Below are 230,686 nucleotides of genomic sequence, written 5' to 3' on the forward strand. Positions count from 1 at the left end.
TGGTGAGAATAAAGGCAAACAGTTTTGGGGTTGTTCTTCGTTCCCCAAGTGTAGGACAGTTGAGCAATTAAACTAATGTGAAAGTTAGTATTTTAGCGCTTTTGATATGCAATTATACGATATGCGTATTAGAAACTTTTGGTAACACACTCAACAAACTGTTAACAGCGTTTTATTGTTAATATCGGCGTAGGAAATGTACCAAAACGAGGCTTACTCTCCTGTTTTTACTTGAGATAAAATCACATGGTGCGTTAAATATGAATATTGTTAATGGTAATAATACGGATAAACGATTTTCCATTTTTTGCTATTAATCGATGAGTTTGAATATATAAATTAGGTATAGATTATGGCAATGATTGTAGAGGAACATATAGATAACTGGGATGATTTATCATTTCGAATCAATGATAATTTCACACATTTTAATAACTATATATTTAGGGGGCAGGCAAATGAGAATTGGAAACTGGAACCTACATTATCAAGAGCATTAGAGAGTGCTGGTTATAGCAAAAATGAGCATAGAGAAATTACTGAAGTTCACTTGAATAAATTTAAAGAAAATATAAGAGGCAGAGTTAATTTGAATTTAAACTCGGCTTCTGATGATGAGTTATGGTCTCTCGGACAACATTTTGGTCTTTATACAACTTTACTAGATTGGAGTCGATCTCCATATGTAGCTTTGTTTTTTGCATTACAGAATTGTAAGGATGGCGAAAATGGAGCTTTATATGCTATTTGGGAAACAGATATTTCTACAATAAGAAAAGAAAAAAGTGGTAATCAAAAAAATGTCCATTTAGTTAATCCATTAACTAACTATAACGATCGTCTAGTAAATCAAAGAGGACTTTTCATTCATATACCAACACATATTAATTTGTATAATTGGATAAAAAGTAGCACTGAATTTGACTGGGTTACAATGTATAAAATAACTTTCCCAAGCTCTATCAAACAACAAGCATTATCAGCGTTAAATAATATGAATATTAATCAGTTATCTTTGTTTCCAGATCTTTATGGTTCGTCTGAACATACAAATTATGAGCTAATGATTGAGCCATATTTACAAAAACAGAGAGATGAATTTCGCAATCGTACTGATTGGTAATAATTATTATATTAAATCGTTTTAAGAGGCCGTTTTAACGGCCTTTGCTTTTATGACGTTATTACATATATGTTTTATAAAAGTTAGTCAATCGACTGCAAACATTTTTATGAGTTCGATTAATCAGGAAGATTATTATTTACAAGAATATTATTTTTTAAATTGGGATTTTTATACATAATTTCTTTTGCATGATTAAAATTATCAGTTGATTGATAAATACGACTATATGAATCTACTATTTGTAATGAGTTAATGAATCTGATTTCCGCTTCACTAATTTGTAGTGCTTTACCACTGCTTATTGATTCAAGTAATCGTAAGGTACTATCTGTATCATAATTATTTAATTCTGTATATATGTGCTTATTATTTTGAATAAAAGTATATTTTTCTAATATTTCTTCTGTAAGTTTTGGACACATAAAAGATAAACATAATTTTTTTGATATAGGTAAAAAAATCTCCACATTATCAACAGAATACCCCTTTGATTTGAATCTGTTTTTTTTATGTGCATACATAACTACGGGATTATCACTTATTATAAATTCTATATTATTTGGTGCTTTTAAAAGACGAATAGGTTTACCAGCAAATGTATTGGCAGCATTAACAATTTGGTTACTTAAACTTGACACATGATTTGATTTTATTTCTTCTTCGTTAAGTTCCTTGAAATTAGAAAAGTCATTAGGATTGTATCCAAGTCCTTTAATAAAGGTACAAATAGAAGTATTAAGCTGTTGCGATAATTCACGCTGTTTCTTTACCCTAAGTAAAAGGTTAGAGACAAAAAAACAAAGAATTATATGATCGTCCTCAGGTTCATCTAATTTTTCTAGGGACTCAGTATCAATAATAGATTTAATGATCTCACTAGATACTCCCTCTAATTTTGATAATTTATGTTCATAGGTGAGACATTGATCATTTAGATTTATATTATAAAATCCGTTTTCACAAGCACTATCTTTAACTGATGTTTTATAAGAAACATTTTTCAATTTATCATACGTATACAGTTGCTCTGTATCATTAATAGAGAAGTTTTTTAATAAAAACTGAGGGACGTAATGCTGTTTTTTTGGTGTATTCTTACTGATGATATCCATAAAGAACCATATAAAAGAGTTTAATGGTGAGATACGGTAACAGAAAAACACTCTTAGAGCATAAAAAATGGGTGAAAGTTACTGTTACATTATCGCCAAGATAGGTGGTTTTTATCACAAGTATCGGCTTAGTGTGAAGGTACATTCTTAATTAGCCTTGCAACCCTCATTATTTCAGCTCTTAGTGCCCTATCGTTATCTGTACCAATCTCTATTAAAGCATTACCCATGAATATTTGATTAGGGGTTAAACTCCACCCATTGGGTGTAATTAGCTCGCCTTTATTAAACATCCATCCTCGCCATTCTTTGCTAACAGCGTCCAGTCTCCTATTTGCGTAAAGCTTCATTAGCCTTTTACAAATAGGAGGAATGGTTCTACCTCTATCCCACTTCGTGACGGTGCTCACACTTTTGAAGCAAAGTTCAGCGGTCTTTTCTACGGTTAATCCGCAAATATACATGCGGAAATATACATTGGGTGTCATTTCTTTCATAAACTATTAATTTTCTTGGCTTTAGCGTGAGAAAAAACAGTTTTTCAATCACGCATTATTTAACTTCTACTGTCATAATGCGCACTGAGAGAAATATAATGAAAGGGCTTAAAAAGGTTGTAAAACCAAGGCGTAAGCTTAGTAACTCTGGATAATTAATTTGTCCATTATGTCAGCCTATATTTTCAGTTTTATCTGGTTGATCTTTATATATAGTTAAAATATTCACAATTGGATATGCTAGCCATATAACGAAAAAGACCGTCCATTAGGGCGGTCTTGGTATCGAAGTACATAGGATGGATATTAGATGTTTCTACCCTATTGTGTTACGTGGCTATTGCATAAGCTCTTTGGAAAATTCCAACAGCTTATTGGTTCTCATGAATAATTCTGAGTAACTTAGCAGGAGTTCCGCCATATAGTGAATCAGGTGGGACATCTGTATTAACAACCGAGTTAGCCGCAATCACAGATCGTGCACCAATGGTTACACCTTTGTTGATCACAACATTGCCACCAATCCACACATCATCCTCAATAATAATAGGATCGTTAATGGTTTCCCAGTTACGACGGTTGAGATAGTTTAAGTCATGGCTAGCACAGTAAAGCTGCGTGTTAGGGCCAATCATCACGTTATTACCAATAATAATTTTAGCCCCATCCAACATCGTCACGTTCATATTGATGAAGGTCTTTTCTCCAATCGAGATCGTTTTACCGAACTCACAATAAAATGGAGAACGGACTATACTCGAAGCTGGCATCTTTTCCATCAACTGTTGAAACAGCTCAATACGTTGAGAGTCATCTGTACTTTGGTTTATGGCCTGCAATAAGTTCGAAGCATTTTGACGAATATGGTTAATAATGTCTGAGCCGCAGTCAAAGTCTTTACCTGCAAGCATCTTTTCGAATTCGGTCATGTTATCTCTCAACTTAATATATGTTATTGATGCGGTGTTTTATTACTCACTGCGTTAGCTATTTATTTTTCATCAGTTAAAAGTAATAAAACACTTCAGCATGATACTAAGTTTTTTATATTTATTCTGGTTATAACGACTATTTTGATCATTATTATCTCATACATCTATGGTATGAGGTTCCGATTCTAGACGTCATAATCAACTTCATGACGATTCAGGTAAACGCCCAGCTTGCTTTAGCACCCCATTAAATATCGATTCGCTAATATAATCAGGAAAGTCTTTCGGTAATTGCTGACGTACTGTATTGATGACGGTTGGTGTTTGGCTTTTCATTTCTGCCATTAACTCACTGGCTCGTTGTTCTGAAAACCCAATAGCTTTAGCTGTGCTTAAAAAGTGCCGTGGTTGAATAGCTTGCCATTTGTAATATTTCTTAGTGCCGATGAGTGCCATCGCCATTTTTGCTTTTTGTTTGGGAATGCTTTTTGAATCCATTAAAGGATAAGCTGAAATAATGTCATATAATGGCGTCATGCTGTAACGGCTTTCTGGCTCTAGGAACAAGCTGAAGTTTTTTCCATGGCCATCAATGGCAGCTAAGAGCCAAAACAGAATTTGGGCTTTAAAAAACACGTCACGATCATGGCTTGATGTTCGTGAACCCAGTAGAAATTGCATGATGTTAGAGATGCCAGGGCCACCATCAGATTCATATTTTAATGCTGGTGCAACACCTAATGCTTGGCACATGTCTTCTTGTGGTAGTCGCATGAGCCAATTGCCGTCTTGTGACCAGCGGCGATCAAAACGTTTGAGTGCTAACGCTTTAATATCTTCGACATAAATAATGTTAGCTTCATTAACGCTAAAACCATAAGCAGCCGCAATTTTCAAACATAGCCATTCGTTTTCACAGCTATCACTTAAATCGATATTTTTATGTGGCAATATCCCTATTGGCAGTTTAAGTATATGGCTGGTTGGTGTCGATCCTAGCGGTAAATGCCATTGATTTTGATACCACAATAAGCCGGTCTTCTCTTGCGCACCGGCGATGGAGATTCGAAAATCATCCATATCCTCTAACATACCTAATGGTGCGTCACTTTGATATCCTCGTAACACTTGTGCCATACGGGTATCAGTTAATTGTTCTGCATGTACTTGTCTTACATCTTCTAATATTACATCTGGTGAATATAGCTGAATTGCGCCAACACAATCGCCTCCAATTTTACTAAGAAGATCAAAAGGACGTTTGGTGGTGGCTTTAAAACGAGATTGAATACGACTGCGGATCTCTTCGTTATCAGGTAATAAATTATCAAAAAAGTTATAGGGAATGTCGCCATGATAGGGATCCTGACGTAATGGCATTGAAAGTGAAATCGCACGCGATCCTGCACGAGCAAGCCATGTTGAATGGTATTGAAAGGATATAGCACCTGATGATGCTTTTGCTAATGTACCAACTAAAATCCCATTCATTGCGACGGATAACCTTTCCATAGTTACCATTCCTCATTCCACTGTTGATTGCTACTCTGTGTCTCTGCGGTACTATTACGAGGCTGAACATGCAATTCGAGATCTAATGCCGCCAATAATTTAAATAGCGTATCAAGTTTAGTGCCTTCTGGCGTATTTTCGAATGCTGATACGGTCGTTTGTTTTATACCAACTAATTTGGCGGTATCACTTTGAGTTATGTTTTGTGCTTTACGTTGATCTCTTACTGCATTCGCTAGCATTTTTGCCGATGTTATTTGCATTTCATCACCACACTTAAATTATCCTTCGTAAGGGATATTTTAATATTATCCCTTGTAGAGGATATTTGCAAATTATACGCTATAAGGGATAAATCTCGGCAAGCATATAGGTGGTATTATCTTACCTTTATCCCACTGTAATACCGTATTAGGTGGCTTAAAATATAGCTTTGTTAAACTTTAAATTCGTGACTTCCCTACTCCCTTAACCTAATACAAAAATACCGCCACAATGGACGGTATTGATATTGGTTCTACTTAGTTAGGTTCAGTTGTATTTGCCGCTAAACCATTAAACATTGTTGGTGGTATGTCTTTTAAAATTAATGACCAAGCATTACCGACACCATCACCGGTAAAATTGTTTTTCTCGGTATCTTTAAACCAATAGTAAGCCGGAAGGCCTGAGTACGTTAGTTGCAACTTATTGAGTTCATTATTGTATACCGCACCAAATTTTGGATCTTGTAAGATCAAGTTTTTCATTTCTTTCATAGTGACGATTGCAGCTGGCCATCTCGCTAAACATGACCCTAGAGGACCTTTATCTTTCATGCTGGTACATTTAGGTGGAATGGGTGAATTAACGTCTTTTTTGAACGTGTAAAGCGCCAAATCGTCTTTACCAACCAGAAGGTTTCCTTTTGGTGTCATTTTAAACGCCGGTTCAGTTGGGTACTCTAAATCATGAGCAAAGGCATTAGAAGATATAGATAATAAGAGTAATGATGTATGAATTAATGTTTTTTTCATAATGGCTACCATTGTTAGGATTAACTCGTTGTATGTGAAATAGATGGTCTAATTTGATGTTGCATCTTGTGATAGTTTGTTTAATACGTTTGAGATTTTATTCGCAACATCATCACAACCCTCTATGTGATGACGGTTTATTAGATAATGAGGATCGTTATATGATAGCCAGACTTTATTAGCCGCATCTTTACTGATTAATACCTTTTGTGGTAAATCGATGGCACTATTCTGGCTACATTGCATTAAACGGGTGCCAATTTTAGGGTTGCCGAAGATAATGACTTCTGTGGGTCGCAATTCTAAATTTATATTACGCGCATTTTGTGCATGGTCGATCCTCGTAAAGATGGTCATTCCTTTATTGATGGCTAATTGCTCAAAACGATTGGCGGTTTCCTCGACTGAGTATTTACTTTGATGCTTGACTACACCATCAGATGCATTTGCAAAAAATGAGGTGAATAGTGAAATCGCGCCAATGATGATAATTTTCTTCATTTTTATACCTATCAAAATCATGTGGTTATAACGTATTGTCTGACGTTGTTGCTTTATAAAAAAAGAACGATGAGCATCCTCCCCATGCAACAATATTAACCATCAACGCTTTTATGATATTAATTGGCGTGACAGGAATTGTTTGAAAGACAAAGAAAGTACATAAACTTGCGATAAAGCCCACTGCAATACCTTTGATAAACCACCTCTGTTTTAAAAAAGGCAAACAATAAAGCAGTGCCCATAGCCCGCCCCAAAAGACTTGTTTATAGATAAAAATATGATCGGGTTGGGACAATCCTTGTAATGGGTTGATGAGATAAATAGCGAGTACATTGGCGATACTGCCAATAAACCCTGCCCCTAAAGCTATTGTGATATTTCTAAGCATATTGATCCCTATGTGCCAATTCTCAAAGTAATAGAACATCGAACTAAAAGAAAAATTTCACTGTTATGAGAATAATTTTTTAGGGGCGTTATTTTGCACTATGGTTGGCTTTGAGATATTGCTGGCCTATTTGTTACAGGGTCACTATTGATGCTGTGCTGAAATGATTATACGATCTATACTATTTTCAGTAACATGACAGCTCATTAATTGGTTTTATGAAGGAGATCACTTTGCTTAGAGTTATTCAACGTCGCCGCATTAAAAAGGTTATTAAGTTGCTTTCAGCAAGGTTGATAAAAGGCTATGGCAGCCGAGATTTCTAGTACTAGTGAGTTTAGTACGCGGCAATATCAAATTGCTGTGGCTTTGTATGCTGATCCGCAAGATATGAATATCGAGCAAACTCCAACTCTGAAATCCATACGTCATGGTGTGTCGCATGATTTCTTTGACGGCAATGATTACATCGGACAAGATGTGCTTAACCTACTCGCGTTAGGTGGATGGAAAGGCGGTCGTATAGATGATGATTGTCGAATCGCTTTGGAATGGGAAGCCGCTATTAACGCTAACTGTCGTTACTTTACATTTAACCATACTCTATCCCTTACAGAGGATAATTACAATTTATCTGCTATAGGGGATAAATAATAGTAACAATGATGAAGATGGTTTTGATCTATGTTGAATAATAAAGATGAAATGCCAGTATGGATTTTAGGAAAAATGCAGCTTGTGATGAGTATGTGTGAGAAACAATAGTGGTAATGACATAGATGACTAACCTACTACTATTATAGAAATAGTAGTAGGTCAAACGTCGTAGATAGAAAGATTCTATTCGGCCGTTTGTTGAAGCTTACTAAGCTCTACTTCAATTTTCGCAATTTCAGCAGTGTAACGAGCCTTACTTGCGCCATCTCTAGTCGATTTAGACATAGTTTGTAGCTTAGATAGCTTCTTTGTAAGTGTTGCTAATTGATTCTGGTTTTTGCGATTACTACTCATTAATAAATGATGCTCCAAAAAAGTTAAGGTATTTACTCAATAAGCTTATTATAAAATCACATAAGATGCATATAATTTATTAAAAAATGACGTAATTCGTTGCGTCACTTCAAGTAAATACTCATATGCCATTATATTATGCCTTATTTTCTTACTATTGCGACTATGATATGACTATAGCAGCAGATAACAGGCAGATCTTACATAATCCTAGTTGTTTTTTCATTGTACGTATAACTTGTTACATTTACAACGTAGTATATAGCGCTATAAATGCAGAAAGATCAATATATTGTATTAATACTTGGTTTTGATGACGTATTTTAGCTCCCTTTTCATCTGTGAAACTCAATTATATACCATCGTGACCTCTGACAAAGATACACGCAATGCATCAGGAGGTTCAAAAATTTCAGTTATGGAAATATATTATTCTGAATAACCTGAACGATATACTTGCAATCCCAAACGGCTAATTTGTTTTAAATACATTAAAAGAATCAACAATTAACTATCATAAATAAAACCAAAGTAGTCTTAAAATTCAACATTAAATGCTATTGTTAATTTAGATATTAAAACAGGAGCGCAAATGCGGAAAACAGATAAGAAAATTGATAATGCGATTCGTGATGCCTTAACCCTCGTATGTGATCATGCACAACTTTCATTTGAGGGATTTCAATGGTTAACTCACTGTGTGAATTACGATAATTTTCCAAACAGTCTCAAAATTATTTGTATCTTTAACACTGATGAACAATTAGCTAATTTACGACAAGGTGATTATGGCAGGCTGTTAAGGCAATTAATCAAACAACATTTAGCTGATATTAATGTGGTAATAAAAAATGTAGATAAACAAGTCCTATTTGATAGCGAACAAGCCTGTGTCACTACTCATAATGGTAAATGGGCGCAAAAATTAGCTCAGCATTAAAAGCAATAATCCCCCCTGCCATGACAAATATGGCTTATGCATCTACATTTAAAATAGCGCTAGGGCTATAGGTTAATTTACGTCAAAGAAAATTGTGTACTCAAGGATGTCTTCAGTGTGACTGACATTAGATGTATTTTAAGATTATCAATATCAGTTTATTTTAACGGATATTGGTGATCTGTTTTTACTAATCATGTCATTTAATCTGAATTCAACGCTAATCAATAAATATGATCAGGTTTTCTTGAACATTTAGAGCAAGATTTGTTGGCTAAAGGACTAGATAAATGAAATTAGTAAATGGCTTAGTTACTTCTCTTCTATTGATTAGCTTAAACGTCTCTGCGCAAGAGAAAGATGATATTTTTGTCGGTGCTAAAGTCGGTATCAGTAACGTTGATTTCAATAGCTATAAGGGCTCTAAATCCGGTTCAGGTGTTGATTACGGGCTTGAGTTTACTTGGTTACATAATATCTATCAAAATATCAGCTTAGGCATAAATTTGAGCTTAGATCGTTTTGAAAATCAATTATATGGAAAATTTGATAGTAATCATTCCTCACTCATTATATCCCCTATAATCTCATATCGTATTGTTGCACTAACACCTAAGTATTTAGGGAAAAATTATATACGTTACCATGATGGTTTAAGTGTGTACTTTAAATTAGGTCTTGGCTGGGCTCAATCTGATATTACTTATTCAAATGGCAGTATGAGAGATGATGGTGCAATTGATTCATGGGGGCTTGGATTGAAGTGGCAAAGTACCAGTAACTGGGCTATAGGGATTGAATATAGTCAATTAGATAATCATTTATGGGGACTAGGTGAACAGAATTATAGTCTCAAAAATAAATCAGTTATGGGTATTATTAACTATCGATTTGATACGTAGCTTTCAATGCTAGGTTAATTTTACGCACTAAAAAGTGTAAAAAATCCACATTGTTATATGTGGATTTGTAGGTTTTAGTTTTAGGTAATGTAGCGATTAACCGATGTTCTTACAGCGAGATGCTAGAATAGGATCAACATTGCCTTGAATTTTTTGGATTTTATCCGCACGTTCACATTCCCATTTTGATACGGGGTATTGTTTATCCCACGCACTCATTAATTGACGTTGTTGACGACTCATTTTATAGCTAGGATATACAGCATCGAAATACATGTAAGTACGCGCAATAACGCCACGAGCACGTTTAGGTGGCTGTGCTTCATGATCTTTTTTATCGATGATCATGTCACAACTACCAAATGAACGGTAATCTTTACTGGCTGTTTTAGGCAGCATTACATAATTGTAGTTTTGACGCGCAGCGTTAACTGCACCAATAGCAGGATATAAGTTGTATAGGTCTGATTGCATTAGGCGATATTCTTTATTCGCTTTCTCTGCACATTTACGGCCTTTAAACGCTTTACCTTTATTATCGACACATACTTTTGCCCCTTCACGCCATTCACTAAATGCACGACCAAAGTTTTCGGCAGGAACAACGTGCTCTGCCTCCCATCGCTTGATGCGCTTTTTATAAACATCTGTTGTGAAACCAGAAGGTAAGGTAATGTATTTTTTGTTGTTAAAATCTGCACCACAATAAATAGTTTTCATATCAGCAGGGTTAGTATAGATCTGCTGTTGCATGATCTTTTTCGCTTTACTGAATGATTGGTTGGTGGTGTTACCTTGTGGAGTTTGTGCTAATGCAAGTGTCGGTAATAGTGCGACACTAAGTAGAATAATTTTAGTTGGGTTCACGATGTTCTCTTTTAGATTGTGCGATCAATTTATCAATCTACTGACATATTGATATGACAAAACCTGCGTGGTTTTGGTTTTATATTGAGATAACGCTATGAATAATAAGTGGTTTTATAATACTGCTTATTCGGATAGGATTACTTTCACTCGTCCTACATCTCCGGTAGTTAAACGAACTTTGATACCATGTGGATGTGTTGGTGAATTAGTGAGGATTTTTTCTACTGTACCTGACGTGAGTTTCCCTGTGCGTTGATCTTGCTTTAAGACAATTTCTACGTTTAAACCAATATAGATATTTGAACGATTTGTACCTGACATATTGACTCTTTTATTATTAGTTTTTCAGGCTGTATTATTGATTTTTTACAGAAAAACGCAACTGAATATTAAAAGATGCTTATTTTTGTACATCATTGAGAGGATTTTGTATGGCTCTCAGTTAGAGTTATTTGTTAGGCTTACAGAGAAATAAAAATATTAAGGGTAGCCGTATGAAAATAATGAAACATATTCTATTAGCAACGACATTAGGTTGCGTAAGTATGAGCGCTCTCGCTGCTCCACAATCACAAAAGACATTACAACCTGAGTGTGAGGCTGGCTTTACGAGTATTGTTACTGGAGACTTTAACAAAGAACCTCAACGTGCTTGCTTACCAACAGATCAAAAACAAGCAGTGAAAATTAAGCTTGGTCAAACGATTCAATTGAATCTACCTGCGAATCCTTCTACTGGCGCATCATGGGCATTACGCTCAATGCCTAATTCATTAATGCTATTGGGTGTTGATTACCATAACTCAGCGCAGTGTAAAAAAGGGATGGTGGGCTGTAGCGGTTTAAGATCGTACACATTTGAGGCGGTTGCTAATGGTGTAGGTGAATTAAAGCTAAATTATGGTCGAGCATGGGAAAAAGATAGTTGGGAAAGTAAAAATATTACTATTTCTGTCCAACCTTAGCTCATTCGTTATAGGTCATCATAATTAATGCAATATAAAAGAGCCCTCCTGATTGAGGGCTTTAATACAGTAAAGTTGATATTAGTGTTGAAGCGCGGGACAATCTTTAGGTAGTAATTGCTCTGGTATTGCTGGCCCTACTCCCATATCAGCTGTCCAACCTTTTAAACCACCTGTTTTAGGATCGAAATCACTGCATTTATAAGGCTGATCTTTAACTTGTATAGTTGGTGTTGAATCTGGATTTATATTTTTAGGTAATGATGCTGCTGGTAATTCAACGATTGTATTTTTTTGTGTATGTTCAATTGTAGTATTGTTACCTGTCGTTTGATCACTTTTGATAATTGTAAATGCTAAACTGCATATTACTATTGCGCCAAGCACTGCTAGAGCAGATTTTGTTGACTTCTTCATGGGCTATTCCCTCAGTAAAACACAAGTTGGTTATCTATGAGCTATTTAAAGTCTATTTTATAGTGAAGATCAAATTATGTATTAAAATAAACACTTAATTGCTTGTTTAAACACCTATTTAATAATTTATTGCTGCTAATCATGAAATTACTGTTTGATAACACATGGGTAATAAGTTGACTTACTTATCACTCAACAGTTAACAGTCATCAAATATTTTTGTATAGTCAAAAAAATTAGCCCTTTTTATCGTAAGTGCTATAGTTCATTCTATCTCTTATACTCAGCGGTTTTTCTCATGTTTGTATTTCAGTATTAGATCTAGATGGATTAGCAGAGAATAGTTTCAGCTTTGGTGAAATATGAATTTAATAAGAAATAAAGCATATAGATTCCCATCTTTTTATTAATTAAATATATTATTAACCTGTATTGTTGCAAGGAAAGTCATACGTTAACATATTGTTTTATATGTAGTAATGTGTTGATACTGTCATTTTTTATATATTATTAAATAAAAGCTATTTATTGTTTTTCTGAAATGTTATGTTTTTTATGGTACGAACAATAACTTACTTATAATTATTGTTATCACATATAAAGATAAAAATGTAATGTTTAAGCATGCATTATTTAAATGAGCTATTATTTATGAACATGGATAAAATCAAACAAGCATATACCTATATTCGAGATTATCGATATAATACTTTTTTAAATAAGGAAGCAATGGAAGTCCTTGCTAATTTAGAGCAATCTAAAGGAAAATTTCCACAAAGTCTTAAAGATCAATGTGATAATTATGCAAAAAATACGCTTGGCGATATAAAATACGCACCTTGGTTATATGTTTATTCAATAATGCGTGGAGAGTTTAAGCAAGGTTGGATCCCTGATAATTATTATGGAAGAGTCGTATTACCAAAAAGTAATGGTATTAGTGGTACAGCTGCACAAATAAAGAACATCAGCGCACTATTGCTTTCTTCGAATCTTTTTCCTGATTTAGTGAGTTATTCTGGTGGAATTTTCAGTATTTCAGCATCAAATAAGATACTTAAATCAGAAGAAGTAAAAGATTTTTTGTTTAAAGATCATGAGACTGTTATCTATAAACTTAATTCATCATACCAAGGTAAAGGCATTCATTTCTTTAATAAAAATGAATTCTGTGTAGATAAAATAGCAAAAATTGGATCAGGTATATTCCAAAAGGTAATCGTTCAACATGATGTATTTAATGAATTATTCCCTAAACCAGGAGCAACAATACGTTTAACGACCGTGTTAACACCGGAAGGTAAAGTTGATGTTCGTGGCGCATATTTACGTTTAGGTATTGGTTCTGATGAATTTGTTAAATCATCAACTAATATTCGTGTTGGCATTAATTTAGATTCAGGTGAGCTATTTAATAATGGTTATACCAGTGATTGGTTTGAAATTAGTGAACACCCAACAACGAAAAAAGCGTTTAAAGGTGTAATGATTCCTAATTTTAAGCAAGCATGTGACGATGTAATTGCATTACATAAAAACTACCCCTTTGTACAATCGATTGGTTGGGATGTCATTATTAATGACCAAGGCAGTGTTGAAATTATGGAATGGAATGCTGTTCATAACGGCATTAAATTTACAGAGGCTATTCAAGGCCCTATGTTTGCAGACATGCCGTGGACCGATAAAAAATTCATTGCAGCATAAATTACTATAGGGTTGAATTGAAAAATTCAGCCCTTCTTTTAGCTATTGATAGTTTGTTGATATTCTTTTAGAGATAATCCAAATTGCTTTTTGAAACGTTGTGCGAATCGTGTTTCTGACTGATAACCACATAGTTGTGCTAAATCAAGTTGCGTATAGTGCTGTTGTTGCAATAAGGTCAATGCATATCCCATTCTTAATTCAGCTAAAACTTCCCTGAATTGGGTTGATTCTTCACGTAACCGACGAATCAGTGTTGATTTACTTAACCCAAAATGTTGACAGACTGATTCAATGCTATGATGTTCGCTTGGCTGTTGTCTAAATAGTGCAGCTAATTTGTCACGCCATGATAAATCTTGAGAACTGAAAAGTAGATGCAACTTTCCCATATTAGCTAAATACTCAAATAATGCATTTACCATGCACTCTTGAACGTTACGTGGTAACGATTTTGGCATATTAACCAAGTTCATAAAGAGATACTCGCCTGCTGGATCAAATAAATAATCAGGTGTTGTATGACAACTTGCATGGCGATGAGAACGATTAATGAGTTCGGTGGTTGGCTTAGTTAAAAAACATAGTTGCAGTGATGAAAATATTGCTTGTGATGGTTGATTAATAAAGGTTTGTTGCGAATGCCCTGGCGTTAATAACCAGTTTTTAGGGTTGATATTAATCCAATCATTTTGCCACTGTAGTTTTTTAACGCCAGTTTGTACCCAAACAATGGATGGATAGATAAAAGGTACATTGCGTAATTGCTGTGATTTTTGACCGGTGTAATGAATACACTGAATTATTGCTGACATACTATCCCCCTTTAAATTTGAGATGACTTTATCAATGCTATAACAAAGAAAGTCTCATAATAGATAACTATTGATGAGACTTTTCTATAATACTAGCATTGACGTTATTAACGTTGATAATGCGCAGTAATAGTCGATTTCGCTAATGCAGTACCATTAAGCATAAAGCTCACTAATGCACATGATGCGTCATCAGGTACTTCCAATTTTTCACAAGGCAATGCCCATACTGTGAATACGTAACGGTGAACACCATGACCTTCAGGAGGACATGCACCGCCGTAGCCATTAAAACCGTAGTCATTACGCATTTCTAAACCTGCAGTAAGATTTGCAGATGCGCCTTCAGCTAATTCATGTGTTGATGCTGGAATATTAATTACCTGCCAATGCCAAAAACCGCAATCAGTAGGTGCATCAGGATCAAAACATGTTACAGCAAAACTCTTCGTGCCTTGAGGTGCATTTTCCCAAGCTAGTTGAGGAGAAATATTATCACCATCGTTACCAAAGCTGTTAAATGAAAAACGCTTTTCGTGGTGTTGGCCTTCAGTAATACTGTTACTTGTCATTGTAAATGTAGACATGGTTATATGCTCTTATTTATTGTCGATGGAGTTACTATACGAGTTTTTTCTCACAAATATTCACCTTTAAGTGTCAATTATTGATTTAATTATGGTAATTGTGACTCTTATTGTGTTTTGTTGAATTTTTTGACTTTAAACGTTGCAAGATATGATACAAATTGATATTCAAAATACCATAAGGATGATTGTTAAATGAAATTGATCCCTCTACTCTTACTCCCAAGTTTATTTTCCCCCTTTGTCATTGCTCAACCAACTTGTACCGTTAATTCTTTTCAAGCAATAAATATTGAACCAACAATAGAGGCTGCTAAATATGATGAGAAAAGTCAAACTGCAGAAATACATCATCAGCCTCCAATGCGTTGTGCCAGTATTACTTTTCAAACGGCACATACATTAAATAAAGTTGTTAATGCTATGCATGATGAATTTGAAGTTACATATGCCGATATGACTACAACACAATCACATCTTATAAAATTTTCAGATGATGCCGTTGATTCGGGTTATATTCAATTACGTCGACATAAACCACAAACTGCCTACGCTTGTTTTTCTACATCAAGTACACCTATTACTTCTATTACATGTAAATTTGAATAACTCACACTTAATAAGCATTACCACTCAAGACCATAAATAGATTAAATTGCCTTTATTACGTAGCTGTATATATAATCAGTGTTATTTTATCCAGTGTAATGAATGGACTTATATGCGTATTGAATTAATGGTTAATAAAAATAATGTACCTGAAGATACATTTCACCAAGTTGAACGCGAATTTACTCGGCGTATGGCTATTTCTTGGCCAGATGCTTTAGTGCGAGTACGTTTAGGTGGCGCAAATGAATTAAGTGTCTTAGGCGGTATAAAGGAAGATAAGCAGCAAGTTGAATTACAACTTGAAGCAATGTTTGATGAAGCTGATGACTGGTTAGAGCAGCCTAGTTACGATATGTAGTACGTTATAATTGCATATTGAGCTTGCTAATTTAATACTGATGATACTACTGATAAGTGCTTATAATAATATTATTGTTAGTTATTGGTGATCTCTATTATGAGCACGTTTATTTCAAAAGATATTTGGTCTGATTTTACTGCTGATCCCGAGTTTCCTGGTTTTAGTTTTCGCGATACTGATGAAAGTAATGCGAATTGTGTAACTGCACTACTTGAACGCTGGGAGGCTGGTACCGTAGAAGATCCACATCATCATCCACATGATGACATGTCTATTATAGTTACAGGTGAAATCGCGATTCAATTTCACCTTCGTGTCGATGGCGAGTTGATTAAAGATGGCGAACCGATGATCTTAACCGCGGGTCAAACTGGTTATATCAAAGCTAATCGCATTCATAGCGTAGTATATACAACTGATTGTGACATGGTATATATCCAAAATAAAACATTTGGCTTTGAAGTTGATAAATAATTATTAACTAAAACCTGTATTTTATAAAAACTCTCATGATTATTTGTGAGAGTTTTTTTATAAATTTTGTTTTCTGCTACTTTGATTACAATATATTTGGAGACACAAGCGATTATTTAATGAAAAAAGGAATAACGCTTTTTTATTTTGTGGTTTTTATCGCATGTCATTGAAACTATTCTGACTTAATAGAGCAACAGTATTATATATTAACAATATGTTAGTTAACTGGTGTGATTATGTTTGATTTTATGGCGATTTTTATATGTCCAAAATGTGGTAAATCTGAATATCTTGTAGGAAAAAATATTATTTTGTGTGTTTGCGGATATCGTGTTGATTATATTAAAGTATAAAACATATCTCTTAATATACAGATAGAATATCTTTTAGCATATCTAACACTCCAACGTGGATATTATGCGGAGTGCTGTAAGCTTTACAATATTCAAACGCAATATCTTCTTGTGTTGCACATGGTAACGTATAATATTTTTCTTCTATCTCTGCTGGTAAGTCTTTTATTGCATAAGTTAGCGCATACATATTCGCAATTGTCTGTAAATCATCGGTTGGCTCTTTGATATCAAAGGGAGTAATTGAATGAATATACCCTAAACGAAAAATCGCCAATTCATGTGCTGTTTTTACCTCTACGTTTGCATATGCTAAACAATTATAAAATAAAGTAGCTCCAAGTATTGATATTGTAATTAATTTCTTCATTACTTCTCAATCCTATTTATATTATGAAAGCTATTTATAGCATATATGTTGTAAATTTCACATCAAGTTAATGTTATGATACTGCAAGATATTTAATTTCATGAGCTCATAATAAATTTTATATTATGCATTAAATCTGCCTACCATCACGATTATGCAATTATTTTTCCATCTATTCTTACCATAAGCACGAGAATATTCTATTAGTGGATTATCTTTTTAATAGTTAGCGTTTTTTATAAATAACGATAAAATGCTTCACTAAATATCAAATAATTCAAATTGCTGGTGAATAAATGAAACCTTTTTCTAGGAAGTTCTCGACTGTAGTTCTCGCAAGTCTCGCATTCGTTTCTACTAATGTCTGCGCAGCACCTTCTGGCGCAAATATGTCAATTTGGATTGATGTTGGTGGTCCGGTTGGTGGCCCTTATGCAACTGTTGTCCAAAATGGAGCGAAACAAGCAGCTGAAGATCTTGGGGCTAATTTACGAGTCGTTTATTCAGACTGGCAACCACAAAAGATGATTGAGAACTTTAAGCAAGCTGTAGCCGCCAGCCCGTCAGGAATTATTATTATGGGGCATCCAGGTGACAGCGCTTATCAACCTTTAGTCACTGAAGCAGAAACCAAAGGTATTAATGTTACGTCTATTGATACCGCTTTACCTGCTAGTATGAATGCGATGCAAAATAAGGGCTTTGGCTATGTGGGTGTAAGCAATGCAAAACGCGGTATAAAATTGGCAGCCGAAGCATTACGTCGCGGTCAATTTAAAGCTGGCGATCGTGCATTAGTATGGGGGATTAAAGATATTGCAGAACGAAGTAAATCAACTAGAGGAATGATCAAAACCTTGGAGCAAGCTGGGTTAACCGTTGATTTTCTTCAAATATCTCCAGAAACAGATAAAGATCCATCATTAGGTACTTCGGCGATTACTTCATACCTTGCCAGTCATGTGAGCACAAAACTGATACTAGTCGATCATGGATCACTTACATCACAAATGGCTAATTTTTTACGTAATGCGGGCGTAAGGCCTAAAGAACTTTTTGTTGCTGGGTTTAGTTTATCCCCTGCAACAGCAGATGCTATTCGTAGCGGATATGTTCAATTAGTTGCTGATAGCCAACCTTACCTTATGGGGTATTTGTCTGTTGTACAAACAGTTTTAAGTAAACATTATGGCTTTTCTGGTCTAAATATTGATACTGGTGCTGGATTTGTTGATCTCAATAATATTGATTTTATCGCGCCATTAGCTGCAAAAGGTATTCGTTAATGTGTTCTAAGGCATTAGTGCTTACTGATATTAATAAGTGGTTTGGTCCGATTCATGCGTTGCGTAACATTAATTTAAGTATTGATGAGGGTGAAGTTGTTGCATTACTTGGTGACAATGGTGCAGGAAAATCAACGTTGATCAAACTTATTGCAGGAATTGAATCATTTGATTCTGGTCATATTACTATTCAGAATAAATGTATTGATAAACAAGGCTATAACGTAAAAACTGCTCGTAAACTCGGAATTGAAACTGTTTATCAATCAGGGTCACTAGGTGAACAGCAATCAGTATGGCGTAATTTATTTTTAGGCCGTCATATTCGAACACGTCTAGGATTTATAGATCAGAAACAAGAACGTCAACAAGCACAGCAGTTACTGCAAAAGCTTGACTTTCGAGGTGTTGGAGCAAACATTGATAGTTGTATTTCACAACTTTCAGGTGGTGAACGACAAGGATTAGCTATTGGTCGTGCGATGTTATTTAATGCAAAATTGGTCATACTTGATGAGCCAACAACAGCATTATCTTTAGGTGAAGTTGAAAAAGTATTGCACTTTATCGAAACATTAAAAGCACAACACCGAGCTTGCTTACTCATTACTCATAACATGAACGATGCTTACCGTGTTGCTGATCGTTTCGTAGTAATGGATCGAGGCACTATTGTTGCAGAATATAATAAAGCTGACATGGATCAACAATCATTACAACATGCACTGCTTACAGCTGTTGGTCGAGGTGCTGCATGAATTCATTTTTTGGACGTCATCGCGCACCGATCATTACTAGTTTAATGTTGGTAAGTTTATGGTTATTGTTTACGATATATAGTCCGCAAACCTTTACCCATATGCGTATTTACACCTCGTTCATGTCAGCGATCCCATTTACTGCGATGTTAGCTTTTTGCTTAACATTATTGGTTATCGCTCGTGAAATAGACATGAGTTTTCCATCGGTTATTGCGCTGGGCGGCTACGTTTTTGCAGCAACATTTCAAACAACACAATCCCCTCTACTTGCTTTTATTGCTGCTGCTATCGTTGGTATTTTATGTGGCATACTTAATGGTCTGTTAGTCGTGTGCTTTAATATACCTTCAATTATTGCAACAATTGGCAGTCAGTTTTTTATTGGCGGTTTAACTACCGTTATTGCTGATGGATTAGCATTAAGTTTACCTGAAGTACGTGATAGCTGGTTCCATACTATGATGGTTGGCCGAATTGCTGATGTGATCCCAGCACAAGCAGTGTGGTGTCTGGTTATTTTAGCCGTTTTATGGCTGATATTATCGCGCCATGTATTCGGAGATAATATTAATTTTATTGGTGATAACCCGAAAGCTGCAGAGATGATGGGTGTACCAGTTGCTCGTACTCGATTGTTATTATTCGTTTTGATGGGATTAATGTCTGCGGTTGTGGGCGTTTTTGTTAGTCTTGAAATGAGTAGCTGGTGGCCAAATCAGGGACAAGGTTATATGTTGCTCGTTTTTGCTTCTGTTTTTATTGGTGGCACATCAGTACTTGGCGGACGCGGCACACTATTAGGTACATTTTTTGGTGCGTGTATTATCGGTATTTTAGAAGCTGGTATTATTAGTGCTGGTCTAGCCGGATTCTGGACGCGATTAGTGTACGGAATCATTATTATTGCTTCTTTAATGATTCATAGTATTTTGCTCAAGCAACATAAAGGTGCATGGAAACGGTTAATTCACTAACGATGATCTTATATACCTAATGATAAAGAGAGCTTATTGCTCTCTTTTTTTATAAAACAACCCAAGGTTGGTGTACTTTTAGCGTAAAAACGATTTGGTTATTATTAATCTCAAATGGCAATTTTTCTTGAAAAGTATCAATCTCATCCTGGTTATTACATGGCCAAAAGAAGTGAATACCATAACTTACATGTGCTAAACCTGATTGATGATCGTCGTCAAACTCTACCATATCAACGCGTAATGATGCTGTTGCAAATTGAAACCTAGAATCTTTCACATCATGTTTTGAATACAACATAGTTGAAAACAGGTGTTCGTGCCCTTGTACATAATCAATAATCGATTCGGCAATAGAAATTGATGGCTGAGCCATAAACGATACTTTTTCTGTCATAATTAATGATCTCCACTAATGATCCTATATTAATAATAGCCTGTATTACTAATAAGATAGTTGAATAGTGATAATAAGTGACATTGTAACTCTTTAATTTTATAGTTTTTAACCAGACATTACATACAAGAAGAAGAATATGACCTCCTGTTTTAAGGGCCAATTATATTAATTTCTCTATTTTTAGCTATTTTATTCGATCTCTTGCTAGATCTTTTATTTCTTATAAATACATGAATTATATGGATTTAATTTATCAGTCTTATATAATATCTCTTATAGCAGATCAAGAATGAAGACTAATAACAATGTCGATCGCCCCTTCAAACGCTTTAATACATAACGACGTAATACTTAGACCTGGATCTTTACGTCAACAAACATCAATAAGCCAACAACTTCGTCAACGTGATCATTTTGTATCAAATCCAGCATTAGCTTATATCTATTCCCTTGCAGCAACTGATACAACAGGTGGTCAAGCGAATGCGCGCTATACTTTAGAGCGTTTTAGTCGATTTTTATTGGGATCTACATTCGATCGAATTGATTGGTTAATGTTGTTAACAAGCCCTACCCTTATTGAAAAAGCAATGGCCGCTTTTTTAATTCATCGAGCCAAAACTAAAGCAAAGATGAAAGGCTTATTTTATGACCCATCGCGGTCATTAAAAAATTTACATATTAATCCACTGAAAAAAGCACTTTCACTTATTGGAGATTATTACTATCAGCAACAACAAATTTCATCATCACAGTTAACTGATTGGCAAGATTCAATCGAGAAATTTTCAGTTCATAACCAAACACAATATGAATTAGATCCAGGTTGGCTCGCACCTATTACAATTGAACAAACATTAACAATCGAATTAACATCTCAAGCTCAAGTTATGCTAGAAGCATTTAGTTGTTTTTGTTTAAGACCTTGTATTGAAAGAATGGATTGGCATAGTGTTCTTTATGCTCCCGTTCTACAAACCTCGATGCAATCATTTTTATCTTCACGTTTAACAATGAAAAGTAGCGATAAAAAGCAAGATTATGCCCCTGCTACAGCCGATAATTTGTTAAGAATGCTACGAGGTGTAGCCCATCATGCATGGTTATCTGAGTCGATTTCAGTTGAAACACTGCAACGGATTAAGGCAATAAAATTACCACGGGGTTCACGACAATCAAGTGGTCGTTACTTAAGCTATACTGACGTTGACCAAATATCGGCGCTAACTTTGGCACAATCAAATAAAATAAAAGCATTAAGAGATAATGCTATATTTTGGTTAATGTATGAGTCAGGCTTACGTCGTGCAGAGGTTATTGGACTTGATATCGGTGACATTGACCTTTATTTATGCAAAATTCGAGTCATGGGTAAAGGTAACAAAGAACGCCATGTACCATTTTCAAAAAGCAGTGATCTTTATTCAGCTATTGAACAATGGCTAGCGATTCGTCTACAACATTCCCAAAATATATCAAGTTTTTTCTGTGGTGTTAATCGTTATCAGCAACTCACTGTACAACGTTTAACGACTCAAACATTAAATGATCTTTGTAAACATATTCATCAACTTGGTTTTTCACGACGAATATCACCTCATGACTTTCGTCACTCTGTCGCGACTAACCTATTACGCTCAGGATATGATTTATTATTAGTGAGTAAATTCATGGGACATAGCAGTATTACGACAACTCAACGCTATGATCGTCGAACTGATGATGAATTACAAGGTGTTACACCAGGTCGATAATAGATCACAATATACAACAATAGTTTCAATACTTGTAATACAACATGTAATGTAAGTAGGATTATCTTGCTATATTATTTTATAATTTCATGGAAATGCTATCGTATCTAAAATAATAAATGGAGTTTTTATTTTGATATTTTTCCGTGTGTTTTTTCTAATTACATTAGCATCTTTTCATACTTCAAGTTCAGCTTTAACTGTTAATCAATATGGAAATAAATACAGTTTACTTCCTTGTACAGGTCTAGAAACCAAAATTAATAGTTTTGAAAAAAGATTAACAATGATGTTATCTAATGCATCAAAAAAGGGAAAGTCTAACTTAAAAAACGAATATCAGGCATTGGAAAAATTGTATAAGCAAAAAAAATGTCATAAAAAGCACCTCGATAATTAACTTATATTATCGAGGTGTAGACAAGGAGTTTTACTTTATAGATTTAAGCTAATAATGTGTAACTTAGATATAAGTTTAGAGCTAAAACAATAGCAACAATAATTAATCCTAGGGTTGAAACAATTTTACTATTTTGATATTTACCCATGATTTTTTTACTGTTAGTGAAATAAAGTAATGGAATAATTGCTAATGCAATACCGAAGCTTAAAACCACTTGGCTCATTACTAATATTTCAGTGGTATTGACAGCTAGTGCAATAACAATAAAAGATGGAATCATCGTAATAGAACGACGTAACCACATAGGAATTGTAAAATTAACAAAGCCTTGCATCACTACTTGTCCGGCCATTGTACCAACGACTGTAGATGATAGACCTGATGCAACTAACGAGATACCAAATAAAATTGAAGCTGCTTTACCGACTAAGGGAGTTAATGTTTTATATGCTGTTTCTATTTCTGCAATATCTTGATTACCAGAGTAATGGAATACAGCCGCAGCCATCGCTACGATAGCTATATTAACAAAGCCGGCAATAACCATTGCTATTAATACGTCATATTTTGTTGATCGCAAGCGTGTTGATACTTTCTCGCCATACGTATTTTTAAATAATGCTGAATGTAAATAAATAACATGAGGCATTACAGTTGCACCAAGAATACCTGCTGCTAAATAAATTTGATGAGGACTATTTAGTGTCGGTACAACTAATCCTTTTATTAATTCATGTGATGCAGGAGGTGCAATAAATAATTCAAAAATATAAATCACAGCAACTAATAGTAATAATGCACCAATAATAACTTCTAATGGTTTTTGACTCTTATTATTAAGCATTAATATCATAACTGTTGCTATGGCTGTAATTATAGCGCCTTCCATTAAGCTGATATTAAACAGTAATTGGAAACCAACAGCTGCACCAATAAATTCGGCAAGATCCGTTGCCATTGCTATTATTTCAGCCTGTATCCAATATGGCATTATTGCCCATTTTGGAAGATGATCACGTAAGTGCTCAGGCAAATTTTTTCCTGTAACTATGCCTAATTTAGCGGATAAATATTGAATTAACATTGCCATTAAATTCGCCCATAGTACCACCCATAAAAGTTGGTAACCAAAGGCAGAACCTGATTCAATATTTGTAGCAAAGTTGCCTGGATCAATGTAACCAATAGCAGCAATAAATGCAGGGCCTAATAAAAGTAATTTCTTTTTCAGTTTTAAGCTAAATGGGGTTGGCTGCATTTCAAGTGCGATAACTGCTTTATTCATAAATGACTCCTTTGTCGTGAGTCTACTTTACGTAATTTGCAAATGAGAATCAATATCATTTAGAGCTCAAACATGATTGTTTATATTTCACTTATGAAAGCAAAGTCATTGATAGGTAATAGCTATTTACTTATCGCTATTTAGAATTTGAATACGAACTTTATCACTTTTAGTATATATAATGTTACTTATATCGAAAAAATGTGATCCTTTTTCAATAATATGCATAAGAGTATTTAATCTTTTTATAAAAATCGATATTGTCGTCATTAATGACTTGTATGTCTTTAACATATTTTTAGTTTGGGTATTAATGCCTATTTAATATAGGTTAATTTGTTGATTTTATAATTCTATAAGATTAACCATTAATAATCAGTATGATTATTAGTAAATACATCACCGCTTTAATTATGATAGCAAAATGGATGTTGAAAAGAAGGATGTAGTATGGAAGCCGAAGTAAGTAATAAAACATTATCTTTTGAGACCGATGTAATTCAATTATATCTTCGCGATATTTCTATGAAACCATTATTAACAAAAAATGAAGAGATTCTCTATAGTCGTAAAGTATTAACAGGAGATGTCAGTGCAAAAAATATAATGATTGAAAGTAATTTACGTTTAGTCGTTAACATTGCTAAACGGTATCGTGGTAGTTCTATTCAATTAAGTGATCTTATTGATGAGGGGAATATCGGACTTATTACTGCAGTAGATAAATTTGATCCTGAAAGAGGCTTTCGATTCTCAACTTACGCGACATGGTGGATTAAGCAAACCATAGAGCGTGCTATTCACAATCAAAGTCGCACTATTCGATTACCCGTCCATGTCTCAAAAGAAATTAATACCATTGTACGGACACATAAACATCTACTGAATACTCAAAATAAAGAACCTAAAAATGAAGATGTTGCACAAAAATTAGATCGTAGTGTTGATGATATCTCTACCCTCTTATCTTACGATGCCCCTATTATATCCTACGATCAGACTATCAATGATGATGCTAATTCACAATCACTTGCTGTATTTTTAACAGATGATAAAGCAGTTAAACCTGATAGTCATTTAGATGAGCTAGATATAAAATACATAACATCTTCTATTTTAGATTCTTTATCTCCAAGGGATAAAGAGATTATTTGTCGTCGATTTGGCCTGCTTGGCCATGAATCACAAACACTCCAAGAAGTTGCCGATGAAGTTGGATTAACACGAGAACGAATTCGCCAACTACAAGTTATTTCATTGAAAAAACTTCGTAATTACCTTCAACGTGATAATTACGATATCTCAATACTATTTGCTGACACTGCATGATAGATTGTTTGCTATTATTTAAAGGAGCACTTAATGTGCTCCTTTTTCGTTATAGTTAAGGTTTGTTATGCATTTAAAATCATTATTAATTGCGGGTTCGGTATTATTTTTTTCAGGGTGTGCTAGTTACGGTGTAACTGAAAATGAAATGCAATCTTACCTAAATAAAGAAACTCAATTTAATCATTCGGTTGGTATTCAAGGTATTGCTTACGCAACGGGTAAATTCGATAATATTAAAGTTGGTATCGGGCGTATAGCTAAAAATAAAGTCAATGTAGCAGCTACAGCAACTGCTGATTTAGAGTTAATGGGACAACCAACTCAAAATATCGCTATAAAAGCTAACTTTAGTGCCATTCCTTATTACAACCAAGAGCAAGGTGCTATTTATTTAAAAGATCTTAGCATTGAATCATTAGCTGTCACACCTGAACGGTTAAATAATGTATTGACGAAACCTGTGATTACTCCGATTGTTTCTTTTTTAAGCCAAGTATTATCAACAAAACCTGTTTATAAACTAAATGACAATGAATTAGAGCAAGCTCTCTTGAAAAAAACAAAACCTGAATTAGTTATTCAAAATCACAAATTAGTTTTAGATTGGTAATAAATAGTTATTAAGATAAAAAGCTCTTTATGTAAGAGCTTTTTATTGACTAAATTTTGATTGCTCTAAAAAATGTGTACCAGCGGCATCATCAATCATCTTTACAGCCCTTTCCGCCTCAAAAGATCGTTTCATAGCCTCCGCAGCATAATCTCTTGTTGTTGGAGTTTGACTCGTAATAATTAGCATTAATACAAAAATAATCGTAGCAACAGATAATATAGCAACAGTATATATTCGTCGAATGATACGCGCTTCACTTTGTTTAATTTCAGTTTTCACGGCACGTAAAACATCATAGTTGGTGATATTTGAGCGCACTCTTTGGTTTTGTTCCATCTTAAACATTCAGTATAATTAATAAGTAACTTTTCAGTCTAACAAGCATTACTGAATTTAAGCTTACATAAGTACAAATTTGTAAGTATAAAACTTTTCACATAAATATATAAAGTTATAGTGCATTAGATATGAAAAAGACAGAGCCTAAAGGCTCTGACTTTCTTATCAATTAATAACGAATGTATATACTATTAGGAATATCGCTAATAACCATACAGGACAATTGTACTTCTTGATTAATATATAACCGATAATAACGGCAATAATATCTCCAATCGATTTAATTGAACTCGTAATTACAGGGTTAATTAATGCGCTCGCTAATAAACCAACAACACATGCATTAATCAACACAATTGCTTGAATTAAACGTGGATGACTAAATAAAGCCTTCCAAGCTGGCAAAAATGCGAATAGAAGCAAACTACCTGGTAAAAAAACAGCTATCGTTGCAATAATACTCCCCATAATTGGCATTTGGGGTATTGCTGAAGCCCCCAGATAACTGGCCATAGTAAACATAGGTCCAGGAACCAGTTGAGCAGAAGCATAAGCACTCAAAAAGGTGTTATCCGTTACCATACCATCAAGCATGGGCTGTAATAGCGGTAATACAACATGCCCACCACCGAATACGAAGCTCCCCGCCTGATAAAAGATAGAAAATAATTTAATGTTCTCATTCGTAGCAGCAATTAATGGTAATAAAATTAATAATCCTGAGAAAATAACGACAAAGCCAATATGTGGCCGAATAGGTTTAATCAAATGCTTATCGACTATTGGCTGGGTTTTGAATGACCATAAGAAACCGGCAATACTTGCTACAATAATCGGTAAAATTTGGCCAAATAAACCACTACTGAACGTCACCCAGATCATCGTTAATAATGCTGTCGAAATAGTAGCTATTGAGATTAAATTCTTCTTCACCATTCCCCATAAAGCATCAGTAACCACAACAACCGCCAGTAGTTTAGCTGCAGTAATGATGTATTCGACAGTAACAGAGCCACTAAATTGGTTATTAGCAACAGCTAGAAATGTTAATAAAACAAAGGAAGGTAAGGTAAAACCGATAAACGCAGCAATAGAACCCAAATACCCCGCCTTTTTATAACCGATATACATCCCAAGCTGGCTACTTGCAGGGCCAGGTAAAAACTGACATAGCGCAATCGCCTGTGTAAAATCCTCATCACTAAGCCATTTATTTTTAACTACAAACGCTTGTTGAAAATAGCCTATATGTGCTGCAGGTCCACCAAAACTACATAAACCTAGCACTAAAAACTGCCAAAAAACCGTTAACATCAATCACATCTCCTATAGTGAAGTAACTATTTTAACGGTTGTTTATCTATTACTGAAATCGTTTGTACAGATACATATCATTATTGTAATCGATGAAAGCAGGCTTTGTTGTACCATGTCATTTTCATGACGATTATAATCCTTTATTATACAAATCATGTTTTTCTGTGTAATAACAAGCAAACTACCCTGCTTTGCTTGCTCTTCAAAGAGTCGATGCTTATGTTAGAAAATCTTCAACAAATGGTTATCCTTGCTGCAATTGGCCATGAACAAAATTTTACCCGTGCAGCAGATAGATTAGGCATCTCTAAATCTCAAGTAAGTAAACAAATTCGTTATTTAGAGGAACGTTTAGGCTGCCAGCTCGTTCAACGTAGTACACGCACAGTGGCCTTAACGGAAATCGGTTTACAATATGCCGATTACGGTCAGCAACTGGTTGATACTGTTAATGAAGCTGAAGCGATGGTGGCAGGATATCGTAATGAAATAAAGGGCGTGTTACGAATTGGCATTGCACAATCTTTTGGCAATATTCATATAACATCAGCTTTGGCTGAGTTTCAAAAAAGCAATCCAGAATTAGAATTAGAAATAAGCTTATTTGATCATCGACCAAATTTATTAGAGGAAGGATTTGATTGTTGGATAGCCATTCATGAACATCCACCTGAAGGCATGGTCGCGCGGAAATTAGCTAACTGCGAATTTGTGGTAGTTGCATCACCTGATTATATTGCGTTACATGGAAAACCAGAAACCCCTGGCGATTTACGCCGCCACAATTGTATAACTTATCAAAGTCGTGAACGTAAATATGTTAATTGGGCTTTTTCTCGTGATGGTGTACAGCAATCAATTCGAGTTAGAGGTAACTACCGTATAGATAACGCACCTGCGGTATTGGATGCCGCTGTCAGTGGCTTAGGTATTGCTTACTTATCGACCTATTTAATGACTAATGAAATCGAAAGCAATAAACTCATTCAGTTACTTCCAGAATGGAAAACGACGGTTGATTTGCCAATTTATGCAGTTTACCCTCGCAGAAAATACTTAGCACCAAAAGTACGTTGTTTCATTGATTTCATGGCTGAACGTATGGCGCAGGCACCTTATAAAACGCCGAGGCCGATGCAATAGCCGATGAATAATAGTATTTTATTTATACGCTAATAAAAAGCAACAACGCGGCCATATATCGCCGCGTTGTTTCTTCTACAGTAGCAGCATTTATTCTAGATGTTGCTTCTTCTGTGCAGGTAAAGCATACATACGACGTAAGATATCTTGTACGCCTTGTGGCTGATCTGCTAATTTCTGTGCAAATAACTGCTGTTCTTTGGCTGTAATTTGGTCAGACTCAATATCTGCTGCGATGTAATTTGATGGGAATAAATGATAATTTTCAGTTATTTGTTTATCAATAATAGCAGCAAGTTCATCTGGAGTCTCTGGTGCATCAGTGATCACATCACCAAAGCTAATATGGATTCGTCGTTTCTGACCCACAATACCTTGCACAATACTTTCTATATCTTCAAATTCAGATTTTTCATAAGTACCCGTAGTCGCTTTTTGGTACAACTCTTGTGCTTTAGCCAAATCACAAGGATCGTTTTCATATGAAATAGCCACAGGAACAATGTTAAGCCCACTCATAAACTCAGCAAACGGTAATTTTTGCTTACGTCCTTCCATAAAGAACATTTTTAAAATAGCAGGATCAGTTTTATCGTTACCGTCTTTCGCTCGCCCTTCTTTTTGTGCTATCCAAATATTATTGCCGGTCATTAAAGAATGAGAAATATAGCTAGAAAGTAAGCCTAATGACTTCATTAACTCACGAGGACCTTTTGATGAACGCTTTACAATAAAACTCTTGTTCAAACGCATCAATTCAGTAGCACATGGTTTTTTTAGTAAATTATCACCAATCGCAATGCGGACAGTATTGAAGTTCTCATGGAACAAACACCAATTCACCATTGCTGGATCCATAGCAATATCACGATGATTCGAAACAAATAAATAAGCTTTATTTGGGTCAAGTTTATCTAAACCGGTTGTTGTTACACCGTCACATGAATGATCGATAGTTGCTTGCATATACCTAGCAATATAATCTTGCACATCTTTAACACTGGTCACATTAGACCATTTTTTAACAAGAAAACGTTTTATTAACGGAATTAGCAACCAGCCAAACATACCGGAAGCATGAGGAAAGCGGTATTTTAAAATCGCATTGATAAAATCTTTATCATCAATAAGACGCTGGATAGCCCCTTTAACTTCGTTATCATTGTAAGGGCGGATTTCTTTATAAATATCGTTATCTATACACACAATAAGGCTTCATCTTGAAAAAACTTGGTTATTTTACTGATAAATTCTATTTTACCAAATAACCTAAATCAATAAGGAGTATGGTTGGAGACCGAACCACGTCTAGTCGTTGAATTTTCAACCACTATTAATCATAAAAAGTGCGTTCTAATGCAAAAACGACCAATCATACACTGATTTTGATTATTGTCGCCTATGCAATGTTGACGATGTAACAAAAACAGCCGAATATGTGCAAGATATCGAGTTAGAGAGACATTATGAAACAAGCCATTGAGTTTTCCAAAAACGAGCACCCTTTTCTTTTTGTTGGTTCTCGCCGAAAAAGCCACAACGCCTACTTTATCGTTGTTGCTAGCGGCTGCATATTAATACGCTTAGGTAAACATGAGCACCTCGTATCCAAAGGACATGGTTTTTGGGTACCCTTTGATTGTTTACATGCATTAACAGTTTTACCTGGTACTCGTTTTTTTAAAGTCGCTTTTTCAATCCGTTTACGACAGCCACTATGTCGTGATGCTGGATTCTTTGTGGTTAGCCCATTACTTGATGCTTTATTGGTTGAACTTGAAAAGCAACCTATAGAAAAACATGACTGGAATGGTACTGAAGGACGCCTACTTAAAGTTATAGCGGATCAAGTATCAAGCTTATCAGCTTCAACACAATCGTTGTCACCTGCGATTAATAAACAATACCATAATGCACTTGCGTTATTACTTAATGGCAACAAAATTACCGAACAATCGGCAATTCAAAATATTGAACCCGTATTAGGTATGACCTTAAAAGAATTTGAGTCCTGTATTACCATACGTGAGGCGGTTAAATTAGTCCGTTCTGGAAGGAAGTTACCGCAGATTGCCGCGCAGTTGAATACATCTGAAGTATTACTTGAAGCACTTGCCATGCCTATTTTAGGAAAACCTTTTTAACAATAAAGATTTTTCTATTAAAAGAATGCCCATTCACATTCGGGGCATTCTTTTAACGACTCATTAATTAAACGGTACGTGAATTTGTAACGATATCCCGTCATCAACACTACTTTTGGTATGCCAACGATAATCTAAACGTACATGAGTGCTATCGCTTCCAGGATTTCCAAAACCCACACTCATTTGAACACCATGATTTAATACCCACTGCTCAGCATCCACAATATCTTCAACTTCTTCATGATCATATTTTTTGGGTAACCAAAAACCTAAACCATAGTACATTGAATCATTATATTCAGTGAAAATAGGATGATCAGCGAAATCGCCATTCCATTTATTCCAAAACTCGCTGGTATTGTAGCCATGGTCTTGCTTCCAATCACGGAACCGTTGTTGGGCCCGCCCACTAGAATTATTCTTTTTATATAATAATGGAATACCAGAGTATTCATCATCGGGACCGCATAACGACCGATCATATTGAAAAAAATTATTATCTATTGGAGATATTTTAGTTGGAATAAACTCACAAGAAAAAGCAGACGCTGATGACGAATAAAATAAATTACCTACTAAGACAAGCATACATACTTTAACTTTATTTATGCGCAAATATTAACGTCCTTTTGAACTAACTATTAAACTGATATCTGTGGTCATTAACTAACATTTTATTCACTGTTGGTGTTGTATAATCACTAATATCTGTTTTATTTAACAATGCCTCTCGTATCAACGTACTTCGTACTGGTACCGTTTCAGGGCATGCCATAACCTGCCATCGTTTAAGAATGTCTTCTGCTTTATAAAAACGTTGAAAGCTTAAAAAATTATCCGGCCCTATAACAAACGTTATATCACTATCAGGATAATCTAATTGCAGGGCTTCAAGCACAGCAAATGTTGTAACGGCATTATCCCCAATGGCGATTTCTTGTTCTAATGTAGATAATTCTAGATTAGATTGACCAATATCACAGATAAATGCACGTACAAGATCACATCGAGCATTATAATCAAGCATAACTTTCCCCCACGCATGCTGATAGCTAGGAAGTAGTAATACCTTATCAAATTGGCCTAAGCGCTCTAACACTGAACGGTGGCCTAAACTTGGAGGATTAAATGCGCTACCAAAAACTGCCAGTGTATGTTTCATATTTCAATTAGCTAACCTCTTTATGAAAAATTATCTTAAGACGATTTTATTTGGTCTAATTTATTAATATGGTGCTGTTTTTGTGCTAAAACCACATTATTTCAAATATATTTACGATTGAGGATTGATCCTTAGTTAGAGTTATCGCATGATTTTGATAAAGGTGTAATGGCTGAGTTCTCATTTTTCCATTATATCGTTTTAAGTGATTAATATTTGGGCAAAAGCCTTAAGGATTCATGACCCATGGAACAACTTATCCGTGAAGAGATGCGTGTACTACCAGTTATCGATGTTGAATTTGAAATTCAGCGCCGTATTGCTTTCATCCAGAAAAAACTCAAGCAGTCTGGTTGTAAATCTCTAGTACTCGGAATTAGCGGAGGTGTTGATTCAACAACTTGTGGCCGTTTAGCACAACTTGCTATCAATGACTTAAATGCTACCACTGCAAATAATGAGTATCAGTTTATTGCTGTTCGCCTGCCTTATGGTGAGCAACAAGATGAGGATGAAGCACAGCATGCTTTGCAGTTTATTCAGCCAAGCCAATCTGTGTGCGTAAATATAAAATCAGGGGTTGATGGGCTACATGCCAGTACTTTATTTGGATTAGAAGGTACAACTTTAATCCCAGCAGATCCTGCTAAAGTTGATTTTGTAAAAGGCAATGTTAAAGCACGCGCACGTATGATTGCACAATATGAAATTGCAGGCTTAGTCGGTGGACTCGTTATCGGTACGGATCATTCAGCCGAAAATATTACGGGGTTTTATACTAAATTTGGAGATGGTGCTTGTGATCTGGCCCCTCTTTTTGGTTTAAATAAACGCCAGATTCGCAGTATTGCAGCAACATTAGGTGCACCTGAACATCTTGTCGGTAAAGTACCTACAGCTGATTTAGAAGAATTAGCACCACAAAAAGCAGATGAAGATGCATTATTAGTCACTTATGACCAAATTGATGACTTCCTTGAAGGTAAACCTGTTGATGACTTTGTTCGTGATCGTCTAATTAGTATCTATCGTGTTACTCAACACAAGCGTCAGCCAATCCCAACCATTTACGACATCGATTAATTTATTAGTCTATTTGATGGTAAATAAAAGGCCTAACATAATGTTAGGCCTCTTTTTTAGGAACCAATAATTTACTTACATAATACTGTTTCAGGTTGACCAATAATGAGTGCATTGAGTTCTACCCATAAATCATCGCAAAGACCAGGACGGTATACTGCTTCTTTAAAAGCAGGATGTTCATATTGATACATTTTATAATGACGTGGTGAGCTTTGACTGCTTGAGCGTACATTCGCTAAACGATCACAAACCTTCACAATTAATGCTAAACGTGCAGCATCTTCTTCAACATTTAAAGCGGCTAATCGTTGATTAATTTCTAATTTACGCTTGGCACGATCTTCTAATTTAACATCTGTAACATAGTTAACAGCATCTGCAATAGTAAAACCAAAACGATCAGCTAGCTCATCAAAACTTGTGTCAGTATCTTCAATTATATCATGTAGTTGAGCTACAATCATTGCATCCAAACCAAATGGTTGAGCTAGTTTTGCAACCGCATTAAGGTGAACGGCATACGGAAACTCACCATATTTCTGATCTCCATGACGACTTTTTGCAAATGCTTGTGCAACTAAATAACGACTATCCATCAATACTTCCTCGGTACTTTTTTATTTTAATGCGTTATTGTAGAAGTAAAACATACCTTGATGCTAGTCGTTTATTTGAAATGAAATGATCCAAAAATAAAAAGAGCCTCTCGACTCTTTTTATTTATTAGATAGTTACGAATGATATCTTAGTGTTACTCTTCTTCATCAGCCGGAAGCTCACCTGCAGCCTGACGGCGCTTCATATCAGCCTCACGAATTTCATGAGCGACAATCATGATAGCTTCACCGCTGCTGATACCTTTAGCCATAAGATCATGAATACGCTCAGCAGCTACTTGTTGTTCTGCATGCGTTAATGTCGGCGTGTGATTATACATATCATTCTTCTTAACTTCGTAATCGGATGAGTATTTTAAAAGTAAAGTGAAACAATGTCACTGTTTATCCTCGCTGATACCAGATTAACCAGGATGACCATCAACACGAGCTCTAGTGAGTACAGGAAAATAAATTACAGTAAAAATAGTAAAAGCAATTACCCATAAAATAGCTGAAATAACATACGCATCTAATACCGAAATCGGCATTAATACCACCAATAATGTTCGCGTTAACAGTGAACCGAATAAGCTCATAAACGCAATAGTCATCCAGCGCCCTACCTGTAATTTACGTCCTGTATGTCCTAATGAAACACGCGCCATCATCGCAAGTATCATTGCCCCAATACCACCAATAGCGATCAAATGAATACCTATTGTCGAGCTCATATTATTATTTAGGTAGCTCCCACCAAGCCACGCTAAGCCGAGAATCAATGATAAATAAGCCGCATGTAATGACCATAGCAAAGGTACTCTTATGGCCTTGTTACTACGCCAACGACAAAAACGAATTAAATTAGTCACAGCAGCAATAATATACACTATTGCCAATAAACTCGATGAAACGACACCTGGATAAATAGTAACTATCAATAATATCCAAATGGGAATGAGCGCTGCGTATTCTATTACTGAAATTCGTGTGATCGTTGCGGTTTTTGTTCCTCGCGATGTAAAAAATGGAATAACTCTCCCCCCAACAACTAACACCACTGCCGCAATAATCGTTAACGTTGCTAATGCCGTTGCTTTTAAATCATCAGGGATAACTTTAAGTACCATCAAGTGATATTTTACATTTAATAAAGTAAACATCATTAGAACAGGTATAAAAAATACGTTACGCCACTGCTTGACTCGAATAATTGGAATAGCTAAAAAAATAGTTGCGACGACAATCCAAGCACAATCTACGATCATCCATAAATAACTCGGCGTTGAAAAAATTAACCCTAAGCGCGCAATTAGCCATAAACTAAATAAAAATGCTAACTTGGCGCCTTTTACCCCCGTTTGCCCGGTCCACGTCTGCACTGCCGTCAATAAAAAGCCAACAATAACCGCACCAGCAAAGCCAAATAACATTTCATGGCTATGCCACCATAATGGATTACCATACATCAACTGACTAATATGAGTATTACCCGACCAAAATAAGCCCCATAATGCTATCGAAACGACAGCATAAACTGCAGCCCCTATAAAAAACGGGCGAAATGCGAGCCTAAATATAGGGGGGATTTTTTCTTCTTGTGCCCGATCAATAATTTGCATCATACTACCTCACTGTAAACATGCATAAATTATACATGTTTACAGTGGTATTTCTACTTTTTCGCTGTTTACTTTTATTTATCTGAATTTACAACAAAAAAATAGCTACTACATGACTGTAATAGCTATTTAGCTTTGAATATGCTTAATCATCTTCGCCGACATAGTCAACGGGACGAGTAATTCGTTGAATATCTAATATCGAAATTTCACCCTGCCAACGTGTTTTCACGACACCAACACTAAGCCAATAACGACCTTCAGGAAGACTCAATTTCGGCAATGATGTAGGCCAATTTGAATCAGACTCTTGACTCCAAATTGCGTGCCATGTTGTATCATTAAGATCATACAATTTAATGTTTAAAGTAGGCGATGGACAATTACCATTATTTTTTTCGATATTATCAATTCGCCATGTTTTACTGTCTTTCCAACTAATTTGTTGTTTATCAGCTGGTGCAGTTAGAACAATCCATCCAATCCATGGTGGCTTATTTTCAGCGGTAATAGATAGCTTGTATAAACCTGCTGATACAGGTTCATCTAGACGTTGTGTTTCAACAGAAAAATATCCGCCATCATCGATAAATGGTGCGCCTTGCAATAAGGTCTTATTTGGCCATTTAGTCAGACTAATATTAGTAATATCACTGCGTGTCAGGCCAACAACAGAAATCTTCAATAATTGTTGATTTAGGTTCTGTTCAACTTGGCGTTCAATCGATAATTTCGATAACCATGTTGGTAAAACCTTGCGCTCAAGGCTATGTCCACAATCTTCACTAATAGCAAGATTAAGCAACTGATCGAGATTATTAGCTTTAACACTATTTGGCGATTGCTGCCATGCTTGGATAATCGTTTGAAAAACGGCGGCGGTATTATCTTCAAGTAATTCTTTATGTGCCATCGTATAAAGATCTTTGGAGATAAACCAATCAGACGATGCAAATGCACTCGATGAAAACAACATCGAATGCATTAACAATAATCCCATAAGCCAGCGTTTGGGCTTTTTAATTCTCATGGAATGCGGACCTAAACCTTATGGTTTCATTCGGTATCCGACACCACGTAGTGTTTCAATCTCAATATCAGGCAATTTTTGACGTAATTGCAAAATATGAGTATCAACGGTACGTGTTGTTGGGTAATGGTTATAACCCCAAACTTGATCTAATAATTCATCACGAGTAAACACACGGCCTGCATTTTTAGCTAGGAATACTAACAGCTCAAATTCAGTACGTGTCAAAGTCACACTTTCACTACCATGAAAAACTTCACGGCTTTCTTGATTGATGCGAATATTACCCACAGAAATAATATTAATGGCAGCCATATCGCCATCTTCACCACGAAGATGTACTCGAACGCGTGCTAGCAATTCTTCTTCAGCAAATGGCTTAGTTAAATAGTCTTTTGCACCTGAATCTAACCCGATCACTTTATCGTTAATTGAAACCATTGCTGTTAGTAAGATAACAGGAACATGTTTCTTTTTTAGCCAACCTGATAAATAGTCGAGTGAATCACCTTCCGGTAATTGACGATCAAGTACAACAAGATCAGCATCTTTCCATAATGCATCGACTTTAGTGGCACAATCTGCATATAAGCAATTGTATCCAGCTTGCCTTAGGCAATCGAGTAAACCATCAGCAAGGTTACGGTCATCCTCAACCAGTAGCAGAGTTTGATTCACACGGTATCTCCAAAATAAACGTTGTAGGTGGACCAATGAGTTTCATTCGGCCCCCCATTCTATTAATCATCGATTCAACAATTGTCAAGCCAAGACCTAAGCCTTTAGAACTAACAAATGGTTTTCTTAAACGAGACCAATCTTTTGCGCCTAATTGTCCTTCATCTTGGACAACCAGCTTCAAAATCCCATTTTTATACGATGACGATAAACTAACTGGTGCTACACCATATTTATGAGCATTAGACAATAAGTTATCAAGACAAGTCCCTAGCCAATAAATATTAACAAGGACGCTTCTATCCTCACCTAATTTAAGTATAACATCATATTTTTCAGTAATATAACTTAGCCATTCATTCAGTGATTCAATTTCTTGAACACTTAATTGCTGTTGATTAGCTTGAAGGTAGTCTTTACTCGCTTCAGCTAATTGACGTAATCGTCGAGAATCTTCAGTTAAACGGCGGAATTCGTCATATAAACCTTCTGGCAACTCATCAAAATGACGTCGAAAACCTTCAACAGTCATTGCTAAGCTCGCAATTGGAGTACGTAATTCATGTGTTAATATTTGCAATACTAACATCCGCTCTTCCATCGTACGGCGGCGGATTCTGAATCGGTAAATACCCCAACTCAATAATAATCCAGCATTCATCACAAGTAAGCCTATCAACAAATAATAGGTTACATGCGACTTATTATCTTCTCGCCAACAAATATTGCCGTTTTTCGCTAGACAAAAATCATTATGATCCAAGCGTTTAAAGTGCAATTGGTAGCGATTAAGCATTTTAGACCATGTTACTTGATCAAAAACACGGTATTCATTGTCATTGCGAACCCAAAGTTCGCCATTTGATATAAAAAATTGTGCGCCAGAAATAAATGCATGGATCTCATCATTATTCATTCGCTGCAATCGCCCTAGAATCGTTGTTGCTGCTGCGATTGGACGTTCTTTTATATGTAAATATTTGCTGTACTTGATCGCCATATCCGGATGTTGCTGAATATAACGATACGCATAACTACCACCACCGGGATGAATATACCCTGAACGTACAAACCAACTCGATGGTAATTGTGTTTTAAAACAAATAGCACGAGTAAATACAACAGGTTGAGTAACTAATGGCGATAATGGCCATGGTCCCTTACAAGTTAACGAATTATGATACAACTGACGTAATGCATTCAGTGGGTATTCACTCGTTTGCGGTAGTAATGTTTCAGGCAATAATAATGGCCCTGGATATAAGCTCTGAAGTTTACGAAAATCGTATGTTGCTAAAGGCTTACGTTTCAATATATCAGAACGAACCGCATTTAACCGTTCTGGAAATGTTTGAGCTTCTGCAAATGACGCTGCAGAAAAGAATAAAGAAAAGACTAATACATACGTTTTCATGCTTTTAGTTTAACATTATAGAACAGTGTTTTGTCAAAAAAATGTCAGAGCAATAACCACTTAAATCTATTGCTTTTTTAACCTCCAACATTTACTCAAAACACATTCTTTTGTTTATTAATAATAAAACTACTCAATCTTGAGTAGTTTTATTCATACTACGGATATTTTTATAGATGTACAAGAATAGATAAACATGATGTTTTCATCGTGCCAAACACTATATGCGCACACTACAATATAATGATTCAAATAACATTAATGCCTAATAAGTGAGTTAGCTCTATGGTACAGATTAGCTGCCTCTATTTAAAATCACACAAAAACTATAACCAACTGAATAAAAACGTAAAAAACAAAGTATAACGATAAACTATACTTTGTATTATAAAACATATGACTATCTCATTTTTCTCGTTTTAAGAGCTACATCATGTTTTATTAAACAGCATAATTTAACTAATTAGTTATTATGACTAAAGTAATCTCCCCCTTAATATGAAATCGCAACTTTATAACCATCAGTTCGATTCATTTAACACCTGATTAGGATGAGGAGAAACAATAGGATTCATTTTAGTCAAAGGCAAAGTGGTTAACAAATATTCTAAAAAAGCCGTAAACTTAGGCGTTAACCGCTGGCTTACTGGGTAGACAATATGGATATCAATATCTGAAGCTTGGTATTGATCCAATACTCGAATAAGTTTTCCTGTATCTAGTGCATGAGCAACCATAGGATAAGGCTGTAATGTAATACCTAGCCCTTGAATTGCCGCAAGCAATTGTGCTTGACCATTATCAATAATCAATCGTGAATGTAGGTTCACCATAAAATCACCGTCACTACCATGAAAGCGCCACATTTTTTTGCTTTCTGATAGATGACTATGCAGACATTGATGATTATTGAGATCTAGTGGATGGTTGGGAATTCCATGCTGCTGTAAATAAAGTGGTGAAGCACAGGGGATATTTTTATAGCTGATCAATTTTCGAGCAATTAATCGACTGTTTTCAATCTCACCAAGACGAATAACCGCATCAAAACCTTCATTAATCAGATCAACACTACGATTTGTAAGCACTAATTCAATATCAATCTCATGATAATCGTGCATAAATTTCGCGATAACTGGCGTAAGTATGTACCCAACGGTAATTGACGAAGCAAGCTTAATTAGCCCTCTTGGCGCATTTAAAAAACGAGAAGCTTCATCTTCTGCTGCTTTAAGTTCAGCTAAAACCGTTTTACAGCGTTGATAGTATTGCTGTCCTAGTTGAGTAAGACTTTGCTGTCTTGTTGATTTATTAAGTAATTTTGCCCCTAAGCGTTGCTCTAAATGGCGAACGTGTTTGCCAACCATTTGTGGGCTCATTTGTTGTTCTTCTGCAACAGCAGAAAATGACCCTAATTCCACGGCCTGAACAAAGACTAACATACTGGTAAATCTATCCATAACTATTCACTTTGTGACTTTAGTCCAAAAAATTAGAAACTGTCAGTTTCGAGATTAAGTGTTATTTGAGTGTTTATGTTCTTTATAGTAGCGAATAAAATGCCGAAATAATATTCCTATGACAAATACTGCCCGTTATAAATGGGCGCTCTATTTTTTAACACCTAATAATAACTACAGAGAAAAGTATGGTTACTTTGTTTTCCCCGCATCAAATTGTCCTTGGAGGATTCAGCTTACCGCCATTATTAGTGTCGGGATTGTTAGCATTAGCTTGCACCTCCATCACCATACGCATTTTGAATAAGGTACGATGGCATCGTTTTTTTGTGTCACCACCTTTGGTTGAGCTGTCGTTAACAATTATTTACACCGTGTTGATTGGCACGTTTGTTATTCCTTCTTAACCTTAAAGTTGTTTGACTCATGAATTTAATTAGACGAATTGGTTTTACTGCAGTATTGGTATTGTTAGCGATTGCCGCCATTATTTGGAAATATCAGCAGTATTTGATCAATCCTTGGACACGCGATGCGCAAGTTCAGGCACAAGTTATAACAATAGCACCACGTGTAACAGGCCCAATTGTGGCTTTAAACATCAATGATAATGAAAAAGTGACCGTTGGGCAGTCTTTATTCAATATAGATTCAAGTACTTATAAAGTCGCCCTAGCCCAAGCTCAGGCATCATTAACCCAGGCTAAAGTTTCGGTATCTGAAGCTAGTGAGCAATTTAATCGCTCATCTGCAATGAATCGAGTAGATCCTGGTGCTGTATCAAAATTAAAAATTATTAGTTTACAAAATAATCTTAGCTCAGCAGAAGCTGAGGAACAGCAAGCGCAAGCCAAAGTAGATCAAGCTCAACTCAATGTGAATTTCACGCAAGTTAAAGCCCCTGTTAGCGGCTACATTACCAATTTAAAAGTACAACTAGGTACGCAGGTGGTGGCTAATAAACCGGTTGTTGCTTTAATTGATAACAAAACATTTTGGATTCAAGCTTTCTTCAAAGAAACTGACGTTCAGCACATTCATCCAGGAGCGCATGCAGTGGTAACTCTAATGGGTTACCCAGATAGCCCTATAAATGGCACTGTAACCAGTATCGGTTTTGGTATTAACCCAGAAAACCCAACCTATGACGGCAACTTATTGCAAAACGTTAACCCAACATTTGAGTGGATTCGTTTAGCACAACGTCTTCCTGTTCGTATCCATTTAGATGCACTCCCGAAAAATGTCGTGCTACGTGTTGGTACTTCCGCTTCTGTTATTATTAAGTCACAACAGTGAATATATCAGTCTTATATGAACGCGCTAAACTGCCAATTAAGGTTGCTTTAACGTTAAGCATCGCAATGATGATTGCTATCTGGCTAGGTTGGGATCGCCCTTATTGGGCTGGTTTGGCTGTAACTGTGATGTCAATGATGGAAACCAGTGGTCATTCTTTACGTAAAGGTAAATGGCGTTTAGTTGGTACATTTTGCGGTACAGTTTGTGCCTTCTTCTTGTTGGCTTTTTTTGCACAAGATGTAGGAATTATGATGGCCTTATTCACCTTGCTGGTGGGTATTAGTGGCTATATGATTTTTAATCCTCGTTATGGTTATATCTGGGCCATTACTACCACCGTCTGCTCTCTCATTCTGGTTATGGGAGACATGACCCCGATCAATGACTTTAATCTAGCCACTTTACGTTTAGAAGAAACCTTATTGGGTTTTATTTGCCATATTGTAGTGTTTAGTGTCCTGTGGCCACAATCAAGTCGACCCGTTTTTGAAGATGCGGTACTGGATCTGTTAAAGCAACAACAAACGAACTTAATAAACCGCCGTCACCAATTAATTAAAAGCGATCAACATACCGTAACACAACCAGCATTAGGTGAAGGTTTGAAATTGGTTATGCGCTTACAAGATCTGCTGTATGCAGCAGAAGCTGATAGCTACAATATTTTACGTGAAAAAAAATCATGGCAATATATTATCGAAATAGGTGATCAGTGGGCAATTGCTATTGGTCATTTAACTGAAGCAATAGATTTATTAAAAGAAGCCAACTTGGATGATGAAAAATCAAAAATTGACTCTATCTTTATGTATTTATTACATAACTTTCAACAATGCGAAGCCATAGTCAAAACAGAAAAATCCCCTAATAAGAGACAAATCACCTGTTTCCAATATATAAAATTGGGTTTACACCCAGAAACAGATATGCATACACAAGGCGCTTTGTTGCTATTAGAACGTCAATTGAACAACATGGCAAAGTTAAGTGATGAATTGGTCTTAGCATTTTATTCGGCTTATTCAGGAGATCGTTGGTATCGCGATGAACAATCCTTACCTAAACCGATAAAGCGTTGGTCATTAGACACTGAGCGTTTAATTGCATCATTCAAAATCATGTTGATCGTTTCAAGCTTAGTGTTCATTTGGTATTACTATAATCCACCTGGTGGATCATTGATGATCGCCCTTGGCTCCATTTTTGGTTTGACGTTTATTGGTCTCCCTTTTGCGAACATGAAAACTATCTTGGCTTATATTGTAGGATGGAGTGGCTTTGTTCTACTTGAATACATCTTTATTATTCCATTTTTAGATCAGCCGTATCAAATTGCGTTATTTTATTTTTTTAGTACTTTTTTTATTTGGTTTAAATTTTCAGGCCCTAAATACTTAGTTTCACGCGTCATGGGAACAATGATTCTAATCATTAGTACGAAATCCGTTATGTGCTTAACACCCGTTTATGATCCCAAATTAGCCATATCTATTTTAGTATCACTTTCCATTGGTTTATTGCTGATTATTTTCTTTAATGATTTTCCATTTTCAGCTCAGCCTGAACGGGTTATGTTACGACGTTTGCAGATGTTAAAAAATGTGTTGGCGTGGCAGTTGCGATACGCAGTAGCAACAATACAAGAACGTCGCCGTTGGTGGATGCCCATTGTAGGATTATTGTATAATATTCGTCCCATTAAGTTAGTTATGGGCGCAGATAATGCAGCAAAAGCGATTAAATGGAAGAATTTCCCTGAAGTAAGCGAAGATCAAGCACATGTGATTATTCAACGTTTGTATCTGTTAGTTCTGCGGATTAACTCACTCAAAGATGGTTATGCGAAATGGCGTTTAAACACCAAAGACGACCTAGCGCAATCCATGGTAAAAGACAGTATATTACGTATTGCTACTGCTTTAGAACATACCGATGGTTATCAAAACCTGCTTGTATTAGAGCAAGAAATGTTATCTTTGTATAACGACGTCCACCGTCGAATTCATTTGATTGATCGGCAAGTGGAGATTGAAGGTGATATCTCTCTAGAGGAAGCATTAAACTTACATCGAGCACTCGCTTCACTTGGCTTACTTGTGAATGAGTTAAAAATACTCAGTGAAGCAATGGCCGAGTTTGATTTTAAAGCTTTAGAAATTCAGTACTTCACCGTATAAAATAAAAAAGGACTTCCGAAGAAGTCCTTTTTATTTAACTAAAATCGATTAAAGATGCTCAAGAATCTTCAAACATGTATCTTTCGCGTCGCCAAACAACATTTGGCTATTGTCTTTAAAGAACAATGGGTTTTGTACCCCAGCATAACCAGTATTCATTGAGCGCTTAAACACAATCACGTTACTTGCATTCCACACTTCAAGAACAGGCATACCAGCAATCGGACTATTTGGATCTTCCATTGCTGCTGGGTTTACGGTGTCATTTGCACCAATAACTAATACCACATCAGTTTTAGGGAAGTCATCATTGATTTCATCCATTTCTAATACAATATCGTACGGTACTTTTGCTTCAGCAAGTAATACGTTCATATGTCCAGGTAAACGACCAGCTACTGGGTGAATACCAAAACGCACCTCTACGCCTTGAGCACGTAGTTTATCGGTGATCTCATGAACAGGATATTGTGCTTGAGCAACAGCCATACCGTATCCAGGAGTAATAATCACTGATCTTGCATCTTTCAATAATTCAGCAACGTCTTCCGCAGTCGTTTCACGGTATTCGCCGTATTCTTCATCAGCTGTCGATGCTGCACCATCTGAACCAAATCCACCTGCAATAACACTGACAAATGAGCGGTTCATTGCTTTACACATGATGTAAGACAGAATAGCACCTGAAGAACCAACTAATGCACCAGTAACAATCAGTAGATCATTCGCTAGCATAAAGCCTGCTGCCGCCGCTGCCCAGCCTGAGTATGAGTTAAGCATCGATACCACAACTGGCATATCTGCACCACCAATAGATGCAACCAAGTGATAACCAAATGCAAAGGCAATTAGTGTCACTAGAATCAATGCAACCATTGAGCCTTCAGCGTTAACAAACCAAACCAACAATAATACTGATGCAATCAGCGCTACAAGGTTAAGCTTGTGACGATGTGGAAGCATTAATGCTGAAGATGATACTAAACCACGTAATTTAGCGAAGGCAACCAATGAACCAGTGAAGGTCACAGCACCGATGAATACACCAAGGAAGACTTCAACCAAGTGTATATTCAATTTAACGCCACTGAGGTCGCCGTGATGTAAAAATGTATTAAAACCAACTAGGACTGCCGCCATACCCACAAAACTGTGTAGCATTGCAACCAACTCTGGCATTTCGGTCATTTCTACTCTTTTCGCATAGAAAATACCAATAGCACCACCGATGATCATCGCTAAAATGATCCAAACTGTTGCTTCAGAGTCTGGGCCAAAGATAGTGGCGATCAGTGCGATAGCCATACCCGCCATACCGAAATAGTTGCCTTTTCGTGCGGTTTCTTGCTTGGATAACCCAGCAAGTGACATGATAAACAATACGGCAGCAACAATGTATGCCGCTTGTACGATTCCTGCAGACATGTATTACTCCTTATTTATCTTTACGAAACATTTCTAGCATCCGTTTGGTAACGGTAAAGCCACCAAAAATATTGATACTAGCAATGAGAACAGCAACAAAAGCCAACACAGAAACAATTCCGGAGCCTTGTCCTATTTGGAGTAATGCACCCACAATAATGATGCCTGAAATAGCATTAGTTACAGACATAAGTGGTGTATGCAAAGAATGACTAACATTCCATACGACGTAGTAACCAACAACACACGCTAGAACAAAAACCGTAAAGTGAGCAAGAAAATCTGGCGGAGAGTAATGACCTACCCATGCAAACAATGCAATGCCTGCCGCCATCATGCCGTATTTCTTAACTGGAGACATTGGTTCAGCTTTTTTAGGCTGTACTTTTTCTACCGCTTTTGGTTGTTGAGAAGCTGCCGATACTTTAATTGGTGGTGCTGGCCATGTAACTTCACCCGCTTTAATCACCGTTAAGCCACGTAAAACTTCATCATCAAAATTAATATCAATGTTGCCGTCTTTTTCTTTACATAGTAATTTTAATAAATTAACTAAGTTAGTACCGTAAAGCTGCGAAGCTTGTGTTGGTAAACGACCAACCATATCGGTATAACCAATAATTTTGACACCATTAGCCGTTGTAATGACTTTATTCGCTTCTGTATAAGCACAGTTACCGCCATTAGCCGCCGCTAAATCCACAATCACACTACCCGACTTCATTGAGTCGACCATTTCTTTGGTGATCAATTTAGGCGCAGGACGTCCCGGAATCAGAGCTGTTGTGATGATAATATCAACATCTTTTGCTTGCTCTGCATATAAACGCTCAGCCGCTTTGTTGAACTCATCTGACATTTCTTTGGCGTAACCATCACCCGTTGAAGTATCTTCTTTAAAATCGACCTCAAGGAATTCAGCACCCATTGATTCGACTTGCTCTTTCACCTCAGGGCGAACATCAAACGAACGAACGATAGCACCTAAACTACCCGCAGCACCGATAGCAGCAAGACCTGCGACACCTGCTCCTGCAACGAGAACTTTTGCTGGTGGTACCTTACCTGCAGCAGTAATTTGGCCGGTAAAGAAACGTCCAAACTCATGTGCAGCTTCAACCACAGCACGATAACCAGCAATATTCGCCATCGAGCTAAGTGCATCTAACGCTTGCGCGCGTGAAATACGAGGAACGGAGTCCATCGCCATCACATTAATATTTTTTGTCGCTAATTTTTCTAATAACTCAGGATGCTGTGCTGGCCAAATAAAGCTAACTAAACTCGCACCTTCTTTTATTAGTTCAAACTCATCAATACCCGTAACAGGATCAACCTGAGGAGCATTCACTTTTAAAATGAGATCGGCTTGCCATACTTTTTCAGTAGAGGCTAGTTCTGCGCCAGCGGCTTCAAAAGCTGCATCATCAAAACTTGCTAATGCACCCGCTCCATGTTCAACAACAACGCTGAACCCCATTTTTAATAACTGCTCAACCGTTTTAGGTGTGGCAGCAACTCGCGTTTCATTCGCGAGGACCTCTTTTGGTACACCAATCTGCATTATTATTCCCTGAACATTGGCTATAGATAAATATTTTGTATCCAACCTTAAAAGCAATAGCAAGCTTTTTACAGTTAAAATCAAAAAATCACACAAATTTCATTAAAAGACAACATTGCCGTCATTTAACACTGAAATATAAGCACCTTTTCATCCGTGACAAAGAGGTTAAAAAACTTGTATTACAAAATGTTAGCGATATCAACCAAGTCAAAAAAACTACTCAGTTGATCTTTTCATTGATATTGCTTCAAACTAATTTAAAACAATTCAATTTTAACTAAAATGCAACATTTCACTGCTGTTTTTAGTCGTTAAAAACAAGATACCCAGCAAACAACATGATTGCAATGAAATATGTTGTATATGTGACATTTATTTAAACATCCGCTCTCCTGTCTGATCAATAAACATCTGTGCCTTTTTGATCATAAATGCTTCCGCATCCGATTTTGAAGGTAAAAGATCAGAACGAATAAAGTGATGTGTTTGGGTTGTGTCATCAATTTTTTTACAGATTCGTCCAGCAATACGAAATTGCCCACCTTCCTTTTGCGGATCGGGATAAATCAAGTAACCATTATATTCAATCGGTTCGATTACTACTGTTTCTGTCGTTTCTTTATTGCCAAACAACCACGAGAATAAGCCCATTACTACCTCATTTTATTTATTAACTAAACTAACTATTGTGAGTCACTTTCTTCAATATCATAACAACATATCGATAAGCTACTTTAATATCAAAATATCAATATCATCTCATAATAACTATTTATTACGGATGTAAAAAAACCAGCACTAGGCTGGTTTCTTATCTTATCGATGCAATTATATGTTTATTTGTAGTATCGCATTAACGATAAAGACCAATATCTTTTTGAATATGTAGCGGCAAATCAGAGATATTACGCGTTTTTGGTACCGAAACCGAACGACTGAATAGAATGTCACGGGCATGAACTAACAGGCCTTTAAACGTCAATGAATACGTTTTTTGATCATTCATTACTGGTGCTGGAATAGAATCAAAATCAAATACCTGTGCCATGATACCTCTCGAATTAAGCCGTTACAAATGGGATTGGCAGCATAATAACGTAACGTTAAAGAGATTGAACAATGACATTATTTAGCAACTAGGATTAGATAATCTAATCCTAGATACTAAACTCAAATAGTGCGTGCCATGACAGAATATCTAACTACTATCGATACAGTGACCATATTAATAGCGATTAATACGCTTTTTAGTCAATAAAATAACATCCTAAATGAATTAGTTATTATGATTATCACAAGGAATAAATACGGTTAAATTTTCACTCGGCTTATTAAATTCACCTTGCTGTTTCGCAAAAGCTTCAAAAGCATCAGCCATAGTCACATTAAGTGCCTGAGGCTCTTTCACATAATCAAGTAACGGTGCATAACCCTCTTTGCCCGTAGCGGTATAGCCTGATGAAACTGATGTATAAACATCATTATCTTCAACCGCTACCCATTCTCCATTAGTGTAATACTCTAAAGTTTCGATTCGCTGGCCACTTGGTGCTCCACAACGATATACATAACGAAGATCAGCAACATAAGGAAAACTACCATCTCCTGTTCCCTCAATATCATTATTAATCGCATTATCAATAGCACCTTCAAGCGCTTGACGAATTCGCAATCCTTTTACGCTGTACATCATAATGCCAATCGCAAATGGCAATAATCGACCAGCTATATCTGCTGGAGTAATTTCTCCAGGATTGAGTGAACACCTTACTCCACCAGCATTATGAATACCAAAATCAATATGATGACCTAATTCTCTAGCTTGCCAAACAAAACTTTTTACAACCCATGGAGCAATATCGCTAGGTCCTTTAGCATCAGGTACACGAATATGACGCAACGGTTCATTAACACGGGCTATTTTCTCTGTTTGTAATGCTCGTACTGCAGGCCGGTAATGTTCATTGAGAATGTTCTCGACACGTGGATCTTTTACCACAAAACGAATGTTTTTCTGACTCTGTAAATAATCCCGCACTTTATTATGATTATCATGATCAAGATGCTGCATTCGTCCAGCATCGATAGTAAATTTACGTCCAAGTAATAATTGATTACATCCAGAGGCGCTTTCAACACTACCATCAGCATTAAACACCAATGTTAACTGACCAAGTGCTAATGCATTACAGCCAGCTTGTACTACACAAGTATTATTAACCATCAATGCATAAGTATCTGTTTTTCCATACCCAATATTAGTAAAGTCGCCTTGCATAGTATGTGTATGGCCTCCAATAATAGCACCAATACCATCCACTTCTTGTGCTAGCGATAAATCTCGGTCATAACCTAAATGACTTAAAATAACGACTTTATTAATACCTTTAGCTTTTAAACATGCAATAGTATTTTTAGCTACGGTGGCAACATTATGAAAAGAAGTATCAGGATCAGGACTTGATATACCAGCCATATTTTCAATCGCTAGACCAAAAATAGCGACAGGCTCGCCATGAACATCTTTAATCAAATATCGAGCTGATTGGGACGCATTATCGTACGCATAAACATTACGCTTATTACGTAAAGGATTACGTTTAGTTTGATCTTCTTGTGATAAGTCCCAATTTCCAGCTAATAATGGAAATGTCGTATTATCTAAAAAATCAGCGACAACATCATTACCAATATCAAGTTCATGATTACCTAATGCCATTGCTTCAACACCAATAGCATTAAGTAATACCGCATTTGCCATGCCTTTATAAAGCGAAAAATACAAAGTACCTTGAAAACAATCACCCGCATGAACAAACATAAATTCACGTTGATGAAGAAAAGCATCTTGTTTAACTTCAGTGACAGCAGAATAAATACGAGAAAAGCCACCACAACTAGCATAAACAGATGTTTCGGTATTTAATACATCAGGTGATAGCGATAAAGAAATCGCAGAAGGCTCAAAGTTAGAGTGAGTATCATTGATATGAGCAAAAGTGATTGTTGCTGCGTGATTAACAGTCATAATAATTTCAGTTCCTCCAGAACCATCGGTATCAACTAACAACTGATTTATAACGCTCACAGCATTACAAAAATAAAGATCGTCACTAAATAAGAAAACAGATTACATTAAACGATATAAAAATGAGATCTTTACTAAAATATACTATTTTTCGAATAAAATCGCTGAGTGAATATCTTAACGACAATCTTTATTCACTCAGCGACAATAATACAATCAATAATTATTGGTAACGGCCATGGCGTTGTAAGAATTCAATCTTGTAACCATCAGGATCTTGAACAAAGAAAAATTTAGCCAGTAATACACCCTCTCTAAAAAACTCTTTAATCTCTGCTGGATTATATTTTAGTTCAGCCAACTTTTGATGTTCAGCTTCAAGATCATCAACAGCAACCGCAATATGCCCGTAACCCGTACCATGAGTATAAGGTTCAGTTGTGCCCTCATTCCATGTTAATTCAAGTTCCATATCATTTTCGTGATTACGTAGATACACCAAACTAAAACCATCAAAATCAAGTCGCTCTGCAATCTCCAAATCTAACGCTTGCTTATAAAATATTAATGACGCATCAAGGTCAATAACACGAATCATTGCGTGAATCATTTTAGCCATAGGATCATCCTTTATAATTGTTTTCGTTAAAAATTCAGACTCGATATATTAGCTTTTTTAATTTGAAGATTGTATCAATAATGTGAGCAAAACGATCCCTTTTCTATAACCTCTGCGCTATGTTGTAAAGAAAGAATAAGGAAAAAACATGCATTTAGAACGAATTGAAATTGCTGGGTTTAGAGGAATTAAACGGCTATCACTGTCATTTAATGAATTAACTGTGCTTATTGGAGAAAACGCATGGGGAAAATCATCACTGCTTGACGCATTAAGTTTAACGCTATGCCCAAGTGCTGAGTTTTACGAAATGAAATTTTCTGATTTTCATATAGACCATGCCATGGGTCATGAACGCGCCTCTTCTTTACAAATAGTGTTACGTTGGCATGAAGATTATCAAGGTGAATACCATGCGCGACGCTATCGTGCTTTTGATCCATTTTGGGTTGAGCAAAATAACCTTAAGCATCTTTATATTCAAATAGATAGCCACATCGAAAACGATAAGATCATTACTCATCGCCACTTTTTACATGCTGACGGTCACATTATTAAACACCCCGATACAGATAAGTTTTTACGTCAACTGATGGTCTTACACCCAATCGTTAGAATTCGAGATGCTCGCCATTTAGAATATAATAATAATGCATCGACTACGACATATAATACGTCAACAATGCCACCAGCAAAGAATCGCGAATCAGATCGTATTCAACGCCGACTTGATAATACCTGTCGACGTTTAATGACCCAGCCAGGCCATGTTAGCGCCGCTGAGATAAAAAGCAGCATTAATACATTACGCTCGCTAGTCGATCATTACTTTGCCTTTACACCACATAAACGCAGTAAAGCACAACCACATTCTTATTACCCTCTACAAAATCAGCATGACGATCAATGCCTTAATCCTTTTGATCAACTTGTACAACCTAAAATGACCAAGCAAGCCAAGCTTATTTTGATGGGACTACTCAATGCATATATTCGAGCTCGCGGACCGGTAGATCTTAAACGGATTTCACGACCTATTATGATCTTAGAGGATCCAGAAGGACGTCTACATCCAATTATGCTTCACCAAGCATGGGCGTTTATACAAAATATGCCGATGCAGAAATTATTAACCACCAATAGTCCAGAATTACTCAGTGTCGTTCCGCTTACCGCAATTAAGCGCTTACAGAGAACGCCCCAAAAAACAGTTGTACATAGCATTAATAACGGCGAACTAAATAAGGATGATATTCGTAAAGTCACTTTTCATGTGCGAATGCATCGCCCTAGTGCTTTCTATGCACGTGTGTGGCTTTTAGTTGAAGGAGAAACTGAAGTATGGCTATTCAATGAAATGGCCCAGCTTACTGGCTATAACCTTGCAGCAGAAGGTATCCATGTGATTGAGTTTGCACAAAGTGGATTAAAACCACTGATTAAACTTGCCCGATTATTAGGTATTGAATGGCATCTTGTGGCTGATGGTGATCCTGCTGGTAGAAAATACGCTGATAAAGTCAGGTCATTATTAAATATTGATAGTGAGCGCGAACGCTTAACTGTACTGCCAGCCAAAGACATTGAACACTTCCTATTTAAAAAAGGCTACGAGCCATTATTTCGTCAACTCGCTAATATTTCAGAAAACGACCAAATGCCAATTCGAAAAATTATTTATCGAGCCTTAAAAAAACATGCCAAACCTGATATTGCACTCGCTATTGTAAAATATACTCAAGAATCAGAATCAGACAAAATGCCACTATTAATTCGCTGGGTGTTAAAGCGAGTGATAATAATGGCAAGAGGTATAATTTGAATGAATACATTGAGTTATAAAAATAAAAGCAATGTAAAAAATTCATTACAGATCACGTATTAAAAACAATAACAGCACATGAACACTTCTATTGATAATAATAATTAGTATAGAATATGAAACAAAAAGCAATCTAGCTTCATCGTTTTACCCATATATTAGGAATACAATATGTCCGGTGAATTAATCACAGCCTACCGTTCGTTTAATAACATTTTAAAACATTTACCAGTAGAGGAATCTCTGCCTGAAATACTATTACGTGTTATTGAACTAACAGAAAAAACGTTTAATCACCGACAGACATCGATCTTACTTTTTGATAAAAACACCAAAAAATTCACACCTTTCACGAATAAAAACCGTCATCAACTGCACCGTGAAAGATTTATGATCAACCCAAATAAAATACATTTTGAAAGCATCTGCGAAAAAGAGAAAATAATCATCTCTGAACACATAACCACAAACAATGAGTACCGAAGTTATTACAGCCTCAAAACTATCAATTCAGTAAGTTCTTGTTATGGGCTTCCTATCTTATCTTCAAGAAAAAAAATATTAGGTATCATTTATTCTCACTGTCCTCAAAATTCACTAATGACAGATAATGAATATGAACTCCTTGAGATGGCAGCGACAATTTGTTCAATATCGATAGAAAAGAATATTAAAGAACAGGAACTCAACTATATTGCATCTTATGATTGTTTGACCAACATTTGGAATCGTCGCGCTTTTTATCGACAGATCAACAAATCAATTAAAGACATAAAATTTAAAAACAAATATATTATTATTTTCTATGTTGATATAGATAAATTCAAAATGATTAATGACCAACATGGCCATCGGTTCGGTGATCGAGTTTTAAAAAAATATGCGTCAAAATTAAAACAATTTAACAATGAAAAAACAGGAGCTGCACGTCTAGGTGGTGATGAATTTATTGTTTATAGTGAGGTTAATTGTTTGATTGAAGCGAATGTCAAAAAGAATTCCATTCTGTCAGAATTAAATAAAATAGAAATAGATGGCGTTCTTATTACAGCATCAATTGGCTCATATTGTATACATGCAAGTAAGATTCAAGATGTGAGTATTGATTCTATGATTAATCAAGCAGACATGTGCATGTATAAAGAAAAACATTTATCTCGTTCATTATGATAATTTCTTTAAGCTATACATTACTTTTGAAAAAACAATGTCACAGTACCAACTGTAATACCCCATTTCTTCATTTTAGCCAGATTAAACAACTGGTTATTATTTTGATAAAACATCCAATCCTCAAAATTAATATGGTATGTCGAACCATTAATTTCCATTGCTAACACATATTGCCAATATAGCGCATTCCCTTTTTCATATCCTACAGCTTCACCAACTACATCATCAGCAGCGCCTAGATAACGTCCATTAGCTTGCTTGGTGATTGTCCATATTCGTTGCTGGGTTTCATTATCATCAAATACAAAGTCTTCAGTAAGAACGAGTTGGTTACCAGTTATAACCCCATTGAGTTTGACATCAAATCGGCGTACTTGTTGTCCTTTATAATCTTGAACCATTCCCCAAGCTTGAGTACTCCCTTCAAAAAATTTAAACAACTCAAACTTAGGCTCTGCATGTTCATAGTCATCAATCGACGTCGTGCAACCATTTAATAGCAATGCCAACCAAAATACACATAGCCAATCTAATATTGATTGATCAGTGTGCTTGATGCGGTAACTGCGATGAGAATACATGCTATGTTCCTCTCTATCTTTTGATATTAATAATCAGCATTAATCGGTGACGAAAATTATTGCCCTATTAACTTTAACCGTAGTTTTGGATATTCAGTGTCGGTTGATAACCAAATAGCAATAAACGCATTACTTAATGGTGCAGAAAGCGGTTTGCCTAACGGTTTGCCATTCTGATAAAACCGTCCTTCTGCCACTGTTTTCACAAACACCAATCTATCGCCTTGTTTAACATTCGGCCATTGCTGTGCCAGCTGATTTAACCATTGTTGGCGTTGTTGTGCAGAAATACCTAAATGCTGCCATTGTTTATCTGTTGCTAACAGAAGATCATTCTTATCTATATCACGCAAATAACGAATAATTAGAGCAAGATTAGGGTCACTCGCAATATACTTACCACTAGGTGTTTTAAGTTGTGCCGTATATATCTTCCACCAGCCCCATTCTAAAGTTGACTCTCCAACAATCGGCCAGGTAAACCATGAAGAGGCATGCACTTGTGAGCTAGCCAAAATAAAAACAAACACTAATAATGCTAAGTACGCTTTCATGCTGTTTTCCTTTTAGTCATCACCTGTAATAACCACCTTAAATAAATACTGTAGAAGACCCATACAACGCCAATACCAATAAAGGTAATCCCTTCACTGTAAGGCCATATAACCGCCTCTAAGGTTAATCCAATCCTGTAACTTAATGCACCTCCAAGGCTGCCACCGATAATCATCCCCCATAACGGAAGTCTTAGCACTTGAGTACGCATGATCCACACCATAGAGGTAAATCCTAACCACAGTAAGATTAGCCACAATGGTATAAAAGAGCTAAAAGGAGCAAATAAAGGGTTGGTTGGTAACGGAAATTGCATTACCCCTAAATGAAATAATACATAATCGCCACCAACACCAATAACACTCGCTATTACAGCAAATGGAAAGCTACGGTGATAGAATAACCAACAGCCAATGAGGAGTGATATTAATATGCCGACATACTGATATTGCCCCCATACTGCTAACAGCCAAAACAGATTAAAACCCAGTCCTATCGCAACATATTTCATGGTTACCGCCATTGTGGACGGCTAGCAAGTAACTGAATAGTACTAATGCTACGTTCTAAGAATCCCCCCTCGCAATAACAAAAATAATAGCGCCACATTCGCATAAAACGTTCGTCATAGCCGTATTGCGTTAATGCTTCACTGTTACGATTAAACGCAACATGCCAATCGGCTAATGTTTTCGCATAATCTAAACCAATATCTTTAATATCACGGGTGATAAAATCGCTATAAGCCGTTAGCTGTGATTGCAATAGGCTAATTGAAGGTAAAAACCCACCTGGGAAGATATGTTTCTGAATAAAATCAACATCCTTGCTATAGCTTTCGTAGCGTTGATCGGCAATAGTTATTGCTTGAATAGCTAATAAACCATTAGGTTTCAATAATGACTGGCATTTTTTGATGTAGGTTGATAAATACTGCTTACCGACTGCTTCAATCATTTCAATGGAAACCAGTTTGTCATATTGGCCGTCTAAATCGCGATAATCTTCAAGCAGCAATGTGATCTTATCCTCTAAGCCTGCTTGCTTAACGCTTTCTTGTGCCAATAGATATTGCTGTTCTGAAATGGTGGTGGTTGTGACACGGCAACCGTAATGTTGAGCAGCGTAAATGGCCATCCCTCCCCAACCTGTGCCTATTTCTAATAAATGATCGTGCTCTGTCAGTTGTAATTGTTCACACAACCGCGCCATTTTATTTATCTGTGCTTGAGCAAGAGTATCTGAATCAGATAAATACACCCCTGCAGAATACAACATTTTGTCATCAAGGAAGTGTCGATATAAATCATTACCAAGGTCATAGTGAGCTGAAATATTATCTTTGGCGTTTTGAATATTATTTCTACGTGCAAAATGACTAAGTTGTTTCACTAACCGTGTTATCCAACTAACTTTAGCTTCAATCTTATCCAACGTCGCCAAATTTCGAGCCAGAATACGCACCACATTGGTTAAGTCAGGGCTATCCCACCAGCCATCAATATAGGCTTCACCAGCACCAATACTGCCATCAGTTAATAAGCGTTTATAAAAATGAAGATTAATAACAGTTAGATTCGCTTGTAAACTGGCTTGCTTATCACCAAAAAAATGGGTATCTCCGTCTTGCTCTGACAATGTTAGGCCTACATCGGACAACTGATGTAATATTGTGAATATCAATTTCCGTGACCGTTCAGGATTCAATAAACGTATTGATGTTACTGGCTCTATCTCACTTCTAAGCATAGTTTATTCCCTTTACTATTCATTCATTATGATGATTAGGATGATCGTAAATCGGGGCACCTTTTCTCCACAATTTAAAGGCTTGCCAATATATTCCTACTACGACTTTGATCGTTATAATTGGTGTAACTAACAAGTGTCGTAATAAGGTTGTGGTTGTAAATGGTTGTTTCTGCATAGCTAACGTGGCATCAAAGACTTTCGTTGCGACACCCTCATTATGATTGCTATTTTTGATTTCCCTTATTTCACTCCCTCGACGAAAGCTATCTTTTTTTGAATGCACTTCTAAATGAACCCTTACAATGCTATCAGGACAAGAAAGCTGCCATACATAGTCTTGATTCATTGGATTAAACGGCGAGACATGAAACCCTTTATCATCAATAAAACGCTCATGCTGCCAATACTGCCTTGCCGGAATCGCATAATAATGACGTTGATTCCAAGGGGTATTACTAACTTCTGCTAGCACATATTGCCAAACCCCCTGTTGATCAAAAATGTAATACAAATTCAATGGACTAAAGTACAAACCGCCATAACGTAAATGACATAACATACTCACCTTGCCATGAATACGTTCGCCAGTGAGCGCATAAATTTTATCTTCAACCGCTTGGTTAATATCATCTGTACCACCAATATAATCTTGGCGACGAAAACGGGCAAAATGAAACCATGCCCGCCCAAACCCTGTTACCTTGTCACACAATGCATCAATTTCATCCACATCGAGATACACCATAAACATTGAATAACGAAAACGATGTAGTACAGGAGTAAAGCGACGATGCCGAACATGGCCACTATAAATACCACTATTATTGATGCGCATAATTTTGACTACTATTAGCTGTCGTACTCGCGGCTTCAAAATCCGTTGTATCAGCCGCTGATACATAACTAACTGGATCGGTGTAAGTAATTGCGGCAATAACATCAAGCGCACTTCTTACACCATCTTCGTGAAAGCCGTTATACCAATAAGCACCACAGAACCATGTATTTTCTATGCCATTAATCAAATATCGCTGTTGCTGAGCCTTAATACTGTTGCGATTAAATACAGGGTGGGCATAGGTAAATTGACGCAATATCTTACTAGGATCGATATCTTGAGTTTGATTTAAAGTCACACAGAAAGTTTCTGGTGCATCAATGCCTTGTAAAATATTCATGTTATAAGTCAAAGCGGGCAGTTGCTTTTGCGAGCCTTCTTTATTCAACGGTAAATGGTAATTCCACGAAGCCCACGCACCTTTAGCATCAGGTAAAATATCTTCATCAATATGTAAAACCACTTCGTTATCTTGGTAGGTCATCGCTGATAATATTTGTTGCTCATTAGGGGTGCTATCCGCTAATAATGCTAATGCTTGATCGCTGTGACACGCAAAAATAACATGATCAAAAACGTCAACGGTATCATTAACGGTAATATAAACCTGTTCATTCAAACGACTAACTTGTTGTACAGGAGAATTTAATCGAATTAACGTCCCCATTTCCACAAGCATCCGTTTTACATATTCACGCGATCCACCAGGAATCACATACCACTGCGGGCGATTAACAATATCAAGCAAACCATGGTTAAGGAAAAAGCGTAAGAAGAAATCTAACGGTATTTTTCGCATATCCGCTAATGATGATGACCAAATCGCAGCCCCCATAGGTAGAATATAATTCTCAGTAAAATACTCACTAAGATCATGCTGTTGAAGAAAATCACCTAATGTTTGTTGTTGTTCAATCTCTTCATAAGCCGTTTGCTTGGCAAGACGATTAAACTTGGTGATTTCATATAAAAAACGATAGAACTGTGGCTTGAATAAGTTTTTCTTTTGAGCAAATAACGATCTTAAATCATGACCATTATATTCCAAGCCATTATTATCATTATGAACACTAAAACTCATCTCACTGGCTTGACCTTGAATATCTAGCTCAGTTAATAACTGTTCAAAATTAGGGTATGTACGTTCGTTAAACACAATAAAACCAGTATCAATCGCATATTGACCACTCTCGACTTCAACATCAACGGTTGCCGTATGCCCACCAGCATAATCATTTGCTTCAAATAACGTAATATCATGTTGGTGACGTAAATACCACGCCGCCGTTAACCCCGAAATGCCTGATCCTATAACTGCTATTTTCATACTACTTTCCTTGTCATTCGGTAAATAATTGCTCTTTGCATCGACACAGGAAAGAAGGCAATCATTTTAAGTAATAAGGTAAACTTAACTGGAAAATGTATTTCTGCTTGTTGGTTACGAATACCTTGACGTATTTTGAGCGATGCATACTCGCAGCTCACAATCATAGGCATTGGAAAATCATTTTTATTCGTGAGTGGCGTTGTAACAAACCCTGGATTAACTAAGGTAACTGTATTAACTTTATTTTTTAAATCAATTGCTAACCCATTACTAAGATAAGATAAAGCCGCTTTTGATGCCCCATAAGCTTCTGCACGAGGTAAGGCTGTATAAGCCGCTGATGAACTAATAAACACCAAATGAGTTGCTGCGGTAAATCCTGTTTGCATAGCCTCTAAACAATGAATGATGCCAAAGAAATTGACCTCAAATACACGCTTAAACAATTTACTATCAATCACACCATCATCTATATATTCACAAGTACCAGCATTTAAAATAATAAGCGTTGGGATTGTTTCAAGTTGCGATAATACTTGTTGGGTTTGCTCTAAATTAGTTACATCAAATACCAAGGGGGTGATTTTCCCTGCAGTAGTCTCAGCGAGAGACATCACTAACTGTTGAAGACGTTGCTGATTTTGCCCGCAAGCATAAACATCCCAACCATCATTAGCATAATCAGTTGCCAGTTGCAGACCGATACCAGAGCTTGCTCCTGTAATGAGTACCTGTTTCATTGGCCTAATCTCGCTTTAATATGTTTAATAACACCACCAATGACAGGCAACCCTTCGTATAACATCGCACCTAAATCAAAAAAATCACGATGATAGATGATCCGTTGCTGCCCAATGGTTAACTGGGTACATCCTTCTAATGTTCGTTGCTTTCCTTGTTGTAAGCGTGGATGTGAAAAACGCATCGTCCATTGTAAAAAAGCGTGGTTATCTTCAACTACCGCCTGATTAATAACAAAAGTACATTCATTAATATTGCGATAAAGTGTTCCGAAATACTGATGCAATGCAGCAAGACCGATAATTTTATGTGCGGGATCTTCAAACACAATATCAGAGTGATAAATATCATCGAGCAGCAATAAGTTATCTTTATTAAGCTGGCAATAAACCTCAATAAACGTATTAATTACCATGTTATTGGTCGTAACCATAATAATGTCCTTATTATTGTATTTGCTTATGCCTCACGCTGACTGTCATAACATGTTTTAGCTTGCTTATAACTGTCGATAGCTAATAAGCGCATCTGTTTATGGTCAACAATCGGTAATGGATAATCCACATCTCCAAAACCAGACCATAACGAAGGCGAATGAATATATTTATCAGGCACATATTGAAGTTCAGGTACCCATTGGCGAATAAACTCTCCATTTGGATCAAAGCGTTCACTTTGAGTTGTGGGATTAAACACTCGAAAATACGGTTGAGCATCAGTCCCCGTTGATGCAGCCCACTGCCAACCACCATTGTTAGATGCTAATTCACCATCAATAAGCTGCTGCATAAACCACTGCTCACCAATACGCCAATCACACAGCATGTCTTTAACTAAAAAACTCGCACTGATCATCCGTAATCGATTATGCATCCAGCCCGTTGTGGCAAGCTGTCGCATTGCTGCATCCACAATCGGAAAGCCTGTCTTTCCTTGCTGCCAAGCATCTAGATGATCACTATTTTCTAACCAGCGAACATTATGGGTATATAACTGAAATGGTTGGTGTTTACTTAGACGATCATAGCTATCGAGTAGATGATTATAAAACTCACGCCAAATCACTTCACTGAGCCATACAAAAGCGCCATTTTGTTTGTTTATTTCGACACACTGCGGTAGAGCTTCCATTAACGCCGCTAAACACTGGCGAGCAGACAATGCCCCAATAGCTAAATAAGGAGAAAGGCAACTAGTACCATCAATGGCAGGAAAGTCGCGCTGTTGTTGATAATATTCAGCTTTTGTTTCACAAAACATCTGTAGCCGTTGTTGAATAGCACTCTCATCAACAGGCCATAGTAAACTGTCTTGTTTGATGTAATTAAACGTTTGAATATCGCCGTTAACTTTAGACTTACCTTCAAGTAAATTCAAACAATGCTGACTAAACGTTACCTTGTCACTATTTGTAACAGGTTGATAGTTATAGCTTAAGAACTGTTTTAGCCACGCATTACGGTAAGGAGTAAATACTTTATACATTTGTTGCTGCTGTGTTAGCACACTGCCAGGCGGCAAAACACAATAATCATCAACACAGTGCCATTGTCTATCTTGTGCTATTAATGCTTGTTCTACAGCAAAATCGCGTTGCTTTTCGTTCCACGGATGCTGCCGATTACAATAAACAGCACTAATTTGATGCTGCTGACATAAGGTAGCTATTGTGGCTGGCACCATTGAAAAATCATGACATTCAACAATTAATAGAGGAATATTGATATCGTTTAACTGTTGTTTAACAACGTGTAGCCGCCGTTCTATTAAGTCAATCTGCCGTCCTGATATATGGTGTTGGTACCACTGCATTGGTGTCACAATATAGATCGCAATTACGGGTAAACCTGATGCTATCGCGTAATTTAGAGCGGTATTATCAGTAACGCGTAAATCAGCCCGTAACCATAACAGAGCATGGTTAACCGCAGAGATAGTTGATTGTGACTCCGAATTCATCGCGATCTCCTATTAAGCGCTTATTTCAAATAGCTGATTAGTACCCATGGATCATTTTTACGCTACCGACAAAATGTAATTTGACCCCAGTTTCTTGCTCTATCATTTCAATATCATCTAATTGACGACGACTTAATTTTGTCTCACCAACTACGACTAAATCTTTGATATTATGCTCACGAATACAAGCAGAAATACCGGTTAAACGACCAGATAAGTGAGTCATGATAGTGACACCGTCACCTTTGTAACACCACGCAAGTCCTTGCTGCCAAATACTATGACTAATATGCTGATCAAAACTTATCAATAAACATGTTAGTTTTTTTTCGTTATTAATTTTGGTTATAACGTTAATAAAACAAACCGTTAAAACCGATGACCACAAGCTTCTTTGTACTGTAATTAAAGGATTATCTTGATGTTCAATAACAGCACTCACTTCGGGCAATAATCGTTGCTGAATCACTTCATACGGATAAATTTTCAATGCTTCATTAATCAGTCGTTCTAATTTAAACCCATTTAATGCTTGGACTGCGTTAATGATTTCAACGGCAACATCTAAGGTTTGTTGTTGTTCCACTACCGGATCGCAATCACCCGCTAATAGTGGCTTCACTTTACCAATAGAAACACCTTTTGCTAACCAATCAAGGATCACTTTAATCTTTGCAATATCAGCTTCAGTATATAAGCGATGACCTTTAGGTGTCCGTTGAGGAATTAATAGTCCATAACGACGCTGCCATGCTCTTAATGTGACCGAGTTAACTCCGGTAATCTCAGAAACCTCACTGATTGCAAACAATTTAGTTTCAATAAGAGCGCTCATAAGACCTCTGTAAAATAATGATTAAATATATAATAACCAACCACTTATAACGCATAACGTAACTTCAAGTTTTCAGGGTAAAGGTCTAAATATGTTTGGTCAGCCAAATAGCTATCAGGATGAACAGCTAAATGGTGATTAATGAGGGTTAATGGTGCAATTAGCGGCAAGTTACCTTCACGATAGCGCATAATGACATCACGAAGTTCCGCTTTTTGAGGTTTGTCTAAATCACGCTTAAAATAACCCTGAATATGCATTAACACATTGGTATTGTTTTTACGGCTAGCTCTTTGCTTTAATGCATCCATAAATAATTGACGGTATTCAATAAAAAAAGCATCCAAATCATCCCATTGATGAATATCAGAAACAAAGCGCCCTAATGCACGATAAGCTTGCGGATCATGTGCCATCAGACACAACTTATAGCGTGAGTGAAATTTGATAATACTATCGCGGGTTACGCCATCAGCAATAGATCGGTATAGGTCATCTAATGCATAAATACGAAAAATAAAGTTCTCGCGTAATACAGGATCTTGTAAACGTCCATCTTCTTCAATCGGTAACCACGGCATTTTTTCCATTAATCGTTGTGTAAAAATACCGACAGAACCACCGGGTACAGAATTACCATTATCTAAATATAATTTAACGCGTTCCATACCGCAGGTTGGCGATTTAGCACAGACAATATAACCTCGTAGAGCTTCAAAGCTAGGTAATTGGTTATCTGCAAACGCTATCATTTTATCGGTATAATCAAGGTTATGATCTTTAGTGCCGACTAACGCAATACGATCACCATTATCTTGTAAACGAATAGTTGGACGCGGCACCGTCATACCAATACCGACTTCAGGACACACAGGTTTGAAGTCAAAGTATTCACTCAATTCTTCATCTGCAAAACGATTTCGTTTATGCCCGCCGTCAAACCGAACTTTCTGCCCTAATACGCAAGCACTAATACCAACAGGAATCCCCATGCCGCCTCCAAACCTTACATCAAGGTTGTACAATTGTTAAAAGCTGTACAATAAATGTAGCGAATAAATCATAGTTGTACAAATTTTTTTTCTGTACAACTTTGTAATGTGTTTATCAATAAATAATGACGCCAAATAGTAGCCATAAAAAAAGCGACCGTGACGGTCGCTTTTATAATATTCAATAATGATTGTAGGTTACAAGGTAGCCTTTATGCCCAACGCTCAGCTTGCCATTCAGCTTGCTGTTCTTCATTGAGGAACGTCCATGCTACAACACGAGAGATTTTCTGCCCTTGTGACATTTCAATGGTTTTGACTTGGAATGCGCTTACTTTTTCAAGTTGCTTATAAATAACGCCAAGGTTTTCTTTCTTAGAAACAAGCGTTGTGAACCAGAAACACTGTGTCGCTTTGGTTGCACTTTGGTTAATCATTTTTTTAATGAAGCCAACTTCACCACCTGTGCACCACAATTCAGCTTTTTGACCGCCAAAATTAAGCACTGGCGCCGCTGACTCAGATTTCGCATTAAATGCCGAAAGCTTATTAGTACGACCATGTGCTTGGCGCTTCTTATTTGAGTTAGTCGCAAGGTTGCGCACTTTACGCTCAGAACCTGCCATAGCTTCAGCTTCTGAACCGTGGAATGGTGGATTACACATAGTGAAATCAAATACTTCTTCATCATTAATCACATCAGTAAAGATATTATCGGCATGATTTTGAAGACGAATTTGAATTGCACCTTTTAGACGTGAATTATTAGCAGCAATGAATTTAGCTGATTTAACCGCTAAAGAATCAATCTCCGAACCCACAAACTGCCAGCCATAAACACGATGACCAATAATAGGATAAACACAGTTTGCACCAATACCTATATCTAAACCGCGTACGCCTTTACCTTCAGGAATAGCACCGCCATTAGACTGTGCCAATAAATCTGCAATGTAATGAATATAATCAGCACGACCAGGGATGGGCGGACACAGAAAACCAGCAGGAATATCCCAATAATCGACATGGTAGAAATGCTTTAATAACGCTTTATTCAACGTCTTAACTGCGAGTGGATCAGAGAAGTTTACGGAAAGATCACCATAAGCATTTTCACTAACGTATTGCGCTAGTTCAGGTGTCGCCTGAGTTAATGTCGCAAAATCATAACGCGCACGGTGTGGGTTACGTGGATGTAGGCCTTGCTTAGGCTGTGCGGCTTTCTTTTGGGTCATCTTTGCTACTCGCAGGAATCAAATACAATTAAGCGCTGCATTGTACATGCTAAACCCTAATAACCTTAGCATCTTAACAACCAAATGCACGAAAAACACTCAATTGCGCCTAACAATTGCTCTCTTTATGGTTAAATTTACGATTAAGAACAAAATACGCCATAAAAATATAACCTACTTAGTTTTAAATCTCGTTAATCCATAGCAACAAGCCGCTAGTGGTAATGTCTATTATTATTAAAGAAGTACTTATACTTAAACATAACCCTGCCTTGTTAGGAGTGATATTATGCCAATTCCCTCCCCACCATTTCAGTCTTCCTTACCATCTTTTTACTCATTATTATGTACGATGGCTTTTTGCGTATTCGTTATTTTTTATTCCTCTAATATTCAAGCTGAAGAATCAATTAACAATAAAACACTACAGATAGGCACCTATTCTTGCCCACCTTTTGTCATGATTGATGAGTCAAATGATTATCAAGGACTAACATTTTTACTGTGGAATAATATAGCAACTAAACTCAACCTCAAATATACAGTTCAAGTACTACCGCTCAAAGATCTACTTGCAGCAGTAGCCAGTGGTAAACTTGATATTGGTTTATCCTGTATTTCTATAACCCCAGAACGTGAAGAGATATTAGATTTTTCACATTCATTTTATGAAACCAATCTAGCAATTGCGATTAAACAAAAAAGTCATTGGGAAACCTTCATCAATATTATATTGAATAAAAAACTCTTACAGATCTTGTCGATTATCTCAATAGTTGCCGCTATTGTGGGTGGGATTTATTACATACTTGAGCACCGCGTTAACCGTAAATTATATTCTATGAAGTCACGATCTGCGCAGTTAGTAGAAGGATTTATCTTAGGGTTATTGTTTATAACTAAAGGTCCTTTTAATTATTATGAGTTTAAAACATTAACTGGACGGGTGATCACTGTTCTATTAGCCGTTTTTACGACATTATTTATCGCTAGTATCACTGCTGTTCTTGCCAGCTCATTCACATTGGGCTTAATCGATAGTGATATTAAAAGTCCTAATGATTTAGATAATGTCATCACTGGTGCGAAACAATCATCAACCTCATCAGAATTTTTGACTAACCATAGTATTACCCATAAGACCTATCCAACCGTTGCAGCAATGTTGATTGCTTTAGATAAAGGCGAAATCAATGCGGTGGTCGATGATGACGCTATTTTAAGGTATCAGATAAAAATGGCGAAAAGCCAAGGTGATTATCAACAATTACAGGTTCTTCCTTATCAATTTGAAAAACAAAATTACGGTATAGTGCTTGGAGAAAACAGCCCTTATGATGAAGAAATTAATCGAGAGCTATTACAATTTCGCAAAAGTAACCAATGGAAAAAAGCACTGACTGAATACTTTAGAATCAGAGAGTAACAATATTATTAAAACAAAAAGGAGCACTAATGTGCCCCTTGATGATTTAAAAGTAACCTACTAACGCAATTTAAATAACCGTCCTAGTTGAGTTAACGTTGATGGGTGATAAGACCAACAATGATCAAATAACTCCAGTAACTCTGGGTTGCCATATTTAGATAAGTTCACTGCATGAAAACGATTTTTCTGTTGTTTTAACTTTTGTACTCGTACTTGCATTGCCTCAGGCTGGCTAGGTGCAATAAAATCCGACAATACGACTAGATCGGCATTTTTATATTTACCGTCAACCATTAAATCAATTGACTGATCAAGTACAGGCCCTAGATCTGTGCCACCATGAAATGAATACGACAAAAAGTTAACGACTTCATGTAAACCATCTTGTTTAGTCAGTTCGTAAGTAATTTGTTGGGTAGAAAACATAATCACAAAACAATCACGTTCTTCAACCAGCGCTATCTGCATTAATCCATATGCTAATGCTTTAGCACAATTCTCAGGATAACCTGACATTGAACCAGAAGCATCGATACACACAATAAATGGCCCTTTCGGTTGATCTACCTGCTTGGTTTGTCGCTGAAATGCTTTTACTTTTCGCAACTTCCGTTGTGTGCCCTGCATTCGATAATTCATTAAACGTTTATCAGCTAAATGCTTATAAAAGATCACTTCGAGCTCAGGGTAAGCTAAAAACATCGCTTCATTCGGCAATAATTTGGTAAGATCATCACTTTCATGAATGCCAACAATATCATCAGTTACATTGTCACTTATCTCTTCCACCAGCTTCATTTGTTCGGCTTTTACGCGCTCTTTATTTGGATCATCAACTTCATTCGCCATTCGACCTAATTTTTCTGCAATGTCTTGAAGACCGTTATTCTTTTTTAAGAATGCCGCTATTTTCTTCATCACATCGACATCAGTTTTAGTCAATTTCGCTTGTGCCATATCCCACAAACGTCCAGCTTTACTGACATCACCAGCGTCAGTCACTGTCGCCATTTTTTTCATGGTTTCAATGCGTTGGTAGAGATCGGTTAACAGTTGATCTTTTTGCTCTTCAACTTCAGACTCTTGCGCCTCACGCAATGCATGAGCAAGGTAGTCATACCATTTATCACAAAAAAAACGCTGAAACATTGGGTTATGTTTGCTTTGCTCTTTTGCCAATAAACTTTTGGCTTTGAAATAAAATGCAGATTGTCCTTCAAGTTGCTGAACAATCTGTTCTGAATGAGCAAAAAAGTATTCTTGATTCCATGTACAAACTTGTTGATACAAATTAATTTCATCACTAAATTGTTCCACAACCGTACCTTTGGCGGTCTTTTTTAACATCTGGCCACGCCATTTCATGATTTGGTTTTTCATGGCCGTTTTTACACCAGGGCTAGCTTCTGCTGCCATTAATAGCTGCGGTCTCACCATAACTTCATGTACAGCTGAATCAATAATACCTGACTCTGCAAGCATCAAAGCAAAATTTAACCCTTCAGATACTGGCATAGGCATCTATCCTTTACTTTATTTTTCATTACACATAACAATATTGCTTGTTATCTAAAATCACTGTTGCGAAAAATATTCATCCATATGAGTAATTCTAAAAGCACTTCTTTCAGCTACTTGCTTCAATTCTGCGACTTCATCAACGCAATCACTAAGGCTTTGCTCTATCAATGTAGGAAAGTCACCACTGATAAAATTATGTGGTAGTGCGCCATGGAACGAGGTTCGCGCTTTAATTATATTATGTTCAGAGTCTGTGATTTTAGCCATTGCTTGATCAACATGCTGTTGCCACTGTTGTTGCTGCGAGGTCGTTAAACCCTTGTTACCCGTTACACCAACTAATACTGGACGGTTCGCAATATCTTTAATCACCAATTGGTTTTCAGCATTTATTTCAAACTGTAATCGACATAAATGGGTATTTTTATTCACAAAACCATAAATATCACATTTCCCTGTACGAATTTTTTTATCAAACTCATCACCATCAATGTAAACCCAACGACTATCACCGAGCTCTTGCTCTGACACCGAGGTATTTTGTTGTAGCATCACTAACTTAATCATGCGCGGGTTATTATTAATATTAAATCGTGTTGCAGTCGCAAAGTTATATTTAAACCATTCTTTACGCATTGTACTTTCGCGAGTAAAGGTTAACGCTAGCTGAGTACAAATATCTTGATTAATATTATCGATAATAACCAATGCTTCTTTGGCATCCGCAATGGCATCTTTTTGATTAAAGGCATGTTTAGTCGCAAACTCCTTCATAATACTTATAATCACATTGCGTGATTCTGGGCTATGCCATAAACAGTCTTGCAATAGCAATAAATCTAGCGGGTTAATTTGATCGCGCCCATTAAAGAATGCACTCGCTTTCAATAATCGCACTGACTTCTTCCAGCGACGATCTGAAATATAAAGCTCGCTTTCAGTCGCTTGTTCAGTAACTTCTCCAGAACGTGCTTCTATCATTGATTTTAACTGGTAAATTTTTTCAAAAAGGGGTTCAGTTAATGTTATATCTTCAATGAGTAGTTGCCAATTTTGATATTCATCATCCTTAATCGTTAATGAAGGATCAATCACTGTGAGTGCGATACCGTCTCCCATTAACATCGACTTAAAATTACGCTTCTCTTGAATACGATTAACAAACACTCGTACTAGCATACGGTCATATAATGCATCTAAGCCACTATCAGCATCCGGCAATTCATTGGAAGCAGTAATCAACAATCGCATTGGTATTGGCAGAATATCTTGACCATTTTTAAAGGTGCGCTCATTCACCACGGTCAATAAGGTATTCAATATTGCAGGACCAGCTTTCCAAATCTCATCCAGAAAAACCACTTGTGCTGTTGGTAAGTAACCTTCAATTAAACGAACATATTTACCGTTATCTTTTAATTCTTGAATTGAAAGAGGGCCAAAAACTTCTTCAGGGGTTGAAAAACGGGTCATTAAGTAATCGAAGAATCGACTGTCGTCAAAAGCTTGAATCAATCTCTTGGCGATTAAACTTTTTGCAATACCAGGAGGGCCTAACAAGAATACACTTTCACCCGCCAATGCGGCTAGTAAACATAACTTAATCGTTTCTTCACGTTCATAAACGCCACTAGAAAGCCCATTAATCAGTTTTTGAATACGTTCTGATAAAATAGCTTTATTCGGTGCTGCTGTTGCTACTGTAAGCATATATCCAACCTTGAATTCATTTCCTACCGTACATTGGTGCATCGCATACTGCTTGTAATACGTTAAACCACACCAACACGTTGCTGCTTTGTTACAGTTATATCACGATTTTATATAGTGATACATCTTATACGCCTTTTTAACAATAAGGGATTAACGTGATCTTGGCGATCAAATCCATTGTTGTCATATAAATAAACTAATACAAGCACAAATAAAAAATAATCACCTATAAATCATAAGCCTGTAGGTTTTACTTTAATATAAAATATCTTTTAATCTGCAGTTAAACATAAGTTAACTTGCCATTAAGCTCATAAAATCACGGTTTGAGTTTCACATTAACGTCATATAAACGTAATAACATATTTGCTTATCATTCAATTAATGGAGTAAAGCAATGCTAACCAAGGCAACCACTTTATGGGCACTATGCACAACGCTTGCATTTAGCGCTCACGCTAATGATACCGTCACTGTTGCCGGTTCAACCTCTGTCAGCCATATTATGGATATTCTCGCTGAACACTACTCAGTACAACATCCTGATAGTAAAATTAATGTACAGGGTATTAGCTCATCAGCAGGTATCGTGGCGCTTCAAACTGGCACCGCTGAAATTGGTATGAGTTCACGGATTATTAATGCTAATGAGCTTGATGATAACTATGCCATTGTTCCTATAGCACATGACGGTATTGCGCTTGTAGTTAATCCTACCAATCCTGTCAATAATATTACTCACTCACAAATCGATAATATTTATCACGGTGTCACAAGGAATTGGCAGCAGGTAGGCGGTAATAATGAAAAAATCGCTGTCGTCAGTCGAGAAAATGCCTCTGGTTCACGTTTTTCATTTGAACACTTTATGAAACTGACTAAAAATGTATCGGGGTTTACTGTCTCAGACATAAACCCTGAAGTGCTGGTGGTCAGTACTAATGGGATGGTCAAAAGTCTTATTGCTCGTAACCAACAAGCTATTGGTTATTTATCTTTTGGATCAGTTGATAATTCAATTAAACCGTTATCTTATGATGGCGTCATTCCCAACCTAAATAATATTCGATCTGGCGAGTATAAAATCGCTCGTCCATTTTTAATTATGTATAAAAAACAAGGCTTATCCGCTAATGCGGAACAGTTTATTAAATTTTTAAACTCAGATGACGCCAAAAAAATCATTAATGCTAATGGCTATATCGCTGAGCAATCATAACGTTACTACTGTTAAATGAAATAAAGGCTTTTAGTAAGGTAACCTTGCCAAAAGCCTATTTACGTAACTTGTATGATTAATACTCTTTAAAATAACTCGAAACGTTATTTAACCACAGGGTACTTTTCATTTGCGCCCCATTCTGTCCATGATCCATCATAAACAGTGACGTTGTCACGACCACTTACTTGTGCAGCTAAGGCTAAAATACATGCCGTTACACCAGAACCACAACTAAATATAAGTCTTTGATCATTATTACTTAATGCATCAAATTTTTGCTTTAATTGAGCAACAGGTAGGAAATGACCATCAGTTAATAACTCGCCAAACGGCAAGCTTTTGGCATTTGGCATATGGCCGCTGCGCAATCCAACACGTGGCTCTTTAACTGTAGCTAAAAAACGCGCTGTCGGACGTGCATCTATTATTTGAATATGGCTATCATCCAATTTTTGACACAAGCTATCTGCATCAATAACCCAATCAGGTTGGTATTTCGCACAAAAATCGCCCACGGTATTCACTGTAGGCACTCCAGTTTGTGTTGCATATCCCGCAGCTAACCAAGCAGGTAATCCACCATCAAGCACAGACACATTATCATGCCCCATTGCTTTAAACATCCACCACCCGCGCGGCGCTGAAAACATCCCTTGGCTATCATAAATAACCACGTGACTTGTATTATTCACGCCTAATTTTGATACTTCACGAGTGAATAAATCAGCGGATGGCAACATATGAGGTAAATCATTATTCGGAGCCGCTATTTGGTGATTAAAATCGAAAAAGCGCGCGGTAGGTATGCGAATATCAATAAATTCTTGTTGAGGATTACGGGGAACATCTGGCATAAATGCACTGGCATCTAATACGACAATCGATGCAGATAACATGGCATCAGATAATTGTTGATGGAGCCATGCAGCAGAAACGATATTATTAACAGGCGATATCATGAAACAGTCCTTAGGAATAATCCGCAGTCATAATCATTAACTTTGGCCACAATACCTGCCACTTTTTGTCTCGAATACGCTGTTGATACACGGCAGGTCTTGGGTAATGAGGATTGATGCTAACATGTAATGACCAGTTATGCTCTAACCCATATGCTGAAGTAAAAACTAAGCAATTATCCGCAGTTAGCCGAACCCCTACGCAAGTGGGAACTTCCACCCAGCGTGAAATAGCATCAGCACTATTTTGATAAGGCTGATGTTGGTGCTTAATGTGCATTCGAGCTTGATTTTTCACTTCCCAATTAAATTGTGGAAATTGCAGGCGTAGTAATGCAGCATAATGTGCTTCAGTTGCTAACGAACAGTCATTACGATCAAAATACGCCACATCAATATCATTAAGAGGCGTCATCGGTAAATCGTGTAGGTGATCCCAAATAGCATTACGCACAAAACCCGCTGCAATAAACCAATCAGGAAGATTAAGCGCTCGCACTGCCCGTAAGCAATCCATTCGAATAAGATCAGTTTCGATGACGACTGCTGTATCAGAGATTATATCAACCATCGTATTCACATCCTTTATGGCTAATAACACACTACAATGCGTTAACTTGCTGAATTAATACTGACATACCATCGTCAGTTAAATCATTGTTCATTGCCATTTGCATAATTTCACTGGCGTTATAACGACGACCATCATAAACAACAACAATACTGCTATCACCTGGCTGTAAAAAATGCGTTTCGCCATAAGGTGTATAACGCGTAGCACCAATACTGATCACGGCTTGGGCAGGATACTGGCTTTGTTTTAGAAGTTGGGCAATATTTTCTGTAGGGCCGATATCTTGCTGGTGGTTCATTCGCTCAACGATCCAATCTAACAATATGTTATGAAAGTAACTATAACCAACAACAGCACTGTCTTCCCCATAGCGATGAATTTCACCGTCTCGGCAATGAAAACTCGCGATACGATAGCTATCTAAAATACCGCCTGCAGCAAAATTATCGATAGCAATAAGATGATCACTTATTCCTTTACTATTGACGCCCCAATTTTTCTTTTCACTGATCTTTTTTGCATGAGGTTTACGAATAGAACAATCGTTATAGGCTCCAAATTGTCGCGGAATCAACGCTGTTACTGTTTTAGTCATATCATCAGTATTGACGCTGTATATAACATCACAGATAAGAGCGACTTCAGGCTCTATCTGAAGGTTATCAGCGTCGTTAGGTGGAATAATAACGGCTGATGATAACGGGTATACCGCTAGCTGCCCCGTCTCAATATTAGGTAAATAAAAAGGAAAAATAGCCTTAGGCTGAGCCGTTTCTTTAACTTCAACAGCAATGAAGTCTGCAGCTTCACCAGCTTGTTCTAAATGCCCCGCAAAATTACCCGCAACACCAAACCCTACATGTTGATTAAACAAGATTTACCCCTAAATAAACAAAAAAATGAAGTTATCATAACGACTAATTCTTCTATTTTCCGTTATCAAGTTAACAATTATTAGCACTAATTAATCAACATTCTTATTTTTGATTCAACCTTGATCACAATTTAACAGCTAAATAGCAATGTAATAACTACCCTTAAGAGTAGTAACACAGCAATAAGGGATTATTATGCGGGTATATCATCCAAGAAGCATCATGGGCCATTTTCTGTTATTAATTATCATCATCGCAAGCTACGCTAACTCTCAAGTATATGCTGCTCCTGCAATTCCTAAAGCAATTAATAGTAATCCTGCATCCCTCTATGCCCCATTATTATTACCATGGCAGGCGGCATTAACATCATCTACTATTACTGATGTCTATTGTGGTGCGGTGATTATTAATAAATATTGGCTAATAACAGCAGCGCACTGTAACCATGATTATATTCGTCATGTTGTTGCTGGTGTCTCTGTTATTCCGCAGCGACTAAATACCAAATATACATTTACTATTACTCATAAAATAAACCATCCTAATTATGATCCCAAAAATTTTGCTAATGATATTGCACTTATTCGTGTAGATCGTTCTTTATTAGACGTTGCTCAGCCGATACTTATAGCTTCAATAAATGATCAACAAACAGCAAATAATATATTTGCTAATCATTGGGTAACACATCAAAATTCAATGGCAAATCTCATCGCATCTGGCTGGGGAAAATCAAATACTGATGCCGTAATAGATTATCCTGCTCAATTACAATTAATCACTTTAGCGGGAATACCTGATAATCGCTGTAATGGTTTACTCGCAGATCATTCACATATTATTTGCGCAGACTCTAATATAGATGGCCTTATTAAAGATGTTTGTAGTGGTGATTCTGGAGGGCCTTTGATTTGGCAAGATCCACAACATATTGCCAGTGATGATTTTGGTTTGCGTGTATTGGGAATTGCCAGTAATGGAGCTAGATGTGAAGATCGTTTAAATGATCCTACTCGTCAATACCAGCAGCTTCATGGGCAATATACAGAATTAGCCCCTTTAATCTCTTGGCTTGAATCTTATATTAAGCAATATGACAACTTAGCTACTTTTTCACTATCCTTACACTACTCCCCCCAAAGTTACAAGTACGATCCATTTACCCTCGCTGATGACTATCCTCAAGGCCAAGATATTAAGTCATTATTAGTGTCCACTCATTCTCCAACAGCAGGAAGTATACCGTTAACAACTTTCATTATACTTATAGTGATTTATTTATTTCGAAAAAGAATCAACATATGATAAATATTAACGAGTGACTATCTATTTATGGATAATAATATATACAATATTGCCATCAAACTATATTACGTAATAATAGACTTACATTGATATTTAGAATGGACATTATTAAATGGATTTCTTTCCGATATTTCTAAAAGTAAATCATAAACAAATCTTAGTTGTTGGTGGTGGCGAAGTTGCTTGTCGAAAAGTTGACTTATTACTAAAAGCACATGCTAACGTTACTGTTGTATCACCGCAATTACACCCACATTTACAAATGTTACTTGCACAACAATTAATTGTGCATATTAATCAGCCTTATCAATCATCACAATTAGAAGGTGCAGACCAAGTATGGGCAACAACAGATTCATCGACACTGAATCATCAAATTTACCATGATGCAAATGCATTAAAAATTTGGACCAATGTTGTTGATGATCCTACATTTTGTGATTTTATTACACCCTCGATGATTGATCGCACACCAATCCAAGTTGCAATATCAAGCGGCGGAGCATCACCCGTCTTAGTGCGCTACTTACGAGAACGTTTAGAAACCTATTTACCACAGAATTTAAGCTTGCTTGCTGCATTCTCAGGAAAACAACGTCAACGCATTAAACAACATTTCACAACCGTTGATGAACGCCGTAAATTTTGGGAGCAATTCTTTCGCTTAACAGCTGTTGAAACTGCACGTACAGAAGAAGAATTAGAAACAGCTTTTCAGCAATTATTAACAAAGCAACATGATTGCAGTGGTAATGTTTATTTAATTGAAACTGGTCATGATCCCGAGTTATTAACGCTTAAAGCATTACGATTGATGCAGCAATCAGAATATGTTCTTTATCATGATGATGTTGCTGATGTGTTTGTTGATTTATGCCGACGCGATGCTGATCGTGAACGCTGTAATTACACCAATATCCAAACCCTAGCAAAAAGCCTCGTAAAGCAAGGGATTCGTGTCTGTGTTCTAGCAACTAAAGATAACCATCGTCCAGGGCTTAAAAAATATTGTACTCATAATAATGGTATTTTTGTTCCAATTTAGGGATAACTACTTCTCTATACCTAAACAAAAACGCAGAACCGAGTTCTGCGTTTTTATTATCAATACTTATTAGCTATTTATTTACTCATAATGCGGTGACATTTTTGCATGTAACCATATACCCGTTGTTTTCATCAAATAACCAAAAATCACACCAACAATAAGAGATGGAATAACTAACTGCCAGTTACCGGCTGCTGCAAATGTTGCACACGAACCAATGAATGTTCCAGGAATAAAGCTTAACCACCGCTTTTTAGCTTGAGCACACATCATAAATGCCACTAACGCAGTGATAATATAACCAACAATTTCTAGGTTAATTACTGAAGATAATTTAATAATTACCATAGCCCAAAATACGCCACTAAGATTAGTCGCAATACTTAGCCCAACCCCTTTAATGCCATCTAGTTGCAAAGCAAAATATGTTGTACATCCCAAAAAGCCGCCCCAACTAAGTAAACCAAGAGAAACAGCAACCCACCCCCAGATCCCAGAAAGAATACCAGTAGTTAAGGCAATAGCGATAAGCAAAGACATTATTGATCCCACGTCAATTTTTAACAATGCGTAGTCTATATGAAGCGGAGTCGCACTCAAAACGATTTAGATCACATATAGATAAATAAACTTACACTTAGTTACGAATATAAGAGATATTCATCACACTGTTTTTTGTCGTTACAGTTACATAAACACAATAAAATCCAGATTAGAAATTGCGGTTATAGCAAACTGTGATAATTTATTCGCTCTATTTGTTTGACGGAGTGTCTTCATGGGACCTTTAATGCTTGACGTTTCAAGCTATGAACTTGATGCAGAAGAACGTGAAATTATTCAACACCCAACAGTCGGTGGCATTATTTTCTTTGCTCGTAACTATGATAATCGTGATCAACTACGAGCGTTGATAAAAGATATTCGCCAAACAGCAAAGCGTCCATTGATTATTGGTGTCGATCAAGAAGGTGGTCGCGTTCAGCGTTTCAGAGAACAATTTACACTACTTCCCCCAGCCAGAGCATTTGCCGAATCCAATAATGGTTTAGCACTAGCGACAACGGGTGGATGGCTAATGGCTGCTGAATTATTAGCAATGGATATTGATATCAGCTTTGCTCCCGTTTTAGATTTAGGTTTTGATTGTAAAGCGATTGGTGATCGCGCTTTTTCAGATAATCCAGCAGAAGTTATTCGTTATGCCTCTGCCTTTATTGATGGAATGACAACAGCAGGCATGGCTGCAACAGGTAAACATTTCCCTGGACATGGTGGTGTCATTGCCGACTCCCACCTAGAAACACCGTATGATTCACGCGATAATATCAAGCAGTATGATATGACTGTATTCAGTCATTTAATCAGCAAAAATAAGTTACAAGGGATCATGCCTGCTCATGTCGTGTTTGATGCTTATGACGAACGTCCCGCAAGTGGCTCTGAATATTGGCTTAAACAAGTACTTCGTCAGGATTTAGGTTTCAACGGCGTCATCTTTTCTGATGACTTAAATATGAAAGGCGCTGACGTATTAGGTAATTACAGTGAACGTGCAGTAGCAGCTCAACAATCAGGCTGTGACATGGTGATGTTGTGTAATAATCGTGCTGGTGCTATACAAGCACTTGATGGATTACCACAAATGCAAGTACCTATTCTCAATACCCTACTCAAGCAACCAACACCTGAATTCAATGTATTAATGCAAACTCGTGAATGGAAACAAGCACAACAAACTATTTCAGGTTTAGTTGATAAATGGAATAACAAAACTAATTAATAGCTTTTCCCCATAACCGCGCCTTATTCTACATTTTGTTTGTTGAGTAAGGTGCCGTTAAATCTTTGCTTGATCCCGTTGAAAATAGTGACGAAATTGTTCAAATTTTAATGGCTCTGAAAAATAGAAGCCTTGCTGTAAATAAACTCCACTTTGTAATAAATAATCAGATTGTTGTTTTGTTTCAACTCCTTCAGCGATCATTTCCATCCCTGCTTTTTTACCGAAAGCAATTATTGAATCCAACACAAATAACTTATGATCATAGGTACCAATAGTATCAACGAACATTTTATCAATTTTTAAACTTTGTAAATTCAAATGTTGTATATAACTAAAACTTCCATAACCAGTACCAGCATCATCTAACTTCACATTGATACCTTGAGCTTTTAAATAATCAATCACTATTGCTGCTTTATCTAGATCAGTAAAAGACATTCGCTCCGTAATTTCAAACGCGATTTGCTTTGGCGAAATAGATGATTTAATAATCATATCAACAAACTTACGTATCTGTTGTTTATTTTCTAATTGCTCAGGGACTAAGTTAATACTGATAACAGCTGTGCTTTTTTGCCAATTTAATGAACTTAATTGAGTTAATGTCTTTTCAAGTAAAACATCTGTTATATCAATAATTAAACCACTATTTTCAGCATAAGGTATAAAATCATCTGGTGATATTAATTCTTTTTTATTGAACCACCACCTGACTAACACCTCACAGCCATACATTGTATTATTTTTAACATTAATAATAGGCTGATAGTAAGGGATAAATTCTTTACGTATAACACCTTTAACAATTAATGAATGTAATGATAGTTGACGCTTAATATAAAGATTAATAAACAAAAAAATAATTAATCCAAAAAAAACACCAACAATAAATAATAATGGCTTTAAGTCTATAGATATAAGTGATAATAACTGAGGATCGACATAATTTCTTAATATTAACCCATTATTAAATACTTCTGTATTTAGAGGCGGCAAGGATGATAAATTCTTTACATCATTATGAGATGATATTTTTTTATCGGCATTACCTACTGTTGAAACAACACTTAATATACAGTCATCACAATACTTATTGCGTATGACATCAGAAATTATTGGTTCAAAATCAATAGATACCTGACCTCTTTCGTCTTTCCATACTAATGAGAGTATTGATTGTTCATTTTTATCATTCAAAATAGCCCATAAAGAAAGATTTTTATTTATTTTTTTTATAAAAACAGAATCTGATTCATATTCATGCCGATTGCCGTCAAAGCTTGAACAATATTTTTTATTATTAGTTGCAATATCAATATTTCGAATGTAATAATTATTATAAGATTTTTTTTCTATATATGTTTTATCATTTACACCACAATCGAAGTCAATATTACTAACTACTGATTTTATAAAAGACTGATAATCACCTATAGTAGAACTATAATTATCGATTAAATCATTTGATACATTATTTATTTTTGATGATAGCTGTATTTTTGCAAAATAAGGAGAAAACAATGTAAAACATGTAGCCATAATAACGACTATTAAAACAGCCACAACTGTCATGGTAGCTGAATAACTAGCTATTAAGCGACTTTTAAGCCATGCTTTAAATTTATATATTTTTCTCATTATATTTATAATATTACTCTAGTTTTTAAATTTGCTTTCAGCTTAAATGTTAACTGAAACAATCACTTTCAACAATAATAATATTCATAAATACCAAAAACAAAGAATGGAAAACTTATTAATGAATTTAATATAATAACTATTATGTATACCGATTCATAAAAGTACCATTCGGCACTTTTATCATATTATTCACTAATAACAACTATAACACTTACTTATATAAATATATGTTATAAACTATCTTTTGAATAATCGACTGATTTTGAGCATTTCTTTTTTTCTTTCAATATAATATAAAATGCACCAACAATAAACGCTAGAATGAGTAAAATTTCCATAATTGACCTTTATATCTAAAACAAATTTAACTGAATATATCCTCTAATAAGTGGCTGGGATTTGATTACAATACAAATCCACCAACAACTTACATGATTGTACTAACAATACCTCAACTAAGTTATAAAATTGTGATAATTCACGATTAAAATTTACGCAACCTTAAAAAATTGCACAAAAATCACACTACAACCATCGTTCTTGAGCGGTAAAGCTCACAGATAACCATGTTTCACCTAACTCATCGGAAAGTTGATCCCATATTTTTTGCCGAATATGATCTTGTCGTTTTGTTGGCCATTTATGATCATCTTTCACTAAAATATTTATCTCTAGATCGTATTGTCGTCCTATCTTTGCAAAATGATGGGTATAATCATCAAAACCATATTCTTTCGACAGTGCCGCAATAACTTGATCAACATGCCGTTGTGCGCCATTTTGAGGGGCAACTAACAGTACTTCTTTCATATTACGGCATAGAACTTTAATCGGTAAGATAGAAGCAAATAAAGCTAAAGTTGTCACCAAGATAGGATCGATATAGGCATTCCATTTACTGTACCCTAACCCATTACAAATAATGACAGAGATAAAACCCACTAAAATAGCTGCACTCAAAATACCATCAATTAACCATTCTTGAGAGTCTATACGAACTAATTCAGAGTCAACACTAGATGCAATATGGCTTTCGATTGCATAAATACTAAAACAACTAATTGTTGATAACACCGCATATATAAGTGCGTCTTTAAGAATAATGTCATGACCCCCATTAAGGATAGTTTGAATTCCAGTTATAAAAGCAAACATACATGTAACTAAAATAACTACACCATTAACTACGCTTATCAATGGCTCAAAATGAGCATAGCCAAATTGAAATTGTGCATCATCCGGTTTAGTCACTAAATAAGCCGTATATAAATTAAGCCCTGTCATCCCCATGCTTAATAATGAAAACATACCATCAAGTAAAATCGCATTAGACCCAACGTAAAACCCATAGCTAATACCTAATGTTGCAACGAAAACCGTCCCTACTAGGGATAATTTAAGCGCCGTACGTTCTTTACTAACTTTACGGCGAGTAACCATAATATCCTCCATAAAATAATATCCTTACTATATTTAGGGTGACTTGTTATTGATTACGCCGTAAATATATTTATCATAGATAACGACGATATAAATACCATTCTATTAAATATAGTATTTAATACAAATTAAGTCTTACCGTTGATAAATAATTATAATTATATAAAAAATAAATTATTAATAATCAGAGTGTTAATTAATAAAAGAAGTACGTTTCATTTGATTATTCTTGTCGAATTAATTCTAACCGCTCAACATCAGTATAAAATGTTACCATTCTTATACGACTTATAGCATATTCAAAACCGCTTTTTTGACACATTTCTTGCGATGAGGTAATTATTCTATTTCGAGGTTGCCGCTCAATGTTACGATTATATTGACGTTCCAATTCAGTACAATTAGCATGACGCTGACAAGCATTATAGCGATCTTCTTTTAACATTAACCAATGTGCTTCAAATTGATATAACGCCTTATGTAATTGATCCATATTATCATCAGTTATTTTACCTTTTAATGCTTTAACTTGTTGTAATTGCATAGAGATAAAGTCATTAAAATAGTCGTTAGATTGTGTCGCTAAGTATTTATCACAATGATCATCATAACGAATATTGGCACTATTATTTAGTTCCGCAACATCAGCAGATGAGCATGCTATTGTTAGAAACAATGTGCAGAGTAACGAGAATGGCCTCATATTACCCTCCAAATAATAAGTATTAACATCATTATGACGTACTCATTGTAGGAGTGCTTTAATAATGTAAGATATCTTATAATTAAGATTTTTAATATAAAAAACCAGCGATGTTAAATAACACCACTGGCTATATTTTATTTAAATATTATTATTTATTGCGTTTTAAATATTTGAACTGTTTCAAGTTTAGTCATTTTACGAATTTGACGCCAAACAAAATAGAATATTCCCATCATCATGAGCATTGATGGAATAGCAATGACAGGATAACTTAATAACGTCATTCTTCCGAGTTCTTCATTAAATGCTTCAGTCCCAGCAGGACTTGTTACAATAACAGTCGCTAGAATGTAATTCATAATTGATGAGAAAACAAAAGTACTTGCAAATAAATAATTAGATTGAACTAAACAACGATCAAACGCTTGCTGCTGGTTAGACTCCATTAATTTTTGCTTTATAAGACCTAAATTCAAAATGCTATCATTAAAAATCATTTTAGTAACAATAGGATATTTGGTAAAAGTGGAGCCGAGAACAACAACACCAATGATACCTGGAATCAAAGCTTCTTTAACAGCTAGCCATTGAGTATCGAGTTCTAATACACCAATTCCACCAGTGAGTAATACGCTCACAATACCGAGTATTGCTATAAAGTTGAATTTTTTCTTTTTTAATAACTCATAACCACCAAATGCCACAGGAAAAGCTAAAGCAACTAATAGTGCCCCTACCGATCCTAGACGATCATCACCACTCATTTTCATTAAAATGATTGATGGAACTACGACGTTAAAAATAATTTCATTCAACGGATTGGTTTTCTTTTCGGCCATAATTCCTAATAATTTCCTTTATTCATAATTATGTCACTTTGAACTTATCACAATAACAATATCTCGTAATACTGAACAACTACTCCCCAAATTTATCGTTAGTATCATAGTTATTCTAGTTAAAGCTTAAAGATCTGCTATCTTTCTGTTTTGATTGTTTCGTTTATCCATATAACTGTAAAGAACAATATCGTTACAAACCATTAAAAATTATAATCAATGTAACGATATGTGATTACAGGTAATGATTAAAAACTGCCATTAACCGTTAAGCTTGCGATAATAGCCAAAGTACATGCACATGCTAGCATCGCTAACACTGGTTTTGTTTTAGTTAGTAATGACATTAACCATAATCCTGTTGCCACTAACAAACAGCCAACACTTACAACACGCAAGATAAAAGGTAATAAAATGCCATGGTGGGTTTGTTCAATAAGCATCGCTACATCTAAACTTGCAACAATAAGTACGACTAACCCAATAAATGTACCCAAGACTGGTAAGGCTAAATTTAGAGACTCCAGCTTATGTTGTGCTTTCACTAACATCGCATGTGCTAATAGACTACCGCCAAAGCCGACACTAAAAATAATCGTCATCACGGCACCAATACTACCGCTGTTAGCACTAAAGCTTAAGATATCAATAATATAAGCTATGCTCCATAGCAGCATAATGACAACGATTGCTTTTCGAGCTCTCTCTTTACCAAGTAGACGATTTTCACACAAACTGTAAATTAACGTTAATGCGACAAATACCAATACAAACACAACAGCACTAGAATTTGTTACATTAATGCTCGCTTGCATCATCAACGTAGTTTCGCGAATTAACAGCGAAGCAATTAATAACCAACTGATCAAGGGTAATTGCTTTATTACACGATCATGCTGCCCAAAACATAATTTACCCGATAACATTACACCACCAATAATGATGAACGCACCTATCGCAAATTGTTCTAGTACTTCCGACAGCAATATCGACCAATCATTCCACTGCATCTTAACTCCTAATACAGTCTTACTCTAGGCATAATACATAGACAAATAAAGTCAATGTCTAGACCATAACGTATTTTAACAAAAGACTATTTTGCCTAATTGTCTGAACTAGTGCAAAAGTCTTTGATACAAAAAAACAAATTTTCATATTAAAATAATCACTGTCGGTATTAATCAAAATCATAGAGCAAAAAAACAATAAGCCATTTACCCTGAGAGTATATAAAGCAAAACTAATAACTAAAAAATATCATTGACCAGAGTAAAATTTACTTTTGTATGATATATGTATAAAAAAAAGCAATGATCATATGATTTTTGGTATTTAGGTGGATAAAAGATTGACGAAAGATGATTGAAACGGGTATCTTATTTTTTATAGTGAAATAAGATTTGGCGTGCAGTGTTAAATCCTATTTCAAACCAATTATTCGGTACTCTATATCACTAACATAGTGTCGCTCTCATTTTGATGAGGCCCACTCAACATAGAGTAAAGTCACTACTTTGTCTGCTGATTAATCATCAGACTATTAAAATTAAAGTGAGTAATCAGATGTTTGCAATTATTAACACCAACGTATTTGATGGTAAAACAATTCAAGAAAACCAAGCCATCTTTATTGAAAACGATCTTATTTCACGAATTGTTCCAATGTCAGCTATCACAGCAAGTGAGTTACCCGCAGAAACGTTTGACGCTAAAGGTTTATTAGCTTCTCCTGGTTTTATTGATGTACAACTAAATGGCTGTGGTGGCGTATTGTTAAACACCGCCATCAGTAAAGAAACGCTTGATATTATGAACCAAGCAAATCTAAAAAGTGGTACTACGCAGTTTTTACCTACCTTCATTACCAGCGATGCGGAGTCTATGGTTGAAGTGCTTAACATGGTAGATGCTATTGAAGATCCAGCCCAGCAAGGCGTATTAGGTTTACACCTTGAAGGTCCTTTCATTAGTACAGAAAAGAAAGGCGCACACCGTGAAGAGTTCATTCGTGAGCTAGATAAGAAAACAGCCCAATATTTAGCGGATAATGCAGATAAAATTTGTGTATTAACAGTAGCACCAGAAAATACATCACAAGAAGTGATTGATATTGTTCGTAATGCAGGTATTACCGTATCTCTAGGCCATACTAATGCAAGCTACGACCAAGTTGCAGAAAAAGAAGGCCTAACTATGGCTACTCACCTTTACAATGCCATGACACCACTAGGTTCTCGTGAGCCAGGCGTTGTTGGTTACATCTTTGATAAAAAACCGCATGCCGGCATCATTGTTGATGGTATTCATGCCTCTTACCCATCTGTACGTATCGCACACGATATTTTAGGCGAGCAACTATTTATGGTAACAGACGCGGTTGCTCCAGCGGGTACAGACATGACTGAATTTGATATGGCTGGTTTACACGCTTACGTAACTGATGGCAAATGTCATTATAAAGACGGTACTATCGCAGGTTCAGCTGTTACTATGATTCAAGGTCTAAATAACCTTATTGACCACGTTGGTCTTACTCGTGAAGAAGCACTACGTATGGCAACGCTATACCCTGCAAAAGCAATCAATGTTGATAATGAATACGGCTTATTAAAAGCAGGCTACAAAGCTAATATCACCTTGCTGTCTGACGATAACCAAGTGAAGCATGTTTACCAAATGGGTAAAAAAGCATTCTAATTTAAGTTAATATCTCAAAAAGCAAAAAGGCTGCTGTTCTTTAAACAGCAGCCTTTTTTAATAATATTCGTTTTAATTAAATCTTCGCTGCTGTAACCGGAGATGTCATTAATGCTGATTCTTGCTGTGTCGATGTAGAAAAAACAACTGTATTTCGTTTAGCTGCAACAGACATTTGATATTCTCTCAACTTAAAGTAGCAGTAACTAACAACGATAGAGAAAAACAAATAAGACAATGAAAACACAAATGGTGAACTCATCATGTTTGTTTGAACGACCCACATCACTCCAGTAACAGTAACCGCTAATTTAGCCGTCATCGCAACAAGTAACATCAATAAGGCTAATTGTGGGTAACGTGTTACACGAAAAGCCAACCAATACGCAGTTCCTATCGCTATAGCTGCAATACCAAAGCCCGCTATAAATGAATGAAAATGCTCACCTGATAGTATACCTGCCACTACGGATAACAACATAATCAACCCAAAGATCATATTTTCCCTCACTTATAATATGTTAGAACAGCTCAATGTAGTCCCTGAAGGTATTTTCTCATCTAAATACCACTTTGTATATATGAAGTAAAAGATTTCACTTATGAAATAAAAATCATCAATCATATAAAAAAAGCTTAAGTCATTGTTACTAAATAATTATAGTCAAAGAATCCAATGATAATATACTTAATAGTAACTATATCCACGATCGGGAAAAGAGCCATTTATAGGTTTTAATTCTCAAAAAACAACAATAACCAGTTTTTTATACAACTAACCATCCCGAATCACATCAATAAATCCCGATTTAATATCGAATAATGTGATGGCTTTTTTTATTTTTAAAATACAACAAAAAAACCGCTATAAGTATTGTGTACTTATAACGGCTTAAAAAAACTAATGGATAACGATAAGCATAAATATACTGACAGCAAGCACTATTGCACCAACGGTCAATAATAATTCAAAGATATGTTTTGGCATATTACACCACTGATTCAGCTACACTGTAACTTATTGCAGTCAATAAATACCATCTGCTTTTATAATAAGCTTGAGGAATTAACCCTTTGTTTCTAGAACAATAGTATAGCTATCAATGCTAAATATTAGCTGAACAACCTACCGCTGAATATTGAAAATCGTATAGATATTCATCCAATAGATTAATTACTCTATTAATTCATATTACGCGCCATGACTCATCACTATTGGTCTATTACCATCAACAACCACACTATAATTCAAAGACCATCACAAAAAAATCAGTGCCTTTATTATTTATAGATAAAATTCATATGGTTAAGGTTATACTGTCGGTATCGTTAATCATATGTATTTACTTCAGCGTGACTCTTTTTTACTTTGTTATGATGAACTTGGTAATGAGAACCGTATTCGATCCCCCCAATAATAGCTGTCATAAAATTGACGCCACCTCTAGTGACATTAGATACGATTAAATTGCCACTAAATAAACATATGCATTAGAGATTTCAGTCTTAAACAAAGTAAATAGCAGCCAAGTACCTCGTCCTTACAATGAACCTTTAAATTTAACCCTATCCTCATTCATCCATAATGACGCAATAATTGATATTAATGGCAACGTTACAGACAACGTTAATTACCCATAAACTATCACGCTAAGTTGACATAAAAAACACACTATTATCTGCATGTTGTGGCATCATAATTAATTCAATATCATCCACCATTCGCATAGTTATTTTGTTACACATAAGAAAATACTATACTTATGATTTAATAGTGGTTTTTAGTAGTTCGCTGTATAATGCTCAACCTTAATTATTCAGCTATCACAGTTACGGAATCCAATGAGTAAAATATCAACCTTTTTAAAAGGCATGGCAATGGGCGCAGCTGATGTTGTTCCTGGCGTGTCAGGCGGTACGATCGCATTCATCACCGGCATTTACGATACGCTGCTTGAAAGTATTCGTCGTATAAACCCTAGTTTAATCGGGGTAATACGCAAAGGTGGCATTAAAGCAGCATTTGAGCACGTTAACGGCACATTTTTAATCTGTCTCTTTGGCGGTATTTTAACGAGTATATTTACATTCGCGAAATTGATCACCTGGATGCTTCATACTCATCCAATTCCACTTTGGTCATTTTTCTTTGGCTTAATTATTATTTCAGTTATTCACATGCTTAAACAAGTAGATAAATGGAGTATTAGCCGCTTTATTGCCATTATTTTTGGTATCGCTTTTGCTTATGGTATTACCGTTCTGCACCCAGTAGCAATGGATCCAACACCACTAAATATTCTTATTGCCGGCGCTATTGCGATTTGTGCAATGATTCTACCAGGCATATCCGGAAGTTTTATTTTACTTCTTCTTGGTATGTACGCCCCTATTTTAGCAGCAGCAAAATCAGTGGATGTAGTTACATTAGGGTTATTTGCTATCGGTTGTGTCGTGGGTCTATTAACATTCTCACATGTACTTTCGTGGATTCTGCGCAGCTATCGTGATGTTGCACTTACACTACTAACCGGTCTAATGATTGGTACCCTAGGTAAAATTTGGCCGTGGAAAGAAGTTATCTCATGGCGTACAAACTCACATGGTGAGCAGGTACCACTTATTGAGCATAACCTTTCACCATTTAGCTATGAGCATGTTACAGGACACCCAGCGTTGTTAGGCTATGCTATCTTTGCCATGATTTTAGGACTAGCTGTTGTATGGGGTCTTGAAAAATACGCTGAACGCAACGACGACTAATTACAAATACCAAGCTATACATAGAAGCAGCCCATGTGGCTGCTTTTTTTATTCTTTTCTTACAATCTATGATGCTACATCACAAAAAATCATTCATTGCCTACCTTTTATAGACATCTGTATTCATAATTCATTTATCCCAACTAGATTATCTGGGAATATTTAAGGACGAATGAATGAAATACCAATGGCTTATCCTTGCTCTTGCTTTAGTTGCAGGCCTATTTACTCGCTACATGATCGATAGTAACGATCCAGATATTGCACGTGAACCTTACTATCCAATGAACTTTTTAGAATCAGGAACACAAGTCATAGATTTATTTAACCAAGAAGACCAGCGTATACGTTTAGTCTATTTTGGCTATACACAATGTCCAGATGTGTGTCCAACATCGCTAGCGGTGTTATCAGCGGCTTTAAAAGCTATTCCTCAACAACAACGTGACAAATTATGGCCGATTTTTATATCTCTTGATCCTACTCGTGACACAGCCAATATAAGTGCTCAATATGCGGCCTATTTTGATGCCACGATTACAGGTGCAACAGGAACCGAACAACAAATTAAAGCATTGGCTGACACATATGGCGTACTCTATATTAAAAACACATTAGATAATTCTGAAATAAAATACGTTATAGATCACAATTCTTATTTTTATTTTTTAAAACCAACTGGTGAACTAATTAAAAAACTCCCTCACATGGCTAATCCTTCTCAATTAATCGCCGCTATTCCGATAATAACAGCAGAGATAAATAACTAATTAATGATATATAGATAACTAACAAGTGAATAACCATATTAAACAAGGCTCACATATGCCGTATTTAATAATTAAACACACTATTTTTTTGTAGCCTAATATAAGTTCACAATGTTTTTCATTACTGATTTTTTGTTCGTTTTTTAATCTATTATGTTATTTATTTGAGTGCTCGCAAATTTTTACATAACCCTGACTTTACCCATTACTAAAAACGAGAAATTACTTGTAACCCCTTATATTAAGCGGGTTTATGCTTGTTCGGAATTAAATATAAATGCAAAAAAACGGTTAAATATGTACTTTTTTTATTCGAAAATGCGAACTTAATCGGATTTTTTTTTCTCAACCAAAAAAAATTAATGAGCAATTATAACAAGTTATGCCATAATGAATTTGCCAACTCAAACTTTACTTAACAGTTGTAGTGGCTAAATCAATATGGAGATTATATAAAAATGAAACGTACTGTATCTATCTTAGCTGGTGTTTTACTAAGTGCTTCACTTGTAGGTTGTTCTAGCTCTGATGAAGTAAGTCAAATGCAGCAACTAACTAACAAAGTTGACACACTATCTGAGCAAGTTAGTGCACTACAAGGTCAACAAGACCAAATCGTAGGCGCAGTAAATGATTCTCGTGCAGCATCTGACGCAGCATACCAAGAAGCAATGCGTGCTAATAAGCGTATTGATAACATTGCTGGTTCATACACTAAGTAATCAATACTTAGTCGTAAAATACCTAAAGAGATGGCTCATGCCGTCTCTTTTTATTTATACTAACGAATCTTGTTCATTATTAAGTGACCTTAATTAAACCCCTACCATATTATATTCAATAAAAAATAAATATAGCGGCACAATACCGCCCAACCTATACAATATAATAATGATTAGACGTCTTATTATGATTTTCAATGCGCAAAAAAAACGAGATAATTATATCTCGTTTTATGGCAATCTATCTATTATTTAAGATTTTAGGATAACAGGAATACCTGATTGTTTATCTAACTCTGAGTACAATCGTTGTGTCGCCTTTTTATCACCTTCAATGTCATCCAATAAGACTTTAGGTGCTTCAACACTTTTCTTAACGCCAATTTGAGATTCATCTTTAGATAATGGCGAATGAATTTCCACGATCAACTCACCATCAGGATCACGAGATATTTTTACAGGTTGATTAATAATTTGTACTTGAGTACCTAGAGGAACTTGTGGAAATAACCACTCAACATCCCAAGGATTCATACGAATACACCCACCACTCACTCGCATGCCAATACCGAAATCTTTATTAGTTCCATGAATAAGATATTCGCCATGACCATAAGCTAATCGCATTTTATAATCACCCAACGGATTATCTGGTCCCGCAGGTACAACTGCAGGTAAAATATCCCCTTTTGCGGCGTGCTCTTTACGAATAGATGCAGGTGGTGTCCAGGTTGGATTTTTCACTTTTTCATTAATCGATGTAATCATATTCGGTGTTTCACGACCAACTCGACCAATACCAATAGGAAAAACATAAACAGTAGATGCATCATCTTTAGGAAAATAGTAAAGACGTAATTCTGCAAGATTAACCACAATACCTTTATGTGCTACATCTGGTAGTACAACTTGAGTAGGTATTTGTAATAATTTTCCTGGTTGTGGTAAAAATGGATCAACACCTTTGTTAGCATCCATCATCCCAAGAAAACCCACGTTATACTTATTAGCTATATCAGCAAGGCTATCACCTTGCTTTACTTCATAATATTCTGTTGTACCAACGATATTACTACCATCAGTAGGTAGCTTATATTCTATTGCATGCGCTGCGGATGAGGCTAAACATGTGAGTGACAAAAGTAATGCGCGGTACACGACAATATCTCCGGTTAAGATCTTACAAACATTCAATCATGGATGTAAAACGCTGTAATTAATTATGCATACAATAACTATATCTAATTATTACATGTGTTTTTAAGCTCTACTGCCATACTACTTGATATCATTTTAATCTACTAGCTTATCGGTAACAGTAAATCTACATTAATATTAGTTGCGACGTGCTAACTAATAGCATGATGACGCTATATAACTATAACCCTTCATAAAAAAGAGCTGTTAAATCTTGGTAAGACCTAACAGCTCAATAACGATTTTTGAATATTAAACAGTGTATTGTTGTACTAAATATTTCCAATCACGTCGTTGTTGTTTTAATTTCTGCCGAATAGACTCATACTGTTGCATAAACTCAAAGCTCTCATAATTATTGACTAACTTCTTCTGCCGCAAGTCTATTAAGCGCTTTTTTACTTGGTAATAATCGGAAATTTTGCTGATTAACGCTTCATACTCATATTGTAATTGCAATAAACGGACACTATTATTTGGCAGTGTTTTCAATTTATATTGCAACCGTATAAATTCCATTTTTGCGCGGGTTTTTTCAATTCTGTCAGCAGACGTTACTTTCAAATTTGTCGTCCATCCTAGTAATGAACAACCTTTAATTAACCATTTAGTAGGATCGAATTGCCACCAGCGAATACCATTTCGGTAATCGTTTTCAAAGATATGATGATAATTATGGTACCCCTCACCGAATGTTAACCATGCAATAACACCGTTATCTCGAGCTGTATTACGATCTATATAGGGTTGAGAACCCCATTTATGCGCCAATGAATTAATAAGAAATGTAGTATGATGACTTAATACTAACCGCAAGACCCCAATAAACAATATAGCTCCCCACATATTGCCTAATAACAACCCTATTGCTACAGGTATTCCAATATTCATTATTGCTACTAAGAATAAATAATATTTATGTTGCCAAACCACAATAGGGTCTTGCTGTAAATCTATACAATTTGAATAGTCATGATAACGACTAGCTTGATATTGCCGTAACATCCAACCAATATGGCTATAAAAGAACCCCATTTTAGCTGAATATGGATCTTTGAGGTTATTATCAACATGGCGATGATGCACTCGGTGATCTGAACACCAATGTAGAATACTATTTTGCAACGCAAATGCCCCACCAAGTGCAAATATCAATCGCAAAAAGCAATTTGCTTGATAACTTTGATGCGCCCATAAGCGATGATAACCCGCAGTAATTGACATACCACAATAGCAGAATGCCACGATAGTCATAATGACAAGCGTAAGCTCAAGTTTATAAAAGTAGCAATAGAGTGGAACACCAATGGTTGCGATAGCAAACGTTAGTGTAAATAGAATCACATTCAACCAAATTAGTGGTGGTCTTTGCTGTTGAGGTATCATCCTTTTTCACCTTATTTTCAGCGTACACATGTAAGCCACACTACACTGGGTACTTAGGGTGATTCAACTAACCAACAATATTAAACGCTATTACAGCATCAATAATGTGATTCCTGCCGCCTCAAAACGAGCAGTAATGCAACGATAATCTTTATGTGATGGTTGATAATAGCTCGCAGGCATAGTCTCTTTTAATCCAGCTTGTGCTACCACGTTGTATTCCTCGCGTGTCATGATGATATACTCAAGACAATTATCAATAATAGCTTGAATGCTCTCAATCGTTGCCTCATCATCACGCACTAATGCTTTAAAATGCCCTGTAATCACCGATAATGGCATTACCATCTCTCTAACAAGCAATTTTCGTTCCTTAATTTGGCTTGCTGCGACAGTTCGCTTACCAGCATCAAATATTTGTATCCAGTCAGGCTTACCTTGTTTAGTCACTAGCCCATGTTGATAACAATAATAAGACTCTAAAAACGTCCGTAAGTGACAATAACGTTCAGAATATACTTCTAGGTAAATATGCTGTAATTCAATATTGGCATTGAATTTATTAATAGCACTCATAACAACCTCAATAAAATTTCTAAGCGGCATAGTCTACACGCAATATATTGATTACGCTGCTAGTTCTATGAACAATATTTTGCAAGTATTTATTTGTTCTGTGAAAATAGTATCAATATGGAGCATAGAATATTGCATCACCATTAATTTCCCATAACATGATAATTATCCTTCTGATAAAGATGTAAAATTTGAAAATATGAGAGCAATCATCACTCCTGAGTACATCAAAAACTTCTCGTGCATTGCCGACAAGTGTGAAGATCACTGTTGTCATAGTTGGGATATCGCAATAGATAAATCAACGTATCAATTCATGACACAAAAAAGTTCGCTAAAAGTAAAATCAGCAGATGTAATCATGCGAACTAAGGGTGACACATCCCCTTATTACGCAAAAATCAGTCTTAATAACGACGGTATTTGCCCTTTCCGTGAAGAAAACGGGCTGTGTGAAGTACATAAAGAGCATGGTCACAAACGTTTATCACAAACGTGTCAATCCTATCCCCGTATTTCTACAATCCGTGGTAATAAGAAAGAGCATAACTTATCTTTGTCTTGCCCAGAAGCAGCCAGACAAGTGTTGCTTAACCCTACATCCATGCAATTTCATCAAGAAAATACAACTAACGATGTATTTAAAGCAAACAACTATACTCGTCCTAATTGGCATGCTGAAGTTCAACAGTTTCTCGTCGACATTCTTTTTCTAAATGATATTAGTTTAGAGCAACGCCTTTTCTACATAGGAATGACATTACGTTTAATTGAACCTCATAAAGACAACATAGAAGAATTACACAAAAGGCTACTGCTGTGTTGCGAAGAAATTAATAACAATAATTTCGATAAACTGTACCGTGAGCAACGCACTTCATCAGATATTTATGCTGGTCTATTAATTAAGTTTTTTAACTTCCGTATAAATCTTGAATCAACGCGCAGTTTCAAAGTGGCATATACTCGTTTAAATTCACTACACCAACAACTACTTGAAGCACTAAGCCTTGCTAATGGTGATAGCCATAAGCAAAACAAAATCCTTCAACATGGCTTCAACAATCACTACCGAGAATACTTTACTCAGAATAGTCATATCTGGATTAACTACATTATTTATGTGTTCTACCAAAATGACTTCCCTTCAAAATCCATGCAGCAAGTATTCAATGACTTAATCAGTGATATTTTTATTATCCGTGGTGCGCTTTCAGCATTAGCTTCTATGCGGCCATTAATGGATGATGATGTAATTTTAGTGGTACAAACCTATCATCGCATTCGCAGCCATAATAAAGATTATGTTAATAATATCAAAAAGATCAGAAGCGAAGTAAGTACAGATGAAAACCTACTTTCGTTAATGTTAATCAAAACGCACTAAAAATTGATCTTTATTAACTTGAATAATTAGTATGATTTGAAAAAAATTTCCTTTTTTTGAAAGATAATCGGTACTTAGTCTGTCTATTTACTAGTACCGATTATCAGGAAGGAAACCTATGCTAATTAAGAACACAAACAAATGGGGTTTACGTGAAAGTGACATCACACCAGAATCTATTTATCGTCAGCGTCGAGATATTTTAAAAAAACTAGGCATTGCTGCTGTAGGACTACCGCTATCAACCAATGCCCAGGCTGGATTGTTTGATTTTATTTCATCGCCAGAAGAGCAAGCAGTTGATCATCGTCGGCAACTTATCGGGGCGACGTCACCATTATCAAACTCGACATTATCGCTTACACCTGAAGATAAAGTGCTTCATTACAATAATTTCTACGAATTTGGTGCAGATAAGTCTTCTCCTGCTGTACGTGCTGAAAAGTTTATAACGGATCCTTGGAACGTCACCATAGACGGCCTAGTCAATAAGCCTTTCACTCTTGATTATGATGATTTATTCAATCAATTTAATTTAGAAGAACGTATCTATCGTTTACGTTGTGTTGAAGCTTGGTCAATGAATATTCCTTGGATAGGCTTTAGTTTACGCGACATCATAAAAAAGGCTGATCCTCAACAACGAGCTCAGTATGTCGCCTTTGAAACATTGTACGATCCAAAACAAATGCCAGGGCAAGCATCATCCCGCCTTGGTGGTGGTATTGATTACCCCTATGTAGAAGGACTTCGCATTGATGAAGCAATGCATCCACTAACGATGATCTCGGTTGGATTATATGGCAAAACATTAGCACCGCAAAATGGCGCACCACTACGCCTAGTTGTGCCATGGAAGTATGGATTTAAGAGTATTAAATCTATTGTACGGATCCACCTTACCGATCAACAACCACCAACAACTTGGAATCGGTTGGCAGCCAGTGAATATGGCTTCTATGCCAATGTTAATCCCCAAGTAGATCATCCTCGTTGGAGTCAAGCAAGTGAACGGTTTATCGGTGAAGGTAATGTATTTAGCAGTCGCCGCCAACCAACCTTAATGTTTAATGGCTATGCTGAAGAAGTGGCTTCGCTATATAAAGGTATGGATTTAAAAAGGAACTATTAATGCTCACTCGATATGTTCAACAATACCGCCTCACACCCACACGTATTTTAATAATGAAAGTAGTTATTCATGCTATTTCGTTATTGTTTGTTACGCTATTGGTTTATAACACTCTCAACGGTGGTTTTGGCGCAGATCCAATCAAAGGTATTGAACATTTTACGGGCAAAGCTGCACTAAATACTCTAATTCTTACTCTCTTATTATCACCATTAGCTAAAAAATATAAACAAGGCGGATTAATACGCTTAAGACGATTATTAGGAGTATATAGTTTCTTTTGGGTTGCTTTGCATCTTAGTGCCTACCTTGCTCTAGATCTTAATTTTGATTGGGCTTTATTAGGCAGTGAAATTATTAAGCGTCCTTATCTTGCCATTGGAGTTGTTAGTGGAATTATTTTATTACTACTGGCACTAACCTCTCCCCAAGCAGTACAACGCAGCTTAGGTAAGTATTGGCAAAAATTGCACAATTGGGTTTATCTGGCGCTTATACTAAGTCCAATTCATTATTACTGGTCAGTAAAATCAGACATTATTGAGCCCTCGATTTATCTGTTAATCTGTGCTTGCTTACTTTATTGTCGTAAACAAAAGTTGAGCAAATGGTTTACTAAAACTAACAATCAATACTCCACTAAATCTGCCTCAAAGATCTCTAATAACTAAAGTTAATTAAGACGAAAACTCTATCGTTACCTTTAATCTCAGATAAATTCAAATAAACCCAAGAATGCAAATGATTATCATTTGCATTCGATTCATTGCTTTGTTATAACTCTAATAAGACATAGGATCTTCATATAGGGACAATTCAATGATCAACTTTTTAACACCACCTTTTGCAAAACCTCTTTCTATAATCGCACTTTCACTTTCAATGTTAGGCATTAGCACTCAAGCTCATGCTGACAATAAATTTAAAGTCGTCACCACTTTCACCATCATTGCTGATATGGCACAAAATGTTGCTGGTGATGCCGCTATAGTGACATCAATCACCAAACCCAATGCTGAAATTCATAATTACCAAGCAACACCTGGCGATATTCGCCGAGCACAAGACGCTGATTTAATTTTATATAACGGACTTAACCTTGAATTATGGTTTGAGAAATTTTTTAACAATTTGCATGATGTACCTTCTGCTGTCGTATCAACCAATATCTCTCCCTTAAATATCACTCAAGGTCCTTATGATGGTAAACCTAATCCTCATGCATGGATGTCACCCACGAATGGCATTATTTACGTAGAAAATATTCGACAAGCGTTAGTTAAGTTTGATCCTAAAAACGCCGCAACATATAACCGTAATGCCGCCAAATATAAACAACAAATTCAACAAACTATTGATCCTATACGTGCTCAAATTGACAAAGTTCCAACCCAAAAACGATGGTTAGTCACCAGTGAAGGAGCATTTAGCTATCTAGCCCGAGATTTTAACCTTAATGAACTTTTCTTATGGCCAATCAATGCCGACGCACAAGGTACACCACAACAAGTACGCCATGTTATCGACCAAGTACGTGCACATAATATTGATGCCATTTTTAGTGAAAGTACTGTATCAGCAAAACCCGCACAACAAGTCGCGAGGGAAACAGGTGCTAACTACGCTGGTGTGCTATATGTCGATTCTCTGAGTAATAGCACTGGGCCGGTACCGACTTATCTTGATTTATTAGCAGTTACATCAACCACTATCGCGCAAGGATTGAACCAATAATGTCTGGATTAACTATCGATAACGTAACTGTCACTTACCGTAATGGTCATACGGCATTGCACAATGCCAGCTTTAGTATTCCACAAGGCTCAATAGCAGCACTGGTCGGTATCAATGGCAGCGGTAAATCAACCTTATTTAAATCTATTATGGGATTCGTCCCTGTTAGCCAAGGTACAGTTAACATAATGGGTATAGCAGCAAAACGTGCTTTAAAACAAAATATTGTGGCTTATGTACCTCAAAGCGAGGAAATAGACTGGAACTTTCCCGTTCTCGTTGAAGATGTAGTAATGATGGGTCGTTATGGCTATATGAATATGTTTCGAATTCCTCGAGCAGAAGATCATCAGCAAGTCACATCAGCATTAGAGAGAGTCAATATGGTGCCTTATCGAAAGCGTCAAATTGGTGAGCTTTCAGGTGGGCAACGTAAACGCGTTTTTCTTGCTCGAGCACTCGCCCAAGAAAGTAAAGTCATTCTACTCGATGAGCCATTTACTGGGGTCGACGTACAAACAGAAGAGCAAATCATGGCATTGCTGCGCGCACTGCGTGACGAAGGTAAAGTAATGTTAGTTTCTACTCATAACTTAGGTAGCGTACCTGATTTTTGTGATCGTACCGTACTAATAAACAAAACAATTTTAGCATCAGGATTCACAAAAGACATTTTCACGCCTGAAAACCTTAAAATTGCATTTGGCGGTGTACTTAGACATTTCATTTTAGGTGGAAAAGATCTCCATCATGATGATGATCAACGTCAAGTGAATGTATTGTCGGATCATAAACGTCCCATTGTCATGTACGGTAACAGCTAAGGATCTAACATGGATTATTTAATGGAACCCTTCCAATATAGTTACATGATTAACGCGATGTGGGTAAGCGCATTAATTGGTGGGGTTTGTGCCTTTCTATCAACCTATCTCATGCTTAAAGGTTGGTCATTAATTGGTGATGCATTATCACACTCAATTGTGCCAGGGGTTGCGGGAGCTTATATGTTAGGGCTTCCCTTTGCCTTTGGCGCCTTCATTTCTGGCGGTTTAGCTGCGGCCGCTATGTTTTTTTTAAGCCAACGTAGTAAGTTAAAAGAAGATGCTATCATCGGACTTATCTTTACTTCATTTTTTGGATTAGGGTTATTTTTAGTCTCCCTCTATCCAACTGCCGTTAATATTCAGACCATTGTAATGGGTAACATTTTAGCAATAACGCCAGTCGACACATTACAAATTATTATTATTGGTGGCGTATCATTAGCCGTTTTATTAGTGAAGTGGAAAGACTTCATGGTGGTTTTTTTTGATGAAAACCACGCTAAATCAATTGGTTTAAATCCGACAGCATTAAAAATCGTTTTCTTTGCTCTCCTCAGTGCATCAACCGTTGCAGCACTACAAACTGTCGGCGCTTTTTTAGTGATCGCAATGGTTGTGATTCCCGGAGCAACTGCATATCTACTAAGTGATAAGTTCTCACACGTTATTATATACAGTGTCAGCTTTGGTACGGGATGTTCATTTATCGGTGCCTATCTAAGCTATTTTATTGATGGAGCAACAGGTGGCGTCATTGTTTTATTACAAACCACGTGTTTTTTAATGGCGTTCTTTTTTGCCCCTAAACACGGAAAATTAGCCAGCATTCGCAACGCTAAGCACCCACATACATCCTTATCAAAAGATATATCAAAGATCGAAACAGGAGCTGCGTCCCATGGCTGATTTTTTAGACTTACTGCTATCTCCCTTTAGTTTTACTTTCATGCAGCAAGCATTTTTGATTGTATTATTGGTCGCTATTCCAACTGCATTACTTTCATGTTTTTTAGTGCTTAAAGGCTGGTCATTAATGGGAGATGCTATCTCCCACTCTGTACTACCTGGAATTGTAATTGCTTATGTATTAGCAATCCCTTTTACGTTAGGTGCATTTGTCGCTGGTATGTTTTGTGCTTTAGCAACGGGCTATTTAAAAGAGAATAGCCGTATTAAAGAAGATACTATTATGGGAGTCGTATTTTCATCAATGTTTGCATTCGGTATCGTCTTAATGACCAAAGTGCAGAGTAATATCCATTTAGATCATATTCTATTTGGTGATCCTTTAGGTGTTAGTTGGCGTGATATTGGTGAAGCAACAGTAATTACATTGGCTGTTATTCTATTTTCTATCTTTAAAGGTAAAGATTTATTAGTATTTATCTTTGATCATCAACATGCACAAGCCATTGGTTTACCAACAAAAGTGTTGCATTACAGCTTACTTGCTTTACTTTCTCTCACCATTGTCGCTGCCCTAAAAGCAGTAGGCATGATTTTAGTGATATCGATGCTCATTGCACCAGGAGCTACAGCCTTTATGCTAACCCGCCGTTTTCAAACTATGGTAGTATTGGCATTATTAATTTCTGTTGCTAATGCTTTTCTCGGCATGTATCTCAGCTTTTTTATTGATAGCGCGCCGGGACCAACCATCATTTTATTATTAACGGCTAATTTTATTGGGGTCTTTACATACACCACAATAAAAAACCGATATGTAGAACAACAAAATATCAAAACACATTTAATAGATGATGATGAACATCCAATAACACCACTTAATAATCCAACATAACCATATCCCCCATTACTCCATTCCTACAGCAATACGCCAAAGAACACTATCGTCGCTCCTTGGCGTATTTACACATTACATAATTAACACTCAAATCACGTGATCTCTTCGCCATAAATACAGTTTATTGGATTGACTAACCTACTGAATCCACAGACAATGCGCACAATTTTTTGCATCTACTTCTGCGGTTCACATGGAATTTGTCCAATGACAGTATCAACAACTCAACCGTTATCTTTACGTGATGATTCAATTTTTCGTCTTTTTTGGCGCTATACCTTGCCAACAATTGCCGCCATGCTTATCACTGGTATCTATGTTGCCGTCGACGGAATATTTGTTGGTCACTTTATCGGTGAAGATGGTCTTGCCGCGATTATGCTTGGCTATCCTATTGGTTCTATTCTATATGCTATTGGTGCCATGATAGGTATGGGGGCATCGGCATTAGTTTCTATAAAAATGGGGGAAGATAATACTCAACAAGCGCGCCATATAGTAGGTAATGCTCTAACACTGTGTATTATTGCTGCTATTATTTTCTGTAGTTTCGGCTTGGTATTTGGACAAGATATTCTGATTTGGATCGGTGCTAAAGACCATATTCTAGCAATGGCATCAGAGTACCTCTTTTGGTATTTCACCATGGGCAGCTTTGCTATTGTTTCTATGGCATTTTCAGCATTACTACGTAACGATGGGCAGCCTAATCGCGTTACTCTGATAATGATTTTAGGTGGCGTATTAAATATCTTTTTAGATTGGTTATTCATTGTCGTTATTCCATGGGGATTAACCGGTGCTGCCGTTGCTACCATGCTATCTCAAGCTGTTACATGTATTTTATGTTTACAACATTTCTTTACTGATAAAACGCAACTGCGTATTGGATGGGATAGCCTAAAAATCAAATTTGATACTGTATTGCAAATACTCAAATTAGGCACGTCAAGTTTATTAATGTACATGTACCTCTCAGTAGTATTAATCCTACACAACAAAGCATTTCTAATGGTTGGCAAACCGATTCATGTTGCTGCCTATGGCATTGTTAGTTACACCGAAGCATTCTTTTATTTAATTTTTGAAGGTATTGCCTTAGGAACTCAACCACTCGTAAGTTTTAATACCGGTGCAGGTCTGAAAGATCGTGTTGCTAAAATTCGCAACCTCGCATTTATGATCACATTACTAATTGGTGTAATTGGCGTTGTTACCTTATATAGCATTCCAGAAGCTGTGGTATATATGTTTGCAGGAGACAATGCTGCACTGCAACCGGAAGCGATAAAAGGCATGTCGTTATACTTTTGGGGTCTGCCTTTTGAAGGCTTATTACTTGTTGGGGCAACTTACTTTCAAGCAATTAACATGCCCAAGGAAGCCTCACTACTAACGGGAGGTAAATTAATTCTCATATCAATAGCAATCTTTGTACTCGCGCATAGTATCGGGGTTAATGGCGTTTGGCTTGCATTACCAATCTGTAGCGCAGCACTTACCTTATGGATGGTATTTAGGTTAAGAAAGCTCTCAATGAGCAATGTCGATACTGAATCTCAGCAATAAATAACAATAGACTTAAAAACAATGAAAAAGCCGATGACATTACTGCCATCGGCTTTTTCATTTACAATTTTTGGTAATTAATTAAACCTCAGCAATAATCGCTTCTTTCTTTTCAACAAGATGGCCTTCTGCACCATGCATCCATTGAATAAGTTTATTTGAGAACAAAAATAGAATAATTGCTGAAACAACTGCTGCAATAGCAATACCTGCAAAGATGTTTAACGCGCCGGCGTCACCAACATGTGAACCAACAATACCTGCTGCGTAGTTTGCTAATGCATTAAATGCGAACCATACCCCCATCAATAATGAACATAAACGCAGTGGCGCTAGTTTAGTGACCATTGATAAGCCAATCGGTGAAATACACAACTCACCTAGTGTATGGAAGAAATATGCACCAACTAACCACAACATTGATGTTTTCACACTTAAATCACCACCCTGCTGCATCGCGGCTCCCACCATAAATAAGAAACCAACAGCAAGGAACAATAACGCAAACACAAACTTAATTGGTGAACTTGGCTCTTTAGGCCCTAGCTTGATCCAAAATGATGCAATAATAGGTGCTAACGTAATAATAAAGAATGGGTTTAATGATTGGAACCAAGCCGCAGGAACTTCAAAACTACCAATCATACGGTCAGTATATTCTTGAGTGAAGATATTCATCAAGCCACCAGCCTGTTCAAAGCCAGCCCAGAAAACTACCACGAATAAACCTAGGAACATAATCACTTTTAGACGATCACGTTCAATAGCGGTTAATGGCTCTTTTTTACCAGAAGCATTCTTCGCTGCATCGCGTTTTGCTGCGGGCTCTATACCAATATTACCAAGTAAACGTTTAGCAAATACCAACTGTAGAAGTAAGCTTACTAACATACCAATACCAGATGCTGCGAAACCCGCTTTCCAGCCATACATACTCACGGCAGTACCCGCAATAACGCCAGCCAGTAAAGATCCTAAATTAATACCCATATAGAAAATGGTAAATGCACCATCACGACGATTATCACCCTCGGGATAAAGATCACCAACCATCGTTGAGATATTGGCTTTAAACAAACCATTACCAATGATCATTAAACCTAAACCACCATAAAATGCGCTTAATGCAAAAGAGCCTACAACAGAGTTAGGTAGCGCAAGGATAAATTGAGCGACGGCCATACAGATACCGCCAAGAATGACACAACGGCGTTGACCTAAGAAATTATCAGCAATCCAGCCACCAATAAGCGGTGTTAAATAAACCAGACCAGTATATGTTGCGTATAAGCTAAGGGCATCTTTGGTTGTCCAACCAAAACCTCCCCCCATTGTTTTATCTGTTAAATACAATACAAGAATGGCACGCATGCCATAATAACAAAAACGCTCCCATAGTTCAGTACTAAACAGCAAGAACAACCCCTTTGGATGTCCCATAAAAGTACTCATGTCCCTGCTCATAATTATTCCTTATTTTTCACTATTTATTCAATATATAAATGCTCTTCCAGTTATAAAGGACAACATAATATCTTTCAATAGCGGCTATTTTCAAAACAATAAGTCATAGAGATAACGTATTGAATAAAAACAAAACTTGAAACAATGACAAACAAATTGAAAGATTTAGTTACACTAATAATTTGAAATTAAAAACTGCAAAAATCAGATGTATGCCATATAAAACCCCATACAAATAACCATATGTAGATTTATATATTTTAATTGTAAATATTTACTGAACAATAAGACCAAGACGCAAAACAGGTCAATAAATAACCATAAAACATTAACCAAATGATAATAGTTACTATTAATATGCCCTTAAACATAAAATAATGCCACGAAACACCAATAAAACAGTATGCATAAACTATTCATATTCTCTTTATTTATGATATTTAAGTGCCATATATTCACCATTATAATCGTTCTTTTATTGCTACTCGCCGCTTTATATATTGCCACTTATTAATGCCTGCTTTTATTTACGTTTCTAGCAACTCAACTATATTTAAACTAAGTCAGACAAGGAATGTAATATGAAGCAGGAGAGTAATAACCATACCTCTCAGATCCAGCAATATGATGTTGTTATTATTGGCGCAGGACCGGCTGGATTAGCGGCTGCCTGCCGATTAGCCCAATTACGTAAAGATAATCCAATCTCTATTTGTGTACTCGAAAAAAGTAACACCATAGGAGGACATATCATTTCAGGAGCTTTATTTGAAACCCGTGCTCTTGACGAACTATTTCCTGATTGGCAGCAAACAGATTGTCCCGTCACAACAGCAATTACTGACACTACAACCCATTGGCTGATAAGTGAAAAACATACACTCCCCTTGCCTCAATCTGTGACTCAACAGACATTAGATACACACAGTTGCTATGTTATCAGTCTCGGCCTTTTCTGCCGTTGGTTAGCGAAACAAGCCCTACAACTAAATGTTGATATTTTTACTGGCGTCAGTATTGATACAATCATCTATGGTACGCACCCTATATGTGATAAAAAAAACATATCCCTTGATGAATTAGTGAGTTATGAAAAAAATGGCACCAAATATGTAGCAGGAGTAAAAACTAAAGCCAGTGGCATGAATAAACATGGAGAATCAACAGATGATTATAAAGAGAGTGTTAGCTTTCATGCTCGTTATACTATTTTGGCGGAAGGCAGCCGAGGATATTTAGGTAAAGACGTAATACATCGTTTTAAACTTAATCAACATAGTCAAAGCCAGCATTATGCATTAGGGATCAAAGAGGTATGGGAAATACCGCAACAACAGCATCAAACCGGTAAAGTCGTACATACTCTAGGTTGGCCATTGAATGAATCTCACTCTACAGGTGGCGGTTTTATGTACCATTTAGATGATAATAAAATCGCAGTAGGATTAATTACTGATTTAGATTACCGTAATCCATATATGAGCCCTTTCCATGAATTTCAGCGGCTAAAACACCATCCCCTTTGGGCATCAGTACTCCAAGGAGGTACTCGAATAAGTTATGGCGCACACGCTATCACTAAGGGAGGTCTAGCTTCATTACCTAAACAAGCATTTCCTGGCGGTGTCATTGTGGGTTGCGATGCAGGTACGCTCAATAACAATAATGTTAAAGGTTGTCATACCGCAATGAAATCAGGCATGTTAGCTGCTGCAACGATTTATACTGAATTAACAAATAATGAATCTTATACTGAGCCACTTTACCAAACATTATTTGAAAGTAGTTGGTTATATACCGAATTAAGTCAGACTCGAAATACTGCTGCAAATACTCATCATTTCGGCCAAATTCCTGGATATATTGCGAATTATATTGAACAACAATATTTTGATGGCGAGTTACCGTGGACACTCCCCCACTCAATTGCAGATAGAACAGCGCTATTAACTACAACACAAACACAACCGATCTATTATCAAAAACCAGATGGAAAACTCAGTTTTGATATAGCCTCATCAGTCGCTTTAGCTAATATTTCATACCGCAAAAATCAAGCAAATCATCTGCTGTTACACAACTCAAATTTACCAATAGAACAGCACTTTAATTACTTTAACGAGCCAAGTTTACGCTATTGTCCTGCTGGCGTATTTACTATTACAGAACAAGAAAACAAGAAAATATTTAAGATTGATGCTAGCAAATGCCTTCATTGCAAAGTCTGCGATATCAAAGATCCGTCAATCAATATTAGCTGGATACCACCAGAAGGCGGTAGCGGTCCTAACTATTCAGGTATGTAACCATAACCGATCAATTACGTCTAATTAATGGTAACATGAATACAGTATGATACTTGAATATACGCCACCATATAAGGATAAATGGATGATTGATCTCTACACAGCAGCAACCCCTAATGGTTATAAAATATCAATAATGCTTGAAGAGCTAGGACTAGAATATCAAGTACACCCAATTGATTTATCTGAAAAAGAACAAAAAGAACCTGCCTTTTTAGCGATTAATCCTAACGGTCGTATTCCTGCGATTATTGATCGTGACAATGACAACTTTGCTGTATTTGAATCTGGAGCGATTCTCGTTTATTTAGCAGAAAAAACAGGGAAATTTCTACCAACAGACATCAAACAGCGTTCGCAAGTAATGCAATGGCTAATGTTTCAAATGAGTGGCGTTGGTCCAATGATGGGACAAGCTAATGTATTTTTCCGTTATTTCCCTGAAAAAATTCCAGCCGCTATTTCACGCTATCAAAATGAAGGCCGTCGCTTATTTGAAGTAATGAATACACAGCTAGCTACAAATACATATTTAGCTGGTGATGAATATACCATTGCTGATATCTCGACTTGGCCTTGGGTTCGAATACATGAGTGGAGCGGTATCGATATAGAAGGATTACCGCACTTACAACGCTGGTTAGCCCTCATTGAACAACGCCCTGCATGCCAAAAAGGTATTACCATACCTCCCAAAGCTGAACTTTCGGACCAAGAACGAGCAGCGCAAATTCAAAAAATGTTAACAAACTAGTTAATCTATTTTGCAGCGTCCTCTTTGGTCGCTGCAAAAAGTAATCGTTATAATAAAAAGTTAAACATCCATGATGGCAACCACATATATTTCATTTTGGTTGTATCAGGTTCCCCTGCACCATAAACATTTACTTTATTACCATTACGATCAACCGCTTCCTCATTCTCAACTATTTTATAACCTTGCTGAGCCCGCTGTAAAATACTCGCTTCGACAGCTTGGACTAGTTCGTCATTACCCTTACAAAATAACCCCATTTCAGTATTATAATGATTAGAGCGGTTATCTATATTGTATGTACCGACCATGACCTCATTACCGTTACTACGTTTATAGATCTGTGTTTTAGAATGCATGCCCCATCGAGCTTGTCTAGTTTCAGGAAAAACCACTTCCGTTTCAGCTATCCACTCACCGGCATGTACATAGGTTGTAATACCCAATTTTTGCCAATCATAAACATGTTGGTACAATTGTGCTGCAACATAAGATGCATCTGTAGATGACAATGAATTTGTATAGAGGGTTAATTTAACCTGCTTATTTAACATTGTTTGCATTAAATGCTCAGATTTACGATTGTTGAGCAAATAAGGTGATGCCAATATCAATTCTTGATCAACCGACATCACTTTATCAAAAATAGTTTTACGTAAAAATCGATAGTTATCGCTATAGGGGTCTTTAAACCGTGTCCAAAAAGAACCACCTGGTGCATCGGTAGTAAATGTAGTTTCAGGACAGGAATAACGTTTTTTTTGTAATAAAAGAGGACGAGCGATGGCTTCAATTTTAATCCGAGCAGCTTGTTCTACCTCACTTGGCTCTAAAAAATCAGCCACTTGTGCTACTCGTCGTTCATATTTTTGTAATTCAACTCGGTAAGTCGGTTGTTGAGGCGCTTGAAAACGCTCACTAATGCTATGTTCATAAAAAGCATCAAAAGAAGCACGCATCACTGGTACAATCGAGCCTTCAACATATAAGTCACGATCTAGAAAATTATAATGAGTAGATAAATCAAAATAATCGTTTTCTATATTTCGCCCACCAGTGATCGCCTCACGATCATCAACCACCAGCAATTTACGATGATTTCGAAAATTAATCGTAGAAATATAATAAAGCGGTGCGGCATTGTAATAACGAACCTCAATACCATACTGCAATAAGGCTTGAGCATAAAACTCATCAAACTCAAATACAGTTGCTGATTTATCAATTAATATACGTACATTAACGCCACGTTTAGCTGCAGCTACCAATTCTCGAACAATTATTTTGCCACTTAAATCAGGGGAGAAAATAAAATACTCAACTTCAATGCTTCGCTTAGCGCGTCGAATCATATCAATACGCATCTGTAATGCTGCAACACCACTATTTAAAACTTGTATATCATTACGATTCTGGTCGGTATTTGAATCATAAACGGCAACACTATGATATGGATAAGGATTTGTCTTGGACAGGTTATGATAACTATCAAAATTCTCATCCCAATAAACTAAATTACAGCCGGATAGTGCATTAACTGCACTAAACCCTAACAAATACATTAATCTATAGCGCCACCATCGACTTCTTGATTTATTGTCTACTTGATTCTCGTCCACGCGCTCTCCTTGCAGTGATAAAAACACAATACTTTATCAAGTATCTATCATTATTAGCCGTTCCTATTTTATAACATTTCGTCAACGATAACTGTGTTTAAATACTATATGCATAAAATACATACATAAAATGTATCATTCATTTTCGCCATGATGATATAACCATAATAAAAATCATGAAAAACAGGCTGCATATTAAGCCGAAGATGCAATCTTATATATCTATAATAAAAAAAGCCAAGTTGTTAATGTTTGGATAATATCCGATCAATAAACGTACTTACTTATAAATAGAGTTTTTCACCTTTGAATAAAAATCTTTCTTCTTTAAAGCGAATTCGTACATCCTATACTTGGATGATCGCTTTACTATCATTGTATTTCACAGTGGTCTTAAATCATCCAGTGCTATCAAAGTTCAATAGCATTGTTGATACTGTCGATACACATGGGATCGTTCTCAAAGTCATTTGTGGATTATTCTTATTTTTTGCACTAAATAGCATCTTCTCGCTCATATTCTCAGTATATATACCCTATTTAACGAAAACGATATTATCTGTTATCACACTTGTGTCGAGTATTGTTAGTTTTCAAACATTAAACTACGACGTACTCTTTACCGATCAAATGTGGCTAAATATCTTCTCAACCGATCAAGGTGAGGCACTGTCATATCTGAATGTCTCTGTTATCTCTTGGGTCGTTATCACCGGTATTATTCCAGTTATTTTGATTTGCCTTCACAAACATCAATTTGGTGGCCCCAAACGTTATGTATTATCGACATTAAAGAATATTTTGGTTGGCGTATTATCAATTGTAATCGCGGGTGGATTGGCTTTTTCTCATTACAAAGATTTTGCAAGTATTGGACGTAATAATCACTACCTCCAAAAAATGATCGTACCTACTTACCCTATTTATGGGCTAGAAAAATATATAAAAGAGACCTATTTTACCAAGCCAATCAAATTCAGAGATATCGGAACAGATTCTCATGTTGTTAAAGCAGATGAAGGTAAAAAACCCACTTTATTCTTCTTAGTCGTTGGGGAAACAGCACGTACTTATAACTATTCTTTAAATGGCTATAAAGGTAACGACACCAATTCATATACACAATCGCTTTCAAATCTAGAAAGCTACCGTATGGTGCAATCCTGTGGTACTTATACGGCACTTTCAGTACCCTGCATGTTTAGCAATATGACTCGAAAAGGCTACGATGCCAATATTGCCCATCATGAAAACAACCTGATGGACATGTTACACATAGCAGGTATTAAAACACTCTGGATAGATAATGATGGGGGCTCAAAAGGGGTTGCTAAACGTATTTCGTATGTTGCAATAAATCCCAAAGACAATCCAAAATATTGTAATGGCGAAATGTGCTATGACACTGTGTTATTAAAAGGGCTGGATAAACGAATCACAGACATGGGAACTGGCTCTAAAGTCGTTGCATTCCATTTAGTCGGTAGTCATGGTCCAACGTATTACGAGCGTGTACCTAAAGATATGGAAACTTTTACGCCTCGTTGTAATCGCAGTGACATTCAAAACTGTACGCACAAAGAATTGGTGAATCAATACGACGATACTATCCATTTCACGGATTATGTTCTGTCAAAGATCATTGACAAATTGAAAACCTATGAGCCTAAATATAATGTCGCTTTACTCTACCTCAGTGATCATGGAGAAAGCCTCGGTGAAGACGGAATTTATCTACACGGCACACCGTATATGTTTGCACCTAAATATCAGAAGCATGTCCCTTTAATCACTTGGTTTGGTGATGGTTTCATTAAACAACGTGGTATCGATATGGCTTGTCTAAACAAAATGGCACTCAATGAAAAGAGCGGTCTATCTCAGGATAATCTATTCTCTAGCGTACTAGGGCTTATGCATATATCCACGAAACTATACAATCCATCGTTAGATATGTTTAAGCAATGCAGTACTGACGCATAATTTGACAATATTAACGAACTAACCAACCTATTTTGCAGCGCCCTTTTTGGTCGCTGCAAAACGCCTATTATTGATCTTTACACCCGCATACCCGCATACCCGCATACCCGCACACCCGCACACCCGCACACCCGCACACCCGCACACCCGCACACCCGCACACCCGCACACCCGCACACCCGCACACCCGCACACCCGCACACCCGCACACCCGCACACCCGCACACCCGCACACCCGCACACCCGCACACCCGCACACCCGCACACCCGCACACCCGCACACCCGCACACCCGCACACCCGCACACCCGCACACCCGCACACCCGCACACCCGCACACCCGCACACCCGCACACCCGCACACCCGCACACCCGCACACCCGCACACCCGCACACCCGCACACCCGCACACCCGCACACCCGCACACCCGCACACCCGCACACCCGCACACCCGCACACCCGCACACCCGCACACCCGCACACCCGCACACCCGCACACCCGCACACCCGCACACCCGCACACCCGCACACCCGCACACCCGCACACCCGCACACCCGCACACCCGCACACCCGCACACCCGCACACCCGCACACCCGCACACCCGCACACCCGCACACCCGCACACCCGCACACCCGCACACCCGCACACCCGCACACCAATATATGCACATCATGCATCTTGAAAATGAAAAGCATTCATTTTACTCATTATGGTATTAGTCATACTATTAGCTCAAGGCAAACAGGCAGCATATTACGTCTAAATTAGGTCTAATTTTGCAGCAATAAAAAAAGCCAACTTATTAATATAGAAAGTAATAATCAGCACCTCAATTCAACACTTACAAGGTTGGATGAACCGTACTCAATCAAATAGCGATCAGTTGTCACCCCTGATCACTGCATTCAAATTTTTAGTTAGAGGTAAGTATTATGACAATCCCAACAACTGACATGCTTGAAGCATGGCGTGGTTTTAGTAAAGGTGAATGGCAAACTAGCGTTAATACGCGCGATTTCATTCAGACCAACTACACCCCATATGAAGGCGATGAGTCTTTCTTAGCTGATGTAACAAATGCTACAACATCATTATGGAATGATGTAATGGAAGGCATTAAGCAAGAAAGTAGCACCCACGCACCAGTTGACTTTGACACTGACTTACCTTCAACTGTCACTTCTCACGGTGCTGGCTATATTAACCAAGATCTCGAGAAAATTGTTGGTCTACAAACCGATAAACCATTAAAACGTGCAATTATTGCCAATGGCGGTATTCGCATGGTGAAAAATTCATGTGAAGTTTACGGTCGTGAATTAGACCCAATGGTTGAAAAAATCTTTACTGATTACCGCAAAACACATAACAAAGCATGTTTTGATTTGTACACTAAAGAAATTTTAGCTTGTCGTCGTTCAGGTATTATCACCGGTCTTCCTGATGCTTATGGCCGTGGACGTATTATTGGTGATTACCGCCGTTTAGCACTATACGGCATTGATTTTCTTAAAGCTGATAAATTAGAGCAGTATAATTCAACTCAATCTTTCCTTGAGCAAGGCCAAGATTTAGAGAAAACCATGCGTCTACGTGAAGAACTTGCTGATCAAGTTCAAGCACTAGAAGATATTCGTCAAATGGGCCTGTCATATGGCATAGATATGTCTTTGCCGGCCAAAACAGCGCAAGAAGCGATTCAGTTTACCTACTTTGGTTACCTTGCCGCAGTTAAATCACAAAATGGCGCAGCAATGTCGCTTGGTCGTACATCAACATTTATTGATGTATTCGTCGAGCGTGATATTACTAACGGTTTAATCACCGAACAACAAGCGCAAGAGATGGTTGACCATTTCATCATGAAACTACGTATGGTACGCTTCCTACGTACACCTGAATATGATTCATTGTTCTCTGGTGACCCAATTTGGGCAACTGAAGCGATGGCTGGTATGGGTGTTGATGGTCGAACGTTAGTGACTAAGACTACATTCCGCTACTTGCATACTTTACATACAATGGGTCCTGCACCTGAGCCGAATATGACCATTCTTTGGTCAGAGCAACTTCCGATTGCATTTAAGCAATATGCAGCCAAGGTCTCAATTGATACTTCATCAGTTCAATACGAAAACGATGATCTAATGCGTCCCGATTTCGACAATGATGATTACGCTATTGCCTGTTGTGTGAGCCCACAAATTGTTGGTAAACACATGCAATTCTTCGGTGCGCGTGCCAACCTTGCTAAAGCACTACTGTATACCATCAATGGTGGTGTTGATGAAAAATCACAACTACAAGTTGGTCCTCAAGTTGCTAAAATTAATGATGAAGTTCTTGATTTTGACACACTAATGCCACGTTATGATGAAATGCTTGATTGGTTAGCAACCCAATATGTAACTGCACTCAACATTATTCATTACTCACATGACCGCTACAGCTATGAAGCGTCACTAATGGCATTAATGGATCGCGATGTACGCCGTACTATGGCATGTGGTATTGCAGGTCTATCTGTTGTAGCTGACTCATTAGCAGCGATCAAATTTGCTAAAGTAACACCGATTCGTGACGAAAATGGCGTGGCTATCGACTTTGAGATTGAAGGTGATTATCCTAAATTCGGTAACAATGATGCACGTGTAGATGACATTGCTTGTGATCTAGTTGAACGCTTCATGAAGAAGATTCAAACTATGCACATGTACCGTGAAGCAATTCCAACACAGTCAATTTTGACAATTACATCGAATGTTGTATACGGCAAGAAGACAGGTAATACGCCAGATGGTCGTCGTGCTGGTATGCCATTTGGTCCTGGGGCTAACCCGATGCATGGCCGCGATGAAAACGGTGCGGTTGCATCACTAACATCAGTATCAAAACTACCTTTTGCTTATGCGAAAGACGGTATTTCTTATACTTTCTCTATTGTACCTAATGCACTAGGTAAAGATGAAGATACCCAAAAAAATAACCTCGCAGCATTAATGGATGGTTACTTCCACCACGAAGCAACAGGCGCAACAGATGGCATTGAAGGCGGTCAACATCTAAATGTTAACGTACTTAACCGTGACACATTATTAGACGCAGTTGAGCACCCAGAGAAATACCCACAGTTAACTATTCGTGTTTCTGGCTATGCTGTGCGCTTTAACTCACTCACCCGTGAACAACAACAGGATGTAATTACTCGCACATTTACTAACAAAATATAACGACGACAATAATAAATATAACAGTTTAGAAGAGTATGATAACAAACAAAATGGCATGACTACCTAGTTTTATTTGTTATCTTTAAACGCCATTTTCAACGAGAAAGAGTTGAAAGTGGCGTTTTTTTGATCTATCTACGCGATTAAGTAGTCTAAAAAAACAGCTCTTATTGGCTGCCTTTTTATCAAAAAACACATTATTTTTGATATTAGATATATATTTCATGATTAATATAGATATTAGGTAACTTATTGGTGTGAATTATTTAAATCTTATATACCATATAAGCATATGAAACAAAGTAATCAGAATATAATGACAACAACTGCCGCTCAAAAAACATCACCATCAGAACACGAACCAATCTTTGCTATCAAAATTATTCCTACACTCATTATTTTATTACTAAGTACCCTTTGTTGGCACTATATCAACATACCACCAGCATTAAATATGGCAGCATTTCATACCGCTATTATTTTCATTGCTACTATCGTTGCTATCGTGACTAATGTCTTACCAACAGGTGCCGTTGCCGTTATTGCAGTTTCAGCCTATGCAATACTCCATGCTGGCGGGGAAACCTCAGCAAAAGCGGCTATTATGGCTGCTACCAGCAATTTTAATAATGTCCTTATTTGGCTTATTGTCATTGCGTTTATGATTGCGCGTGCCTTTGCTAAAACAGGATTGGGAAAACGTATCGCACTCATATTACTAAGTTGGTTTGGTCAATCTTCTTTACGTATTGCTTATTGTTTAGGTATTGCTGATTTTCTTATCGCACCAGCAACGCCTAGTAATACTGCACGTTCAGCAATTATCTCCCCTATTGCAGACTCACTGGCAAAAGTCATCAATAAAGATGATCGCAAGTTGGGTCAATACCTAATTTCTTCAGTAAGTGCAATGAACGATGCATCAGCAGTAGGTTTCCAAACAGGATTTGCAGGTAATCTCGCTTTAGTCGGTATTGCAGCTTCTGTTGCTGGTATTAATATGACCTTTAGCCACTGGGCGCTTTATTTGCTGATGCCGGCGGCGATCTTACTACTTACTATTCCATTTATTCTGTTTAAATTTATTAATCCAGACACCAAGCACACACCACAAGCTCCTGCTTATGCAAAACAAGCTTTACTGCATTTAGGTCCAGTAAGTATTGCAGAGTGGAAGTTAATTGCTGTTTTTATCGCATTGATTGTTATGTGGGTAGGTGGACAATCTCTACATTTACATTCAACCACATCAGCATTTATTGGCTTATCTGCCCTATTAGTATTAGGGGTTTTAAACTGGAATGATGTGAAGTCTGAAAAAGGCGCATGGGATACGCTAATTTGGTTTGCAGTATTAATGGGTATGGCAAGCCAACTTAAGAAACTTGGTTTTACCGCATGGGTTGGCCATGGTGTATCAGATTTAATCAGTCAACATATGGGTCACGCGAGTCCAACGTTAATTTTGATTGTGATGATGGTTTTCTATCTTATAACCGCTTACTTCTTTGCTTCAGGCACAGCAAAAGTGGTTGCATTAGGTCCAGTAATTATTGGCTCACTAATGGCTTTAGGGGTTAACCCACTTATTTCCATTTTAGCCGTGGCTGGCATCACCAATATTGGGTGTAACTTGACAACATATAGCCATGCACGCAATCCATTATTAATGGGCTATCAATACCACAATGATAAACAATGGATGCAAATTGGTTTAATTATCTCCGTTGGCGGCGCAATAATATTTATGACTTCTGGAATTATATGGTGGTCTATTTTGGGCTTAATGTAACAATCTAAGACATATCCAATGATCAAATAAGCCCATCCACTTTCAGCAAGAAAGAGTATGGGCTTATTATTTATATTCTAGAGTTCCAAAATAATCTGAACATTAATTAACTACAGCACTGTAACTGTATTTTTTTGTAACATACGAAACTCATGTTTGGCTAGATGGCTATCCATTGAAGCACGCAATAATTTATACAATAAAATTGAACCATCAATTTCTTCTTTACGGTTAGTTAAACTTTCAATGTTTAACCCTAACGGCAAATCATATTCAACTACCGCATCTAAAATCTGATTGAGGCTATTGCAGCACATTTTAATCGATTCATGTAATGGGTTGGTGGCATTGAGAATACGTAAACTAGTCGCTTCTGGAACGCTTACACCGAGCCACTCAATGAACTCTAATGTTTTTGCACTTCCACATGGCGAAAATGTCAATAAAATACGCTGTGGTTTAATGCCATCTTGTTTACATTCAATCGCATAACGGGTCAAAATATCAATCGTTGCTTGCGTATCATAAATGGCCTGAGAGATAAAAAAATTACACCCTTGCTGGTATTTTTCAATGAGACGTTCATGCTCATTACCTTTTTTAGCATGGCGTTCAGCAATCATAATACCGCCAGTAAAAAAGTTATTCTTATTTTCAGCTAACGCTTGATAAGCTGCTGATAACGGTAATGACACTTCATTTTTAGCTGAGGGACTACCAACCAATACAATGTCACGCACTTGATATTCGTGCCATGCTTCATTTAACCATTCATCAAATGCATCAGTTTCTGATTGCACCACACTTTTATAAGTAATGACGGGACGCCCCGTTTTTTTATTAAGCAATGATGAATAATAGCGAGGATCATGCGTGGATTTAAATGGAAATGGACGCGGCTTTTTAGTCCGTGAAACTTCGTCTTGAATGTCATAAACAATAAGGCCATCGATAGCCAGATCTTTAATACGATTCACTAATCTATCAGCAATAGTTTCAACTTCGTCTAGAGGTGTATTAGTTTTAGGGGGGGTTGTACCAATAAAGTACACACCGCGTGTAATGTCGTTATAACGTACACGTAGTTCTGATTCTGTATTTGTTACTAGATCTTGATTTACCATTAATAATCACTTCCATGTGTTGTAGTAGACGCTTAAGCAAAGCCATTAATCATTCTATCTACTCTGAAAAATATTTCTTAACAGTCACTAAATAGCATCTAGTAACTGTTACATCCTTGGATTAAAACTATTACAACTTCCAACCAGATGCTAATTACTTTGATGGTAAATTAGCTATTTCCTTACAAAGCCCTAATTACTTGTACCTAATCACTACGCAGAAATCAAAATATATTCGTATTATTTTCAATAATATAAAATTACAAGCAGACTTGATTTATCCATGCTAAATAATCTTTCGAGCCATTGGTGATAGGAAGCTGGATAATTTCGGGAGTTTGATAAAGGTGGTGCTTCTCAATCTCCGCTTTTACTCGCTCAAATAGCGCTGTTTTAGTTTTAATGATTAATTGATGTTCTTGGTCACAATTAATTTTCTGCTGCCAATGATAGTAACTTTTAATCGGTATCACTTGAATACATGCCGCTAACTGCTGTTCAAGTAATGCATTAATGATTGTTTGACCATTATCATCATCTGCAAACGTGGTAATAATGACACAATAATCTGTTAACATTTTATTTCTCCGCATTACAAAACTTACAAATCAAACCACTTGTCTCTCATATAACTGAAGTACGTAAAATGAGCAGCGATCTGCCATCATTGATATTTATCGCTAAAAGCGCAACCATAACCAATTAATCATGGTGGTTATCACTGCTAGCCATCATCATCGTTTTTAGCCAAAACTGCTGCTGACAGCGATTATAAAATGATTTTTTTGATGGTTTTATAGTATCAAAAGGATCCACCACAACTTGGTAATTTATCCAACATTCTGGACAAACATTATCATCGATAGCAACATCGTCATATTCAATAACATATTTAATTTGTACGCCATCAGCAAAGTCATATACTGTTTCCTTTCGAATAACATCAACTTCGTCATCAGAATACGAAAAATCAGCAGTCATACAGCAAGAAATAGTTATGTCTGTATTGCCACTTTGTTGGTGATGTTCGATAGCCGCTATATATCTAAACAGTGAATGTGGCATATATGTCCATAAAAATGCAATTTCTAACAAAAATAGTTGCCGGATAGCGATCCAGTTAGCAAAAATATAATGTATACTAGCGGCAACTCAATACCTATTCATCGTAAACACTACGATTTAGTGTATTGCGAGTGTAAATACAAAGGTAATGAAATGAATTTAAACCAAGAGCTTCAAAATCTTAACAACCGTATGGACAAGTGCCAGCGTAAACTTGCTGCTGCTATTCAACGTGATGATAAAGTTATCATCAAGCAGTTTAAAGATGAGCTTCTTAGCCTGAACAAAAAAGCACAAAACGTTAAACACCGTAAGTCATCAGTAGTGAGTGACAAAAGTAAAGATGTTAAATCTCTTGCTTTTAATCGCGTGTTAACAAAAGCAGAACAAGCTGATATGGGTAAACTGAAAAAATCAGTTAAAGACCTTGTCGTTGTTCACCCAATGACAGCACTTGGCCGTAGTATGGGTATTAAAGCTGTTACAGGTTACGCACCGAAAGCATTCTAATATCTGTTTAGTAAAGTAACTTATAAACAAATATGGCCAAATCGGCATAAAAAGATCGTCAAATGACGATCTTTTTTTATGTCAAGAATACAGCTATACCTCAATAGTGTTACTTATTAGTACATAATATGAGGTAGAATATATTTCTTCACCGCTCTTTGGATTCTCTAATGGAAAAACTAATGCCGTATATGGCAAAATTCGCGTTTGGTTTATCGATGGTAATGTTTGTCGTTGGTGGTGTTTTAGCATTAGTTGCACTGTATAACCACTTTTAACAACCCGCTAGATTACAATCGTAAGCCACCATCAATTTCAAGTACCCTGCCGGTGAAATAATCATTTTCAATAATGAATCTCACCGAATGGGCAATCTCTGTTGGATCACCAATACGCGCTAGCGGCACTTCCGCCAACATTCGCTCAATCGTGTCATCATTAATTTGTGCAGCCATTGGTGTATCAATAAGACCAGGAGCAATTGCAGCAACACGGATACCATATTGGCCTAACTCTCGAGCCCAACCTACAGCCATCGTTGTTACAGCCGCTTTCGAGGCTGCATAATTTGTTTGACCGATATTTCCTGCACGAGCGGCGCTTGATACATTGATAATAACGCCTTTGGTTTCATTCTCTATCATCCACTTAGCCGCTTCTCTGCCGCATAAGAATGTCCCCGTTACGTTAACATCCATCACTGTTTGAAACTGTTCTAATGACATTTTGCTGATGCCATTGTGATTTTTGTTAACTAACAAACCATCATCAAGGATGCCAGCATTATTAATTAATATATCAATATGCTCAAAGTCCTCAATGATATTTGAAAAGGCTTGTTCGACTTCAAATTCATTCGTCACATCCGCTTCATAAATACGTGCCAGACTATTTAGCATATGGCATTGATCTTGCGTTTGTCGTAACCCTGCCGTATTCACATCAATTAAAGCGAGCTGTGCTCCCATCTGTGCAAGCGTTACTGCCATCATCTGTCCTAGCCCTTGGCTTGCTCCTGTTATGACAACAACACTATTCTCAATGTCCACGTTAATTAGCTCCTAAAGCTGTTTTATAAATATATTCCAAAGACACTGATTAACATCAACACGCGAAAAAATGGATAAAGCACAATACCGTTTAATTATTCGTGTAATTAGAGCAAATCAGTCAATGGATTTTCTTGCTTGTGCCATAAAGGCGTAAATAAACTATCAACCAGATGTGTATCAACTTCTGAAATAGTCTTATATAGCCACTTTGGCTGGTTGTCTTTATCAATTAATCGTGCTCGAACACCTTCTTTGAATTCACCGACCAATCCACATCGAACAGAAAGTGATAGTTCCATTAATAAGCAATCAGCTAGACTTGCTTGGTGGTATTGGTGTATTTGCTGAAAACAAATATGAGCTGATAATGGACTGCCATCCATAAGCGTTTGTTTAGCATTTTCAAGCCAGCATCCTAACCCTGAAATAGCATTAATTTGTTCATAAACAATATCAAGCGTTGGTGCAACACAAGCAGCTTGAATTTGAGGGAAATATGGAATCATTTGACTCGGCGGACGCTGTCTCTCTGAGTCTGTTGCTATCTTAGTTAACATTTCAGTTATAACTGTAGCGACTTGGTTTTCGGCTGTATTTTGCCAAGGATAATGCTTTAATTGTTTAATCAGATGTTCACGATCACTATCAACAATAAGGTGATCGGCCATTGCAAGATCCAATGCGTCACTCGCATTTACATCTGCGCCAGTTAAACCTAAAAATAAACCAATTCCAGCTGGAAGCTGATTTAAAAACCACGTTGCACCAACATCAGGGTATAGACCAATTTTCATTTCTGGCATCGCAAGCAATGCTGATGGGGTAACAACTCGATGACTTGCTCCAATAAATAAACCAAGTCCACCACCCATAATTAATCCGTTCCCCCATGCAATGATAGGCTTAGGATAATTATGAATTAGATAATCACAGCTATACTCAACTGTAAAATAATCAATTAAAAAAGGCTTTGCTAAGTAGCTTTGTTCATTGTTAATACGCTTAATATAATCATCTGTTGTTGGGTTCGCTGTCTGACTAATAGCATTAACTGCTGGATCATTTTCCAATGCATAGTAAAGTGCACGAATATCGGCACCAGAACAAAATGCTTTTTCACCTACAGACTGGATAATCACACTAACAATGTTTTCATCATGCTTCCAATGCAGTAACTGCTGCTGAATCGTCCTTAACATTGTCAGTGTCAATGCATTTAATGATGACGCATTATCCAGCTCCAGTACACCAACCGCATGCCCACTGCTACATCGAATTTCAGATATATTTACTTTTCCAGTCATCCTTAAACCTCTTTGAATAATCCATCAACTTAGCAATAATGTGCTATTTATAGCCTCTATCTGGCTGATAGTTAAGAAATAGTGTTGAAAACAGAGTTTTCAGTTTTATCATTAATTATACAAATAACTCAACTATTAATAATTTTATTGTATTAAATAAAGCTATATCTCTATTGTTATACGTAATATCAACGAGTTAACAATACTAATACTAGACGCTCACAGAACAATATACGATAATAATTAGCCATCACGATCACGACGCATACGAATTGCCACTTCATGCTCAGCTGCAGCATCCCACAATAATTTTTCACGTATTCGCTGGCGTTCTAAATTTGCATTAATACCATCAACAGCATTTTGATCTATAGGACCTAAATAATGACTCGCAGCATCGGCAATAATAACTTGAAATTCTTCCATTGTAGGTAGGCGGCTATTTGACTCTTCGAAATCATCAAAAATATCATTCACTGTTCCTGATATCTCTCGTTTTACACTTTTAAACTCTGAGCTATCCATATCACCTCCTGAAAAACTACAATAATAATACTCAAAAACGATCAGCTAAAAACAATTGCCGCCTCTCATTTATTGTATTAACCTCTAAAAGTAAACAATAAATATAAAATGTTAAATATGTCAATAAACATAATAATCTACACTTTAATTATTCATCGTTAATTTCTTAATCAGTATAGTTGTCGTACATGATATAAAAATTAAAATTCCGCAACAAAAAGTAAGGACATGACATCACATTGAATACTTCAAAACACATCCCCTTCTTTTACACCTCTTTGTCATTGTGTCTTTTCTATACCACAGCTATTTACGCGGAACCTGTTACTCAAGAGCCAACAGTAAATGACACCGTAACGAACTCATTGCCACATGCTACGCCACTCAATGATACATCGCATAACATGAAGCAATGGATTGATAGTTCCCAGCGATCAATGAGTGACTCAGTACACAATATCGGTGAGTATCTCGATCAAAGTCTTACCAAAGATGAAGATGAAGAAAAGCTCACTAACCGCAGTTATCTTCGAATTCGTCATCGAGCAATCTACTCCCACCGCGGAAAGTTAGAAAACGACTTCAAAGTATACTTCAAGCTTGATCTACCGCACGTTAAACGCGATTGGAAACTGATCCTCGATTCAGAGCCAAGTGATTATGATAGTCTTGAAAGCAAACAACGGGGAATTGCATCTGGCAGTAAAACCAAAGCTGGCGATACTATAGGAGGATTCAGACTACAAGATGCACAATTTGGCAATTGGACATCTGATTTCGATATTGGTATTAAAATAAAATTACCACTTGATCCCTTTACAAAAGCTAGCCTCTCACGCGTTGATAATATTAGTCAAAATTGGACCACCCAATTCGACCAAGAGTTATTCTATTACCATTCCAAAGGACTTGGATCTCTTACTCAAATGAGTGGGTTTTACGCCCTGACCCCAGATCATAAAAATATATTCAGAACCACAACCAGTGCTCAATACTTGCAAGACGGTGATAAATGGGAACTTGTACAACAACTCAATATTTATCAACGCGCAACGGATAAAGATTTATTTGAATATTCAATTGGAATAAGTGCTGATACAAATGAGATAAAGGAAGTCACTAACTATTGGATTTCCACCGAGTGGAAACGTCGAATGTACAAGCACTGGCTTTATCTCGCAGCGAGACCACAACTTGAATTTCCACGCGATTACAATTATCGCGCTAACCTTGGCATTATGATTGAACTTGAAATGTTCTTTTCTAAAAACCGTAAGATTGATGAATTAGGGCGTTATATTCCTAAACCAGTAAAGCAGCGAACCATTGCTGACCACAACTAACGATAATAAAAACACCTTTAAGTCACCAAGCCTAAAATTACCGTAACTTAAAGGTGTAAGGTATTGTCTTTTTTATTATTTTTTCTGATGAGAAATAGGCATTGTATCATTGATGACTACCGGCCCTAAACCAATGACACAGCGTTTATAGCCTTGCTTCCAACCATCAATATATTTCATTTTTTCGACACCCTTCATATCATCCAGGATCATTTTTGATGGTTGCCATTGATTATTTAATGCATCTTTACAACCATCATCGTAGCCATGTTTAATAAATTGCTCACTAATAGTAAGAGGTTTAGCTGTTTGGATTGATGCTGCCTTTGCCGCAGGAGTTGTAGAAGGTGTTGATGTTAAAGCAGAAGTACTACAACCCGATAAAAGTGCAACCACACCGACCATCGCCCATGAATAACGCATATCTTTACCTTACCAAAATAGATTAAATCACTGTTATTAATCATACCCCAATATCGCCTATTGGAATATTAATACAATAAATTAACCGGCAAGTTAGATTACATACCTTTAAATAAGCTTTTTAAAGCTCGGCTCACTGGTAACTTTTCATTGCCAATATAAACGTGCATTTGACCAGTAAAGAGTTTACCCTCCGCGTAAATAAAGCCTTTCACATTAAACAAACGAGCACTAACATAGTTAGTCATGAAAATCAAAGATTTACTACCGTTAGAAATGAAGCTGAACAGTAGTCATCTCTACCCATGTTAGCAACTCAATGACGACATATTATGAGGAAATTCGGGGTGACGCAGAAAAAAGCGACCAATGGTAATATACCGAGATGAACGGTAATTAAAAAAAACAGCGAGTTAAATAAGAGATTATATGTGTATATCAAAGATGAGCCTAATGCATCCCCTTTGATATACCATAGCACTATTAAGTATGACTCATTCGGCCGACAATAATATTATTAATTACCATAACAACGAAGAGTAAAATGAATGTCACAAATACAATGGGTACACCATATTGTAGCGATAAAACACAAAGGTTATCTAAGCTAGATGAGATTAACCTACCAGAAGAAAACTCTGATAAAACAATAGCATTAATAACACTTAAGCCAGAGAATAGGCTCAACATACACAATGTTCTGTATGAATTTCTTTTAATAGTGAATAATTGATTACTACGACTTGCTTCAAATAATAATTTCTGCCCCAAAATGTATGACACAATAAGCAATAATGTACTATAAAAAAGAGAAAAACCAAAAATAGAAATCGGATAAAGTTCTTTACTTGAGCCTAACAAATAAACAAATTTTGCTGCTTCTAAAGCACTAAAAAAAACAACCGCCGATAAAGAATAAAATACTATCTGGCGAATAAGCTTATGAGTATTCATTTAAATAATCCATCCAAAAAAATAAATATAAAACATTTTGGCTTTAATTTCTTAAGTATTATTAAATTTATTCATAAGTATCATCCCAGAAACCCCCTCCCCCATAGAAATCACTCAATCTTACCTGATAGCTCCTTATATGAGTTAAAAGTATATGTAATTATATGAACACCAAGTACATAACAGCTCACACTAATGTAGTTACAACGTCACTTACTAGGGTAAGTAAAAAATTCCCATAAAAAGAAATCAGTGGTTGTAATGTAAATATTACAATCACTGATTACTTTAAAACAGCTATTATTTATATTTCAACAATATAGAACAAAGATAATAGAATTTCTCTTTATTCAAAATCCATCACAATACGACCTGTAACACTTCCTTTTTCAAGTTCCTCAAAAATCGTATTAATTTCTTCTAATTTTCTAACTTCAATGTTTGTTTTGACCTTACCTTGTGCCGCAAAATCAAGACATTCAGCTAAATCTCTACGAGTACCAACAATCGAACCGACTAATGTTATTCCATTAATGACTGTATCAAAAATAGGAACAGGCATATCCTCTGGCGGTAAACCAACTAATACTAATGTTCCACCTCTTCGAATCGATGCATACGCACTTTCAAAACCAGCTTTAGATACCGCTAAACAAATAGCAGCATGGACACCTGTACCTAATAATTCTTTGATTTTTATCTCAGGAGTCTCAATTTTAAAATCAATGAAATATTTAGCACCTAATGAAAGTGACAATTCTTTTTTATTTTCACCAGTATCAACCGCAATAACATTTAATCCCATCGCTACTGCATACTGTATTGCTAAATGACCAAGACCGCCAACACCGACAATAGCAACCCAATCACCTGGTTTTGTTTTACTCACTTTTAATGCTTTATAAGATGTAACACCTGCACAAAATAAAGGTGCAGCTTCAATAAAACCTAATTCATCTGGAATTTTTACAACATAACGAGCATCAGCTTTACAATAGTCAGCATAACCGCCATCAACATGATATCCAGTATAAAGACAATCAGGACAAAGCGTTTCCTTTCCTTCTAAGCAATAGTCACAATAGCCGCAAGCTGTATATAGAAATGGAACGCCAACCCGATCACCAATTTTTATATGCTCAACATTCTCGCCAACTTTAGTAACAATACCAACCCCTTCATGGCCGGGAATTAAAGGCATTTTGGGCTTAACCGGCCAATCACCGTTACAAGCATGAATATCCGTATGACATACACCACACGCTTTAATGTTAACCAATACATCATTAACACCAATTGAGGGAACAACAACATTTTCAATGACGAGTTTCTTTTTAAACTCATGAGCAACTGCCGCTTTCATATATAATATCCTTTTTTGAATGCGATAAAAAAATTAAGTTACAGACACGAATACATTAATATCCACTTTAAAGAAATTAAAACCAATGACAGAAATCAGTAATAAATATCAATTCCAATAAAAAAAACCAAACATTATAATTATTTTAATATTCGAATTTAATATAAAAACACTCTAGATATAAATAAATATTTCTTTATCCATTGATATTGAAATATTAATTTATTAAATTACTGAACTGCGCGATTGATTTGATGTAATGATATTCTACCCTATTTTAGAGAAGATCAATCACTTAAAAAGTAATTAACCATTACCAAATAAATAGGATATTGGTTGCATATTGATTACCAAAGTAACAAGACTGAAATGATCTTAAAACACATCAACTGAATGCGAATCATGGCCACTTTATGTAAGTAAATTATAAAGTTACACACATCGATAATTTTGACGGTAGATAAATGATTTTTACAAGATTGCGCAATTTTTCATTACACAATCAAGATCTTTAGCGGGATATAAAATATATGGATAATATTTAGGTATAATAGAGCCAAAAAGATCCACCAATAAAAGAGCATATATATACAATTGAGCCATAAGTATATTTACGAATAGACCTTAAATATAGCATTGCAACATATCGAACTTCATTTGCATCTTTACCTTTCGAATCAAGCATTTTTTCAGCTCTCTTTGACTGCTGTCTACAAAGAATCAACAAATAAAGGGCTGATATACAAGCTTGCCAAAAAACGAACTCTCCCATATCTAATTCATAAATAAGCCAAGACCAGAAAAGACCATACGGAATTAGTATCCATACAACTCCCCAAAATAACTCATCTATAGATACAATATGGAGTATATTAATTACAAAGAAAATTGAGACTATCATACAAAATAAAAATAAAATAATTATCACGTAAACTCCAACAAACTATTTATTCTATAATAAAGCTCACTTTTGTTTTACAACGCATTTCAATAAAGCATAAAAACACAAGAGATACCAATAAAGAATACACTAATATATATAACTCTACATGCATAATAAAACGGAAGGAATTGTGATATTGGTTCATTATATTATAAAACCGACTAATAAAGTCCGTTTAAAGAATTAATCAATCTTATTATTACTCGCTGGCCTCTCCTATTCATATTCTCCTTTACCTCGAACCTGTAAAGATAGTAACTCCCTCTATTACTCAGTTATTTACTAATGACAATTAACATCTTAACTAGTTAGCTACCAATAAACTCTTATTAACATCTCAACAAATGACAATAACGAACCTTTTATGCGTTATTTTAAGTACGTAAAACCTAATACCTAACTATAATTAGCAGTAGACTATTCACTGAGGTATTTATTGTTATGTATAATAAAACAGTAACATGTGCCATTAAAGGTGATATTCATCACAAGTTAATTTTTACCATTAATCCTACTGGATATTTAATCGTTGAAATTAAACATAAAAATTATAAAGCTAATTTCAATGATTTGTTTTTTTTTAACCATGAAAAAACAACAGATCTAGTTTGTATTGAGGATGGCACAATAATGCACCTATGTTGGAACCTATTGATATATAAAAATGATGCCACTAAACTTAACGTGGCAATTGATAATGCTATAGATGAGTATGAAGTAATAATGCGAGATCTATAACACACGTCAACATCAGATTCTGCAGATTAACTAAAAATACGAAAGCTCATATTTATCATCTAAAAACTAACAGAACATATAGATAATATGATGCTTTCATTCTTTGGCTGTAACTCCCACTACCAGCAAAAATCACCAGTGCCTACAACATATTCAACAACCAACTTTATTTACAGTACTTGCAAAACAACCACGACCATAGTAAACAGTACGCATATTGATATTAAATTTAATAAACAAAGGACTGTTTTTAATGAAAAGAAAAACAAAGCTCTCTCGGTACTACAGTGAACTTAAGCATATCGAACGGCAAAACCCAGATTCAACACTTTTAATCGCAGCCGTGATTGCTCGATTAAAAGAAATTAAAGAAGAACTAAAGCAGACAAAAGAACTCGCCTAAGAATCCTAAAGTGAAAACTAACGGCAGGAGTTAATCCTGCCTATGTTAGGATCACAAATGAATTATACTAATTCAGATAAATGTATAATCATTATGCGTACTCAATAAAATTAAGTGCGGTATAAAACCTTAATGATATGGTAACCAAATTTAGTTTTAATCGGACCAATCGGCTCTAGCACTTTACCGCTAAATACAGCCTTATCAAAAGCTGGCACCATCGCACCTTTTTTGAACTCGCCTAAATCGCCACCTTTTTTACCAGATGGACAAGTAGAATATTTTTTAGCAAGCGTCTGAAATTTAGCACCTTTTTTAAGTTGCCCAAGAATATCATCTGCTTGTTCTTTATGTTTTACTAAAATATGAAGTGCTGCTGCTGTTGAAGCCATGCTAATAAACCTATGATCGCTATACTATGAAGGTCTTGTTAATGTGTTAATTATCGCATTAGTTAGCATAAAATGCTAATAGTCACGTTATGTTATAACATTGAAAAAATGAAAAAATTTAAAGGCTTACAAATCAAATAATCTATCTATAATAGCTCTATTCACTTTCCATTCATGGCTACTTGGTTACAGTTATAAATATGAAAAAACATTGCAAATATTTATATCTTATTGGATTTATCAGCATCTTTAGTTGTCAGGTGTTTGCTACACCTAGTGCTGATATCGATGAACATCACGATAATGTCATGGATGCGGTAGCCCAAGGACTTATACAACCTTTTTCTGCGCTCCAACATAAAGTCCACCAGCAGTTATTAGCTCGTATTATTCGCGTTGAATTAGACAAAGATGATGATGAATGGATCTACGAATTAAAGCTTATTGATGCTAACAATAATATAATAAAAGTCGAGTATGAAGCCCGTACTCTTAAAATGATAGAAATAAAAGGACGCCATCTTGAAAGTGTCCTTAAGGTTCCAGAATGAAAATTTTAGTCGTTGAAGATGATATTACATTAGGTGAACAAATTGTCACCGGTTTAGAACAAAATGGGTGGGTTGCCGAGCACTCTGCCGATGGTATCGATGCACTATATCGTGCAACCTCTGAACCATGGGATGCGATTGTGCTTGATTTAGGCTTACCTAAACTTGATGGTATCACTGTCCTTAAAGGTATCCGTGAAGAAAACGTTAACTGCCCTGTTGTTATCCTCAGCGCGCGTAATGAGCTAACTCAACGTGTTGATGGTTTAAACGCCGGTGCTGATGATTACTTAACCAAACCTTTTCAAATGGTGGAATTAATTGCTCGTGTTCGCGCTCAATTACGCCGCGCTACAGGTAATGTTTCACCAGTTATCCAAGCTGGCGAGTTAAGTTTAGATACCCGCACCTCAAAGGTAACATGGCAAAATCAAGTGATTGATTTAACAGCTCTTGAATTTAAAGTCTTATCGTATTTAATGCACAATACTGACAAAGTAATCTCTCGTACTGAATTAGTTGAACATATTTACAAACAAGATTTCGATCGTGACTCTAATACTATCGAAGTATTTATTGGTCGTATTCGTCGAAAAATTGGTAATGACGTAATCAAGACTGTTCGTGGTCTTGGATATCGTATCAATGCTAACTAACCTATCGAAAAATCGCCAACCAAGTATCCGTAACCGACTGCTCATTGCAGCAGCAGTCTGGTTACTGGCGATTACATTATCAGCCGGCTATCTTGTCCCTACTTTTATCAAAACCTATCTAATTGAACAAGAAAAGTCACAGCTATACCTCTACATGGATCAAATTACTGCCCAAGTAGATATTGATAAACACGGCCAACTGTTTGTTGATGGTCGCCTATCAAATCCTCGCTTTAATTTTCCATACAGTGGATTATATTGGTCATTGAAGCTAAATAAACAAATATTAAGGTCACGTTCATTATGGGATACGACCATTAAAGGTAATGCTCAGAAAGGCTTTGAAGGCCCTAACAACCAATCATTAATTGTCGTAAAACGTAAATTTAGCTTGCCTGACAGTGATTATCCTATCGAGCTATCGGTTGCAGTCAATCAGGATAAGCTTCTAAAAACGCTACAAGAATTAACTCATGGACTGTGGGTTATTCTTACAATTATGGCGATTGGTATTTTAGTACTTACCACATTGCAAGTTAGTTGGTCATTATGGCCATTACGTAAACTGCGGAAAAACCTGATAGAAGTGCGTGAAGGTCATTCAACGGAGCTGACAGGTCTTTACCCTGTTGAAATTCAACCGGTAATTGATGACCTCAACGCTCTGTTATTTCATTATCAAGAATTATTATTACGCGCTAGAAACCACTCTGGTAATTTATCACATGCGTTAAAAACGCCGATTGCGATCCTGAATAATGAAGTATCGTTATTAGACCCAGCCACACAAGCTAAACTCGCGCCAGCACTGCAACAATTGCAGCAACATATTGATTATCACTTAGGCCGTGCGCGCATGGCGGGAGCAATGAATATTCTTGCTGCTAAAACAGCGCTATCATACCGTATTGATGCAATTTCTCTTGCCATGGATAAAGTCTATGCACATCGCGGTGTAGTATTGGTCAATGAGCTTGATAGCGATGTCGTAATTGCCGTTGAAAAAAGCGATTTAGATGAAATGATAGGTAACTTAATCGAAAACAGCTATAAGTGGGCCAATAGCTTAATTCGTGTTTATCAAGAGCCGATTATCGACGGCCATATTGTATTAGTGATTGAAGATGATGGACCTGGTATTGCACGAGAAAAGTGCAAACAGGTGCTAAAGCGAGGAGTACGGTTGGATGAAAACACACCAGGAACAGGGCTAGGCCTCAACATTGTCAACGAACTAGCGCATAGTTACCGTGGCGATTTAGTACTAACTCACAGTTCCCTTGGCGGTTTAAAAGCTATGCTTTATCTACCCATCCCACGAAATTGAGTATTAATATATAAAATAGTCAATAAAAGCCCTACAACATACAACTATTGTAGGGCTTAGTTCGGTTTAGCCATCATATTATTTCCCTAGAATCTACAACGCTCGCATTAGAATTTCGAAATCTTCTTGTGCAGACTCAATTAAGCACTCAAGTTCCTTAGCATCTTTGTTTGTAAGATCTAATTGCCAACATACTTGTTCTGCTTCACGACAAACTAATAATGTTTTCATCCCTGCTTTATTAAACCATAACTGTGAAAACTCTGCCTCACATGACGAATCATCTTCCATAATTGTCACTTCTAACTTTCCTGTAGGGATCACTCGTATACACGCATTACCCTGCTGATTACCACATAAAGTAAAGTTTCGCTGTTCCACTAGCATCACAGGCCTCTCCTTGTCTCTTATTAATGCAAATGTTGTGCATCCTGCCACATAACACTTCTAAGTGTAGATTCATAAATCCATGTTAGAGTACTTTTTGTGGTTGTTAATGAATTTATCATTTCGCATAGTTGACTATTTATGCTATCAATCATCATATAAAAGTAACAATTGCTATAGATTATTCAATTATTGCAGTAATATATTTAAAAAAACACAATAGGAAGATAAAAATAAATGATAGATTTTCGCTCAGATACGGTAACACGCCCATCAGAAAAAATGCGTCAATTAATGGCAACAGCCGCTGTTGGTGATGATGTTTATGGTGATGACACAACAGTTAATGATCTTGAGCAATGGGCTGCTGAACGCCATGGTTTTGAAGCTGCGATTTATTGTACTTCCGGTACCCAAGCCAATTTACTTGCTTTAATGGCACATTGCGAGCGTGGTGACGAGTACCTTTGTGGCCAACAAGCTCATAATTATAAATTCGAAGGCGGCGGTGCTGCAGTATTAGGTTCAATTCAACCTCAACCCTTAGAAAATGATGCTGATGGTAGTATCCCATTTGCAAAGTTAACAGCGGCAATTAAGCCACTAGACCCTCACTTTGCACGCACTAAATTACTTAGCCTTGAAAATACTATCAACGGTAAAGTACTGCCGCTAACATATATCAAACAAGCACGTGAATTTGTTAATCAGCATGGCTTACAAATGCACCTCGATGGCGCTCGTGTTTATAATGCAGCCGTCGCTATGAACGTTGATATTACTGAAATCGTAAAATATTTTGATTCATTTACGATTTGTTTATCAAAAGGATTGGGCGCACCCGTTGGCTCATTATTATTAGGGGATAAAACCTTAATCGCAAAGGCACGTCGATGGCGTAAAGTGCTCGGTGGTGGTATGCGTCAAGCGGGCATCATCGCAGCAGCTGGTAAACTGGCTCTGACTGAGAATATTGACCGACTTGCTGACGATCATCACAATGCCCGTTATTTAGCTGAGCAGTTGAACAATGTTAATGGCTTTAGTGTCAATCTTGATCATATTCAGACCAATATGGCGTTTGCTAAAGTAGATCAACATATCGATCAAACACAATTGATCGAAACATTGAAGCAACAAGGTATCTTAATTAGTGGTGGTAATCCAATGCGTTTCGTTACGCATCTTGATATTACAACTGATGATATTGATACTTTTATTACAGCACTAAAAAGTGCGCTATAACAGCTCATCTTTTCATTAAACAGACACTTAGCCCATAACCATTATCCTGTGAATATGGGCTTTAATTACAATATTTGATACACATCACAACCAAGCAAATAAAATCTGAAATCGCCATCCTTATAGCCACATTCAACTACGCTTAAAAACAGCACCATTATAAATAACAACGTCATATAAAATAGATGTGCGCATAATCAACAAGGATGACTATATGGACGAATTACAATTATGGTTAGCTTCAATTAAAGCATGGTATCTTGAAGATAACCCCAATAATATCGCCCCTCTCATCACGATTATTACAGCGACTCCGACGGATCTATTCACTACATCAGATCCTAATAAGGTAGTGAGTAATAACAACCTACGTAATGATCATCAGCATGAAGAAGCGCTTGCATATTGGCTCGATGGCTGTCAAAAAATCTGCCAGTATCACCGCCAACAACAACCACAACTTGCTTTTACTTATATCCAACTCCCCTATGCTAAATTACAAGCATTGGTATGCGATCCGCAGCAAAGCGCAGCCATTAAACGCTGGGGATTAAAAAAACTTGATAGTATCATTGTTACTTTACTGGAGTTTTGCCAAGGCCAGCAGCAGCAACACTGGCAACAGCAAAGTAATGACTTAATTGATTTACATGTGATCTTTATGGCTGCTCAGCAACATCTTAATCTTAAATACTAATCGGCAAATCTCTATGATGTTTGAGGTTTGCTCCAGACCGATTTGAAATCAAACCAGCCTAACAAGTTTGATTCCATATCTTGAAGTTGCACATTATCATTTACACCTAACCAATTATGAAATAACGGAATGGTTTGCCCTGTTTGCGATAAAGTTTGTCCAATAATATCGCTAGGAAATGCCATATTAGGTGTTGAACGCCACTCACTGATCACTTGTTGTAACTGTTTAAATTCATCAGTAGGCATAACTCGTTGAATATGATTAAAATTGTGCAACCACGCAAGAATAGCATCATCACGATTACTGCCAAGACTCATACCATTTAGCCAAATATCAATTTTTTCAGCCTGCTTGCCGAGAATAATATCTTCATAGCTTAATTCTATAATTTTTAATCGTATTCCATCCTTGGCTAAGATATTTTCAATCAAAGAGGCAATATAAGGATAAATAGGATGTTCATGCTGATAAGCCAGTGTAACAACCCTTTTATTTGGTATTGCAACAGTCTCTGTTAACTGCTGAATATGGATCCAACCTGGTAATAATCCGTAAGCATTAAATAACTTAAAATCACCCGTTTTAGTCAAATCCATCTCGCGCATTACATTTAAACTGTACAATCGCGATTGAAAATACGCTAACCACTCAGAATGTTGAGCTAGCCCTGAAATACGATTAAGCAATAAAAAAGTACAGCCTTGATCCATAGATAATCGAGATGATATCTGAGCATGGCTTTCTAATTTATCATCTAATGTCGGTTGTAGATAACACGCAGCAAAGTGATTTAACATCCACACTTCGACCACATCACTCAGCGCCCTAAAACCAAAATAATGCTCAAATGCTTCTAATTTAAACCGCTGCTTATCATTAGCAACCACTTTATAAGGCCCAGTGCCAATAGGAAACGTTTCGTAATCGGGTAATACTGCGTGATTAGCAGGTTGAATCATAGCACTCGTATTGGCTAATAAATCAGGAAAGCGATAATCATCTTGCGTTAAATAAAAATCAATAATATTGGTATGTGGAGAGCTAACATCATCAATATGGGCAAATAAAGACAGTTGCTTAACTTGCTTAAAAGTTTCAAAAATATCATGACTATCTAACAATCTACCATCGTGAAAACGAATAGCTGGCCGTAGATAAAATCGCCAATGACGGGGTGTTATCGCCTCCCACGAATGGGCGATATCACCAATAACGGTTTCTTCTTCCCCTTTTTCCTCATTTAGCTGAGTTAATCCACTGAAAATTTGTCGCACTAAATGTTGCTCTGAACGACGAAGAGGCTTCAATGGTGTGATATTTTCAAAGCTACGATAATAAGGTAAACGAACAATTTGCCGGCCTTGATGGTGAGAAATACCTAGCTGTTCTTGAATTAATTGCACCAGTTTTTCGGCATTATGATCTAAGGTGGCTAAGGCGGGTTCTAACTTACCTTCTGCCACTAACTTTCGAGCATGCTGAAGCTGTAACTCACTGTCAGTGTTATTAAAAATAAGTCGAGATTGTTTACCTCGACCAACTGCAGGTTGCCAATCAATCCAACCTTTAGTCACCATTTTATTGATCACCATCCGTACGTTACGGCGAGTACAAAATAGGACTTCAGCAATATCTTGCAAGTTGGTCTCAGTACTATCACCACCAAAATGATTGTAAAGACGCTGAAATTGAAGTTTTAGACGTTGACCACTCATAAAAGGGGAACCTTATTTATTTATTTATGCTCTTTTAACTTTTCTACTTTAACCTAGAATAGAACCTGTCAAAACAAAAACGTATATTTATAGAGTAGAAAAATGCATGTTTACTCTATCCCGTTAATGTATTGACAAGGTTAATGAACATTGTCTGCAATAGGTCCCCCCAACTTATTGCGACTCCTGAGTGATCATTAATAACACTGGCTGATGTAATACTCAATTACATCAGCCAGTTTTCCTCTTTGTTTGATTCTAAACAATGCGAGATAACGCAAACATTACCACTCAATTTGCTTAATGAGCTAAATACAGGTAGAAATATAATTATCTACTAACGAGAATTACAACCATCATGCCTGAATCTGTTTATCAACCTCACGATTTTTCCTCTTTAATTCACAGTCGCCGTTCGGTACGTAAATATGATGCCGAAGGTTCTTTTGATCATGATGCTGTAACACGCGCTCTTGAATTAGCCATCCTTTCACCGAACAGTTCCAACATGCAGTTGTGGCAATTTCATCGCATAATTACGGCTGAAAAACACCAGCAACTGGCTAAGTTATGTATGGGGCAAAATGCAGCCAAAACAGCACGCGAATTGATTGTTATCACTACCACGCCTTATAAGTGGAAACAACGTACGAAAATGAATGCCGCGCAAATTCGACAGGCATTTAAAGGTCGTGAAGATGCAACCTCAAAACGCGCGCTAAAATATTACGAAAAGCTGATCCCATTTTTATACCGCAATGATCGCTTTGGCTTATTAGGCTCTATTCGTAAAGTGATTGTGGCGTACTTAGGCCGTAACAAGCCGATGGTTCGTGAAGTCAGTAAAGCAGATTTGCGGGTGTGTTTACATAAAAGCACATCACTTGCTGCAATGACCTTTATGACAGCCATGCGTGCCGAAGGTTACGATACCTGCCCAATGGAAGGTTTTGACTCCAAACGTGTAAAACAACTTCTCAACTTAAACCCTAAAGATGAAATCACGATGATCATTGGTTGCGGTCCACGCGCTGAAGATGGCATTTATGGTAAACGTCATCGAGTTGATAACAATGAAGTAATAGTCACTCACTAACAGATCCTCTTACAATAGATGGCGGAAACTTGTTATTTATCCGCCAAACATTACGAGTGGCATTTAGCCATTTAACACTGCCAGCACTTCTTCTCTCACTCCCCTAGCCTTACTGAACATCAGACAAAGGTCACCCGTTAATTAATGGCATTAGATTAACAACAAAACAGCAACAAAAACACCACAAAAGACTAGGTATTCATGATATTTACATATATATTCATTACATATAAAAATACATTTTTCATATGGAAATGAATCTATTGAAAGGATATCAATATGGTACAGACTGATGCAAGCTCGCTTATTCCCATTCTTGTTACACTCACTTTATCTCTAATTACACGAAATGTGGTTATTGGTTTGTTTATGGGGGTGTTGAGTGGTGTCTTCATGTTAACAACCATCAATCCGATAGCTGCATTTGGAATCATGGTCAGTGACTACTTAGTCCCTCAACTCACTAATAGCTATAATGCTGGCGTAATTGTGCTACTGATATTTATTGGTGGTTTTGTTGCTCTAATGGAAAAATCAGGGGGTGGACACGCTTTTGCTAGTAAAGTCACTCACAAAATTAAGACCTCAAGCCGAGGGCAAATATCAGCATGGTTAGGCGGCATTGGTATTTTCTTTTCAGATCTTGGAACGCCTCTTATTGTTGGCCCTATTTTTCGCCCTCTTTTTGATAAATTAAAACTATCTCGACAAAAATTGGCTTTTATTATTGACTCAACCTCTTCACCGGTCGCTATTTTGATTCCGTTTATTGGCTGGGGTGTTTATATCATGAGTCTAATGCAAAAAGAGTTTAGTGCATTAGGCAGTGATATTTCGGATTGGGATGCTTTTATTCGTGCTATTCCCTATCAATTTTATGCCATTCTTGCCATTGCTATTGTCCCGTTCGTCGCGCTAAAAAAATTAGATTTTGGCCCAATGGCTCAAGCGGAGATTGATGCTCAACAAGGAAAAAGTCACGGCCACAGTAACGCAGAGTTAATCTCGTTTACTCATCAAAACGCCCAAGCGTCGTTTGTTTGGATGCCACTATTAGTGATGGCCTTTATTTTAATATTAATGTTAGCACCGCTGGGTTTTCCTTTTGAAAAAGTATCAGGATCTATTTTTAGAGCGGCTTTATCAAGTGCTTATTTTTTTGCTGCTATTACTCTCATTTTATTAATGGCTAGATATAAGGTACGGAAGTTAAACGATGGAATTAATGTATATTTAAAAGGGATGGGAAATATGGTGCAAGTTGCTATCATTCTTATTCTTGCATGGACATTAAGTACAGTAGGAAAACAATTAGGTGCTGCTGATTATATTGCCCAGCAAGCGCAAGCTGGATTCCCCTATTGGTTAGTGCCTGCCGTGGCTTTTTTATTATCAGCCATTATCTCTTTCGCCACGGGATCATCATGGGGAACATTTGCGATTATGATGCCATTAGTCATACCAACAGCTTTTGCGATTGATGCCCCATTATATGTCTGTATTGGTGCTGTATTATCGGGCGGTTTATTTGGCGATCATTGTTCACCAATATCTGAAACAACCATCCTTTCATCTACAGGAGCAGGATGCGATCAATTTGAACATTTTCGCACTCAGTTGCCTTATGCTGTTTTAAATGGTGCTATTGCATTCATTAGTTTTGTTATTGCTGGATTATATCAACATAATATTATCTTTCTTTTTGCGCTACTGCTTCAAGTTATAGTGTTAATACTGCTGTCACAAAACCAAAAAGGACGCACACTAAGCATAACAACTCAAACTGAATGACAGCGGTTAAAAGCTGACAACCATAATAATATAAGCCTGTATAACAACAGGCTTATATTACTCATCACATAGCTACTTTCCATATTTATGATCTCTTTTGTCATATTTTGATATAAATATTTCTACGTTTTAGGATGCATCTCATTACCACCAATATATATAATATTAATTATTTGTTCTAACCTAGATGAATATTTGTAAATTAAATGAGCTATAAAATATAACTATTGCATTTAATTTATAAAATTGAAATGTGATATTCAGAATCAGAGTAATGAAATAAGTAAATATAAGATACTCTTTCCATTATTAATGAAATTGTATTACAAAATAAAAATCCAGATATATCATAACTCCTGTAATAATTTATTATAATCAGGTTATTTATGTTTAAGAAAATCAAGTTTGTACCTATGGCTGTTGTTTTATCGCTATTACCTTTACCCACTTTGGTTCAAGCGACACCATTAAAAAATAACGAAAACACTCTTAATAATGTGCAGTCAAATATTATTAATATGTATTTAAAAGACAGTATAACTACCAATAATTTATACGACCAGATTAATAATGCAATAACAACATTAAATAAAGAAAGTGATAATACGAAACTTATTCTTCATTTACCTGGTGGCACTTATTACCTAGATAAGAATTCTCATGGACGTGCACTGGGGATTATACAGATAGGTAGCGCTATTAATGGTACACGTATTTTAAAAATACAAGGAAGTACCAATAAACGTAACCCAACTAAATTATACGCAAATGAGAGTGCTTATTGGTAATCATTTATATTTGGCAGTTACCCAAAAAACATTACATTTAGTTACCTTTCATTTTATAGAACCGAAAAAACCATGTCAGAAGGCATAATTACTAATGTTGCCAAAGGTTATATTGATATCAAATTATTAGATGGTTTCCCTGAGATTGGTCGAATATACAATCAAGGGATGACAAGTGGACGTTATCTACGGTTAATTTCAAACGATATAAATAATCCGACTATTTTAAGCGTTGATAAGGGGCAAGAGCCTTGGGGAATGGATAAACAAGATAACCCTCTTCCACCAGAAGCTTTGGATGCACCGCAGAATAGAAACTGGCGTATATACACAAAGAATACTCAAGCAGATTTAAGCAGAGTCGGTTATAAAATAGGACTATGGGTAGCTGTCAAATCAAAATCTTATAATTATGCTTATAATTTCCAAGGTTTTTCATCAAATATAACCTTCAACAATATTGGCTTTTTTGATAGCACTATGGGCCAAATGCATGGTGGCGCAAAAAATATAACATTAAATCACGTTAAATTTGGTCGTGGCGATCGAGTAAACGGTGTTGTTCCTGCTTTTGCATCAAGTGCTGGAGGGCCACAGTTTATGGGTTACACTGATAGCAGCCCATATACTAATATTCTGCTTGATTATGTTTGGCTTGAATATACTGGCGATGATAATTTTTCAGCTCAACATGCATCACAGGGAAGCAGCTTTAAATTAGATCACGTTACATCGAAAGGTGCTTTTGCTCGTTTATTACTTGCAACTTATGATGCATATGGCGTCTGCCTAACTGATAATGTTATTCTTGATAACCAGCCCGCTGTAGTACATGGTGCAATAAATCAGGATATTGAACACTTTGAATTTAAAAAACAATTTTCTGTCTGCCAATATTAGAACATTATTCATCATGAGTTAATCATATCTAATATAAAGGCTGAGTTGGTCATTTTCAGCCTTTATTCATTTCATCATTCATATATAAATAATTACAGATGATTATCGTTTCCGATTATAATACGCATTGTATTTCATACTAATACAATGCTAAGTCTATAATTTATCTATTGAATAATTAAGTATGGCTTTACCTATAAACTCAATATCTTTCTTAGTGCATTTATCTCTAGCTATTCCCTCATTAATTACTTGGTCGAATGACGTCTGTCTGGCATTATGCGCCAAAGAACGCCGTAGTCAGTAAACGGTACAAAAAGAGTGAAGGTCGCCAGTGGTAGAAAACAGCCAGCAATTAAGTAACAGTTATAACGAGCATGGTTACTTTGTTATCAGAAATTATTTCGATGAAGCTCAAATTTCCTTACTTAGAAAAGTGGTATTAAAATTCCATGAATTGTGGAAAGCAGACAATGAAGAATTCTATCAAGAAGAAGCATTTAACTCGTCTTTAATTACAGGAAGCGAATATTTACCTATCACCGATAGAACAATCCTGTTTAACTTCATTAGCTCAAAAAAAATCATGGAAGTGGTCGATGCAGTGATACCAAACAATTCTGCATTTATGAATACGCAACTGTTCTTCAACCCTGTGAACCCACAACAAAAAGACTTCTGGCATCGTGACTGTCAATATGACTACGACATTGAAGACCAAATGAAAGTCATACTAGAAACGCAAGTATTACACCTTCGCGTGCCCTTATTTGATGAGCCCGGCATGGAGATCATACCTGGGACGCACAAGCGATGGGACAATGAAGAAGAATACAATGTTCGCCAAGAAGTGAATGGTAAAGTAAGCAACGATAGCATCTCCGGCGGCAAACAGATTGCGTTAGCGGCAGGCGACTTGTTGGTTTTTTCAGCCGATATGATTCACCGAGGTCTATACGGATTAGATCGTTTAGCACTGGATATTTTAATTTTTGATTCAGCGGCTGATTATGTCGACTACGTCGATGACGATTGTTTACCCACTCAATCAATACTGAATAATATTGCCGACCCAAGGTTATTCATGAACACACTACACCTAAAGTCGATGGTCTGTTCTTAATAGTTGATTGAATGCACTAGCATACAGATGCGATATTCATAGAACAGTACGTTGAAGTAGGATAAATATGAGTTAGCAGAATAGCTAACTCATTCGTAGCAAGGAAGCACCTTAGCCGATTTTTCGAGACATGCAGTAAAACCTATCATCATCACTATCAACCGCAAAACCAACTCTTTTATAAAGGTGGTAAGCCGGACTGATTTTAAATACGCGTAACCTCAGACGGTTTACGCCAAATTCAAGTGCTAACCGCTCACATTCATTAAGCGCCTCAGCTCCAATACCTTTGTTCTGATAGTTATGGCTAACTTGTAAATCACGAACATAACAACCATCGTTATCAAAGGCTAAACGGATCGCTCCAACAACCTCGCCATTAAACAATATATCGAAATTAACTAGATTATGAATTTGCTCTTCGATTTTAGAGCGCTCCCAATCAACAGCATAATGATCATAATATGAACACATATTTTTATAAGTAATATTAGCCGATGCAGAAAGATCAGCTGTTGGCTGGTATGAAATCATCATTAATCCTTTAATTTATTGATGCTATGAAGGCTATATCAATTTAAAACATTTATATTAACCAAATTACCTAGGACTAAGCGATATCTTTTTAGAGCCCTTTCAGTCTCTAAAAGATATTCGTAGAATAGTTGAAACTTAGATAACAATGTATAGATTCGCTATCACCTGCTCTCATTATAATGAATGGCGAAAACTAGAATTCTCCGCCAAATATTAAACAACGTTATTTTAAAAATTGATTAATTGCTGCGTTGACTTCTACTGGATGAGTTAAGTTAACCGCATGACATGCACCTTCAACAATGACCATTGTTGAATTAGGTAAAGCATCATGAAGCATTTGAGCCGCTTGCAAAGGAATACCAACATCATCTTTACCATGAAGAACTAAGCAAGGCAGTTCTATTTTACTCACATCAATCGCATTTCTTGTCGTCATCGCAGTCATTGGGTGATAAATGTTTTCTTGCTGATAAGAAAGCCAAACTTTTTTCCAGTTACTTTGCTCATATTCATCATCACCAATAATCACCGGTAATAATGTATTAACGATTTGCTCTCGAACAATGACATTATTCCAATTATCTCGAAGTTGATGGTACGACGATATTGTTTCAGGATTATCACTTTCAGCTTGAGTCGCAATTAAAATTAAAGCATCGACTAAATTGGGCTTTATTAGTGCAATTCGTTGTGCAACATATCCACCCATTGACATCCCTGCCAATATGATTTTAGTAATACCTAGATGTTCTAATGTATTGATGACATCACAGACTAAATCGTCTAACGTAAATGCTTTATTATCCCACTCAGTTTGTCCAAACCCTCTAAAATCAAAGCAAACCACTCTATATTGAGATTTGAAATGTTCAACTTGATGTTTAAACATTCGGGAGTCCATAAAGAAACCATGTAAAAAAACAATCGTCTTTTTGTCGTTATTACCAGGTGAGCTATCAGTATGATAGATATCATTAAAGTTATACATACATCATTCCTATTTAACTTCATTTAATTCCATGTACGCATTTTTATACATAAAATATATTAACTTAACAAGTAGTTAAATAATGAATATAACGATAAGCACTAACAAGTCCATGCTGCTTGGATATCGATGAGAGTCACTGAGAACTCATAGAGCGAGGTTAGAATCAAAAATAAGAGTGTTCATATCATTGACGTTGAACACTCAATTATTGAAAATCAATTAATATTTTATTGCCAGTTTGGGTTTTGGCTTAATGCTTGTGTAAATACACTTTTCACCTGCTGATCAGGCTGACCTATATATTGATAAGTGGCATAAATACTCGGTGTATTAAGAGCATCTGGTACATCTTTAACATGCACAATCATGGAATATTTGTGATTATCATCTGATGTTAATGTAATCATAAAATCGCTGGCACAATCATGTGGCTTACAAAAAGAAACTGCATCGTAAGTATGCCCCCCCATAACAATCGCTTCTAATGGTGACGTTACTGTATCGTCTTTTATCCAATCTGGTAGTTGCTTTTCAACACTAGCTATCGATTGAACCGCATTCGAAGCGGCAGCATTGGCATTGCTACTCGTCTGAGATAACGCTGTATGGGAACTATTACATCCAACCAACATGACGCTGATCGCAGCCACTAACAACAATTTTTTCATTCTGATTCTTATACCCAAAAGTTAGGTTTATAATTAAAATATAAGTAATCAACATCATATAACCAAACAACATATAACAACTATTACTTTATACCTTAGAACACAAGCAAGATGCTATTGGTACATGTTCCATTCAGCTACAACACCAAATAGCGAATGTTTTCATCGAAAATAATCAAATAGCATACCTTATTAAGGTAATTTAGGTTATGGTGTTGATAATTCAATAAAAGAAGTGATGATATGCAACCAATTACAGAAAAACTGATTACTTTAAAAAACGCGTGGATGGCTAGCCATGTTACTGATGCTGAATTTCCAACCCCATTAAGTGAAAAAGGTTTACATCTGTATCAACTTGCACATTCAGAACTATCTGCAGAAATTATTGACTCCATTACCTCCCCGAATGAATCATCGCTAACGTTTTACCCTGTAGATTGCCACCCTCTTACTATTCGCTATGCGTTAGTGTATTCAAGCTATTGGCAACAAGAAAAACAACAACAGGCTATTGTGGAATACCTAACTCAAATTATGTTTGAAGCGGATGCAAATGCACAACTCTATGTGGGTTTTTACAACAGTAAACCTGCGGCAACGGGAATGATTTATACTGATATAAATGATGACGAAAAAGTGTCTTTAGTTAGTGATATACATGCACTCCCTCTGCCAAATCAAACTCAACTAATGCAGGATATGGAACAATATTTATTAAATGTTGCTCAACAAATATCCACAACAGTAATACTGCAAAAATAAGATTGATTATCGAGATGCAATACTATTGCATCTCGACACTTTCAATCCCTATATTTCAAAAACACCACCTCACTGCTGCTCCTTTTTGACGCCTTAATAAACTCTGCCATAATTACTAATACAATTTCATTTATAGCGGCACTCAATTGCAGTATAAATAAATTAATAGGATAAGGGTTGATATGAAAGGAATCATTTTTACCGAGTTTATTACAATTGTAGAATCGAAGTTCGGTTTAGACGTTAGTCAGCAAATGCTCGATGATGCTAACGATAGTGGTGTTTACACTGCGGTTGGCAGCTATGATCACCGACAGCTTATTAAACTGATTATGAGCTTAAGTCATATCACCAATGTTCCTCCATCACAGCTTCAACAAACCTACGGACGTTTAGCTTTTCCTGCATTATTACAATCACTGCCAATTTTAGACATTAAGACTGATAATACTTTTAGTTTTATAGAGAAAGTTGAACGACACATTCATCTTGAAGTTAAAAAGCTCTACCCTGATGCAACGCCTCCTAAATTTATATTTAGTAATAAAACACAATCAACAATGACGATGGATTATCATTCGGCTCGCTGTATGGGCTATGTGTGTATGGGGCTATTGGAGGGCTGTGCTGATTATTTTAATCAATCACTAACAATCACAATGCAGCCAATGAATACAGCCCAAAGCCATGTCAGATTTTCATTAACACTTACTGGTGACTAACATGGATGCTAAGCGCCATATTATGTTATTAGAACATAAATTAGAGCGAGAACATGCTTCTCGTATTATGGCTGAGAAATTATTAGAAATTAAAAGTCGTGAACTTTTTACCACTAATAGCATATTAGAAACATCATTAAAAAAACTACAATTACAGGCAGAATTAAATTCAGAACAGCTCACGTACCAAACCAAAATTGAAAATTTACTCTTAACATATGCGCGGCTATTTTTAAAACAACCCCCTTCTCGCAGTAATATTCAACAGTTAATCGATAGTTTAGTTGATGGTGTCTATATTAGCGCATGCTATATCTCCATCATGCCAATTGAAAATATTGCTATTAGTGGTGAGTATTGCAGCGGAAGACAACAAACATGGCAACCACCAGCAGATCTGCCAAATAAACTATCATTATGGGATTCCAGCACTAACCTTTATTGGATAGCACTCATCAATAGTCGTGGTATTGTTGGCTATTTTGCGGCAAAAATATCAAGTCCTACAAAAAGTATTAATGTTATTCAGCAGCGTTTAGCTTTATTTTGTGAGTTATTTAGATCGGCAATTGGACGTCAAATTACACTCAGCCAAGCAATTCACGCTCGCCAACGCGCAGAAGATTCAGAACAATCAACCCGCGATTTTTTAGCCATGATTAACCATGAATTACGTACACCTCTCAACGGGTTGTTAGGCTCCGCAGAGCTGTTACAAGATACGCCATTAAATCCTAATCAAACTAAATTACTCACGACCTTAAATCATTCAGGCGAACTACTTCGAGCGATAATAAATGACTTACTGGATTACAGTAAAATAAATGCTGGAATGTTAGAGTTAATAGAAAAACCATTTGATAGCCATTTATTAGTGATAAAACTAAGAGATATATTTTCTCACTGTGCGCTAGAAAAGCGATTGGATTTTAATATTGAATATAGTGCTGATATTCCGCGTTCAATTCGCGCTGATGAAGATCGCCTCAAACAAATTTACGTCAATCTCATCGCTAATGCGATAAAATTCACTCAACAAGGGTTTGTACATGCTAAGTTCAGTTGGGAAAATAATTGCCTTCTTTTTACTATAAAAGACAGTGGTTGCGGTATAGAACAACAGCAACAACATAAATTATTTAAACCATTTAGTCAGATCGATATATCCAGTAAACGCAGCCATGAAGGAACGGGATTAGGTCTTGCAATTTGTAAACAGCTCTGCGAGCAAATGAACGGTAAGATTACCTTAGTGAGTGAACAAAATATTGGCACTACTTTTTCAGTATCACTCCCATTAACGATTAGTACGATTGATGAAACACTTTCAACCCATTCTCCTGCTAGTCATGAAGCATTACAAAAGTTAAAGATTTTGGTTGTTGAAGATTTAAAAACCAATCAAATGATCATTCAATTAATGCTTCAAAAACATAAAATCGATATCACTATCGTTGATAATGGCCAAGCCGCTTTAGATATCATCGCCGAGCAGCCATTTGATATTGTATTTATGGATTGTCGTATGCCAATCATGGATGGCTATTGTGCTACCAAAACGTTACGTAAACAAAAATTCACTAAGCCCATTATTGCCTTAACCGCAGGTACCACTAGCGCCGAACGTGAAGCTTGTATCAATGCTGGTATGGACGATATTTTATGTAAGCCCTACATGGCATCCGAATTACTTGCGATGCTCAATTCATGGTGTAATGCATCATAAACAAGCCGTGAGCCAAACATCGGCATCACGGCAATAATATCCCAAGTCTAATCCGCTTTCGCAGATGCAGATGTTGCGGTAGTAGTCGCCACTGGGGACATCTTAGTTAAATCAGCAAGTGATGGCGACGGTTGTTGTACTAACTCATCAGCTTGAGGGCGTAATGTCGGCTTCAGCAATACATACTCCATAATATCACGTGCAAATGGTGCTGCATGCCAACCCCAACCGCCATGTTCGAGTACCACAGTAACTAAAATACTTGGATCATCCGCAGGCGCAAAACCGGTAAATAATGCATGATCTTTAAAGTGTTCTGTAACTTCATTGGCATTGTAATGCTCAGTATCTGTCAATGAATACACCTGACTTGTTCCCGTTTTACCCGCGACTTGAAACTTCATATTTTGGAACATTTTTCTGGCAGTTCCTTTTTCAACTACCAACTCCATGCCCTTTTTAATGATCGCCCAATCTTTTTGAGGAACCGATGATAACGGCTTGAAATCAGCAAACGTGACGGGTTGTTGCGTTTTCCCATCAATAATATCTTTCAATAAATGAGGTCGATGCTCAATACCATCTTCAGCAACCACAGACGTTGCTTTCGCTATCTGTATGGGGGTCGCAGTCCAATAGCCTTGACCAATACCTAACGGTACGGTATCACCTTGCATCCACGGCCGATGAAAACGTGCCATTTTCCATGCTCGAGTAGGCATATTTCCCGTTGAATCTTCGTTTATATCAATTCCAGAATGTTGGCCATAACCAAATTTTGTCATCCACATTGACAGTCGATCAATACCTAAGCCATAAGCCACTTGATAAAAATAGGTATTCACGGAGTCTTCAATCGCTTTATATATATCAACATTATCAAAGCCTTGCACTCTATCATCTCTAAACTTACGACTTTTGCTATTAGGAATTCGCCACCAGCCATGATCATTACGTATAGTATTCACCGTAATTACCCCAGTTGTTAATCCTGCTATCGCAAGTTCAGGTTTAACGGTCGAACCCGGTGGATATAAGCCCAATGTGGCACGATTAATTAATGGATGTGCGGGATCATTTAATAACGCTGCATAAGCTTTAGATGAAATACCATTAACAAATAAATTAGGATTATAACTAGGGCTTGAAACCATCGCTAAAATCGCCCCATTCTTAGGATTCATAGCAACAATAGCACCACGACGCACTTTAGTTACCATTAAACCCGTAGTGGGATCTTTCTGCTGTAATGTCAGTAGTTTTTGCGCATAAAGTTGTAGATTAATGTCTATGGTTAGTTTTAAATCTTTACCAGCTACTGGCGGAACATAAGATAACGTCCGTACAACGCGACCATGACTATTTACTTCAACTGTTTCATAACCGGTTTTACCGTGCAGCAGATCTTCATAATAATGCTCAATGCCCAGCTTACCGATAGTACGGGTCGCTTTATAATTCTCGTATTTACCACTCTTTTTTAGAGCTGCAATATCACGATCATTAATTTTACCTACATAACCTAGCAAGTGAGTTAACGATGCGCCGTAAGGATAATAACGCTCAAGATATGCATCAATATTGACTCCTGGATATTCAAATTCATTAACTGAAAATACCGCAACCTGTTTATTATTCATCTGCGCAATTAGCGTTACAGGCTTAAACGCTTGTGTTTGTAATTTAGCTTTATTAAACGCAGCAATATCTTGATCAGAGATACCCAATAACTTCTGAAGTTGAATTAACACCTGTGGCAAATTTTGTACTTTATCTGGGATTATTTCTAACGAACAAACAGGAATATTGTCCGCTAATATAACCCCATTACGATCATAAATACGACCACGATTAGGCGCAACTGGGAGCAGTTTAATACTATTGCGATTAGAGCGTTCTTTATACTCACCATAATCTTGTACTTGTAAATGATAAAGGTTAGCAATTAACACACAGGTTAAAATAATAATACCAATAAATGCTTGAATGGCTCGACGACCAAATAAAGCATTTTCTTGCTCATGATCGCGAATCTGACGCTGGCGGTGTTTTTTCATAGAACGGTAAATAGGCTCGTAATCAAAGGAGAGAGTTCGCTAATGGATAAATAATAACACTGTATTGATTCTTTATGGGAATATAATCTGTTATAGAGATTTAAAACATAATAAATCTGCATGTATTTGATGCTAATTTCATCATTAAAAGTCAAATAAAATTGATTGTCTTCGATTTACAACTGAATGGATAACGCTACAATACTGCTCTTCTTAAAGCTAAAGATCTAAAAATGATTAATTCTCGTTCTGCAAATAGCGTTATTGTGCTCGACTTTGAAACCACAGGCCTTTCACCAGCACAAGGTGATCGCGCAATAGAAATTGGTGCGGTAAAACTTGAAGATGGTCATGTTGTAGCACATTTCCAACAACTGATGAACCCAGGCTTTCGTATCAGTAGTTTTATCGAAAACTATACAGGCATCAATAATAATATGCTTCGCACTGCCCCTTGTTGTGAAGACGTTATGGCCGAATTTGCTGATTTTATTGGTGATGCTAATCTTGTCGCTCACAATGCATCTTTTGATCAGCGTTTTCTTGATGCTGAACTTGAATTGATAGGCCGAAAATATAGCGATCAGTTTGCATGTTCAATGCTTATTGCTCGACGTTTATATCAACATGCTCCTAACCATAAACTAGGCACTTTAGTGGAATACAAACATATTCACCATGACGGCATATTTCACCGAGCATTAGCGGACTCCGAAATGACAGCACGTTTATGGCTAGCAATGATTGATGATATGAAGCAGCAATATGGCATTAGCGATGTACCATTTTCATTAATGCAAAAATTTGCTAAAACACCTAAAGCGAATATCAATAAATTATTTAGTTAGTTTGGTTACAATAAAGCATCACTGTTATTAATGAGCCACTCTGGTATGCTGCATATCAATAATTTAGCGTAATCATAAAGCCCAAGTTATACACTTCGGCTATATTTACTGAGAGTGTAGTGTGCCAAACATTAATCAGCCTTCTTATGAAGTGCCATTGCCTACCGTTAAAATTGCCAGTTTTAACTTATTAAATTATCTTGAACCGCCTATGGCTTATTATGATTTTCAGAATATTTACACGACTGAGCAATGGCATAAGAAACAAGCATGGATCACGCGCTTTCTCACTAAAAATCAACCGGATATTATTGGTTTTCAAGAAGTATTTAGTAGTGAAAGCCTACAAACATTACTAGAAAGTGCGGGTTATCCTTATTATGCCGTTGTTGACACGCCAACGGTTATTGATGATTTCATCTATCGAAGTCCTGTCGTCGCTATAGCATCCAAATTTCCTATTGTTGAAATAGCGCCAGTCTCTGCAGATCAACAAGCTGCCTCATTATTAGGTTTATCTGAATTTCATTTTAGCCGTCAACCATTACGAGCCACTATTGATATTCCACATATTGGTTTAACCGATTGCTATGTAACGCATTTCAAATCAAAACGTTCATTATTTGATGATCCACTTCCCGATACTATCGTGCCGTCAGAGACAGCATTATCTCGTTTTGCAGGCCAACGTTTAGGCAGTTGGGGATCAGCTATGCTACGTGGTACAGAAGCTAATTTATTATTATTGGCAATTCTGAAACAACGGGAATCAAGCACGCGCCCTATGTTACTAATGGGAGATTTCAATGATGAACTCTCAAGCTCATGTTTAGAACAACTAATAGCAGGAAATGTTTTTGGAATGTCAGACAGTGATATTAAGCGTTTAATTGGATATTACCGTCTTTATGATAGTTGGGATTTATTTACCCAAAATACCGAACAGGTATCATTGCTTCGCTCACCTACTCATTATTTTGGTAGTAAAACCTCAGTTCTCGATTATATTTTATTATCACAAGAGTTTAATGCCCAATACCTAGGTTCATTGTTTGAAGTCAGTGATTATCATACCGAAGATAAGCATTTAATTAACAGTAGTTTTGACGAAGATGGTTATAGTACCGACCATGCAATCCCATGTGTGACGTTGTCACTAAGAAACTAATCACAAAAATTTTAGCTAAAAAAACCAGCGCTAATGAACAATCATCACACGCTGGTTATTTATCAAACAGGTTTATTAAATCTGTTTACATAAAGCTACAATCGCAACTTTAATTTACTGCTGCAGCTGCAGGCTTACGATTACGCTGAGGAGCACTACGACGACCATCAGTCTTCGGCTTTTCATCATTATGACGACGAGACGGCTTACCATCTGTTGCTTTAGGTTTTGCATCAGTAGGACGAGGCTTACGTGCAGGCTTAGCACCTTCCACGCGTGGTGCATCATCACTACGTGCCGTTGGTTTACGACGAGTCGTTGGCTTACCATTAGAACGTGGACGCTTTTCACCATTAGCCGTAAATGATTGTGGTTTCTTAGGCTTTTTAGCCACTAATGGACGCGTATCCAACCTTGATACTGGAAGCTTAATCGATGGTTCAAAACCTTCAACGATTTCACGCTCTAAGATTTGCTTAGTCATACGTTCAATCGCAATTAGATCACCAAATTCATCAGCACAAACTAATGAAATAGCTTCACCTACGCAACCTGCACGGCCTGTACGACCAATACGGTGAACGTAATCTTCAGCAACATGCGGTAATTCAAAGTTAACCACTTGTGGTAATTGTTCAATATCTAAACCACGAGCAGCAATATCCGTTGCAACAAGTACACGAACTTCGCCTGATTTAAAATTAGCAAGCGCTTTTGTACGTGCGCCTTGGCTCTTATTACCGTGAATCGCAGCAGATGAAATACCACGGCTTTCTAAGTGAGTCGCTAATCGGTTAGCACCATGTTTAGTTTTAGTAAACACTAACACTTGCTTCCAATTACGCTCATTTAACAGTTTTGTTAATAAATTTGCTTTTTTCTTTTGATCAACAGGGAAAATCCACTGTTTAACCGTTGGTGCAGTTTGGTTGCGTGGATTAACATCAATCTCTACAGGATTATTAACTAAGCCTTTAGCAAGCGCACGAATGTCATCAGAGAACGTCGCTGAAAATAGTAAATTTTGGCGCTGCTTTGGTAATAACGCTAAAATTTTACGAATATCACGAATAAAGCCCATATCTAACATACGGTCAGCTTCATCCAACACTAAAATTTCAACATCACGGAATTTAACCGCATTCTGACTGTGTAAATCCATCAAACGACCAGGCGTGGCAACTAAAACATCAGCACCTTGACGTAAACGAACCATTTGTGGATTGGCTTTCACACCACCAAATACAACTGCTGAATTAATTGGCAAATTTTTGCTATATTTTGCAACATTCTCACCAACTTGAGCTGCAAGCTCACGCGTTGGAGTTAAGATAAGTGCACGAATATGATTTGAACGAGCAGGTCGGCCACCAGATAATTTTTCTAGTAGCGGCAATGTAAAACCTGCTGTTTTGCCTGTACCCGTTTGTGCCGCCGCCATGACATCCTTGCCTTCCAGAATAGCCGGAATTGCTTGCGCTTGAATTGGGGATGGTTTTTCGTAGCCTTGCTTAGCAACGGCTTCAAGAATTGGGGCGGATAGGCCTAAAGAGGCAAAACTCATAGCATCTCTCTTGTATAAATTAAACGCATAATAGCGTAGTAGATTGCTCATCTACTGATAAGCAGGCAATCGTCCTATAAATATTCATAGGCATGATGCGAAAAAACAGAAAAACGACCAAAATCATATTTCTGTTTAAGATATAAGGTGGATATTTTTTTACTATTATTTAGCGTCAGACTCAGTCTCAGCATCGGCAATAGCATCAGATACAACATCTGTAGTCTCAGCAACCAGTGCGGCTTCTGCATCAAGCTTGGCACGTTCTGCTTTAGAAATATAACGAGGCTTAGTGCTTTTATTAAGCTTAGCATTCGCCTTCTTCATTCTCTTTTTTAGCGTTTCGTTAATTTTTTTCTTTCTATTCATAATCGTGTCAGTTGATATTTTGAGCCATTTTTAAACAGGGGGCTGATTGTAATCATTCGCAGCTGAATAACAAGCATTATCCTCATAATGCAATTATAAAAGCCCAATTATCATCTACAACACAATCAAACATAACTAATTCGACTATTACTAATAACATCAAATTCATTATTAAGGTATATACAATGTCCGAACGACAAACTGTAACTGTATTACTTTTTGAGCAATTTGAACTTCTCGATGCATTAGGCCCACTAAATATGTTTGGTTTATTACCCGAACATTATCAATTACAAATTATCACGGTAGACGGTCAACACGTTACAAGCACTCAAGGAATAAGTCTTCAACCCATGTTAAGTTTTAATGACACAATTTCGACTGGCATTTTGATTGTTCCTGGTGGTGTTGGCGTTAGGTTTGCCACTCACAATGAAACAATTTTAACATGGTTAAAAAAAGTAGCACCGCAACAAAATATTATATGCTCTACTTCTACAGGTGCGGCATTACTTGCCAACGCTGGCCTACTTAACAATGGCAAAGCAACGACGATGCAAAAATATCTTGACTGGGTAAGCCAATTCGGTCGCGATATTCAATGGCAAACATCTGCTCGCTGGGTGCATAGTAACAACATATTTACAGCATCAGGTTGCTCTGCAAGTATTGATATGTCACTTGCCATTATTGGCCTTCAACACGGTGATGCTATCGCTCGTCGTATTGCAGCTGACACTGAATACTTATGGTTAAATGATCCTAATGATGACCCGTTTGCACCATTACATTTAATAAAATAATTGAGCCAAAATAAAGAACCCTACTCCCACATTACATAACTTTTTACTGCGGTAGCCGACTTAAGCAAATCAATCAAAGGTACAGCACGAACAGCAATACCAATTTCTGGTTCTTTTTCGTCATCCTCATCATCAATAGCTTGTTGCGCATCTTGATGTGAAATTTGCTGCTGTTTTACTAATTCAATATTTTTTTCTAAATTCACAAGAGCACTAGCAACATCTTCGGCTCTTATTGCCCCTGGTACCTTGGTTGAAAACCCCATCATGGTAATTAATGACTGAGCTATATCGCCAAACATAGTTACATTGCCATGATCTTTACTACTAAATGTTACTAACATTATTATCTCCAATTTTTAAATACTTACCCATTGTTTACATATTTAACCACACAATCACTTTTCATTACATTAATATCGCATTACATAAATAATTACGCACAAATAGCAATATATATTAAGCACGCACTTGTATATGTAAATGATGCTGGTACAATTGAAAACATTGTTTAGGTAAATGTAACATTCTTATAATGAACATCTTGGGTAATTTTTCTCTTCTTTTATTATGTATAATTACAGGCTGTGATAAAGATAGTCATATTGATTACTCTTCATTTAACATTAAACCAGAAATTATTTCGTCTCAAGATCAACAAGGATTCATTATTACTGATACCTGTAGTCCTTTTAACATACCAGTAGATTTCAAAAATCTTAAAAATGCATCTAGATCATTAATTAATTCTGATTGGTTATCTAATCCACATTATCTTGAAGATATTCACAATCTAATTTACCTATTCAATCAAGCACACATTAATGATTCTGATGTTTTCATTAACTCACTGAATAATAGTGCCTTAATATATAAAAATAACATGATTGAAGTAAATAGTTTAAAAAGAAAACTTCAAACTGATATCACCAATAAGTTAAATTATTACCAACAGGCAATAGCATCAATAAATACACGTTTATCAATCATGAAAATGGATGAAAAACAACATATTGAAAATGTTGCGATGATAAAAAATGCTATAAAAGAAAAACAAAACTATTATACAAAACTACGTCGAGATCTAACAGATGATCTACGTAAACTTCAGTTAAATGATAGCCTTATCTTTGACCTAATTTCAGATATTAAGTTTAAATATAGAGCACATCGCACCGTTAATTGTTCAAAATACTTAGGCTCTTACCAACAAGTTACTTTTCCATCGCCTCATGCTTGTATTTATTATAATAATGCCGAATTAATTGCCAATGTACCAACGAAATACCAGCAACAAGTGACCACTATTTTCGATAAACATGTTCCGAATTTATGGGATACAATGCTACAACTCAATGGTTATTTCGCATCTAATTATAATAAGCAAGTTTTCGATAGTTATTTACAAAAAGATTTAGTCATAGCTACTAATAACTTAGCGATAAAACGTACTCTTAACGCCGAGAAAAAACCTTGTAATACTATTGATGCACAACTAAAAAATCTGAAAAAATTAAATGCTGCGATGACAAATAATATTAATAAATCGCTACTTGATAACAATAATGAAATTAACATCTCATCACCTGACTTTTATACAAAACTAACGCCATTATTAATAAATGGGAAAGTAAAAGACCCTATCATTAATTTCTCATTACTTTATAACAATAGAGTTTTAATTAAAAAGTTCACCAATGAATATGCTACAAAAATACTTAATGAATATCCTAAGTCACTCACTTTTGTTGTAGCTGATAACGGTACATTCACCCTACCTAAAATACGGGCAAAACACTATAAAGTAGTTATTGATATAAATGAAAATTACAGTATTGTTTATGACGGTCGTAATGTTTTAGCACCGCCAACCGCTTTCACTAAAAATACACCAAATACAACCGCAATAAAATATAATCTAAACCAAATTATTAGCCAACAATTATTTAATCAATGGTTTCACACTTAATTCAACTATCAATTAAAAACCTAAACTTTGAGCTATTTTCATCCATTCTCTAGCTATATTAGTATTATTGTTTGTATTAGGCATCATTTCAGTAATGTGTACGATAGTTGCATGATTGCCATGACAACTCGAATCATAATTAGCAATAAAAGTATAAAAAATCGGTTGCCGTGTATCAGAAAGAGCACACCAATTTTTGGTTAAAATACCGCCCTTTTCTACACACACATTACTAATAAAATGCTGATACTTACTCATTATTGATTGCTGATTATCATTACACCAAATTTGCTGATAATCCATATAACCTAATGTAGGGTGATACACAATATTTTGCTCAGGCTGTAAACTTTTCGTTTGATGATCAATGTATGCTTGCGTTGACATAATCGCACTTGATGATGCTGAGTTTATATCGTAGGCATAAGCAAAATTAAAACACACACTGGATAGAAAACTAAACATCAGTATGCTATTTACCGTTAATTTCCATTTTAAGCTACGCATGATCTTCTCCTTAGCCAACGATAAAAGACAATTAACACTGTCTTAAACAAATACAAAATTACTCAACTAATTATTAACAATCTACTTAAGAAATAACAGTATCCTTAGTAAATAATAATAACAAATAGTGTCCTATTTACTGTACATCTTTCATTATTTATTTCCATACCAGCGGCAATAGTAAGTACACTTATATGAGTAACTACTTCTTTTCATGATATTACTTATTGGGTATAAGCCCACTGGAGTCATTATGAATAAAAAAACGCTCATTGCTGACACTCATGATATTTTTGAGGCTTTTATTATTAATGGATTACATCGTAATTATTGCATTTATTGTCAATTCCCCTTTAATGACCATTTAGTCAATCAACATAATTATGGTGAACATTTTGATATCGAGTTTAATGATGGCTATAGATACCACCAATAAAAAAAGCTCCTACTGATTATGAGTAGGAGCTTTTTTAATCTGTTACATCATGGCGATTTAAAGTATTAACCAACTATTTTTGACGACGAATTCTGACATCACTAGCAAGTTGTCGTAATACTTTGTCAGTATCGTCCCAACCAATGCAGGCATCAGTAATACTCTGTCCATACATTGGTGTTTCACCATCAACAATATCTTGACGACCTTCAACTAAATGGCTTTCGATCATCACACCAAAAATAGCATTATTACCATTAGCAATTTGTTGCCCTACATCCGCAGATACAACTACCTGACGTTGATACTGCTTTGAACTATTAGCATGACTGAAATCAATCATTAATTTATTACGCAAACCAGCATCAACAAGCTGCTGCATAATTTTATTAACGTCATCAGCGCCATAATTAGGTGCTTTACCACCACGTAATATAATATGACAATCTTCATTACCCGCGGTTGCAACAATCGCTGAATGGCCATATTTAGTTACAGATAAGAAATGATGGGGCGCGCTAGCTGAGCCAATAGCATCTGTTGCAATTTTAATATTACCATCAGTACCATTTTTAAAGCCAACCGGACAAGAAAGCCCTGATGCAAGTTCACGATGCACTTGTGATTCTGTTGTTCGAGCCCCAATCGCCCCCCAACTAATAAGATCACCCATATATTGAGGCGTGATCATATCTAAAAATTCACCTGCTGTTGGCAAACCTAAATCAGTAAGATCTGCTAATAGTTTTCGTCCGATACGTAAACCATCATTAAGTTGAAAACTATTGTCCATATACGGGTCATTAATGAGTCCTTTCCAGCCAACGGTTGTACGCGGCTTTTCAAAGTAAACCCGCATTACAATTTCAAGATCGTCTTTCAACTCATCTCGTAATTGTTTTAGTTTCTTACCATACTCTAATGCAGCCACAGGATCATGAATTGAACAAGGCCCAACAATCACCAATAAACGATCATCTTCATCATTTAAAATTCTATGAATAGATTGACGTGATTCATAAACAGTTTCGGCTGCTTTATTCGACGCAGGGAATTTTTCTAAAACAGCAATCGGTGGTAAAAGTTCTTTGATCTCATTAATTCGAACATCATCCGTTTTATGCATACTCATATTCCCTATAATTCCTTTTAATAGATGGTGATTAGTCTGCAAAGACAAATAACCATATAATCTTTAATCTGATACATTTGCTTAACTTATCGTTTAAAAACTTAGAGTGCAAACTGTTATTTCATCAAAATCTGAATGAATCCTGACATTCAGTTATAAACATTGCGTTATTCTGCGTATAATTGACAACATATGAACAGGAAATATTAAAAACACAAAATAATCATTACACCAGAGAATAGAAAGCCTGTAAAATATACTTATAAGAACTAATTACCATAAAAGCTATAATGCTTTGAAAGGTATACATATGGTCAATATATTATTAAAAATAATATTGATAATGACCGATATATAATTTCAATAGTTATGTATTCTTTAATCATAAAAAAACATAAATAAAGAAAATACAAAGATATGTCAATTACATTTAAGGGATACTGCATTGTCTGAAAAAAATATAATCACATTTAATAATGTTGACAAATGGTATGGCCATTACCATGCATTAAAAGATATTAATCTTTCTATTGCAAAAGGTGAAAGACTGGTCATTTGTGGACCATCAGGATCAGGAAAATCAACACTCATTCGTTGTATAAATGGTTTGGAAAAATATAATCATGGTGAAATCACTGTTGCTGGACATTCATTAAACAATAAAGAACTTCATGCAATACGAGGTCAAGTTGGCATGGTGTTTCAGCATTTCAATTTATTTCCGCATATGACTGTTTTAGATAACCTTACATTAGCACCTCGTCGAGCATTAAAAATGTCAAAAGCTGATGCGGAACGTTTAGCTCGTAACTTTTTAGAACGGGTGCATATTGGCCATCAAGCCGACAAATTTCCAGGACAACTTTCTGGAGGACAACAGCAACGTGTCGCAATCGCTCGTTCCTTATGCATGAAACCTAATATTTTGCTCTTTGATGAGCCAACATCAGCGCTTGATCCTGAAATGATCCGTGAAGTCCTTGATGTAATGAAAGAACTTGCAGATGATGGTATAACAATGGTGTGTGTAACCCATGAAATGGGATTTGCACGTCAAGTTGCTGATCGGGTTGTGTTTATGGATCAAGGAGAGATTGTGGAAATGGCAACTCCAGCGCAACTGTTTGATCATCCTCAGCACCAGCGCACACAACAATTTCTCGAAAATATTCTTAGCTATTGAGATCAAAATAATGACCCAAGATACACGATCTCGAATCCCTAATTTTATTGCTATCACGTTACAAGTGATTTGCGTAGCTTCAATTATCATGTGGCTACTGAGCAGCGGCGCAAAAGCAATGCATTATCACTGGCAATGGTATCGTATTCCTGAGCACCTGTGGTTTTACGAGGATGGCCAATGGTATCCAGGCGAATTAATTGAAGGCTTAATAGTTACTCTGAAAATATCAGGGATCAGTTTAGTCTGTACGGTTGTGATCGGTTTTATTACCGCGCTATTACGTATGTCAGATTCTATCGTTGGTCGTAGTCTTGCTCGTGGATATATTGAAGTTATTCGTAGTACACCATTACTCGTGCAAATCTACTTATTATATTTCGTCTTTGGTCCAGTATTAGGTATTGACCGTACAACGACGGCAATCCTAGCGTTATCCTTATTTCAAGGCGCATACAGTGCCGAAATCTTCCGAGCAGGATTACAAGGTATTCCACGAGGCCAACTTGAAGCAGCAGAAAGCTTAGGATTATCTCAAATTGATAGTTATCGATTTGTTGTTATTCCACAGATGTTTAGAAAAATTATCCCACCACTTACAAATGAGGCGGTGTCTTTAGTAAAAAACTCTTCTATTGTCAGTATTATGGCTATATTTGATTTAACGACAGAAGGACGAAATATTGTTGCAGACACAGCGATGCCATTTGAAGTTTGGTTTACTGTGGCAGCAATCTATCTCTGCATAACCTTAACATTATCAGCATTAGCAATTTGGCTAGAACGCCGCTTAAATATTCCTAATCACTAAATTTATACGTACATCGATGGAGAAAGCTATGAAACGCTTTATTGCGGTATTACTTACCGTTTTTACTTGCCTATTAGGGGCTAACAATGCCTTTGCGGCAGACGATAATAATGCTCTACAACAAATCAAGGAAAGCGGCACATTACGAGTCGGTTTATCGACATTTGTTCCTTGGGCTATGCGTGATAAGCAAGGTGATTTAATTGGTTTTGAAGTCGATGTGGCTAAACGTTTAGCCGCTGATGCTGGTTTAAAAATTGAATTTGTACCAACCGCTTGGGATGGAATTATTCCTGCACTATTAGCAGGAAAATTTGATGTCATTATCGGTGGTTTAACCATTACACCTGAACGTAACATGAGTGTTCTTTTTACTCATCCATATTCTTATTCTGCCGTTCAAATGGTTGCTAACAAAAAACTCGCATCAAAAATGACGACTATTGCAGACTATAACAAACGTAGTGTAACAATAGCTGTTCGTAGTGGTGCTTACCCTGTTCAAACGGCTCGTAAACTATTCCCGAAAGCAAAACTACGTCAGTTTGATGATGAGACTCAGGCTTTCCAAGAAGTGCTAAATGGCAATGCTCAAGCCGCACTAGCTTCGACACCAACGCCAGAACAAATGGTCCTTAAAAATCCAGACAGCTTATTTATGCCATTTAAAAAACCACTGACACGTTACGCGACTGGATTTGCTATTCGTCAGGGTGATTTTAATTTACTAAACTTCTTAAATAACTGGATTCAGGTACGTACTGAAGATGGTTGGTTAAATGAACGCTATCAGTACTGGTTTAAAACTATGAACTGGCAAAATCAGGTCAACGAGACTAAATAATAATGACTGTCGCTAAAACGTCATGTAACAATACACCACAGGCGGGTTCTCCCCCGCCTGCGGGCCGTCGCTTTAATTTTAAGCTAAATAAACTTGATGTTACTTTACTCATCATTATTGGCTGCTTTATTGGCTGGTTAGCTTATCGTTCATCGATTGGTATTCACTATCACTGGCATTGGCATCAAGCACTTAAGCTCGTATTTACTAGCGGTCACGATGGAGGTCTACCTTATTTTATAAAAGGTATCATTAGTACTATTCGTGTCAGTATATGGGGAATGATTTTTGCTGCAATATTTGGTTTATTACTTGCTCTAGCACATCGTTCATCATTTAAAATAATCAAGCTAATTTCCAGTAGCTATATTCAACTAGTACGCAATATACCGCCACTAGTTTTTGTATTCATCTTTTACTTTTTCATTTCCAATCAATTAATTCCATTACTTGGATTAAGTAATTTATTCCGCCACTATAATGGTCAGGAAAATATCCTACAAATAGTCCTATTTGGTCATAATAATTTGTGGGAAAATTTATTCTCAGGTGTTCTGTGTGTCGGACTCATTGCTGCAGCCTATATTGCTGAGATTATTCGATCTGGAATAGATACAATTAGCAAAGGACAATGGGAAGCTGCGGATTCATTAGGACTATCAACATATAGCCGTTTTCGATTTGTGATATTTCCACAAGCATTCGCTGCCATTGTACCAACACTTGCTGGACAATTTATTTCTATTGTAAAAGACTCATCAATTATATCATTGATATCTATACAAGAAATGACATTTACCGGTTCAGAAATCGCTAACTCATCCGGCTTTATTTTTGAAATTTGGCTCATCGTTGGCGCGGTATACTTTATATTATGCTTTAGCTTATCATTACTTTTCAGAAAGCTAGAAAAATATAGTTCACGTTATTTACAGCAGCGATAAACAAATCATATAAAACCCAAGAATAGTGTTTATTCTTGGGTTTTATTGTATTTCATATCTCATATTTTAAACTGCTTTATATTAATACAATTATCAAATATATAATCATCGTAATTAGTATCTAATAATGAAGTCATTTATATATATTAAACAGCTTTTTACTGCTGACTATTTTTATATAGGCCATTAATAGCCTTTTAATTTTATTTTTCATGATATGCCCCTCCTGCAATCAATGTATATTAATTTAATTATAGCGAATATTTATATAACGGTATGAAAATGCCTACCGATTGTCTGTTCAAAAAACACGCATTGTACATCGTAAGATATTTGGGTCTTAATACAAATCACTGATACACTCACAACAAAAATTTAACTGTGAGCACAAGCATGCAAGGTACACTGAGTAAAATGAAATCATCGCTTGGAGAAGTGGTAGATTACTACCTCCCGATTGGCGATCAACAACTTCACCTGAATCCATTGATTGGTAAACAATTAACTCTCACCCATACCGGCAATATCTTCTGTTGTTCATGTGGTAAAAAAACGAAAAAGAGTTATTCGCAAGGCCACTGCTTTCCCTGTATGAAAAAACTCGCAAGTTGTGATATGTGTATCATGAAACCAGAGACTTGCCATTATGCGAAAGGGACTTGTCGCGAACCACAATGGGGAGAGGATAACTGCATGGTACCTCACTATGTTTATCTTTCTAATACTTCAGCACTAAAAGTCGGTATTACTCGCTATACCCAGCTCCCTACTCGCTGGATTGATCAAGGTGCAACACAAGCGCTAGCAGTATTAAAAGTAAAAACTCGCCAAATCTCAGGCTTAGTTGAAGTCGCGATAGCTGAGATGGTTGCTGATAAAACGAATTGGCGCACCATGCTAAAAGGTAATAATGTCGATATTGACTTGCAACAACAAGCTCAATTATTACTACCAGAAGTAAAACAAAGACTTGCAGAGATAACGGCTGAATTTGGTGAAGATGCTATCGAATATTTAGATAATGATATTGTCGATATTCATTATCCTGTTGATCACTTTCCAACAAAAATAGCATCACACAATTTTGATAAGGAACCAGTCGTCAGTGGTATTCTTGAAGGTATCAAGGGTCAATATTTATTGTTCGATACTGGCGTAATTAATATTCGAAAATTTAGCAGCTATGAAATTATAGTGGCTGAATAAAATATAGTAATCTATAACGAAAAACGGCATTGATCTTTAATAAGATCAATGCCGTTTCTTATATCGCTTAGTTGGAGTAAAGGTTATTTAGCTCTTGGTTGAATATATTTACGTTGATTGTTTTGTACAGCAACATCACGCATAAAATTCTCACCTAACACAACCCCATTACCACCATCTATCAGTTGATATTCGACTTCATCATTACGATCACCAAGTTTTGTTCGTAATAACACCATCGGTAAACGTGTTTTATCATCAGCTTTCGACCAAGCTTCGACAGGATATTCGTATTGTTTACCTTGAAAAATAAACTTTACCCAATTATCACCATCACGCTCAAACTCAACTAAATCTTTAACACCAACTCGGGATGTTGATGATTTAGGATCAACATAGGCAGAAATATGTTTTTTACCAGATAATATAAGTACCCATTCATGATGTCCTAAAACTAACATCCCATCTTTAGTTTTCGTTAATTTATTATGAGTACTAGTCTGCTTTTTAGATGCCGTTGAAGCAGTAATTTTATCGGTTGTCACATCAGTTTTAACTAAAGCCTGCTTTTTTATTTTATGTGCTTTTTTTTCAGCTGCAATAGTTTGAGCTTGTGAGGCTGCTTTCATTTCAGCGGCCGTCATCATAGGAGCAAACACCAATGGTTTTACTACTGGACTCGCTACCGGAACTGTAGATTGTGATTTATCATTTATTGATGGCTGTTGGGCACACCCAAAAAGAAACAAGGCCAATAAGCCAACTGCTGTTTTCTTCATAAATTATATCTTCCCTTACGATTCTACAAGCCATAACTAACCATAATACGTGGTTTAACGTTATGCCAAATAATTATGTGACATCATAGGACATCGTTATTGTACTGCTGACTCATATAATGAAAATTTATTTGTTAGCCATTGCTCATTATACCAACCCATATTACGGCTATGTTTAGCATCATCCCATAAACTGAAAAAATGACGGCGCTCTTCAAAACCATCATCTAAGTGACTTTTTTCGAGATAACGCTCAGCAATATGCAAATCACTACGTACATCAAATAAATGAATGACATCAAGCTCTCGATGCTTGAAACCACTATCACAGGGATCTAACAGGCCAGCAACCTTAAAAGTAGTAGGATCAAATAACACATTAGCGATATGGCAATCATCATGAACAAAAGACGATGACTCATGCGCAATCGGGGCTAATATTTTGGTTCTATCTTCCCAAAGAACGGTAAATTTATCTTTAAGATCCGTACTAAATGGTGAACCAACACTCATTAGGTAGTGATATACACTTCCCATCCAATCATCAAATGCTGAGCCCAAGCTTTGACTAAATTCGCCATTTGAAAGTTCAAACCCTTGTGGGTGCTGGTGCTCATGGAGCGCTAATAAAATATCAGTATAATCTTCTCTAAATGTCATCACAGCTTTAGAATCTTCAGGTAATTGGTGTGCAGATACACCTTCTAACCAATCTAAAACGATATAGTCATAGCCACCCTCTCTACCAAAAAAATAAATCTCAGGTACAGGACATGACACAATTTTACGCAACTGCTCTAAGCTTGCGACTTCTTTTCCAATGCGACCTACTTCACGTGAAAATTTAACGACAATTTTCGACTTCCCTGAGGCAAGAAAAACTACCCAACCATAAAAGGTTTCCTGAATATCACACACATCAGCTTTGCGACGAAACATTGCAATAAACGCATTCTCGGCAATGGTTTTCAGCTGGGGCTTATTCATATTTACTACCTTGATAATCATTGTCACACAACACAGAGCATTTATACCTATTTGGAATAAATCATTGGTTTTACATGACTTTTCGTTGTTTTATGTTTTAAGAATGCATCATAACAGCAAAGATAACCAGTATTGAGGGATAGAAAAGACGAAAATAGTTTACCTTTACTTACAATTTCATTTTTAGTGCTAATAATCACTTTTTTTCGGTGATAATTTAGAGTTCTAAACTGTTCAATTTATTTATATAAAAATAACTAATCTATAACATACAAAAACAAGCCGAAACACATATAGATACAAGGCATATTGATACTTAAAAGGCATGCGTAGTATTGATTATCTATCAAACACTTAATCGATAATAAAAAAACACTTAGCTTTGTAACTATTCAATCGAATCCTGTTTTTTTGTACACATATAAAATGACTTTACATTCACACCGTTATCAATGTTGAAAGAAGACTGTTTTTTTAGCTGTTTTTTGTGACCTAGCTAAAGTTTTCATGCCAAAAGCCAGTGTTTAGTGTAATATCCAGCGACCAGAGCCGACCTCATTATGCGCTCTGTATTTAATAACGAACGATATCGGGGCGATATGCAATTACTCGAAGCCAAACTCCATAAAATTGACCGTCATAACTACCGTAGCTATTCAAGTATGCGCGGTGAATATCACTTTGTTGATTTCGACTTTTTTATCGATACCGTTCAGTCGGATCCCTTTGCACCCGCTTCTCGCGTTCGTGCTCGTCGCGCTTGGTCATTAACCGACCTTGAATGGCTACGTGGAAAATCGACTGATTACCAACGTGCAGCTCGTGATTTTATCGCACGTTTCTTTGCTGATTTATCACAGCAAGACAATGCTGTCTTGATTGACATGCCAGGACAAACAATTCTAGATCGTACCTCTGTTGTATTTGATGACGAAGGTATTGAATTACGTTTCCGCATTAATATGCCATCTGATGGCCGTACTATTATTGCAAAAAAAGCGCTAAATCTACTGACATTCTATTTACCGAAGATGATTCGTCGTGCGACTATTGCACGTGAATTACCAATGGATGAGTTACAACGTCACTGTGAAGCAGTTGAAGATCAAGTTGCGCTACGTAGCCAGCTAAAACAACATAAATTATTAGCCTTTGTCGCAGATGGCAGCTTATTACCTCGTATTGCAGGTAACAGTGATTTGCCACTACCAGATGCCATTCCATTCCTAAGCCCTGATAACTTAGCGGTGGAATTAGAAGCACCGCACAAAGGTAAGATCCGCGGCATGGGTATTCCAGAAGGGATTACACTGATTGTTGGCGGTGGCTTCCACGGAAAATCAACACTGCTTAGTGCCATTGAACGTTCTGTATATGATCATGTTCCTGGCGATGGTCGTGAATACGTTGTAACGAATGATGCCGCAGCTAAAATTCGTGCTGAAGATGGTCGTTGCGTTCACAATGTTGACTTATCACCTTACATCAGCAATTTACCTATGGGCAAAGATACAACGGCGTTTAGTAGCCAGAATGCTTCGGGTTCAACCTCACAAGCATCATGGTTACAAGAATCAATTGAGGCTGGTGCAGAAGCTTTATTAATTGATGAAGATACATCAGCGTCTAACTTCATGATCCGTGATGAGCGTATGCAAGCATTGATCTGTAAAGAAGATGAGCCAATTACCCCATTAGTTGACCGCATTGCACTATTACGCGATCAACACAATATCTCCGTTATGTTGGTAATGGGTGGTTCTGGTGACTACCTTGATGTAGCTGATACTGTTATTCAAATGCATAACTATGATGCTGTTGATGTAACAGAAAAAGCACGTGCCGTTGTTGCTTCTCATCCAACTCGTCGCAAGCAAGAAGGAACAGAAGTTATTGTTCATCCTCGTACGCGTCAAATAAACCGCAGTGCATTGCAAGCAATGTTGGAAGAAGGCAAGTTCCGTATTCAAGTTAAAGACAAAACATCACTACGTTTTGGTCGTGAATACATTGACTTGCAAGCATTAGAGCAAATTGCTCACTCAAGCCAACTATTAGCTATTGGTTACTTATGGTTCCAACTTGCGCAAACTAAAGGTTGGGAGAAAAACCCTAGCCGCGCATTTGCCAATATGTTGCACGAAAATTGGGCTGATATGATGCCTAAATACGGTGAAATGGCTAAACCTCGCGTAATAGAGGTAATGGCAGTATTAAACCGTATGCGTAAAGCTGAATTTAAATAAGCTTTACCGTAACCACTGTTATTCTCTAAACCCCGCATAATGCGGGGTTTATGTTAATTCAGGATACAGTAGCGCAATAAGCTACAATCAACTATAATACGCGGTCATTTTATTCGCAGATTACATTCATAAACTAACCACAATCATTAGTTTATGAATGTAATCGGCATAGGCCGACAGTTTAGGAACACAGCATGTCATTTTTATCCCAAGGTTTTTCTCCCGATCTCGTTAAAGCATTAACTGAAATTGGTTACGAGAAATTAACCCCTATTCAGCAAAAAGCCATTCCTCAAGCACGACGTGGCGCTGATATTTTAGCTTTAGCGCAAACAGGTACAGGCAAAACAGCAGCCTTCTCACTACCTATTATTCAAAAGCTACTTGAAAAACCAACACCAAAAAGTCGTTTTAATGTTCGTGCATTGATCCTTGCACCAACCCGTGAACTAGCAGAGCAAATCTCGGTTAATATTAACGACTACGCAAAATATACTAATATCAATTGTACGGCTGTTTTCGGTGGCAAAAAAATGTCATCTCAAGAAAAACGCCTAGAGCAAGGTGTTGATATTCTTGTCGCAACACCAGGCCGTTTAATTGAGCATATGGAACAAAATAACGTTTCATTAGCTAACCTAGAATTTTTAGTGTTTGATGAAGCTGACCGTATGCTTGATATGGGCTTTATCGGTGCTATCCGCGTTATCCTAGAAGATATCCGCACTAAACCACAAACTATGCTGTTCTCTGCTACTTCTTCGGCACAGATGAATGCATTAGCGGCTGATATTCTACGTAAACCACAGCGTATTACAGTTACACCTGAAAACAGCACCGCTTCGACGGTTGCTCACGTGGTATACCCTGTTGATGAAGATCGCAAACGTGAAATGCTATCTGAATTAATTGGTAAGAAAAACTGGCCACAAGTATTGGTTTTTGTTAATTACAAAGACACAGCTAATCAACTGGTTAAAGAATTAAAGCTGGATGGTATTAAAGCGGTTCTTTGCCATGGTGATAAAGCTCAGAGTGCGCGTCGCCGAGCATTAGAAGAGTTTAAAGAAGGTAAAGCACGTGTAATGGTTGCGACAGAAGTTGCAGCGCGTGGTTTAGACATTCAAAACTTACCGTATGTTGTTAACTACGACATGCCATTCCTTGCTGAAGACTATGTTCACCGTATTGGTCGTACAGGTCGTGCAGGACAAAAAGGTAATGCAATCTCATTTGTTAGCCGCGAAGAAGAACTAACGTTAGTTCAAATCGAGCGTTTGATTAATCAACGTATTCACCGCGTACAATTGGAAGGTTACGAGCCAAAGAGCCGTGAAGCGTTAGTTGAGCGTATGAACACCAAAGCGGCTTACCGTGATCGTGCTGGACGTCAAAATAACCCAACGCAAGACCAATCAGCTGCTGAACGTCGTGCACGTTTACGTAAAGCGATTAGCAGTAAAGCAACTAAAATCACCCGTTTGAAGAAGTAATGTAGACGGATGCTTTAAGTATTAAAAAAGCCGAGTTAAGATACTTATCTTACTCGGCTTTTTTATTATATATTAACCATAACGTGCATCACATCAATAACTACAACGCACGACGCTCAGCTTTGGTCGGAAAAATCTGGCACCAATCTTTTTTCATATCAACCACTTGCCATTGGTGCTGTTTTGCAGCTTGCATCAATGCAGGGGTAAATTTACCTTCAAAAGAATCAGCACCATATTGCCATTCACGTTCCGCATCGGTGTGATGAATCAACATCCCTAAACTTGCACCTTTTTGAGAAGTTGTCCATGACAGCATCGCTTTATCGCCAGTAGAATTACCAACGGCAAGAATAGGACGCTTACCAATGATTGTCGCAATATTGATCGCTTTTTGTGGGCCGTCATCAATGTACACCAACTTATTGTTTTTAATCAGTGTACCGTCCTTATAAGTATAACCAAACGCAGTACCAATCACATTTTCAGCTGGAATATGATAAATAGCCTCACTCCATGGCTTGATAAATGCGCCACCAGCACCCGTTACGATAAACACCTTAAATTTATGTGCATGTAAGTAATCAATTAACTCAATCATCGGTTGATAAACTAAGTCTGTGTATGGACGTTTAAAACGTGGTGACTGCGCCGTTGAGAGCCAATTTAATACGTCTTTATTATATTGCTCGGGTGTAAGTCCTGCTTGCGACGTGGCTAAAATAGGCAATAATGCCCCCCAGCCTTTCGCAAAGATTGCTTTCGTATTGTTATCTAATACCCACTTATACGGTGTTTCTGTTTTCCACTCAGGATGCTGCGCACTTTCATGCTTAATTTGACTAAAAGCAAACAAAAACTGCGTATAAGTTGGTTTTTCAGGCCACAAAGTACCGTCGTTATCTAATACAGCAATACGTGCACTAGGTTTAACATAGTCGGAATTGCCTACAGTCGTCACTTCATTAACAAACTGGGTTATAGCACTGCGGCTAGCACTATTATTCCATAATGGTAAAACATCTCCACTATTAGCGCATGTTGCACTATAAGCCGATGTTGAAGCTGCGAGTAAACTGGCTACACCAACCCATATTGCCACCATTTTTTTTCTAGTCACAAACCTATAATCCTTGATCTTAGTCATAATAAAAAGCAGGTCAATATAACCTGCTGTTCTTATTCTAGTTGTATTCTGCGTAAGGGTTAACACTATTAAGCATAATCGCGTGTTCAAATTCAGATAACTTAATCGCATCTGTCGTTATGGTAACTGAATTCTCATCCATAACCGCCTCACCAAACTGATAGCGAATGGTTTCTTGCCCTTGACACGCATTAGTATCATTTTGCGCTGTAACCGCTTTAATCGCTTGATTACGTGCACTGTAAGCAGACATAGCCTCAATACCATATTTCGCCGTTAGCATTGATACTGTTTGTTGAGGAGATAACACCAAACCCGATGCATTATTCCCCCCAAAACCTTTTGCATTAAGAATAACCGCTTTGTAATCTTGACCGCATTCACCCGCATAAGTGTGCTGCGTTAGAATATTAAGATTTGAGTGATGAACATCATCAGCAATATGATCAATGGTATTAATCGCTGGCAACCAGCCATACTGCCACACACCTAAAGACGCGATTAATTGATCACCTGCTGCCGCACTCATTGAATGACCCACATAAGATTTGATCGCGGCGACAGGCCAACTATCAATACCAAACGTTTTCGCAACTTCATTAAGAATATGGCTTTCTGTCACTCGGTTTTGTGGTGTACCCGTTCCATGCGCTTGCACAAATGTCTGCTTCACACCCTCTTCGCCAAGAATTGCTTTAGCTAATGCGGCTGCTTTAGCTACCGTGACATAATTACCAACACCTGGCGCTGAAATCGACTTTTTATTGGCATCAGCATTAATAAACACGTCAGCCACTGAACCATAAATATTAGCGCCTAGTTTAAGTGCTAATTCATCATCCATTAACACCACAAACTGCGCCGATTCAGCCATAGTGAATCCAGCATTTGATGAGAATGGGCGACAAGCTCGACGATTATCGACGGTATCAATACCATCAAGCGCCTTAAGTTGCTCATCTTCTGCTAATGCGCCCATCACTCGAAAGCCTTCCATTATTTCAGGCTCTACTGGTGCTTCTGCATTACCGACAATCACAACTTTCGCTTTACCGTGCTGAATATCATGCATACCTTGACGTAGGTTATATAGGAAAGTGGCACACGCCCCCATATTCGTACCTGTTGCGCCAATACTATTGATGACATAGCCATTAATAAAATCTGCCGGCATTTCTGCAAAAGATAATGCCATCATCTTTGAACTAACACGTCCACCAGTAAGGTGCGCTGAAATCATGCCACCCAACGAATTATCATCAATTTGAGCTAAACCGCTTCCTGCGTACACTGATACTTCATCGGGCTGAATATGACGTAATACTTCATCCCACTCAAAACCTAATGAGTTAAGTGCATCTGAAGCACCATATACTGTTAGTGATAAACCACGAGGATGAAAACGAGAATTATATAATTTACTTGGATCAAAACCCGTTGGAATATTACCGCCACTAGAAACAGGAAAAGCAACTCGACCTTCAACTAGCGCATCAAGATTACCATTTACAGTAATTACCGCTTTTGCGCCTTGAATATCAACTTGCCAGTTAGTCGGAATATGATTGGGTAGTTTAGATTTACGTAAAGTAAACGTGATCTGATCATCGGCTGCATTAAGATTCGCTTTATATTGATATAACAAATTGTCAGGATCAAAAGAATCAATACGACGCACACAAGTGCCCGCTTTAATTGCAGTAATAATATCTTCGGTAATCGCACCATCGTCACTCAACCCCATGCGGCGAGCGAGATCTTGCCATGTTGATTGCATTGCGTCTTCAGATAGCACATCAGCAATCATAAGTTTGTAGCTATGAAAGCCAGAACTACGACCAGCGGCATTAATGCCACCTAAACCAACAATTAGCGGTAACTTTGCCATTTTAATATCCTGAAATCGATTTAATACACCGTTGAAATGAGAATATCAGTATTAACTTGTGATTCATTCTATGTTTATGCCAAAATCACTTACATTCCAGCCAAACTTACAAAAACATTACACTAGCGAGTGTTTTTTGAACAAAAATTAGCGAGAGAAAATAATGAAGGTAGGTTTTATTCTGTTTCACAGAGCGCTCGTGACTGGGATCTCATTAAGTGCGGAGATGTTGACTAGTGCTGCTAGCTTGCGTGATCGTAAAACTCAGCAACAATCTCCATTTGAAATAAAGCTCATCGCTTCAAGCCTTGAATCACAGACCCTGACCGCTGGTATTCGTATTCAACCCGATATTACCTTTGAGGATCCTACTAATTTCGACATTATTATTGTGCCACCAATGTGGGGGAATCCTATTTCATCATTATCAAAACACCCACAAATACCTGACTGGCTAATTAAGCAATATCATAATGGCGCACAGATTATTGCTACAGGAACAGGTGTCACTTGGCTTGCTGAAACAGGTTTATTAAATCATCAGACAGCGACTACTCATTGGTATTTTTATGACAAATTCTCGCAACGCTACCCACAAATAAAACTTAACCGCCAAGCATCTATTACCTCGGCCAATGGACTTTACTGCACTGAAAGTATTAACTCACAAACAGAAATGGTGTTGTATTTAATTTCAAAATATTATGGCCAGAAAATCGCTAATACCATAGAGACTCATTATGGCCATGAAATCAGTAAATCTGGTCCTCAGCCTTTTTATGAAATTGGTGGTCAAGTACAGTTTGATGAGTCTATTGCTCAAGCACAAGACTGGATGCAACGCTACATGTCGCAGCCATTAACGACCAAACAAATAGCTCAGCATTGTGGCTTACCTTTACGTAGCTTTAATCGTAAATTTAAAGATCAGGTTGGCCAAGCACCACACCAATATTTACAAAAAATAAGAATGAAAACAGCTAAAGAATTATTACGCGATTTTGGAATGTCATTATCAGATGTATCAGAACAGGTTGGATATAAAAATGCGTATCATTTTTCAACACGGTTTCAAAAAGAATTTGATATTACGCCTTCTCAATACCGTCATATGGTTAAAGCAAAAGCCTACAACGTTCAATAATCGTCATGTAACTAGAATACAAACAAAAACGCCTAGCACTGATTGCTAGGCGTTTTTATTATTATGACTGCTATGACATCGATTAAAATTTTCGACTTGTCACATCTTCGCATTCACCATCAATTACGTTTGCTGTACTTTGACGTTGCTGACGGAACACGCTGTTCATGGTCTCATCTTGGCCAGCAAAGCCTTCAGTAAAATTCTTCTCTTCGTATTGCACGCCTTCAGCTGCAAGTTTACGCTTAATAAAAGGCTTCGCAATCATCGCTGCAATACCAAGAAGCAATGCCATAATTGCAGCAAAAGAAACTGCAAATAAACCGATTACAATAGCAAAAAAACCAGTAAGTAAATTTCTCATGGGCACGCCCCTCTAAAATCATATCAATCAGGCCGTTAGGTTATCCTAACGTTTATCATGTACCTGATAAGTCTGCTTACACAAATATCAATTCAATACTTTTATTATCTGTTTCGATAATAGCGGCGTATAAATGAACAGACTATGAACATAAGCATAAATTCGTCACGTAAAGTACGTTTTATTATACTTTACAGTCAAAGAAAAGATAAATTTTATTTATAGATAAAACGTTACTATTAGTTTGCTAGAATAATCATCTAAACAGTTAAAATCTCAGCACTATGAATTTCACACTGAATGCGACTAATCTTATCATTCGCTAACAAAAAATAGGCATCTTGCGGTAAATCTTGAGAGAAAACCTCATTATAAGTCATCCCTAAATATACTCCACGAAATACTGCACCAGTTAAGCCATGAGAGATAACAATCACATTATCAGGGACTGAAATATCAGCTAGGAAATCTTCAATTCGATCTTTAACGGCATAATATGATTCTGAATTAGGTGCCATTAAATACCAATCTCGCTGCTCACAAAGACGTGGCTGCATTATTTTAAGATCTGGAATATAAGCCTTTTCCCAATCGCCAAGGCAAAACTCCTGCAAACGCGCATCTTGCACTATTTCACTTGGATCAATTCCGATTTGTTGTGCAACAATTTCAGCTGTTTGTATTGCTCGACCTAAAGGACTTGAATAAATAGTCCACTGACGTTTATTTGCTAATTTATTTTTTAATGACAAACCAATAACTGATGCTTGCTGTTGCCCTAAATCCGTTAGATCTGAATTACAATGTCCTTGTAAACGCTGCTGTGCATTAAAAACTGTTTGACCATGTCGTAATAGAAATATGTTTTTTGACATTGTTCCCCCTTGCTTGAGCTGTAGATTATACTATACGGGCATTTCCAACAATATCTAACCTAAAAACAAACCATAATAAATACGTTTTATTCCCATTACTGGCAAACTACATCACAACTAAAATCAACGTTAAAATATCGTGACGCAAACGCTTACCTTTTTTAAATATATGATTTTAAATAAAAAAATAAAAAACTCACCACTAAAAAGCCCTCTTTATACCTGTTAGGTATCGTGCTATTATGCCGCTCCTATTTGTATTACGAATATATAACAGACACTTTAATACGTCGATCCTCTGCTTTTATAAGCAATTCGTATCTTTGGCTTATACGGATATAGCCTTTTAGGTAATTCATAAAATAATTAAAAATCACTGAGACACACCAATAATATCAATACTGCTTTGCTCTCAGTAGATAAAAAGAATAGAGACTATTAATGGTAAATATCATTATTGACGGTAACACATTCAAGGTAAATAAAAGTCTAACCTTGCTCAAAGCCGCAGAAGCATGTGGCATCACTATTCCATCGCTATGTGGTATCGATGGCTTTCAGCATAACTGTGACTTATGTGACGTTGAAATTGAACACCGTGGTACAATCAAAGCTTGTCGTGTACATCCTTCTGAAGGCATGGTAGTTACAACAACATCTTCTGCTTTAATCCAACGTCGCAAACACGCCCTTGAAAACCTGTTATCTACACCTAATATAAGTTGTAGTGTTCCTCCCTGCCAAGTTGCTTGCCCAGCAGATGTAGATATCCAATCTTATCTCCATTTTATTGCGACGAATCAACCTCAAAAAGCAATTGAAGTAATAAAGAAAACCCTACCGATGCCACTGTCTATTGGTCGAGTGTGCCCTGCTTTTTGTGAAGCTAAGTGCCAACGTAAATTGGTTGATGGTTCGATTGCGATTCGACAAATAAAACGCTATGCCGCAGACATCGATTTAGCATCACTACAAAGTTACACCCCGACGAAAAAGCCAACTAAACCCCAGCGTATTGCCATAGTAGGCGCAGGTCCTGGAGGATTAAGTTGTGGCTACTTCTTGAGCAACGAAGGTTACAACGTCACGGTTTTTGAGTCGATGCCTCAAGCCGGCGGTTGGTTACGTTATGGTATTCCTGAATACCGCTTACCTAAAGAGATCTTAGATCAAGAAATTGAGATCATGTGTCGTAATGGTATGGCGATTGAGACCAATAAAAAACTGGGTATTGATTTTAGCTTATCAGCACTGCAACAAGACTATGATGCGGTATGCTTAGCCATTGGCGCTTCACTCGCGAGTGAAATGCGTTATCAAGGTACAAACCTTAATGGTCATTATCTTGGGGTTGATTTCTTAAAAGATCAAATACTCGATAAGCAATACGTGATTGGTAAAAAAGTCGCTGTTATTGGTGGTGGTAATACTGCTATCGACTGTGCACGAACGGCTTTACGTTTAGGTGCAGATACCACGCTTATCTATCGTCGTACTCGCGATGAAATGCCAGCTGAATTGTATGAAATTGAAGAAGCTGAACACGAAGGGGTTAAGTTCTTATTCTTAACTAATCCTGTTGAAAATATTGCGGATGAAAATGGCCGTGTTTGCCAAGTGAAATTAGAGACGATGGCACTAGGTGAACCCGATGCTTCTGGGCGTTGTTCACCAAAAGCAACGGGTGAATATATCTATGCTGAGTTTGATACCGTCATTGCTGCAGTATCGCAAAAAACAGACACTCGCTTTTTAAACAACGATACCATTGAGCTACCGATGAGCCGTTGGAATACACTCGATACTGATGAGCAAACTATGTATTCTGGGGTCGATAATATTTTTGGTATTGGTGATTTCCGTAGAGGCCCTGCAACAGCTATAGAAGCGATTGCTGATGGCCGTAAAGCGGCACAAGCCATTGATGCAAACTTTGGCGGCAACATGGAAAAACTGTATACCGAATCATTTCGTGAGCGCAACGTAACGCGAGGCCACTTAATTCGTCCAAACCATGTTGATAAGCTTAAAAATGTTATGCGCTCATTACTTTCAGCAAATAATACCGCTGATATTGAGACTGAGCTTGAACATGCATTGAAACAAGTAATGCGCAATAAAATGGCAGAACTTAACGTCCATGAACGCCACTTAAGTTTCAATGAAGTAGAAAAAGGTTATACCAATCAAGCCGCTATTGATGAGGCTAAACGTTGCCTCAGCTGTGGTTGCCATGAGGGTAATAACTGTAAATTACGTCATTATGCGACCGATTATCATGTCGATAAGCAATTGATTATCAGTGGATTACGACCAGTTACCGCGTAATTAAACCTGAAGCATAAATAAAAATTACGTATACCTTAAAACTAGATTAAAAAATTGGAAACACCTGTCATACCAATGAATGGAAGCCAATTATCTAACTTTTTAAGGGGGATCTGATTTTAAAAGAAATCAGGCCTGACGTTATGACTTAAACCATCTCGGAATTAGATCTGGATGTAGCCATTCAGATCTAATCACTCAAATAAAAGCCCCTCTCTAAATAATCTTTAAATCAGAATGGTAATTAGCTTTTTCAATTACAATTACTTCTAAAGAAGATGCATAAAAATAGAATTACCTGTAATACAATAAGTACTGATCGACTCCAAACACATTTTTGGACAGAAACTGTTTAGATTATTTGCTCTACTCTGGTGAGTAGATATTAGAAAAAGTATGGATAGGTGTCGGCTGAACGAAACATATCCTTATTTGTCATATTACTTACCGTAAACCACATGGAATCGTTCTAAAACCAGCATCATGCTTTCATTTGGCCTAATACTTAATTCCTCACATTCTTTAGCAAAATAATCCCAGTGAGTTTTTTGCCACCATTCAAGTGAACGGTCACCCTCACCTTCTGCATAAGCAAATTCCGCAGTTACATCACTGTATTTACACATTTCTACTGAATCAGTTTCAATGATGCAAATTGGCTTCCCATTCCAATCAACAACAACCTGTAAATGACCAATAGCTGGCATTTGTTCTTCACCTGATTCATACCAAACATTGAGACTACAAGTTGCTACCTTCTGGCCAATTAGAATTAACTCTGCGCATAAATTAGCATTATGCTCATCAGCACAGAAATAGCCTGAGCTGAATGATTGATACTTTTTACGCTTAGTCTCGGAAAGTGAACTGAGATACTGATCCAAGTAAGTTTGAAGTTGATCTTCCATGAAACCCTCATAATTTATTTTTAAATATAACAGCGTATTATCGGGTTATCGGCCGATAGTATTACACCCTTAATATACATTACATAAAAACAACAAGTTAGTTTATATTAATGGTTTCACAATATTATAAATACAGATCTATGCCCAATAGTGGGGGATTTTCACTAATCCCTAAATCTAGTAGTTTTATCTCAATGAAAGACAGCTGCCAGCTATAAAGGAAGTAGGTCAAAAAAGGATATGTAGCTTATAAATGAGTGATTACTCTATTAAATGTAAAATATATTAGAAAAAGTATGGATAATGCCTTGCTATATGATTTTTCTAGCGATGATATGGCTAGCTTTGCTTACATGACCTGACATGGTTGAGGTCTCAACTAACGTCGAGGTTTCAATATTAAAACCTGCTAGTAAGCTTTCAAGTTCCACTTTCTTACTATGCCACATCGGAATACCTTCACCTGAAACAAAACGGTGACTTTGTTCTGAACAAAACTCAGCTAGGTAAATAACACCGTTAGGTTTAAGTACGCGTCGCAACTCACTTAACACAGTTTCACGAACACTTTGCTCAGGTATACATGTAAATACTGCACATGTGACTATAGAATCAAATTCACTATCAAAGAAAGGCAAAGCATCATCTAATAGATACCGCAAATCAAGTTCTGGGTATTCACTTAATCCTCTATTTATCATTTCCTTAGAGGAGTCAACACCAACTATTTTACTATAACCCAGTTCATAAATCTGACTTGTAATGCGTCCATAGCCACAACCGAAGTCTAAAACTTTTGCCTTCAATGGCACTACAGCTATAAAATCCTTAGCCGAAATTTCCAAGTTAAAACTAACCAGATCTGCTACTGAATCCCATTCACTCACGATTTACTCCTTCCGCATTAAGGCGAGCTACGCAAGACTAAAGTTGCCGTAAACCACACTGAACACAACACATAGTAAAAATACCATGTGTGTCGAATCACTCTTGAACAATTTATTATGTACTTTTTACAACCAACCGCCGATTCTCTGATTTATCGGTTGATCTTCTGAGCATTTATACTGACCATATCCTTCTAAACCTATACCTAATTGACCTCTAGCTAATTTATTTACACCTAATACTCTATATGCCTCTCCAGTTAACTGAAAAGGCAAATGAATAATATTATCGGTTTTTATTTCTGAAGCGGTAACTCTGATCAAAACAATTTTAGTTTCAGATTCTTCATCTTTCGCATAAATATAAACAGGTTCATTACAATTAGGGCAAGACCAAGTATCTTGAACATCCTCATTAACAAACTCTTTATCACAGCTAACACACTCATATCGTTCAGATGGTAATCGACTCACATTTTTCATTTTAACCATAGCTTAACTACCTCATTTATAAAATTACAATGCATTCTTTGAAAAACACACAACAGTGTATTAATAATAACTCTCTCTTTTACGTATTAAAACGCCTGAAAAATCAGGTGATTATACTTATTTTAAGGATATGAATTATTGATACTAGTAACACTTTTTTATTCTAAAAGGATGGTTTTAATAAAAGAATTGGGAATTGGTGTCTACTTAAGCAGTAAGGTTAAAAACATGAACAAAACTAACTCGTAGTTAAATATAAATTAGTTTCGTTAATAGCTATATTTAGGCGATTAGGTATTAGAAATAAGTATGGTTAACGCCACTTAAGCGAAACATAACCAACTATTTATGTTCCGTTTAAAGTGCTTGTTAAAGTGATAATTCAAAATATTTTTGCGTTTTCAAGTCATTTTTCCAACGACGATAACTTCTTAGGAAGCTTTCTACATCAATACTTTCATCGAATGAGTCATCATTATTATCTGAACATTGTAATAAATATTGTTCGGCAACAGTCGACAACGATTCGCTTTTACCTTTAACCCATTTAAGTTCAAAATCCATATACTTCGTGATTTTTGGTACGTCGATTGAATGCTTGAATTGTTTATCTTTTCCGAAGAACTCTTCTAATAAATTAGTTTTTCCTCCACTAATTATATGAGCTCTAAAACAACTTGCGATAACAATTAATAACTCAGGAGGTGGATAAAAACCTGATTCTATGCACCGTACAAAGTTATCTAATGGATTACTTTCTATTTGTTTTCGCTCAATTACATTGTGTGATGAATATTGCTTTAGTATGTTCCAGCTATGTTCAAATCCTGAATAATATGGGAACTCATCATATTTATAGGAAGCTTTTAATATCTCTCGTACTTCCGCCACATCTTCTGGTGTGTTTTTATAAACACCTTTAAAAATAGACTTTCCTTTAACTACTTTGGTTAACTCATCAATATTCATTTTTCATCCTAACTTGAGCACTAATAAAACGAGACAAATACAAACCGTAACTGTTGAAACATTCTCAACTTTCACTCTACTTAATAACTTAAAAATGAACTTATCCATAACTAATTAACCTCTATATATTTACTTGGTTACCATTATGATTCTTAGTTAATTATTGTCACGGACACGAAATTAAATTATTGTCCGAATCATGAAAATTAGAAAGCCACAAACTCACCCTAACGCCGTATTAAGGTACAACAAGCAGGTGCCATATTATGAGCGAAACGAAAATGGAATACGCTTGGAGTCACTCATAAATGCCTTGTTAACTTTCATTGTGATGAACTATAAACCTAGCCCTTTCGTAAAGTTCATCGAAAGTGATTATCTCTGGGTTTATGGTGTTTTTCCGAAACAACTCAAATGACCTCAGCTGATCTTTATTTACACCATGCTCTCCAGAAAACTCTTCTAGACTGCCTATTACAAGAAATGATTTAGGTTGATAATTATATATTTCATTACCAGTAGGGTTACCGTATGCATCATCTAAACTTATTTTAGTCGATAGGCTATCAATGGCTGAAGCAACTGTTCCCTGAACTTGAGCAACAGCTCCTGCGAGTTCTTTTGAAGGAGCCCAGCATCCTGCTCGATAAGGCTTAGTATCCAACAGTTTTGTTGTGTGAATTTTAATTTCAACGAAACAGAGATTTGAAATGATACCTTTGGTTTTCATCAAAGCGTCTACTCGTTTACCATGATTGACAACACTATGACCTTGAACCACTTGCTCAAGCTTTTTATCATCTAAGCCAGAGAGAAATAGATAACCTAACCCATACCCAAATATCCACTCATTTTTTTCAAAATACTTTTGCCACAACCCTTCATCTTTGGTTTTTTTCTGTGCTTTTAGTTTGGAAAAATACTGCTCGTCATTTAATAGGCGTCTAAACACATCAATCTGTTTTTTGCGATACCCTACAGATACTATGTCCTTCGTTGTGATTTCAGAACGCAATACTTCCGTGAATAGTTCATGGTTATCCTGTAACAAGGTTTTTACCTGCGAATCAGATAATGTGATTCGACTTAATTCTTCGTCTGTAATATTTACTGAGTCACGATGTGTAAAATTAATAGATTGAATATTTCTAATGAATTCGACTAGTTTGCCGATTTCATCACCAACAAATGAAAAGCTTGCATTATGAGGCTTATCTGTCGCAACACTGTAGCCCTGAATATTTAGAACAAAAATACCTTTCGTATCTTCAAAAAATTTTGCAGTAATATATGACTTAGCATCGGTTTTGTGGCGAATTACCATTTCATCTTTAATCATGCCAAAAGCATAGGTATCTGGGGATTCAATCACTTTTGAAGCAATTCTAATTTTCCTATCACCGATAAACTGATTAAGGCTAGGACTAATATATGTCCTACCTTCAACTGGGTTCTCATAATTATCCATATGTTACCTAATCCTCCTAACGTTAAAGAAAGCTAACAGTATATTAGACAAAATTCTTACTTTCACGTATTAGAACGCCTGAAAGATTAGGCAATGATACTCAATTTAAGCTTTAAGATCATGATACTAGTAACGCTTTGTTACTTAAAAAGAATAATTTTAGTAAAACAGATATGGGCGGATATGTACTTAAATGGCTAAATAATAGGTATGAATAAAAACTAATGAAACATCCCATAAACAGGATATGAATGAGTATTTACTCTAAGCAGAAATGGGGCAATTTTGTGTTTGAAAGTACTACCTGTAACGATTCTGGATATAGGTGAATTAAGTTTTTACAAAACTTAGCAACACATGAATCAACTATGGTCTTGCTAGGCAATTTTTTCGGGGTTGATTATTACACAAACCTGAAAAGTAGCTAAATTACTCAAAGTACACATTTATCTACTTTAATACTGGGAATATTTCACTACATTGCCTAATCAATTCAACCACATCAGTCGTTACATCGGTAATCCACTGTTCCCGAAATACTGGATTACCAAGCTTTGCTGAGTTTCCTTCACGGAAATTTTTAAAATTCATCTTATCGAAGCTGTATTTCCACGCTAACCACCATTCATCATCCTTGTTGGCCCCGAGCAAAGCCTCAAGTTTGTTTTTTAGGTCTGGTTCCTTGCTCAGTAACTCATTTCTAAACAAACCTCGTTGGTTGTTCTTACAGATAGTAAATCCGTAGTAGAAACAATGGTCAACTTCTAAATAAATATGAATACTATACTCACCGAAGGTCAAAACTTTATACTGCAATCCATAATAGGTACTGCGCTTATAAGTTTGATAAAAATTCTGACAGACATCCATACTGATTTCTTCAAACTTGTAATTCACAAAGCTAAAGTCATAGCCGACTCTTTCAAGAGACGATTGCAACTCAATCCAGATCTTTTTTTGTAACTCAGCTTTGACGTCCGTGATTACCTCTTCAATAGTGAGCGCCTGTTTAAAATTATCGCCCTCCAAAAGTAAGTCTTTTATCTCCACCTTCTGATCCTCATTAAGTGTCTGCCCTGTGAGTTTTTCAATTAATTTTCGATATTGAATTATCGTTTCCCGAAGTGACGGGTAGTCATAAACCTCGCATGCACAAGATATTAACCACTGTCTGATGTCTGTTTTATATGAGATGCAGTTAACTTCTTCATAACTGAGAGAGCCGAGGCTTTTTCTAGAAGGAGTGTTACCAAAAAGTGTAAGATAATAAAGGTGTTTTGTTTTTGAGCCGTGGTAATCACTTAGCGCATCTTTGTAACGCTGTAACTGTCTGGGCTGATCTTCAGCATAAATTTTATTCTCGATGACAATGACATCATGTTCACCAATAAGCAGTAAATCAACTCTGCCGTGTTTTCCCATATGGCATTCTATCTTTAGTGAGAACAGGTCTTTAAATCGCAGATTTTCATTTTGTAGTTGCTGTAAAAGAATCTGTTGGAACACCTCCCCTTGGTTATGAGAGCCTTCAGGATTCAGCAATTCACCAATAAAACGTGAATGCAAAGCTACTTCATCAGATTCATTACGCAAGATAGAGAAAATATTAAAGTCACTCTCTGTCACTTCCTGCAATTTTTCATACTTAAGATTGATTAAGGAAATTTCTTTTAATAGCTTATCTATCATTTAGTACTCTAGCCTTACGCATAAATTATTCCTCATAATAATCAACGATTTCAACCTTCATCGTAATTAAAAAACTTCCAACGTAAACGCTTTTTTCAGCGTGAAACCATACTTATCTACTCTTATCTCGTCATAAGCAAAAGTATCGTAAACTGAGAGGCGCGATCTACTGCTAAGTAATGACGCTAGCACGTAAAGGGGCAATTATGTGCCAGCAGAATAGCAACAAATATAGCAACGTCACTTAATTCAATATTCGATTTCAATACTTCGAATCACTTAGTACTAAAGGCTAGAGTCCAGACTTTTTAATGTCTTCTAAAAATGAAATGAATTTGTCATCTGCGACATTGAACAAGTCGTAACCTGTCATCGGCATATTGATACCATCATCCGATTCCACCCTACCAATGCCACCATTTATGTCTATGTATTTGGAGTGTAACAAGTAGATAAGCTGATTGAAGCGCACATCTTGGTAGTCTTTCCAAATATCACCGAGTAACTCCAAAAGATAGTCAATACGTTCTATGTCTCTCATTCGTTAACTCCAATCCATAGCAATACCAATTATCACAGACATGCTGAATGTCTAAGGCATTTAGTAGTAGTGATCTAACTATATCACCTCAAATAAATCTAACTTTAGGTTGTGGTGTAAATCTAATCATGTCAATAAAAAAGGCGAACAAATACCAATCTAATGATTACTGCTTTATGCTAAGTTGAATGTAAAAAAGCCACTATCAGTATTTGTATTCACTGAGAGTGGCTTTTATATATACCATAACGATTATGTTAGGTTATATCATCCAACTAAGTTCATTGGACGTAATGTGACAGATTCAAATAATTTATATTCTTCAGCTGTTGTTAAAAAGTTCAGAAAATGTGCGCTTTCTAAATGAGCATCAAGATGTGCCTGTGAATGCCACATTTCTTGCATGACAAATAAACCAGCTACATTTTGATCTGCAAACAACTTATAACTTTCACACCCCTCTTCTAGATGCGTAGGTACAATAAGAGACTCTAATAATGCTTGTGCTTTCTCTGTACAATTAGGATTTGCTTTAATTTCTGCTAATAAATAGATCATGACTTAACACTCCGTAAAAATTTTCTCATCATGCCAACGTGATTTAGGCACATCAGCATTAAAATCATCGGCACTATGATAACCGATAGGCACGACCACTAAACTCGTAAAGCCTTGCGCGTTAAGGTCAAACTCTTCATCTAAAATGTCACGATCAAAACCTTCAATAGGCACAGCATCAATACCCATCGCAGCTGCGCCTAATAACAATGAACCAATGTTAAGATATACCTGCTTTTGCATCCAATGATCAGCATCACCTAATGTTTTCCGATGTAAATCAACAAAAAAGTTACGTCCATCAACCATGCGTTGCTTTGATTGCTCATTTGAAAAACGACCATCTTGCTGTTCACAAGCTAATAAATCACTTAGGTAATCATCATCAATGGTTGTTTTTGAACAAAAGACTAATACATGCGATGCATTCAATATTTTGGGTTTATTAAAGACATAAGGCCCTTCCGTAGCTTTTGCTATACGCTGCTTTGCATCATCTGTGGCTGCAACAATAACATGCCAAGGCTGTGAATTTACACTAGAAGCACTTAACCGAATCAAAGCTTTAATTTGTTGTAATTGATCATTAGTAAGCTTACGTGACGGGTCAAATACTTTGGTTGAGTAGCGTTTTTTCGCAGCATCAATAATGCTCATATAACTTTCCTAATCCTGTATATTCTTTAGATGCATACCATACTCTTTCACAACAAAAAGGAAAACCCATACAACAACATCGATTTTCCAAACTCATTTTTAATGATCATCGGTATTGATTATCTAAAGACTATTTCACATTATCATTAATGATTGCTGCAAACCCAGCTTGGCGTCCAAGTTCATAGCCAGCATTCAATTTATTGACATCACGCGTTAAACGTTTAATTAAAAAATCTTTATTCGGAACAATTGCTGTAATACGACAATCGGCAGGTGGATTACGAATGAAATACAGTGCTTTATTATAACGGGATTCTTTCGTTAGAAATTCTTGACCGAACACCGGCGTTGTTTTGAATATTTTGCGTGTTAGCCAAGGTACTTGATGACTATGAACAAAATTTGCTTGCGCATGAGATAAAACAACGGTTATATCGCGAGCACCACGGCGATAAGCTTCAATAACAGGAATAGGATCAGCGATACCGCCATCACTCATAGCAATACCGTCAACTTTTGGAAAATTACGATAAACAATCGGTAATGCACATGTTGCTGTCATTAGACTTTGTAGATTTTCACGCTTAACTTCAATGTAATCAGCATCACCGGTGGCAATATTTGTTGTTGTTGCAAACAAAGGGATCCCTTGGCTTTCATATTTATCAACTTCTAATGGCAAATTATTAATACTTTCTGACCATAGCCAGTCAATATCTATAAGATTGCCACCTTTTGCAAACCGAAAATAATTAATAAATGACTTACTACGTGCATATTCGGTAATGACATGATAATTACGTTTGTGGTTTTTACACAAGTAACCCATTAATACCATCGAGCCTGCAGAAACACCAATCGTAAAATCGAATGGGTTATAATCTTTTTCAAGAAAAGCATCAAGAACACCTGTGGCAAAAATACCACGCATGGCCCCACCTTCAACAACCAAAGCCCGCTTAGGTGTATCATTCATAAACATTTATCCTTATAAGTTATGAACTTACTGAAATCTAATTACGAATATAATTAGCACATCAATATAAGACGAATATTACTGCACACAACCGTAGAAAAAGCATACTTTTATTGCATATTTAACTTTTTATAACAGCCGTACAGTTATTAGAGTTCTACTTACTAATAAATATATAAGCTTTTTTCTAACTTACAAAAATAAAACTAACCTAATATTTATTTATAAACATTTTATGACTCATCAGTAATAGTTATCGCACTAATAAAACAAGCATCAATACATTTTAAACATCGCGTACATTTTTCAATGTTAATAATTGGTTTTTTATCTGCATACCAAATCATTGCCTGTTCAGGACAAGAATCAATACAGCTTTCACAATAACCATAAAGATTATCGCAAATATTACTGATCATCAGCTGCGGTTGTTTCACTGGCGGCCGCGCAAATTGAGTGAATAATTGGCGGCGACTATATTGCTTTGATTCACGCATTAAAATAGATCTTATGAGGAGCAGCGATTGCATTAAATTGTTGCGCTACTGCAGTAATAAATGACTGACCCAAATCAGCTAATTCACGATACGCTCCAACAGGTGCAGCTTGTTGAAATAACGCTAAATAATGAGGAGCCCAAGGTAATAAATGTACGGATAATAACTCAGCCACCGCATCAAATTTTTTATCCTCAATCAAACTTGCAATCACCATCAACATTAAGCCAAATTGATCTTCAGGTTCATTGTGTTTAGCCTCAAATTCAATACCACATTGTAGTAAAAATTGTCGATAATGGAGCGTTGAATCACCAAAGACAACCGCTTCTTTATCTAAATAGACCGAGCCCCAAGGTGGCGCTTTCATTTCACCAATCCCTGTAAATAACTCATCGTGCCATACTGACAGAGTATGCGGATCAGTCGCAGATATTGCAGCAGTGGTCTTATCAAATTGAGAAAAACCAGTATTATCGAGTCGTAATACCGCATTAATTCCCACAGTTTCATATTGACTCGGGTGGTAATAAAACAGGCCACCAATAATTCTACTCAATACTTTTACATTTTCCATATCACTACAAATGAACATTGTTTCTCACAATCTATTAATTTATATCGTTAACACAATAATGCTTTGAAACTATTTTACATATATTGACACAAAACAATAAATGATAATTTGATAAGGGCATAATTGCGCCATCACCAAACAAAAAGTAATGTCGTAAGGATATATCGTGACGAATTTAAAAAAGCCACTTAGCATCACTCGTCGTAGCGTGCTAAAAAGTGGATCTTTATTAGCAGCTGCTGCTGGAGGAATGTCCCTACCATTCACCAGTGTTAAAGCACTTGCCAAAGAAACACCGGCCAAACCCAATGAACAAATCGTGTGGTCATCATGTACAGTCAACTGTGGTTCGCGCTGTCCTTTGCGAATGCATGTCGTTGACGGTGAAATTAAATATGTCGAAACCGATAATACTGGTGATGATGTTTTCAACCATTCTCATCAAGTACGTGCTTGTTTACGTGGCCGCTCGATGCGCCGTCGTGTCTACAACCCCGATCGTCTTAAATACCCATTAAAACGCATTGGTAAACGTGGTGAAGGAAAGTTTCAACGTATTAGTTGGGATGAAGCATTTGATATTATTGGAGATAGTCTAAAAAAAACTATCAAAGAATATGGTAATGATGCAATTTATTTAAACTATGGCACAGGTACTCTTGGCGGTACTGTGACTAAAAGTTGGGATCCATCAAGCACGCTGATTGCTCGAATGATGAATCTTTGTGGTGGTTACTTAAATCACTATGGTGATTACTCAGCGGCAAACATTGAACGTATGAGTGACTTTTTCTACGGCGCATTTATTGATAACAACAGTATTGATGATGTTCAAAATGCTGACCTATGTATTATGTTTGGTAATAACCCAGCAGAAACGCGTATGTCGGGCGGTGGTCAAGTTCACAGTTTCGTTGATGGTCAAAAAATCCATCATACTCGTACAATTTGTATTGACCCACGTTATACCGATACAGCCGGTGGTCGTGAAGATCAGTGGATCCCGATTAAGCATGGTACAGATGCGGCATTGTGTGCAGCGATTGCCCATGTATTAATTAGTGAAAACAAGGTTGATCAAGCTTTCCTCGATAAATATTGTGTCGGTTATGATGCAAAAACACTGCCAGCATCAGCCCCTAAAAATGGCAGCTATAAAGATTATATTTTGGGTAATGGTGATGATAAAACCCCAAAGACGCCACAATGGGCAGCGCCGATTACTGGTATTCCCGCAGATATTATCATTAAACTAGCCCGTGAAATTGGTAATTCAAACCGTACCTATATTACCCAAGGCTGGGGATTGCAACGTTCAGCTAATGGCGAACAAGCCTGTAAAGCTATCATGATGTTATCACTGCTTCGTGGTCAAGTTGGTCTGCAAGGTGGCGGCACTGGCGCACGAGAAGGTAATCATAGCTATCCATTTGTTCGTTTTCCTAAAATAGAGAACCCAATCAAAACGGCTATTCCAATGTTCTTATGGACGGATGCTATTTTCCGTTCTAAGGCAATGACAGATAAAACTGATGGTATTTTAGGTGCAGAAAAGCTCAATAATCCTATTAAATTTATCTGGAACTATGCTGGTAACTGTTTAATAAACCAACACTCTGATATCAACCGCACCCATGATATTTTGCAAGATGAAACAGCATGCGAAATGATCGTTGTGATTGATAACCATATGACATCATCAGCAAAATATGCAGATATTGTATTACCAGACTGCACTACATCAGAACAATCAGATTTCTGTATGGACGGTGCAGCAGCATCTATGCCCTATTTCATTTTTGCTAGTCAGGTAATTAAGCCCCGCTTTGAATGTAAACCTATCTACGACATCATGTCTGGTGTAGCCAAGCGCATGGGGGTTGAGCAAGCCTTTACTGAAGGCCGTACTCAGGAAGAATGGTTACGATGGATGTATGCAGAAACAATTAAGCAAAATAATGACCCAGATTTACCTGATTACGACACTATGCGTAAACAAGGGATCTATAAAAAACAATTTGATCGCCCACATGTGCCTTATGAGGATTTCCGTGCCGATCCGATTGCTAACCCACTTCCTACGCCATCAGGAAAAATTGAAATTTACTCAGAGCAACTGGCTGTTATCGCTAAGGAATGGACGTTAGGTAAAGATGAAAAAATCACACCTATCGCTGAATACCATTCTACGTTTAATGGCTGGGATTCAAAAGATCGTGAACAATTCCCGTTACAACTAACTGGCTTCCACTATAAAGCTCGTGCTCATTCAACATACGGTAATGTTGATATTTTAAAAGCCGCAGCTCCCCAAGAACTATGGATGAACCCTGTCGATGCTGCACCTCGCGGGATTAAAAATGGCGATCTAGTCAGTGTCCGTAGCAAACAAGGCGAAGTTAACGTTCGTGTCAAAGTAACACCTCGAATCATGCCCCATGTAACAGCATTAGGCGAAGGTGCTTGGTATTCACCGAATAGTAAAGGTGTCGATCAAGCTGGTTCAATCAATGTATTAACCACTAGTCGTCCAAGCCCGTTAGCGAAATCTAACCCGTCTCACACTAATCTGGTTGAAGTTAAACTTGTGAAAAGCATGGGAGTTGCATAATGACACCGAAAAAACAATATGGCTTTTACATCGATTCAAGTAAATGTACTGGCTGTAAAACTTGCCAACTGTCATGCAAAGACAATAAAGATCTTGGTATTGATCGTAACTTCCGTCGAATCTATGAATACGTCGGTGGTAATTGGAGTGAAAATAACGGCGTATTCCGCCAGGATGTTTTCTCTTATTATCTCTCTATTTCATGTAATCACTGTGATGATCCCGCTTGTACTAAAGTATGTCCATCTGGCGCGATGCATAAACGTGAACAAGATGGTTTAGTGGTCGTGAATGAAGATGTTTGTATCGGCTGCAAATATTGCCACATGGCATGTCCTTATGGTGCGCCGCAATATAGTGAAGAAAAAGGTCATATGACCAAATGCGACGGTTGTTTTGAACGTGTCGCTGAAGGGTTAATGCCTATTTGTGTCGATAGCTGCCCGCTACGTGCTATCGAGTTTGGTGATATTGCTGAATTACGAAAAAAATACGGTACTAATGCTAATTGCGCACCATTACCTGATTCAAATATTACTCATCCGAACCTAATCATTAAGCTAAATCCAAATGGTAAACCGGTTGGTGATACCAGTGGCTTTCTGCAAAATCCTCGAGAGGTGAAATAATGCCTTATCCTGAATTACCTCTAGTGGTATTTACCGTACTTGCACAAACTGCAGTTGGTGGCTATCTCATTATGGCTGGGCGATTATCTCAACTCACCTCAACAGCGAAACAACATCGACCGCTAGTACTTAGCATGTTTGTTTTATGGGCATTTATGGCGGTAGGTTTTGCTGCATCAACCATGCACTTAGGCAGTCCTCTGCGAGCATTTAATGCACTTAACCGTGTTGGTCATTCTGGATTATCTAACGAAATCCTAACGGGTAGTTTGTTTTTTGCCCTTGGCGGACTTTATTGGTTAGCGGATCTATTTAAGATTTTCCATGAAGGGGTATTAAAACTCGCTCGAATCATTGTGGCAATTGCTGGCATCATTTTTATGGCAGCGATGATTAAAGTGTACTTGATTAACACCGTACCTGTTTGGGATAGCAGTTTTACTTACGTTGAATTTATTGGCACCGTATTAATGTCAGGTGTGCTATTAGGTTATGTATTACTCAATCTAACAGGTGCGGCTACGGCAAAATTAAATGCCAAGTTAGCAATTTTCGGCGTCATTATTATTGCACTACATCTTATTATTACTACTTGGCAACTTGTTACCATTGCCGAAATAACCACCTCGATTCAAACTGGTGCTGATCATTTAGCTGTTTATTCAGGATCGATCATTACCCGTTTAATCTTGCTCGTTATTGCCGGTGGCTTATGGTTATTATCAGCATTTAAATCAAATCAAGCTGTAACAGTAAAAACGCTTGGCTGTCTTGCTTTTATAGCGATGTTTATTGCAGAGATCATCGGTCGCGGCGTTTTTTACGGCTTACACTTTACTGTTGGACTCTTATAAAAAATAATCGATGATATAAGATCTAACGTACACAACAAATAAAAACGCCACACTCATATTTATATAAATAAAAGAGATGGCGTTTTTTTTATTTAATTATCAGTACTACTTTTGACGACCAAAAACTTTCACACCAGCACGAGTGCCGTCAGAATTGCCGTACACTTCTAGCTTCTTTACACAACGTTTATATGAAAATTTACGCCAGCTTGTTTCTTGATTCTTTTTAAGATCTCGATAGAACGGTATATTACGCGTTTCGCCGTTTCTAAATGTCACTTTTATGCGTTCAAGGTATAAATTACGTTCTGCTTTTACTTTAATAGCATCGGTATTACGACACACCACTAATGGAATTTTTGCGCCGTGGTTACCAATTTCAAGTAAAATAGTACGACCGAGTGTAATTTGGTCATAAGCATGAGCCGTAGATACACTACCAAAAAAACTTAGAGCAACAAACAGGTAAGGAAGTGCTTTTTTTATATTCATGATCTCATTAAATAAATGGGCTATAAATTGCCGCTATCGTAACCTAATCCAGCAATAAAACGAGCAAAAATCGCCTCCTAAGCAAGATGGCGATCACAATATAACGCTATTGGCATTCAAAAATACGTCATTATTAACGACAAAGAATAACAGTTATTATTACCCTATTGCTTTGTTACTCAAATAAGACTTAACTGCTCGAAAACCAGCGACAAAAGTTAGCCCAGCAGTAATAACAGGAAACACAAACATCAACGGCTTTAATGTCGTCATTATTGCCATTGCAGGTTCAGTTGTCGGTTGATAAAGAGGAAGATGATAAATAATGCCATAACTTAGGCATAACGTTATCACAAGGAAAACGGCTGCCACAAGTACACCAAAAAGCCATGATTCATCCGTTAATTGCGCAAACATTCTTCCATAACGTTCAGCGCCTGATTTACTTATACCCGCCAATAGATTCCCCCTTTACAACTATTGATAATAATAGAAAATCACCTCAAACATGATATCTAATAACGGTCTGAGGTGATTTATTGTTTTAATTAGCTACGGTATAACGTCACTATATTTTGAGGCGTAAAATCAACCATATCACCATGAACAAGAGTTTCGAGCGTGATATCAGAACCCACTTCGATCACCTCTCCCTTCATAAACTCAGACTGGCAATCAACAATTTTTACTTTAATTTCAAATCTATTTGAACGTAGTTTCGCTGTTTCTCCTATCTCAATAGGCTTGTAAATATCTACAGGTGCTTTACCAAAGAAAGATCTTGGACCGTTTACATCATCCCACTGCATCGTCATTTCCTTATGATTAATACTTACTCAGCTCAAGTTCAATTTGAGTCTGATATACCTACTGAATTCTCTCTTATCACCATATCTATAGTGATAATAAAGACGCAACATAACAGCCACATTTTATCGCCAATTGAATTCGTTATTCAATAAAAAAAACATCAAAAAAGGTGATGAAAACCACGAACATGACGTATTTTATGCTGTTTAAAAACGTAATTATCATATTACTATAGTTATTATTTTGTTTAATACGGAAAAGTTAATATTTATATCTACTATTGACGCTAAACTATTAAGCAGTATTTATTACTGAAAGATAAATTTAGATCATAATGCGTCATGATCTGATTTTTTCTCCTCTTTACTGATAACGTTAATGATCTGTTGCCATTTATTTGATTGGTATGTCAACATTAAATATCCTTTACCGCTTGATAATCCCTTCAGCTCAACCAACGCACTGCTTCCATCTTCAGCTTGCCAAAACGATACCCAGTTACCACATTCATCAGATTTTAAACATTTATAAAATTCATCATGATCTTTAGATGTTTTCTTCGCTAAATATTCATCCGTATGAGGGCTATTATATTTTTGAGTTAGGCTTTGCTTGACCTTACTATATAAAGCCTTTCCTTCTTCCCCCGAAATATCACCACTAATATTTTGACTAACTAATATAACTTTTTGAAGGCCATGTTTATTATCTATCACGACTATATATCGTTCACTAAAAGAGACTTTTTGAATCGGTTTAGTCGTTTCACATAACATTAAATTATTTTTAGTAGCACAATCAGTGAGTGGCACTTTTTTATTTATCTCATGATAAGACTGCCCCCATTCAAACCCAAAAGGAGCCCCAATATCATTCGCCATCACGCCAAATGAGCTTGCCATAATAAACAAGTAAAGTAACCTCTTCATAACAAATCCTTTTGTTCTGTCACATCTCATATAAAACTAAATCGATCAATATAATATCAGCTAAACACCACAATATAAACTTAGTGGCATATTATGATGGTAAATTTATTGTAAGAAGATTAAACAAAAGCGTAACTGTGATTAAGCCCACATAATCATGGGCTTATTGATAATTATCATATTATTTCAAAATACTAAAATCACAGACGTAAGAAAGAGAGTACTAACAGAGAATAACTATAATGGTGTTCTATTCAATGGGTGCTTACCAAGTCAGATCAACGATTCTTTCGTCTGCAATGTAATAAACAATATCACCAGCTGTAAGTATAGTCGCTAAACTAGGATTAATTTCACAGACTTTATCACGCTGATGTACTGCGATGATAATTGCTTCATGATGTTTCTTAAAGTCATAGTAAATTGACTCTAAAGTAAGATCATTAATATTTTCTGGTACTTCAATAGAGTATTGAGTTTGTCCTTTATGTGCACTGACTAACTCTGAATGAATAAAGCTAGAACCTTTATCTATTACCGATTTAGCGACTAGCTCGGTTGATAATGAAGATATACATTCTGAATTCGGACAATATTTATGTAACAAATCACGCTTAATCGAATCATCAAAATGCGCGACTAAATGAGCATCACTGTTTTGTTCTGCAATAAATAAACTTACGGTTAATGTTGCATCATCTAAATCAGTGTCAACAATCACAGCGCTAGCAGTAGAAAGGCTTGCACGCTCCATTTCTATAGCATCAGTAAATGAATTAACTCGTACAAAATGTACATCACTATCAAACGGAGATTCTTCATATTCACACGATACTACCACTACCTCGCGTCGGCCTTGCTCTTCTCTTTTAAGCATTTCGAGTAAATGAGGCGTACGGCTGCTATGAATACCAATAACGATAATGTGATTTTCTAAATTCAAATTTTGCTTCCCTCTTCGATTTGCACGCCAAAAGTCAGTAAAAAAAACCGCTATTTTACCAATCGATAATGCAAATAAGCCCACACCACAAGGAATAATAAATAAAGCGGCTAATAATTGTCCATGTGCTGTTATGGGGCTTAAATCACCATAGCCGACAGTACTACTTGTGGTTACTATATAATAAATAAAACTTGCGAAGTTATCTGTTAAATGGGATTCATTAGCAAAGACTAAACCAACCCAACTAGATACCACATAACCACTTACAAGCAATATCAACGTGTATCTATTAATCGCCATAAAATGCTTATTAATCACTTTTTTTATAACATTTAATAGCGTATGCATACCCTTTCCTTTTGATCTACATAATATTAACAGTATAGCTAATCACCATCAGTTAATGCTCTTAACCAAAACAATAACCCTGCTATACACGAACACAACATAATAGGTATAACTAAAGCGTAACTTAATGATAATACCATCAAGTTACTCCCCACAACTGCGCCAATAAAAATAGAAAACCACAGGCTAATTTGTTTAATAAATACTTTTTTATCACCTTTACCGAGTAATAACATCGCCAATTCTCGCCCAGTATTGGCTAAAAAAGCAGTCGCAAATGTTAACGGCATTGCCTTATTAATGGTGATCCTTAGCGCAATATTTTGTAACCCCATCGCAAATGCCAATATAAAGTTGGTTACGATAGGAATAGTAATTTTTTCAATAAAAATAGCACTGAATAACAATATCGATACGGTACTCATCACCAACCAACGATAATTCTGCTGCTGCAATACAGCGATCATCTCACCAATAGTAATTCCAGCGACAAACAACAAAATCACCCCAATATAATAAAATGATTGACCATATTGATGGCTAGAAAGCAACATCGCCACATGCGTTGTATTGCCACTCATAAACGATACAAACAAACCATTTTTAAGATGAATAAAGCCAATCGCATCAACAATTCCAGCGATAAATAACAACATAAATGGCATTGCTGCAAGAATAGCAGGCTTAATTACAGATAGATTCAATGGGTTATAACATAAGTAATGATAACAATACGTTAAGTATTACATTAAATTTGGATATTTGACACACTATGAAGTAACAATAGATTAACGCAAACTTTTTAAGTTCCAACATCTTAATTAAATAAATACGAGTCATGATTTTTAAGCATTTTTTGCGACCACAGTCATACAATAATGAATAATTAGCATTCTTCTAATTCACTTTCTGCAACCAAGTTATCGTTCTTAACACACCAATGAAATTATATTCCCTAAACAATAAAAATACGGAGTATAACTTCAACAGTGATAAGGATAAGTAACTAATCATTCCTGTTATGAAGTCCTCATCAAATTAAATATTTATCTATTCATATTTGATATTTAAGGATCGTAACATGACATTTAAGAAAACATACCTATTAACCCTTATTGCATCATTGTTATCTTGCTCTGCAAGTGCACAAGTCATGGAGTTTATTCCATCAGCCAACCCTATTCATGATGAACCCATAGAGCAAGGTTGGGTAAATTATTTAAGTGGTCATGGTTACGGACAAAGCATTGCCAATGAGGATTTGATAGAGTGGTATGTCAATGGAAATAATGGTCGCGCTAATTGGAAAATCACCCCCGATACAACGCTAAATAATCAAGCACAAATTTACGGCTGGCAACTTACAACTCAAATGCGTGTCGCTAGTGGTGGTTACATAACTAACTATTACTCTAATGGCAGCAAACGCTTTTTGCCTATTATATCTATCAACCAAAATAATGAATTAACCGTGACATTTGATGGTGAAACAGCAGAAACAGTGCTTGCAGCAGACAGCACGGTTAACGACTATCATCGTTATGATATTGTTTTCCATCCCGGTGATACTCAAACGGCAAGTTTTTACTTTGATGGTCGTTTAATTCGCGATCAATGGGTAGGAACAGCGAGTAACCAGAATATGATTGCTTGGGGTAATGGATCATCTTCAATAGCAGGAGAAGCATATTATAAATCTATCGCCTTTCAAGTAAATGGAGATGCTGTTTTTTCCTCCCCAGATAGAATCCCATCACTTGTAGTTAGTGACAAAACACCAGGAACAGTCGTTATTTTCGCCGAAAAGAGAGTCGGTGGTGGAGATCCTGGAGCAATCTCAAATACCAATGATATTATTACTCGAACATCTCAAGATTACGGCCGAACATGGAGCAATGAGCTTAATTTAACTGAAGAGATTAATATTAGTGATGACTTTGACTTTTCAGATCCTCGCCCTATTTACCTTGCTGATGAAAATAAAGTATTAGTCTCTTACGTCCGTTGGCCAACTAATGCCGCTCAAAATGGTGATCGAATTAAACCTTGGATGCCTAGTGGAGTTTTTTATAATGTCTATGACGTAGCAAATAACACATGGGAACAACCAGTTAATGTTACTTCTGATGTTAAAGAACGCACATTGCAGATTATTGGTTGGGGCGGCCATGAATATTACACACGCAGCAGCCAAATAACCGCCACTGATAGTTGGGATTTTTCTACCCAATTAAGTATTTATAGCGGAACTAAAAACGAATTATTTATATCAAATGGATCACATGAATTCAGAGTTAATTACACCCATGATAATCAAGGTCGATTAATTGCTCATCTTAATGGTCAAGAAAATCCGATCATTATCAAAAATAAAGGTGATCATGTAGGAGGTATCTTTACTTCCTCAATCCAATATTCACCCGCAGATCAAAGTGCGCGTTTGTTAATTAATGATGTTCAATTAGCGCAATGGACGGGGATGCCTTCAGCGGACAGCATTATAGGATTTGGGCAAACTGATGCTGAACAAGAAGGAAGATTACATATAAAATCGCTTTCTCTTGCTAAAAACACGGCGGAAATAATTAATTATGATGCTAGTGCATTAGCCATGTTAAATCCATCAGAATCGCCAAATAGCCCTGAATCACAAGGATGGCAAAAATCACACTCAGGTAAAGCCTATAACTTCTATGGTGTCGCGAGTATTAATCCAGGGCCTGGTCATGGCATTGAACTGACAAAGCAAACACAAATTCAAGGTAATCATAATCAACGGTTAATTTACCCTGCGATTACACTGGATAAATATTTCCTCAATGTAGTTTCTGCATTCTCAGATGATAAAGGTCAGACGTGGACAACAGGCTCAGCACTTCCAATCCCCTACAGATGGAATAATAACTTAGAAACTCTAGAACCAAGTGAAGCAGATATTGTTGAATTAAATAATGGTGACTTATTACTTACTGCGCGCCTAGATTTTAATAAAGTCGTCAACGGTATTAATTATGGTCCTCGACATCAATTCATCAGCTCTGATGGTGGTGAAACATGGACGATGCCAGAAGGTAATGATAGTTCTCTATTTAATAACATCAGCACAAGTACTGTAGATGCTTCCATTACTCGTTTCACACCAGCAACTGGTGAAAGCTATTTATTATTTACTAACCCTATGGGTAGCCCTGCTGGCTCAAGTGGCCGTTCAGATCTTGGATTATGGTTTAGTTTTGATGAGGGAACAAGCTGGCAAGGACCAATTCAATTAGTCAATGGTAGTTCTGCTTATTCTGATATTTATCAACTAGACGATAACAATGCAATGGTCATCGTTGAAGATAATGGCCCTAAAATTAGAGTTCTAACAATACCAGTAACATTAATAAAACAAACACTATAAGACTTTTTATAGCTCTCGCCTCCAAATGATATTATAAATTTGGAGGCATTTTTAAAGCAATCATAGTAATAATGCCAGCTTCGGGCGTACTGTCATTTATAAAGCTTTTTTAATACCAATATAGAGCTTGTATATTAAGCGATGAACTAAATGGCTTTACACAGACACGAAAATTGCCTACCAAATGGCAGGCAATATATATAATGAGTTTCTAATAAAAATAAGAGGTTAAAGAAACAACGTCCTTAATAGTTAATTAACTCATCGTTATCGTTATTGGTAAAGATGCGGTCCAAGTCGCTGGAATTGTAGCAGTAGGGAACGAGAGCTTAATTTCAGACACTGAAACAGATGATGCAGCAGTCAACCAATTAATAATACTTGTATGAGCTGCTCGGCCAGCTAAAATCTCGTCTAAAATCGCACCAGAAGCTGCACCCTCACCATCACTTCTTTCGCCTAAAGCTAAAATCTGATTTTCCAGCGCAGTTTTAACCCTCTGTTGCATTGCTACATCCACAACACTATCATTTGGATAGCTAATTCCAGGGTTTGCATTACCCAAAATTCTCTGCGAAATCGCTGTTGCATGTAATGTTTCAAATCCAAGGGTTCCCTCAACCCCATTACTGCCAAGTGCTTTCACTATAACAGTAGTTGACGTTCCATTGGCTTGCCGTACTCCTCCAACTTCAACTTGAGGAAGAATGGATGGCCCGCCTACGGAAGCTTTTAGGGTTATACCATCAAGAATATACAATGTTCCTTTACTCGTGAAATCGAATTGAGTATTACTGTCAGCCGCTACTCCTGCAGTTTTATCTATCGTCCAGTCTTGAACTTCGGCTGCTGTCTCTGCTGGAATTTCCCATCCCCAGAGAGGCGCCGTATTCACAAAAGAACCAGTTATAGCCAATAAACCACCACCACTACCGATAGAAGCCTCAGATAGTGCTGCATTCGCCGTATTAATCAAAAAGAATGGTGTCAAAATAGTCGCAATTAATAATGTCTTTTTTATTTTTATTCCTTTAAGTTCAGAGATATATTACAAATAACAACTAAAACAACTTATTTAAGAGTAACTGTAACAGGTACGATAGTATTCCATGTCGCTGGAATTGAGGCCGTAGGGAACGTTAAACTGTAATCACTAATTTTCACTACATAAGCACCAGATAAAGTTTTATTTGCTTCTTTAGCAAACTCTGCTTCCGCTTCTGAAAAAGACCCAGTACCATCAATGAGAATCGGATACTTAGTAATAAAATTCGCCTGTTTTGCAACAACAGTTTGAACTTCTGCTGCGCCAAATTTTTGGCCACTCCTGCCATTAACATATACACCACCTAGAAACCCTTGCACGTTTAGCTCCATTACTCCAGCAGCAACATCTGCATCAGATGAATCCTTACCATTAGCAACCAATGTGATTTTTTGTACAGAGCCATCCAATGTAGTTTGACTATTAGTAGATCCAACTTTAATCACTGGTGTGATACCAGCCCCCCCCTCAGCAGCAGGGGATTTCATATAACCATGAATTAAATCAAGTTTGGGTTTATCTGTGAACGTCCATGTTGTATTTGAATTAGCGCTAACGCCATACCTCAGCTCTGCCTTCCACCCAGTCGCGGCGTTTTTTGAGGCGTCAGGAATTTCCCACATCCAGGTAGGTCTCGTATCCGTAATTGCACCGTTAAAATCTAGCTTTCCAGAAAAACCACCATCAGAAGTTGCAGCATCAGCAGCACCTGCCATAAATAATATTGATACAGCTAATAATGTTTTTCTCATATTAATATTCCTTTAACTAATATTATGATATTTATTCTTTATAAAATATTTATAACATTGTGATACACGTAAGTAACATAGTGCGTGTATTAGCTGCTAAACAGCAGCTAATACACATAGAAAGTTATTTAATTCTCTAGGACGCTAAAAAAAGAACATCCTTATCTCTTATTAAATTACCGTAACCACTATAGGTAACGACGCAGCCCAAGTGGATGATGGTTGACTATTGGTTGCGAATATCAATTTGAACTGCTCTAACTCTATAGACACCGCAGCGGAAACCTGAGCAAACGATGTATTAGTCAATACCTCCCACATCGCGGGAGCAATAGGTTCATCATGTGGACTCGTATATGTTGTACTGTAGTAGGGCTGCTTTTTAAGTAGAGATCGAGCAGAATTATCCGCACCATTATTAGCTACAAATGTCTGATTATTTCCCCCCCTAGCCGTCGCAGCTGTATAAATGGTAGCACTCATTTCCAAGAATCCTGATGTATTATTATCTCCCTTTACTGGTAGCTTTAGGTTATACTCTTCAGAACCAACACTCTGCACGTTGCCTAGTTTTTGACCACCTATCTCTATGACAGGCAGAATACCAAGCCTCGCCTTTGGGCTTGGTTCTACCATCACTCCGTTCAACCCCGTAATCGTACCTTTTGATGTAAAATCGTATACGGTGTTATTGCCATCAATCACCCCTTCTCTTTTATCCACATCCCAATCAACTGTAGCAGCGGCCGACGCTGCTGGAATTTCCCAAGACCAATCTGTTTTGGAATTTACTATAGTACCGCTAATTGTAAGCTCTCCCGCACCCGCCGAATGAAGAGGAGCCTCAGCCACTGCTGCATGAACGCTCGGGGCAGAAAAAGATGTCAAAATCGCGACCATTAATAATCTTTTTTTCATTTTCATTTTCATTTTCCTTTTCATTTTTAATCTCCATAATAACGATATTATTTCTGATAGATCTATTTTATGGCTTAATATTTATACTCATTAAATAAAGGTAATAAGTAAAACAACTTATTTAAGAGTAACTGTAACAGGTACAATAGAATTCCATTTCGCTGGAATTGAGGCAGTAGGGAACGTTAAACTGTAATCACTAATTTTCACTACATAAGCACCAGATAAAGTTTTATTTGCTTCTTTAGCAAACTCTGTTTCCGCTTCTGAAAAAGACCCAGAACCGTCAAGGAGCAACGGATAAGTAGTATTAAAATCAGCCTGTTTTACAACAACAGCTTGAACTTCTGCTGCGCCAAATGTACTGCTCTTGCCGCCATTAGTATACGCACCACCTAGAAACCCTTGCACGTTTAGCTCCATTACTCCAGCAGCAACATCTGCATCAGATGAATCCTTACCATTAGCAACCAATGTGATTTTTTGTACAGAGCCATCCAATGTAGTTTGACTATTAGTAGATCCAACTTTAATCACTGGTGTGATACCAGCCCCCCCCTCAGCAGCAGGGGATTTCATATAACCATGAATTAAATCAAGTTTGGGTTTATCTGTGAACGTCCATGTTGTATTTGAATTAGCGCTAACGCCATACCTCAGCTCTGCCTTCCACCCAGTCGCGGCGTTTTTTGAGGCGTCAGGAATTTCCCACATCCAGGTAGGTCTCGTATCCGTAATTGCACCGTTAAAATCTAGCTTTCCAGAGAACCCCCCCTCAGGAACTTCAGCATTAGCTGCACCTGCTATGAATAATATTGATACAGCTAAAAATGTTTTTTTCATATTTAATATCCCTTTATTAATATTTTAAATATAACGCCCCATCTAGTTTTATTAATTCATATAAATACATTTAGGAAGTGTTAATATTTTTATTGATTTAATTACATGAGTTAAAAGTATAATTAAAATAAAACAACATACTCTATTATTACATCACTTCTCCTTTAATAAAAAATTATCGCTTAACAGCCTTTATTATCCCCCCATCCTTCAACATCCAACACAAAATTAAAATCACCCCGATAAGATAATGGAACATGAATCTTTAACGGATTTACCATTTTAATTTCAAGATGATCAAATTGTTTTGGTATAATTAATCGAACAGAACTACCCATTTGTTCTCCAGTTACACTAACACGACGCCCATCCAGCCATAATTCCAATATAACCTCTACATTAATATCGCCTTGAGCCGTAGGCTCTGTTATGACAATCGAAATACCACTATTCTTGTTATGATTTAATACAGCATTATTAATTAATAACGACTGTAATTTAGTCTCTAATTCTGACTGTCTAACCGATAATAAAACTGAGTTACTTAATACTTTACTAATTGAAACATATTGATTATTTATCACCTCACCATTAACACTTCCTAATGAAATAGCAGCTGGATTAATGATAAGTGGTTGAGAAAAAGCAGTCCCTCTATTAATTACAATTAAACTAATAAACAACAGGAAAGTAAAAAAAAATTTTACGTTATCATTCATATTACTTACCTATTTAAGATAAAGTAAAACACGAAAACCAACAATTAAGTTAACTTAATGATTAATTTTATATCACAATAAATATTACGTTATATTTAATAATGATGATTTAAAAATAAAATCATAACAACCTAATTAATATACAATTACTTAATCGGATTTTTTAATATATACGTTTCTAAGTTACCATAATCATTTAATGCCCTCACAGAATTAACTATCTTCCCAGTCACATTCACCTTATCACCAGGCATAAACATCGTTAATTTATTTGTATCCACCTCATTAAAAGCTAAAGGTTTATTTTTATTATCAAAAACCTCACTAATAGCAAAAATATAAGGAGTACTATTTACCAACCACTGTTGCCCAGGCAAATGTTGAACTGTCATATTTTTTTCAGCACCAGGACGATCTTTAACAATAGTTTCTGGGCGATAAATCAACTTAACCCGTGTGCGGATCGCCATTGATAACCCACTTCCTTTATTAGCTTGAGGAATTTCTTGTAAATTTAGCCAATAGATCGATTCTTTATCTTTTGGCATATGATCCGACATTTTCATAATACGAAACACCTGTCGTTCATTACCGTTAATTTTGAAAAATGATGGTGTCGTAACAAACGTCGGACGGGTATCACTTTCAGTAATATTGTCAATCCATACTTGCCCACCATACATTTCATCTGATTCGTTATTTGCTATTGCTGAAACAAAAGAGGTACTACCATTATAAATATACCGTGTTGTATCCAAAGCCAAAGCTGCAGAAGCGCTGTTAGACATTATTAAAGGAAGAAAGACTGCTAATAACATTTTTTTAATTTTCACATACCACCTCTTGTAATTCATGTGTATCTTGAATTGCTGTACCCGAAATTTCACAATTACCTAAGACCAAACCAGTTGGTTTATCGATACTACTGATAAACAACACACCATATTGAGAAATGAACCCCAGAGGTACTCCTGTTACCGACCTAGCCCATGTTCCATTTGGGACAAATTTCCCATTTTTATCTTTTATTTGTAATAGATAGCGTTTAACCGTTATTGAGCTAAAAGGCATATAAACCACAGCACCACTCGTAGGAACCACCGTTATATTAGTCTTCAATAACTCTTTATCTCTCGGTAAAGTTGAACCATCCAATGTAATATTATTAACGTTATAACCACTGATAGGAATAATTGTATTTCCCTTACTATTTGTTGGATAAGGAGAAGACATAAACTTCACACCTTCTGTATTCGCCACATTAGCAATTGCTATCGTATCAGTCGTATTCCGCGTAAAAATAATATCTCGCTTAGTCGGCAAAATAATGGCAGATCCCGAAACAGATGCAGACCCAGTCACATTTCTCCCAGCTTGAGAAAGCTGAGTATTCAAAAGTACACGATCACCTCGATAACTCGATTGTAAAGAATATGTCGGGTCACCATTCGGGTGTGACCATCCAATGCTGGCAGAATAATCAATATTTTCACTGAGTGTCGAAGAAATACCGCTATTCATACTCATACTTCCATCATCTGTAATATTAACGCTGGCATAAGAATTATATTTACGACTAAATGTATCAAAAGGCACCGATATCGAGAGTGATACCCCATATCCCGTTCCATTACCTGTTTGCGAATAAGTACTCCCCAAGTTAAGGCTAAATTGTTCAAATCGAGCAGATACATTACTGTTAAAGCCTATACTCGTCTCACTGTCTCCCCAATACCGTCGGTGCCAGCCTGATAGTCCAACATCAATATTATCAGCCAACCGATGAGTTAGGCTCAGTTCATACTGGCTCTGCTGCTTCTTACGCTGATCGTTTTGCCGTTGCCATGGCATAAAGTCAGAAAATTCAGTATAATTTTCTGAGGTATACTGAGCACTAGCTACTTGTAAACTGGTATCTCTACTAAATGTTTTAGCATAAGTTAGTGAAAGTTTTCCGCCACTCCGTTTACTATAATCATTATATTTTCCATAAGAATAAGCCCCCTGAACGGCCAACGTCCCCCATTGTCCTAATCCTCGCACCCCTCCAATACCTACATTAGTATATTTCCCATGTAACAATGCACTTGACTTCAACGTATAATTGTCAAATCCATATCCGTAAGATACTGCTGTAAAAATACCATCGAGCTTTTCTCTTCCTTCATTTTCCCTTAATCCAGCAAATACCCCATACTCAGATTCACCTGGACTCAACATATTCGGTACAATCGTTAACGGAAATAACTGTGTTGAAACTGATCCATCTGACTCTGTCACTGTCATAGTGACATCACCGCTACTCAATAAATTAGCATTTTTTATTTCAAACGGTCCCGGTGGCACAATTTCCGAATACACAGTACTACCATTTTGAATCAAGGTTACGCGTGCATTTGTTCGCGCAATACCTGAAAATACAGGCGTGTAACCTAATTTATTTGGCAGCATAGTACTGTTACTGGTTAAGCTCATTCCTAATAGACTTGTACTACCTGCTAATGAGCTACTGACAAATGTTTTCCCTAACGTCAAATCTGCATTTAAATTCTGTAAAGCACGAGTGGCACTAATCATAGAGATATCACCCCCCGTTTTATTAACGTTTATAGATGTCGTTGCTATCCACTTCCTCGTATTTGCAGTTATATCCGTTGCAGCATAAGCGTCAGTCCCCACATCATTAATATTGGCATTCGTATTATAATTAAGGCGAATAGCAGAGATGCCATAATCCCAATCGGGACGAATCGCTGACTGACGTAATAAACCTTTTTGAGGTAAAGAAAAACGAACATTTTGAGTTAAAAAATCAAAATCAACATGACTATTAGGCTCATTGCCCAACTCATAGCACTGACGTGTTGTATTAAACACCTTTGCATAAAATTGTGGTTCAATCACAATTCCTGCATCACTCAACCACTTATTCGTTAAACATATGCTGTCTTTATCTTCACTGGTAACGGTGAAAACACGTTTGCCCAAATCTTTATCATTAAAGACTATATCCACTAAATAGCGCCCAGGTGTATATTTATTATTTAAACTCTCCCAAGCTGCAGTATCTATTTTTGCTCCTCCCTGCAAGAAACTGAGATTTAATTCACCGGCATCTAATACTGCGCTGTAGCAGGCCAATACGCTACTTACAGCCAAAAATGAATAACGACTCCTCATTGATACGTCACCACTAACGATAACGATCCATAATATTCACCGACCTCAGCACTATCTAACCCATCAGCCGTTGCCATAAAACCAAACACACCTTTTGCTGCAAACTGGTTCGGATACGTTAGCTCTGCATTATTTACCGTTATCGTATTACGATTACTTACCACCCCAGTGTCTGTAGATGAAATAGCAATACGAATATTATCTCCAGCCCCCTGTGTAATAACACCACGTTCATCTAACTGATTAACAGACTTATCCCCGAAAGAAAATTTTACAAAATCATTACCAGCTAAAAAAGCACTACACCCAGGTTCAGTTGCCTGTTTTTCATAAAGCTTAACAGTAAAAGGGTGACTTTTAGTACCACGACGATTTGATTTATTTTTATCGTGCGTTCCAAATTCAATTAGTCCACTGCGAGAAACACCACTATCGACAACTACCGAACAAGCTGAACCAACCACCACACCATTAACATAAATTTGACTTTTTAACGCCAGCTTCGACGATGCAAATGCCACCATGGGAGTGAATAAGAGAGAGTACAACCATAATCGTTTCACAAATAAGACCTCACTATTTTTAATAGCTTTTATATTATAAAAACACATCACCTTTTATATATTGACGGCGAAGACAATGAAATAAATGTCACTATCACTAGAAAAATCATTTTTTTTCAAATTCAGCCAGATACGTGAAATACAAAGAAATCAATTCATCTCTTTTTATATGATCATTTTTATCAATAGCTTTAACTAATTCACGCCGCACTTTGTTCATTTTATTTTTTAGTGTTTTTTTTTCTTGCTGTTGTTCATATCGTGCGATCCATTCCATAAACATATCATTACCTATTCTCTTTTATTAACATTCAACCTTCGTATAAACAAAAAGAATTACTTACACTGTATAAAATATATCCACACAGACCAAATTAAAAACTTTAATTGAGATTGTACTCTTGGTCTTTCTAAATAAAGTAAAGCTATTGTATCAACACCAAACAAAAAATAAATACAGATAATTCCCACAAAAATTAAACAAATACGTAACACAATAAACTAGTACAGCATGATTTTTATTCCAAATGAGTATTGTTGGGATTTTTATTGTAAGAATCTCTCTATTTTTCTATCCGAGCACCTAATAAAACCCAAGTAATGAATCAATATATTAACAATTAAGGTGAGTAAAATGACTCAGCTAGTACCTTGATGAGTTAATTATTATTAACCATAAAATATTAAATGAACCATCTAATTAAATTTAAATATGATTATTATTCAGTGGCGAAAATATATTTCATTAGTCAATTAAAACAAGTAATTAAGAAGATTATCAGCAAAGCATAATGATAAAACAAGTGCATAATATTGCATATTAAATATATATGCCACTTAAAAAAGTAAAAATGAAACAAAAATGAAATAACTATTTCAATATAAAAACAATTAAGAAAATTCTTACAATAAACCACTTGATAACAAATATGTTATATATAAACTACTATTAACGGCATTAATAACAACTAAGAATACTCTATTATCCAATTATAAAAATAAGACTTGAGAGTTTTCTTTAAAATACAATGTGTATCATAAGTAAAATAAGTTACCCACAAAAATCAGATTTATGATTCACGTATTAATTATCGATTCATTAACCACTATAAAGAAAAGTAAGCATGCTATGAATATACTAATTATTGAAAGTGATATATTTCAATCTAAAAAATTAAAAAGTATCCTATTAAACATTAATATGTGTAAAATTATCATTGTTAACAATGCTGATCTAGCTATAAAAGAGCTACAGCAAAATCATTTTAATCTCATATTCTGTAATATCGACATTACTGATATTGATGGTATAACGATACTATTTAAATTTATTCATAACAAAGAGCTTCAAAATATCGTACTAATGAGTTCAGGAAATGAAAATATTTCTCAGCTTACTTATGACATGTGTAATCAACTAAATTATAAGCATGTTTCTATGCTTTATAAACCATTTGATATTACTTCATTAGAACGAATATTATGTAGGATAACTAAAGAAAATAATGAATTACATTTAAATGAAATAGACAAACCACTATCAAGTATTGATATTATTCGAGCATTTAGCGAAAATTGGATATTTTTAGTCTATCAACCACAATTTGATTTTAGAAGTGGTGATCTATTGGCAGTAGAAGCGCTTGCCCGCATACGACATCCCATTTATGGTGATATAGAACCGAAGGTATTTATACCGATGATAGAAGATATGGGATTAATGTCTCATTTGTTTCATCTCGTACTAGATAAAGCGACATCAGCACTAGGGACATTTGGTTTTAATGTTAAATTATCGATAAATATAACCAAAAACATATTACAAGAAGAAATTTGCGATCTAATTTTAAATATCTGTCGTAAAAATAATTTTGCCAATTCAAACCTAACACTCGAATTAACTGAAGAACAGGCATATCGTAGAACGCCAACGTTACTTGCTAATTTAGCTCGCTTAGAGTTAAATAATATCAAGTTATCTATTGATGACTTTGGTACTGGTTATGCTTCACTTGACCAATTAATTAATCTACCAGTTGCTGAAATTAAAATTGATAAAAAGTTCATTTCAGGAATATGTCACGATTACAAACGTCAACAAATGACTAAATTATCGTTGTTTTTAGCTCAATCATTAGGAATTAACTGCGTTGCTGAGGGTGTAGAAGATAAGGAAACTTGGGAATACCTGCGAGAATTAGGTATAGATGTCTGCCAAGGATATTATACAGGCAAGCCTCTCCCAATACATGAATTAAAAGAGCTATATAATCTCTTCATTGAAACAAAAAAGAATCAGCCTTTAGTTTGTAAAAATACGACTATTTTAATATTCATTGATAACTCATTAAGTATGTTAGCGTTAGAACGGTTATTATCAAAAGAACTAACTGACTACTCAATCATCACAGCATCGAATACAGATTCCATTAATTGTACTTTACGTGATTACCCTATAAATTATATCATCTCCGATTCACTATCCATTGATAAACTAGAGGACATCAATTGGGAAAACAAACTAAATGATAATAATGTTTCATTACTATTACTCGTCGAGAAAGATAAAAATCATAGTATAAAAACAATAAATAATATCATTCCAGTTATAAAATCAGGGACATTGCAAGAGGACGTAAAAAAAATCATTTACAATATAAAAAAAAGCAAAATCTCATTAAATTTAGAATACGATTCATTATCGAAACAAGAACAAGCAGTAACTAAGCTTCTTATTGCAGGTTTTACAAATAAATATATTGCAAGAGAACTTGATTTAAATGAAAAGACAATAAGCACATACAAAAAAAGAGTCTTAAATAAATTAAATGTAAAATCAACCGTAGAGCTATATCAAGTTTTAGGTAACAACTAAATATATTTCTGCATTATTAAGTAATTCAGCAACGTAGCGATTATTAATTTTTCGCTACGTATATGTGTATATTTTATTAGGTCTATTTAAAAGATTTCTACATAACATTTTCACCTCAGGACACTCAATCCAGACGCTGCATTCCTTCTGCAGAATATCTATTTATGACCATGTTAAATGAAGACATAAAACCTTTTAATATCAATTATTAAACAACACTTCACCAAGATATTCACCATCATTTATTACGCCAGGCAACACAAAATAATAACCGCCACCAAATGGTTTTATATAACGCTCTAGTGGTTCACCATTGAGCCTTTTTTGCGTATTAATAAAACCAGTTTTAAGGTTTTTCTGATAAGAGATAAAAATGAGCCCCATATCTAACATTCCCGACTCATTTATCCCTAACGAATAACTATAACTGCGTCGTCGTAATTTCGCAGTGTATCGCTCTGGATTACGCGGCTCAGCTCTACGCATATGTGAATTAAATAAGATACGATCTCCATGCGGATCTTTCTCATATTCAGGAGAATCGTGCTCATGTTTCATTCCTAGTGGAGCACCAGTTACTTTATGACGACCAAAGTCATTTTCTTGATCTTCTAAAGGCGTTCGATCCCAAAACTCAAGATTAAAGCGAATTAAGCGAACTGCTTGATATGATCCCCCTCGACACCAAGTCGGTTCTTTATCGCTATCTGTAACCCAAACTAACTCATTCATTAGATCTGTATTATCGGCAGGAGCATTACCTGTACCATCTTTAAAACCAAACAAATTCACAGGCGTTGATTTATGATCAATATCGCGCGATGGTAAGAACCCATCTATTTTCCAGTGTGGCGCTAAATATAAACTCGTGTGTTGTAAAATATCACGTAAAGCATAAACCACACTCTCAGGACTATTTGCACATATCTGTAACGCGATATCTCCACCACACCAATCAGAGTCAAGTCTGTCATTTTGAAAACTCGTCATAGCAACTAAATGCCTTGGCTTTAAATGTTTAAGACCAAAACGAGAATCAAATAAACTCGAGCCTAATGAAACAGTTACCGTTAACGAATCAGGATCTAAATGCTCGCCAAGCATTCCTGACTCAAAGGGTGGCATTTTATCATTACTATTAAGCGGCAATTTTTGGGGTTGAGTTAAATAAGCAATCCGATTTGTGATAATTTTGAAGAGATCTTTTAATTCTTCTAAACTACTTGCTGTTACAATAAAGGTTACAAAAGAAACATTTTTTTGCTCTTTAGTAATCACACCTGCTTGATGATGTCCTTTATAATCAATCTTATGATTATACTTACGTTCAGAATACGTTTCTTTTGCTACTATAGTTGGAATAGTAAATAGTGCACTACCTGCAACAAGCGTTTTTAATGCATTACGTCTAGAAATTTTAAAAATTGAAGATGATTTCATGCTATTTATTTCCATATATTCTTTAATATTTGTAATACACATCAAGGTTCAATTTTGCCCTTAGTGTTGCGAGTAAATATGCTTGCTGCGTCAGTACAGAATATAATTTTGTTTTATCCTTTGAACTTAAACTATTATACAATTTATATTCGTTATTATTCAGTTTATAGCCATCGAGGATATCTATGATTTCACTATAATTATGTAATATTGGCGCTAATGAGTCTTTAGGGATAAAAGGTTTAACTTCACCGACTATATATAAAGACCCTTTTACGTTAGCAGCGATATCCGCTAAGTCAGATAAACTGTATCTATTTTCTTTACCTGAAATTTTAGTCTCCAATACCATCTCAATAAAATCAGCAGATGACTGAATCAATTTAGCAATATCAATATCTTCAGCTTTTACTCTTCGTGCTAAATCATTTGAATTCATCAATAACTCATCAACAGCAGCCAATGCAACTTGAGTATTTTTTTGATTAAAAAGCAAATATTCAACTAAATGAAAACCTTTGAAACGGTAATCCTTAACACCATCGAGAAAATCATCACTACGTGAATTAATAACTCGATCAGTATTACCAAATAACCGCACAATAGGCCGCACCATTTCATAATATTGATGAGCTCTAACATAAGCAACTTGTGCACTTGCTATATTGTTAACCTTTAAACTACTTTTTAGGCTATTTAACTGACATATCATATTTTCAATATTTTTAGATACATAACCCATATATGTTACAGTTACTTGTTTGTACTTTTCTGGAGTAGGAATATCACCTTTCGCTATGATAATTTCACTACCCGTTTGCACAGGTGACCGCAATGCTTTAGCTGCTGCTCCTTGTGCAAACAACAGCGAAACAAATACGTAAAGGATTAAAATACTAACGTTATTACGCATACTTTCTTCTCCGTGAAAATATAACGGCAATAACCATCCAGTAAAAAACAAACGTAATAACACTTAACCAAATAGGCTGCGATCGATAGCCAAAGAATGAATTCAATAGATTGCCAAAAAATCCTGAATCATCAAGCAATGCAGTCGTATTCCAAGCTGGATAGTACAGAATATCAGGTACAGAATAATCGTACTCAATAAGTAAATTAATACTTCCCTCAACACCTTTTAGTAATAATGAAACAGCTAGAAATAATAAAATAATTCCTGTTGTATTAAAGAAAATACGCCAAGGTACATAATGATTAATTAAGGTAAACAGATAAAGCGTTAATGCCGCAATAACAATACCGCCACCAACTTCTGCAAAAAAATCGGCTGCATTTGCAGAGTTAAGAGACATAATAACACCCGATAAAAATACTACGATTTCACTACCTTCTCTCGCAATCGCAATGGCAACTATGAAGGTAACTCCCCACCAATGTTGATTTTCTGTTCTCGCCTCTAATCCTGATACAATTTCGGATTTCATTGAACCACTATGACGATTCATCCAATAAACCATTTGAACAATTAATATGCACGCAACGAACTCCATCATAATCATAAATAATGATTGGCCGGTATCACTCAAGACATTGAATACACCATAGATTAACAATGCGAGTAAAATAGATGTACAGATCCCTATTGCTACACCACCCCATAAGTAACGTAATCCGTTGCGGCTATCTACATGCTGTTTAATCCAAGCGTAAATAATGCCAATGAGCAGTAAAGCTTCAATACTCTCACGCCAAATTACAAATAATACTTGTCCCTTCATTGGCTTGACTCTTTAGCTATAATTTTTCCTTTTGGATGATCTAAATGGAAGTCGTCAAAAAATGTATAAGTACCTTGCCTTAGTGGTGCAATGACAACAACCGAGCTAGCCCCCGGAGCTAATACTTTTTCTTTTCGTAATTGAGTGCTTTCAAATTCAGCGGGTTGATTACCTATATTTGAAATTTTAATCCGAATTATTTTTTTTGTTGGAACCTCTAAAACAAGTGGAATTAGATCGCCATTTTTAATTTGTAAATTAACCGTAAATTTTTCAGCGGCATGAACAGATATAGGCGAAAATAAATAAAATGAGAGAATAATAAGTGTTAAATACTTTTTCATTTTGCCTCAATATTAATTTGATAAATAAAAATAAGAGGAGGTCACCCTCCTCTTTATTTAGATATAATTTTTAATAGCTTCCCTTTCGCCCGACGCCGGCATAATTAAATTCCCATGAAACATCAAAAGGTTTAAACCATGGTGCAACACCTGTCTCTTTATCAATATGACGGTAAAAAGGAGCATTTTTATTGTATGATGGCGGATAAATAGTAAAGACAACTTTATATTTACCATTTCCATCCAATTTGATGTTTTTACCATAGTGAGGACCATCACTAGCAACCATTGGCATAAACATACCTGACTGCGCTTCTTTTTTATCTCCCAGTTTAGTTACAGAATATTTAATCGTTAGGTATGGAATCCAGTCACCTTCGGCAAACCCATTTGGATTTTCCTCAGCAGCATGTATATCCGCTTCCAAATGGATATCTGCCTTATTGGCTGGTAGTGTAGTCATGGTTTTGTCTTTTCCCATGTCCATCGTTATAGGCTGTAAATAAACGCCTTGGATTTCCATACCATCTTTAATCGTTGGTTGACCTAAAGGATATTCTTGAGAAGTTGCAGTAGCTGAAAACAAAATTAAAGTTGATGCGATAGCTAGAGATGTTTTTTTCATTATCTATTCCATGATTAATTGCAATAAAGAACCAAATGATATTGATTATCACTATCATTAACCAACATTTTTATCAAATTCAAGTGAAAACTAAGTTTTACAAAATAAACACAAATATCCATCTTAGGATACACTTTTCATTTTAGTGTCACATTTAGTCTTAACGCGTAAATGGAAATAGCACTTCGGTCGCGACTCTTTAGTAACCATTTATATTAAAAATCATATATAAGTGGTAGATAGGTAGATAGGTAGATAGGTAGATAGGTAGATAGGTAGATAGGTAGATAGGTAGATAGGTAGATAGGTAGATATTGTATATCATCTCAGTTCATACCGTGATGAAGATCTGTTGATATATATGTATTATGACAGTATTTTTATATCTTCTTTTATAATTTACTTCATAAAATGACTCAATATTTATCTATAATAGTCAAACTTTAATCATTAATATCAGCAACAAAATATTTTAATTTTTTGTTATACACTTAATAAATCATTTTATAAAAAGAAAGGATTATATATGAACATAAAAAAATTATGGGGTTCTTGGGACTTAATTTCATTTAGTCATACCATCTTAGAGACTAAAGTTAAAACTAACATTATGGGTGATAATCCTAATGGAACAATTATATTCACTGAAGATAATTGTGTTAGTGTTATCATCACGAATGAGTCCAGAAGAACAAGTAATAAAATTGAAGATAGTAATTATCTTTATAATAGTATGATGGCATACATGGGACGTTACGATCTCAATGGAAACAAATGTGACTTTCATATTGAAATTTCATGGAATCCATCTTGGGTTGGTTTAACATTACAACGTGAAATAATACTTGAAGATGACAAACTTATTATTAACACACTACAACAAGTTGGTATTGATGGTAATTTAAGTACTGCCACATTAACATGGAAAAGAAAGAATAATATTTAAAGACAAAAAGAAACCAATAAGATTAAATATAGTAACCATAATAAATAATTTTGTTGAGATAATATCAAACAAAAATTCATATTGATAAGTATCATATATGGATTAAGCGATATCTAAGTCCTTATATTTAATTGTTTTTTCAATGCTGTATATTATAAAACCTACATTTTTCACAAAAGACAAGCATAGGTCTTATTAATTTACTCACTAAATAGTAAAATTGATGTGTACATGAATGTACACATCACAGGCAGCATATAATTTTACAGCTTTTTTTATTTACTTAAAAATGCTTTAATTTGTTCAGGAGTAAGATCTACACCTATTTTATAATAATCACTAACCTGACTTGCTGTTACAAAATACGTATTCGGATACTCCAGTTGAACTTCTTTAATAAATGCATTTAAACCATCAACTTCATCACTAATTGATAATGACTGACGATGTAAATAAATACCAAATGGTGGTCGAGAAGCATCCTTATAATGGTTTAAGAAATTTTCCATCCAAATATTCTTTGCTTGCTCTGGAGTACAAGTTTGGTTACAAGCTCCAAATACTGTATCCATAACGTTTACAATACTACCATCGATATATTTGTAACCCATAAATAATTGATTACTTTTAGGCTGTGTTGCTACTGTATATTTAGGGTAACCACCATCTTCCCAATTAAATTGCTCTTTTTGAGAAAAATCACAGTGTACGTTATCCCATCCACCTGGTATTGATGTACAGTGGCGAACCCCTTTTCTTGGCTGCGTTTGTTCTGGTGCAGCAGAAAGTGAAGAATCATAACTAATATTTAATTGATTCATTATACCTTGCAAATGACCTAACGCTGCATTCTTATTCTCACGGTCCCAACCACTACTGTTAGTATCTAAAAAGGGTGCACGGAATCCTTTTATCTTATCGCCTGGAATACCTGAAGCGACCAAAAATTCATAATTTTTCTTTAATTCCTTCTCAATTTGAGATTGAGTTAAAGGTTCACCTTGATTACCTGATGCAATAGCTGGGTGTGAATATGTATGTAGAGCAAATTCGTGACCTTTCTTATATAAATTATTAATTGATTTAGGGTTGCTTACACATTGTGGATCGCCTGTTGTTAATCCATCATCATTAACACAAACGATATCAAGCATTGATTCTTCATAAACCCATCCACCAGCTTGTTGCACAACATTGACATAAAATGTTAATGGAACAGTGCTGTTTAATTGAGCAACACTTTTTTCCATTTCTTGATTCACACCGTCATCAAGACTGATAACGACAAATTGTGGTTTATTATTAATATCATCTACTGATGCAAATGTTGAAAATGAAATAGATGTTAATAAAAGGCATGCTAAATGTGTGTTTTTAATACGAGTCATAAATTCCCTAAATAAAAAAATAAAACTATTCGTAATGAGAATAATTTTCGGGAGAATCATATACGACTATGCATCATGTTCAATAATATATGTGTAATATATTATGTCGATTTGAGAACATGCCTAACATGTTGCATATTAAGCGCTTGATTTTATTGACTCAGTTATCAATCTAAATGTAACATTTTCATAGTTATAATTAACTGGCATAGCCATAATATTACCTATTCCACTACCACTCAGATAATGCTTTATACATATCGCACCAACCAATGTACTCGCCATTTTTGTCGATAATTACTTTCTTCTCAGATTACTTTTACTCAACCCACGCCGGAATAGCTAAACTACGTTCGTTTTGGAAGTAAATACATTAAAAACGTACAATAAACAGATATAAATTATGAAAATTGCTCTAATATTAAAAAAGCAATTTATATTTGAAGCATTACATCACTTTGATATAATCATATAGTTTCTTCGTATAACCCCAATAATATGGTTTGGGGGTTTCTACCAGTCCCCGCAAAGTACTGATTATGAAGAGTGAAGGTTAAATTGATCTTACTCTGAGTAATCGCATACAACTTCTCGTTCGTTTCTTAGAGTGATCTTCTCCATCCACATAATTAGACAGGTCATATATGAAAGAATTTATTTTAGGGTTGCCAAAAGTAGAACTGCATTTACACATCGAAGGTTCATTAGAGCCTGAACTATTATTTAAGATTGCAAAACGCAACCAAATAGATATTCCTTATGATTCGCCAGAATCATTACGCCAAGCTTACCAATTTGAAGACCTACAGTCCTTTCTTGATATCTATTATCAAGGTGCGCATGCTTTACACACAGAACAAGACTTCTATGATTTAACATGGGCATACCTAGAGCGCTGTAAACTGGATAATGTGATCCATACAGAAATCTTTTTTGATCCTCAAACACATACAAACCGCGGCATTGCATTTGACACCGTCATTAATGGAATTTACAACGCATTACTTGATGGAGAAAAGTCATTTGGTATTTCTTCAAATATCATTGCATGTTTCTTACGTCATTTATCCCAAGAAAGCGCTATTGAAACACTAGAATCCATATTAAAACACCAAGATAAAATAACGGGGGTTGGATTAGATTCATCAGAAGCTGGTAATCCACCAGAGAAGTTCAAATATGCCTTTCAATTAGCAAAACAAGCAGGATTAAAAACAGTGGCTCATGCCGGAGAAGAAGGGCCAGCACAAAATATCATTGACGCAATTGATATGCTTAAAGTTAGCCGAGTTGATCATGGCGTGCGTTGTGTTGAAGATGAAGACTTAGTTAAGCAACTAATTAATAATAAAATGGCATTAACCGTTTGCCCTCTTTCAAATATTAAGCTACGTGTCTTTAACGATATGAGCCAACATAATATTGTTGATTTATTACGTAGAGGAGTTACTGTAACAATCAATTCAGATGATCCTGCCTACTTTGGAGGATATATGACGGACAATTTTATGGCCGTCAATAAATCACATAAAATGACTAAAAATGAATTAACACAGTTAACGATTAACGCAATAGAAGCTAGCTTTATTAGTGAAGAACTAAAAGATAAATATAGAATGGAAGTGACAAATTATCTCGAAAATTATTGAGCGAACATTTGACTGATTTTTCATTAAAATACACAATATTTCAATAATTTATGATAATTTCAAGTTAATAAAGCAATCACCAAGGCTATGTAATTATAGCCTTGGTTTTCTCTGTATTAAACGGCTTAATCTCTATCAATGACATTAATATTTTGAAGAAACTCTTCTAATGGTATTGGTTTTTCAAAAAGAAACCCTTGTAAGTTTTCTATACCTTGTTTCTTTAAATATTCAGCCTGCTCTTCAGTTTCAACCCCTTCAGCGATAATACGAAGGGACAAACGCTTAGCAAGCTCTACCGTACTTTCAATTAAATGCTCAGAGGTACAGTCAACGCCTATATTTTTCACAAAGACTCGATCTATTTTAAGATAATCTAAATTAATTTCCTGTAAATTGACTAAACTCGAATGCCCTGTTCCGAAGTCATCAATCGCAATTTTACAACCAAGCATTTTTAAATCATAAAATAAACCACGAGTAAACTCAGAAACTTCAAGAGCCCCACGCTCAGTTAACTCCAAAACCAAGATGACATTGTGATTTGAAACCTCATCAATAAAGACTTTACATTCATCAAGCAAAATTGAACTCTTACAATGTTGAGGCGAAATATTTACTCCAACATGAAACGGAGTTGGTAAGTCATGTTTATATTCCCGTAATTGTTTCGCTGTTTCTTTTAAAAGAAGATCAGTCATAGGAATAATAAGTCCCGAATCTTCTGCTTGCGGAATAAAAAGATCTGGGCGAACAATTCCTTGAAAAGGATGCTTCCACCTCATCAAGATTTCGATACCAATAGTTTCTTTTGTTATCGCATCAACAATCGGTTGCGCATAAGGAACGAACTCTTTTTTTCTAATTGCTCTCTCTAATTCTAAATATAGAGGCCGAGGTCGGTTTAATTGCCACCAACAGAAAATAGAAAACAATATTTGAGCCAATAAAATAACTAGAATATAAAACAGCTCTCCTTGCCAAAATGCTAACCAAGACGATGAGCTATTGAAGCCTGAATAAACCGTAAAAGGGTAAGTTTTTGATTTTGCTTGCTGAACTGCTAAAAATGATTTGTTAGGATTATTATAAGTAAACTTATTATTATCAGTTAACCATGCATCACCAATTGCTAACGATATAACAAAAGGATTAGATTTTTGTTTAGAAAATAACTGCTTGATATAACGGCCATCAATACCACTGAGTGCTACATTTTTTCCAATCTTAGTCCGAACAACAATTAATGGATATTTCACTTCAACTTCACTTCCCGGCATCAAGCGTAATTTACCGGAAATATACTTCATAGAGTCATAATGCAACTCTCTTGGGCCCCAAAGAGAAGTACAATAAACCTTATCATCGTGAGCTAGATTAGTGGTTCGAACGTAAGGGATACGAGCAACAATTGTTCTAATTTCAGCATAAACCTTTGAACAACTATGATCATTCGAGATTAAATTTAGCGCTTGCTTATTAGATTCCTCGCCATAATCAAGAATAGAATCGATCTCTTTGACGACCTCAATAGCATGATGCTTTGCTTGCCGATCTAGGGAAAAAACAAAACCTGTATGAAACAGTTCCAAAATGACAACGCATGGCAAAAAGGTCAAAAATATGATTAATATGTTTTTTATTTTTCCTTTCATAACGTCCCTTACATCCACTGCTAATCTATTTGTTAATAATTAAAGCATGCAATCGTTTATATTAACTGCTATCTCAGCCAGTCAAAACAATCCAGCAGTCAAATATATTACAACAAAAATATACTAGCGACGCATTGATCATTACTAAAATTAACTTATTTTTATATACAACGCAGACAATTACTCGCTTTAAATGACTATCTTAGAACCTCCATTGTGCGTCTTCATTGATGCGGGACGCTATTTTATGAGCCACAACATCAACGATACGATTTACAATAGGTGTATCACCGACAAACTTGCCCACCAGCGACCTACTCGGCATCGTATTTAGGTTAAATTTTATCAAACACAGCTAAAATAACGTAAATCTAATAAAACATATAAATAAAGGGCCACACTTCAAATGCGACCCTTTATTTTCTAAAACGAAGACACCTACACAGTATTAATCTATTCGGTTTATGTAAGCCACCTTAGACTTAACTAGCATTGCTTATATAAATATTAGAATCCGGGCGCAGTATGGCCATTCCCTATGCGTTGTTGGCGGAAAATATGAAACCACATGAGAGGCAATACGATTAAGGCTAATATTGCATTTGATATTGGCATTGACATCCAAACCCCCTCTAGACCAAATTTTTTCGGTAATATAAAAAGAATTGGAAACTGCATTAGTACGTTTGCAACCGAAATACCAATCGATATGCTGCCTTTCCCTATTGACATAAAGTACATTGAGGCAAGGATAATCAACCCTTCTAAATAAATTGCTGCCAAATGAAGACGAATACCCAATGTTGCTTCATCTATTAGCAGAGGATCACCTGATGTAAACAATCCAATCATTTTATGAGGAAATGCATTTACTAATGCTAACCAAAGTAAGCCGATACACAACGTCACTATTGACGCAAGCTTCACGACCTTCGCAATATTAGTGTATTGCTTTGCGCCATGATAGAAGCTAACTTGTGGCTGCATACCTTCCGCTATTCCTTCTGCAACGAGGTAATATAAAGTCATAAAATAAGCAACTATCGCAAATGCAGCAATACTTGTTGGTGAGCCATATTCAACAAATAAACGATTATGTGCTGCTACCACCACTGCATAGTAAAGAAACATCACTAAGGAAGAAGCCCCCATCACTATACTTTTTCGTGCGTCACTTAAACTAAATTGCAATGGATGTTTGAATACAGCGAGATGAGAATAACGCGACATCAAGTATACGAGTGCCATTACCACTGTCACAATTTGCGCTATCACCGTTCCCCATGCCGCACCTTTTAATCCCCAATTTAATACACCAATAAAAACATAATCCAGCACCACATTGGTAATTGCGCCCACGACCATCATAGCTGTAGCAACAATAGGACTATCATCATTTCGAATCAGAAATGGTAACGCTCCAGAAGCGACAGTAATTATGCCATACAACGAAAAAACCATAAGATAATCATTAGCATATTGTAATGTTTTTCCTGTTGCTCCTTGCAAAGCAATCAATGGCTCACTAAACATAATAAGGTACAGGGAAGCCAGTAGTCCTAACGCAATAATTAAGCCTAACCCAGTCACCATAGCAGTACGCGCGTACTCAGTGTTTTGCTCACCACGATAGATCGAAATTAAACTACCAGCCCCCATACCAATCAGCAGACCAAGCCCACTAACTAATGCAATAACAGGCCAAGAGGTATTAATTGCAGCCAGTCCCTCCGCTCCAACATAATGGCCAACGAACACTCCGTCTACTACTTGATAGAGGCCATTAACCGCCATCGCAGCCACTGCGGGGATAGTATATCGCCAAAAAGTACGTGCTATAGAGCTGTTTTGTTGTATTTCTGATGATGTGTACATAAGAAAAATCCAGTAGAAAATATACGATTATTATCTACTGATATAGGATAGTAGAAAGTCACTTACCATCCGAATATGAGATGGTTATTTCAGTAATTACCATTATGCATACCTGAATTACCACTTATTTATGTGCTAATCACACACAACATCCTAAGCAACAATAAAGCTAATTGCCTTGTAAAATAATTATCCCTTAGGGTGATGAAAATATTTAACAAATTAATATTTTTTAACTCATAACCCAAAGAAACAGCTTTAATTTATTATCTATCGCTCAACTAACTCAGACTTACGTAAGTGCTAATGCCCGATTAAGTGGACAAAAATAGTTGGCGATTACCTCATTAAACATGCAAACTATTATCATTATCAACAACTGAGATATATAGATGATGAATATAGCCATATGGGGTGCAGGTAGCGGATTAGGATCGGCCATGATCGACTACTTTCATAAACAAGGAGCTAATGTTATAGCGATAGCACGAAACCCAAGTAAAAACCCCAAAATTGCAGAATACAATCTTACCGCTATTTCCTGCGATGCAACGGATAAAAAACAAGTTGAAAGTGCTGTTTCTATGCTACCTGAAAATACTATCAATATTTCAACGATGGGTAGCTTTCATGCTGATACCCCTGTTGACTATATTGGACATCGTTATTTGATTGATGCATTAGAACAAAATGCTTCGAACCGACTATTACTCATTACCTCTCTAGGGTGTGGCAATTCGTGGCAATATCTTTCAGACCGAGCTAAACAAGTCTTTGGTAATGCAATTCGTGAAAAAACACTTGCAGAAGTATGGCTTCAAAGCAGTTCATTAGATTTTATGATTCTCCGTCCAGGAGGACTCAAAGATGGCGCACCAACTAACCAAGGTGAGATTTCACAAGACATTGAAGTACACGGTGCAATTACCCGTGGAGAGGTTGCTCGATTGAGCTACGAATTACTTTTAAAGAATGATAGCTTCGGTCATATATTCCAGTGCGTTGACCCTAATCTAGCACCCTACTAAATTTCGACACCCGCGAGGGGTAAACTTTGCCCCTCTCTAATACATATAACAATAACTTAAACTACATGCTCACTTCACCAAAAACGGTCTATTCAAAAGAAATGTGTTAATGGCTAAAAATAGCACCAATTAAACTAATACTTTATTAAAGAAGTAACGCTCCAATTCCTCGATTTGTCCACTACATAGCAAACCATTTGCCCATAAAAACTATATTAAAGAGCAAGGCGAAAAGTGGGTCTGGTGTCGCGATGTTGGATGAATTTGCACTATCTAAATTGCCGCAAGCCACTTGAAAAGAGATGGTTCAACTAGTCCCTGATTGGGAAACAACCCCTATATTACCCTTATACATTCTCTATCCGAAAAGGCAAAATTTACCCAAACGTACCAAATTGTTCGTCGAATTTATTCGAAACCACTTAAGAGATGCTCAACCATAAAGCTCAAAGAACTTACCTCACTTCACAAGAAAAAGATCGAGTTTTGTTTGTTATATCGAGTAAATCAAAATTTTCACTATTTTAGATATCAAAAACAGCATTAAAATAAACAATTATTATAAAGAAGCGCACACACCATATACATGGCATGTGCGCTTCTATGATTTCTCCTAAGCCCTTTGTATATAACTAGTCACATATAAATAAACATGATTTAGGCTCTATACTTTTCTTATCTTATATCAACGATGGTTATAGGCTTAGAATGCTCCCATATATTGCCACTGATGGTTACTCCAATCCTCAATGTTTTCTTTGTCTGGCCATGGGAAATAACTGTAACTTTCCGTTTTCAATTGGTAATAGTGACGTTTACCATCATGGAAGTCATACGAATAAATATCGCCAATTTGACCATTATCACCATAGATACCTAATGCATCTTGACGGTACCAATCAAGCATATCTTGCTCAAATTGATTACGATCTTGCCAGCGATTTAATTGCTCAGTAAGCGTTCTATCGCTACCCACAAAATGCCAATCAGAATCTGAGTATTCACCAGCAGGCATTGCACTGGCTAAGCCTACAGTCTTTTGTAAAAAATAGCCTTGCTGACCATCTTCTAACTGTGTGACAAACACCTGAAATGGCTCATTAGTTTGACTCGCTTGCTCAACAGTTAACAAACTGTCCGATCCATAGTACATCATTAATCGTACGCTATGCTCACCAGCTTCACGACTCAAAAGCATTGGATTTAGTGCAAAATTGACATAAGTTTCTGCGCTGCCTAGGAACTTCCAATCATCATTGGAAGTTTGATCAGTAGGAAAATCAACCGCACTCACTTTCTTCATCATAAAGTAATCCCGCATACCAGTCTCTGGGTTACTCAACGCATATAATGCACCAACAAAACGTTGCTCCATTGCTATGCCAGATTGAATTGTGAGATTTTGACCAAATAGCTTGTATTGACCGAGTGATAATAATTTGTCCTCAAACTCGCGCACGCTAATAAAGTTGCCATTTTTCAACTCTACGATTTCAGCAAAGGTTAATGTATCTTCAACACCACGTGCATAGCCGTCAAAGTCTTTACCAAAAGTTACCATCCGTTGTGGGTAGTTGTTATTTACAGTGAATTGACGAGAAGTTAGCTCAACTTGACCGAGTTCACCATAACTTGGTTGCTCTGCTGCAACATATTCTTCCACCATTTCATCGAAGTAGCCAACAAACTTCCATTCACCGTTCGATTGGCCGCTACTAGGGAAATACCAATAGTGCGTGCTTTGCAATTCAAACAACTCTATACGACCATCACGCTGATAATGGAATACGTCTCCAGGGCTACCATTACGGTTGTTTTCACCCCAATCAAAGAAACGCTCTTGCCCTATTTCAGCTAGAATTGCTTCATTAACCATATCACCCAAAGAATTTTCAGGGCACTTAATAATCATACTTTGTGGGTTTGCCGCACGATCCAAGTTAATGTGGAATTTATTGCTCATATTACTATCGAAGCGACGACCTTCTAGACCAATAGTTTCTGTATTACCATTAGCATAGTTTACTTCAGCCCAGCACTGACCCACTTCAGGTTGCGGGAAATCATAGACCTTACCTGCTGCACCATACATAGGTGGATAAACGTAGCTTAAGTTTTGCTTAGTTGGATCGTAATAACCCACTATAGTCATAACATCAATGCCCGTAGCTCGAGGTTTAAGTTTACTGGTTTGTTCAACATCAATCATCGTTTGCGTAACAGCATCCCAACGGGCATAACCAGCATTGCTCTCCATATCGAGAAATTCAAAACCAGTTAAGTAATCTTGCATCACTTTAGATGTATAACCCGTAAATAGCGGGTAACTGCTCGCGATTGAGTCAAAATTCCCCCCTGCCATTGGATCTTTTTGATAACCAACTAGCCCTTTAAAATCACGGCCGTCATATCCGCGGTTGTACCACACTATATTGTCAGACATCCGACCACGGTATGCATCGTAACCCCAACCACTGGTCGTACTGTGATAGTACACATCAGGACCGCCAGGCAAATGCCATAAACTAAACGCATGACCAATTTCGTGTGTTACCTCGTTACCAACAGCATCTACAAGTAACGCCATACCGTTACCACCCGACAGGCCATGCGTCACATCGGTTATTTGACCTTTTTTATTAAGATAACGACCGACGGAGTGACCGATAACTACACTTGGAAAATACCCAGGCTGCCATTGATGTGTTCCTGCTGTACTTGTTACACCATAGTTTGCATTGTTGATACCCGTTTGGATTAAGGATTTTGTGATATCTTCGCGCAAATCACCTGAGTAAACATCCGGTACATCAAACTTACTATATTCTTCTTCAATTTCACCATACGCCGTAACAATCTTATCCAATTTAACTGGTAGATATGGACTAATCGTCATTGATGCCATGGGATAACGTTGAAACAATTCAGCACCGAAGTTGGCCATCTTAGTTTCCAACTGTTTTGCAGGTGGCGGTTCAGTAAGCATGCCAATACGAACCATCGGCATATCTACATGGACAGGCGCACCAAATTCAATGCTGTCTGCAGCCAGTTCACCTTCTCGCATATCGTAAGTTTCAAAACGAAAACTCAAACCTTTTTCGATATAATTCCAAGGCAAAATCGTTGAGTACGAACGCTTGGATAATAGAATATCTGGCCGTTCATCTTCTACAGTACGGTCTGCAGTTAACAATTGAGTTGGATTACTCAACACACGTTTTTCTAATAACTGACTATCTTTGTAAATGTAAAGCCAAATAGATTTCTCATCTATTGCCTCTTTTTCTGGAGTCACAACTAATAGTACTTCACGATGAGTGATCAGTTTTTGTTGAGATTTCTCAGCATTACCAAATGGCTCTGACGTTTGATTCTGAACGAAACGAATTTGCGCACCAAAAGTACCTTGGAGGTGATTCGTCACATCTAAATCATCAATAAAGCCAACGGCATCAGTATGTTTTTGATCAAATGGTAGACAATCTTGATTTGAAACACTTACTTCCTGAGCAGCAAGGTAACGCACACTACATAACTTATTTTTATCCAGCCACTCTAAGTAGTTCTGACCAAATTGGTCATGGTAGATATAAACACCATCTTGCTCATTAACTAAACGCCAGGGTGCCTTAACAAACTCGAACATAGCTTCTGCTGAGCGATCTGCATAAGCAACGTTTTCTTCATACGATGAACCCAAAACAAAAGGCATAAATAAAGGATTGTTTTCTGGCGTCATTGGGTAAAGATACTCCCCGTAACGAAAGAAACTACTTCCATTACGATCCTCCCAGTTTGCAGGATCTCGCGCCAATTGATTAATTTGTTGAATACGTGCTTCAATTTGCGTTGCCATATCTTGCATCATAACAAGGCGCATATCATTATTTGCCAAAACAGATTGCATTGGCAACAGAGTGCTAATTACACTCGCTAAAATAGCCTTTTTAATCATTTTTATTACCTATAATATATAACTGTACATACCATCAATATTGCCAAATAAGCAATATTTCTACCCCAAACAAAACAAGTTCTAAGTCATTGTTTGTTTTGAAATAAAATATACAGATTAAAAATATGAGGCGAGGAATAAAAACAACAAAGAATCTGACTATTGAACAACGTCACATTTCATCAATTCAAATCATGACTTTATAAAACTTATTGCATAAATGACGTGTCTATTTAACTTAAATAGGAATATTTAAGCTAATGGAATTTATCCGTAATTCAGGACTCCAACAAAAAATTTTAGTGCTCATAGAACGACACAATCTTCAGTAAATTGAAGAAAATTAACCAACATAAAAATCATATTAATAAATACATCTGGATATTTATAACAGGATTATTTACGCATCGGAAAAGTGTGAATTGTCGTTTGTTAACATTCGTAGCTATAACATGACAGCACTATACGATTTTGTACCCATACCAAACTTGACATGCATATACTTGTTAGACACTAGTAAAAAAGAACCATAAATAGATAAAATAATAGAAATACTATAAAGAAAACGTCGAATATTAATCAGCAGCTAAAGAAAATACAGATATCATTTTGATTAAGATAATTATCTTATTTCTTTTCAATTAACACTCGTCCACGTATATTTAGCTTAATTTATAGCATGGTTTCACTAGTATCATGTCACTACCTCAAACATAACGGAGTATGTAATGCGTCAAAAAATGACATCGCTACTCATCATTGATCCTCAATATGACTTTTATGATGTTCCACTCAACGAACAGCTGACTTTAGACTCAAAGCAAAATACTATTTCACCGTCTCTTCCTGTTCCTAACTCATGGGAAGATGCAAAAATGCTTGCGGCATTTATTAATAAACAACAAAACCACATCAACAATATTGTTGTTACCCTCGATAGCCACCATGAATACGACATTGCTCATTCTATTTATTGGCAAAATAAGCTAGGTGAACACCCAACACCATTTACGCTAATTAGCCATCAAGATATTATCGATGGCATATGGCAACCAACTAAAATAGAACAGCTTAGCCATGTACTGAAATATACTCAATCACTCGAGAAATCAGGTAAATACAACCTTATTATTTGGCCAACTCACTGTGTTATAGGTTCAGTAGGACATTGCATTGTGAGCCCTATTCATACCGCTATTACTGCTTGGGAAATGCATAAAGCAACTCAACATCATATTATTTCAAAAGGTGAAAATCCACATACTGAACACTATGGCGGCTGTGAAGCAGAATATCCGCTTCGAGATGACATAAAAACTCAATTTGATCCGCAATTAATCGAATTAGTTAAGAGTAGTGATCAAGTCTTTATCTCTGGCCAAGCTCTATCACACTGTATTGCCAGTACTGTTGAACAAATAGTCAAAAAGCTATCATCTGATGATATTAATAAATTAACAATCCTTATTGATACCACGAGTCCTGTGGCAGGCTTTGAGCAACAAGCAAAGACATTTACTGAAAATATGGCCAATTTGGGAGTAAACATAACTAAAACAGCTGAAGTTACAATGGATTAAATAACAAAGGCTACCAATGGCAGCCTTTAATGCTTATCGCTAATGGATATAAAACTAATGCTGTATCTTCAAAGGAGATAATTAATTAAAAGACCAATTTGCACCGACAGAAGTACCAAAATTATGCTGAGAATCATAAGATGATGTTAAACCAACAGTAGTATTCTGATTAACTCTAAATTTTGCCCCCAATGCCGTTGCTGCTTGCTCACCATATGAACCAATACCAATACCAATATTATATTTATACCCATTTAACGGTGCAGCTATTTGCGTCATTGCCATCGCAGAAGCAGTGCCAGCATTAGCACGTTTTCTTACTTGGTAGATATCTTTTTTTAATTGATTCAACTTATTATCAACATCGATTCTATTGTACTCAATACGAGCAGAATTACGCTGAATATTAGTGCGGTTTGCATCTATGTGCGTTTTATTTTTACTAATATGAGTTTGGTTATTAACTGCTAATTGTTTAGTTTTAACTATATCAGAACTATTGTTCGTGATAACATTTTTATTTGTTTCTATTTGACCTTTGTTGTTTAAAATATTTGTACTGTTAGCCGCAATAGCACCTTTATTAATAGAAATGCCTGAACTGTTGTTCGTGACAGCACTTTTATTCGTTCCGATTTGACCAGTGTTGTTTGAAATACTTTTACTGTTAGCCGCAATAGCACCTTTATTAATAGAAACGCCTGAACTGTTGTTCGTGATAACACTTTTATTTTTTTCGATTTGACCTTTGTTGTTTAAAATACTTGTACTGTTAGCCGCGATAGCACCTTTATTAATAGAAATACCTGAACTGTTGTTCGAAATAACACTTTTATTCGTTCCAATTTGACCTTTATTATTTGAAATACTTGTACTGTTAGCCGCAATAGTACTTTTATTAATGGAAATACCTGAACTGTTGTTTGTTATAGCATTTTTACTCGTTTCGATTTGACCTTCGTTGTTTGAAATACTTGAGCTGTTTTCTACAACAATCATTTCAACTGTTTTAATTTTATTCTTATTAACCGTAATGTTATTCTTTAATGGCATCAACTGGCTAACATTAACACCATCTGTAGCTTTTTGACCTGCTGCCATATTTTCAATACGACGCTGTTCATATATATTACCAATAGAAACCTGACCATCCTCAGAATAAGAGTGAAAACCAATCGCAATACTTTTGTTACTGGCAACAGCACCGGATCCTAATGCAATAGACTCATAATCAGAGGTAGCATGATTACCGATAGAAATAGATTCATCCTTACTCTTGCTTTCAATACCAAAATTTAAATTGCCGCTACCTACAAATGTTGTATTTAAACCAATAGCAATATTATAATTTTCCAACTGTCCATTAACGTATGGATCATCTTCCCCTGTATTTGGCTGACCAAAAATTATATTTGTCTGTGTGGCGAATGCCGATGTTGTTATTACAGTTGAGCATAATAGAAGACATTGTAGCTTCATTGTTAACATTCCAATTTATAGTAATTATATAACTATGATTAATGAGATAAAAACATTAACCTAAAATATTACATTTGCTATTCGAATAAAACGATTAACGTAATTCATAAAAACGATTTACATAATAATCATAAAAAAATAACCTTCGGGATTTATTTTACAAGAGTAACAAAGTCATATTAATTATTGTTTTTATTAACAATTATAAGCTAACAAAAGAAACATAAGATAAACAACCATGGTGTTTATTTTACATATACGACGAATGATATCAATAAATGAAATATATGATTTCACTTGTACGCATTCGCAGTACTAATAAAAAGAATAGATAAAAGCTAAGATAAAACATATCTCTAGTTAAAACTCATTAAATACAATCCTTTTTTCTACCTTTCAATACGTAATAATGACTTGGCGAATTTCAATTCTTATCAAACCCATAACATAATATTTAATTATCTACTACGACATTCATAGACAATCAATTCAGTATATTAAAAAACAAGCTTACAGATCTCGAAGGGATTAATTTACATTGAAAAATAGTCAACGGATATAACTCAAGTAAGATTTAAACTTAGAGTTATAACGACGACTAACTCTATATTATTTTGTATAAAAAGGCCGCCTACTGGCAGCCTTTAGTGAGCTTCTAATTTTAATATTTTCTCAGAATCTCTACGATTCCGATTTTACGATATAAATAAAAAGTAACATCTACATCGTTTCAAATAGTTCAGATAACAACGTACGATTGATCACCAAATATTCTTGATTTTTGCTAAATGATTAGGCAAATCTTGTGGTTTTTCACAACATACTTGTTCCATCACTTGCTGGAGCTGTTTCTTAATCATATTCATCGCATGATGACCACCATTTTGACCTAGTGCGCCGACACTATACATAAAACTCCGCCCCATAAATGTAAAATCCATCCCAGCAGCTAGAGTACAAGCAATGTCAGAACCTTCTCTTATACCACTATCCATCATAATAGCTGTTTGGCCTTTACACGCATTAAGGATTTCAACCCCTTTACTTATGGTTGATGGGCCAGCATCCAGCTGTCGTCCACCATGATTAGAGACAATGATCCCATCCAACCCTATTTCAATAGATTTTTTTGCATCTTCAACAGTCGATAAGCCTTTTAGTACTAAGTTCCCATCCCATTTATCACGTAACTTTCGTACTTTTTCCTCGCTCAAGCGACCATTAAAGGTTTTATCCATAAATAGGGCTAAATGATGCATATCCATTGAGCCCGACATATATTTGGTTAACGTTTTAAACTCAGGTTTTCCTTTAATTAAGGTCTCAAGCGCCCATTCAGGAGAAAGCATTATCTGCAGCATATTTTCTGCTGTCATTTTTGGAGGCATTGCCAAACCATTTTTTATTTCTTTTGGACGATAAGCAAATGTAGGAACGTCTGATAATAATACTAACGTTTTAACCCCTGCAGCTTTACAACGAGCAAGTAAATCATCAGTGATAGCATCATCAACTGGGTGATATAACTGAAACCACATTTTACCCTCTGTAATTTCGGCAATCGTTTCAATTGATGCTGTTGACACTGTACTCAATATAAATGGGACGTTATGCTCAAAAGCTGCTTTTGCTAAAATCTCAGGAGCTTTCGGCCAAATTAGTCCTTGTAGTCCTACTGGACTTACACCAAATGGAGCATCATAAGTTTCACCGAACAATGTCGTTTTTAATGAAACATCCTTATAGTCCCTTAAATAATAAGGAATAAGTTCAAGTTCTCGAATATCATCCGTATTACGTCTTAAGCCAATCTCGTTGTTACAGCCACCATCAACATATTCAAAAGCAAACTTTGGCAAACGCGATTTTGCTTTTTTCCTGAGTAAATCAACAGATGGATATCTAGTATTAAAATAGTCGTTCATGATACTTCCTTTATTATATTTTTATTTTGATTATCTATTTTTGTATTCATAACTAAGGCCTATTTATCCAATAAACACTACCACTTATCACTCACTAACTCACCATTAATACATCTGTAATATAAAAAACATAGATCACAATTATGCTAATATCTCGATCGTAACTAAATAATAAAAAAGAGGAATAAGAAAAGCTGTATCCCAAGAGAATACAGCTTTACATTATGAAACTTTTCAATCATTAGATTTACAAACAGTTATAAATTATAAATCTAATTATAAAATACAGCGTTACCAACCTAAATTACAGGCATTAAGCTTAGCATTAGATAAACTGTAATATTTTCGTTTAATTAAATAAGTACCATCATTACTCATACCTTCTAATCTCAACCATTTATTTTTACCAAATCGAGCTTTAACAGGTACACCAACTGCAAATCGCTTACCTGACACATACTTAGCTACATAGAACGAATCTCGAACCCTAAATATATAACCATTTTTCCCACAAATTCTGGCACTTTCAACGCGTCCTTTTTGAATTCCTCCCCAATTCCCCCAATCATTAGCTTGAACAGAAGTAGAGGCAATAACAGCTAAACCAAGTAATACGGCAACGATCATCTTTTTCATATCAAATTCCATCTCAAGAATGAATTCAGTACCTATGGTTTATACCTAAAATGGATAAATAAAAAGATCTATTTACATATTTATTTTTCAGAGAGTAAATATAATATATTTTCATTCGTTAAATTAGGATATACGAGATTTCACAATACCCCAGTTTGTAAGTAACGTTGCCACTATGGACAAAAATGAAATAAGGAATTTTATAAATAAGCCGCCATTATACAATTTAAATAAAGTTTAACATGCAGATTAAATATAAAAATACCTATGCAGATAATAAGACTGTAAATAACAAATTTATATAGGTAATATTAAATAATAAACTTATTTCATGTTTATCAAATAAAGTCACATTCAATTGTGAAATATAATTAATATTGTTATAATCAGGTGATACTTCGTGTTAAAAAAATATTTTTCGTTGTTATTATTATGCTTTACTTCTTTTTTTGTCTATGCGAATACAGATAAATTAACGCATGACCAAATTAGTGACCAACGCTGGTCAGCATTTTCAGATGTTGCAGAACTGTATTTAAAAAACGCAAATGCTAATGACTTTATTAGTATGGGTGACCATGAGAAAGATAAATGGGGAAATTATCCTGGTGCCTTATCTTATTATTTCATGGCGTTAAACAAAAATAAAAAGAGCATTATGGCTGCTTATCAAGTTGGAGCAGCATTGGCTTATTTAGAAATAAATGATGAGGCGATAAAATACTTAAACATCGCTTACCAAAATGGACTTTGGCAATATTATTTAATGAAAGAGGACGATGAACTGTCACTTATTAGAAAGACAAATGCTTATCAAACCCTTTTAGAAAAAGTAAAAGTTCGCTACCAATCTCACGTAACAGATGCGGGAAAAGCCAAAATTTTCGCTCCAAGTGATCATCCACCAAAAGCTGGATGGCCCGTTGTTGTTTGGTTATCAGGTTATGGAACGGAAGGAACTGACAGCCAAAGTTTAGCCGATGCTTTTACTGAAGTTCATGCTATTTTTATTGGTATAAATGGTACAGAAAAACTCAATGACCATTCATTCCGCTGGTCAAATAATGACACAACAAGCACCAATGATGCTGTTATAGCTGCACTTAAACAAGCAGAAACTCAATATCCTGTAAATAAAAACAAAGTCGTTTTAATGGGATTTTCTCAAGGCGCTTTACATACTGCACATTTATTAGCGGATCACCCTAATCTATATTCAGGAGCACTCATTATTTCAGCAGGTGGCTGGCAAAAAAATATGCCAAAATCGACAGTAAATAAAAAAAATATTATTATTAGCTATGGCAAACAAGAAGCTGAAAGCAATCGTTCATTAGATCAGAATCTAATTCATTATTTTTCACTACATAATAATGTTGAGGTTCATACTCATAATGGCGCACATTTCTTTGATAATAGTTGGGAACAAGCCTACCCTAATTATCTAATTAAAATCATTAACGACTAATAGATAACGTGGGAGATATTAAAAAATATTTCCCACTTTTATTTAAAGTTCTATATCAAAGCAAAATAACAATTAAAGAAGTCTGTTATGTTTTACTGAAACAATAGAATGCCGTTAATAAACAAGTATCGACCAACTATTGCATCTCAGACATTAAGAGACAAATCAAAGTGAATTAAATCATCATAAATATTAAGTATAAAAATGCCCTAAGAAAATAAATAAACTTAGGGCGATTAAATACAATAAATAAACTACTTTAATTAGAGTTTATCTATTCCCTTATTTAACATACTTAAATTGCGAACTCTTCTAATGAACAGCCTTGCTCGATCAATTCCTTTATTACTTTTGGCATACGCCCTTGACCTGTCCATGTTCTTTCATTTCCATTTTCATCACTGAATTTGTACCTTGCAGGGCGAGGAGTTCGTTTTGCTTTCTTTTCTGTAATAATACTACTCAGCTCATGCAGCTCAATACCGTCCTCAGCTAGCATTAAACGGTACTGTTCTAATTTTTCTAAACGTTCAGCATCTTCTTTTTCTTTTCTTTCTGATTCTTCAAAAATCTCATTTACAACTAATGTTAATTTATCTAGCGCATCTTTAAGGTCAGATAACTCAATGTCACGACATACTACACGTAAGCTACGTAAATTAAGTAAAATCTTCATTGTGTCATTCATATTATTCTTCTCTAAATAGGTTTATAAACAATCTAAACAGATGTTTTCTATATTTTATAGTACCGTTCGGTACGATAAAGGCAGCCACAGCGACCTCTTAGGAATATTCGTATTCAAATATCCTATTTACTGATAGCAATCAATCTCATTGGATATGAAATAATTTTATTAACTTAACTTAAAACGATTTATTGTATTTTGTAATGATAAAGATAATTGACTAATTTCAGCACAAGACTTAGCCGTATAGTCAGCTCCTCTAGCCACCTCTATCGCGGAATTACTGATATTTTCAATATTTTCCCCTAATGCTTCAGTTACAGAATCTTGTTCACTGCAAGCAGTTGCTATTTGAAAACTAAGTTCAGACATTCCGTTAACTTGTAATCCAATCGCTTTAATATCTTCACCTGTTTGATGACTATTTTCGACGCATCTATTTATTAACTCTTCACTTTTATGCGTGACTGCTTTAGCAGCATTTACGCTCAATTGTAATTTTTCAATAATAGAAATAATTTCGCCTGTTGAATCCTGAGTTCTACCAGCCAGAGTACGCACTTCATCGGCAACAACAGCAAAGCCACGGCCTTGTTCTCCTGCTCTAGCGGCTTCAATAGCAGCGTTTAAAGCGAGAAGGTTTGTTTGATCAGCTATACTGCGAATAACATCAACAACAACATTAATATTTATTGATTCCTTTTCTAACAGACTAACTATTCCTTCAGCTCTATTTATTTCAATTGACGCCTTTTCAATTTCTGAGATTGTCAATGAAAGATCACTAATACCTTGTTTTACATTATTATTAATATCACTGGCTGACGATGATGATTTTTCGGTATTATGAGCTACCTCAGCGACGGTTACCCGCATCTGCTCCATTGCAGTTGCAATCAATATAACTTGATTTTGTTGTTCCTGCATACCTGTCGACGACTGCTGCGCAACAGAGCTTACATCATCAACGGATGAGTTAAGTTGAAGAACTAACACTCTTATTTCTTCAATAAGATTTAGAAGATTGTCTTTCATAAGTAGGCTAATATCAGCTAATTTACCAAATTCATCATTTGCAATATCAGTGCGATCAAACTTATAGGTAAGGTTACCCTTAGAGATTTCTTCTAATAAATTATTGATTAAAGTTAAAGGATTAATAATTTGGCGATTAAGTATAATATTAATGATTATAAATAAAATAGCCAATATAGAAAAGCTTATTATCGAAACATAAAATGCGCTCGATATTTCAGATGATACTTTTTTGTTGTTTTTTTGCGTGTATCCAACATTTACCTTATATAAATTATTAACCTTAGCATCCATATCTATAAAATTATTATAGGAATGTTCTAATATATCACCGGCTAATTTAATATTATTACTGTTAATGTAATTATCAAAATCATCACATTTATTTTTATACGTCAACCATGATTTCTTTAATTCATTATAAGCATATTTATCATCGTTTCCATCCACAATTTTACTATACTTTAAGATCAGACTATCAATATTACTATAATATCCATCTATTTTAGATAAAGAGGTGTTTTTTTTCTCTATACCAGAATTATTATATAGGATTACAGCAAACTGTTCTCTTCTTAAGTTAGATACATTTTGATTAATATCACTAACGATCATTAATCCAGGTATCGATATGTCCGATATTCTTATTATTTCCTGACCTATACTTTTTAATTGTTTATTTATTGTGAAAAACAGACACAAAACAAACACAAACATAACTATAAAAGATATTGTTATTTTTCTTACAATCGATGTGTTTTTTAAAAAATTCAAACTATACTCATTGCTTATAAGGTTTTTAATATTAAGTATATCGACAAAAATCGATGAAATTTAAATATAATAATCTATATCTTATTTAAAATGTTATCGCTCATTGAATATGTAATGCCTGTAAACCTAGTATAGACAAGGGATAAATAACTTTTCATCGATATAGCTCCTACCCAAAATCAACTACACATAGAGTAAGATCGAGCATTCCAATAGGGATTTATCTTTACCTTCTAAGGCCTTTCTACGCTGTGGTAAGCCCCCCATTATATCCACATAATTAACACGGTTATTATCATTAAGCTACTACACTTGTCTAGACGTGATATCAAAAGTATCTTGATCCGAATAGAATTCTCAAAAACTGTTGTGATATGATTACAATGAAAGGACTTAGTAGCTAA

Annotated in this window: 220 protein-coding genes, 1 pseudogene and 1 riboswitch (1 of these 222 running past the window's edge); of the genes and pseudogenes, 88 read left to right on the plus strand and 133 right to left on the minus strand. The window is 36.3% G+C overall.

Annotated features, from left to right (window positions below; translation table 11 throughout):
- Both PPBDW_RS15745 and PPBDW_RS15750 read left to right on the plus strand, forming a co-directional pair.
- Positions 1–76, plus strand: the 3' portion of a protein-coding gene (locus PPBDW_RS15745) for a nuclease-related domain-containing protein (RefSeq protein ID WP_036790159.1). The gene continues 698 nt to the left of window position 1, outside the view; 76 of the gene's 774 nt are visible here — the last part of the coding sequence; the start codon falls outside the window, past its left edge; the stop codon is at positions 74–76.
- Positions 77–352: 276 nt separating this feature from the next.
- A complete protein-coding gene (locus PPBDW_RS15750) occupies positions 353–1,123 on the plus strand; it encodes an FRG domain-containing protein (RefSeq protein ID WP_036790161.1) in 771 nt (256 codons plus the stop codon).
- A gap of 119 nt (positions 1,124–1,242) precedes the next feature.
- Here PPBDW_RS15750 and PPBDW_RS15755 read toward each other — a convergent pair whose 3' ends face one another.
- The 8 genes from PPBDW_RS15755 to PPBDW_RS15790 form a co-directional block, all read right to left on the minus strand.
- Positions 1,243–2,238 (minus strand): DUF4238 domain-containing protein, encoded by a 996-nt coding sequence (locus tag PPBDW_RS15755; RefSeq protein WP_036790163.1) that lies wholly within the window; start codon positions 2,236–2,238, stop codon positions 1,243–1,245.
- A 128-nt stretch (positions 2,239–2,366) separates the two neighbouring features.
- Positions 2,367–2,735, minus strand: a complete 369-nt coding sequence (locus PPBDW_RS22920; RefSeq protein ID WP_036790165.1) for a DUF3653 domain-containing protein — start codon at positions 2,733–2,735, stop codon at positions 2,367–2,369.
- 371 nt (positions 2,736–3,106) lie between these two features.
- Positions 3,107–3,664, minus strand: a complete 558-nt coding sequence (locus tag PPBDW_RS15765; protein WP_036790167.1) for a sugar O-acetyltransferase — start codon at positions 3,662–3,664, stop codon at positions 3,107–3,109.
- A 207-nt stretch (positions 3,665–3,871) separates the two neighbouring features.
- Positions 3,872–5,179: a type II toxin-antitoxin system HipA family toxin gene (locus PPBDW_RS15770; RefSeq protein WP_036790169.1), complete on the minus strand. Its 1,308-nt coding sequence runs from the start codon at positions 5,177–5,179 to the stop codon at positions 3,872–3,874.
- 2 nt (positions 5,180–5,181) lie between these two features.
- Entirely contained in the window at positions 5,182–5,442 is a 261-nt protein-coding gene (locus PPBDW_RS15775; protein WP_036790171.1) for a helix-turn-helix domain-containing protein, read from the minus strand.
- Positions 5,443–5,700: 258 nt separating this feature from the next.
- On the minus strand, positions 5,701–6,195 hold the full coding sequence (locus tag PPBDW_RS15780) for a COG4315 family predicted lipoprotein (RefSeq protein WP_036790173.1): 495 nt from the start codon (positions 6,193–6,195) through the stop codon (positions 5,701–5,703).
- A 48-nt stretch (positions 6,196–6,243) separates the two neighbouring features.
- Positions 6,244–6,696 (minus strand): DUF302 domain-containing protein, encoded by a 453-nt coding sequence (locus PPBDW_RS15785; RefSeq protein ID WP_036790175.1) that lies wholly within the window; start codon positions 6,694–6,696, stop codon positions 6,244–6,246.
- Between the two features lie 25 nt (positions 6,697–6,721).
- Positions 6,722–7,087, minus strand: coding sequence for a hypothetical protein (locus PPBDW_RS15790; RefSeq protein WP_036790176.1), 366 nt, complete (start codon positions 7,085–7,087; stop codon positions 6,722–6,724).
- A 233-nt stretch (positions 7,088–7,320) separates the two neighbouring features.
- Here PPBDW_RS15790 and PPBDW_RS15795 point away from each other — a divergent pair.
- A pseudogene (locus PPBDW_RS15795) lies at positions 7,321–7,656 on the plus strand (DUF6559 family protein).
- 271 nt (positions 7,657–7,927) lie between these two features.
- On the opposite strand, the gene PPBDW_RS15800 reads toward PPBDW_RS15795, so the two are convergent.
- Positions 7,928–8,098: a hypothetical protein gene (locus PPBDW_RS15800; protein ID WP_155395114.1), complete on the minus strand. Its 171-nt coding sequence runs from the start codon at positions 8,096–8,098 to the stop codon at positions 7,928–7,930.
- Between the two features lie 592 nt (positions 8,099–8,690).
- Here PPBDW_RS15800 and PPBDW_RS15805 point away from each other — a divergent pair.
- Both PPBDW_RS15805 and PPBDW_RS15810 read left to right on the plus strand, forming a co-directional pair.
- The gene (locus PPBDW_RS15805; protein WP_036790179.1) at positions 8,691–9,038 is read left to right on the plus strand and encodes a hypothetical protein; all 348 of its coding nucleotides are present in this window, start codon (positions 8,691–8,693) and stop codon (positions 9,036–9,038) included.
- Between the two features lie 290 nt (positions 9,039–9,328).
- Positions 9,329–9,940 (plus strand): outer membrane beta-barrel protein, encoded by a 612-nt coding sequence (locus PPBDW_RS15810; RefSeq protein ID WP_036790181.1) that lies wholly within the window; start codon positions 9,329–9,331, stop codon positions 9,938–9,940.
- A gap of 96 nt (positions 9,941–10,036) precedes the next feature.
- Here the strand turns inward: PPBDW_RS15810 and PPBDW_RS15815 are convergent, their stop codons facing one another.
- A complete protein-coding gene (locus PPBDW_RS15815) occupies positions 10,037–10,807 on the minus strand; it encodes an endonuclease (protein ID WP_054262128.1) in 771 nt (256 codons plus the stop codon).
- A 126-nt stretch (positions 10,808–10,933) separates the two neighbouring features.
- Positions 10,934–11,131 (minus strand): YwbE family protein, encoded by a 198-nt coding sequence (locus PPBDW_RS15820; protein WP_036790182.1) that lies wholly within the window; start codon positions 11,129–11,131, stop codon positions 10,934–10,936.
- Between the two features lie 173 nt (positions 11,132–11,304).
- On the opposite strand from PPBDW_RS15820, the gene PPBDW_RS15825 reads away from it, so the two are divergent.
- Positions 11,305–11,775, plus strand: a complete 471-nt coding sequence (locus PPBDW_RS15825; protein ID WP_054262129.1) for a protease inhibitor I42 family protein — start codon at positions 11,305–11,307, stop codon at positions 11,773–11,775.
- 81 nt (positions 11,776–11,856) lie between these two features.
- Here the strand turns inward: PPBDW_RS15825 and PPBDW_RS15830 are convergent, their stop codons facing one another.
- Positions 11,857–12,192, minus strand: coding sequence for a hypothetical protein (locus tag PPBDW_RS15830; RefSeq protein WP_036790183.1), 336 nt, complete (start codon positions 12,190–12,192; stop codon positions 11,857–11,859).
- Positions 12,193–12,843: 651 nt separating this feature from the next.
- Between PPBDW_RS15830 and PPBDW_RS15835 the strand changes: the two genes are divergently transcribed.
- On the plus strand, positions 12,844–13,899 hold the full coding sequence (locus PPBDW_RS15835) for a sugar-transfer associated ATP-grasp domain-containing protein (protein WP_162271180.1): 1,056 nt from the start codon (positions 12,844–12,846) through the stop codon (positions 13,897–13,899).
- 38 nt (positions 13,900–13,937) lie between these two features.
- Here the strand turns inward: PPBDW_RS15835 and PPBDW_RS15840 are convergent, their stop codons facing one another.
- Positions 13,938–14,714, minus strand: a complete 777-nt coding sequence (locus PPBDW_RS15840; protein WP_036790186.1) for an AraC family transcriptional regulator — start codon at positions 14,712–14,714, stop codon at positions 13,938–13,940.
- A 107-nt stretch (positions 14,715–14,821) separates the two neighbouring features.
- Positions 14,822–15,301 (minus strand): YbhB/YbcL family Raf kinase inhibitor-like protein, encoded by a 480-nt coding sequence (locus PPBDW_RS15845; protein WP_036790189.1) that lies wholly within the window; start codon positions 15,299–15,301, stop codon positions 14,822–14,824.
- 195 nt (positions 15,302–15,496) lie between these two features.
- Here PPBDW_RS15845 and PPBDW_RS15850 point away from each other — a divergent pair, with 195 nt between their 5' ends.
- From PPBDW_RS15850 to PPBDW_RS15860, 3 genes are all read left to right on the plus strand, one after another.
- Positions 15,497–15,910 (plus strand): hypothetical protein, encoded by a 414-nt coding sequence (locus PPBDW_RS15850; protein WP_036790192.1) that lies wholly within the window; start codon positions 15,497–15,499, stop codon positions 15,908–15,910.
- Positions 15,911–16,022: 112 nt separating this feature from the next.
- Positions 16,023–16,271 (plus strand): DinI-like family protein, encoded by a 249-nt coding sequence (locus tag PPBDW_RS15855; RefSeq protein ID WP_036790195.1) that lies wholly within the window; start codon positions 16,023–16,025, stop codon positions 16,269–16,271.
- 99 nt (positions 16,272–16,370) lie between these two features.
- The gene (locus PPBDW_RS15860) at positions 16,371–16,748 is read left to right on the plus strand and encodes a cupin domain-containing protein (protein ID WP_036790198.1); all 378 of its coding nucleotides are present in this window, start codon (positions 16,371–16,373) and stop codon (positions 16,746–16,748) included.
- 366 nt (positions 16,749–17,114) lie between these two features.
- Here the strand turns inward: PPBDW_RS15860 and PPBDW_RS15865 are convergent, their stop codons facing one another.
- Positions 17,115–17,474, minus strand: coding sequence for a hypothetical protein (locus PPBDW_RS15865; RefSeq protein ID WP_036790202.1), 360 nt, complete (start codon positions 17,472–17,474; stop codon positions 17,115–17,117).
- A 296-nt stretch (positions 17,475–17,770) separates the two neighbouring features.
- Here PPBDW_RS15865 and PPBDW_RS15870 point away from each other — a divergent pair, with 296 nt between their 5' ends.
- The 3 genes from PPBDW_RS15870 to PPBDW_RS15880 are packed head-to-tail and all read left to right on the plus strand — an operon-like array spanning position 17,771 to position 20,495.
- Positions 17,771–18,760, plus strand: coding sequence for a sugar ABC transporter substrate-binding protein (locus PPBDW_RS15870; RefSeq protein ID WP_036790205.1), 990 nt, complete (start codon positions 17,771–17,773; stop codon positions 18,758–18,760).
- The gene (locus PPBDW_RS15875) at positions 18,760–19,518 is read left to right on the plus strand and encodes an ATP-binding cassette domain-containing protein (protein WP_036790207.1); all 759 of its coding nucleotides are present in this window, start codon (positions 18,760–18,762) and stop codon (positions 19,516–19,518) included. Before PPBDW_RS15870 ends, PPBDW_RS15875 begins: the two co-directional genes overlap by 1 nt.
- Positions 19,515–20,495, plus strand: a complete 981-nt coding sequence (locus PPBDW_RS15880; RefSeq protein ID WP_036790210.1) for an ABC transporter permease — start codon at positions 19,515–19,517, stop codon at positions 20,493–20,495. The genes PPBDW_RS15875 and PPBDW_RS15880 overlap by 4 nt, the downstream gene beginning before the upstream one ends.
- Before the next feature lie 49 nt (positions 20,496–20,544).
- Here the strand turns inward: PPBDW_RS15880 and PPBDW_RS15885 are convergent, their stop codons facing one another.
- Entirely contained in the window at positions 20,545–20,892 is a 348-nt protein-coding gene (locus PPBDW_RS15885; protein ID WP_036790213.1) for a hypothetical protein, read from the minus strand.
- Between the two features lie 308 nt (positions 20,893–21,200).
- Here PPBDW_RS15885 and PPBDW_RS15890 point away from each other — a divergent pair, with 308 nt between their 5' ends.
- Entirely contained in the window at positions 21,201–22,649 is a 1,449-nt protein-coding gene (locus tag PPBDW_RS15890; protein WP_054262130.1) for a tyrosine-type recombinase/integrase, read from the plus strand.
- Positions 22,650–23,092: 443 nt separating this feature from the next.
- Here PPBDW_RS15890 and PPBDW_RS15895 read toward each other — a convergent pair whose 3' ends face one another.
- Entirely contained in the window at positions 23,093–24,337 is a 1,245-nt protein-coding gene (locus PPBDW_RS15895; protein ID WP_413771864.1) for an Nramp family divalent metal transporter, read from the minus strand.
- A gap of 450 nt (positions 24,338–24,787) precedes the next feature.
- Here PPBDW_RS15895 and rpoS point away from each other — a divergent pair, with 450 nt between their 5' ends.
- Together rpoS and PPBDW_RS15905 are read left to right on the plus strand one after the other, a co-directional pair.
- Positions 24,788–25,666 carry an RNA polymerase sigma factor RpoS gene (rpoS, locus tag PPBDW_RS15900; protein WP_054262131.1) on the plus strand — a complete coding sequence of 293 codons (879 nt, stop codon included), beginning with the start codon at positions 24,788–24,790 and terminating at the stop codon, positions 25,664–25,666.
- Between the two features lie 67 nt (positions 25,667–25,733).
- A complete protein-coding gene (locus PPBDW_RS15905; RefSeq protein ID WP_036790217.1) occupies positions 25,734–26,279 on the plus strand; it encodes a YceB family lipoprotein in 546 nt (181 codons plus the stop codon).
- Positions 26,280–26,321: 42 nt separating this feature from the next.
- Here the strand turns inward: PPBDW_RS15905 and PPBDW_RS15910 are convergent, their stop codons facing one another.
- Positions 26,322–26,618 (minus strand): hypothetical protein, encoded by a 297-nt coding sequence (locus PPBDW_RS15910; protein WP_036790220.1) that lies wholly within the window; start codon positions 26,616–26,618, stop codon positions 26,322–26,324.
- Between the two features lie 168 nt (positions 26,619–26,786).
- Positions 26,787–27,935, minus strand: a complete 1,149-nt coding sequence (gene chrA, locus PPBDW_RS15915) for a chromate efflux transporter (RefSeq protein ID WP_036790222.1) — start codon at positions 27,933–27,935, stop codon at positions 26,787–26,789.
- Between the two features lie 222 nt (positions 27,936–28,157).
- Here chrA and PPBDW_RS15920 point away from each other — a divergent pair, with 222 nt between their 5' ends.
- On the plus strand, positions 28,158–29,081 hold the full coding sequence (locus tag PPBDW_RS15920; RefSeq protein ID WP_036790224.1) for a LysR family transcriptional regulator: 924 nt from the start codon (positions 28,158–28,160) through the stop codon (positions 29,079–29,081).
- A gap of 90 nt (positions 29,082–29,171) precedes the next feature.
- Here PPBDW_RS15920 and PPBDW_RS15925 read toward each other — a convergent pair whose 3' ends face one another.
- Entirely contained in the window at positions 29,172–30,287 is a 1,116-nt protein-coding gene (locus PPBDW_RS15925) for a 1-acyl-sn-glycerol-3-phosphate acyltransferase (RefSeq protein ID WP_036790228.1), read from the minus strand.
- A 260-nt stretch (positions 30,288–30,547) separates the two neighbouring features.
- On the opposite strand from PPBDW_RS15925, the gene PPBDW_RS15930 reads away from it, so the two are divergent.
- Complete coding sequence (locus PPBDW_RS15930; RefSeq protein ID WP_036790229.1) at positions 30,548–31,225, plus strand: cupin domain-containing protein; 678 nt, start codon at positions 30,548–30,550, stop codon at positions 31,223–31,225.
- Positions 31,226–31,288: 63 nt separating this feature from the next.
- Here PPBDW_RS15930 and PPBDW_RS15935 read toward each other — a convergent pair whose 3' ends face one another.
- A complete protein-coding gene (locus PPBDW_RS15935; RefSeq protein WP_146145984.1) occupies positions 31,289–31,843 on the minus strand; it encodes a hypothetical protein in 555 nt (184 codons plus the stop codon).
- Positions 31,844–31,862: 19 nt separating this feature from the next.
- Positions 31,863–32,390 (minus strand): nicotinate-nicotinamide nucleotide adenylyltransferase, encoded by a 528-nt coding sequence (locus PPBDW_RS15940; protein WP_036790231.1) that lies wholly within the window; start codon positions 32,388–32,390, stop codon positions 31,863–31,865.
- A 246-nt stretch (positions 32,391–32,636) separates the two neighbouring features.
- On the opposite strand from PPBDW_RS15940, the gene nadE reads away from it, so the two are divergent.
- Positions 32,637–33,473, plus strand: coding sequence for an ammonia-dependent NAD(+) synthetase (gene nadE, locus PPBDW_RS15945; RefSeq protein WP_036790233.1), 837 nt, complete (start codon positions 32,637–32,639; stop codon positions 33,471–33,473).
- Positions 33,474–33,544: 71 nt separating this feature from the next.
- Here nadE and PPBDW_RS15950 read toward each other — a convergent pair whose 3' ends face one another.
- The 7 genes from PPBDW_RS15950 to PPBDW_RS15980 form a co-directional block, all read right to left on the minus strand.
- Positions 33,545–34,072 (minus strand): HD domain-containing protein, encoded by a 528-nt coding sequence (locus PPBDW_RS15950; RefSeq protein ID WP_036790234.1) that lies wholly within the window; start codon positions 34,070–34,072, stop codon positions 33,545–33,547.
- A gap of 155 nt (positions 34,073–34,227) precedes the next feature.
- Positions 34,228–34,413: a YoaH family protein gene (locus tag PPBDW_RS15955; RefSeq protein WP_036790236.1), complete on the minus strand. Its 186-nt coding sequence runs from the start codon at positions 34,411–34,413 to the stop codon at positions 34,228–34,230.
- A gap of 84 nt (positions 34,414–34,497) precedes the next feature.
- Positions 34,498–35,697, minus strand: a complete 1,200-nt coding sequence (locus PPBDW_RS15960; protein WP_341534700.1) for an NnrS family protein — start codon at positions 35,695–35,697, stop codon at positions 34,498–34,500.
- Positions 35,698–35,839: 142 nt separating this feature from the next.
- Positions 35,840–36,724: a DUF2861 family protein gene (locus tag PPBDW_RS15965; protein ID WP_080888804.1), complete on the minus strand. Its 885-nt coding sequence runs from the start codon at positions 36,722–36,724 to the stop codon at positions 35,840–35,842.
- Between the two features lie 18 nt (positions 36,725–36,742).
- Positions 36,743–37,402: a response regulator transcription factor gene (locus PPBDW_RS15970; RefSeq protein WP_036790237.1), complete on the minus strand. Its 660-nt coding sequence runs from the start codon at positions 37,400–37,402 to the stop codon at positions 36,743–36,745.
- Positions 37,377–38,816, minus strand: coding sequence for a sensor histidine kinase VxrA (gene vxrA, locus PPBDW_RS15975; protein ID WP_036790240.1), 1,440 nt, complete (start codon positions 38,814–38,816; stop codon positions 37,377–37,379). Before vxrA ends, PPBDW_RS15970 begins: the two co-directional genes overlap by 26 nt.
- Before the next feature lie 521 nt (positions 38,817–39,337).
- On the minus strand, positions 39,338–40,276 hold the full coding sequence (locus tag PPBDW_RS15980; RefSeq protein WP_054262133.1) for a LysR family transcriptional regulator: 939 nt from the start codon (positions 40,274–40,276) through the stop codon (positions 39,338–39,340).
- Between the two features lie 188 nt (positions 40,277–40,464).
- Here PPBDW_RS15980 and PPBDW_RS22925 point away from each other — a divergent pair, with 188 nt between their 5' ends.
- Genes PPBDW_RS22925 through PPBDW_RS15995 form a run of 3 tightly spaced genes read left to right on the plus strand, consistent with a single transcriptional unit; the run spans position 40,465 to position 43,755 of the window.
- Positions 40,465–40,683 (plus strand): DUF1656 domain-containing protein, encoded by a 219-nt coding sequence (locus tag PPBDW_RS22925; RefSeq protein ID WP_080888805.1) that lies wholly within the window; start codon positions 40,465–40,467, stop codon positions 40,681–40,683.
- A gap of 19 nt (positions 40,684–40,702) precedes the next feature.
- Complete coding sequence (locus tag PPBDW_RS15990; RefSeq protein ID WP_036790242.1) at positions 40,703–41,575, plus strand: efflux RND transporter periplasmic adaptor subunit; 873 nt, start codon at positions 40,703–40,705, stop codon at positions 41,573–41,575.
- Positions 41,572–43,755 (plus strand): FUSC family protein, encoded by a 2,184-nt coding sequence (locus PPBDW_RS15995; protein WP_054262134.1) that lies wholly within the window; start codon positions 41,572–41,574, stop codon positions 43,753–43,755. The genes PPBDW_RS15990 and PPBDW_RS15995 overlap by 4 nt, the downstream gene beginning before the upstream one ends.
- A 48-nt stretch (positions 43,756–43,803) precedes the next feature.
- Here PPBDW_RS15995 and pntB read toward each other — a convergent pair whose 3' ends face one another.
- The 6 genes from pntB to PPBDW_RS16025 form a co-directional block, all read right to left on the minus strand.
- Positions 43,804–45,180, minus strand: a complete 1,377-nt coding sequence (gene pntB, locus PPBDW_RS16000) for a Re/Si-specific NAD(P)(+) transhydrogenase subunit beta (RefSeq protein ID WP_036790245.1) — start codon at positions 45,178–45,180, stop codon at positions 43,804–43,806.
- Positions 45,181–45,190: 10 nt separating this feature from the next.
- Entirely contained in the window at positions 45,191–46,744 is a 1,554-nt protein-coding gene (locus tag PPBDW_RS16005) for a Re/Si-specific NAD(P)(+) transhydrogenase subunit alpha (RefSeq protein WP_036790248.1), read from the minus strand.
- Positions 46,745–47,119: 375 nt separating this feature from the next.
- Positions 47,120–47,398: an HlyU family transcriptional regulator gene (locus PPBDW_RS16010; protein WP_036790250.1), complete on the minus strand. Its 279-nt coding sequence runs from the start codon at positions 47,396–47,398 to the stop codon at positions 47,120–47,122.
- A 202-nt stretch (positions 47,399–47,600) separates the two neighbouring features.
- On the minus strand, positions 47,601–47,795 hold the full coding sequence (locus PPBDW_RS16015; RefSeq protein ID WP_036790252.1) for a hypothetical protein: 195 nt from the start codon (positions 47,793–47,795) through the stop codon (positions 47,601–47,603).
- 228 nt (positions 47,796–48,023) lie between these two features.
- Positions 48,024–49,775 (minus strand): bifunctional metallophosphatase/5'-nucleotidase, encoded by a 1,752-nt coding sequence (locus tag PPBDW_RS16020; RefSeq protein WP_036792748.1) that lies wholly within the window; start codon positions 49,773–49,775, stop codon positions 48,024–48,026.
- 223 nt (positions 49,776–49,998) lie between these two features.
- Positions 49,999–50,394 carry a VOC family protein gene (locus PPBDW_RS16025; protein ID WP_036790255.1) on the minus strand — a complete coding sequence of 132 codons (396 nt, stop codon included), beginning with the start codon at positions 50,392–50,394 and terminating at the stop codon, positions 49,999–50,001.
- A gap of 148 nt (positions 50,395–50,542) precedes the next feature.
- Between PPBDW_RS16025 and PPBDW_RS16030 the strand changes: the two genes are divergently transcribed.
- Positions 50,543–52,216, plus strand: coding sequence for a DUF2813 domain-containing protein (locus tag PPBDW_RS16030; RefSeq protein WP_036790258.1), 1,674 nt, complete (start codon positions 50,543–50,545; stop codon positions 52,214–52,216).
- Positions 52,217–52,387: 171 nt separating this feature from the next.
- Positions 52,388–53,386 (plus strand): sensor domain-containing diguanylate cyclase, encoded by a 999-nt coding sequence (locus PPBDW_RS16035; protein ID WP_036790260.1) that lies wholly within the window; start codon positions 52,388–52,390, stop codon positions 53,384–53,386.
- A 20-nt stretch (positions 53,387–53,406) separates the two neighbouring features.
- Here the strand turns inward: PPBDW_RS16035 and PPBDW_RS16040 are convergent, their stop codons facing one another.
- The 12 genes from PPBDW_RS16040 to rlmF form a co-directional block, all read right to left on the minus strand.
- On the minus strand, positions 53,407–53,970 hold the full coding sequence (locus tag PPBDW_RS16040) for a DUF3833 domain-containing protein (RefSeq protein ID WP_080888806.1): 564 nt from the start codon (positions 53,968–53,970) through the stop codon (positions 53,407–53,409).
- Positions 53,971–54,026: 56 nt separating this feature from the next.
- The gene (locus PPBDW_RS16045; protein WP_036790263.1) at positions 54,027–54,524 is read right to left on the minus strand and encodes a chalcone isomerase family protein; all 498 of its coding nucleotides are present in this window, start codon (positions 54,522–54,524) and stop codon (positions 54,027–54,029) included.
- Positions 54,521–55,036: a DUF2878 family protein gene (locus PPBDW_RS16050; RefSeq protein WP_036790265.1), complete on the minus strand. Its 516-nt coding sequence runs from the start codon at positions 55,034–55,036 to the stop codon at positions 54,521–54,523. The genes PPBDW_RS16045 and PPBDW_RS16050 overlap by 4 nt, the downstream gene beginning before the upstream one ends.
- A gap of 2 nt (positions 55,037–55,038) precedes the next feature.
- A complete protein-coding gene (locus PPBDW_RS16055) occupies positions 55,039–56,274 on the minus strand; it encodes an SAM-dependent methyltransferase (RefSeq protein ID WP_036790268.1) in 1,236 nt (411 codons plus the stop codon).
- 19 nt (positions 56,275–56,293) lie between these two features.
- Complete coding sequence (locus PPBDW_RS16060; protein ID WP_156312905.1) at positions 56,294–57,112, minus strand: DUF1365 domain-containing protein; 819 nt, start codon at positions 57,110–57,112, stop codon at positions 56,294–56,296.
- Positions 57,099–58,442, minus strand: a complete 1,344-nt coding sequence (locus PPBDW_RS16065; RefSeq protein ID WP_082386844.1) for an NAD(P)/FAD-dependent oxidoreductase — start codon at positions 58,440–58,442, stop codon at positions 57,099–57,101. Before PPBDW_RS16065 ends, PPBDW_RS16060 begins: the two co-directional genes overlap by 14 nt.
- Positions 58,439–59,185, minus strand: coding sequence for an SDR family NAD(P)-dependent oxidoreductase (locus PPBDW_RS16070; RefSeq protein WP_036790271.1), 747 nt, complete (start codon positions 59,183–59,185; stop codon positions 58,439–58,441). The genes PPBDW_RS16065 and PPBDW_RS16070 overlap by 4 nt, the downstream gene beginning before the upstream one ends.
- Entirely contained in the window at positions 59,182–59,619 is a 438-nt protein-coding gene (locus tag PPBDW_RS16075) for a nuclear transport factor 2 family protein (RefSeq protein ID WP_036790274.1), read from the minus strand. Before PPBDW_RS16075 ends, PPBDW_RS16070 begins: the two co-directional genes overlap by 4 nt.
- A 26-nt stretch (positions 59,620–59,645) precedes the next feature.
- Positions 59,646–61,145, minus strand: coding sequence for a deoxyribodipyrimidine photo-lyase (phrB, locus tag PPBDW_RS16080; protein ID WP_054262135.1), 1,500 nt, complete (start codon positions 61,143–61,145; stop codon positions 59,646–59,648).
- A 37-nt stretch (positions 61,146–61,182) separates the two neighbouring features.
- On the minus strand, positions 61,183–61,980 hold the full coding sequence (locus tag PPBDW_RS16085; RefSeq protein WP_036790277.1) for a MerR family transcriptional regulator: 798 nt from the start codon (positions 61,978–61,980) through the stop codon (positions 61,183–61,185).
- Between the two features lie 44 nt (positions 61,981–62,024).
- Positions 62,025–62,972 carry a YbgA family protein gene (locus PPBDW_RS16090; protein WP_036790279.1) on the minus strand — a complete coding sequence of 316 codons (948 nt, stop codon included), beginning with the start codon at positions 62,970–62,972 and terminating at the stop codon, positions 62,025–62,027.
- Positions 62,973–63,184: 212 nt separating this feature from the next.
- Positions 63,185–64,207, minus strand: a complete 1,023-nt coding sequence (gene rlmF, locus PPBDW_RS16095; protein ID WP_036790282.1) for a 23S rRNA (adenine(1618)-N(6))-methyltransferase RlmF — start codon at positions 64,205–64,207, stop codon at positions 63,185–63,187.
- 289 nt (positions 64,208–64,496) lie between these two features.
- Between rlmF and PPBDW_RS16100 the strand changes: the two genes are divergently transcribed.
- Positions 64,497–65,633 (plus strand): transporter substrate-binding domain-containing protein, encoded by a 1,137-nt coding sequence (locus PPBDW_RS16100; RefSeq protein WP_107186483.1) that lies wholly within the window; start codon positions 64,497–64,499, stop codon positions 65,631–65,633.
- Positions 65,634–65,693: 60 nt separating this feature from the next.
- On the opposite strand, the gene viaA is transcribed toward PPBDW_RS16100, so the two are convergent.
- Entirely contained in the window at positions 65,694–67,151 is a 1,458-nt protein-coding gene (viaA, locus tag PPBDW_RS16105; RefSeq protein ID WP_036790286.1) for an ATPase RavA stimulator ViaA, read from the minus strand.
- Positions 67,152–67,211: 60 nt separating this feature from the next.
- Positions 67,212–68,867: an ATPase RavA domain-containing protein gene (locus PPBDW_RS16110; protein WP_036790289.1), complete on the minus strand. Its 1,656-nt coding sequence runs from the start codon at positions 68,865–68,867 to the stop codon at positions 67,212–67,214.
- A gap of 400 nt (positions 68,868–69,267) precedes the next feature.
- On the opposite strand from PPBDW_RS16110, the gene PPBDW_RS16115 reads away from it, so the two are divergent.
- Positions 69,268–70,089, plus strand: coding sequence for a phosphate ABC transporter substrate-binding protein (locus PPBDW_RS16115; RefSeq protein WP_036790291.1), 822 nt, complete (start codon positions 69,268–69,270; stop codon positions 70,087–70,089).
- Positions 70,090–70,193: 104 nt separating this feature from the next.
- Here the strand turns inward: PPBDW_RS16115 and PPBDW_RS16120 are convergent, their stop codons facing one another.
- From PPBDW_RS16120 to PPBDW_RS16130, 3 genes are read right to left on the minus strand one after another with little or no spacing between them, the layout of a single operon-like run.
- Entirely contained in the window at positions 70,194–71,051 is an 858-nt protein-coding gene (locus PPBDW_RS16120) for a sulfurtransferase (RefSeq protein WP_036790294.1), read from the minus strand.
- Between the two features lie 10 nt (positions 71,052–71,061).
- Positions 71,062–71,622, minus strand: a complete 561-nt coding sequence (locus PPBDW_RS16125) for a nucleotidyltransferase family protein (protein WP_036790297.1) — start codon at positions 71,620–71,622, stop codon at positions 71,062–71,064.
- Positions 71,623–71,653: 31 nt separating this feature from the next.
- Positions 71,654–72,502 (minus strand): DUF5718 family protein, encoded by an 849-nt coding sequence (locus PPBDW_RS16130; protein ID WP_419680104.1) that lies wholly within the window; start codon positions 72,500–72,502, stop codon positions 71,654–71,656.
- Between the two features lie 220 nt (positions 72,503–72,722).
- Between PPBDW_RS16130 and PPBDW_RS16135 the strand changes: the two genes are divergently transcribed.
- The gene (locus PPBDW_RS16135; RefSeq protein WP_036790303.1) at positions 72,723–73,808 is read left to right on the plus strand and encodes a S1 family serine peptidase; all 1,086 of its coding nucleotides are present in this window, start codon (positions 72,723–72,725) and stop codon (positions 73,806–73,808) included.
- Positions 73,809–73,920: 112 nt separating this feature from the next.
- Positions 73,921–74,853, plus strand: coding sequence for a precorrin-2 dehydrogenase/sirohydrochlorin ferrochelatase family protein (locus PPBDW_RS16140; RefSeq protein ID WP_036790305.1), 933 nt, complete (start codon positions 73,921–73,923; stop codon positions 74,851–74,853).
- 81 nt (positions 74,854–74,934) lie between these two features.
- Here PPBDW_RS16140 and PPBDW_RS16145 read toward each other — a convergent pair whose 3' ends face one another.
- Positions 74,935–75,396, minus strand: coding sequence for a DUF1097 domain-containing protein (locus PPBDW_RS16145; RefSeq protein ID WP_036790307.1), 462 nt, complete (start codon positions 75,394–75,396; stop codon positions 74,935–74,937).
- 238 nt (positions 75,397–75,634) lie between these two features.
- On the opposite strand from PPBDW_RS16145, the gene nagZ reads away from it, so the two are divergent.
- Positions 75,635–76,639, plus strand: a complete 1,005-nt coding sequence (gene nagZ, locus PPBDW_RS16150) for a beta-N-acetylhexosaminidase (RefSeq protein ID WP_036790308.1) — start codon at positions 75,635–75,637, stop codon at positions 76,637–76,639.
- A 57-nt stretch (positions 76,640–76,696) separates the two neighbouring features.
- Here the strand turns inward: nagZ and PPBDW_RS16155 are convergent, their stop codons facing one another.
- The 5 genes from PPBDW_RS16155 to PPBDW_RS16175 form a co-directional block, all read right to left on the minus strand.
- Positions 76,697–78,280 carry an EAL domain-containing protein gene (locus tag PPBDW_RS16155; protein ID WP_036790309.1) on the minus strand — a complete coding sequence of 528 codons (1,584 nt, stop codon included), beginning with the start codon at positions 78,278–78,280 and terminating at the stop codon, positions 76,697–76,699.
- Positions 78,281–78,808: 528 nt separating this feature from the next.
- Complete coding sequence (locus PPBDW_RS16160; RefSeq protein WP_230850361.1) at positions 78,809–79,735, minus strand: cation diffusion facilitator family transporter; 927 nt, start codon at positions 79,733–79,735, stop codon at positions 78,809–78,811.
- A 211-nt stretch (positions 79,736–79,946) separates the two neighbouring features.
- On the minus strand, positions 79,947–80,426 hold the full coding sequence (locus PPBDW_RS16165) for a hypothetical protein (protein ID WP_036790310.1): 480 nt from the start codon (positions 80,424–80,426) through the stop codon (positions 79,947–79,949).
- A gap of 155 nt (positions 80,427–80,581) precedes the next feature.
- Positions 80,582–81,268 carry a VC0807 family protein gene (locus PPBDW_RS16170; protein WP_036790311.1) on the minus strand — a complete coding sequence of 229 codons (687 nt, stop codon included), beginning with the start codon at positions 81,266–81,268 and terminating at the stop codon, positions 80,582–80,584.
- Positions 81,269–81,516: 248 nt separating this feature from the next.
- A complete protein-coding gene (locus PPBDW_RS16175; protein ID WP_036790314.1) occupies positions 81,517–82,278 on the minus strand; it encodes a hypothetical protein in 762 nt (253 codons plus the stop codon).
- Positions 82,279–82,834: 556 nt separating this feature from the next.
- Here PPBDW_RS16175 and nagA point away from each other — a divergent pair.
- Entirely contained in the window at positions 82,835–83,968 is a 1,134-nt protein-coding gene (nagA, locus tag PPBDW_RS16180; protein ID WP_036790317.1) for an N-acetylglucosamine-6-phosphate deacetylase, read from the plus strand.
- A 76-nt stretch (positions 83,969–84,044) separates the two neighbouring features.
- On the opposite strand, the gene PPBDW_RS16185 is transcribed toward nagA, so the two are convergent.
- Positions 84,045–84,467, minus strand: coding sequence for a hypothetical protein (locus PPBDW_RS16185; protein ID WP_054262136.1), 423 nt, complete (start codon positions 84,465–84,467; stop codon positions 84,045–84,047).
- 1,343 nt (positions 84,468–85,810) lie between these two features.
- Between PPBDW_RS16185 and PPBDW_RS16190 the strand changes: the two genes are divergently transcribed.
- The 3 genes from PPBDW_RS16190 (at position 85,811) to PPBDW_RS16200 (ending at position 88,223) form a co-directional block, all read left to right on the plus strand.
- Positions 85,811–86,731 (plus strand): polyprenyl-phosphate transporter, encoded by a 921-nt coding sequence (locus PPBDW_RS16190; protein WP_036790320.1) that lies wholly within the window; start codon positions 85,811–85,813, stop codon positions 86,729–86,731.
- A 176-nt stretch (positions 86,732–86,907) separates the two neighbouring features.
- Positions 86,908–87,501: an SCO family protein gene (locus PPBDW_RS16195; protein ID WP_036790323.1), complete on the plus strand. Its 594-nt coding sequence runs from the start codon at positions 86,908–86,910 to the stop codon at positions 87,499–87,501.
- Between the two features lie 458 nt (positions 87,502–87,959).
- Positions 87,960–88,223: an Lpp/OprI family alanine-zipper lipoprotein gene (locus tag PPBDW_RS16200; protein ID WP_036790326.1), complete on the plus strand. Its 264-nt coding sequence runs from the start codon at positions 87,960–87,962 to the stop codon at positions 88,221–88,223.
- A gap of 252 nt (positions 88,224–88,475) precedes the next feature.
- Here PPBDW_RS16200 and PPBDW_RS16205 read toward each other — a convergent pair whose 3' ends face one another.
- From PPBDW_RS16205 to PPBDW_RS16215, 3 genes are all read right to left on the minus strand, one after another.
- A complete protein-coding gene (locus tag PPBDW_RS16205) occupies positions 88,476–89,381 on the minus strand; it encodes a L,D-transpeptidase family protein (protein ID WP_036790329.1) in 906 nt (301 codons plus the stop codon).
- Between the two features lie 291 nt (positions 89,382–89,672).
- Positions 89,673–90,806 carry an acyl-CoA desaturase gene (locus PPBDW_RS16210; RefSeq protein WP_036790332.1) on the minus strand — a complete coding sequence of 378 codons (1,134 nt, stop codon included), beginning with the start codon at positions 90,804–90,806 and terminating at the stop codon, positions 89,673–89,675.
- Between the two features lie 90 nt (positions 90,807–90,896).
- Positions 90,897–91,382 (minus strand): hypothetical protein, encoded by a 486-nt coding sequence (locus PPBDW_RS16215; RefSeq protein WP_036790335.1) that lies wholly within the window; start codon positions 91,380–91,382, stop codon positions 90,897–90,899.
- Between the two features lie 199 nt (positions 91,383–91,581).
- Between PPBDW_RS16215 and fliB the strand changes: the two genes are divergently transcribed.
- The 8 genes from fliB (at position 91,582) to PPBDW_RS16255 (ending at position 99,835) form a co-directional block, all read left to right on the plus strand.
- Positions 91,582–92,769, plus strand: coding sequence for a flagellin lysine-N-methylase (gene fliB, locus PPBDW_RS16220; protein WP_036790337.1), 1,188 nt, complete (start codon positions 91,582–91,584; stop codon positions 92,767–92,769).
- A 118-nt stretch (positions 92,770–92,887) separates the two neighbouring features.
- The gene (gene msrP / locus PPBDW_RS16225; protein WP_036790340.1) at positions 92,888–93,901 is read left to right on the plus strand and encodes a protein-methionine-sulfoxide reductase catalytic subunit MsrP; all 1,014 of its coding nucleotides are present in this window, start codon (positions 92,888–92,890) and stop codon (positions 93,899–93,901) included.
- Complete coding sequence (gene msrQ / locus PPBDW_RS16230; RefSeq protein WP_036790343.1) at positions 93,901–94,572, plus strand: protein-methionine-sulfoxide reductase heme-binding subunit MsrQ; 672 nt, start codon at positions 93,901–93,903, stop codon at positions 94,570–94,572. The genes msrP and msrQ overlap by 1 nt, the downstream gene beginning before the upstream one ends.
- A gap of 148 nt (positions 94,573–94,720) precedes the next feature.
- Positions 94,721–95,635, plus strand: coding sequence for a metal ABC transporter substrate-binding protein (locus PPBDW_RS16235; RefSeq protein WP_036790346.1), 915 nt, complete (start codon positions 94,721–94,723; stop codon positions 95,633–95,635).
- Positions 95,635–96,459 carry a manganese/iron ABC transporter ATP-binding protein gene (locus tag PPBDW_RS16240; RefSeq protein ID WP_036790349.1) on the plus strand — a complete coding sequence of 275 codons (825 nt, stop codon included), beginning with the start codon at positions 95,635–95,637 and terminating at the stop codon, positions 96,457–96,459. The genes PPBDW_RS16235 and PPBDW_RS16240 overlap by 1 nt, the downstream gene beginning before the upstream one ends.
- A gap of 9 nt (positions 96,460–96,468) precedes the next feature.
- A complete protein-coding gene (locus PPBDW_RS16245) occupies positions 96,469–97,368 on the plus strand; it encodes a metal ABC transporter permease (protein WP_082386845.1) in 900 nt (299 codons plus the stop codon).
- Positions 97,361–98,263, plus strand: a complete 903-nt coding sequence (locus PPBDW_RS16250) for a metal ABC transporter permease (protein WP_054262137.1) — start codon at positions 97,361–97,363, stop codon at positions 98,261–98,263. Before PPBDW_RS16245 ends, PPBDW_RS16250 begins: the two co-directional genes overlap by 8 nt.
- Positions 98,264–98,473: 210 nt before the next feature.
- Positions 98,474–99,835 (plus strand): MATE family efflux transporter, encoded by a 1,362-nt coding sequence (locus tag PPBDW_RS16255; RefSeq protein WP_036790352.1) that lies wholly within the window; start codon positions 98,474–98,476, stop codon positions 99,833–99,835.
- Positions 99,836–99,916: 81 nt separating this feature from the next.
- Here PPBDW_RS16255 and PPBDW_RS16260 read toward each other — a convergent pair whose 3' ends face one another.
- Positions 99,917–101,299, minus strand: coding sequence for a peptide MFS transporter (locus PPBDW_RS16260; protein WP_036790355.1), 1,383 nt, complete (start codon positions 101,297–101,299; stop codon positions 99,917–99,919).
- Between the two features lie 581 nt (positions 101,300–101,880).
- Between PPBDW_RS16260 and PPBDW_RS16265 the strand changes: the two genes are divergently transcribed.
- Entirely contained in the window at positions 101,881–103,605 is a 1,725-nt protein-coding gene (locus PPBDW_RS16265) for an electron transfer flavoprotein-ubiquinone oxidoreductase (protein WP_036790358.1), read from the plus strand.
- A gap of 85 nt (positions 103,606–103,690) precedes the next feature.
- A complete protein-coding gene (locus PPBDW_RS16270; RefSeq protein ID WP_036790361.1) occupies positions 103,691–104,359 on the plus strand; it encodes a glutathione S-transferase family protein in 669 nt (222 codons plus the stop codon).
- 47 nt (positions 104,360–104,406) lie between these two features.
- Here PPBDW_RS16270 and PPBDW_RS16275 read toward each other — a convergent pair whose 3' ends face one another.
- Positions 104,407–105,978 (minus strand): phospholipase D family protein, encoded by a 1,572-nt coding sequence (locus PPBDW_RS16275; RefSeq protein ID WP_243423025.1) that lies wholly within the window; start codon positions 105,976–105,978, stop codon positions 104,407–104,409.
- Positions 105,979–106,335: 357 nt separating this feature from the next.
- Between PPBDW_RS16275 and PPBDW_RS16280 the strand changes: the two genes are divergently transcribed.
- The 3 genes from PPBDW_RS16280 to PPBDW_RS16290 all read left to right on the plus strand — a co-directional run bounded on the left by PPBDW_RS16280 (position 106,336) and on the right by PPBDW_RS16290 (position 112,986).
- Complete coding sequence (locus PPBDW_RS16280; protein WP_036790365.1) at positions 106,336–107,961, plus strand: phosphoethanolamine transferase; 1,626 nt, start codon at positions 106,336–106,338, stop codon at positions 107,959–107,961.
- A gap of 935 nt (positions 107,962–108,896) precedes the next feature.
- Positions 108,897–111,194 (plus strand): formate C-acetyltransferase, encoded by a 2,298-nt coding sequence (pflB, locus tag PPBDW_RS16285; RefSeq protein ID WP_036790367.1) that lies wholly within the window; start codon positions 108,897–108,899, stop codon positions 111,192–111,194.
- Positions 111,195–111,510: 316 nt separating this feature from the next.
- Positions 111,511–112,986 carry a DASS family sodium-coupled anion symporter gene (locus PPBDW_RS16290; protein WP_054262239.1) on the plus strand — a complete coding sequence of 492 codons (1,476 nt, stop codon included), beginning with the start codon at positions 111,511–111,513 and terminating at the stop codon, positions 112,984–112,986.
- Between the two features lie 110 nt (positions 112,987–113,096).
- On the opposite strand, the gene PPBDW_RS16295 is transcribed toward PPBDW_RS16290, so the two are convergent.
- From PPBDW_RS16295 to PPBDW_RS16305, 3 genes are all read right to left on the minus strand, one after another.
- Entirely contained in the window at positions 113,097–114,110 is a 1,014-nt protein-coding gene (locus PPBDW_RS16295; protein WP_036790369.1) for a methylenetetrahydrofolate reductase, read from the minus strand.
- A 260-nt stretch (positions 114,111–114,370) separates the two neighbouring features.
- Positions 114,371–114,688, minus strand: a complete 318-nt coding sequence (gene cutA / locus PPBDW_RS16300) for a divalent-cation tolerance protein CutA (protein WP_036790372.1) — start codon at positions 114,686–114,688, stop codon at positions 114,371–114,373.
- Positions 114,689–114,812: 124 nt separating this feature from the next.
- A complete protein-coding gene (locus tag PPBDW_RS16305; protein WP_156312906.1) occupies positions 114,813–115,175 on the minus strand; it encodes a hypothetical protein in 363 nt (120 codons plus the stop codon).
- A gap of 153 nt (positions 115,176–115,328) precedes the next feature.
- On the opposite strand from PPBDW_RS16305, the gene PPBDW_RS16310 reads away from it, so the two are divergent.
- Entirely contained in the window at positions 115,329–115,685 is a 357-nt protein-coding gene (locus tag PPBDW_RS16310) for a YibL family ribosome-associated protein (protein WP_036790375.1), read from the plus strand.
- A 170-nt stretch (positions 115,686–115,855) separates the two neighbouring features.
- Positions 115,856–115,963: a hypothetical protein gene (locus PPBDW_RS16315; RefSeq protein WP_036790378.1), complete on the plus strand. Its 108-nt coding sequence runs from the start codon at positions 115,856–115,858 to the stop codon at positions 115,961–115,963.
- Between the two features lie 12 nt (positions 115,964–115,975).
- On the opposite strand, the gene PPBDW_RS16320 is transcribed toward PPBDW_RS16315, so the two are convergent.
- The 3 genes from PPBDW_RS16320 to PPBDW_RS16330 form a co-directional block, all read right to left on the minus strand.
- The gene (locus PPBDW_RS16320; protein WP_036790381.1) at positions 115,976–116,734 is read right to left on the minus strand and encodes an SDR family oxidoreductase; all 759 of its coding nucleotides are present in this window, start codon (positions 116,732–116,734) and stop codon (positions 115,976–115,978) included.
- Between the two features lie 107 nt (positions 116,735–116,841).
- Positions 116,842–118,041, minus strand: coding sequence for an enoyl-CoA hydratase/isomerase family protein (locus PPBDW_RS16325; RefSeq protein WP_036790384.1), 1,200 nt, complete (start codon positions 118,039–118,041; stop codon positions 116,842–116,844).
- 243 nt (positions 118,042–118,284) lie between these two features.
- Positions 118,285–118,566 carry a hypothetical protein gene (locus tag PPBDW_RS16330; protein WP_036790387.1) on the minus strand — a complete coding sequence of 94 codons (282 nt, stop codon included), beginning with the start codon at positions 118,564–118,566 and terminating at the stop codon, positions 118,285–118,287.
- 239 nt (positions 118,567–118,805) lie between these two features.
- On the opposite strand from PPBDW_RS16330, the gene PPBDW_RS16335 reads away from it, so the two are divergent.
- Complete coding sequence (locus PPBDW_RS16335) at positions 118,806–119,909, plus strand: hypothetical protein (RefSeq protein WP_230850359.1); 1,104 nt, start codon at positions 118,806–118,808, stop codon at positions 119,907–119,909.
- A gap of 75 nt (positions 119,910–119,984) precedes the next feature.
- Here PPBDW_RS16335 and PPBDW_RS16340 read toward each other — a convergent pair whose 3' ends face one another.
- The 4 genes from PPBDW_RS16340 to PPBDW_RS16355 all read right to left on the minus strand — a co-directional run bounded on the left by PPBDW_RS16340 (position 119,985) and on the right by PPBDW_RS16355 (position 123,577).
- Positions 119,985–120,332, minus strand: coding sequence for a hypothetical protein (locus tag PPBDW_RS16340; RefSeq protein WP_036790393.1), 348 nt, complete (start codon positions 120,330–120,332; stop codon positions 119,985–119,987).
- Positions 120,333–120,815: 483 nt separating this feature from the next.
- On the minus strand, positions 120,816–121,286 hold the full coding sequence (locus tag PPBDW_RS16345) for a hypothetical protein (RefSeq protein ID WP_036790396.1): 471 nt from the start codon (positions 121,284–121,286) through the stop codon (positions 120,816–120,818).
- Positions 121,287–121,632: 346 nt separating this feature from the next.
- Positions 121,633–122,649, minus strand: a complete 1,017-nt coding sequence (adhP, locus tag PPBDW_RS16350) for an alcohol dehydrogenase AdhP (protein ID WP_036790399.1) — start codon at positions 122,647–122,649, stop codon at positions 121,633–121,635.
- Positions 122,650–123,190: 541 nt separating this feature from the next.
- Positions 123,191–123,577, minus strand: coding sequence for a hypothetical protein (locus PPBDW_RS16355; protein WP_146146252.1), 387 nt, complete (start codon positions 123,575–123,577; stop codon positions 123,191–123,193).
- Positions 123,578–124,033: 456 nt separating this feature from the next.
- Here PPBDW_RS16355 and PPBDW_RS16360 point away from each other — a divergent pair, with 456 nt between their 5' ends.
- Positions 124,034–124,330 (plus strand): hypothetical protein, encoded by a 297-nt coding sequence (locus PPBDW_RS16360; RefSeq protein WP_036790406.1) that lies wholly within the window; start codon positions 124,034–124,036, stop codon positions 124,328–124,330.
- A gap of 253 nt (positions 124,331–124,583) precedes the next feature.
- On the plus strand, positions 124,584–124,733 hold the full coding sequence (locus PPBDW_RS16365) for a hypothetical protein (RefSeq protein WP_155521650.1): 150 nt from the start codon (positions 124,584–124,586) through the stop codon (positions 124,731–124,733).
- Between the two features lie 110 nt (positions 124,734–124,843).
- Here the strand turns inward: PPBDW_RS16365 and ppiC are convergent, their stop codons facing one another.
- Positions 124,844–125,125 carry a peptidylprolyl isomerase PpiC gene (gene ppiC / locus PPBDW_RS16370; protein WP_036790409.1) on the minus strand — a complete coding sequence of 94 codons (282 nt, stop codon included), beginning with the start codon at positions 125,123–125,125 and terminating at the stop codon, positions 124,844–124,846.
- 200 nt (positions 125,126–125,325) lie between these two features.
- Here ppiC and PPBDW_RS16375 point away from each other — a divergent pair, with 200 nt between their 5' ends.
- The 3 genes from PPBDW_RS16375 to PPBDW_RS16385 are packed head-to-tail and all read left to right on the plus strand — an operon-like array spanning position 125,326 to position 127,659.
- On the plus strand, positions 125,326–125,676 hold the full coding sequence (locus tag PPBDW_RS16375) for a PepSY domain-containing protein (RefSeq protein WP_036790412.1): 351 nt from the start codon (positions 125,326–125,328) through the stop codon (positions 125,674–125,676).
- A complete protein-coding gene (locus PPBDW_RS16380; RefSeq protein ID WP_036790415.1) occupies positions 125,673–126,332 on the plus strand; it encodes a response regulator transcription factor in 660 nt (219 codons plus the stop codon). Before PPBDW_RS16375 ends, PPBDW_RS16380 begins: the two co-directional genes overlap by 4 nt.
- Positions 126,322–127,659, plus strand: coding sequence for an ATP-binding protein (locus PPBDW_RS16385; RefSeq protein ID WP_036790418.1), 1,338 nt, complete (start codon positions 126,322–126,324; stop codon positions 127,657–127,659). The genes PPBDW_RS16380 and PPBDW_RS16385 overlap by 11 nt, the downstream gene beginning before the upstream one ends.
- 93 nt (positions 127,660–127,752) lie before the next feature.
- Here the strand turns inward: PPBDW_RS16385 and PPBDW_RS16390 are convergent, their stop codons facing one another.
- On the minus strand, positions 127,753–128,046 hold the full coding sequence (locus PPBDW_RS16390; protein WP_036790421.1) for a hypothetical protein: 294 nt from the start codon (positions 128,044–128,046) through the stop codon (positions 127,753–127,755).
- Between the two features lie 237 nt (positions 128,047–128,283).
- Between PPBDW_RS16390 and ltaE the strand changes: the two genes are divergently transcribed.
- Both ltaE and PPBDW_RS16400 read left to right on the plus strand, forming a co-directional pair.
- Positions 128,284–129,291 carry a low-specificity L-threonine aldolase gene (ltaE, locus tag PPBDW_RS16395; RefSeq protein ID WP_036790424.1) on the plus strand — a complete coding sequence of 336 codons (1,008 nt, stop codon included), beginning with the start codon at positions 128,284–128,286 and terminating at the stop codon, positions 129,289–129,291.
- A gap of 214 nt (positions 129,292–129,505) precedes the next feature.
- Positions 129,506–129,988, plus strand: a complete 483-nt coding sequence (locus PPBDW_RS16400) for a hypothetical protein (protein WP_036790426.1) — start codon at positions 129,506–129,508, stop codon at positions 129,986–129,988.
- Positions 129,989–129,999: 11 nt separating this feature from the next.
- On the opposite strand, the gene PPBDW_RS16405 is transcribed toward PPBDW_RS16400, so the two are convergent.
- Complete coding sequence (locus tag PPBDW_RS16405) at positions 130,000–131,706, minus strand: SgrR family transcriptional regulator (protein WP_036790429.1); 1,707 nt, start codon at positions 131,704–131,706, stop codon at positions 130,000–130,002.
- 358 nt (positions 131,707–132,064) lie between these two features.
- Here PPBDW_RS16405 and PPBDW_RS16410 point away from each other — a divergent pair, with 358 nt between their 5' ends.
- The 5 genes from PPBDW_RS16410 (at position 132,065) to PPBDW_RS16430 (ending at position 137,404) form a co-directional block, all read left to right on the plus strand.
- Positions 132,065–132,802, plus strand: a complete 738-nt coding sequence (locus PPBDW_RS16410; protein WP_036790431.1) for a nitroreductase family protein — start codon at positions 132,065–132,067, stop codon at positions 132,800–132,802.
- A gap of 279 nt (positions 132,803–133,081) precedes the next feature.
- Positions 133,082–134,593, plus strand: a complete 1,512-nt coding sequence (locus tag PPBDW_RS16415) for a Na+/H+ antiporter NhaC family protein (protein ID WP_036790434.1) — start codon at positions 133,082–133,084, stop codon at positions 134,591–134,593.
- 386 nt (positions 134,594–134,979) lie between these two features.
- Positions 134,980–135,381 carry a hypothetical protein gene (locus tag PPBDW_RS16420; RefSeq protein WP_036790437.1) on the plus strand — a complete coding sequence of 134 codons (402 nt, stop codon included), beginning with the start codon at positions 134,980–134,982 and terminating at the stop codon, positions 135,379–135,381.
- Between the two features lie 72 nt (positions 135,382–135,453).
- Complete coding sequence (locus PPBDW_RS16425; protein ID WP_036790440.1) at positions 135,454–136,281, plus strand: hypothetical protein; 828 nt, start codon at positions 135,454–135,456, stop codon at positions 136,279–136,281.
- Between the two features lie 334 nt (positions 136,282–136,615).
- A complete protein-coding gene (locus PPBDW_RS16430) occupies positions 136,616–137,404 on the plus strand; it encodes a phytanoyl-CoA dioxygenase family protein (RefSeq protein WP_036790443.1) in 789 nt (262 codons plus the stop codon).
- A gap of 111 nt (positions 137,405–137,515) precedes the next feature.
- On the opposite strand, the gene PPBDW_RS16435 is transcribed toward PPBDW_RS16430, so the two are convergent.
- The 3 genes from PPBDW_RS16435 to PPBDW_RS16445 all read right to left on the minus strand — a co-directional run bounded on the left by PPBDW_RS16435 (position 137,516) and on the right by PPBDW_RS16445 (position 139,603).
- Entirely contained in the window at positions 137,516–137,938 is a 423-nt protein-coding gene (locus PPBDW_RS16435; protein WP_036790445.1) for a GNAT family N-acetyltransferase, read from the minus strand.
- 226 nt (positions 137,939–138,164) lie between these two features.
- Entirely contained in the window at positions 138,165–138,932 is a 768-nt protein-coding gene (locus PPBDW_RS16440; protein WP_036790448.1) for an alpha/beta fold hydrolase, read from the minus strand.
- 230 nt (positions 138,933–139,162) lie between these two features.
- The gene (locus PPBDW_RS16445; RefSeq protein ID WP_036790451.1) at positions 139,163–139,603 is read right to left on the minus strand and encodes an Ivy family c-type lysozyme inhibitor; all 441 of its coding nucleotides are present in this window, start codon (positions 139,601–139,603) and stop codon (positions 139,163–139,165) included.
- Positions 139,604–139,846: 243 nt separating this feature from the next.
- Here PPBDW_RS16445 and PPBDW_RS16450 point away from each other — a divergent pair, with 243 nt between their 5' ends.
- The 3 genes from PPBDW_RS16450 to PPBDW_RS16460 all read left to right on the plus strand — a co-directional run bounded on the left by PPBDW_RS16450 (position 139,847) and on the right by PPBDW_RS16460 (position 142,816).
- Positions 139,847–140,368, plus strand: coding sequence for a hypothetical protein (locus PPBDW_RS16450; protein ID WP_036790453.1), 522 nt, complete (start codon positions 139,847–139,849; stop codon positions 140,366–140,368).
- A gap of 182 nt (positions 140,369–140,550) precedes the next feature.
- Positions 140,551–141,090, plus strand: coding sequence for a heme NO-binding domain-containing protein (locus tag PPBDW_RS16455; RefSeq protein WP_036790457.1), 540 nt, complete (start codon positions 140,551–140,553; stop codon positions 141,088–141,090).
- Position 141,091: 1 nt separating this feature from the next.
- Positions 141,092–142,816 (plus strand): ATP-binding protein, encoded by a 1,725-nt coding sequence (locus PPBDW_RS16460; protein WP_036790460.1) that lies wholly within the window; start codon positions 141,092–141,094, stop codon positions 142,814–142,816.
- Positions 142,817–142,863: 47 nt separating this feature from the next.
- On the opposite strand, the gene mrdA is transcribed toward PPBDW_RS16460, so the two are convergent.
- Entirely contained in the window at positions 142,864–144,873 is a 2,010-nt protein-coding gene (gene mrdA, locus PPBDW_RS16465; RefSeq protein ID WP_036790462.1) for a penicillin-binding protein 2, read from the minus strand.
- A 233-nt stretch (positions 144,874–145,106) separates the two neighbouring features.
- Between mrdA and PPBDW_RS16470 the strand changes: the two genes are divergently transcribed.
- Complete coding sequence (locus PPBDW_RS16470) at positions 145,107–145,721, plus strand: 3'-5' exonuclease (RefSeq protein WP_036790465.1); 615 nt, start codon at positions 145,107–145,109, stop codon at positions 145,719–145,721.
- A 121-nt stretch (positions 145,722–145,842) separates the two neighbouring features.
- Positions 145,843–146,889, plus strand: coding sequence for an endonuclease/exonuclease/phosphatase family protein (locus PPBDW_RS16475; protein WP_230850358.1), 1,047 nt, complete (start codon positions 145,843–145,845; stop codon positions 146,887–146,889).
- A 109-nt stretch (positions 146,890–146,998) separates the two neighbouring features.
- On the opposite strand, the gene PPBDW_RS16480 is transcribed toward PPBDW_RS16475, so the two are convergent.
- Positions 146,999–148,453: a DEAD/DEAH box helicase gene (locus tag PPBDW_RS16480; protein WP_036790467.1), complete on the minus strand. Its 1,455-nt coding sequence runs from the start codon at positions 148,451–148,453 to the stop codon at positions 146,999–147,001.
- 165 nt (positions 148,454–148,618) lie between these two features.
- Positions 148,619–148,822, minus strand: a complete 204-nt coding sequence (locus PPBDW_RS16485) for a DUF2986 domain-containing protein (RefSeq protein WP_036790469.1) — start codon at positions 148,820–148,822, stop codon at positions 148,619–148,621.
- 185 nt (positions 148,823–149,007) lie between these two features.
- Here PPBDW_RS16485 and PPBDW_RS16490 point away from each other — a divergent pair, with 185 nt between their 5' ends.
- Positions 149,008–149,625: a DJ-1/PfpI family protein gene (locus tag PPBDW_RS16490; protein WP_036790470.1), complete on the plus strand. Its 618-nt coding sequence runs from the start codon at positions 149,008–149,010 to the stop codon at positions 149,623–149,625.
- 20 nt (positions 149,626–149,645) lie between these two features.
- Here PPBDW_RS16490 and PPBDW_RS16495 read toward each other — a convergent pair whose 3' ends face one another.
- Positions 149,646–149,969: a DUF1840 domain-containing protein gene (locus tag PPBDW_RS16495; RefSeq protein WP_036790472.1), complete on the minus strand. Its 324-nt coding sequence runs from the start codon at positions 149,967–149,969 to the stop codon at positions 149,646–149,648.
- 200 nt (positions 149,970–150,169) lie between these two features.
- Here PPBDW_RS16495 and PPBDW_RS16500 point away from each other — a divergent pair, with 200 nt between their 5' ends.
- Positions 150,170–151,594, plus strand: coding sequence for a hypothetical protein (locus PPBDW_RS16500; protein WP_156312907.1), 1,425 nt, complete (start codon positions 150,170–150,172; stop codon positions 151,592–151,594).
- A 12-nt stretch (positions 151,595–151,606) separates the two neighbouring features.
- Here the strand turns inward: PPBDW_RS16500 and PPBDW_RS16505 are convergent, their stop codons facing one another.
- Positions 151,607–152,101, minus strand: coding sequence for a hypothetical protein (locus PPBDW_RS16505; RefSeq protein WP_036790474.1), 495 nt, complete (start codon positions 152,099–152,101; stop codon positions 151,607–151,609).
- A gap of 253 nt (positions 152,102–152,354) precedes the next feature.
- Between PPBDW_RS16505 and PPBDW_RS16510 the strand changes: the two genes are divergently transcribed.
- Positions 152,355–152,537: a hypothetical protein gene (locus tag PPBDW_RS16510; protein WP_036790475.1), complete on the plus strand. Its 183-nt coding sequence runs from the start codon at positions 152,355–152,357 to the stop codon at positions 152,535–152,537.
- A 73-nt stretch (positions 152,538–152,610) separates the two neighbouring features.
- Here the strand turns inward: PPBDW_RS16510 and aroG are convergent, their stop codons facing one another.
- Entirely contained in the window at positions 152,611–153,663 is a 1,053-nt protein-coding gene (gene aroG / locus PPBDW_RS16515; RefSeq protein ID WP_036792778.1) for a 3-deoxy-7-phosphoheptulonate synthase AroG, read from the minus strand.
- Between the two features lie 451 nt (positions 153,664–154,114).
- On the opposite strand from aroG, the gene PPBDW_RS16520 reads away from it, so the two are divergent.
- The 5 genes from PPBDW_RS16520 to PPBDW_RS16540 all read left to right on the plus strand — a co-directional run bounded on the left by PPBDW_RS16520 (position 154,115) and on the right by PPBDW_RS16540 (position 158,657).
- The gene (locus tag PPBDW_RS16520) at positions 154,115–154,852 is read left to right on the plus strand and encodes an amino acid ABC transporter ATP-binding protein (protein ID WP_036790476.1); all 738 of its coding nucleotides are present in this window, start codon (positions 154,115–154,117) and stop codon (positions 154,850–154,852) included.
- 10 nt (positions 154,853–154,862) lie between these two features.
- A complete protein-coding gene (locus PPBDW_RS16525; RefSeq protein ID WP_036790478.1) occupies positions 154,863–155,663 on the plus strand; it encodes an amino acid ABC transporter permease in 801 nt (266 codons plus the stop codon).
- A 28-nt stretch (positions 155,664–155,691) separates the two neighbouring features.
- Positions 155,692–156,507, plus strand: a complete 816-nt coding sequence (locus tag PPBDW_RS16530) for a transporter substrate-binding domain-containing protein (protein WP_036790479.1) — start codon at positions 155,692–155,694, stop codon at positions 156,505–156,507.
- Positions 156,508–156,509: 2 nt separating this feature from the next.
- On the plus strand, positions 156,510–157,451 hold the full coding sequence (locus PPBDW_RS16535; protein WP_036790481.1) for an amino acid ABC transporter permease: 942 nt from the start codon (positions 156,510–156,512) through the stop codon (positions 157,449–157,451).
- A 381-nt stretch (positions 157,452–157,832) separates the two neighbouring features.
- Entirely contained in the window at positions 157,833–158,657 is an 825-nt protein-coding gene (locus PPBDW_RS16540) for a DUF2797 domain-containing protein (protein ID WP_201257794.1), read from the plus strand.
- Positions 158,658–158,740: 83 nt separating this feature from the next.
- Here PPBDW_RS16540 and PPBDW_RS16545 read toward each other — a convergent pair whose 3' ends face one another.
- Positions 158,741–159,436, minus strand: a complete 696-nt coding sequence (locus PPBDW_RS16545) for a putative ATP-dependent zinc protease (protein WP_054262139.1) — start codon at positions 159,434–159,436, stop codon at positions 158,741–158,743.
- A 96-nt stretch (positions 159,437–159,532) separates the two neighbouring features.
- Positions 159,533–160,423, minus strand: coding sequence for a phosphotransferase (locus PPBDW_RS16550; protein WP_036790485.1), 891 nt, complete (start codon positions 160,421–160,423; stop codon positions 159,533–159,535).
- A 599-nt stretch (positions 160,424–161,022) separates the two neighbouring features.
- On the opposite strand from PPBDW_RS16550, the gene PPBDW_RS16555 reads away from it, so the two are divergent.
- Together PPBDW_RS16555 and PPBDW_RS16560 are read left to right on the plus strand one after the other, a co-directional pair.
- Entirely contained in the window at positions 161,023–162,669 is a 1,647-nt protein-coding gene (locus PPBDW_RS16555) for an ABC-ATPase domain-containing protein (protein ID WP_036792783.1), read from the plus strand.
- Positions 162,670–162,863: 194 nt separating this feature from the next.
- Entirely contained in the window at positions 162,864–164,162 is a 1,299-nt protein-coding gene (locus tag PPBDW_RS16560) for a DEAD/DEAH box helicase (protein WP_036790487.1), read from the plus strand.
- Positions 164,163–164,262: 100 nt separating this feature from the next.
- On the opposite strand, the gene PPBDW_RS16565 is transcribed toward PPBDW_RS16560, so the two are convergent.
- Both PPBDW_RS16565 and PPBDW_RS16570 read right to left on the minus strand, forming a co-directional pair.
- The gene (locus PPBDW_RS16565) at positions 164,263–165,282 is read right to left on the minus strand and encodes an HAD family hydrolase (protein WP_230850357.1); all 1,020 of its coding nucleotides are present in this window, start codon (positions 165,280–165,282) and stop codon (positions 164,263–164,265) included.
- A 64-nt stretch (positions 165,283–165,346) separates the two neighbouring features.
- Positions 165,347–167,197, minus strand: a complete 1,851-nt coding sequence (locus PPBDW_RS16570; RefSeq protein ID WP_036790491.1) for a beta-ketoacyl synthase — start codon at positions 167,195–167,197, stop codon at positions 165,347–165,349.
- 163 nt (positions 167,198–167,360) lie between these two features.
- On the opposite strand from PPBDW_RS16570, the gene PPBDW_RS16575 reads away from it, so the two are divergent.
- Positions 167,361–168,341: a GlxA family transcriptional regulator gene (locus tag PPBDW_RS16575; protein ID WP_036790493.1), complete on the plus strand. Its 981-nt coding sequence runs from the start codon at positions 167,361–167,363 to the stop codon at positions 168,339–168,341.
- 82 nt (positions 168,342–168,423) lie between these two features.
- Here PPBDW_RS16575 and PPBDW_RS16580 read toward each other — a convergent pair whose 3' ends face one another.
- Together PPBDW_RS16580 and PPBDW_RS16585 are read right to left on the minus strand one after the other, a co-directional pair.
- The gene (locus PPBDW_RS16580) at positions 168,424–168,705 is read right to left on the minus strand and encodes a hypothetical protein (RefSeq protein WP_036790495.1); all 282 of its coding nucleotides are present in this window, start codon (positions 168,703–168,705) and stop codon (positions 168,424–168,426) included.
- Between the two features lie 260 nt (positions 168,706–168,965).
- Positions 168,966–169,580 (minus strand): histidine phosphatase family protein, encoded by a 615-nt coding sequence (locus PPBDW_RS16585; protein ID WP_036790498.1) that lies wholly within the window; start codon positions 169,578–169,580, stop codon positions 168,966–168,968.
- 441 nt (positions 169,581–170,021) lie between these two features.
- Between PPBDW_RS16585 and PPBDW_RS16590 the strand changes: the two genes are divergently transcribed.
- Entirely contained in the window at positions 170,022–171,908 is a 1,887-nt protein-coding gene (locus PPBDW_RS16590) for an FAD-dependent oxidoreductase (RefSeq protein ID WP_036790500.1), read from the plus strand.
- 440 nt (positions 171,909–172,348) lie between these two features.
- On the opposite strand, the gene PPBDW_RS16595 is transcribed toward PPBDW_RS16590, so the two are convergent.
- From PPBDW_RS16595 to PPBDW_RS16650, 12 genes are all read right to left on the minus strand, one after another.
- Complete coding sequence (locus PPBDW_RS16595) at positions 172,349–172,816, minus strand: ASCH domain-containing protein (RefSeq protein WP_036790502.1); 468 nt, start codon at positions 172,814–172,816, stop codon at positions 172,349–172,351.
- A gap of 311 nt (positions 172,817–173,127) precedes the next feature.
- Positions 173,128–173,703 (minus strand): class I SAM-dependent methyltransferase, encoded by a 576-nt coding sequence (locus PPBDW_RS16600; RefSeq protein WP_036790504.1) that lies wholly within the window; start codon positions 173,701–173,703, stop codon positions 173,128–173,130.
- A gap of 126 nt (positions 173,704–173,829) precedes the next feature.
- Positions 173,830–174,195 carry a hypothetical protein gene (locus tag PPBDW_RS16605; RefSeq protein ID WP_036790506.1) on the minus strand — a complete coding sequence of 122 codons (366 nt, stop codon included), beginning with the start codon at positions 174,193–174,195 and terminating at the stop codon, positions 173,830–173,832.
- Positions 174,196–174,564: 369 nt separating this feature from the next.
- A complete protein-coding gene (locus tag PPBDW_RS16610; protein ID WP_036790508.1) occupies positions 174,565–175,164 on the minus strand; it encodes a hypothetical protein in 600 nt (199 codons plus the stop codon).
- Between the two features lie 316 nt (positions 175,165–175,480).
- Entirely contained in the window at positions 175,481–176,632 is a 1,152-nt protein-coding gene (locus PPBDW_RS16615) for a Shedu immune nuclease family protein (protein WP_036790510.1), read from the minus strand.
- Positions 176,633–177,082: 450 nt separating this feature from the next.
- Positions 177,083–178,321 carry a PDDEXK-like family protein gene (locus tag PPBDW_RS16620; protein WP_036790512.1) on the minus strand — a complete coding sequence of 413 codons (1,239 nt, stop codon included), beginning with the start codon at positions 178,319–178,321 and terminating at the stop codon, positions 177,083–177,085.
- Positions 178,322–178,613: 292 nt separating this feature from the next.
- A complete protein-coding gene (locus tag PPBDW_RS16625) occupies positions 178,614–178,862 on the minus strand; it encodes a hypothetical protein (protein WP_036790515.1) in 249 nt (82 codons plus the stop codon).
- A gap of 267 nt (positions 178,863–179,129) precedes the next feature.
- Positions 179,130–179,420: a putative quinol monooxygenase gene (locus PPBDW_RS16630; RefSeq protein ID WP_036790517.1), complete on the minus strand. Its 291-nt coding sequence runs from the start codon at positions 179,418–179,420 to the stop codon at positions 179,130–179,132.
- 3 nt (positions 179,421–179,423) lie between these two features.
- The gene (gene nfsB, locus PPBDW_RS16635; protein WP_036790520.1) at positions 179,424–180,077 is read right to left on the minus strand and encodes an oxygen-insensitive NAD(P)H nitroreductase; all 654 of its coding nucleotides are present in this window, start codon (positions 180,075–180,077) and stop codon (positions 179,424–179,426) included.
- 130 nt (positions 180,078–180,207) lie between these two features.
- Positions 180,208–181,056 carry a patatin-like phospholipase family protein gene (locus PPBDW_RS16640; RefSeq protein ID WP_036790522.1) on the minus strand — a complete coding sequence of 283 codons (849 nt, stop codon included), beginning with the start codon at positions 181,054–181,056 and terminating at the stop codon, positions 180,208–180,210.
- A gap of 233 nt (positions 181,057–181,289) precedes the next feature.
- Positions 181,290–181,553 carry a 4Fe-4S binding protein gene (locus PPBDW_RS16645; RefSeq protein WP_036790524.1) on the minus strand — a complete coding sequence of 88 codons (264 nt, stop codon included), beginning with the start codon at positions 181,551–181,553 and terminating at the stop codon, positions 181,290–181,292.
- Positions 181,546–182,148, minus strand: a complete 603-nt coding sequence (locus PPBDW_RS16650) for a molecular chaperone TorD family protein (RefSeq protein ID WP_054262140.1) — start codon at positions 182,146–182,148, stop codon at positions 181,546–181,548. The genes PPBDW_RS16645 and PPBDW_RS16650 overlap by 8 nt, the downstream gene beginning before the upstream one ends.
- 148 nt (positions 182,149–182,296) lie before the next feature.
- Here PPBDW_RS16650 and PPBDW_RS16655 point away from each other — a divergent pair, with 148 nt between their 5' ends.
- Genes PPBDW_RS16655 through PPBDW_RS16665 form a run of 3 tightly spaced genes read left to right on the plus strand, consistent with a single transcriptional unit; the run spans position 182,297 to position 186,224 of the window.
- Positions 182,297–184,741 carry a DmsA/YnfE/YnfF family dimethyl sulfoxide reductase gene (locus PPBDW_RS16655; protein ID WP_036790525.1) on the plus strand — a complete coding sequence of 815 codons (2,445 nt, stop codon included), beginning with the start codon at positions 182,297–182,299 and terminating at the stop codon, positions 184,739–184,741.
- Positions 184,741–185,370, plus strand: a complete 630-nt coding sequence (locus PPBDW_RS16660) for a DMSO/selenate family reductase complex B subunit (RefSeq protein WP_036790527.1) — start codon at positions 184,741–184,743, stop codon at positions 185,368–185,370. The genes PPBDW_RS16655 and PPBDW_RS16660 overlap by 1 nt, the downstream gene beginning before the upstream one ends.
- Positions 185,370–186,224 (plus strand): dimethyl sulfoxide reductase anchor subunit family protein, encoded by an 855-nt coding sequence (locus PPBDW_RS16665; protein ID WP_036790528.1) that lies wholly within the window; start codon positions 185,370–185,372, stop codon positions 186,222–186,224. The genes PPBDW_RS16660 and PPBDW_RS16665 overlap by 1 nt, the downstream gene beginning before the upstream one ends.
- A 105-nt stretch (positions 186,225–186,329) precedes the next feature.
- On the opposite strand, the gene PPBDW_RS16670 is transcribed toward PPBDW_RS16665, so the two are convergent.
- The 6 genes from PPBDW_RS16670 to PPBDW_RS16695 all read right to left on the minus strand — a co-directional run bounded on the left by PPBDW_RS16670 (position 186,330) and on the right by PPBDW_RS16695 (position 190,453).
- Positions 186,330–186,716, minus strand: a complete 387-nt coding sequence (locus PPBDW_RS16670) for a DUF2541 family protein (RefSeq protein ID WP_036790530.1) — start codon at positions 186,714–186,716, stop codon at positions 186,330–186,332.
- Between the two features lie 159 nt (positions 186,717–186,875).
- Complete coding sequence (locus PPBDW_RS16675; protein ID WP_036790533.1) at positions 186,876–187,175, minus strand: hypothetical protein; 300 nt, start codon at positions 187,173–187,175, stop codon at positions 186,876–186,878.
- Between the two features lie 89 nt (positions 187,176–187,264).
- Positions 187,265–187,525 carry a hypothetical protein gene (locus tag PPBDW_RS16680; protein WP_036790535.1) on the minus strand — a complete coding sequence of 87 codons (261 nt, stop codon included), beginning with the start codon at positions 187,523–187,525 and terminating at the stop codon, positions 187,265–187,267.
- 330 nt (positions 187,526–187,855) lie between these two features.
- Positions 187,856–188,437 (minus strand): hypothetical protein, encoded by a 582-nt coding sequence (locus PPBDW_RS16685; protein WP_146145902.1) that lies wholly within the window; start codon positions 188,435–188,437, stop codon positions 187,856–187,858.
- Positions 188,438–188,720: 283 nt separating this feature from the next.
- Positions 188,721–189,749, minus strand: a complete 1,029-nt coding sequence (locus PPBDW_RS16690; RefSeq protein WP_036790541.1) for an ion channel — start codon at positions 189,747–189,749, stop codon at positions 188,721–188,723.
- A gap of 38 nt (positions 189,750–189,787) precedes the next feature.
- Positions 189,788–190,453 (minus strand): YoaK family protein, encoded by a 666-nt coding sequence (locus PPBDW_RS16695; RefSeq protein ID WP_230850356.1) that lies wholly within the window; start codon positions 190,451–190,453, stop codon positions 189,788–189,790.
- Between the two features lie 377 nt (positions 190,454–190,830).
- Here PPBDW_RS16695 and PPBDW_RS16700 point away from each other — a divergent pair, with 377 nt between their 5' ends.
- Positions 190,831–193,152, plus strand: coding sequence for an exo-alpha-sialidase (locus tag PPBDW_RS16700; protein ID WP_036790544.1), 2,322 nt, complete (start codon positions 190,831–190,833; stop codon positions 193,150–193,152).
- Positions 193,153–193,408: 256 nt separating this feature from the next.
- Here the strand turns inward: PPBDW_RS16700 and PPBDW_RS16705 are convergent, their stop codons facing one another.
- The 9 genes from PPBDW_RS16705 to PPBDW_RS16745 form a co-directional block, all read right to left on the minus strand.
- Positions 193,409–194,143, minus strand: a complete 735-nt coding sequence (locus PPBDW_RS16705; protein WP_036790546.1) for a F4 family fimbrial subunit — start codon at positions 194,141–194,143, stop codon at positions 193,409–193,411.
- 80 nt (positions 194,144–194,223) lie between these two features.
- On the minus strand, positions 194,224–194,949 hold the full coding sequence (locus tag PPBDW_RS16710; protein ID WP_036790549.1) for a F4 family fimbrial subunit: 726 nt from the start codon (positions 194,947–194,949) through the stop codon (positions 194,224–194,226).
- A 171-nt stretch (positions 194,950–195,120) separates the two neighbouring features.
- Positions 195,121–195,891, minus strand: a complete 771-nt coding sequence (locus PPBDW_RS16715) for a F4 family fimbrial subunit (RefSeq protein WP_036790552.1) — start codon at positions 195,889–195,891, stop codon at positions 195,121–195,123.
- Between the two features lie 93 nt (positions 195,892–195,984).
- Positions 195,985–196,710 carry a F4 family fimbrial subunit gene (locus PPBDW_RS16720; protein WP_036790554.1) on the minus strand — a complete coding sequence of 242 codons (726 nt, stop codon included), beginning with the start codon at positions 196,708–196,710 and terminating at the stop codon, positions 195,985–195,987.
- Positions 196,711–196,892: 182 nt separating this feature from the next.
- The gene (locus tag PPBDW_RS16725) at positions 196,893–197,429 is read right to left on the minus strand and encodes a DUF5462 family protein (RefSeq protein ID WP_036790557.1); all 537 of its coding nucleotides are present in this window, start codon (positions 197,427–197,429) and stop codon (positions 196,893–196,895) included.
- A gap of 146 nt (positions 197,430–197,575) precedes the next feature.
- The gene (locus PPBDW_RS16730) at positions 197,576–198,262 is read right to left on the minus strand and encodes a fimbria/pilus periplasmic chaperone (protein WP_181950653.1); all 687 of its coding nucleotides are present in this window, start codon (positions 198,260–198,262) and stop codon (positions 197,576–197,578) included.
- A complete protein-coding gene (gene pefC, locus PPBDW_RS16735; protein ID WP_054262142.1) occupies positions 198,252–200,609 on the minus strand; it encodes a PefC/AfrB family outer membrane usher protein in 2,358 nt (785 codons plus the stop codon). The genes PPBDW_RS16730 and pefC overlap by 11 nt, the downstream gene beginning before the upstream one ends.
- Positions 200,606–201,172 carry a fimbrial protein gene (locus tag PPBDW_RS16740; RefSeq protein WP_036792795.1) on the minus strand — a complete coding sequence of 189 codons (567 nt, stop codon included), beginning with the start codon at positions 201,170–201,172 and terminating at the stop codon, positions 200,606–200,608. The genes pefC and PPBDW_RS16740 overlap by 4 nt, the downstream gene beginning before the upstream one ends.
- Before the next feature lie 106 nt (positions 201,173–201,278).
- Complete coding sequence (locus PPBDW_RS16745; RefSeq protein ID WP_155521647.1) at positions 201,279–201,449, minus strand: hypothetical protein; 171 nt, start codon at positions 201,447–201,449, stop codon at positions 201,279–201,281.
- An 852-nt stretch (positions 201,450–202,301) separates the two neighbouring features.
- Here PPBDW_RS16745 and PPBDW_RS16750 point away from each other — a divergent pair.
- Positions 202,302–204,047 carry an EAL domain-containing protein gene (locus PPBDW_RS16750; protein WP_036790563.1) on the plus strand — a complete coding sequence of 582 codons (1,746 nt, stop codon included), beginning with the start codon at positions 202,302–202,304 and terminating at the stop codon, positions 204,045–204,047.
- Positions 204,048–204,248: 201 nt separating this feature from the next.
- Here the strand turns inward: PPBDW_RS16750 and efeB are convergent, their stop codons facing one another.
- From efeB to PPBDW_RS16775, 5 genes are all read right to left on the minus strand, one after another.
- Positions 204,249–205,487, minus strand: a complete 1,239-nt coding sequence (efeB, locus tag PPBDW_RS16755) for an iron uptake transporter deferrochelatase/peroxidase subunit (RefSeq protein ID WP_243423026.1) — start codon at positions 205,485–205,487, stop codon at positions 204,249–204,251.
- Positions 205,488–205,509: 22 nt separating this feature from the next.
- Positions 205,510–206,400, minus strand: coding sequence for an EfeM/EfeO family lipoprotein (locus PPBDW_RS16760; protein WP_036790566.1), 891 nt, complete (start codon positions 206,398–206,400; stop codon positions 205,510–205,512).
- Entirely contained in the window at positions 206,393–207,229 is an 837-nt protein-coding gene (locus tag PPBDW_RS16765) for an FTR1 family iron permease (RefSeq protein ID WP_036790569.1), read from the minus strand. Before PPBDW_RS16765 ends, PPBDW_RS16760 begins: the two co-directional genes overlap by 8 nt.
- A complete protein-coding gene (locus PPBDW_RS16770) occupies positions 207,226–207,573 on the minus strand; it encodes a cupredoxin domain-containing protein (protein ID WP_036790572.1) in 348 nt (115 codons plus the stop codon). Before PPBDW_RS16770 ends, PPBDW_RS16765 begins: the two co-directional genes overlap by 4 nt.
- Before the next feature lie 70 nt (positions 207,574–207,643).
- A complete protein-coding gene (locus PPBDW_RS16775) occupies positions 207,644–208,198 on the minus strand; it encodes an iron transporter (RefSeq protein WP_036790575.1) in 555 nt (184 codons plus the stop codon).
- 526 nt (positions 208,199–208,724) lie between these two features.
- Between PPBDW_RS16775 and PPBDW_RS16780 the strand changes: the two genes are divergently transcribed.
- Positions 208,725–209,144, plus strand: coding sequence for a lipocalin-like domain-containing protein (locus PPBDW_RS16780; protein ID WP_036790577.1), 420 nt, complete (start codon positions 208,725–208,727; stop codon positions 209,142–209,144).
- A 275-nt stretch (positions 209,145–209,419) separates the two neighbouring features.
- Here PPBDW_RS16780 and PPBDW_RS16785 read toward each other — a convergent pair whose 3' ends face one another.
- On the minus strand, positions 209,420–210,532 hold the full coding sequence (locus tag PPBDW_RS16785; protein WP_036790580.1) for a polysaccharide deacetylase family protein: 1,113 nt from the start codon (positions 210,530–210,532) through the stop codon (positions 209,420–209,422).
- Between the two features lie 460 nt (positions 210,533–210,992).
- Positions 210,993–211,092, plus strand: a riboswitch (purine riboswitch).
- 84 nt (positions 211,093–211,176) lie between these two features.
- On the opposite strand from PPBDW_RS16785, the gene PPBDW_RS16790 reads away from it, so the two are divergent.
- Positions 211,177–212,181, plus strand: coding sequence for an adenosine deaminase (locus PPBDW_RS16790; RefSeq protein ID WP_036790583.1), 1,005 nt, complete (start codon positions 211,177–211,179; stop codon positions 212,179–212,181).
- Between the two features lie 125 nt (positions 212,182–212,306).
- Here the strand turns inward: PPBDW_RS16790 and PPBDW_RS16795 are convergent, their stop codons facing one another.
- Entirely contained in the window at positions 212,307–213,836 is a 1,530-nt protein-coding gene (locus tag PPBDW_RS16795; protein WP_036790585.1) for an EAL domain-containing protein, read from the minus strand.
- 507 nt (positions 213,837–214,343) lie between these two features.
- Positions 214,344–215,711, minus strand: coding sequence for an MATE family efflux transporter (locus PPBDW_RS16800; protein WP_036790588.1), 1,368 nt, complete (start codon positions 215,709–215,711; stop codon positions 214,344–214,346).
- Positions 215,712–216,103: 392 nt separating this feature from the next.
- Between PPBDW_RS16800 and PPBDW_RS16805 the strand changes: the two genes are divergently transcribed.
- Complete coding sequence (locus tag PPBDW_RS16805) at positions 216,104–216,739, plus strand: SDR family oxidoreductase (protein ID WP_181316454.1); 636 nt, start codon at positions 216,104–216,106, stop codon at positions 216,737–216,739.
- Between the two features lie 703 nt (positions 216,740–217,442).
- Here PPBDW_RS16805 and PPBDW_RS16810 read toward each other — a convergent pair.
- Complete coding sequence (locus PPBDW_RS16810; protein ID WP_036790591.1) at positions 217,443–220,697, minus strand: M66 family metalloprotease; 3,255 nt, start codon at positions 220,695–220,697, stop codon at positions 217,443–217,445.
- 728 nt (positions 220,698–221,425) lie between these two features.
- Here PPBDW_RS16810 and PPBDW_RS16815 point away from each other — a divergent pair.
- A complete protein-coding gene (locus PPBDW_RS16815; protein WP_036790593.1) occupies positions 221,426–222,277 on the plus strand; it encodes a cysteine hydrolase family protein in 852 nt (283 codons plus the stop codon).
- Between the two features lie 81 nt (positions 222,278–222,358).
- Here PPBDW_RS16815 and PPBDW_RS16820 read toward each other — a convergent pair whose 3' ends face one another.
- The 3 genes from PPBDW_RS16820 to PPBDW_RS16830 all read right to left on the minus strand — a co-directional run bounded on the left by PPBDW_RS16820 (position 222,359) and on the right by PPBDW_RS16830 (position 226,317).
- Positions 222,359–223,756: a YadA-like family protein gene (locus tag PPBDW_RS16820; protein ID WP_036790596.1), complete on the minus strand. Its 1,398-nt coding sequence runs from the start codon at positions 223,754–223,756 to the stop codon at positions 222,359–222,361.
- A gap of 761 nt (positions 223,757–224,517) precedes the next feature.
- Positions 224,518–225,681, minus strand: coding sequence for an alpha-hydroxy acid oxidase (locus tag PPBDW_RS16825; RefSeq protein ID WP_036790599.1), 1,164 nt, complete (start codon positions 225,679–225,681; stop codon positions 224,518–224,520).
- A 291-nt stretch (positions 225,682–225,972) separates the two neighbouring features.
- Complete coding sequence (locus PPBDW_RS16830) at positions 225,973–226,317, minus strand: hypothetical protein (protein ID WP_036790601.1); 345 nt, start codon at positions 226,315–226,317, stop codon at positions 225,973–225,975.
- 400 nt (positions 226,318–226,717) lie between these two features.
- Between PPBDW_RS16830 and PPBDW_RS16835 the strand changes: the two genes are divergently transcribed.
- Positions 226,718–227,785, plus strand: a complete 1,068-nt coding sequence (locus PPBDW_RS16835) for an alpha/beta hydrolase (RefSeq protein WP_054262144.1) — start codon at positions 226,718–226,720, stop codon at positions 227,783–227,785.
- Between the two features lie 295 nt (positions 227,786–228,080).
- Here the strand turns inward: PPBDW_RS16835 and PPBDW_RS16840 are convergent, their stop codons facing one another.
- Together PPBDW_RS16840 and PPBDW_RS16845 are read right to left on the minus strand one after the other, a co-directional pair.
- Complete coding sequence (locus tag PPBDW_RS16840; protein WP_036790604.1) at positions 228,081–228,473, minus strand: H-NS family histone-like protein; 393 nt, start codon at positions 228,471–228,473, stop codon at positions 228,081–228,083.
- A gap of 168 nt (positions 228,474–228,641) precedes the next feature.
- Positions 228,642–230,282 (minus strand): HAMP domain-containing methyl-accepting chemotaxis protein, encoded by a 1,641-nt coding sequence (locus PPBDW_RS16845; RefSeq protein ID WP_036790606.1) that lies wholly within the window; start codon positions 230,280–230,282, stop codon positions 228,642–228,644.
- Positions 230,283–230,686 lie beyond the last annotated feature (404 nt).

This window comes from Photobacterium kishitanii (genome assembly GCF_000613045.3).
Lineage (GTDB): Bacteria > Pseudomonadota > Gammaproteobacteria > Enterobacterales > Vibrionaceae > Photobacterium > Photobacterium kishitanii.

What these genes read in the sequence shown, in the direction of transcription:
- PPBDW_RS15750 (WP_036790161.1), top strand. Translation starts at nt 353, where the DNA reads ATGGCAATGATTGTAGAGGAACATATAGATAACTGGGATGATTTATCA.
- PPBDW_RS15755 (WP_036790163.1), bottom strand. Translation starts at nt 2,238, where the DNA reads ATGGATATCATCAGTAAGAATACACCAAAAAAACAGCATTACGTCCCT.
- PPBDW_RS22920 (WP_036790165.1), bottom strand. Translation starts at nt 2,735, where the DNA reads ATGAAAGAAATGACACCCAATGTATATTTCCGCATGTATATTTGCGGA.
- PPBDW_RS15765 (WP_036790167.1), bottom strand. Translation starts at nt 3,664, where the DNA reads ATGACCGAATTCGAAAAGATGCTTGCAGGTAAAGACTTTGACTGCGGC.
- PPBDW_RS15770 (WP_036790169.1), bottom strand. Translation starts at nt 5,179, where the DNA reads ATGGAAAGGTTATCCGTCGCAATGAATGGGATTTTAGTTGGTACATTA.
- PPBDW_RS15775 (WP_036790171.1), bottom strand. Translation starts at nt 5,442, where the DNA reads ATGCAAATAACATCGGCAAAAATGCTAGCGAATGCAGTAAGAGATCAA.
- PPBDW_RS15780 (WP_036790173.1), bottom strand. Translation starts at nt 6,195, where the DNA reads ATGAAAAAAACATTAATTCATACATCATTACTCTTATTATCTATATCT.
- PPBDW_RS15785 (WP_036790175.1), bottom strand. Translation starts at nt 6,696, where the DNA reads ATGAAGAAAATTATCATCATTGGCGCGATTTCACTATTCACCTCATTT.
- PPBDW_RS15790 (WP_036790176.1), bottom strand. Translation starts at nt 7,087, where the DNA reads ATGCTTAGAAATATCACAATAGCTTTAGGGGCAGGGTTTATTGGCAGT.
- PPBDW_RS15800 (WP_155395114.1), bottom strand. Translation starts at nt 8,098, where the DNA reads ATGAGTAGTAATCGCAAAAACCAGAATCAATTAGCAACACTTACAAAG.
- PPBDW_RS15805 (WP_036790179.1), top strand. Translation starts at nt 8,691, where the DNA reads ATGCGGAAAACAGATAAGAAAATTGATAATGCGATTCGTGATGCCTTA.
- PPBDW_RS15810 (WP_036790181.1), top strand. Translation starts at nt 9,329, where the DNA reads ATGAAATTAGTAAATGGCTTAGTTACTTCTCTTCTATTGATTAGCTTA.
- PPBDW_RS15820 (WP_036790182.1), bottom strand. Translation starts at nt 11,131, where the DNA reads ATGTCAGGTACAAATCGTTCAAATATCTATATTGGTTTAAACGTAGAA.
- PPBDW_RS15825 (WP_054262129.1), top strand. Translation starts at nt 11,305, where the DNA reads ATGAAAATAATGAAACATATTCTATTAGCAACGACATTAGGTTGCGTA.
- PPBDW_RS15830 (WP_036790183.1), bottom strand. Translation starts at nt 12,192, where the DNA reads ATGAAGAAGTCAACAAAATCTGCTCTAGCAGTGCTTGGCGCAATAGTA.
- PPBDW_RS15835 (WP_162271180.1), top strand. Translation starts at nt 12,844, where the DNA reads ATGAACATGGATAAAATCAAACAAGCATATACCTATATTCGAGATTAT.
- PPBDW_RS15840 (WP_036790186.1), bottom strand. Translation starts at nt 14,714, where the DNA reads ATGTCAGCAATAATTCAGTGTATTCATTACACCGGTCAAAAATCACAG.
- PPBDW_RS15845 (WP_036790189.1), bottom strand. Translation starts at nt 15,301, where the DNA reads ATGTCTACATTTACAATGACAAGTAACAGTATTACTGAAGGCCAACAC.
- PPBDW_RS15850 (WP_036790192.1), top strand. Translation starts at nt 15,497, where the DNA reads ATGAAATTGATCCCTCTACTCTTACTCCCAAGTTTATTTTCCCCCTTT.
- PPBDW_RS15855 (WP_036790195.1), top strand. Translation starts at nt 16,023, where the DNA reads ATGCGTATTGAATTAATGGTTAATAAAAATAATGTACCTGAAGATACA.
- PPBDW_RS15860 (WP_036790198.1), top strand. Translation starts at nt 16,371, where the DNA reads ATGAGCACGTTTATTTCAAAAGATATTTGGTCTGATTTTACTGCTGAT.
- PPBDW_RS15865 (WP_036790202.1), bottom strand. Translation starts at nt 17,474, where the DNA reads ATGAAGAAATTAATTACAATATCAATACTTGGAGCTACTTTATTTTAT.
- PPBDW_RS15870 (WP_036790205.1), top strand. Translation starts at nt 17,771, where the DNA reads ATGAAACCTTTTTCTAGGAAGTTCTCGACTGTAGTTCTCGCAAGTCTC.
- PPBDW_RS15875 (WP_036790207.1), top strand. Translation starts at nt 18,760, where the DNA reads ATGTGTTCTAAGGCATTAGTGCTTACTGATATTAATAAGTGGTTTGGT.
- PPBDW_RS15880 (WP_036790210.1), top strand. Translation starts at nt 19,515, where the DNA reads ATGAATTCATTTTTTGGACGTCATCGCGCACCGATCATTACTAGTTTA.
- PPBDW_RS15885 (WP_036790213.1), bottom strand. Translation starts at nt 20,892, where the DNA reads ATGACAGAAAAAGTATCGTTTATGGCTCAGCCATCAATTTCTATTGCC.
- PPBDW_RS15890 (WP_054262130.1), top strand. Translation starts at nt 21,201, where the DNA reads ATGTCGATCGCCCCTTCAAACGCTTTAATACATAACGACGTAATACTT.
- PPBDW_RS15895 (WP_413771864.1), bottom strand. Translation starts at nt 24,337, where the DNA reads ATGAATAAAGCAGTTATCGCACTTGAAATGCAGCCAACCCCATTTAGC.
- rpoS (WP_054262131.1), top strand. Translation starts at nt 24,788, where the DNA reads ATGGAAGCCGAAGTAAGTAATAAAACATTATCTTTTGAGACCGATGTA.
- PPBDW_RS15905 (WP_036790217.1), top strand. Translation starts at nt 25,734, where the DNA reads ATGCATTTAAAATCATTATTAATTGCGGGTTCGGTATTATTTTTTTCA.
- PPBDW_RS15910 (WP_036790220.1), bottom strand. Translation starts at nt 26,618, where the DNA reads ATGGAACAAAACCAAAGAGTGCGCTCAAATATCACCAACTATGATGTT.
- chrA (WP_036790222.1), bottom strand. Translation starts at nt 27,935, where the DNA reads ATGTTAACGGTTTTTTGGCAGTTTTTAGTGCTAGGTTTATGTAGTTTT.
- PPBDW_RS15920 (WP_036790224.1), top strand. Translation starts at nt 28,158, where the DNA reads ATGTTAGAAAATCTTCAACAAATGGTTATCCTTGCTGCAATTGGCCAT.
- PPBDW_RS15930 (WP_036790229.1), top strand. Translation starts at nt 30,548, where the DNA reads ATGAAACAAGCCATTGAGTTTTCCAAAAACGAGCACCCTTTTCTTTTT.
- PPBDW_RS15940 (WP_036790231.1), bottom strand. Translation starts at nt 32,390, where the DNA reads ATGAAACATACACTGGCAGTTTTTGGTAGCGCATTTAATCCTCCAAGT.
- nadE (WP_036790233.1), top strand. Translation starts at nt 32,637, where the DNA reads ATGGAACAACTTATCCGTGAAGAGATGCGTGTACTACCAGTTATCGAT.
- PPBDW_RS15950 (WP_036790234.1), bottom strand. Translation starts at nt 34,072, where the DNA reads ATGGATAGTCGTTATTTAGTTGCACAAGCATTTGCAAAAAGTCGTCAT.
- PPBDW_RS15955 (WP_036790236.1), bottom strand. Translation starts at nt 34,413, where the DNA reads ATGTATAATCACACGCCGACATTAACGCATGCAGAACAACAAGTAGCT.
- PPBDW_RS15960 (WP_341534700.1), bottom strand. Translation starts at nt 35,697, where the DNA reads ATGATGCAAATTATTGATCGGGCACAAGAAGAAAAAATCCCCCCTATA.
- PPBDW_RS15965 (WP_080888804.1), bottom strand. Translation starts at nt 36,724, where the DNA reads ATGAGAATTAAAAAGCCCAAACGCTGGCTTATGGGATTATTGTTAATG.
- vxrA (WP_036790240.1), bottom strand. Translation starts at nt 38,816, where the DNA reads ATGAAAACGTATGTATTAGTCTTTTCTTTATTCTTTTCTGCAGCGTCA.
- PPBDW_RS15980 (WP_054262133.1), bottom strand. Translation starts at nt 40,276, where the DNA reads ATGGATAGATTTACCAGTATGTTAGTCTTTGTTCAGGCCGTGGAATTA.
- PPBDW_RS22925 (WP_080888805.1), top strand. Translation starts at nt 40,465, where the DNA reads ATGGTTACTTTGTTTTCCCCGCATCAAATTGTCCTTGGAGGATTCAGC.
- PPBDW_RS15990 (WP_036790242.1), top strand. Translation starts at nt 40,703, where the DNA reads ATGAATTTAATTAGACGAATTGGTTTTACTGCAGTATTGGTATTGTTA.
- pntB (WP_036790245.1), bottom strand. Translation starts at nt 45,180, where the DNA reads ATGTCTGCAGGAATCGTACAAGCGGCATACATTGTTGCTGCCGTATTG.
- PPBDW_RS16005 (WP_036790248.1), bottom strand. Translation starts at nt 46,744, where the DNA reads ATGCAGATTGGTGTACCAAAAGAGGTCCTCGCGAATGAAACGCGAGTT.
- PPBDW_RS16010 (WP_036790250.1), bottom strand. Translation starts at nt 47,398, where the DNA reads ATGGGCTTATTCTCGTGGTTGTTTGGCAATAAAGAAACGACAGAAACA.
- PPBDW_RS16015 (WP_036790252.1), bottom strand. Translation starts at nt 47,795, where the DNA reads ATGGCACAGGTATTTGATTTTGATTCTATTCCAGCACCAGTAATGAAT.
- PPBDW_RS16020 (WP_036792748.1), bottom strand. Translation starts at nt 49,775, where the DNA reads ATGACTGTTAATCACGCAGCAACAATCACTTTTGCTCATATCAATGAT.
- PPBDW_RS16025 (WP_036790255.1), bottom strand. Translation starts at nt 50,394, where the DNA reads ATGGCTAAAATGATTCACGCAATGATTCGTGTTATTGACCTTGATGCG.
- PPBDW_RS16030 (WP_036790258.1), top strand. Translation starts at nt 50,543, where the DNA reads ATGCATTTAGAACGAATTGAAATTGCTGGGTTTAGAGGAATTAAACGG.
- PPBDW_RS16035 (WP_036790260.1), top strand. Translation starts at nt 52,388, where the DNA reads ATGTCCGGTGAATTAATCACAGCCTACCGTTCGTTTAATAACATTTTA.
- PPBDW_RS16040 (WP_080888806.1), bottom strand. Translation starts at nt 53,970, where the DNA reads ATGTATTCTCATCGCAGTTACCGCATCAAGCACACTGATCAATCAATA.
- PPBDW_RS16045 (WP_036790263.1), bottom strand. Translation starts at nt 54,524, where the DNA reads ATGAAAGCGTACTTAGCATTATTAGTGTTTGTTTTTATTTTGGCTAGC.
- PPBDW_RS16050 (WP_036790265.1), bottom strand. Translation starts at nt 55,036, where the DNA reads ATGAAATATGTTGCGATAGGACTGGGTTTTAATCTGTTTTGGCTGTTA.
- PPBDW_RS16055 (WP_036790268.1), bottom strand. Translation starts at nt 56,274, where the DNA reads ATGCTTAGAAGTGAGATAGAGCCAGTAACATCAATACGTTTATTGAAT.
- PPBDW_RS16060 (WP_156312905.1), bottom strand. Translation starts at nt 57,112, where the DNA reads ATGCGCATCAATAATAGTGGTATTTATAGTGGCCATGTTCGGCATCGT.
- PPBDW_RS16065 (WP_082386844.1), bottom strand. Translation starts at nt 58,442, where the DNA reads ATGAAAATAGCAGTTATAGGATCAGGCATTTCGGGGTTAACGGCGGCG.
- PPBDW_RS16070 (WP_036790271.1), bottom strand. Translation starts at nt 59,185, where the DNA reads ATGAAACAGGTACTCATTACAGGAGCAAGCTCTGGTATCGGTCTGCAA.
- PPBDW_RS16075 (WP_036790274.1), bottom strand. Translation starts at nt 59,619, where the DNA reads ATGGTTACGACCAATAACATGGTAATTAATACGTTTATTGAGGTTTAT.
- phrB (WP_054262135.1), bottom strand. Translation starts at nt 61,145, where the DNA reads ATGAATTCGGAGTCACAATCAACTATCTCTGCGGTTAACCATGCTCTG.
- PPBDW_RS16085 (WP_036790277.1), bottom strand. Translation starts at nt 61,980, where the DNA reads ATGAGCGCTCTTATTGAAACTAAATTGTTTGCAATCAGTGAGGTTTCT.
- PPBDW_RS16090 (WP_036790279.1), bottom strand. Translation starts at nt 62,972, where the DNA reads ATGGGGATTCCTGTTGGTATTAGTGCTTGCGTATTAGGGCAGAAAGTT.
- rlmF (WP_036790282.1), bottom strand. Translation starts at nt 64,207, where the DNA reads ATGACCCAAAAGAAAGCCGCACAGCCTAAGCAAGGCCTACATCCACGT.
- PPBDW_RS16100 (WP_107186483.1), top strand. Translation starts at nt 64,497, where the DNA reads ATGCCAATTCCCTCCCCACCATTTCAGTCTTCCTTACCATCTTTTTAC.
- viaA (WP_036790286.1), bottom strand. Translation starts at nt 67,151, where the DNA reads ATGCCAGTATCTGAAGGGTTAAATTTTGCTTTGATGCTTGCAGAGTCA.
- PPBDW_RS16110 (WP_036790289.1), bottom strand. Translation starts at nt 68,867, where the DNA reads ATGCTTACAGTAGCAACAGCAGCACCGAATAAAGCTATTTTATCAGAA.
- PPBDW_RS16115 (WP_036790291.1), top strand. Translation starts at nt 69,268, where the DNA reads ATGCTAACCAAGGCAACCACTTTATGGGCACTATGCACAACGCTTGCA.
- PPBDW_RS16120 (WP_036790294.1), bottom strand. Translation starts at nt 71,051, where the DNA reads ATGATATCGCCTGTTAATAATATCGTTTCTGCTGCATGGCTCCATCAA.
- PPBDW_RS16125 (WP_036790297.1), bottom strand. Translation starts at nt 71,622, where the DNA reads ATGGTTGATATAATCTCTGATACAGCAGTCGTCATCGAAACTGATCTT.
- PPBDW_RS16135 (WP_036790303.1), top strand. Translation starts at nt 72,723, where the DNA reads ATGGGCCATTTTCTGTTATTAATTATCATCATCGCAAGCTACGCTAAC.
- PPBDW_RS16140 (WP_036790305.1), top strand. Translation starts at nt 73,921, where the DNA reads ATGGATTTCTTTCCGATATTTCTAAAAGTAAATCATAAACAAATCTTA.
- PPBDW_RS16145 (WP_036790307.1), bottom strand. Translation starts at nt 75,396, where the DNA reads ATGTCTTTGCTTATCGCTATTGCCTTAACTACTGGTATTCTTTCTGGG.
- nagZ (WP_036790308.1), top strand. Translation starts at nt 75,635, where the DNA reads ATGGGACCTTTAATGCTTGACGTTTCAAGCTATGAACTTGATGCAGAA.
- PPBDW_RS16155 (WP_036790309.1), bottom strand. Translation starts at nt 78,280, where the DNA reads ATGAGAAAAATATATAAATTTAAAGCATGGCTTAAAAGTCGCTTAATA.
- PPBDW_RS16160 (WP_230850361.1), bottom strand. Translation starts at nt 79,735, where the DNA reads ATGGAGGATATTATGGTTACTCGCCGTAAAGTTAGTAAAGAACGTACG.
- PPBDW_RS16165 (WP_036790310.1), bottom strand. Translation starts at nt 80,426, where the DNA reads ATGAGGCCATTCTCGTTACTCTGCACATTGTTTCTAACAATAGCATGC.
- PPBDW_RS16170 (WP_036790311.1), bottom strand. Translation starts at nt 81,268, where the DNA reads ATGGCCGAAAAGAAAACCAATCCGTTGAATGAAATTATTTTTAACGTC.
- PPBDW_RS16175 (WP_036790314.1), bottom strand. Translation starts at nt 82,278, where the DNA reads ATGCAGTGGAATGATTGGTCGATATTGCTGTCGGAAGTACTAGAACAA.
- nagA (WP_036790317.1), top strand. Translation starts at nt 82,835, where the DNA reads ATGTTTGCAATTATTAACACCAACGTATTTGATGGTAAAACAATTCAA.
- PPBDW_RS16185 (WP_054262136.1), bottom strand. Translation starts at nt 84,467, where the DNA reads ATGATCTTTGGGTTGATTATGTTGTTATCCGTAGTGGCAGGTATACTA.
- PPBDW_RS16190 (WP_036790320.1), top strand. Translation starts at nt 85,811, where the DNA reads ATGAGTAAAATATCAACCTTTTTAAAAGGCATGGCAATGGGCGCAGCT.
- PPBDW_RS16195 (WP_036790323.1), top strand. Translation starts at nt 86,908, where the DNA reads ATGAAATACCAATGGCTTATCCTTGCTCTTGCTTTAGTTGCAGGCCTA.
- PPBDW_RS16200 (WP_036790326.1), top strand. Translation starts at nt 87,960, where the DNA reads ATGAAACGTACTGTATCTATCTTAGCTGGTGTTTTACTAAGTGCTTCA.
- PPBDW_RS16210 (WP_036790332.1), bottom strand. Translation starts at nt 90,806, where the DNA reads ATGATACCTCAACAGCAAAGACCACCACTAATTTGGTTGAATGTGATT.
- PPBDW_RS16215 (WP_036790335.1), bottom strand. Translation starts at nt 91,382, where the DNA reads ATGAGTGCTATTAATAAATTCAATGCCAATATTGAATTACAGCATATT.
- fliB (WP_036790337.1), top strand. Translation starts at nt 91,582, where the DNA reads ATGAGAGCAATCATCACTCCTGAGTACATCAAAAACTTCTCGTGCATT.
- msrP (WP_036790340.1), top strand. Translation starts at nt 92,888, where the DNA reads ATGCTAATTAAGAACACAAACAAATGGGGTTTACGTGAAAGTGACATC.
- msrQ (WP_036790343.1), top strand. Translation starts at nt 93,901, where the DNA reads ATGCTCACTCGATATGTTCAACAATACCGCCTCACACCCACACGTATT.
- PPBDW_RS16235 (WP_036790346.1), top strand. Translation starts at nt 94,721, where the DNA reads ATGATCAACTTTTTAACACCACCTTTTGCAAAACCTCTTTCTATAATC.
- PPBDW_RS16240 (WP_036790349.1), top strand. Translation starts at nt 95,635, where the DNA reads ATGTCTGGATTAACTATCGATAACGTAACTGTCACTTACCGTAATGGT.
- PPBDW_RS16245 (WP_082386845.1), top strand. Translation starts at nt 96,469, where the DNA reads ATGGATTATTTAATGGAACCCTTCCAATATAGTTACATGATTAACGCG.
- PPBDW_RS16250 (WP_054262137.1), top strand. Translation starts at nt 97,361, where the DNA reads ATGGCTGATTTTTTAGACTTACTGCTATCTCCCTTTAGTTTTACTTTC.
- PPBDW_RS16255 (WP_036790352.1), top strand. Translation starts at nt 98,474, where the DNA reads ATGACAGTATCAACAACTCAACCGTTATCTTTACGTGATGATTCAATT.
- PPBDW_RS16260 (WP_036790355.1), bottom strand. Translation starts at nt 101,299, where the DNA reads ATGAGCAGGGACATGAGTACTTTTATGGGACATCCAAAGGGGTTGTTC.
- PPBDW_RS16265 (WP_036790358.1), top strand. Translation starts at nt 101,881, where the DNA reads ATGAAGCAGGAGAGTAATAACCATACCTCTCAGATCCAGCAATATGAT.
- PPBDW_RS16270 (WP_036790361.1), top strand. Translation starts at nt 103,691, where the DNA reads ATGATTGATCTCTACACAGCAGCAACCCCTAATGGTTATAAAATATCA.
- PPBDW_RS16280 (WP_036790365.1), top strand. Translation starts at nt 106,336, where the DNA reads ATGATCGCTTTACTATCATTGTATTTCACAGTGGTCTTAAATCATCCA.
- pflB (WP_036790367.1), top strand. Translation starts at nt 108,897, where the DNA reads ATGACAATCCCAACAACTGACATGCTTGAAGCATGGCGTGGTTTTAGT.
- PPBDW_RS16290 (WP_054262239.1), top strand. Translation starts at nt 111,511, where the DNA reads ATGACAACAACTGCCGCTCAAAAAACATCACCATCAGAACACGAACCA.
- PPBDW_RS16295 (WP_036790369.1), bottom strand. Translation starts at nt 114,110, where the DNA reads ATGGTAAATCAAGATCTAGTAACAAATACAGAATCAGAACTACGTGTA.
- cutA (WP_036790372.1), bottom strand. Translation starts at nt 114,688, where the DNA reads ATGTTAACAGATTATTGTGTCATTATTACCACGTTTGCAGATGATGAT.
- PPBDW_RS16305 (WP_156312906.1), bottom strand. Translation starts at nt 115,175, where the DNA reads ATGCCACATTCACTGTTTAGATATATAGCGGCTATCGAACATCACCAA.
- PPBDW_RS16310 (WP_036790375.1), top strand. Translation starts at nt 115,329, where the DNA reads ATGAATTTAAACCAAGAGCTTCAAAATCTTAACAACCGTATGGACAAG.
- PPBDW_RS16315 (WP_036790378.1), top strand. Translation starts at nt 115,856, where the DNA reads ATGGAAAAACTAATGCCGTATATGGCAAAATTCGCGTTTGGTTTATCG.
- PPBDW_RS16325 (WP_036790384.1), bottom strand. Translation starts at nt 118,041, where the DNA reads ATGACTGGAAAAGTAAATATATCTGAAATTCGATGTAGCAGTGGGCAT.
- PPBDW_RS16330 (WP_036790387.1), bottom strand. Translation starts at nt 118,566, where the DNA reads ATGGATAGCTCAGAGTTTAAAAGTGTAAAACGAGAGATATCAGGAACA.
- PPBDW_RS16340 (WP_036790393.1), bottom strand. Translation starts at nt 120,332, where the DNA reads ATGCGTTATTCATGGGCGATGGTCGGTGTGGTTGCACTTTTATCGGGT.
- PPBDW_RS16345 (WP_036790396.1), bottom strand. Translation starts at nt 121,286, where the DNA reads ATGAATACTCATAAGCTTATTCGCCAGATAGTATTTTATTCTTTATCG.
- adhP (WP_036790399.1), bottom strand. Translation starts at nt 122,649, where the DNA reads ATGAAAGCGGCAGTTGCTCATGAGTTTAAAAAGAAACTCGTCATTGAA.
- PPBDW_RS16360 (WP_036790406.1), top strand. Translation starts at nt 124,034, where the DNA reads ATGTATAATAAAACAGTAACATGTGCCATTAAAGGTGATATTCATCAC.
- PPBDW_RS16365 (WP_155521650.1), top strand. Translation starts at nt 124,584, where the DNA reads ATGAAAAGAAAAACAAAGCTCTCTCGGTACTACAGTGAACTTAAGCAT.
- ppiC (WP_036790409.1), bottom strand. Translation starts at nt 125,125, where the DNA reads ATGGCTTCAACAGCAGCAGCACTTCATATTTTAGTAAAACATAAAGAA.
- PPBDW_RS16375 (WP_036790412.1), top strand. Translation starts at nt 125,326, where the DNA reads ATGAAAAAACATTGCAAATATTTATATCTTATTGGATTTATCAGCATC.
- PPBDW_RS16380 (WP_036790415.1), top strand. Translation starts at nt 125,673, where the DNA reads ATGAAAATTTTAGTCGTTGAAGATGATATTACATTAGGTGAACAAATT.
- PPBDW_RS16385 (WP_036790418.1), top strand. Translation starts at nt 126,322, where the DNA reads ATGCTAACTAACCTATCGAAAAATCGCCAACCAAGTATCCGTAACCGA.
- PPBDW_RS16390 (WP_036790421.1), bottom strand. Translation starts at nt 128,046, where the DNA reads ATGCTAGTGGAACAGCGAAACTTTACTTTATGTGGTAATCAGCAGGGT.
- ltaE (WP_036790424.1), top strand. Translation starts at nt 128,284, where the DNA reads ATGATAGATTTTCGCTCAGATACGGTAACACGCCCATCAGAAAAAATG.
- PPBDW_RS16400 (WP_036790426.1), top strand. Translation starts at nt 129,506, where the DNA reads ATGGACGAATTACAATTATGGTTAGCTTCAATTAAAGCATGGTATCTT.
- PPBDW_RS16405 (WP_036790429.1), bottom strand. Translation starts at nt 131,706, where the DNA reads ATGAGTGGTCAACGTCTAAAACTTCAATTTCAGCGTCTTTACAATCAT.
- PPBDW_RS16410 (WP_036790431.1), top strand. Translation starts at nt 132,065, where the DNA reads ATGCCTGAATCTGTTTATCAACCTCACGATTTTTCCTCTTTAATTCAC.
- PPBDW_RS16415 (WP_036790434.1), top strand. Translation starts at nt 133,082, where the DNA reads ATGGTACAGACTGATGCAAGCTCGCTTATTCCCATTCTTGTTACACTC.
- PPBDW_RS16420 (WP_036790437.1), top strand. Translation starts at nt 134,980, where the DNA reads ATGTTTAAGAAAATCAAGTTTGTACCTATGGCTGTTGTTTTATCGCTA.
- PPBDW_RS16425 (WP_036790440.1), top strand. Translation starts at nt 135,454, where the DNA reads ATGTCAGAAGGCATAATTACTAATGTTGCCAAAGGTTATATTGATATC.
- PPBDW_RS16435 (WP_036790445.1), bottom strand. Translation starts at nt 137,938, where the DNA reads ATGATTTCATACCAGCCAACAGCTGATCTTTCTGCATCGGCTAATATT.
- PPBDW_RS16440 (WP_036790448.1), bottom strand. Translation starts at nt 138,932, where the DNA reads ATGTATAACTTTAATGATATCTATCATACTGATAGCTCACCTGGTAAT.
- PPBDW_RS16445 (WP_036790451.1), bottom strand. Translation starts at nt 139,603, where the DNA reads ATGAAAAAATTGTTGTTAGTGGCTGCGATCAGCGTCATGTTGGTTGGA.
- PPBDW_RS16450 (WP_036790453.1), top strand. Translation starts at nt 139,847, where the DNA reads ATGCAACCAATTACAGAAAAACTGATTACTTTAAAAAACGCGTGGATG.
- PPBDW_RS16455 (WP_036790457.1), top strand. Translation starts at nt 140,551, where the DNA reads ATGAAAGGAATCATTTTTACCGAGTTTATTACAATTGTAGAATCGAAG.
- PPBDW_RS16460 (WP_036790460.1), top strand. Translation starts at nt 141,092, where the DNA reads ATGGATGCTAAGCGCCATATTATGTTATTAGAACATAAATTAGAGCGA.
- mrdA (WP_036790462.1), bottom strand. Translation starts at nt 144,873, where the DNA reads ATGAAAAAACACCGCCAGCGTCAGATTCGCGATCATGAGCAAGAAAAT.
- PPBDW_RS16470 (WP_036790465.1), top strand. Translation starts at nt 145,107, where the DNA reads ATGATTAATTCTCGTTCTGCAAATAGCGTTATTGTGCTCGACTTTGAA.
- PPBDW_RS16480 (WP_036790467.1), bottom strand. Translation starts at nt 148,453, where the DNA reads ATGAGTTTTGCCTCTTTAGGCCTATCCGCCCCAATTCTTGAAGCCGTT.
- PPBDW_RS16485 (WP_036790469.1), bottom strand. Translation starts at nt 148,822, where the DNA reads ATGAATAGAAAGAAAAAAATTAACGAAACGCTAAAAAAGAGAATGAAG.
- PPBDW_RS16490 (WP_036790470.1), top strand. Translation starts at nt 149,008, where the DNA reads ATGTCCGAACGACAAACTGTAACTGTATTACTTTTTGAGCAATTTGAA.
- PPBDW_RS16495 (WP_036790472.1), bottom strand. Translation starts at nt 149,969, where the DNA reads ATGTTAGTAACATTTAGTAGTAAAGATCATGGCAATGTAACTATGTTT.
- PPBDW_RS16505 (WP_036790474.1), bottom strand. Translation starts at nt 152,101, where the DNA reads ATGCGTAGCTTAAAATGGAAATTAACGGTAAATAGCATACTGATGTTT.
- PPBDW_RS16510 (WP_036790475.1), top strand. Translation starts at nt 152,355, where the DNA reads ATGAATAAAAAAACGCTCATTGCTGACACTCATGATATTTTTGAGGCT.
- aroG (WP_036792778.1), bottom strand. Translation starts at nt 153,663, where the DNA reads ATGCATAAAACGGATGATGTTCGAATTAATGAGATCAAAGAACTTTTA.
- PPBDW_RS16525 (WP_036790478.1), top strand. Translation starts at nt 154,863, where the DNA reads ATGACCCAAGATACACGATCTCGAATCCCTAATTTTATTGCTATCACG.
- PPBDW_RS16530 (WP_036790479.1), top strand. Translation starts at nt 155,692, where the DNA reads ATGAAACGCTTTATTGCGGTATTACTTACCGTTTTTACTTGCCTATTA.
- PPBDW_RS16535 (WP_036790481.1), top strand. Translation starts at nt 156,510, where the DNA reads ATGACTGTCGCTAAAACGTCATGTAACAATACACCACAGGCGGGTTCT.
- PPBDW_RS16545 (WP_054262139.1), bottom strand. Translation starts at nt 159,436, where the DNA reads ATGAAGAAAACAGCAGTTGGCTTATTGGCCTTGTTTCTTTTTGGGTGT.
- PPBDW_RS16550 (WP_036790485.1), bottom strand. Translation starts at nt 160,423, where the DNA reads ATGAATAAGCCCCAGCTGAAAACCATTGCCGAGAATGCGTTTATTGCA.
- PPBDW_RS16555 (WP_036792783.1), top strand. Translation starts at nt 161,023, where the DNA reads ATGCAATTACTCGAAGCCAAACTCCATAAAATTGACCGTCATAACTAC.
- PPBDW_RS16560 (WP_036790487.1), top strand. Translation starts at nt 162,864, where the DNA reads ATGTCATTTTTATCCCAAGGTTTTTCTCCCGATCTCGTTAAAGCATTA.
- PPBDW_RS16570 (WP_036790491.1), bottom strand. Translation starts at nt 167,197, where the DNA reads ATGGCAAAGTTACCGCTAATTGTTGGTTTAGGTGGCATTAATGCCGCT.
- PPBDW_RS16575 (WP_036790493.1), top strand. Translation starts at nt 167,361, where the DNA reads ATGAAGGTAGGTTTTATTCTGTTTCACAGAGCGCTCGTGACTGGGATC.
- PPBDW_RS16580 (WP_036790495.1), bottom strand. Translation starts at nt 168,705, where the DNA reads ATGAGAAATTTACTTACTGGTTTTTTTGCTATTGTAATCGGTTTATTT.
- PPBDW_RS16585 (WP_036790498.1), bottom strand. Translation starts at nt 169,580, where the DNA reads ATGTCAAAAAACATATTTCTATTACGACATGGTCAAACAGTTTTTAAT.
- PPBDW_RS16590 (WP_036790500.1), top strand. Translation starts at nt 170,022, where the DNA reads ATGGTAAATATCATTATTGACGGTAACACATTCAAGGTAAATAAAAGT.
- PPBDW_RS16595 (WP_036790502.1), bottom strand. Translation starts at nt 172,816, where the DNA reads ATGGAAGATCAACTTCAAACTTACTTGGATCAGTATCTCAGTTCACTT.
- PPBDW_RS16605 (WP_036790506.1), bottom strand. Translation starts at nt 174,195, where the DNA reads ATGGTTAAAATGAAAAATGTGAGTCGATTACCATCTGAACGATATGAG.
- PPBDW_RS16610 (WP_036790508.1), bottom strand. Translation starts at nt 175,164, where the DNA reads ATGAATATTGATGAGTTAACCAAAGTAGTTAAAGGAAAGTCTATTTTT.
- PPBDW_RS16615 (WP_036790510.1), bottom strand. Translation starts at nt 176,632, where the DNA reads ATGGATAATTATGAGAACCCAGTTGAAGGTAGGACATATATTAGTCCT.
- PPBDW_RS16620 (WP_036790512.1), bottom strand. Translation starts at nt 178,321, where the DNA reads ATGATAGATAAGCTATTAAAAGAAATTTCCTTAATCAATCTTAAGTAT.
- PPBDW_RS16625 (WP_036790515.1), bottom strand. Translation starts at nt 178,862, where the DNA reads ATGAGAGACATAGAACGTATTGACTATCTTTTGGAGTTACTCGGTGAT.
- PPBDW_RS16630 (WP_036790517.1), bottom strand. Translation starts at nt 179,420, where the DNA reads ATGATCTATTTATTAGCAGAAATTAAAGCAAATCCTAATTGTACAGAG.
- nfsB (WP_036790520.1), bottom strand. Translation starts at nt 180,077, where the DNA reads ATGAGCATTATTGATGCTGCGAAAAAACGCTACTCAACCAAAGTATTT.
- PPBDW_RS16640 (WP_036790522.1), bottom strand. Translation starts at nt 181,056, where the DNA reads ATGAATGATACACCTAAGCGGGCTTTGGTTGTTGAAGGTGGGGCCATG.
- PPBDW_RS16645 (WP_036790524.1), bottom strand. Translation starts at nt 181,553, where the DNA reads ATGCGTGAATCAAAGCAATATAGTCGCCGCCAATTATTCACTCAATTT.
- PPBDW_RS16650 (WP_054262140.1), bottom strand. Translation starts at nt 182,148, where the DNA reads ATGTTCATTTGTAGTGATATGGAAAATGTAAAAGTATTGAGTAGAATT.
- PPBDW_RS16660 (WP_036790527.1), top strand. Translation starts at nt 184,741, where the DNA reads ATGACACCGAAAAAACAATATGGCTTTTACATCGATTCAAGTAAATGT.
- PPBDW_RS16665 (WP_036790528.1), top strand. Translation starts at nt 185,370, where the DNA reads ATGCCTTATCCTGAATTACCTCTAGTGGTATTTACCGTACTTGCACAA.
- PPBDW_RS16670 (WP_036790530.1), bottom strand. Translation starts at nt 186,716, where the DNA reads ATGAATATAAAAAAAGCACTTCCTTACCTGTTTGTTGCTCTAAGTTTT.
- PPBDW_RS16680 (WP_036790535.1), bottom strand. Translation starts at nt 187,525, where the DNA reads ATGCAGTGGGATGATGTAAACGGTCCAAGATCTTTCTTTGGTAAAGCA.
- PPBDW_RS16690 (WP_036790541.1), bottom strand. Translation starts at nt 189,749, where the DNA reads ATGCATACGCTATTAAATGTTATAAAAAAAGTGATTAATAAGCATTTT.
- PPBDW_RS16700 (WP_036790544.1), top strand. Translation starts at nt 190,831, where the DNA reads ATGACATTTAAGAAAACATACCTATTAACCCTTATTGCATCATTGTTA.
- PPBDW_RS16710 (WP_036790549.1), bottom strand. Translation starts at nt 194,949, where the DNA reads ATGAGAAAAACATTATTAGCTGTATCAATATTATTTATGGCAGGTGCT.
- PPBDW_RS16715 (WP_036790552.1), bottom strand. Translation starts at nt 195,891, where the DNA reads ATGAAAAGGAAAATGAAAATGAAAATGAAAAAAAGATTATTAATGGTC.
- PPBDW_RS16720 (WP_036790554.1), bottom strand. Translation starts at nt 196,710, where the DNA reads ATGAAAAAAACATTTTTAGCTGTATCAATATTATTCATAGCAGGTGCA.
- PPBDW_RS16725 (WP_036790557.1), bottom strand. Translation starts at nt 197,429, where the DNA reads ATGAATGATAACGTAAAATTTTTTTTTACTTTCCTGTTGTTTATTAGT.
- pefC (WP_054262142.1), bottom strand. Translation starts at nt 200,609, where the DNA reads ATGAGGAGTCGTTATTCATTTTTGGCTGTAAGTAGCGTATTGGCCTGC.
- PPBDW_RS16745 (WP_155521647.1), bottom strand. Translation starts at nt 201,449, where the DNA reads ATGGAATGGATCGCACGATATGAACAACAGCAAGAAAAAAAAACACTA.
- PPBDW_RS16750 (WP_036790563.1), top strand. Translation starts at nt 202,302, where the DNA reads ATGAATATACTAATTATTGAAAGTGATATATTTCAATCTAAAAAATTA.
- efeB (WP_243423026.1), bottom strand. Translation starts at nt 205,487, where the DNA reads ATGAAATCATCTTCAATTTTTAAAATTTCTAGACGTAATGCATTAAAA.
- PPBDW_RS16760 (WP_036790566.1), bottom strand. Translation starts at nt 206,400, where the DNA reads ATGCGTAATAACGTTAGTATTTTAATCCTTTACGTATTTGTTTCGCTG.
- PPBDW_RS16765 (WP_036790569.1), bottom strand. Translation starts at nt 207,229, where the DNA reads ATGAAGGGACAAGTATTATTTGTAATTTGGCGTGAGAGTATTGAAGCT.
- PPBDW_RS16770 (WP_036790572.1), bottom strand. Translation starts at nt 207,573, where the DNA reads ATGAAAAAGTATTTAACACTTATTATTCTCTCATTTTATTTATTTTCG.
- PPBDW_RS16775 (WP_036790575.1), bottom strand. Translation starts at nt 208,198, where the DNA reads ATGAAAAAAACATCTCTAGCTATCGCATCAACTTTAATTTTGTTTTCA.
- PPBDW_RS16780 (WP_036790577.1), top strand. Translation starts at nt 208,725, where the DNA reads ATGAACATAAAAAAATTATGGGGTTCTTGGGACTTAATTTCATTTAGT.
- PPBDW_RS16785 (WP_036790580.1), bottom strand. Translation starts at nt 210,532, where the DNA reads ATGACTCGTATTAAAAACACACATTTAGCATGCCTTTTATTAACATCT.
- PPBDW_RS16790 (WP_036790583.1), top strand. Translation starts at nt 211,177, where the DNA reads ATGAAAGAATTTATTTTAGGGTTGCCAAAAGTAGAACTGCATTTACAC.
- PPBDW_RS16795 (WP_036790585.1), bottom strand. Translation starts at nt 213,836, where the DNA reads ATGAAAGGAAAAATAAAAAACATATTAATCATATTTTTGACCTTTTTG.
- PPBDW_RS16800 (WP_036790588.1), bottom strand. Translation starts at nt 215,711, where the DNA reads ATGTACACATCATCAGAAATACAACAAAACAGCTCTATAGCACGTACT.
- PPBDW_RS16805 (WP_181316454.1), top strand. Translation starts at nt 216,104, where the DNA reads ATGATGAATATAGCCATATGGGGTGCAGGTAGCGGATTAGGATCGGCC.
- PPBDW_RS16810 (WP_036790591.1), bottom strand. Translation starts at nt 220,697, where the DNA reads ATGATTAAAAAGGCTATTTTAGCGAGTGTAATTAGCACTCTGTTGCCA.
- PPBDW_RS16815 (WP_036790593.1), top strand. Translation starts at nt 221,426, where the DNA reads ATGCGTCAAAAAATGACATCGCTACTCATCATTGATCCTCAATATGAC.
- PPBDW_RS16820 (WP_036790596.1), bottom strand. Translation starts at nt 223,756, where the DNA reads ATGAAGCTACAATGTCTTCTATTATGCTCAACTGTAATAACAACATCG.
- PPBDW_RS16825 (WP_036790599.1), bottom strand. Translation starts at nt 225,681, where the DNA reads ATGAACGACTATTTTAATACTAGATATCCATCTGTTGATTTACTCAGG.
- PPBDW_RS16830 (WP_036790601.1), bottom strand. Translation starts at nt 226,317, where the DNA reads ATGAAAAAGATGATCGTTGCCGTATTACTTGGTTTAGCTGTTATTGCC.
- PPBDW_RS16840 (WP_036790604.1), bottom strand. Translation starts at nt 228,473, where the DNA reads ATGAATGACACAATGAAGATTTTACTTAATTTACGTAGCTTACGTGTA.